General features: G+C 63.6%; 193 protein-coding genes, 2 tRNA genes, 2 pseudogenes and 1 riboswitch (1 of these 198 running past the window's edge). Of the genes and pseudogenes, 106 read left to right on the forward strand and 91 right to left on the reverse strand.

Going from position 1 to position 228,584, the window contains the following annotated elements:
• Window positions 1-53: 53 nt before the first annotated feature.
• Together PVZ78_RS22565 and argS are read right to left on the reverse strand one after the other, a co-directional pair.
• Window positions 54-779 (reverse strand): SPOR domain-containing protein, encoded by a 726-nt coding sequence (locus PVZ78_RS22565; RefSeq protein ID WP_257371454.1) that lies wholly within the window; start codon window positions 777-779, stop codon window positions 54-56.
• Window position 780: 1 nt separating this feature from the next.
• Window positions 781-2,517: an arginine--tRNA ligase gene (gene argS, locus PVZ78_RS22570; protein ID WP_028683782.1), complete on the reverse strand. Its 1,737-nt coding sequence runs from the start codon at window positions 2,515-2,517 to the stop codon at window positions 781-783.
• On the opposite strand from argS, the gene PVZ78_RS22575 reads away from it, so the two are divergent.
• Window positions 2,485-2,682: a hypothetical protein gene (locus PVZ78_RS22575; protein ID WP_124312678.1), complete on the forward strand. Its 198-nt coding sequence runs from the start codon at window positions 2,485-2,487 to the stop codon at window positions 2,680-2,682. The two genes, argS and PVZ78_RS22575, sit on opposite strands and share 33 nt — an antisense overlap.
• 16 nt (window positions 2,683-2,698) lie before the next feature.
• On the opposite strand, the gene PVZ78_RS22580 is transcribed toward PVZ78_RS22575, so the two are convergent.
• Window positions 2,699-4,918 (reverse strand): primosomal protein N', encoded by a 2,220-nt coding sequence (locus PVZ78_RS22580; RefSeq protein ID WP_273829295.1) that lies wholly within the window; start codon window positions 4,916-4,918, stop codon window positions 2,699-2,701.
• 169 nt (window positions 4,919-5,087) lie between these two features.
• Here PVZ78_RS22580 and rpmE point away from each other — a divergent pair, with 169 nt between their 5' ends.
• The 3 genes from rpmE (at window position 5,088) to PVZ78_RS22595 (ending at window position 7,583) form a co-directional block, all read left to right on the forward strand.
• Window positions 5,088-5,306: a 50S ribosomal protein L31 gene (gene rpmE / locus PVZ78_RS22585; RefSeq protein WP_009046593.1), complete on the forward strand. Its 219-nt coding sequence runs from the start codon at window positions 5,088-5,090 to the stop codon at window positions 5,304-5,306.
• 41 nt (window positions 5,307-5,347) lie between these two features.
• Complete coding sequence (locus tag PVZ78_RS22590) at window positions 5,348-6,130, forward strand: thermonuclease family protein (protein ID WP_273829296.1); 783 nt, start codon at window positions 5,348-5,350, stop codon at window positions 6,128-6,130.
• A 184-nt stretch (window positions 6,131-6,314) separates the two neighbouring features.
• Window positions 6,315-7,583 (forward strand): malic enzyme-like NAD(P)-binding protein, encoded by a 1,269-nt coding sequence (locus PVZ78_RS22595; protein WP_009046595.1) that lies wholly within the window; start codon window positions 6,315-6,317, stop codon window positions 7,581-7,583.
• Window positions 7,584-7,710: 127 nt separating this feature from the next.
• Here PVZ78_RS22595 and PVZ78_RS22600 read toward each other — a convergent pair whose 3' ends face one another.
• The gene (locus PVZ78_RS22600) at window positions 7,711-10,146 is read right to left on the reverse strand and encodes a penicillin-binding protein 1A (protein ID WP_164485464.1); all 2,436 of its coding nucleotides are present in this window, start codon (window positions 10,144-10,146) and stop codon (window positions 7,711-7,713) included.
• A gap of 216 nt (window positions 10,147-10,362) precedes the next feature.
• Here PVZ78_RS22600 and PVZ78_RS22605 point away from each other — a divergent pair, with 216 nt between their 5' ends.
• The 12 genes from PVZ78_RS22605 (at window position 10,363) to PVZ78_RS22660 (ending at window position 26,649) form a co-directional block, all read left to right on the forward strand.
• Complete coding sequence (locus PVZ78_RS22605) at window positions 10,363-11,415, forward strand: pilus assembly protein PilM (protein ID WP_273829297.1); 1,053 nt, start codon at window positions 10,363-10,365, stop codon at window positions 11,413-11,415.
• On the forward strand, window positions 11,415-11,981 hold the full coding sequence (locus tag PVZ78_RS22610; protein ID WP_009046598.1) for a PilN domain-containing protein: 567 nt from the start codon (window positions 11,415-11,417) through the stop codon (window positions 11,979-11,981). The genes PVZ78_RS22605 and PVZ78_RS22610 overlap by 1 nt, the downstream gene beginning before the upstream one ends.
• Entirely contained in the window at window positions 11,978-12,595 is a 618-nt protein-coding gene (locus PVZ78_RS22615; protein ID WP_009046599.1) for a type 4a pilus biogenesis protein PilO, read from the forward strand. Before PVZ78_RS22610 ends, PVZ78_RS22615 begins: the two co-directional genes overlap by 4 nt.
• Window positions 12,592-13,119, forward strand: coding sequence for a pilus assembly protein PilP (locus tag PVZ78_RS22620; protein WP_009046600.1), 528 nt, complete (start codon window positions 12,592-12,594; stop codon window positions 13,117-13,119). Before PVZ78_RS22615 ends, PVZ78_RS22620 begins: the two co-directional genes overlap by 4 nt.
• Window positions 13,120-13,132: 13 nt before the next feature.
• Window positions 13,133-15,205: a type IV pilus secretin PilQ gene (gene pilQ, locus PVZ78_RS22625; protein WP_110175403.1), complete on the forward strand. Its 2,073-nt coding sequence runs from the start codon at window positions 13,133-13,135 to the stop codon at window positions 15,203-15,205.
• Window positions 15,206-15,209: 4 nt separating this feature from the next.
• Window positions 15,210-15,728 (forward strand): shikimate kinase AroK, encoded by a 519-nt coding sequence (aroK, locus tag PVZ78_RS22630; protein ID WP_009041824.1) that lies wholly within the window; start codon window positions 15,210-15,212, stop codon window positions 15,726-15,728.
• Window positions 15,729-15,875: 147 nt separating this feature from the next.
• Window positions 15,876-16,976 carry a 3-dehydroquinate synthase gene (gene aroB, locus PVZ78_RS22635; protein WP_273829298.1) on the forward strand — a complete coding sequence of 367 codons (1,101 nt, stop codon included), beginning with the start codon at window positions 15,876-15,878 and terminating at the stop codon, window positions 16,974-16,976.
• 10 nt (window positions 16,977-16,986) lie between these two features.
• The gene (locus PVZ78_RS22640; protein ID WP_016704448.1) at window positions 16,987-18,576 is read left to right on the forward strand and encodes an SPOR domain-containing protein; all 1,590 of its coding nucleotides are present in this window, start codon (window positions 16,987-16,989) and stop codon (window positions 18,574-18,576) included.
• 350 nt (window positions 18,577-18,926) lie between these two features.
• On the forward strand, window positions 18,927-23,372 hold the full coding sequence (gltB, locus tag PVZ78_RS22645) for a glutamate synthase large subunit (protein WP_053268068.1): 4,446 nt from the start codon (window positions 18,927-18,929) through the stop codon (window positions 23,370-23,372).
• A 124-nt stretch (window positions 23,373-23,496) separates the two neighbouring features.
• The gene (locus PVZ78_RS22650) at window positions 23,497-24,915 is read left to right on the forward strand and encodes an FAD-dependent oxidoreductase (RefSeq protein WP_007925837.1); all 1,419 of its coding nucleotides are present in this window, start codon (window positions 23,497-23,499) and stop codon (window positions 24,913-24,915) included.
• Between the two features lie 188 nt (window positions 24,916-25,103).
• Window positions 25,104-26,171 (forward strand): uroporphyrinogen decarboxylase, encoded by a 1,068-nt coding sequence (gene hemE / locus PVZ78_RS22655; protein WP_009046605.1) that lies wholly within the window; start codon window positions 25,104-25,106, stop codon window positions 26,169-26,171.
• 130 nt (window positions 26,172-26,301) lie between these two features.
• On the forward strand, window positions 26,302-26,649 hold the full coding sequence (locus PVZ78_RS22660) for a YgiW/YdeI family stress tolerance OB fold protein (protein WP_009046606.1): 348 nt from the start codon (window positions 26,302-26,304) through the stop codon (window positions 26,647-26,649).
• 85 nt (window positions 26,650-26,734) lie between these two features.
• On the opposite strand, the gene PVZ78_RS22665 is transcribed toward PVZ78_RS22660, so the two are convergent.
• Window positions 26,735-28,003, reverse strand: a complete 1,269-nt coding sequence (locus PVZ78_RS22665; RefSeq protein ID WP_028683774.1) for an MFS transporter — start codon at window positions 28,001-28,003, stop codon at window positions 26,735-26,737.
• Between the two features lie 120 nt (window positions 28,004-28,123).
• Between PVZ78_RS22665 and PVZ78_RS22670 the strand changes: the two genes are divergently transcribed.
• Window positions 28,124-29,017 (forward strand): LysR family transcriptional regulator, encoded by an 894-nt coding sequence (locus tag PVZ78_RS22670; RefSeq protein WP_009046608.1) that lies wholly within the window; start codon window positions 28,124-28,126, stop codon window positions 29,015-29,017.
• 419 nt (window positions 29,018-29,436) lie between these two features.
• On the opposite strand, the gene PVZ78_RS22675 is transcribed toward PVZ78_RS22670, so the two are convergent.
• The 23 genes from PVZ78_RS22675 to PVZ78_RS22785 are packed head-to-tail and all read right to left on the reverse strand — an operon-like array spanning window position 29,437 to window position 48,643.
• On the reverse strand, window positions 29,437-29,883 hold the full coding sequence (locus tag PVZ78_RS22675) for a hypothetical protein (RefSeq protein ID WP_009046609.1): 447 nt from the start codon (window positions 29,881-29,883) through the stop codon (window positions 29,437-29,439).
• A 40-nt stretch (window positions 29,884-29,923) separates the two neighbouring features.
• Window positions 29,924-30,370, reverse strand: a complete 447-nt coding sequence (locus PVZ78_RS22680) for a hypothetical protein (protein ID WP_009046610.1) — start codon at window positions 30,368-30,370, stop codon at window positions 29,924-29,926.
• Window positions 30,371-30,393: 23 nt separating this feature from the next.
• Window positions 30,394-31,623, reverse strand: coding sequence for a beta-ketoacyl-ACP synthase (locus PVZ78_RS22685; protein ID WP_016704452.1), 1,230 nt, complete (start codon window positions 31,621-31,623; stop codon window positions 30,394-30,396).
• On the reverse strand, window positions 31,623-32,351 hold the full coding sequence (fabG, locus tag PVZ78_RS22690; protein ID WP_016704453.1) for a 3-oxoacyl-ACP reductase FabG: 729 nt from the start codon (window positions 32,349-32,351) through the stop codon (window positions 31,623-31,625). The genes PVZ78_RS22685 and fabG overlap by 1 nt, the downstream gene beginning before the upstream one ends.
• The gene (locus PVZ78_RS22695) at window positions 32,348-32,821 is read right to left on the reverse strand and encodes an ApeP family dehydratase (protein WP_101281697.1); all 474 of its coding nucleotides are present in this window, start codon (window positions 32,819-32,821) and stop codon (window positions 32,348-32,350) included. The genes fabG and PVZ78_RS22695 overlap by 4 nt, the downstream gene beginning before the upstream one ends.
• Complete coding sequence (locus tag PVZ78_RS22700; RefSeq protein ID WP_273829299.1) at window positions 32,818-34,014, reverse strand: beta-ketoacyl-[acyl-carrier-protein] synthase family protein; 1,197 nt, start codon at window positions 34,012-34,014, stop codon at window positions 32,818-32,820. Before PVZ78_RS22700 ends, PVZ78_RS22695 begins: the two co-directional genes overlap by 4 nt.
• Entirely contained in the window at window positions 34,011-34,496 is a 486-nt protein-coding gene (locus PVZ78_RS22705; RefSeq protein ID WP_009046615.1) for a DUF3261 domain-containing protein, read from the reverse strand. The genes PVZ78_RS22700 and PVZ78_RS22705 overlap by 4 nt, the downstream gene beginning before the upstream one ends.
• Complete coding sequence (locus tag PVZ78_RS22710) at window positions 34,493-35,239, reverse strand: class I SAM-dependent methyltransferase (protein ID WP_028683768.1); 747 nt, start codon at window positions 35,237-35,239, stop codon at window positions 34,493-34,495. The genes PVZ78_RS22705 and PVZ78_RS22710 overlap by 4 nt, the downstream gene beginning before the upstream one ends.
• Window positions 35,236-36,483, reverse strand: coding sequence for an NAD(P)/FAD-dependent oxidoreductase (locus PVZ78_RS22715; protein WP_016704458.1), 1,248 nt, complete (start codon window positions 36,481-36,483; stop codon window positions 35,236-35,238). Before PVZ78_RS22715 ends, PVZ78_RS22710 begins: the two co-directional genes overlap by 4 nt.
• A complete protein-coding gene (locus PVZ78_RS22720; protein WP_273829300.1) occupies window positions 36,470-37,645 on the reverse strand; it encodes a sodium:proton antiporter in 1,176 nt (391 codons plus the stop codon). The genes PVZ78_RS22715 and PVZ78_RS22720 overlap by 14 nt, the downstream gene beginning before the upstream one ends.
• Complete coding sequence (locus PVZ78_RS22725) at window positions 37,642-39,981, reverse strand: MMPL family transporter (protein WP_273829301.1); 2,340 nt, start codon at window positions 39,979-39,981, stop codon at window positions 37,642-37,644. Before PVZ78_RS22725 ends, PVZ78_RS22720 begins: the two co-directional genes overlap by 4 nt.
• A complete protein-coding gene (locus tag PVZ78_RS22730; RefSeq protein ID WP_273829302.1) occupies window positions 39,965-40,657 on the reverse strand; it encodes an outer membrane lipoprotein carrier protein LolA in 693 nt (230 codons plus the stop codon). The genes PVZ78_RS22725 and PVZ78_RS22730 overlap by 17 nt, the downstream gene beginning before the upstream one ends.
• A complete protein-coding gene (locus PVZ78_RS22735) occupies window positions 40,654-41,079 on the reverse strand; it encodes an acyl-CoA thioesterase (protein WP_273829303.1) in 426 nt (141 codons plus the stop codon). Before PVZ78_RS22735 ends, PVZ78_RS22730 begins: the two co-directional genes overlap by 4 nt.
• Window positions 41,072-42,616, reverse strand: a complete 1,545-nt coding sequence (locus tag PVZ78_RS22740) for an HAL/PAL/TAL family ammonia-lyase (protein WP_273829304.1) — start codon at window positions 42,614-42,616, stop codon at window positions 41,072-41,074. The genes PVZ78_RS22735 and PVZ78_RS22740 overlap by 8 nt, the downstream gene beginning before the upstream one ends.
• Window positions 42,597-43,562, reverse strand: coding sequence for an LpxL/LpxP family acyltransferase (locus PVZ78_RS22745; protein ID WP_038630424.1), 966 nt, complete (start codon window positions 43,560-43,562; stop codon window positions 42,597-42,599). Before PVZ78_RS22745 ends, PVZ78_RS22740 begins: the two co-directional genes overlap by 20 nt.
• On the reverse strand, window positions 43,559-44,293 hold the full coding sequence (locus PVZ78_RS22750) for a glycosyltransferase family 2 protein (RefSeq protein ID WP_009046624.1): 735 nt from the start codon (window positions 44,291-44,293) through the stop codon (window positions 43,559-43,561). Before PVZ78_RS22750 ends, PVZ78_RS22745 begins: the two co-directional genes overlap by 4 nt.
• The gene (locus PVZ78_RS22755) at window positions 44,286-44,411 is read right to left on the reverse strand and encodes a hypothetical protein (protein ID WP_016704466.1); all 126 of its coding nucleotides are present in this window, start codon (window positions 44,409-44,411) and stop codon (window positions 44,286-44,288) included. Before PVZ78_RS22755 ends, PVZ78_RS22750 begins: the two co-directional genes overlap by 8 nt.
• Window positions 44,404-46,083 (reverse strand): acyl-CoA synthetase family protein, encoded by a 1,680-nt coding sequence (locus tag PVZ78_RS22760; protein WP_273829305.1) that lies wholly within the window; start codon window positions 46,081-46,083, stop codon window positions 44,404-44,406. Before PVZ78_RS22760 ends, PVZ78_RS22755 begins: the two co-directional genes overlap by 8 nt.
• Entirely contained in the window at window positions 46,080-46,625 is a 546-nt protein-coding gene (locus PVZ78_RS22765; protein ID WP_009046626.1) for a membrane protein, read from the reverse strand. The genes PVZ78_RS22760 and PVZ78_RS22765 overlap by 4 nt, the downstream gene beginning before the upstream one ends.
• Window positions 46,622-46,876 (reverse strand): acyl carrier protein, encoded by a 255-nt coding sequence (locus PVZ78_RS22770; protein ID WP_007926835.1) that lies wholly within the window; start codon window positions 46,874-46,876, stop codon window positions 46,622-46,624. The genes PVZ78_RS22765 and PVZ78_RS22770 overlap by 4 nt, the downstream gene beginning before the upstream one ends.
• 9 nt (window positions 46,877-46,885) lie before the next feature.
• A complete protein-coding gene (locus tag PVZ78_RS22775; protein ID WP_007926834.1) occupies window positions 46,886-47,146 on the reverse strand; it encodes a phosphopantetheine-binding protein in 261 nt (86 codons plus the stop codon).
• The gene (locus tag PVZ78_RS22780; RefSeq protein WP_016704468.1) at window positions 47,121-47,936 is read right to left on the reverse strand and encodes a lysophospholipid acyltransferase family protein; all 816 of its coding nucleotides are present in this window, start codon (window positions 47,934-47,936) and stop codon (window positions 47,121-47,123) included. Before PVZ78_RS22780 ends, PVZ78_RS22775 begins: the two co-directional genes overlap by 26 nt.
• Window positions 47,912-48,643 (reverse strand): beta-ketoacyl synthase chain length factor, encoded by a 732-nt coding sequence (locus tag PVZ78_RS22785; RefSeq protein ID WP_036985559.1) that lies wholly within the window; start codon window positions 48,641-48,643, stop codon window positions 47,912-47,914. Before PVZ78_RS22785 ends, PVZ78_RS22780 begins: the two co-directional genes overlap by 25 nt.
• Window positions 48,644-48,976: 333 nt before the next feature.
• Between PVZ78_RS22785 and PVZ78_RS22790 the strand changes: the two genes are divergently transcribed.
• Window positions 48,977-49,747, forward strand: coding sequence for a ParA family protein (locus tag PVZ78_RS22790; protein ID WP_007926828.1), 771 nt, complete (start codon window positions 48,977-48,979; stop codon window positions 49,745-49,747).
• Window positions 49,748-49,872: 125 nt separating this feature from the next.
• Here PVZ78_RS22790 and trxC read toward each other — a convergent pair whose 3' ends face one another.
• Window positions 49,873-50,307: a thioredoxin TrxC gene (gene trxC, locus PVZ78_RS22795; RefSeq protein ID WP_016704469.1), complete on the reverse strand. Its 435-nt coding sequence runs from the start codon at window positions 50,305-50,307 to the stop codon at window positions 49,873-49,875.
• 238 nt (window positions 50,308-50,545) lie between these two features.
• Here trxC and PVZ78_RS22800 point away from each other — a divergent pair, with 238 nt between their 5' ends.
• The gene (locus PVZ78_RS22800; protein WP_016704470.1) at window positions 50,546-50,842 is read left to right on the forward strand and encodes a type II toxin-antitoxin system HigB family toxin; all 297 of its coding nucleotides are present in this window, start codon (window positions 50,546-50,548) and stop codon (window positions 50,840-50,842) included.
• Entirely contained in the window at window positions 50,839-51,240 is a 402-nt protein-coding gene (locus PVZ78_RS22805) for a helix-turn-helix domain-containing protein (RefSeq protein WP_009046631.1), read from the forward strand. The genes PVZ78_RS22800 and PVZ78_RS22805 overlap by 4 nt, the downstream gene beginning before the upstream one ends.
• A 3-nt stretch (window positions 51,241-51,243) precedes the next feature.
• Here the strand turns inward: PVZ78_RS22805 and selO are convergent, their stop codons facing one another.
• The 5 genes and pseudogenes from selO to PVZ78_RS31850 all read right to left on the reverse strand — a co-directional run.
• The gene (gene selO, locus PVZ78_RS22810; protein ID WP_016704471.1) at window positions 51,244-52,707 is read right to left on the reverse strand and encodes a protein adenylyltransferase SelO; all 1,464 of its coding nucleotides are present in this window, start codon (window positions 52,705-52,707) and stop codon (window positions 51,244-51,246) included.
• Window positions 52,708-52,755: 48 nt separating this feature from the next.
• Window positions 52,756-56,106 carry a mechanosensitive channel MscK gene (gene mscK, locus PVZ78_RS22815; protein ID WP_009046633.1) on the reverse strand — a complete coding sequence of 1,117 codons (3,351 nt, stop codon included), beginning with the start codon at window positions 56,104-56,106 and terminating at the stop codon, window positions 52,756-52,758.
• Window positions 56,107-56,141: 35 nt separating this feature from the next.
• Entirely contained in the window at window positions 56,142-57,884 is a 1,743-nt protein-coding gene (locus tag PVZ78_RS22820; protein ID WP_009046634.1) for a potassium/proton antiporter, read from the reverse strand.
• Between the two features lie 221 nt (window positions 57,885-58,105).
• Entirely contained in the window at window positions 58,106-58,978 is an 873-nt protein-coding gene (locus PVZ78_RS31845; protein ID WP_371925787.1) for a methyl-accepting chemotaxis protein, read from the reverse strand.
• A pseudogene (locus PVZ78_RS31850) lies at window positions 58,961-59,731 on the reverse strand (MCP four helix bundle domain-containing protein); the annotation flags it as partial. The pseudogene PVZ78_RS31850 and the gene PVZ78_RS31845, both read right to left, overlap by 18 nt.
• Before the next feature lie 281 nt (window positions 59,732-60,012).
• Between PVZ78_RS31850 and PVZ78_RS22830 the strand changes: the two are divergent.
• Window positions 60,013-60,243, forward strand: a complete 231-nt coding sequence (locus PVZ78_RS22830) for a hypothetical protein (RefSeq protein ID WP_007926810.1) — start codon at window positions 60,013-60,015, stop codon at window positions 60,241-60,243.
• Window positions 60,240-60,542 (forward strand): cell division protein ZapA, encoded by a 303-nt coding sequence (locus PVZ78_RS22835; RefSeq protein ID WP_009041856.1) that lies wholly within the window; start codon window positions 60,240-60,242, stop codon window positions 60,540-60,542. The genes PVZ78_RS22830 and PVZ78_RS22835 overlap by 4 nt, the downstream gene beginning before the upstream one ends.
• Before the next feature lie 101 nt (window positions 60,543-60,643).
• On the opposite strand, the gene PVZ78_RS22840 is transcribed toward PVZ78_RS22835, so the two are convergent.
• Window positions 60,644-62,446 (reverse strand): acyl-CoA dehydrogenase, encoded by a 1,803-nt coding sequence (locus tag PVZ78_RS22840; RefSeq protein ID WP_016704474.1) that lies wholly within the window; start codon window positions 62,444-62,446, stop codon window positions 60,644-60,646.
• A gap of 344 nt (window positions 62,447-62,790) precedes the next feature.
• Window positions 62,791-66,744 carry a trifunctional transcriptional regulator/proline dehydrogenase/L-glutamate gamma-semialdehyde dehydrogenase gene (putA, locus tag PVZ78_RS22845; RefSeq protein ID WP_273829306.1) on the reverse strand — a complete coding sequence of 1,318 codons (3,954 nt, stop codon included), beginning with the start codon at window positions 66,742-66,744 and terminating at the stop codon, window positions 62,791-62,793.
• Window positions 66,745-67,205: 461 nt separating this feature from the next.
• Here putA and putP point away from each other — a divergent pair, with 461 nt between their 5' ends.
• Window positions 67,206-68,690, forward strand: coding sequence for a sodium/proline symporter PutP (putP, locus tag PVZ78_RS22850; RefSeq protein WP_009046639.1), 1,485 nt, complete (start codon window positions 67,206-67,208; stop codon window positions 68,688-68,690).
• Window positions 68,691-68,851: 161 nt separating this feature from the next.
• Window positions 68,852-69,688: a 23S rRNA (adenine(2030)-N(6))-methyltransferase RlmJ gene (locus PVZ78_RS22855; protein ID WP_053268078.1), complete on the forward strand. Its 837-nt coding sequence runs from the start codon at window positions 68,852-68,854 to the stop codon at window positions 69,686-69,688.
• Between the two features lie 112 nt (window positions 69,689-69,800).
• Here PVZ78_RS22855 and msrA read toward each other — a convergent pair whose 3' ends face one another.
• The 4 genes from msrA to aceE all read right to left on the reverse strand — a co-directional run bounded on the left by msrA (window position 69,801) and on the right by aceE (window position 78,131).
• On the reverse strand, window positions 69,801-70,448 hold the full coding sequence (msrA, locus tag PVZ78_RS22860; protein WP_007926804.1) for a peptide-methionine (S)-S-oxide reductase MsrA: 648 nt from the start codon (window positions 70,446-70,448) through the stop codon (window positions 69,801-69,803).
• 73 nt (window positions 70,449-70,521) lie between these two features.
• On the reverse strand, window positions 70,522-73,215 hold the full coding sequence (locus PVZ78_RS22865; RefSeq protein ID WP_273829307.1) for a putative bifunctional diguanylate cyclase/phosphodiesterase: 2,694 nt from the start codon (window positions 73,213-73,215) through the stop codon (window positions 70,522-70,524).
• A 309-nt stretch (window positions 73,216-73,524) separates the two neighbouring features.
• Window positions 73,525-75,474: a dihydrolipoyllysine-residue acetyltransferase gene (gene aceF, locus PVZ78_RS22870; protein WP_028683758.1), complete on the reverse strand. Its 1,950-nt coding sequence runs from the start codon at window positions 75,472-75,474 to the stop codon at window positions 73,525-73,527.
• Between the two features lie 11 nt (window positions 75,475-75,485).
• Window positions 75,486-78,131: a pyruvate dehydrogenase (acetyl-transferring), homodimeric type gene (aceE, locus tag PVZ78_RS22875; RefSeq protein WP_009046644.1), complete on the reverse strand. Its 2,646-nt coding sequence runs from the start codon at window positions 78,129-78,131 to the stop codon at window positions 75,486-75,488.
• Between the two features lie 381 nt (window positions 78,132-78,512).
• Here aceE and glnE point away from each other — a divergent pair, with 381 nt between their 5' ends.
• The 15 genes from glnE to PVZ78_RS22950 all read left to right on the forward strand — a co-directional run bounded on the left by glnE (window position 78,513) and on the right by PVZ78_RS22950 (window position 97,011).
• The gene (gene glnE, locus PVZ78_RS22880; protein WP_016704479.1) at window positions 78,513-81,452 is read left to right on the forward strand and encodes a bifunctional [glutamate--ammonia ligase]-adenylyl-L-tyrosine phosphorylase/[glutamate--ammonia-ligase] adenylyltransferase; all 2,940 of its coding nucleotides are present in this window, start codon (window positions 78,513-78,515) and stop codon (window positions 81,450-81,452) included.
• Between the two features lie 140 nt (window positions 81,453-81,592).
• Entirely contained in the window at window positions 81,593-82,627 is a 1,035-nt protein-coding gene (waaF, locus tag PVZ78_RS22885; protein WP_273829308.1) for a lipopolysaccharide heptosyltransferase II, read from the forward strand.
• Window positions 82,628-83,689, forward strand: a complete 1,062-nt coding sequence (waaC, locus tag PVZ78_RS22890; protein ID WP_009046647.1) for a lipopolysaccharide heptosyltransferase I — start codon at window positions 82,628-82,630, stop codon at window positions 83,687-83,689.
• Window positions 83,689-84,810, forward strand: a complete 1,122-nt coding sequence (locus PVZ78_RS22895; RefSeq protein WP_009041865.1) for a glycosyltransferase family 4 protein — start codon at window positions 83,689-83,691, stop codon at window positions 84,808-84,810. Before waaC ends, PVZ78_RS22895 begins: the two co-directional genes overlap by 1 nt.
• Window positions 84,810-85,616 (forward strand): lipopolysaccharide core heptose(I) kinase RfaP, encoded by an 807-nt coding sequence (rfaP, locus tag PVZ78_RS22900; RefSeq protein WP_009046648.1) that lies wholly within the window; start codon window positions 84,810-84,812, stop codon window positions 85,614-85,616. Before PVZ78_RS22895 ends, rfaP begins: the two co-directional genes overlap by 1 nt.
• Window positions 85,616-86,350 (forward strand): lipopolysaccharide kinase InaA family protein, encoded by a 735-nt coding sequence (locus PVZ78_RS22905; RefSeq protein WP_009046649.1) that lies wholly within the window; start codon window positions 85,616-85,618, stop codon window positions 86,348-86,350. Before rfaP ends, PVZ78_RS22905 begins: the two co-directional genes overlap by 1 nt.
• Window positions 86,347-87,099 (forward strand): lipopolysaccharide kinase InaA family protein, encoded by a 753-nt coding sequence (locus PVZ78_RS22910; protein ID WP_257371436.1) that lies wholly within the window; start codon window positions 86,347-86,349, stop codon window positions 87,097-87,099. The genes PVZ78_RS22905 and PVZ78_RS22910 overlap by 4 nt, the downstream gene beginning before the upstream one ends.
• Entirely contained in the window at window positions 87,099-88,553 is a 1,455-nt protein-coding gene (locus PVZ78_RS22915) for a lipopolysaccharide kinase InaA family protein (protein ID WP_124310230.1), read from the forward strand. Before PVZ78_RS22910 ends, PVZ78_RS22915 begins: the two co-directional genes overlap by 1 nt.
• 278 nt (window positions 88,554-88,831) lie before the next feature.
• Window positions 88,832-90,589 carry a carbamoyltransferase family protein gene (locus PVZ78_RS22920; RefSeq protein WP_009041869.1) on the forward strand — a complete coding sequence of 586 codons (1,758 nt, stop codon included), beginning with the start codon at window positions 88,832-88,834 and terminating at the stop codon, window positions 90,587-90,589.
• Window positions 90,573-91,703 (forward strand): glycosyltransferase, encoded by a 1,131-nt coding sequence (locus tag PVZ78_RS22925; RefSeq protein WP_009046652.1) that lies wholly within the window; start codon window positions 90,573-90,575, stop codon window positions 91,701-91,703. Before PVZ78_RS22920 ends, PVZ78_RS22925 begins: the two co-directional genes overlap by 17 nt.
• Window positions 91,703-92,599, forward strand: coding sequence for an antimicrobial resistance protein Mig-14 (locus PVZ78_RS22930; protein ID WP_016704485.1), 897 nt, complete (start codon window positions 91,703-91,705; stop codon window positions 92,597-92,599). Before PVZ78_RS22925 ends, PVZ78_RS22930 begins: the two co-directional genes overlap by 1 nt.
• A complete protein-coding gene (locus PVZ78_RS22935; RefSeq protein WP_028683753.1) occupies window positions 92,596-94,002 on the forward strand; it encodes a PIG-L deacetylase family protein in 1,407 nt (468 codons plus the stop codon). The genes PVZ78_RS22930 and PVZ78_RS22935 overlap by 4 nt, the downstream gene beginning before the upstream one ends.
• Before the next feature lie 84 nt (window positions 94,003-94,086).
• On the forward strand, window positions 94,087-95,043 hold the full coding sequence (locus tag PVZ78_RS22940; RefSeq protein ID WP_273829309.1) for a glycosyltransferase family protein: 957 nt from the start codon (window positions 94,087-94,089) through the stop codon (window positions 95,041-95,043).
• Between the two features lie 54 nt (window positions 95,044-95,097).
• Window positions 95,098-95,859 (forward strand): hypothetical protein, encoded by a 762-nt coding sequence (locus PVZ78_RS22945; RefSeq protein WP_009046656.1) that lies wholly within the window; start codon window positions 95,098-95,100, stop codon window positions 95,857-95,859.
• A gap of 48 nt (window positions 95,860-95,907) precedes the next feature.
• Window positions 95,908-97,011: a glycosyltransferase gene (locus tag PVZ78_RS22950; protein WP_273829310.1), complete on the forward strand. Its 1,104-nt coding sequence runs from the start codon at window positions 95,908-95,910 to the stop codon at window positions 97,009-97,011.
• On the opposite strand, the gene PVZ78_RS22955 is transcribed toward PVZ78_RS22950, so the two are convergent.
• A complete protein-coding gene (locus PVZ78_RS22955; protein ID WP_009046658.1) occupies window positions 96,997-97,602 on the reverse strand; it encodes a hypothetical protein in 606 nt (201 codons plus the stop codon). The two genes, PVZ78_RS22950 and PVZ78_RS22955, sit on opposite strands and share 15 nt — an antisense overlap.
• Window positions 97,603-97,709: 107 nt before the next feature.
• Here PVZ78_RS22955 and PVZ78_RS22960 point away from each other — a divergent pair, with 107 nt between their 5' ends.
• From PVZ78_RS22960 to hldE, 5 genes are all read left to right on the forward strand, one after another.
• Entirely contained in the window at window positions 97,710-98,882 is a 1,173-nt protein-coding gene (locus tag PVZ78_RS22960) for an O-antigen ligase family protein (RefSeq protein ID WP_009046659.1), read from the forward strand.
• Between the two features lie 15 nt (window positions 98,883-98,897).
• Window positions 98,898-100,706: a lipid A export permease/ATP-binding protein MsbA gene (msbA, locus tag PVZ78_RS22965; RefSeq protein WP_016704490.1), complete on the forward strand. Its 1,809-nt coding sequence runs from the start codon at window positions 98,898-98,900 to the stop codon at window positions 100,704-100,706.
• A 187-nt stretch (window positions 100,707-100,893) separates the two neighbouring features.
• Entirely contained in the window at window positions 100,894-101,598 is a 705-nt protein-coding gene (locus PVZ78_RS22970; RefSeq protein ID WP_257371433.1) for a sulfotransferase family protein, read from the forward strand.
• The gene (cysC, locus tag PVZ78_RS22975; protein WP_273829311.1) at window positions 101,591-102,202 is read left to right on the forward strand and encodes an adenylyl-sulfate kinase; all 612 of its coding nucleotides are present in this window, start codon (window positions 101,591-101,593) and stop codon (window positions 102,200-102,202) included. The genes PVZ78_RS22970 and cysC overlap by 8 nt, the downstream gene beginning before the upstream one ends.
• Before the next feature lie 102 nt (window positions 102,203-102,304).
• Window positions 102,305-103,729 (forward strand): bifunctional D-glycero-beta-D-manno-heptose-7-phosphate kinase/D-glycero-beta-D-manno-heptose 1-phosphate adenylyltransferase HldE, encoded by a 1,425-nt coding sequence (gene hldE, locus PVZ78_RS22980; RefSeq protein ID WP_009046663.1) that lies wholly within the window; start codon window positions 102,305-102,307, stop codon window positions 103,727-103,729.
• A gap of 54 nt (window positions 103,730-103,783) precedes the next feature.
• Here the strand turns inward: hldE and PVZ78_RS22985 are convergent, their stop codons facing one another.
• From PVZ78_RS22985 to PVZ78_RS23000, 4 genes are all read right to left on the reverse strand, one after another.
• A complete protein-coding gene (locus PVZ78_RS22985) occupies window positions 103,784-104,755 on the reverse strand; it encodes a metal ABC transporter ATPase (protein ID WP_273829312.1) in 972 nt (323 codons plus the stop codon).
• 41 nt (window positions 104,756-104,796) lie between these two features.
• Entirely contained in the window at window positions 104,797-105,609 is an 813-nt protein-coding gene (locus PVZ78_RS22990; RefSeq protein ID WP_038630445.1) for an aldo/keto reductase, read from the reverse strand.
• Window positions 105,606-106,781, reverse strand: a complete 1,176-nt coding sequence (locus tag PVZ78_RS22995) for an NAD(P)/FAD-dependent oxidoreductase (RefSeq protein WP_273829313.1) — start codon at window positions 106,779-106,781, stop codon at window positions 105,606-105,608. Before PVZ78_RS22995 ends, PVZ78_RS22990 begins: the two co-directional genes overlap by 4 nt.
• A 109-nt stretch (window positions 106,782-106,890) precedes the next feature.
• The gene (locus tag PVZ78_RS23000; RefSeq protein ID WP_007921448.1) at window positions 106,891-107,223 is read right to left on the reverse strand and encodes a DMT family transporter; all 333 of its coding nucleotides are present in this window, start codon (window positions 107,221-107,223) and stop codon (window positions 106,891-106,893) included.
• Between the two features lie 109 nt (window positions 107,224-107,332).
• Here PVZ78_RS23000 and PVZ78_RS23005 point away from each other — a divergent pair, with 109 nt between their 5' ends.
• Window positions 107,333-108,217: a LysR family transcriptional regulator gene (locus tag PVZ78_RS23005; protein WP_162096366.1), complete on the forward strand. Its 885-nt coding sequence runs from the start codon at window positions 107,333-107,335 to the stop codon at window positions 108,215-108,217.
• 23 nt (window positions 108,218-108,240) lie between these two features.
• Entirely contained in the window at window positions 108,241-109,512 is a 1,272-nt protein-coding gene (gene waaA, locus PVZ78_RS23010) for a lipid IV(A) 3-deoxy-D-manno-octulosonic acid transferase (protein WP_273829314.1), read from the forward strand.
• A gap of 107 nt (window positions 109,513-109,619) precedes the next feature.
• On the opposite strand, the gene PVZ78_RS23015 is transcribed toward waaA, so the two are convergent.
• Entirely contained in the window at window positions 109,620-111,059 is a 1,440-nt protein-coding gene (locus PVZ78_RS23015) for a TolC family outer membrane protein (RefSeq protein WP_009046669.1), read from the reverse strand.
• 196 nt (window positions 111,060-111,255) lie between these two features.
• Window positions 111,256-111,360: riboswitch (TPP riboswitch) on the forward strand.
• 175 nt (window positions 111,361-111,535) lie between these two features.
• On the opposite strand from PVZ78_RS23015, the gene thiC reads away from it, so the two are divergent.
• Window positions 111,536-113,425: a phosphomethylpyrimidine synthase ThiC gene (gene thiC / locus PVZ78_RS23020; RefSeq protein WP_081362852.1), complete on the forward strand. Its 1,890-nt coding sequence runs from the start codon at window positions 111,536-111,538 to the stop codon at window positions 113,423-113,425.
• A 102-nt stretch (window positions 113,426-113,527) separates the two neighbouring features.
• Window positions 113,528-114,803 (forward strand): annotated as a pseudogene (gene cytX, locus PVZ78_RS23025) (putative hydroxymethylpyrimidine transporter CytX).
• Here cytX and PVZ78_RS23030 read toward each other — a convergent pair.
• A complete protein-coding gene (locus tag PVZ78_RS23030) occupies window positions 114,772-115,518 on the reverse strand; it encodes an RsiV family protein (RefSeq protein WP_028683742.1) in 747 nt (248 codons plus the stop codon). The pseudogene cytX and the gene PVZ78_RS23030 overlap by 32 nt on opposite strands.
• Window positions 115,519-115,741: 223 nt before the next feature.
• Here PVZ78_RS23030 and PVZ78_RS23035 point away from each other — a divergent pair, with 223 nt between their 5' ends.
• The 9 genes from PVZ78_RS23035 to PVZ78_RS23075 all read left to right on the forward strand — a co-directional run bounded on the left by PVZ78_RS23035 (window position 115,742) and on the right by PVZ78_RS23075 (window position 125,055).
• On the forward strand, window positions 115,742-116,359 hold the full coding sequence (locus PVZ78_RS23035) for an NUDIX domain-containing protein (protein WP_009046673.1): 618 nt from the start codon (window positions 115,742-115,744) through the stop codon (window positions 116,357-116,359).
• Window positions 116,350-116,802, forward strand: coding sequence for a DUF1249 domain-containing protein (locus PVZ78_RS23040; protein ID WP_007921426.1), 453 nt, complete (start codon window positions 116,350-116,352; stop codon window positions 116,800-116,802). Before PVZ78_RS23035 ends, PVZ78_RS23040 begins: the two co-directional genes overlap by 10 nt.
• A gap of 99 nt (window positions 116,803-116,901) precedes the next feature.
• Complete coding sequence (gene cpdA, locus PVZ78_RS23045; protein WP_009046674.1) at window positions 116,902-117,717, forward strand: 3',5'-cyclic-AMP phosphodiesterase; 816 nt, start codon at window positions 116,902-116,904, stop codon at window positions 117,715-117,717.
• A 116-nt stretch (window positions 117,718-117,833) separates the two neighbouring features.
• Entirely contained in the window at window positions 117,834-118,442 is a 609-nt protein-coding gene (locus PVZ78_RS23050; RefSeq protein ID WP_053268091.1) for a YqiA/YcfP family alpha/beta fold hydrolase, read from the forward strand.
• A gap of 42 nt (window positions 118,443-118,484) precedes the next feature.
• Window positions 118,485-120,392: a DNA topoisomerase IV subunit B gene (gene parE, locus PVZ78_RS23055; protein ID WP_273829315.1), complete on the forward strand. Its 1,908-nt coding sequence runs from the start codon at window positions 118,485-118,487 to the stop codon at window positions 120,390-120,392.
• Entirely contained in the window at window positions 120,392-121,375 is a 984-nt protein-coding gene (locus PVZ78_RS23060) for an esterase-like activity of phytase family protein (RefSeq protein WP_273829316.1), read from the forward strand. The genes parE and PVZ78_RS23060 overlap by 1 nt, the downstream gene beginning before the upstream one ends.
• Window positions 121,372-121,893, forward strand: coding sequence for a retropepsin-like aspartic protease family protein (locus tag PVZ78_RS23065; protein ID WP_273829317.1), 522 nt, complete (start codon window positions 121,372-121,374; stop codon window positions 121,891-121,893). The genes PVZ78_RS23060 and PVZ78_RS23065 overlap by 4 nt, the downstream gene beginning before the upstream one ends.
• A gap of 10 nt (window positions 121,894-121,903) precedes the next feature.
• Complete coding sequence (parC, locus tag PVZ78_RS23070; protein ID WP_009041892.1) at window positions 121,904-124,162, forward strand: DNA topoisomerase IV subunit A; 2,259 nt, start codon at window positions 121,904-121,906, stop codon at window positions 124,160-124,162.
• Between the two features lie 179 nt (window positions 124,163-124,341).
• Window positions 124,342-125,055 (forward strand): PqiC family protein, encoded by a 714-nt coding sequence (locus PVZ78_RS23075; RefSeq protein WP_007921414.1) that lies wholly within the window; start codon window positions 124,342-124,344, stop codon window positions 125,053-125,055.
• A 223-nt stretch (window positions 125,056-125,278) separates the two neighbouring features.
• Here PVZ78_RS23075 and PVZ78_RS23080 read toward each other — a convergent pair whose 3' ends face one another.
• Window positions 125,279-126,823, reverse strand: coding sequence for an AhpA/YtjB family protein (locus tag PVZ78_RS23080; protein ID WP_273829318.1), 1,545 nt, complete (start codon window positions 126,821-126,823; stop codon window positions 125,279-125,281).
• Between the two features lie 134 nt (window positions 126,824-126,957).
• On the opposite strand from PVZ78_RS23080, the gene serB reads away from it, so the two are divergent.
• On the forward strand, window positions 126,958-128,172 hold the full coding sequence (serB, locus tag PVZ78_RS23085) for a phosphoserine phosphatase SerB (protein WP_009041895.1): 1,215 nt from the start codon (window positions 126,958-126,960) through the stop codon (window positions 128,170-128,172).
• 72 nt (window positions 128,173-128,244) lie between these two features.
• Here serB and asd read toward each other — a convergent pair whose 3' ends face one another.
• The 3 genes from asd to PVZ78_RS23100 are packed head-to-tail and all read right to left on the reverse strand — an operon-like array spanning window position 128,245 to window position 131,519.
• Entirely contained in the window at window positions 128,245-129,105 is an 861-nt protein-coding gene (asd, locus tag PVZ78_RS23090; RefSeq protein WP_009046681.1) for an archaetidylserine decarboxylase, read from the reverse strand.
• Window positions 129,106-129,121: 16 nt separating this feature from the next.
• Window positions 129,122-129,937, reverse strand: coding sequence for a thiosulfate sulfurtransferase (rhdA, locus tag PVZ78_RS23095; RefSeq protein WP_038582587.1), 816 nt, complete (start codon window positions 129,935-129,937; stop codon window positions 129,122-129,124).
• Window positions 129,938-129,980: 43 nt separating this feature from the next.
• Window positions 129,981-131,519: an HDOD domain-containing protein gene (locus PVZ78_RS23100; protein WP_016704507.1), complete on the reverse strand. Its 1,539-nt coding sequence runs from the start codon at window positions 131,517-131,519 to the stop codon at window positions 129,981-129,983.
• 166 nt (window positions 131,520-131,685) lie between these two features.
• Between PVZ78_RS23100 and motA the strand changes: the two genes are divergently transcribed.
• Together motA and motB are read left to right on the forward strand one after the other, a co-directional pair.
• On the forward strand, window positions 131,686-132,537 hold the full coding sequence (gene motA, locus PVZ78_RS23105) for a flagellar motor stator protein MotA (RefSeq protein ID WP_007921402.1): 852 nt from the start codon (window positions 131,686-131,688) through the stop codon (window positions 132,535-132,537).
• Window positions 132,538-132,540: 3 nt separating this feature from the next.
• Window positions 132,541-133,581, forward strand: coding sequence for a flagellar motor protein MotB (gene motB / locus PVZ78_RS23110; RefSeq protein ID WP_016704508.1), 1,041 nt, complete (start codon window positions 132,541-132,543; stop codon window positions 133,579-133,581).
• 87 nt (window positions 133,582-133,668) lie between these two features.
• Here the strand turns inward: motB and rsgA are convergent, their stop codons facing one another.
• On the reverse strand, window positions 133,669-134,700 hold the full coding sequence (rsgA, locus tag PVZ78_RS23115; RefSeq protein WP_009046685.1) for a small ribosomal subunit biogenesis GTPase RsgA: 1,032 nt from the start codon (window positions 134,698-134,700) through the stop codon (window positions 133,669-133,671).
• A 107-nt stretch (window positions 134,701-134,807) separates the two neighbouring features.
• Between rsgA and orn the strand changes: the two genes are divergently transcribed.
• Window positions 134,808-135,350, forward strand: coding sequence for an oligoribonuclease (orn, locus tag PVZ78_RS23120; protein WP_273829319.1), 543 nt, complete (start codon window positions 134,808-134,810; stop codon window positions 135,348-135,350).
• A 171-nt stretch (window positions 135,351-135,521) separates the two neighbouring features.
• Complete coding sequence (locus tag PVZ78_RS23125) at window positions 135,522-136,136, forward strand: trimeric intracellular cation channel family protein (protein ID WP_169915460.1); 615 nt, start codon at window positions 135,522-135,524, stop codon at window positions 136,134-136,136.
• On the opposite strand, the gene queG is transcribed toward PVZ78_RS23125, so the two are convergent.
• On the reverse strand, window positions 136,118-137,197 hold the full coding sequence (queG, locus tag PVZ78_RS23130; RefSeq protein ID WP_007921396.1) for a tRNA epoxyqueuosine(34) reductase QueG: 1,080 nt from the start codon (window positions 137,195-137,197) through the stop codon (window positions 136,118-136,120). The genes PVZ78_RS23125 and queG overlap by 19 nt on opposite strands.
• 63 nt (window positions 137,198-137,260) lie before the next feature.
• On the opposite strand from queG, the gene PVZ78_RS23135 reads away from it, so the two are divergent.
• The 12 genes from PVZ78_RS23135 (at window position 137,261) to PVZ78_RS23190 (ending at window position 151,614) form a co-directional block, all read left to right on the forward strand.
• On the forward strand, window positions 137,261-138,121 hold the full coding sequence (locus PVZ78_RS23135; protein ID WP_273829320.1) for an NAD(P)H-hydrate dehydratase: 861 nt from the start codon (window positions 137,261-137,263) through the stop codon (window positions 138,119-138,121).
• Window positions 138,109-138,579 (forward strand): tRNA (adenosine(37)-N6)-threonylcarbamoyltransferase complex ATPase subunit type 1 TsaE, encoded by a 471-nt coding sequence (tsaE, locus tag PVZ78_RS23140; protein ID WP_009041903.1) that lies wholly within the window; start codon window positions 138,109-138,111, stop codon window positions 138,577-138,579. Before PVZ78_RS23135 ends, tsaE begins: the two co-directional genes overlap by 13 nt.
• Window positions 138,580-138,582: 3 nt before the next feature.
• Entirely contained in the window at window positions 138,583-140,010 is a 1,428-nt protein-coding gene (locus PVZ78_RS23145; protein WP_196762704.1) for an N-acetylmuramoyl-L-alanine amidase, read from the forward strand.
• Window positions 140,007-141,917, forward strand: coding sequence for a DNA mismatch repair endonuclease MutL (mutL, locus tag PVZ78_RS23150; protein WP_124307530.1), 1,911 nt, complete (start codon window positions 140,007-140,009; stop codon window positions 141,915-141,917). The genes PVZ78_RS23145 and mutL overlap by 4 nt, the downstream gene beginning before the upstream one ends.
• Window positions 141,917-142,888, forward strand: coding sequence for a tRNA (adenosine(37)-N6)-dimethylallyltransferase MiaA (miaA, locus tag PVZ78_RS23155; RefSeq protein WP_009046689.1), 972 nt, complete (start codon window positions 141,917-141,919; stop codon window positions 142,886-142,888). Before mutL ends, miaA begins: the two co-directional genes overlap by 1 nt.
• A 93-nt stretch (window positions 142,889-142,981) precedes the next feature.
• A complete protein-coding gene (gene hfq / locus PVZ78_RS23160) occupies window positions 142,982-143,242 on the forward strand; it encodes an RNA chaperone Hfq (protein WP_007921378.1) in 261 nt (86 codons plus the stop codon).
• Window positions 143,243-143,254: 12 nt separating this feature from the next.
• On the forward strand, window positions 143,255-144,556 hold the full coding sequence (gene hflX / locus PVZ78_RS23165) for a ribosome rescue GTPase HflX (protein ID WP_007921372.1): 1,302 nt from the start codon (window positions 143,255-143,257) through the stop codon (window positions 144,554-144,556).
• Window positions 144,557-144,652: 96 nt separating this feature from the next.
• Window positions 144,653-145,822 (forward strand): FtsH protease activity modulator HflK, encoded by a 1,170-nt coding sequence (gene hflK, locus PVZ78_RS23170; RefSeq protein ID WP_009046690.1) that lies wholly within the window; start codon window positions 144,653-144,655, stop codon window positions 145,820-145,822.
• The gene (hflC, locus tag PVZ78_RS23175; RefSeq protein WP_009046691.1) at window positions 145,822-146,691 is read left to right on the forward strand and encodes a protease modulator HflC; all 870 of its coding nucleotides are present in this window, start codon (window positions 145,822-145,824) and stop codon (window positions 146,689-146,691) included. Before hflK ends, hflC begins: the two co-directional genes overlap by 1 nt.
• A gap of 315 nt (window positions 146,692-147,006) precedes the next feature.
• The gene (locus PVZ78_RS23180; protein WP_009046692.1) at window positions 147,007-148,194 is read left to right on the forward strand and encodes an ATP phosphoribosyltransferase regulatory subunit; all 1,188 of its coding nucleotides are present in this window, start codon (window positions 147,007-147,009) and stop codon (window positions 148,192-148,194) included.
• 54 nt (window positions 148,195-148,248) lie between these two features.
• Complete coding sequence (locus PVZ78_RS23185) at window positions 148,249-149,541, forward strand: adenylosuccinate synthase (protein ID WP_009041907.1); 1,293 nt, start codon at window positions 148,249-148,251, stop codon at window positions 149,539-149,541.
• Window positions 149,542-149,679: 138 nt separating this feature from the next.
• Window positions 149,680-151,614, forward strand: a complete 1,935-nt coding sequence (locus tag PVZ78_RS23190) for a methyl-accepting chemotaxis protein (RefSeq protein ID WP_273829321.1) — start codon at window positions 149,680-149,682, stop codon at window positions 151,612-151,614.
• Window positions 151,615-151,677: 63 nt separating this feature from the next.
• Here PVZ78_RS23190 and PVZ78_RS23195 read toward each other — a convergent pair whose 3' ends face one another.
• The 4 genes from PVZ78_RS23195 to PVZ78_RS23210 all read right to left on the reverse strand — a co-directional run bounded on the left by PVZ78_RS23195 (window position 151,678) and on the right by PVZ78_RS23210 (window position 154,816).
• Window positions 151,678-153,243, reverse strand: a complete 1,566-nt coding sequence (locus tag PVZ78_RS23195) for an ABC transporter permease (RefSeq protein ID WP_041985594.1) — start codon at window positions 153,241-153,243, stop codon at window positions 151,678-151,680.
• Window positions 153,243-154,268, reverse strand: a complete 1,026-nt coding sequence (locus PVZ78_RS23200) for an extracellular solute-binding protein (RefSeq protein ID WP_038630466.1) — start codon at window positions 154,266-154,268, stop codon at window positions 153,243-153,245. Before PVZ78_RS23200 ends, PVZ78_RS23195 begins: the two co-directional genes overlap by 1 nt.
• A gap of 204 nt (window positions 154,269-154,472) precedes the next feature.
• Window positions 154,473-154,559: transfer RNA gene (locus PVZ78_RS23205), tRNA-Leu, on the reverse strand.
• Between the two features lie 170 nt (window positions 154,560-154,729).
• Window positions 154,730-154,816: transfer RNA gene (locus tag PVZ78_RS23210), tRNA-Leu, on the reverse strand.
• Between the two features lie 224 nt (window positions 154,817-155,040).
• Between PVZ78_RS23210 and rnr the strand changes: the two genes are divergently transcribed.
• The 13 genes from rnr (at window position 155,041) to PVZ78_RS23275 (ending at window position 172,898) form a co-directional block, all read left to right on the forward strand.
• Complete coding sequence (rnr, locus tag PVZ78_RS23215; RefSeq protein ID WP_016704516.1) at window positions 155,041-157,647, forward strand: ribonuclease R; 2,607 nt, start codon at window positions 155,041-155,043, stop codon at window positions 157,645-157,647.
• A complete protein-coding gene (gene rlmB, locus PVZ78_RS23220; RefSeq protein WP_257371420.1) occupies window positions 157,644-158,411 on the forward strand; it encodes a 23S rRNA (guanosine(2251)-2'-O)-methyltransferase RlmB in 768 nt (255 codons plus the stop codon). Before rnr ends, rlmB begins: the two co-directional genes overlap by 4 nt.
• A 280-nt stretch (window positions 158,412-158,691) precedes the next feature.
• Entirely contained in the window at window positions 158,692-159,117 is a 426-nt protein-coding gene (rpsF, locus tag PVZ78_RS23225; RefSeq protein ID WP_007921481.1) for a 30S ribosomal protein S6, read from the forward strand.
• A gap of 28 nt (window positions 159,118-159,145) precedes the next feature.
• Window positions 159,146-159,376 (forward strand): 30S ribosomal protein S18, encoded by a 231-nt coding sequence (gene rpsR, locus PVZ78_RS23230; RefSeq protein WP_002551829.1) that lies wholly within the window; start codon window positions 159,146-159,148, stop codon window positions 159,374-159,376.
• A gap of 36 nt (window positions 159,377-159,412) precedes the next feature.
• Window positions 159,413-160,312 carry a hypothetical protein gene (locus PVZ78_RS23235; RefSeq protein WP_009046698.1) on the forward strand — a complete coding sequence of 300 codons (900 nt, stop codon included), beginning with the start codon at window positions 159,413-159,415 and terminating at the stop codon, window positions 160,310-160,312.
• Window positions 160,313-160,333: 21 nt separating this feature from the next.
• Window positions 160,334-160,780 carry a 50S ribosomal protein L9 gene (rplI, locus tag PVZ78_RS23240; RefSeq protein ID WP_007921484.1) on the forward strand — a complete coding sequence of 149 codons (447 nt, stop codon included), beginning with the start codon at window positions 160,334-160,336 and terminating at the stop codon, window positions 160,778-160,780.
• A 134-nt stretch (window positions 160,781-160,914) separates the two neighbouring features.
• Entirely contained in the window at window positions 160,915-162,312 is a 1,398-nt protein-coding gene (dnaB, locus tag PVZ78_RS23245; RefSeq protein WP_007921486.1) for a replicative DNA helicase, read from the forward strand.
• A 192-nt stretch (window positions 162,313-162,504) separates the two neighbouring features.
• Window positions 162,505-164,805: a YgiQ family radical SAM protein gene (locus PVZ78_RS23250; RefSeq protein WP_009046699.1), complete on the forward strand. Its 2,301-nt coding sequence runs from the start codon at window positions 162,505-162,507 to the stop codon at window positions 164,803-164,805.
• A gap of 111 nt (window positions 164,806-164,916) precedes the next feature.
• Window positions 164,917-165,435: a hypothetical protein gene (locus tag PVZ78_RS23255; protein WP_016704518.1), complete on the forward strand. Its 519-nt coding sequence runs from the start codon at window positions 164,917-164,919 to the stop codon at window positions 165,433-165,435.
• A 173-nt stretch (window positions 165,436-165,608) separates the two neighbouring features.
• Window positions 165,609-168,884, forward strand: a complete 3,276-nt coding sequence (locus PVZ78_RS23260; RefSeq protein WP_273829322.1) for a transglutaminase family protein — start codon at window positions 165,609-165,611, stop codon at window positions 168,882-168,884.
• 87 nt (window positions 168,885-168,971) lie between these two features.
• Entirely contained in the window at window positions 168,972-171,458 is a 2,487-nt protein-coding gene (locus PVZ78_RS23265) for a circularly permuted type 2 ATP-grasp protein (RefSeq protein ID WP_273829323.1), read from the forward strand.
• Window positions 171,458-172,363 (forward strand): transglutaminase family protein, encoded by a 906-nt coding sequence (locus PVZ78_RS23270; RefSeq protein WP_038630470.1) that lies wholly within the window; start codon window positions 171,458-171,460, stop codon window positions 172,361-172,363. The genes PVZ78_RS23265 and PVZ78_RS23270 overlap by 1 nt, the downstream gene beginning before the upstream one ends.
• A 115-nt stretch (window positions 172,364-172,478) precedes the next feature.
• Window positions 172,479-172,898, forward strand: a complete 420-nt coding sequence (locus tag PVZ78_RS23275) for an NUDIX hydrolase (protein WP_273829324.1) — start codon at window positions 172,479-172,481, stop codon at window positions 172,896-172,898.
• 24 nt (window positions 172,899-172,922) lie between these two features.
• On the opposite strand, the gene PVZ78_RS23280 is transcribed toward PVZ78_RS23275, so the two are convergent.
• Together PVZ78_RS23280 and PVZ78_RS23285 are read right to left on the reverse strand one after the other, a co-directional pair.
• A complete protein-coding gene (locus tag PVZ78_RS23280) occupies window positions 172,923-173,108 on the reverse strand; it encodes a hypothetical protein (protein WP_009046705.1) in 186 nt (61 codons plus the stop codon).
• 68 nt (window positions 173,109-173,176) lie between these two features.
• On the reverse strand, window positions 173,177-173,764 hold the full coding sequence (locus PVZ78_RS23285; RefSeq protein WP_009046706.1) for a TIGR00730 family Rossman fold protein: 588 nt from the start codon (window positions 173,762-173,764) through the stop codon (window positions 173,177-173,179).
• 349 nt (window positions 173,765-174,113) lie between these two features.
• On the opposite strand from PVZ78_RS23285, the gene azu reads away from it, so the two are divergent.
• Entirely contained in the window at window positions 174,114-174,560 is a 447-nt protein-coding gene (gene azu, locus PVZ78_RS23290) for an azurin (RefSeq protein WP_009046707.1), read from the forward strand.
• A 190-nt stretch (window positions 174,561-174,750) separates the two neighbouring features.
• Here azu and nadE read toward each other — a convergent pair whose 3' ends face one another.
• The 3 genes from nadE to PVZ78_RS23305 form a co-directional block, all read right to left on the reverse strand.
• The gene (gene nadE / locus PVZ78_RS23295) at window positions 174,751-175,578 is read right to left on the reverse strand and encodes an ammonia-dependent NAD(+) synthetase (RefSeq protein ID WP_016704116.1); all 828 of its coding nucleotides are present in this window, start codon (window positions 175,576-175,578) and stop codon (window positions 174,751-174,753) included.
• A 3-nt stretch (window positions 175,579-175,581) separates the two neighbouring features.
• The gene (pncB, locus tag PVZ78_RS23300) at window positions 175,582-176,808 is read right to left on the reverse strand and encodes a nicotinate phosphoribosyltransferase (RefSeq protein ID WP_009046709.1); all 1,227 of its coding nucleotides are present in this window, start codon (window positions 176,806-176,808) and stop codon (window positions 175,582-175,584) included.
• 220 nt (window positions 176,809-177,028) lie between these two features.
• Window positions 177,029-177,934 (reverse strand): LysR family transcriptional regulator, encoded by a 906-nt coding sequence (locus tag PVZ78_RS23305; protein WP_081362828.1) that lies wholly within the window; start codon window positions 177,932-177,934, stop codon window positions 177,029-177,031.
• 163 nt (window positions 177,935-178,097) lie between these two features.
• On the opposite strand from PVZ78_RS23305, the gene amaB reads away from it, so the two are divergent.
• The 9 genes from amaB (at window position 178,098) to PVZ78_RS23350 (ending at window position 189,312) form a co-directional block, all read left to right on the forward strand.
• Window positions 178,098-179,588 (forward strand): L-piperidine-6-carboxylate dehydrogenase, encoded by a 1,491-nt coding sequence (amaB, locus tag PVZ78_RS23310; RefSeq protein ID WP_016704115.1) that lies wholly within the window; start codon window positions 178,098-178,100, stop codon window positions 179,586-179,588.
• Between the two features lie 87 nt (window positions 179,589-179,675).
• On the forward strand, window positions 179,676-180,959 hold the full coding sequence (gene amaA, locus PVZ78_RS23315) for an L-pipecolate oxidase (protein WP_101281723.1): 1,284 nt from the start codon (window positions 179,676-179,678) through the stop codon (window positions 180,957-180,959).
• Window positions 180,960-181,321: 362 nt separating this feature from the next.
• Window positions 181,322-182,458 carry a branched-chain amino acid ABC transporter substrate-binding protein gene (locus PVZ78_RS23320; protein ID WP_009046713.1) on the forward strand — a complete coding sequence of 379 codons (1,137 nt, stop codon included), beginning with the start codon at window positions 181,322-181,324 and terminating at the stop codon, window positions 182,456-182,458.
• A 179-nt stretch (window positions 182,459-182,637) separates the two neighbouring features.
• Window positions 182,638-183,552, forward strand: a complete 915-nt coding sequence (locus tag PVZ78_RS23325) for an ABC transporter permease subunit (protein ID WP_009046714.1) — start codon at window positions 182,638-182,640, stop codon at window positions 183,550-183,552.
• Between the two features lie 2 nt (window positions 183,553-183,554).
• A complete protein-coding gene (livM, locus tag PVZ78_RS23330) occupies window positions 183,555-184,850 on the forward strand; it encodes a high-affinity branched-chain amino acid ABC transporter permease LivM (RefSeq protein WP_009046715.1) in 1,296 nt (431 codons plus the stop codon).
• Window positions 184,847-185,722: an ABC transporter ATP-binding protein gene (locus PVZ78_RS23335; protein WP_009046716.1), complete on the forward strand. Its 876-nt coding sequence runs from the start codon at window positions 184,847-184,849 to the stop codon at window positions 185,720-185,722. The genes livM and PVZ78_RS23335 overlap by 4 nt, the downstream gene beginning before the upstream one ends.
• Window positions 185,719-186,438 carry an ABC transporter ATP-binding protein gene (locus tag PVZ78_RS23340; RefSeq protein ID WP_009046717.1) on the forward strand — a complete coding sequence of 240 codons (720 nt, stop codon included), beginning with the start codon at window positions 185,719-185,721 and terminating at the stop codon, window positions 186,436-186,438. The genes PVZ78_RS23335 and PVZ78_RS23340 overlap by 4 nt, the downstream gene beginning before the upstream one ends.
• Before the next feature lie 994 nt (window positions 186,439-187,432).
• Entirely contained in the window at window positions 187,433-188,200 is a 768-nt protein-coding gene (locus PVZ78_RS23345) for an SDR family oxidoreductase (protein ID WP_273829325.1), read from the forward strand.
• A gap of 206 nt (window positions 188,201-188,406) precedes the next feature.
• Complete coding sequence (locus PVZ78_RS23350) at window positions 188,407-189,312, forward strand: cation diffusion facilitator family transporter (protein ID WP_124298392.1); 906 nt, start codon at window positions 188,407-188,409, stop codon at window positions 189,310-189,312.
• 101 nt (window positions 189,313-189,413) lie between these two features.
• Here the strand turns inward: PVZ78_RS23350 and PVZ78_RS23355 are convergent, their stop codons facing one another.
• The 7 genes from PVZ78_RS23355 to PVZ78_RS23385 all read right to left on the reverse strand — a co-directional run bounded on the left by PVZ78_RS23355 (window position 189,414) and on the right by PVZ78_RS23385 (window position 194,714).
• A complete protein-coding gene (locus PVZ78_RS23355; protein ID WP_273829326.1) occupies window positions 189,414-190,547 on the reverse strand; it encodes an AGE family epimerase/isomerase in 1,134 nt (377 codons plus the stop codon).
• Between the two features lie 170 nt (window positions 190,548-190,717).
• Entirely contained in the window at window positions 190,718-191,290 is a 573-nt protein-coding gene (locus tag PVZ78_RS23360) for a HupE/UreJ family protein (protein ID WP_273829327.1), read from the reverse strand.
• Window positions 191,291-191,327: 37 nt separating this feature from the next.
• Window positions 191,328-191,942, reverse strand: coding sequence for an urease accessory protein UreG (ureG, locus tag PVZ78_RS23365; RefSeq protein ID WP_009046721.1), 615 nt, complete (start codon window positions 191,940-191,942; stop codon window positions 191,328-191,330).
• A gap of 37 nt (window positions 191,943-191,979) precedes the next feature.
• Window positions 191,980-192,654 (reverse strand): urease accessory protein UreF, encoded by a 675-nt coding sequence (locus PVZ78_RS23370; RefSeq protein ID WP_124323389.1) that lies wholly within the window; start codon window positions 192,652-192,654, stop codon window positions 191,980-191,982.
• Window positions 192,651-193,151: an urease accessory protein UreE gene (ureE, locus tag PVZ78_RS23375; RefSeq protein WP_053277231.1), complete on the reverse strand. Its 501-nt coding sequence runs from the start codon at window positions 193,149-193,151 to the stop codon at window positions 192,651-192,653. Before ureE ends, PVZ78_RS23370 begins: the two co-directional genes overlap by 4 nt.
• A gap of 267 nt (window positions 193,152-193,418) precedes the next feature.
• Window positions 193,419-194,051, reverse strand: a complete 633-nt coding sequence (locus PVZ78_RS23380) for a TetR family transcriptional regulator (protein ID WP_124323391.1) — start codon at window positions 194,049-194,051, stop codon at window positions 193,419-193,421.
• Window positions 194,052-194,291: 240 nt separating this feature from the next.
• Window positions 194,292-194,714: a hypothetical protein gene (locus tag PVZ78_RS23385; RefSeq protein ID WP_124310262.1), complete on the reverse strand. Its 423-nt coding sequence runs from the start codon at window positions 194,712-194,714 to the stop codon at window positions 194,292-194,294.
• A 389-nt stretch (window positions 194,715-195,103) separates the two neighbouring features.
• Between PVZ78_RS23385 and PVZ78_RS23390 the strand changes: the two genes are divergently transcribed.
• Window positions 195,104-197,179 (forward strand): AsmA family protein, encoded by a 2,076-nt coding sequence (locus tag PVZ78_RS23390; protein ID WP_273829328.1) that lies wholly within the window; start codon window positions 195,104-195,106, stop codon window positions 197,177-197,179.
• 355 nt (window positions 197,180-197,534) lie between these two features.
• On the opposite strand, the gene PVZ78_RS23395 is transcribed toward PVZ78_RS23390, so the two are convergent.
• Entirely contained in the window at window positions 197,535-198,446 is a 912-nt protein-coding gene (locus tag PVZ78_RS23395) for a LysR substrate-binding domain-containing protein (RefSeq protein ID WP_009046727.1), read from the reverse strand.
• A gap of 142 nt (window positions 198,447-198,588) precedes the next feature.
• Between PVZ78_RS23395 and PVZ78_RS23400 the strand changes: the two genes are divergently transcribed.
• The 3 genes from PVZ78_RS23400 to PVZ78_RS23410 all read left to right on the forward strand — a co-directional run bounded on the left by PVZ78_RS23400 (window position 198,589) and on the right by PVZ78_RS23410 (window position 200,740).
• Window positions 198,589-199,227, forward strand: coding sequence for an FMN-dependent NADH-azoreductase (locus PVZ78_RS23400; RefSeq protein WP_009046728.1), 639 nt, complete (start codon window positions 198,589-198,591; stop codon window positions 199,225-199,227).
• Between the two features lie 9 nt (window positions 199,228-199,236).
• Entirely contained in the window at window positions 199,237-199,542 is a 306-nt protein-coding gene (locus PVZ78_RS23405) for a DMT family transporter (RefSeq protein WP_009046729.1), read from the forward strand.
• A gap of 307 nt (window positions 199,543-199,849) precedes the next feature.
• Entirely contained in the window at window positions 199,850-200,740 is an 891-nt protein-coding gene (locus tag PVZ78_RS23410; protein ID WP_198919683.1) for an esterase/lipase family protein, read from the forward strand.
• Window positions 200,741-200,843: 103 nt separating this feature from the next.
• Here the strand turns inward: PVZ78_RS23410 and PVZ78_RS23415 are convergent, their stop codons facing one another.
• Window positions 200,844-201,731 carry a DMT family transporter gene (locus PVZ78_RS23415; protein ID WP_009046731.1) on the reverse strand — a complete coding sequence of 296 codons (888 nt, stop codon included), beginning with the start codon at window positions 201,729-201,731 and terminating at the stop codon, window positions 200,844-200,846.
• Between the two features lie 97 nt (window positions 201,732-201,828).
• Between PVZ78_RS23415 and PVZ78_RS23420 the strand changes: the two genes are divergently transcribed.
• From PVZ78_RS23420 to PVZ78_RS23430, 3 genes are all read left to right on the forward strand, one after another.
• On the forward strand, window positions 201,829-202,617 hold the full coding sequence (locus PVZ78_RS23420) for an AraC family transcriptional regulator (protein WP_273829329.1): 789 nt from the start codon (window positions 201,829-201,831) through the stop codon (window positions 202,615-202,617).
• Window positions 202,618-202,688: 71 nt separating this feature from the next.
• Window positions 202,689-202,988, forward strand: a complete 300-nt coding sequence (locus tag PVZ78_RS23425; RefSeq protein ID WP_009046733.1) for a PsiF family protein — start codon at window positions 202,689-202,691, stop codon at window positions 202,986-202,988.
• A gap of 163 nt (window positions 202,989-203,151) precedes the next feature.
• Window positions 203,152-204,162 (forward strand): AI-2E family transporter, encoded by a 1,011-nt coding sequence (locus PVZ78_RS23430; protein ID WP_009046734.1) that lies wholly within the window; start codon window positions 203,152-203,154, stop codon window positions 204,160-204,162.
• Window positions 204,163-204,285: 123 nt separating this feature from the next.
• On the opposite strand, the gene PVZ78_RS23435 is transcribed toward PVZ78_RS23430, so the two are convergent.
• The gene (locus PVZ78_RS23435; RefSeq protein WP_009046735.1) at window positions 204,286-205,551 is read right to left on the reverse strand and encodes an Hsp70 family protein; all 1,266 of its coding nucleotides are present in this window, start codon (window positions 205,549-205,551) and stop codon (window positions 204,286-204,288) included.
• Window positions 205,552-205,850: 299 nt separating this feature from the next.
• On the opposite strand from PVZ78_RS23435, the gene PVZ78_RS23440 reads away from it, so the two are divergent.
• Window positions 205,851-206,789 (forward strand): DnaJ C-terminal domain-containing protein, encoded by a 939-nt coding sequence (locus PVZ78_RS23440; RefSeq protein ID WP_009046736.1) that lies wholly within the window; start codon window positions 205,851-205,853, stop codon window positions 206,787-206,789.
• 41 nt (window positions 206,790-206,830) lie between these two features.
• Window positions 206,831-207,133 (forward strand): chaperone modulator CbpM, encoded by a 303-nt coding sequence (locus PVZ78_RS23445; RefSeq protein WP_009046737.1) that lies wholly within the window; start codon window positions 206,831-206,833, stop codon window positions 207,131-207,133.
• 316 nt (window positions 207,134-207,449) lie between these two features.
• Here PVZ78_RS23445 and PVZ78_RS23450 read toward each other — a convergent pair whose 3' ends face one another.
• The 19 genes from PVZ78_RS23450 to PVZ78_RS23540 form a co-directional block, all read right to left on the reverse strand.
• Entirely contained in the window at window positions 207,450-208,592 is a 1,143-nt protein-coding gene (locus PVZ78_RS23450; RefSeq protein ID WP_103331461.1) for a sensor histidine kinase, read from the reverse strand.
• Between the two features lie 138 nt (window positions 208,593-208,730).
• The gene (gene ureC, locus PVZ78_RS23455) at window positions 208,731-210,431 is read right to left on the reverse strand and encodes an urease subunit alpha (protein ID WP_009046739.1); all 1,701 of its coding nucleotides are present in this window, start codon (window positions 210,429-210,431) and stop codon (window positions 208,731-208,733) included.
• Between the two features lie 140 nt (window positions 210,432-210,571).
• On the reverse strand, window positions 210,572-210,877 hold the full coding sequence (locus PVZ78_RS23460) for an urease subunit beta (RefSeq protein ID WP_009046740.1): 306 nt from the start codon (window positions 210,875-210,877) through the stop codon (window positions 210,572-210,574).
• A complete protein-coding gene (locus PVZ78_RS23465) occupies window positions 210,874-211,407 on the reverse strand; it encodes a GNAT family N-acetyltransferase (protein ID WP_273829330.1) in 534 nt (177 codons plus the stop codon). The genes PVZ78_RS23460 and PVZ78_RS23465 overlap by 4 nt, the downstream gene beginning before the upstream one ends.
• Before the next feature lie 6 nt (window positions 211,408-211,413).
• Window positions 211,414-211,947, reverse strand: coding sequence for a GNAT family N-acetyltransferase (locus PVZ78_RS23470; RefSeq protein ID WP_009046742.1), 534 nt, complete (start codon window positions 211,945-211,947; stop codon window positions 211,414-211,416).
• Window positions 211,948-211,956: 9 nt separating this feature from the next.
• The gene (gene ureA, locus PVZ78_RS23475; protein ID WP_007927275.1) at window positions 211,957-212,259 is read right to left on the reverse strand and encodes an urease subunit gamma; all 303 of its coding nucleotides are present in this window, start codon (window positions 212,257-212,259) and stop codon (window positions 211,957-211,959) included.
• 130 nt (window positions 212,260-212,389) lie between these two features.
• Window positions 212,390-213,229, reverse strand: a complete 840-nt coding sequence (locus PVZ78_RS23480; RefSeq protein WP_103331462.1) for an urease accessory protein UreD — start codon at window positions 213,227-213,229, stop codon at window positions 212,390-212,392.
• 30 nt (window positions 213,230-213,259) lie between these two features.
• Window positions 213,260-213,958, reverse strand: coding sequence for an urea ABC transporter ATP-binding subunit UrtE (gene urtE, locus PVZ78_RS23485; RefSeq protein ID WP_273829331.1), 699 nt, complete (start codon window positions 213,956-213,958; stop codon window positions 213,260-213,262).
• Between the two features lie 113 nt (window positions 213,959-214,071).
• Entirely contained in the window at window positions 214,072-214,932 is an 861-nt protein-coding gene (urtD, locus tag PVZ78_RS23490; RefSeq protein ID WP_028683714.1) for an urea ABC transporter ATP-binding protein UrtD, read from the reverse strand.
• On the reverse strand, window positions 214,929-216,008 hold the full coding sequence (gene urtC / locus PVZ78_RS23495) for an urea ABC transporter permease subunit UrtC (protein WP_273829332.1): 1,080 nt from the start codon (window positions 216,006-216,008) through the stop codon (window positions 214,929-214,931). The genes urtD and urtC overlap by 4 nt, the downstream gene beginning before the upstream one ends.
• Window positions 216,008-217,510 carry an urea ABC transporter permease subunit UrtB gene (urtB, locus tag PVZ78_RS23500; protein WP_016703754.1) on the reverse strand — a complete coding sequence of 501 codons (1,503 nt, stop codon included), beginning with the start codon at window positions 217,508-217,510 and terminating at the stop codon, window positions 216,008-216,010. Before urtB ends, urtC begins: the two co-directional genes overlap by 1 nt.
• 176 nt (window positions 217,511-217,686) lie before the next feature.
• Window positions 217,687-218,952 (reverse strand): urea ABC transporter substrate-binding protein, encoded by a 1,266-nt coding sequence (urtA, locus tag PVZ78_RS23505; RefSeq protein ID WP_009046748.1) that lies wholly within the window; start codon window positions 218,950-218,952, stop codon window positions 217,687-217,689.
• 409 nt (window positions 218,953-219,361) lie between these two features.
• On the reverse strand, window positions 219,362-220,372 hold the full coding sequence (locus tag PVZ78_RS23510; protein ID WP_009046749.1) for a FecCD family ABC transporter permease: 1,011 nt from the start codon (window positions 220,370-220,372) through the stop codon (window positions 219,362-219,364).
• A complete protein-coding gene (locus PVZ78_RS23515) occupies window positions 220,369-221,340 on the reverse strand; it encodes an ABC transporter substrate-binding protein (RefSeq protein WP_273829333.1) in 972 nt (323 codons plus the stop codon). The genes PVZ78_RS23510 and PVZ78_RS23515 overlap by 4 nt, the downstream gene beginning before the upstream one ends.
• Window positions 221,337-222,125 (reverse strand): ABC transporter ATP-binding protein, encoded by a 789-nt coding sequence (locus PVZ78_RS23520; protein WP_038582453.1) that lies wholly within the window; start codon window positions 222,123-222,125, stop codon window positions 221,337-221,339. The genes PVZ78_RS23515 and PVZ78_RS23520 overlap by 4 nt, the downstream gene beginning before the upstream one ends.
• A 105-nt stretch (window positions 222,126-222,230) precedes the next feature.
• Window positions 222,231-224,372: a TonB-dependent receptor gene (locus PVZ78_RS23525; RefSeq protein WP_273829334.1), complete on the reverse strand. Its 2,142-nt coding sequence runs from the start codon at window positions 224,370-224,372 to the stop codon at window positions 222,231-222,233.
• Window positions 224,373-224,528: 156 nt separating this feature from the next.
• Window positions 224,529-225,911, reverse strand: coding sequence for a PepSY-associated TM helix domain-containing protein (locus tag PVZ78_RS23530; RefSeq protein ID WP_273829335.1), 1,383 nt, complete (start codon window positions 225,909-225,911; stop codon window positions 224,529-224,531).
• Window positions 225,912-226,055: 144 nt separating this feature from the next.
• Window positions 226,056-228,191, reverse strand: coding sequence for a TonB-dependent copper receptor (locus tag PVZ78_RS23535; protein WP_009046754.1), 2,136 nt, complete (start codon window positions 228,189-228,191; stop codon window positions 226,056-226,058).
• Between the two features lie 91 nt (window positions 228,192-228,282).
• Window positions 228,283-228,584: the 3' portion of a DUF2946 domain-containing protein gene (locus PVZ78_RS23540; RefSeq protein WP_273829336.1), read on the reverse strand. 97 nt of this gene lie beyond the right edge of the window; the window shows 302 of its 399 coding nt (coding positions 98-399); its start codon lies off the right edge, out of view; it ends in the stop codon at window positions 228,283-228,285.

Below are 228,584 nucleotides of genomic sequence, written 5' to 3' on the forward strand. Positions count from 1 at the left end.
CTACAGGTTTGGCACAGGCCTTGTAGGAGCGAGCTTGCTCGCGATCAGCCGCTTTAGCGGCTCTGGCGCTGTTGTAACAGCAGGTTGCTGAAGCCGGCGCCAGACAGTTGCTTCTGCGCGGTGGTCAGCTGTTCGCGGTTGCTGAACGGGCCCACCAGTACGCGGTACCAGGTCTCGTCCTTGACGGTGCCGGACTCGACGGACACCGATTGCCCCAGCAGGATGATCTGCGCGCGGACCTTGTCGGCATCGGTCTGCTTGCGGAACGAACCGGCCTGCAGGAAGAACTTGGTCACCGGTGCGGCCTTCGCCACCTGTGGCTGTGCCACCGGTGGTGCGGGCGGCGGGGTGATGCCGGCCAAGGCGGCCTGGGCACGCGCGGTGTCGATCTTCGCCGCTTCCGCCGGGGTCACCGGGGTGGTCGGAACCACTGGCGCGGTCTGCGGCGTTGGCAGGGTTTTTTCCGGTACGGCTTCCGGCGGCACTATCACCTCCGATTCCGGCAGCAGGGTATAGAAGTCGTACTTCGGCTTCAGCGGTTGCTGCGGGCTCGGCGGGGTCTTGTTGGCCTCGGCGATCTTGGTGGTTTTCTGTTGCTCCAGCCGCTCGCGCTTGACGCTGTCACCACCCTTGCCTGGCTCCAGCTTCATCAGGAACACGATGAAGGCGCCCACGGCCAGGCCGATGGCCATCCACAACCAGCCCGGGATCGGTTGCTTTGCAGGAGCTTGGTAACGGCTGGCGCCACGCTTGGGTGCAGGTTTTTTCTTGGCAGCCAACTTACATTTGCTCCAGAACTTTCAGGCCCAGCAACTCCAGACCTTGCTTGAGGGTACGACGGGTCAGCTCGGTGAGGCGCAAGCGACTCTGCATCTGCGTCGGCGATTCGGCACTGAGGATAGGGCAGTTCTCGTAGAAGCTGGAGAACAGCCCGGCCACGTCGTACAGGTAGGTGCACAGGATGTGCGGCGTACCCTTGTCGGCCACGCCGTTCAGCACTTCGCCGAACTGTGCCAGCTTGGCCGCCAGCTCCAGTTCCTGGGCGGCTTCCAGGTTGATCTGGCCCTGTACTTCGCTGAAGTCCTTGCCCAGCTTGCGGAACACGCCGGCGGCGCGGGTGTAGGCGTACAGCAGGTAAGGCGCGGTGTTGCCTTCGAAGTTCAGCATCAGGTCGAAGTTGAAGCTGTAGTCGCTGGTGCGGTGCTTGGACAGGTCGGCGTATTTCACCGAGTCGATGCCGACCACCTTGGCGATATTTCGCAGATCGGCCTCGGCCAGCTCCGGGTTCTTTTCCTTGACCAGGCTGTAGGCGCGCTCTTCGGCTTCGGTCAGCAGGTCGATCAGCTTCACGGTGCCACCGTCGCGGGTCTTGAATGGACGGCCGTCAGCGCCGTTCATGGTGCCGAAGCCCATGTGCTCCATTTCCATCGGGTGGGTCACGAAGCCGGCCTTGCGGGCCACCGCGAACACTTGCTGGAAGTGCAGGGCCTGGCGCTGGTCGACGAAGTACAGCGCGCGGTCGGCCTTGAGCTTGCCGCTGCGGTAGCGCACGGCCGCCAGGTCGGTGGTGGCGTACAGGTAGCCGCCGTCGGCCTTGACGATGATCACCGGCAGCGGCTCGCCTTCGGCGTTCTTGAACTCGTCGAGGAACACGCACTGGGCGCCGTTGCTCTCGACCAGCATGCCCTTGGTCTTGAGATCGTTGACCACGTTGATCAGGTCGTCGTTGTAGGCGCTTTCGCCCATCACGTCGGCCATGGTCAGTTTGACGTTCAGCAGTTCGTAGATCTTCTGGCAGTGGGACAGGGAGATGTCCTTGAACTTGGTCCACAGCTCCAGGCAGTCCGCATCACCGGCCTGCAGCTTGACCACCAGGCCGCGGGCACGGTCGGCGAACTCTTCGGATTCGTCGAAGCGCTGCTTGGCGGCGCGGTAGAAGTTCTCCAGGTCCGACAGCTCATCGCTGGTGATCGGGTTTTCCTGCAGGTAGGCCATCAGCATGCCGAACTGGGTGCCCCAGTCGCCCACGTGGTTCTGGCGGATCACGGTATCGCCGAGGAACTCCAGGACCCGCGCCACGCCATCGCCAATGATGGTCGAGCGCAGGTGGCCGACGTGCATCTCTTTGGCCAGGTTCGGTGCCGACAGGTCGACCACGGTGCGCTGCAGCGCGCCGGCCTTGCGCACGCCAAGATGGGCGTCGGCCAGGGCGGCGTCCAGGCGGGTAGCCAGGGCCTGGGTGTTCTGGAAAAAGTTGATGAAACCGGGGCCGGCGATCTCGGCCTTGCTGACCTGCTCGTCGGCGGGCAGGGCGGCGATGATCTTTTCCGCCAGGTCGCGTGGTTTCATGCCGGCCGGCTTGGCCAGCATCATGGCGATGTTGCTGGCGAAGTCGCCGTGGGTCTTGTCGCGGGAGTTTTCTACCTGGATCGCCGGCGTCAGGCCTTCTGGCAACACACCTTCGGTGACGAGTTGGGTGATGGCTTGCTGGATGAGCTGGCGAATGGTGTCTTTCATGGTCTTCTCTTTCAACCGCTGGCGCGGCGGCGCTTCGATGCGCAGGTGGAAAAACTGGGCATTATCCGTTGCGAAGACGGGCTTGCCAACTATAGCCGGCTGTGCGGTGGCTATTCGGGCCTTATCACGGGCAAGCCTCGCTCCTACAGAAGCGTGCTGGCCTGAGATGGCGGTTTTTCTATCAATACAGGTCTACAGGGTCAACATCCAGCGACCAGCGTACCTGGCGCCCGCTGGGCATCTGTTCCAGGACCAGCAGCCAGTGACTCAGCAGTTTGTGCAGTGGCGCCCGGGCATTGGCCTGTAATAACAGTTGCGCGCGATAACGCCCGGCCCGGCGTTCCATGGGCGCCGGTACCGGCCCCAGCAGCTCGATGCCGCCCAGGTTCATCTCTGCCAGCAAACGCTCGGCCTCGCTGCAGGCTTCGTCGAGGAAGCCTTCGGCCTGCCCCGGCTTGTGCGCCTCGGCGCGCAGCAGCGCCAGATGGGCGAATGGTGGCAGGCCGGCGGCGCGGCGTTCGCTCAAGGCCTGTTCGGCAAAGGCGAAGTAACCCTGTTCGGTCAGTTGCACCAGCAGCGGGTGGTCGGCCAGGTGGGTCTGGATGATCACCTTGCCCGGCTCCTCGGCCCGGCCGGCCCGGCCGGCGACCTGGACGATCAACTGCGCCATGCGTTCGCTGGCGCGGAAGTCGCCGGAGAACAGGCCGCCGTCGGCATCGAGGATCGAGACCAGGGTCACCCGCGGAAAATGGTGCCCCTTGGCGAGCATCTGGGTGCCGACGAGGATGCAGGGCTGGCCCTTCTGGATAGTGGCGAACAACTGGTTCATCGCGCCCTTGCGCGAGGTGCTGTCGCGGTCGACCCGCAGGACCGGGTAGTCCGGGAACAGGATCGCCAGCCGCTCTTCGGCGCGCTCGGTGCCGGCGCCGACCGGGCGCAGGTCGACCTTGCCGCATTTCGGGCAATGCCGCGGCACGCGCTCGGAGTGGCCGCAATGGTGGCAGCGCAGCTCGCCGTAGCGCTGGTGTACGGTCATTCGCGCGTCGCAGCGTTCGCACTCGGACATCCAGCCGCAGTCGTGGCACAGCAGGGTCGGCGCGAAGCCGCGGCGGTTGAGGAACACCAGCACCTGCTGGCCTGCTGCCAGGGTCTGGCCGATGGCTTGTTGCATGGGGCCGGAAATGCCGCTGTCCAGCGGCCGGCTCTTCACGTCCAGGCGCAGGAAGCGCGGCTGCTTAGCGCCGCCAGCCCGCTCGTTCAGGCGCAACAGGCCATAGCGGCCGGTGTAGGCGTTGTGCAGGCTTTCCATCGATGGAGTGGCGGAGCCCAGCACAATAGGGATGTTTTCCTGGCGGGCGCGGACCAGGGCCAGATCGCGGGCGTGGTAGCGCAGGCCTTCCTGCTGTTTATAGGAGCCGTCGTGCTCTTCATCGATGATGATCAGCCCGGGGTTCTTCATCGGCGTGAACAGCGCCGAGCGGGTGCCGATAATAATGTCGGCCTCTCCGTCGCGGGCCGCCAGCCAGGCGTCCAGGCGCTCGCGGTCGTTGACCGCCGAGTGCAGCAGGGCGATGCGCGCGTTGAAGCGTTGCTCGAAGCGCGCCAGGGTCTGTGGCCCGAGGTTGATTTCCGGGATCAGCACCAGCGCCTGCTTGCCGGCTTCCAGGGTTTCGCGGATCAGCTGCAGATAGACTTCGGTCTTGCCGCTGCCGGTGACCCCGGCCAGCAGGAAGGCGTGATAGCTGTCGAAACCGGAGCGGATGGCCTCACAGGCAGCGCGCTGTTCGCTGTTGAGCGGCAGTTCCGGCTGGGCCAGCCAATGTTCGTGGCGTTCGCCCGGGGCGTGCCGGCGGACTTCCACCTGCACCAGGTCCTTGGCCAGCAACAGGTCCAGGCTGTCCTTGCTCAGCATCAGCTTGCTCAGCAATTGGTGGGCGACGCCGTGCGGGTGCTGGGCCAGCGTTGCCAGGGCTTCGCGCTGGCGCGGGGCGCGGGCGATGCGTGGGTCGTCGAGGCTGGCGCCGGGGCTGACCGACCAGAAGCGTTCCTGCCGGGCCTCGGCCGGCTCGCCCTGGCGCAGCAGGACCGGCAGCGCCCAGCTCAGGGTGTCGCCGAGGCTGTGCTGGTAATACTGCGCGGTCCACAGGCACAGCTTGAACAGCGCGGGCGGCAGCGGTGGGGTGGCGTCCAGCAGGGCCAAGGCCGGCTTGAGTTTCTCGGCGGGGACTTCGCTACTGTCCGTGACTTCGACCAGGATGCCGATCATCTCCCGGCGACCGAACGGCACTCGCAGGCGCATGCCGGGATGCAACTGGGTACGCAGTACGCCGGCAGGGGCCCGGTAATCGAACAGGCGGCGCATGGGCGAAGGCAGGGCGAGGCGCAAAATGGCGTCGGGCACGCGGGGAAATCTCAGTGAACGGGCGGTGAAGAAGGCCCGGAGCCTAGCAGACGGTCGGTGCGAGGGACAGCTTGCGTGATCGCAAAGGTCTGGTAGAATCCGCGGCCTAATTACGTGCGGTATTCAACAATAGTGTTGGGTGGCGGCACGCTAGCCTGAGGAAGACACCATGAAAGCCGATATCCATCCAGAATACCCAGCAGTTGCCGTAACCTGCAGCTGCGGCAACAAGTTCGAAACTCGTTCGACCTACGCTAAGCCGCTGGCGATCGACGTTTGCAACGAGTGCCACCCGTTCTACACCGGTAAGCAGAAGACTCTGGATACCGGCGGCCGCGTTCAGAAGTTCGCCGACCGTTTCGGCGCTTTCGGCGCGAAAAAGGCCTAAGGCTGATCGGTCTGGAAAGCTGTTTCAGCTTTTCCTCGCTGATGAAAAAGGCGTCCCTTGCGGGCGCCTTTTTTATGTCCGCGATTTGGCTCTCCAGCGCCCAGGCGTTCTGCCCGGCGCCGGTTGGGTTGGCCTCCGTGCAGGTCCAGCGGGTGGTCGATGGCGACACCTTGCGCCTCACCGATGGTCGCAGCGTGCGCATGATCGGCCTCAATGCGCCGGAGCTGGGCAAAAAAGGCCGCACCGACGAGCCCTTCGCGGTTGCCGCCCGCCAGCGCCTGCAGGCGTTGGTGAAGGCCAGCAACGGCCGGGTCGGCCTGCTTCCCGGTCGGGAAAGCAAAGATCACTATGGGCGGACCCTGGCCCATGTCTATGGCGCCGATGGCGCCAACCTTGAAGCGCAATTGCTTGCCGAAGGCCTGGGATACCAGGTGGCGGTAGCGCCGAACGTCGATTTGTTCGGCTGCCAGCAAGCCGCCGAGCGCAGTGCTCGCCAGTCCCGGCTGGGGCTGTGGCGGCAATCGTCTGTACTGAAAGCGGATCAGATAAAGGCCTCCGGTTTTGCGCTGCTCAGTGGCCGGGTGAGCAAGGTGCAACGCAATCGGGGCGGCATCTGGATCGAATTGCAGGATTCGGTTGTATTGCGCATTGCACCCAATCTGCTTGGCCAATTCGATGTCGCGCAGCTGGATTGCCTGCCGGGACAGCGGATCGAGGCGCGCGGCTGGGTGCTTGACCGTTCGCGCAAGGGTGGCTTGAAATCGGGTCAGGCGCGCTGGATGTTGCCGCTGACCCATCCCGGAATGTTCCAGCTGGTTCAATAAATAAAAAATTGTAGACATTTTTTATTTCGATTGTGAACAGTCTATCCCTTGTGTTCCGTGGCTCTTGGCCCAAAGTCGTAGCCTGCGGGCCTTGACAGGGGTGACTGACCAGTCTTGTAGGGACTTTGCGACACGCGTATCCTCGGCGGTCCGTCTGTCCAACAGTAAAAAGCGGAATGCCCACATGTCTGATCTGAAAACTGCCGCTCTCGAATATCACGCCAATCCCCGTCCAGGGAAACTGAGTGTCGAGCTCACCAAGGCCACCGCTACCGCCCGCGACCTGTCGCTGGCCTACAGCCCCGGCGTAGCCGAACCAGTACGCGAAATCGCCCGCGACCCTGAACTGGCCTACAAATACACCGGCAAGGGCAACCTGGTTGCAGTCATTTCCGATGGCACCGCGATTCTCGGCCTGGGTAACCTCGGCCCACTGGCTTCCAAGCCGGTGATGGAAGGCAAGGGCGTGCTGTTCAAGCGCTTCGCCGGCATCGACGTATTCGACATCGAAGTCGACTCCGAAAGCCCGCAAGCCTTCATCGACACCGTCAAGCGCATCTCCATCACCTTCGGTGGCATCAACCTGGAAGACATCAAGGCGCCAGAGTGCTTCGAGATCGAGCGCGCCCTGATCGAGCAGTGCGACATTCCGGTATTCCACGATGACCAGCACGGCACCGCTATCGTGACCGCGGCCGGCATGATCAACGCCCTGGAAATCGCTGGCAAAACCCTGCCGGACGCGAAGATCGTCTGCCTGGGCGCCGGTGCCGCCGCCATCTCCTGCATGAAGCTGCTGGTGAGCATGGGCGCCCAGATCGAAAACATCTTCATGGTCGACCGTACCGGCGTGATCCACTCCGAGCGCGACGACCTGAACCAGTACAAGGCGGTCTTCGCCCACACGACCGACAAGCGCACCCTGGCTGACGCCCTGAAAGGTGCCGACGTGTTCGTTGGCCTGTCCGGCCCGAACCTGCTGAGCGCCGAAGGCCTGAGCTCCATGGCTGCCAACCCGATCGTGTTCGCCTGCTCGAACCCTGATCCGGAAATCGCCCCGGAGCTGGCGCACGCCACCCGCAGCGACGTGATCATGGCCACTGGTCGTTCGGACTACCCGAACCAGGTCAACAACGTGCTGGGCTTCCCGTTCATCTTCCGCGGTGCCCTGGACGTTCGCGCCAAGCGCATCAACGAAGAAATGAAAGTGGCCGCGGCCAACGCCCTGCGCGAACTGGCCAAGCTGCCGGTGCCTCAGGAAGTGTGCGACGCCTACGGCGGCATCAAGCTGGAATTCGGTCGTGAGTACATCATTCCGAAGCCAATGGATGCCCGCCTGATCACCGTGATCTCCGACGCCGTGGCCAAGGCCGCGATCGAGACCGGCGTGGCGACCCTGCCGTATCCGAAGAACTACCCGCTGAAAAGCGTGGATGACGTGTTCAACGGTTAATAGCAGTCCATAAAAAACCCGGCCTTCGAGCCGGGTTTTTTTATGGGGAAGTTTCAAGCCTCAAGCTGCAAGAGGAGGCAGTGTCGCTCCTCCTTGCCGCTTGAAGCTCGCAGCTTGTAGCTGCTCTTTAGAACAGATCGATCGGCGCCGACTCGTCCGCCGGCAGCGGGCTGCCAGGGGCGTAGCCATTGCCCAGTTCGTTGACCGAAGGCGGTGTGTCTTCGCTCTTGAACAGTTCGAAGTAGGCATTCGGCGTGCCCGGTGTCGCGGCGCGGCCGCTGACCGGATCGACCCGCAGGCTGAGAATGCCTTCCGGCTCGGCCTGGGTATGGGCCGGCTTGTCCTTGAGGGCGGCGCCCATGTAGTTCATCCAGATCGGCAGGGCCACGGTGCCGCCGTATTCGCGGCGGCCCAGGCTTTCCGGCTGGTCGAAACCGGTCCAGACCGTGGTCACGTAGTCGGCGTTGTAGCCGGAGAACCAGGCGTCCTTGGATTCGTTGGTGGTCCCGGTCTTGCCGGCCAGGTCGGTGCGGCCCAGGGCCAGGGCGCGTCGCCCGGTGCCGAGCTTGATCACGTCTTCCAGCATGCTGTTGAGGATGTAGGTGGTACGCCCGTCGATGATGCGTTCGGCCACCGCCGGCGCCTGTACAGGAGCCTGGCTCGGGGTTTCGCCCGGGACGTTGTTCACCGTGAAGCTCTGTTCTGTCGGTGCCGCGATCCCGCTGCTGGCTGTGTCGCCAGTCGGTACGCTCGGCGGGTTGGCGGTGAACAGGGTTTCGCCATTACGGCTTTCGATCTTGTCGATGATGTATGGCGTGACCTTATAGCCGCCGTTGGCGAACACGCTCCAGCCGGTGGCGATTTCCATCGGGGTCAGGGTCGCGGTGCCCAGGGCCAGCGACAGGTTGCGCGGCAGGTCCTGTTTGTTGAAGCCGAACTTGCTGATGTAGTCGATGGTGCGGTCCACGCCCAGGCTTTGCAGGAGGCGGATCGAAACCAGGTTGCGCGACTTGTACAGCGCCTCGCGCATGCGGATCGGGCCGAGGAAGGTGTTGGTGTCGTTTTTCGGGCGCCAGACCTTGTCCAGGTACTCGTCGACAAAGACGATCGGTGCATCGTTCACCAGGCTGGCGGCGGTGTAGCCATTGTCCAGCGCGGCGCTATAGACGAACGGCTTGAAGCTGGAACCGGGTTGGCGCTTGGCCTGCAGTGCCCGGTTGTAGTTGCTCTGCTCGAAGGCGAAACCGCCCACCAGCGAGCGAATGGCGCCGTTTTGCGGGTCGAGGGACACCAGCGCGCCCTGAACGACCGGGATCTGGCGGAACTTGAGCGAGTTGTCCGCCTGGCGCTGCACGCGAATCAGGTCGCCGACCTGGGCGACATCGCTCGGCTGCTTGGGCGCTGGGCCCATGCTGTTGGTGTTCAGGAACGGACGCGCCCATTTCATGCTGTCCCAGCCCACGTGCTCTTCGCCGGTGCGGGTCAGTACCTGCAGGCCGTTCTTGTCGACCTGGGTGACGATCGCCGGCTCCAGGCCGCTGATGCTGCGTTGCTTGGTCAGTTCCTGGGCCCAGGCGGCGTGGGTCTTGCCGGGCAGGCGCGATTCGGGGCCGCGATAGCCATGGCGCTGGTCGTAGGTGATCAGGCCTTCATGGACGGCGGTGTTGGCCAGTTCCTGCAGGTCGCTCGGTACCGTGGTGGTGACGCGGAAACCTTCGGTGTAGGCGTCGCTGCCATAACGACCGACCATCTCGGCGCGGGCCATCTCGGCGACGTACGGTGCGTTCACTTCCGGCGTCGGTACGTGGTAGCTGGCGTTCAGCGGCTCGGCCACGGCGGCCTGGTAATCGGCCTCGCTGATCTTGCCGAGCTTGTACATGCGCCCCAGGATCCAGTCGCGGCGCTCCTTGCTGCGCGCCGGGTTGGCCAGCGGGTTGAAGCGCGACGGTGCCTTGGGCAGGCCGGCGATCATGGCCATCTGCGCCAGGCTGACATCGCGAATCGACTTGCCGTAGTACACCTGCGCGGCGGCTTCGATGCCGTAGGCGCGGTTACCCAGGTAGATCTTGTTGACGTACAGCTCGAGGATCTCGTCCTTGGTCAGTTGGCGCTCGATTTGCAGGGCCAGGAGGATCTCGGTGGTCTTGCGCGAGAAGCTGCGTTCGCTGCTCAGGAAGAAGTTCTTCGCCACCTGCATGGTGATGGTGCTGCCGCCGGACTGGATGTGCCCGCTCTTGATCAGTTGGGTCGCGGCACGCATCAGGCTGCTGGGATCGACGCCGTAGTGGTTGGCGAAATTGTCGTCTTCAGCACTTAGTAACGCATTAATGAAGTTGGGGGGAATGTCGGCGAAACGGATCGGAGTGCGGCGCATTTCACCGAATTCTGCGATCAACTTGCCGTCGCTGCTGTACACCCGCAGGGGAATCTGCAACTGGATACTTCTGAGCGCCTCTACCGACGGTAACCCAGGACTAAGATAGAGAAACGCGCCGGAGAGAGCGAGGAGCAGCCCGCAGAACACAGCGACGATGGACCACCCGAAAAACTTCAGCAGACGAATCAAGGCTTTTGGATTTCCAGAGAAAGGAATGAATTAGGCGTCAGGTATTCACAGTCAGGAATCGGCTCACGCAGCAGATAAATCGCGGAAAAATCGCTGGGCATTATAAGCATTTTTCCGTAGAGGGCGTCATTTGCCCGTCTGTCAAGACGGGGTGATTGAACGCAATGGACATTCCAGAGTCCGTAAGTCACGGATAGTCATAGGGAATTGGTAGTGCTAGGACTCTTCAGTAAAAAGGCGAGTTCCCTTCTGGGGATCGATATCAGCTCCACCTCGGTCAAGCTTCTTGAGTTGAGCCGGGTCGGCGGCCGTTTTCGGGTCGAGGCCTATGGGGTGGAGCTGTTGCCGGCCAACGCCGTGGTCGAAAAAAACATCGTCGAGCCCGAAGGGGTGGGGCATGCCTTGTCTCGCCTGCTGGCCAGGGCCCGGCCGGGAGCGAAGCACGCAGCGCTGGCGATGGCCGGCTCGGCGGTGATCAGCAAGGTTATCGAGATGGAGGCCGGGCTTTGCGATGACGATCGGGAGAGCCAGCTCAAGGTCGACGCCGACCAGTACATCCCCTATCCGCTGGATGAGGCCGCCATCGATTTCGACGTCCTCGGCTATTCGGCGCGCAATCCCGAACGCGTCGATGTGCTGTTGGCGGCTTGTCGCAAGGAACACATCGAAGTTCGCGAGGCGGCGCTGGAACTCGCCGGGCTGACGGCGCGGGTGGTGGACCTGGAGGTCTGCGCGCTGGAACGCTCGTTCGCCCTGGCGGCCGGGGCGTCGGTTGCCCGGACTGTGGCGCTGGTCGATATCGGAGCCACCCTGACCACCCTGAGCGTTGTGCATGAAGGGCAGATCATCTATTCCCGCGAGCAGTTGTTTGGTGGGCACCAACTGACCGAGCACATCCAGCGTCGTTACGGGCTGTCGAAAGAAGAGGCCGGCCTGGCGAAAAAGCAAGGCGGCCTGCCGGACGATTACGCCAGTGAGGTGCTGCAACCCTTTCAGGAGGCGGTGGTGCAGCAGGTTTCGCGCTCGTTGCAGTTTTTCCAGGCCTCCGGCCCACAGCGCCAGGTCGACTCTATCCTGTTGGCGGGCGGCAGCGCCTCGGTTCCGGGACTTGCGCCGTTGATCGAGCAGCGCCTGGGCTTGCCTGTGCTGATCGCCAACCCCTTCGCTGGCATGAGCATCGGCGGCAAGGTCGACGCCGCGGCCCTGGCCAGCGAGGCTCCATCCTTGATGATCGCCTGTGGGCTGGCCTTGCGGAGTTTCGACTGATGGCGCGGATCAATCTTCTTCCCTGGCGCGAGGCGCGGCGTGAACAACGGCGTCGCCACTTTCTCCTGGGCCTGGCAGCGGCTGCGGCGGTGGCCCTGGGTGCGCTGTTCGCGGGCGACAGGATCATCGACCGGGCGATCGACAGGCAGCTGGCGCGCAACAATCATGTAGGCGCTCAAATAACCTTGCTCGATCAGCGGATCGCCAAGATCGGCGAGCTGAAGCTGCATCGCGAGCAGTTGGTGGAACGGATGAAGATCATCCAGGACCTGCAAGGCAATCGCTCCACCAGCGCGCGGGTATTCGACCAGTTGGCCCGCACCCTGCCGGACGGGGTGTATTTCACCGATGTCAGGATGAGCGGGCAGACCCTCTCCATCACCGGGGCGGCCGAATCGAACCATCGTGTTTCGGACCTGATGCGCAATCTGGACGCCTCCGACTGGTTCGACGCGCCGAGCCTGACGGAGGTCAAGGCCGCCGGGGCGGACAACGCCGACCAGGCCAATGTGTTTCAGCTGACGGTCCATCAGACCCGGCCCGCCATGGGCGAGGGTGGGCAATGAGCCTTTCCGGCGGGTGGGCGCAGATGCGCCGGATCGATCTCGGCGAGCTGGACATGAGCAACATGGGGGGCTGGCCCGCGCTGGTCAAAGGCGTGGTCTCGGCGCTGGTCATGCTGCTGGTGCTGGCCCTTGGTTACAACCTGTACCTCAAGGATCTGTTGCTGCAACTCGACCAGCGCCGGGCGGACGAGGCCGTGCTGAAACAGCAGTTCGCCAGCAAGGCGCGCCTGGTGGCCAACCTGGGGCCTTACACCGAACAGATGAAGGCCATGGAAACCGCCTTTGACCTCATGCTGCGCCAGCTTCCCAGCGATACCGAAGTGCCGGGGCTGTTGGAAGATATCAGTCGCACCGGGCTTGGCAGCGGGCTGGAGTTCGAAGAGATCAAGCTGTTGCCTGAGGTGGTCCAGCCGTTCTACGTCGAATTGCCGATCCAGATCACGGTCACCGGTGGGTACCACGAACTGGCAACTTTCGTCAGCGGCGTGGCCGGCTTGCCGCGAATCGTCACCCTGCATGATTTCGAGATCAAACCGGTCACGCCGGAAGTCGGCTCGAAGCTGCGCATGAACATTCTGGCCAGGACTTACCGCTACAAGGTGCCCCGTCCATGAAGCGCGTTCGCGGCTTGTTGCTCGTGCTGGCATTTGTCGGGCTGGCCGGTTGTGGCGGCAATGACGACTTCAGCGATCTGGATGCCTACATGAACGAGGTGCGGCTACGGCCGCCCGGTGAGATTGAACCAATGCCGGCATTCGGGTCTTACCCAACGTTCACCTACAACGCTGCACCCTTGCGCAGCCCGTTTCAGCCTGCGGTTCGGGTGGACCTGGCGGCACGCCGGGCGGGCTCGCCCGCGGTCAGGCCGGATCCGAGCCGCAGCAAGCAGTATCTCGAGGGCTTCAGCATCGAGCAGTTCGAGATGGTGGGCACCCTTTCCAATGCCTCTGGCGTCTTTGCGTTGTTGCGCGGTGCCGGTGGTGTGCATCGGCTGAAGGTCGGCGACTACCTGGGGCGTAACGATGGGCGGATTGTCGCGATCAGCGATTCACAGGTCGACGTGGTCGAGATTGTTCCCGATGGAGCGGGAGCGTGGCTGGAGCGACCACGGACCATTCCATTAAAAGAACACTCATAGTGGAACTCGCATCATGAACAGGATCTTTTCAGCCTTCGGTATTGCGCTATGGATGGCGCTGCTTTCACCGATGGCCATGGCGGCCAGCCTCAAGGCCCTGGATGTCGCGGCGCTGCCGGGGGATCGCCTGGAGTTGAAACTCACCTTCGATGGACCGGTGCCCGAGCCGCGGGGTTATACCACCGACCAGCCGGCGCGGATCGCCCTCGATCTGCCGGGTGTCGTCAGCCAGCTGGCGAACAAGAGCCGCGATCTGGGCAATGGCAATGCGCGCAGCGTGACGGTGGTCGAATCGGGGCCGCGTACCCGGGTGGTGGTCAATCTGGTCGCGCTGGCGCCCTACAGCACTCGAGTCGCCGGCAATCAGCTGTTTGTGGTGATCGGCCAGGGGGCGACGGTGGCGCAGAGTGCACCGGGGCAGCCGGCTGTCGCGTCCGGGCGGGCCAAGGCCACGGCTTCGGCGGGGCGGTCGATTCGCAGTGTGGATTTCCAGCGCGGCGAGCAGGGTGAAGGCAATGTACTGATCGACCTCTCCGACTCGGGAATGAGCCCGGATATCCAGGAACGCGACGGCAAGCTCGTCCTTACCTTCGCCAAGGCCCGTCTGCCAGAACCCCTGCGGGTCAGGCTGGACGTCAAGGACTTCGCCACTCCCGTGCAATTCGTCAGCGCCCGGGCGGAGTCCGGCAAGGCCATCGTCACCATCGAGCCCGGCGGCACCTTCGATTACTCGACCTACCAGACGGACAACAAACTCACGGTAAGTGTCAGGCCGATGACTTCGGGCGATCTGCAGAAACGCAACGCCGAGCGCTCAGCCTATAACGGCGAAAAGCTCTCGCTGAACTTCCAGGACATCGAGGTCCGCTCGGTGCTGCAACTGATCGCCGACTTCACCAACCTCAATCTGGTGGCCAGCGATACGGTGCAGGGCGGCATTACCTTGCGCCTGCAAAATGTGCCGTGGGACCAGGCTCTCGATCTGGTGCTCAAGACCAAGGGGCTGGACAAGCGCAAGGTGGGCAATGTGTTGCTGGTGGCGCCAGCCGATGAAATCGCGGCCCGCGAACGCCAGGAGCTGGAGTCGCAGAAGCAGATCGCCGATCTCGAGCCGCTGCGGCGTGAACTGCTGCAGGTCAACTATGCCAAGGCGGCGGAGATCGCCAAGCTGTTCCAGTCGGTCACCCGCGCTGAGGACAAGTCTGACGAGCGTGGTTCGATCACGGTCGATGAGCGGACCAACAACATCATTGCCTACCAGACCCGGGAGCGCCTGGACGAGCTGCGGCGGATTGTCAGCCAGCTGGATATCCCGGTGCGCCAGGTGATGATCGAGGCGCGGATCGTCGAGGCCAACGTCGACTACGACAAAAGCCTGGGCGTGCGCTGGGGTGGCTCGATCCAGAACCAGGGCAACTGGAATGCCTCGGGGGTCAGCAACGGCACCAACGGCTCTTCCACCATTGGTACGCCGGGCAGCACCAGCAGCAATTCACCGTTCGTCGACCTGGGCACCACCGCCAATACCTCCGGCCTGGGTATCGCCTTCATCACCGACAACGTGTTGCTGGACCTTGAGCTGACAGCCATGGAAAAGACCGGTAACGGTGAAATCGTCTCCCAGCCCAAGGTGGTCACCTCCGACAAGGAGACGGCGAAGATCCTCAAGGGTACGGAAATCCCCTATCAGGAAGCCGCCTCCAGCGGGGCGACTTCGGTGTCGTTCAAGGAGGCTTCGCTGTCCCTGGAGGTGACGCCGCAGATCACCCCGGATAACCGCATCATCATGGAGGTCAAGGTCACCAAGGACGAGCCGGACTACCTGAACAAGGTCCAGGACGTGCCGCCGATCAAGAAGAACGAGGTCAACGCCAAGGTCCTGATCAACGACGGAGAAACCATCGTTATCGGTGGGGTTTTCTCCAATACGCAAAGCAAGGTTGTAGATAAGGTGCCATTTCTAGGCGATGTGCCGTATCTTGGCCGCCTTTTCAGGCGTGACGTGGTGTCGGAGAAAAAATCCGAGCTGCTGGTATTTCTCACTCCGCGTATCATGAACAACCAGGCGATTGCTGTGAGTCGTTGATTCTGTGCGAAATTTGATTCTTGTTGGGCCAATGGGGGCTGGCAAAAGCACCATTGGTCGCTTGCTGGCCAAAGAGCTGCGCCTGCCATTCAAAGATTCCGATAAGGAAATTGAGTTGCGCACGGGCGCCAATATCCCGTGGATCTTCGATAAGGAAGGCGAACCGGGCTTTCGTGATCGGGAACAGGCCATGATCGCCGAGCTGTGCTCCGCCGATGGCGTGGTCCTGGCGACCGGCGGCGGCGCGGTGATGCGTGAAGCCAATCGCCTGGCGCTGCATGCCGGGGGGCGTGTGGTCTATCTGCATGCCTCGGTGGAGCAGCAGGTCGGTCGTACCGCCCGGGATCGCAATCGACCGCTGCTGCGCACGGCCGATCCGGCGAAGACCCTGCGGGACCTGTTGGCGATTCGCGATCCGCTTTATCGGGAAATCGCCGACCTGGTGGTTGAAACCGATGAGCGGCCACCGCGCATGGTGGTGCTGGACATACTGGACCGCCTGCAGCAACTGCCTCCCCGTTAATGCGCAGCGTGAAATGCGCTATCCTCGGCGCCTTGCCGTGATCGCTTGCGGTTGTGGCGCATGGCTATTGCGCGGCGTCAGAAAACCAGGTGATGCCCGTCGTTAATGTAAGGCAGGACACCAGCTTCCATTTCACTGTGGGGACACATGCAGACACTTAAGGTCGATCTAGGCGAGCGCAGCTACCCGATTCATATTGGCGAAGGTTTGTTGGACCGGCCCGAGTTGCTGGCTCCGCACGTCGCCGGGCGGCAAGTGGCGATCGTTTCCAATGAAACCGTAGCGCCGCTGTACCTTGAGCGTCTGAAACGCAGCCTTGCGCAGTTCTCGGTGATCTCGGTGGTTCTGCCCGACGGCGAAGCATTCAAGAACTGGGAAACCCTGCAGCTTATTTTCGATGGCCTGCTGACCGCACGGCACGACCGTCGCACCACGATCATCGCCCTCGGCGGCGGGGTGATCGGCGACATGGCCGGCTTTGCCGCTGCCTGCTACCAGCGCGGCGTCGATTTCATCCAGATTCCTACCACCTTGCTGTCCCAGGTCGATTCGTCGGTGGGCGGCAAGACCGGTATCAACCATCCGCTGGGCAAGAACATGGTCGGCGCCTTCTATCAGCCGAACGTGGTGCTGATCGATACCGCCTCGCTCAATACCCTGCCGGCCCGCGAGCTGTCGGCTGGCCTGGCGGAAGTCATCAAGTACGGTCTGATCTGCGACGAGCCCTTCCTGACCTGGCTCGAAGACAACGTCGACCGCTTGCGAGCCCTCGACCAGCAGGCGCTGACCTATGCCATCGAACGCTCCTGCGCGGCCAAGGCGGCCGTGGTCGGTGCCGACGAGCGTGAGTCCGGCGTGCGCGCCACGCTGAACCTGGGGCATACCTTCGGCCACGCCATCGAAACCCACATGGGCTATGGTGTCTGGCTGCATGGTGAAGCGGTCGCTGCTGGCACCGTAATGGCGCTGGAGATGTCCGCACGCCTCGGCTGGATCACCGCCGAGGAGCGTGACCGCGGTATTCGCCTGTTCCAGCGCGCGGGCTTGCCGGTCATTCCGCCCGAGGAAATGACCGAAGCGGATTTTCTCGAACACATGGCAATTGACAAGAAAGTGATCGATGGTCGTTTGCGTCTGGTGCTGTTGCGCCGCATGGGCGAAGCCGTAGTGACCGACGATTATCCGAAAGAGGTTTTACAGGCCACGCTGGGAGCGGATTACCGCGCCCTGGCTCAGCTTAAAGGTTAATAAGATCCCCATGACTAGTTTGCATGCCGACGAGGCTTTCCTCGGCCACTATCAGTTGAGCCATGACCCTTTTGCTCCACGGGTGCCTGGCTTCAAGTTTTTCCCCGCCCAGCGCAAGCCGGTGCTGGGGCAACTGCACCACCTGGCGCGCTACAGCCAACTGCTGCTGGTGGTGACCGGCCCGCAGGGCAGCGGCAAGACGCTGCTGCGCCAGGCGCTGGTCGCCAGCACCAACAAGCAATCGGTACAGAGCGTGGTGGTTTCCGCCCGTGGTGCCGGCGATGCGGCAGGCGTGCTGCGCCAGGTGGCCCAGGCGCTGAACGTCGAGCAGGCCGAGATTGGCCCGATCCTGGCGCAAGTGGTGCAGCTGGCGCTGACTGGCCAGGAAGTCTATCTGCTGGTGGATGACGCCGAGCAGCTCGACGAATCGGCGCTCGAGGCGCTGCTGGCGCTCGCCGCCGGTGCGCCGGAAGGTCGTCCGCATGTGTTCCTGTTCGGCGAGTCGTCGCTGATTGCCGGCCTGGAGCTGCTGAGCGCGGAAGAAGAGCGCTTCCATGTCATCGAACTGCAGCCCTACACCGAAGAAGAAACCCGTGAATACCTGGCGCAGCGTCTCGAAGGCGCAGGGCGCGGTATCGAACTTTTCTCCGCGGATCAGATCAGTGATATTCACGAAGGCTCCGATGGCTGGCCTGGCAACATCAACCAGGTCGCCCGGGATGCAATGATCGAAGCCATGATTGCCAGCCGCTCAGCGGTCAAGCGTCCAAGTATGGGGTTCAATATGCCGAAGAAACACGTATTGGCGATATCTGCAGTCGTAGTGGTAGCCGTTGCCGCTGCCTGGCTGATGCCGGGTCGCAGCAAGGCACCAAGTACTGCTGGTGCGCCAGCCAACGAACAGGCGCAGCTGCCGCTGGGCCAGACGCCGCAACCGAATAGCAATGGCAGCCCGGCTGTTGAGTTCAACGGCTCTTCCCAGCCCATGCCGCTGCCATTGGTCGGCCAGTCGCAACCGGTGATGCGCGGTCCTCTGGCCGAAGCCGCAGGCGGGATCACCGAGGGTGACGATGGCGTGCCGGTGGAAGGCTCCAGCGCCACGCCGCCGACCGTGACCACCATTGCACCGCCAGCCGGCGTGCCGGCCGGTCCGGCGCCGACGCCTGAAGTTCGTCCGACCCCGGCGCCGACCCAGGTCGCCGCCGCCAAGCCGGCTCCGGTGGTCAAGCCTGCTCCTGCTCCAGTCAGCAAACCGGCCGCACCGGCCGCCAAGCCAGCCGAGAAGCCTGTCACCGTGGCCAAGGCCGCCACCGGCGGTAGCTGGTACGCCGGCCAGGCGCCAGGCAACTACGTCGTGCAGATCCTTGGCACCAGTTCCGAAGCCACCGCGCAGAACTTCGTCAAGGAACAGGGCGCCCAGTACCGTTATTTCAAGAAAGTCCTCAACGGCAAACCGCTGTATGTGATCACTTACGGCAGCTTCAGCAGCCGTGATGCAGCCGTTACCGCTATCAAGGCCTTGCCAGCGAAGGTTCAGGCTGGTAAACCTTGGCCTCGCACTGTCGCCAGCGTCCAACAGGAACTGGCAGCAACTCGCTGAAGATTCGGCGGCCTTACCCAGGCCGCCTCTCCCAGCACCTCAAAAAAATCCGCATGCGCATGCTGCCTTCAAGGCCGCGTGCCTTGTGGTGTCTGCGTCACAGTAGCTTTTGAGTCGTCGCGGTCCGAACTAAAAAAGTTTTGACTAGCACAGCATATCGCTTTAAACCTTTCATAAATGCGACATAGATTTGCGACATTTCGTCGCCAAATTTGTGAGCGTCTGTGTCGGTGTGTACAATGACCTCCCTTTTGCCCCCGCAAAGCCGGCGTACGTTCGGCGTGGATGGTAACTGGTTGAATTGAAAAGAAATTTGTCTCGATAAGAGGCAGCCTGGTGAGAAAGTGTCTATGAAAGCAGGTCTGTACCAACCAGATGAATTCAAGGATAACTGCGGTTTCGGCCTGATAGCCCATATGCAGGGCGAACCCAGTCATACCCTTTTGCAAACGGCCATCGAGGCCCTGACCTGCATGACCCACCGCGGTGGGATCAACGCGGACGGCAAGACCGGCGACGGTTGCGGTCTGCTGATTCAGAAGCCTGACGCGTTCCTGCGAGCCATTGCCCAGGAAACCTTCAGTGTCGAATTGCCCAAGCAATATGCCGTGGGCATGGTCTTCTTCAACCAGGATCCGGCCAAGGCCGAAGCCGCTCGCGAGAACATGAACCGCGAGATCCTGGCCGAAGGCCTGCAACTGATCGGCTGGCGCAAAGTGCCGATCGATACCAGCGTTCTCGGCCGCCTGGCCCTGGAGCGCCTGCCGCAGATCGAACAGATCTACATCGGCGGTGAAGGCCTGAGCGACCAGGACATGGCGGTCAAGCTGTTCAGCGCCCGTCGTCGCTCGTCGGTGGCCAACGCCGCCGATACCGACCACTACATCTGCAGCTTTTCCCACAAGACCATCATCTATAAAGGCCTGATGATGCCGGCCGACCTGGCCGCCTTCTATCCGGACCTGGGTGACCCGCGCCTGCAAACCGCGATCTGCGTGTTCCACCAGCGCTTCTCCACCAACACCCTGCCGAAATGGCCGCTGGCGCAGCCGTTCCGCTTCCTCGCCCACAACGGCGAGATCAACACCATCACCGGCAACCGCAACTGGGCCCAGGCCCGGCGCACCAAGTTCACCAATGACCTGATGGATCTGGAAGAGCTCGGCCCGCTGGTCAACCGCGTGGGTTCCGACTCCTCGAGCATGGACAACATGCTGGAGCTGATGGTCACCGGTGGCATCGACCTGTTCCGTGGCGTGCGGATGATCATTCCGCCAGCGTGGCAGAACGTCGAGACCATGGACGCCGACCTGCGCGCGTTCTACGAATACAACTCCATGCACATGGAACCGTGGGACGGCCCCGCGGGCGTGGTCATGACCGACGGCCGCTACGCCGTCTGCCTGCTCGACCGTAACGGCCTGCGCCCGGCGCGCTGGGTCACCACCAAGAACGGTTTCATCACCCTGGCTTCGGAAATCGGCGTCTGGAACTACCAGCCCGAAGACGTGATCGCCAAGGGCCGGGTCGGCCCGGGCCAGATCTTCGCCGTGGACACCGAAACCGGGCAGATCCTCGACACCGACGCCATCGACAACCGCCTGAAGTCCCGTCATCCGTACAAGCAATGGCTGCGCAAGAATGCCCTGCGCATCCAGGCGACCATGGAAGACAATGACCACGGTTCGGCGTTCTACGACGTCGACCAGCTCAAGCAGTACATGAAGATGTACCAGGTCACCTTCGAGGAGCGTGATCAGGTGCTGCGTCCTCTGGGCGAGCAAGGCTACGAGGCGGTCGGCTCCATGGGCGACGACACGCCGATGGCCGTGCTGTCCCAGCGTGTGCGCACGCCGTACGACTACTTCCGCCAGCAGTTCGCCCAGGTCACCAACCCGCCGATCGACCCGCTGCGCGAAGCTATCGTCATGTCGCTGGAGATCTGCCTCGGTGCCGAGCGCAACATCTTCCAGGAATCGCCTGAGCACGCTTCCCGCGTGATCCTCAGCTCGCCGGTGATCTCGCCCGCCAAGTGGCGCTCGCTGATGAACCTCGACCGTCCGGGCTTCGAGCGTCAGGTCATCGACCTGAACTACGAGGAAAGCCTCGGCCTGGAAGCAGCGATCCGCAACGTGGCCGACCAGGCCGAAGAAGCCGTGCGCGCCGGTCGCACCCAGATCGTGCTCAGCGACCGCCATATCGCCCCGGGCAAGTTGCCGATCCACGCTTCCCTGGCCACCGGCGCGGTGCACCACCGCCTGACCGAGAAGGGCCTGCGCTGCGACTCCAACATCCTGGTGGAAACCGCCACCGCGCGCGATCCGCATCACTTCGCGGTGCTGATCGGTTTCGGTGCCTCGGCGGTCTATCCGTTCCTGGCCTACGAAGTGCTGGGCGACCTGATCCGTACCGGTGAAGTGCTGGGCGACCTCTACGAGGTGTTCAAGAACTACCGCAAGGGCATCACCAAGGGCCTGCTGAAGATCCTGTCGAAGATGGGCATCTCGACCATCGCGTCCTACCGCGGTGCGCAGCTGTTCGAGGCCATCGGCCTGTCCGAGGAAGTCTGCGAGCTGAGCTTCCGTGGTGTGCCGAGCCGCATCAAGGGCGCGCGTTTCGTCGACATCGAAGCCGAGCAGAAAGCCCTGGCTGCCGAAGCCTGGAGCCCGCGCAAGCCGATCCAGCAAGGCGGCCTGCTGAAGTTCGTCCACGGTGGCGAATACCACGCCTACAACCCGGACGTGGTCAACACCCTGCAAGCCGCCGTGCAGCAGGGCGACTACGCCAAGTTCAAGGAATACACCGCGCTGGTGGATAACCGCCCGGTGTCGATGATCCGCGACCTGTTCAAGGTGAAGACCCTGGACACGCCGATGGACATCAGCGAAGTCGAGCCGCTGGAATCGATCCTCAAGCGTTTCGACTCCGCCGGTATTTCCCTGGGCGCGTTGTCGCCGGAAGCCCACGAAGCCCTGGCCGAAGCCATGAACCGCCTGGGCGCGCGTTCCAACTCCGGCGAAGGCGGCGAAGACCCGGCGCGCTACGGCACCATCAAGAGCTCGAAGATCAAGCAGGTGGCCACCGGCCGTTTCGGCGTGACCCCGGAATACCTGGTCAACGCCGAAGTGCTGCAGATCAAGGTGGCCCAGGGTGCCAAGCCCGGTGAAGGCGGCCAGCTGCCTGGCGGCAAGGTCAACGGCCTGATCGCCAAGCTGCGTTACGCGGTACCCGGCGTGACCCTGATTTCGCCACCGCCGCACCACGACATCTACTCCATCGAAGACTTGTCGCAGCTGATCTTCGACCTGAAGCAGGTCAACCCGCAGGCGCTGGTCTCGGTGAAGCTGGTGGCGGAAGCCGGCGTCGGCACCATCGCCGCAGGCGTGGCCAAGGCCTATGCCGACCTGATCACCATCTCCGGCTACGACGGCGGCACCGGCGCCTCGCCGCTGACTTCGATCAAATACGCCGGTGCGCCGTGGGAACTGGGCCTGGCGGAAACCCACCAGACCCTGCGCGGCAACGACCTGCGTGGCAAGGTCCGGGTGCAGACCGACGGCGGCCTGAAAACCGGCCTCGACGTGATCAAGGCGGCAATCCTCGGCGCCGAAAGCTTCGGCTTCGGCACCGCGCCGATGATCGCCCTGGGTTGCAAGTACCTGCGTATCTGCCACCTGAACAACTGCGCCACTGGCGTCGCGACTCAGAATGAGAAGCTGCGCAAGGACCACTACATCGGTACCGTCGAGATGGTGGTGAACTTCTTCACCTACGTCGCCGAGGAAACCCGTGAGTGGCTGGCCAAGCTGGGCGTGCGCTCGCTGGAAGAGCTGATCGGTCGCACCGATCTCTTGGAAATCCTCGAAGGCCAGACCGCCAAGCAGCACCACCTGGACCTGACCCCGCTGCTGGGCAGCGACCATATCCCGGCGGACAAGCCGCAGTTCTGCCAGGTCGATCGCAACCCGCCGTTCGACCAGGGCCTGCTGGCCGAGAAAATGGTCGCCATGGCCAAGCCTGCGATCAACGACCTCAGCGGTGCCGAGTTCGCGCTCGACATCTGCAACTGCGACCGTTCCATCGGTGCGCGGATCTCCGGTGAAATCGCCAAGGTCCACGGCAACCAGGGCATGGCCAAGGCGCCGATCACCTTCCGCTTCAAGGGCACTGCCGGTCAGAGCTTCGGCGTGTGGAACGCCGGCGGCCTGAACCTCTACCTCGAAGGCGACGCCAACGACTACGTGGGCAAGGGCATGACCGGCGGCAAGCTGGTGATCGTTCCGCCGAAAGGCAGCGCCTACAAGACTCAGGACAGCGCGATTATCGGCAACACCTGCCTGTACGGCGCCACCGGCGGCAAGCTGTTCGCCGCCGGCACCGCGGGCGAGCGTTTCGCCGTGCGCAACTCCGGTGCCCACACCGTGGTGGAAGGCACTGGCGATCACTGCTGCGAATACATGACCGGTGGTTTCGTCTGCGTGCTGGGCAAGACCGGTTACAACTTCGGCTCAGGCATGACCGGCGGTTTCGCCTACGTGCTCGACCAGGACAACACCTTCGTTGACCGGGTCAACCACGAGCTGGTGGAAATCCAGCGGATCAGCGGCGAAGCGATGGAAGCCTATCGCAGCCACCTGCAGCGCGTGCTGGACGAATACGTCGAGGAAACCGGTAGCGAGTGGGGCCGGAACCTGGCCGAGAACCTCGATGACTACCTGCGTCGTTTCTGGCTAGTCAAACCTAAGGCGGCGAGCTTGAAATCTCTGCTTTCCAGTACTCGTGCGAATCCGCAATAACGACGCAGCTGCAAGCGGCAAGCTTCAAGCCGCAAGTTAACGGCAGTGCGCGATATGCCTGCACACGTGATTGTCTTGCAGCTTGAAGCTTGTAGCTTCGAGCTGCTGTTAAGAGGTTTTGATAATGGCTGAACGTCTGAATAATGACTTCCAGTTCATCGAGGTCGGGCGCAAGGATCCGAAGAAGAAACTGTTGCGTCAACGCAAGAAAGAGTTCGTGGAGATCTACGAACCCTTCAAACCCCAGCAGTCGGCCGACCAGGCCCACCGCTGCCTGGGTTGCGGTAACCCGTACTGCGAATGGAAGTGCCCGGTGCACAACTTCATTCCCAACTGGCTCAAGCTGGTGGCCGAGGGCAACATCCTCGCCGCCGCCGAGCTGTCGCACCAGACCAACACCCTGCCGGAAGTCTGCGGCCGGGTGTGCCCGCAGGACCGTCTGTGCGAGGGGGCCTGCACCCTCAACGACGGTTTCGGCGCGGTGACCATCGGTTCGGTGGAGAAGTACATCACCGACACCGCCTTCGCCATGGGCTGGCGTCCGGACATGTCCAAGGTCAAGCCGACCGGCAAGCGTGTCGCGGTGATCGGCGCGGGCCCGGCGGGCCTGGGCTGTGCCGACGTGCTGGTACGCGGCGGCGTGACCCCGGTGGTGTTCGACAAGAACCCGGAAATCGGCGGCCTGCTGACCTTCGGCATCCCCGAGTTCAAGCTGGAAAAGACCGTGCTGAGCAATCGTCGCGAAGTCTTCAGCGGCATGGGCATCGAGTTCCGCCTCAACACCGAGGTGGGCAAGGACGTGACCATGGAGCAACTGCTCGAAGAATACGATGCCGTGTTCATGGGCATGGGCACCTACACCTACATGAAGGGCGGCTTTGCCGGTGAGGACCTGCCGGGCGTGCACGATGCGCTGGATTTTCTGATCGCCAACGTCAACCGCAACCTGGGCTTTGAAAAGTCGCCGGAAGATTTCGTCGACATGAAGGGCAAGAAGGTCGTGGTCCTCGGTGGTGGCGACACGGCGATGGACTGCAACCGCACGTCGATCCGCCAGGGCGCCAAGGCGGTGACCTGTGCCTATCGTCGCGACGAAGCGAACATGCCGGGCTCGCGCAAAGAGGTGAAGAACGCCAAGGAAGAAGGCGTGAAGTTCCTCTACAACCGCCAGCCGATCGCCATTGTCGGCGAAGACAAGGTCGAAGGCGTGAAGGTGGTCGAGACCCGTCTCGGCGAGCCGGACGCCCGTGGCCGTCGCAGCCCCGAGCCGATCCCGGGTTCCGAAGAGGTCATCCCGGCCGACGCCGTGGTCATCGCTTTCGGTTTCCGCCCGAGCCCGGCGCCGTGGTTCGAGCAGTTCAGCATCCAGACCGACAGCCAGGGCCGCGTCGTGGCGCCGGAGCAGGGCCAGTACAAGCACCAGACCAGCAACCCGAAGATCTTCGCCGGTGGCGACATGGTGCGCGGTTCCGACCTGGTGGTGACGGCGATCTTCGAAGGCCGTAACGCCGCCGAAGGCATCCTCGACTACCTGGGCGTCTGACAACGCCAGCGACAAGCTTCAAGCTATTAGCTGCAAGCTCAAAGCCACGGCGCTTGGGGCTTGCAGCTTGAAACTTGGCGCTGCTCTCCCTGCGACCAATTGACCCGATAGATAAAAGGCACGGCTCTCGCCGTGCCTTTTGCGTCGCGCTCTGAGAAAATGCCCGCACTTTTTTTCCGGATGCCGACATGACTGCCCTGAAGAACGACCGTTTCCTTCGTGCCCTGCTCAAGCAACCCGTAGACGTCACCCCGGTGTGGATGATGCGTCAGGCTGGGCGCTACCTGCCTGAATACCGCGCCAGCCGTGCCAACGCCGGTGACTTCATGAGCCTGTGCATGAACCCGGAGTTCGCCTGCGAAGTCACCCTGCAACCGTTGGACCGTTATCCACAGCTGGATGCGGCCATCCTTTTCTCCGACATCCTGACCATCCCCGACGCCATGGGCCAGGGCCTGTACTTCGAAACCGGCGAAGGCCCGCGTTTCAAGAAGGTCATCAGCACCCTGGCCGACATCGAGGCCCTGCCGATCCCGGATCCGCACAAGGACCTGGGCTACGTGATGGACGCGGTCAGCACCATCCGCCGCGAGCTCAACGGCCGCGTGCCGCTGATCGGCTTCTCCGGCAGCCCCTGGACCCTGGCCACCTACATGGTCGAGGGCGGCTCGTCGAAGGACTTCCGCAAGATCAAGGCGATGCTCTACGACAACCCGCAAGCCATGCACTTGCTGCTGGACAAGCTGGCGCAGTCGGTCACCAGCTACCTCAACGGCCAGATCAAGGCCGGCGCGCAAGCGGTGCAGATCTTCGACACCTGGGGCGGCAACCTGTCGGCGGCGGCCTACCAGGAGTTCTCCCTGGCCTACATGCGCAAGATCGTCAGCGGCCTGATCCGCGAACACGAAGGGCGCAAGGTGCCGGTGATCCTGTTCACCAAGAACGGCGGCCTGTGGCTGGAAAGCATTGCCGACGCCGGTGCCGACGCCCTGGGCCTGGACTGGACCTGCGACCTCGGCGAAGCGCGCCAACGGGTCGGCAACAAGGTCGCGCTGCAAGGCAACATGGACCCGACCGTGCTCTACGCCAAGCCGGAAGCGATCCGTTCCGAAGTCGGGCGCATCCTCGCCAGCTATGGCAAGGGCAGCGGCCATGTGTTCAACCTCGGCCACGGCATCACCCCGGAAGTCGACCCGGAGCACGCCGGCGCCTTCCTGCGCGCGGTGCACGAACTGTCGGCGCAGTATCACCAGTGATCGCGGCCTGATAAGCAAGCCCGGCATTTGCCGGGCTTTTTTTGCCTTCAGGAAAGGGCCGGCGGATTAAGTTTCAATTCAGCCTGGCTGGTTAATCTGGCTTTATCGAAACCCACATTGGATCACTGCCATGAAAACCCGTTACCTCGTTCTGTTGCTCGCCCCGCTGTTCAGCACCGCCGCCCTGGCTGTCGGCTACACCGGTCCTGGCGCCCAGGCCGTCACCACCGTCGCGGCGGCCAACGATGCCTCGGACGATACGCCGGTGGTGTTGCAGGGCCATGTGGTCAAGAAGCTGAACAACGACGACAAGTACGAATTCAAGGATGCCAGCGGCACCATCACCGTTGAGATCGACGACGAAGACCTGCCGCCGGTGGCATTCAACGAGAAGACCCAGGTCAGGCTGACCGGTGAGGTCGAGAAGGGGTTGATGAAGCGCGAGATCGACGTCGACCTGGTAGAAATCGTCAAGTAAGCCGATCGACAGATATCGCCCATGCCGGCGACCGGACCCCGCATATGGATCGCGGGGGTTGGTCGCCGGCATGTTGGTTTAGCGGCTACTGAGTGGCCAGCGGCGGCAGCTTGGCCAGCTTCAACGCTACCAGCAGCGCCACCACCAGCAGGGCGCTGATGAACAGGCCGATGCCGTTCCACCCGGCCATGTGCCAGAACACCCCGCCCGCCGTCCCGGCGATGCTCGATCCGGCGTAATAGCTGAACAGGTACAGCGATGAAGCCTGGCCCTTGGCCTTGAGGGCGCGCCGGCCGATCCAGCTGCTGGCGACCGAATGGGCGCCAAAGAAGCCGAACGTGAAGATCAGCATACCGATGATCACCACCGACAACGGGCTGAGCATGGTCAGGGCGAGGCCGGCGAGCATCAGCGAAATGGTGGCCCAGAGCATTTTGCGTCGCCCCAGGCGGTCGGCCAGGGCGCCGATTTTCGCCGAGCTGTAGATCCCCGACAGGTACACCACCGACAGTAGGCCGACGAAGGCCTGATCCATGTGATACGGCTCGGCCAGCAGGCGATAGCCGATGTAGTTGAACAGCGTGACGAACGCGCCCATCAGCACGAAGGCTTCAAGGAACAGCAGCGGCAGGCCGGCATCGCGAAAGTGCATGGTGAAGCCGTCCAGCAGGCTGCGCGGGTGCAGCGAGCGGGCGCGGAAGTTGCGCGATTCGGGGAGGATTTTCCAGAACACCGCCGCGGCGATCAGCGCCAGGCCACCGATCACCAACATCGCCGTGTGCCAGCTGACGAAGTCGATCAGCACCCCGGTGATCAGGCGGCCGCTCATGCCACCAATGGCGTTGCCGCCGATGTACAGGCCCATGGCCAGGCCGATGTGCTGCGGATGGATCTCCTCGCTCAGGTAAGTCATCGCCACCGCCGCCAGACCGCTCAGGGACAGCCCCACCAGCGCGCGCATCAGCAGCACGCCGTGCCAGCTCGGCATCAGGGCGCTGGCAATGGTGCACAGCGCGGCGGCGAACAGGGCGGCCACCATCACCGGCTTGCGGCCGATGCGGTCGGAAATCGGCCCGGTGACCAGCAAACCGATGGCCAGCAGGCCGGTGGCGACCGAGAGGATCAGGCTGCTCTGCGCGGCGTTGATGGAAAATTCCCGGGACAGCAGCGGCATCATCGGTTGCACGCAGTAGAGCAGGGCGAAGGTGGCGAAACCGCCGGAGAACAGCGCCAGCACCGTGCGCATGAACATCGGCGTGCCTTTTTCGATGTAGACCTCGTTCAGTTGCGCGACGACCTCATCGAGGGCGGTGGGAGGGAGTTCGTGGGCGAGTGGAGCGACAGCGGTTTTCACGGGAGACCTCGGGGGAGCGCAGCCGGTCAGGCAATGGAAAAAAGCATATAGCTGGCTAATGTTTCTTTCCAATATATTGTTCGACCTGATTGATATGTTTTACGACCTAATGAGGCGATCATGGAATTGCGTCACCTGCGTTACTTCATCGCGGTGGCCGAAGAGCTGCATTTCGGCCGCGCCGCCCAGGTTTTGGGCATCTCCCAACCGCCCTTGAGCCAGCAGATCCAGGTGCTGGAGCAGGAGGTCGGCGCGCGCCTGTTCGAGCGCACCAATCGTCGGGTCGAACTCAGCGAGGCCGGCAGGCTGTTCCTCGATGAGGCGCGACAGGTGCTGGCCCAGGTCGACAAGGCGGCGGATGTGGCCCGGCGGGCGCAACGGGGGGAGCTGGGTGAGCTGAAAATCGGCTTCACCTCGTCGGCGCCTTTCAACTCGAGCATTCCCCAGGCGATCTTCACCTTTCGCCAGCGCTTTCCCGACGTGCACCTGAAGCTGCGGGAGATGAGCAGCACCCAGGTGGCCGAGGCGCTACTGGACGAGTCGATCCAGGTCGGCATCATGCGGCCGTTGCCGCTGCCGGACTCCCTGAGCGTGGTGGAGTTGCTGCGCGAACCGCTGGTGGCGGTGCTTAGCTCCAAGCACCCGCTGGTGGCCGGCAGCGAAGCCGGCCTGGCGCTGTCGGCCCTGGCCCACGAACCCTTCGTGTTCTTCCCGCGCAGCTACGGCAGCGGCCTGTATGCGCAGTTGCTGACCCTGGCCCGGGATGTCGGTTTCACCCCGCATTTCGCCCAGGAAGCGGGCGAGGCCATGACCATCATCGGCCTGGTGGCGGCGGGGCTGGGGGTCTCGGTGTTGCCGGCGTCCTACCAGCGCATGCGTATCGACGGCGTGGTCTATCGACCGCTGCTCGACCCCGAGGCAGTCTCGGCGGTGTGGCTGGCGCAGCGCACCGACCAGCGCTCGCCAATGGCCAAGGCCTTTGTCGAGCTGCTGACCCGCAAAGCTGAGTTGTAACGGTCTGCTGGGCAAAGTGCGACATGCTTGCCACGGTCGGCTTGCCGCGACTCGATCGGATCAGGCGCAAAGGCCGTCATGGCCGACGAGTTTACGAAGTCTTGCAACTTACAGACAAAGAGCTCGCTGCCGTCAAAGCCGCTGTACGCAAGGCTTTGGGGCTCTGATACCGACTTTCCTGTGGAAAACGGCAATTGGCCACGGTTGCCGGGCGGCAGGCTTCGAGCGACACTGCGCGCGTACCCGAAAGGGACTTGTGAGACTCTGAGGATCCTGGGCAACCAGCCATCGCAGAGCCAGACAGGCAGAGCGCGATGACAAGCCAGCCTGTTTGTGAAAGGGCGCCGAAAGGCGCCCTTTGTCGTTTCCGGGGGATGGAAACTGTGGATCAGGTCATGCCGATTTCATCGGCAGGCGCCTTACTGCACCTTCGCCAGATCGCCGCGCAGCGCGACGCCTGCCATCAGGGCGCCCGCGTGGCATTCGTAGGTTTTCGCGTCCTTGCGCTCGTTGCTCTTGTAGAAGCTGGCAATGTCGGTCACCGCATTGGCGCCGACTTTCTTGGCGGCCTGGTGCAGGGTGATCAGCGCCGATTGCAGGACCCATTCGCAGGCCACTTCGTCGCTCTTGTTGAAGGCGTTGGTCTTCTTGTTGGTGACCGCGCCCGCGCTGATCACCGTGACCTTGCCGGCGGGCTGGTTGCCGGCCAGGTAGAACTTCACGCTGCCGTCGATCTTGCCGGTGCTGATGGCTTCGGCGACCACCTTGTCGAACGGCAGGTACAGCGCGGTATCACGGGCCTGGCTGACGCCGGGCAGGGTGCAGAGCAGCAGGGTGGCGGCAGCGGCCAGGGTCTTCAATTGCATGGTGGTCTCCTTGACGTAGAAAGCGGGTAGCGGCTGGCGCTCAATTAGGCGCGGCAATCGCCTGGGCCGAGCTGGACAGCTGTTGCGCGGTCCGTTCGTTCTGGTTGTCCTTCAGCTCGCGCAGGATGCCCTTGTCCAGCAGGCGCACCCAGCGGATGTAGTTCTTGTGGATCTTGCCGTCCGCGTAGCCCATGCCACGGCTGTCGCGGTAGAGGATCTTGTAGTGGGTCGGCGCGTACTGGATGTCGATTTCCACGTGGTATTGCTCGCGCACGGTGATCTCGGCCTGGATCAGCTCCGGGCTGATGCGCTGCACGGTCCACTTGCGGGCGACCAGGTTTTTCAGGATCGCCTGTTTCATTTCCTCATGGTCGGCCTTGAGGGTGGCGGGCAGGACCCGGTCCGGGGTGTACATGCGCTTGCTGGTGCACGAGACGCAGGTCAGCAGGGCCAGCACGATCAGGCAGGCGCGAAGCAGGGAGGGCATTCCATTTTCTCCAGGGGGTAACGTCATTGAGGCCAGCGGCGGAAGATCAGCGAAGTGTTGACGCCGCCAAAGGCAAAGTTGTTGTTCATCACGTACTCGCAGCTCATCTGCCGGAATTCGCCGCGCAGGTAATCCAGCTCGCCGCAGCGCGGGTCGACCGTGTCGAGGTTGAGGGTGTGCACGTAGAGGTCGCGGTTGAGCATCTCGATGCTGAACCAGGACTCCAGCGCGCCACAGGCCCCCAGGGTGTGGCCGAGGAAACTCTTCTGCGAACTGATGGGCATCCGGCTGCCGAACAGGCTGCTGGTGGCCAGTGTTTCGGCAATGTCGCCCTGTTCTGTAGCGGTGCCGTGGCCATTGACGTAACCGATGGCCGAAGGCTCGAGGCCGGCGTCTTCCAGGGCCAGCTCCATGGCCCGGCGCATGGTGGCCTGCTCCGGACGGGTGGTGTGCTGGCCGTCGGCGTTGCTGCCGAAGCCGACGATCTCGGCATGGATATGCGCGCCGCGGGCCAGGGCGTGTTCCAGCTCTTCGAGCACCAGCATGCCGCCGCCCTCGCCGATCACCAGGCCGTCGCGGTCGCTGTCGTAGGGCCGCGGGCTGGTGTGCGGGGCATCGTTTTTCAGGCTGGTGGCGTAGAGCGCGTCGAACACCATGGCTTCGGTCGGGCACAGCTCTTCGGCGCCGCCGGCGAGCATCAGCGGCAGACGGCCGAACTTGATCGCCTCGTAGGCGTAGCCGATGCCCTGGCTGCCGCTGGTGCAGGCGCTGGACGTCGGGATCAGCCGGCCGGTGAGGCCGAAGAAGATGCTGATATTGGCCGCGGTGGTGTGCGGCATCATGCGCACGTAGGAGTTGGCGTTGAGGCCTTCGGCGACCGAGTTCAGCAACATGTTGCCGAACGCCTTGATCTCGTCGGTGCTGCCGGTGGACGAGCCACAGGCCACGCCCATGCGCCCGTCCTTGATCGACTCGTCACCCAGCAGGCCGGCATCGGCCAGGGCCTGCTCGGCAGCCCCCACGGCGAGCCGCGACACCCGGCCCATGCTGCGCAGCTGCTTGCGGGTCCAGTGGTCCGGTACCTTGAAGTCGTCCACGGGGCCGGCCAGGCGGGTATTGAGTTCGCTGAAGCGATCCCATTCGTCCATCCGGCGAATGCCGCTGCGGTTGGCGCCGAAGTTGGCGGCGATGGTGTCCCAGTCGCTGCCCAGCGAAGTGATGCCGGCCATGCCGGTGACGACCACACGTTTCATCAGACCAGGCCTCCGTTCACCGCCAGCACCTGGCGGGTGATGTAGGCGGCCTCGGCGGACATCAGGAAGTTCACCGCGCCGGCGACTTCTTCCGGGGTGCCCATGCGCTGGGCCGGGATCATCTTCAGCAATTCGTCCACCGGCACGTTCTCGTCGAGCATGGCAGTGTCGATCAGGCCTGGCGCCACGCAGTTGACGGTGATCTTGCGTTTGCCCAGCTCGATGGCCAGGGCCTTGGCGGCGCCGATCAGGCCGGCCTTGGACGCGCTGTAGTTGACCTGGCCACGGTTGCCGACCTGACCGGACACCGAGGCGATGCAGACGATACGCCCGGCGGCGCGGCGCCGGATCATCGGCATCATCACCGGGTGCAGGACATTGTAGAAACCGTCGAGGTTGGTGCGCAGCACGGTGTCCCAGTCGTCTTCGCTCAGGGCCGGGAAGGCGCCGTCGCGGGTCAGGCCGGCGTTGAGCACCACACCGTAGTAGGCGCCGTGGGCTTCCACGTCGGCTTCGAGAACGGCCTTGCAGCTGGCGCGGTCGGTCACATCGAATTGCAGGATGCGCGCCTGGCGCCCCAGGGCCTCGACTTCGGCCTGCACGGCCTCGGCTTCGCTGCGGCCACTGCGGCAATGCAGGATCAGGTCATAGCCGCTCTGGGCCAGGCGCAGGGCGATGGCGCGGCCGATACCACGGCTGGAGCCGGTGACCAGTATGGATTCAGTCATGGCTGGACTCCTGTTGATAAAGCGGGTGATTCGTTCAGGTAGCTGTCCGCCTGGGGCGGACAGAACACGTTGAGGCGGGCGACGGCCTGGATGCCGGGGGCACTCAGGTGGCATTCGAATACGCCCATGCCGTTGTCGTCTTGCAGGGAGCGCAAGGCGTGAATCTGCAGTTCGCTGCCGGCCGGGAAGTGGTCCACATTGCATTCGAACTTGCGGGTGCCGAGCAGGAACCCCAGCTCGACGGCCTGGCCTTTCTGGCGCGCATGGCAACCGGCGTAGGCGGCGATGCTCTGGGCCATTATTTCGATGCCGACCCAGGCCGGCAGGCTGCCGTCGGCACGGTTGAACAGGCCATCGGGTTTGACGGTGAGGCGGGTGCGGATCTGCTCTTCATCGAACGCCAGGACCTGATCGATCAGGATCATGTCGCCCGCGTGGGGCAGCAGTTCGGCGAGCGGCCAGTCAATCATGGGGCGTCTCCGATAATCAGGCTGACGTTGTTGCCGCCGAAGGCAAAGGAGTTGCTCATCAGGCAGCGCGGAGCGTTCTGCTCCAGACGTGTGGTGGCGGTGACCCAATGCAGCGGCGGCAGTTGCGGGTCGGCCTGGGCGTCCCAGACATGGGGCGGCAGGGCGTGCGCGCTGTTCGCGGCGGACAGGCTCAGCCAGCAGAACGCCGCTTCCAGGGCGCCGGCGGCGCCCAGGGTATGGCCGCTCATGGGTTTGGTCGACGAGCAGGGCACGCCAGCCGGGAACAATTGGTCGACCGCCAGGCTTTCCATGGCGTCGTTGTGCTGGGTGGCCGTGCCGTGCAGGTTCAGGTAGCCGATCTGTCCGGCTTGCAGGCCGGCATTGTGCAAGGCCTTCTGCATGGCTTGCAGGGCGCCGCGCCCGCTGGGTTCGGGCGCGGAAATATGGTGCGCGTCGGAGCTGGCGCCGGCGCCGAGCAGGGCGATCGGTTGTGCGCCGAGGGTTTCCTTGCTCATCAGGAACAGCACGGCGGCTTCACCGATATTGATGCCATCGCGGTTGACCGAGAACGGATTGCAGCGCTGGTCGGACACTGCTTCCAGGGCCGAGAAACCGTTGAGGGTCAGCTTGCACAGGCTGTCGACGCCGCCGCACAGCACCGCGTCGCACAGGCCCAGGTCGAGCAGGCGGCGGGCGCTCATCAGCGCGCGGGCGCTGGAGGTGCAGGCGGTGGAGATCACGTAGGCCGGGCCGCTGAGGTCGAGCCAGTCGGCGAGAAAGTTCGCGGGCGCGCCGAGCTCCTGCTGCCGGTAGTCGTAGTCGGCCGGGAAATGCCGGTCGCGCAGGTAGTGGGCGATGCCGCGGCTGGCTTCGTCGATGCCCGAGGTGCTGGTGCCGAGGACGATGCCGATGCGGCTGTGGCCGTAGCGGGCGATGGCCTGGTCGATGTCGCCACGGATCTGCAGGGCGGCCTCCAGCAGCAGCTGGTTGTTGCGGCTGCTCTGCTGTCCCAGCTGCGACGGAATGCTCGCTAGCGGCCCCTGGACGGCGGCCACCGGCACGCTGCGCTCCGGCACCCAGCCGGCTGCGGCGCGCATGCCGGAGCAGTCGCCGGCAAACAGGCTGCGGGCCACTTGCTGCTTGTCGCGCCCAAGGGCACAGATCACCCCGAGGGCATTCAGGTAGGCCGTCATGAGGCGTTCTCGGCGGTCAGCGGGCTGATGTGGTAGTACAAGCCCTGGGGCAGCTCCAGGCGAAAATCCAGGGCCTGGCGATAGCGGACCTGCCAGTGCGGGGCGAGGTCGCGCTGCGCGCCGTGCTGCCGGGCGGCTGGATAATTATCTCGCAGTTCGCCCGCGGGCGTCAGGGCGAATAGCAGGGCGGCGAACAGTTCGCGGGCCTCTGGGTTCGGCGGCAGCAGGCCATCGGCCTGCCAGCGACCGTCGATCAGTTGCTGGCGCGCCAGGGGAATGCCCAGCGGGTCGAGCAGCGACCAGCGGATGCCCGGCCCTTCGGCCTGGATCACCAGCAGCCAGTCCTGGCGCTGCCCGGCCTGTTGCCGCTCGATATGCAGTTGCAGCGGCAGGGCCAGGCTCGGGGTTTTCTCGGGCAGCGGCGGCTGGCTGGCGCAGGCGCTCAGCAACAGCAGGCAGCCGACGAGCAGGGCACGGATCATCCGGCGGCACCTTCGTGCAAGGGTTTGCGGGCGACCACATTGACCAGGGTTTCTTCCCGTTGGCCAAAGGGTTTCGGGCGGCGCAGGCCGAAGCGTTCGAGCAGCCCGAAATCCTTGGCACGGCTCCACCACAGATAGGGATAAGACACATTGCGCGGGGTAAATTCAAAACCCTGTCGTCGGATCATTTCCAGGTACTGCGCCGCGCTTTTCTGCACGTGCATCGGGTGGCGGAACAGCCAGCGGATCACCCAGGTGTCGATGTAGGCCTCGGTGGATTCGGCGAACAGCAGGTAACCGCCCGGCTTGAGCACGCGATAGAACTCGGCCAGGGCTTTTTCCTGTTCCACCAAGTGGTGAAAGGTTTGATGGCAGAACAGCAGGTCGACGCTGGCATCGGCCACGTCCAGGGTCGCGCAGTCGCTGCCGATCAGCTCGACCTGCAGGCCCTGGCGCGCCGCCTCTTCGCTGCTGAGTTTGAGGCTGTGCGGGTCGGCGTCCAGGCCGATCAGGCGCCGCGGGGCGAACACCTGGCGCAGGTACTGGAACGACTTGCCCTGGCCGCAGCCGGCATCCAGCAGCACCGGGTTGGCCGGTGGCTGGTTGTCGAACAGGCGGCGCAGGTCGTTGATCGCCACCCGCAGCACATGGTGCTGCCAGGTGTGGCTGCGCAGGAACCAGAAGCCGAAGCGGGTTTCCTCGACGTAGCTGGCGCTCAGGTATTGCGGCTGGGTGTCGTTCATGGAGCCTCCATGGCGCAGATTTCCGAGAGCATGCGCAGCCGGCGCTTGGGTTCGCTGACGAACGGGTTGCGTTCGTCCCAGGCATAGCCGGCGAGGATCGAACTGATCATCCGGCGAATCTCCGGCGAGCTGCCCGGGTGGTAGATCACGTCCTGGAAGGTGCCGGCGTACCAGCCTTCGACGTAGCAACGGAAGGTGTCGACACCGCGCTTGAGGGGGATGGCGAACTCTGTTTCCCAATCCACGCTTTCGCCCTGCAACTGCCGATGCAGCACGGCGGCGGCCATGCTCGCCGAACGCATGGCGATGGTCACGCCGGAGGAGAACACCGGGTCGAGGAACTCCGCGGCGTTGCCCAGCAGCGCGAAGCCCGGGCCGTGCAGGGTCTTGACGTTGGCCGAGTAGCCGCCGATGGTCCGCGCCGGGGTGTCCCACACGGCGTTGTGCAGGACCTTGGCCAGGCTCGGGGTCTCCTCGATGAAACCGCGCAGGCACTGGTCCAGGTCGCCGTCACGACCGTCGAAGTGCTCCTTGGCCGCCACCACGCCGATCGAACAGCGGCCGTTGCTGAACGGGATGGTCCAGAACCACACATCGCGTTTGCTGGGGTGAGTGGTGATGAGGATCTTTTCCCGCTCGAAAGCCGGGCTGTCGATGTGGTCTTCGATATGGGTGAACACCGCCTGGCGGACCGGGAAGTTCGAGGGCGCTTCCAGGTCCAGCAGGCGTGGCAGCACACGGCCGTAGCCGCTGGCGTCAAGGACGAAACCGGCCTCCACGCGGTACTCGCTGCCGTCTTCGCGCAGCACCTGCAGCTGCGGCCTGGCCAGGTTGAAGTCGGCGCTGACGATGGCCTCGCCATAACGCACTTCAACGCCTTGCAGGGCGGCCTGATCGGCCAGCAGCTTGTCGAAATCGGCGCGTTGCACCTGAAAGGTGGTGGGCTTGCCCTCGCTGAAGGTGTCGCCAAAATCGAAGGCGCTGTAACGCTCGCCCCAGGCGAACGCGGCGCCGTTCTTCAGCTGGAAGCCCGCCGCCTTGACCGCCTCGAGCATGCCGGCCTCTTCGACGAAATCCAGGCAGTGGGACAGCAGGCTTTCACCGATCGAAAAGCGTGGGAAATGCTGGCGCTCGACGATCAGCACGTCGTGGCCTTTGCCCTTGAGCAGCGCGGCGGCGATGGCGCCCGATGGGCCGGCGCCGATCACCACAATCTGGCGGCGTTCCATTTCAACTGTTGGCACTGGGGCTCCTTGCCGGTTCGGCGATGTTCGGGTTCAAAGGGACCAAAGGTGTTCGGTGCAGCCCGGCCAGGGCCGGCATCAGGGTGGCGACCAGGCCCATGAGCATCAGCGCGAAATACAGCGCCGGGCTGATCAGCTGTTGTTGCAGCAGCAGGTTGAGAAAAACGATCTCGCTCAGTCCGCGAATGTTCAGCAGCAGGCTTTCCCGCCAGCGGCTGGCGCCCTTGAAGGAGGCGCCGGCCCAGCCCAGGCCGAGCCAGTTGCCGAGCAGCTTGCTGGCAATCGGTAACAGCAGCAACGCCCCCAATTGCACCCAGCCGAGGCTGTCCATGGCGCTGTGCACATTGATCTGCACGATGCCGAACGTGAGGATCAGCGGGATGGCGATAAAGGTCTGCAAACGGTTCATCCAGGCTGCCTTTAACGGCAGCGCCAGCGGCACCTTGAGGGCGGCCATGCACAGCAGGTAGCCGATGCCGAAAATCAGTGCATTGAGCTTGTAGTGCTCGGCCACCACCAGCAGGCCGAAGAAGCCCAGGCTGTGCAGCAGCGGCTGGCGCAGGCCGAGGCCGCGCAGGAGCAGCGGCAGGCAGGCGCCGGCCAGCGGCAGCAGCAGGCTGCTCAGGTGCAGGCTGCCCTGGGCGACGCCGAACAGGGTCCAGCAGCCGAGGTCGATGAGGATCGCAGTCTGCACCAGGCGCCGGGTGGCCAGCGGCGGGTAGTCGATGTGCCGCAGGTACAGGTACAACACCGGAATTGCGGTAATGGCGAACAGCAGGCCGACCGCCAGGGAACTCAGCCAGGGTTGCGCCGGCAACAGCCAGACCGCCGTGGCCAGGCCGCAGGCGAAGGGAATGGCGAAGCTCGGCAGGGCGATCTTCAGGCTCTGGCGGTCCAGGCGCAGGTCGATCACGTCGCTGAGGATATGCCCCAGCAGCAGGGCGAAACTCAGGCCGTACAGGTTCTTCAGCCAAGTCGGCGAGACCAGTTGGGCGCCACTCAACTGCCAGTGCGGTTCGATCCAGAACAGCATCAGCAGCGGCAGGCCGAAGGTCGCCAGCAGCAACTGGCTGACGATCGGGATCAGGCCGAAACGGCTGCCGATGCGGGTGGCGAGCGCGAACAGCAGCAGCGCCATGAGCCAGAACAGGGCAATCATCACAGGGCTGGCTCCGTAACGGGCTGGCGATGGCGCTGGCGACCGGCCCAGGGCGCCAGGATAAAGCTGAAGGCCAGGCCCAGGCTCACCGCCAGGCCGAAGTTGCTGACCGCCGGGGTGCTGGAAATCGCCAGCAGGCCGAACGACAGCCAGGTGGTCAGCGCTGCAAGCAAGGTGCCGAGCAGGCTCACGGCGGCCCCGCCGACCTGTTCACGCATGAGGATGGCGTAGTCGACACTGATGGCGGTCACCAGCAACAGGCCGAACAGGCTGAACAGGGTCAGCGGTTGCCCCAGCCAGCCCAGGCTGGCGAGGCTGCACAGGGCCGCCAGCAGCGGCAGGGCGACCAGGCGCAGGGCGCCGCCGAGGCCGAACGGCAGGATCAGCAGCAAGACGATCAGCACGCAGGAGGCGAGTTTGAGCTCGGCGGCGCTGACCTGGGTGGCGGCGAACACTTGGTTCAGCTCACCCAGGCGGTCCACCAATTGCACCCCCGGCAGATCCTGCGCCTGGATCCGCAATAGCTGTGGGTTGTTCAGCCCCTGCAGGCTGACCATGGCCGCCACGCCGTTGTCGGTGGGGCCCAGCCACAGGGTGCGGTAAGGCTCGGCCAGCGGGCCTTGCAGGGCGCTGTCGATGTCTTCGTCGGGCAGCGCCCGCAGTTGCGCAAGTTCCGCGTTCAGGGCCGTGACCGGGACTCCGAGATCCAGCAGCGGCTGCCAGTACCGCGGCAGCGCGTCCAGGGCCTGGCGCAGGCGCTGTTGCTCGCTGGGCAGGCTCACCAGTTGGTTGAGCGACAGGTAGCCCTGGAGTTTTTCCAGGTTGACCAATTGCTCCAGGCGCTCGCTCAGGGCGCCGAGGCGTTCGAGCAGCTGTTGCTGATCGGCCCCGCGCACCAGGAAGAACTGACTGGTGGGCTGGTAGCCGGTAATCCGCGCGATGGCCTGGGCTTCGTTGAGCAGTTGTGGCGGCGCGCCGATCCACTGGCGGATATCGTTTTTGCTGTCGAGCTGCCACAGGCCGCCGGCGCAGAAGGCGATCACCAGCGCCAGCAGCCAGGGGCTGGACACGCGCTTGAGCAACTGCGTGCGCAGGTTCAGCAGCCATTCGGCCACGCGCAGCGGCCATTGCGCCGGTTGCAGCTCGACGCCGCGCAGCAGCGCCGGCAGCAGGCACACCGCGCTCAGGTAGGCACCCAACAGGCCGGCGGCGGAAAACACAGCGATCTGGGTCAGGGCCGGGAACGGTGTCCAGGCCAATGCCAGGTAGCCGATGCAACTGGTGGCCAGGCTCAGGCTCAGCCCCGGCAGGGTCAGGCGCAGGGCTGGCCAGCTGTGCCAGGGGCGCAGGCTCCAGCTCTTGGACAGGTAGTGCAGGGGGTAGTCGACGGCGACGCCGATCAGGCTCGAACCCAGCACCAGGGTCATCACGTGCATATGACCGAAGAAGGCCACGCAGGCCACCGCGCCGAACAGCATGCCCACCAGCACCGGCACGAACGCCAGCAACACCCGCCAGCGACGGAAGGCCAGCAACAGCAGCAGGAGGATGCCGACAGTAGCGCCGCCGCCGACCCAGGTGATCTCGCGGGAGGCTTGCTGCTGGCCGTTGGCGGCGTAGAGCAGACCACTGGCGGCCAGCAGCTGGACGTCGGCCTGGGCGGCCTGTTCGCGGCTGTGCTGGAGCAAGGCCGCCACCTGCAGCGGTAGCTGCATGTCGAAGGCGTTGCCGGTGGTGCGCGCCCGCAGCAGCACCCAGCTCTTGCCGTCGGCATCGGCGATCAGGGTGCCGCTGCCGATGTCCAGTTGCACCGCGCCGCGTTGCGGCTGGCTGTTCTGGATGCGCCCGGTCAGGCCCAGCCAGTCGTCCTGGCTCGGGACCAGGCTGAAACCGCTGAAGGGGTCGAACAGCGCCTGTACGCGCTGCTGGATAAAGGCCTCGGGGTGCTCGATCAGTTGCTGGCGGTCGGCAGCAGCAAGCATCGCCAGGCGGCCTTGCAGCAATTGCGTGCGCAGCGCCGGCAGGTCGGCCTGCAGGTTCCACTGGACCTTCTCGAACAGCCCGCTGGCCTGCCATTGCTCACCCAGGCGCTGGGCCATGGCGATGGCCTGCTGGCGTTCGGCGTGGCCCACCAGCACCAGCATTTCGCGGTTCAGCGGCTCCTGCATGCGCTGCTCGGCCTTGAGCTCCAGGGCATCGGGGTCGGTGCCCGGCACCAGCTCCATGAGGTTGGCCGACAGCGGCGCGCCATGGCGCCATTGCCAGCCGGCCAGGGCCAGCACGGCCACCAGCAGGAGCAGGAACAGGCGCGGCCACCAGCGTTCACTCGGCAAAGTCATGCTGCTCCGCGTCGCTCAAGGGCTGGTTGCTGATGCTGTCGTGCATCTCCAGCACGGTGCTGTCGCCCTGGGTTTCCAGTAGCTCGATGCGCTGCACCAGTTCGCCACCGTCGATGTTGATCTGGTTGAACACCTGCTTGAGCAGCAGCGAACGTGGGGTCAGGGTCAGTTTCCAGGCCTTGGCGTCGCCGGCCAGGGCCAGCTCGAAGTCGCGTTGCAGGCCGCTGCTGTCGCCTTGCAGCACGGCGAGGAACAGGCGGTTCTGTTCGGCCCCGGCGCTCTTGTTCGGCAGCATTTGCCAGCCGCTGCCATCCCGGCGGGCGATACCCTTGCCGGTGATGCGGTAGTCCTGTTGCAGCGGTGTTTTCAGCAGCCACAGCAGGCCATGGCTCTTCGCCAGGACGAAGCTGCCCTTGCTGGTCAGCGGCTGGGGCAGGGCGCGCAGGTGTTTCTCCTGGACGAAGCTGCCGTGGATCACCTCGGGTCTGGCCAACTGGTCGCTGAGCTGTTGCAGGTCGAAGGCATTGGCCAAGCCTGGAGTGCCCAACAGTACGAGCACTGTAGGAGCGAGCTTGCTCGCGAAAAACCGCAGAACGCCGTGACGTGTCAGGTAGCCCGCGCAATCGTTGACGATTTTCGCGAGCAAGCTCGCTCCTACGGGAAGCGGTCGGGTCATGGCAGAAGCCTCTCGACGGCGTCGGTGAACACCTTGGGCGAGACCAGCTGCATCTCGCGGCTGGCGATCTCCACCGCCACCTGCACCGAGCTGGCGCGGGTCAGGCGTTCGCCGGTTTCCAGGTCGCTGATCAGGTAGTTGATCTTCAGGCGGTTTTCCCACTCCACCAGGCTGGCGCGGACCTTGAGCTTCTGGCCGAATACCGCGCCGCGCACATAGCGCAGTTGCAGGTCGATCACCGGCCAGGCGTAGCCGGACTCGAGCATCTGGTTGTAGTTGTGGCCGAGCTTGTCGAGCAGGGCGCAGCGGGCCACTTCCAGGTACTTCACGTAGTGCCCGTGCCAGACCACGTGCATGGTGTCGACGTCGAAAAACGGCACCTGGATCTCGGTGTCCGCGTGCAGCACGCCCCGACTACGCATGCAGCCTCCAGTGTTGCTCGGCAATGCGTTGCAGGCACAGGCGCAGTTCGCCTTCCAGGGCGCGGTCCTCGATCACCGGCGGGAAGTCCTTGGCCAGCTCCTGGTGCATGGCGGCCAGGGCTGGCGGCAATGGCCGTGCATCCTCGGCTCGGCCGCGCAGCCAGACGCCCTGGTTGGCGGCCAGCAGGGTGGCTGCGGCGACCTGTTCGGTCAGCTCCAGCACGCGGATCGCATCGCGGGCGGCGATGGTGCCCATGCTCACCTTGTCCTGGTTGTGGCATTCGGTGGAGCGCGAGAACACGCTGGCCGGCATGGTGTTTTTCAGCGCTTCGGCGGTCCAGGCGCTGGTGCCGATCTGCACCGCCTTGAAGCCGTGGTTGATCATGGCGCGGTCCGTCGGGGCGCCGGACAGATTGCTCGGCAGGCCGTGGTTGTAGCGCTCGTCCACCAGCAGCGCGAGCTGGCGGTCCAGCAGGTCGGCGACGTTGGCTACCAGGTTCTTCAGGCTGTCCATGGCGAAGGCGATGTGCCCGCCGTAGAAGTGCCCGCCGTGCAGCACGCGTTCGGCCTCGGCATCGATGATCGGGTTGTCGTTGGCGCTGTTCAGCTCGGTTTCGATGAAGCCGCGCAGCCAGCCCAGGCTGTCGGCCAGCACACCCAGCACATGGGGCGCGCAACGCAGCGAGTAGCGGTCCTGCAGGCGGTGCAGCGGCGCGGTCGGTGCGTCGATGGCCAGGTCCTGGCGCAGCCAGGCGGCGACTTGCATCTGCCCCGGGTGCGGCTTGGCGGCGAACAGGCGCTCGTCGAAGTGTTCCGGGTTGCCCTGCAAGGCGACCACGTTCAGCGCGGTGATGCGCGTGGCCAGTTGCAGCAGGTAGTCGGCGCGGGCGAAGGCCAGGCAGGCCAGGCCGGTCATCACCGCGGTGCCGTTCATCAGCGCCAGGGCTTCCTTGGGCCGCAGCACCAGCGGCTCCCAGCCCAGCTCGCGGTGCACCTCGGCCGAGGTCCGGCGCTCGCCGCGGAACATCACCTCACGCTCGCCGGACAGGGTCGCGGCCACGTAGGACAGCGGCGTCAGGTCGCCGCTGGCGCCTACCGAACCCTCTTCGGGAATCAGCGGCAGGATGTCGTGCTCGAGGAACGCCTGCAGGCGCTCCAGCAGTTCCACGCGCACCCCGGACACGCCGTGGCACAGCGACTGCAAGCGCGCCGCCAGCACCGCGCGGGTGGCTTGCGCGTCCAGCAGCTTGCCCAGGCCGCAGCCGTGGAAGGTGTACAGATGACGGGGCAACGCCTCGACGTGCTGCAGCGGCACCGCGACCACGCAGGAGTCGCCGTAGCCGGTGGTCACGCCGTAGATCACGCCTTCCTTGTCCAGCAGCGAATCGAGGAATTGCGCGCCCTTGGCGATGCGCTGGCGGAATGCGCTGTCGTCCTGCAGCCGGGTCGGCGCCTGACGGTTGGCCAGGGCCAGCACGTCTTCGATGCGCAAAGGGAGTTCGCCGAAGGTTACCGGCTCAAGCGGATGCGTCGTCATCGGTCTTCCAGAAAGGGTAAAAGTTGAACCATTGTTGGGGCGCCTCGAGGCAGTACTGGCCCAGACGCTCGGCGTAGCGGGCAGTCCACTGGGCGATGACCTGCTCGCGGTCGCTGCGTTTCCACGCCACGGCCTCGGTGAAGGGTTCGAGGAACACTCGATAGCGACCATTGTTTTTCAGGCACAGCAGCAGGTTGACCGGGCATTTCAGCAGGCCCGCCAGCAGCCACGGTCCCTGGGGAAAGGGCGCCGGATGGCCGAGGAAATCCACCCGCACGTTGCGCCCGCCGTGCAGCGGTACACGGTCGCCGGCAATCGCCAGCCACTCGCCGCGATCCAGGCGCTGGCTCAGTTGCAGCATGACCGCCGGGTCCAGCTCGCTGACCTGGATCAGCCGCAGGTTGGTGGCCCCGGCCTCGCCCAGCAGGCGATTGAAACGTTCAGCGTGCTTGGTGTGCACCAGCACGTTCATGGTGACCTTCTCGCCCAGCTCGGCCAGGGCGCGGCAGACTTCGAGGTTGCCCAGGTGCGCGCCCACCAGCATCTGTCCGCGGGCGCCGCGCAACTGGTCGCGCAGCCGGGCCGGGTCGACGATCTCGATCTGTTCCAGGCGCAGCTTGCCGTTCCACACGTCGAGCTTGTCCAGCAGGGAGTCGGCGAACGCCATGAACTGGCCGAAGACCCGCCAGTGGCTGGGACGCAGCTCGGCCTTGCCGCTCCAGTCGGCCAGGCGCCGCTGGTACAACCAGGCGCTGCGGCGGGCACCGCGGCCGAACAGGAAAAAGTAGAAAACGATGACATACAGCACCGGGCTCAACACCCGGCGCCCGAGCACCCGCACGCCCAAGGCGGTGAGCTTCATCAGCCAGAAGCTGCCGCGCTCCTTGTGCTCGGCCCAATGTTGCTTGTCCGGCTGTTTGTCCTGTTTGTCTGGTAGCGCCGTCATGCTTGCCACCGTCGCCAGAGGATCAACGGCGCGCGCAGCAACATGCCGAAGAACAGCCGGGCGTGCATGCTGGAAATCAGCAGGTTGTCGTGGAACAGGCGAAAGTGCGACAGGCCATCCACCGGGTAACGGACCTGGGTCGGCAACCAGCGCATCGGCTGGTTGCGCCAGGACAGGCGCACCAGAATGTCGGTGTCGAAATCCATGCGCCGGCCGATCTTCACCGAGTCGATCAGCGCCAGGACTGGCGGCAGGGGGTAGACCCGGAAGCCGCACATGGAGTCGGGGATCTGCAACGACAGGGTATTGATCCAGACCCAGACGTGGGTCAGGTAGCGCGCGTAAAAACGGCCCTTGGGCACGCTGGCGTCGTACTGTGGATAACCGCAGACCAGCGCTTCGGGGTGGGTGCGGGAGGTGGCGATAAAGTTATCCACATCGCGCAGGTCGTGCTGGCCGTCGGCGTCCACTTGCAGGGCGTGGCTGAAGCCCAGGCGCGAGGCTTCGCGCAGCCCGGCCATGACCGCGCCGCCCTTGCCCTGGTTGACCGCGAGCTTGACCAGGAACACCTGTTCGCGCTCGGCCAGCTGTTCCAGCACGGCGGCGCAGGCCGGGCTGCTGGCGTCGTCCACCAGCACGCAGGGCAGGCCGCTGGCGAGCAGGGCATCGACCACCGTCGGCACGGCGGCTTCATGGTTGTAGACCGGGATCACGGCGCAGGGGTTATGCATGGGCACTGACCTTGTCGCGAGCAAGCTCGCTCCTACAGGATTTGTACAGGCCCTTGTAGGAGCGAGCTTGCTCGCGATCGAGCGCGTAGCGCTCGCCGAGGGCCAATAACTTATCCACAGGCGTTCTCCAGCAGGATGCGGCCGCTGGAGCAGGCGGCGGTGTCATTGCGGTAGGCAAAGTAGAGTTTGCCGCGCTCATGATCGAAGCGCAGGTGCAATTGCACCTGGTCTCCGGGGCGCACCAGTTGCTGGAACTTCAGCACTTCCATGCCGGCAAAGCGGCCCGGCAGATCGAGCAACTGCTGGCCCAGGGCCAATGCCCAGTCCACCTGGACCACGCCCGGCAGCACCGGGGTCTGGGGGAAGTGGCCGCTGAAGTAGGCCAGGTCCGGCGGGATCGCCAGTTGCAGGCTCCATTCGCCGTCGGCCTCGAGCTGTTCCAGCACTTCCGGCGCCCGTGGGCGCGGGGCCAGCAGCAGGGCTTCGACGTCGGCCTGGGGCAGCTTGCCCTGGCTGTTCAGGGGCAACTGGCGCAGCAGGCGCCAGCGGCGTGGCAGCGCCAGGGCCTCGCAATGCTGGCTCAGGTGCTGGCGCAGCGTTTGCGTGAGCGTCCGACGCCCCTGATTGCGCAAGGCGTGCAGGCCTTGTTCGCTGAGGACCAGCAGCGCGCCGAGGGAGGCGCGGTTTTCCCGGACCACCCCAAGGCGCGCTTCGGCGACCCAGGCATGCCCGGCCAGGGCCTGTTCCAGCATCGGCAGGGAAATGCGTTTTTCTTCCAGCTTGACGATCCGGTCCAGGCGCCCGAGCAGCTCGAAACGCCCATCGGCGGCGATGCGCGCGGCATCGGCGGTGTGTTCGACATGCCCGGCCGGCAGGTAGGGCGAGGCGATCAGCAGGGCGCCGTCGCTGTCCTGGCTCAGCTCGACCCCGGCGAAGGCTTGCCACAGGCTGTCGCCCTGGCGCCAGGCGATGCCGCCGGTTTCCGAGCTGCCGAGGATCTCCGTTGGCCATTGTCGCAGGCGCTGGTGCAGGCCTTGCGCGGCGTCGGCGGGCAGCGCGCCGCCGGAGGAAAACACCCGGCGCACCGGGCTCAGGGCCGGCCAGTCGAGGTTGTCGCCCATGCGCTTGAGCAACGCCGGGCTGGCGACCCAGGCAAAGGCCGGGTGTTCGCGGCTGGCGCGCTGCAGGTCTTCCGGGAACGGCAGTTGCCGACGGACGAAGGTGCGCCCGGCGCAGAGCGGCCAGAGCACACGGAACAGCAGGCCGTAGATATGTTGGGTGGCGACGCTGCCGATGATGCAGGCCTGGCCCAATTCCTCGCCCCACAGTTGCTCCAGGGCCTCGACTTCGTTGGCCAACTGGCGCAGGGATTTGTCGATGCGCTTGGGTTCGCCGCTGGAGCCTGAGGTGCACAGGCTCAGGCGGCAGGTGTCGAGGTCGAGTTCGGCGGCGGGCAATGGCGGCTGGTCGAAGTCAGCCAAGTGGGCATCACCGGGTTGGTCGGTCAGCCACAGGTCGACCTGGGTCGACCAGCGTTGCCGGGTCTGCGGTTGCAGGTCGGCGGGCAGCAGTACGCTGACCCCGGCGCGCCAGGCGCCGAGCAGGGCGATGGCCAACTCGGCGGCATCTTCCAGGTGCAGGGCCAGGCGCTGTACGCCCCTGGCCTGCAAGCCCGCGGCCAGGCTCAGGGCCTGGTGCTGCAGCTTGCTGTGATCGAGTGCCGGTTCGAGCGTGACGGCCCGTTCCGGCAACGACTTGAGCAGCAGGTGCTCAAGCTTTATCCAATTCATGCGCGGCCTCGTACGCGTTGTCGTAACAGCCATTCAATGGCAAACAGCAAACCCATCAACCCGTAGGCGATCAGGCCGTTGTACAACGTCCACCAGCTCAGCGGCGCCCACAGGGTCAGGGCGGCGGCGAGCAATCCGTTACAGAGGAAAAATACACTCCAGGCGACAGTCACCTGGCGGGTGTAGCGAATCGCTTTTTCCGGCAGTTCCGGCTCGCTGAGGCGGGCCAGGCGTTCGGCCACCGGCGGACCGAATTTCAGGCTCAGGCCGAACAGCGTGAGCATGAAGCCGCTGACCAGCACCGGGTACCAGCGCAATAACGATGGGCTGTCGAACAGCGCCAGCAACACGCAGAAGACCAGGGCCGCGCCCGCCATCAACAGGCTGCCGGGACGCCGTTCGCCGGTCAGGGCCCGGGCCAGCCACAGGCTGCCGAGCAACAGGCCGAACTGCCATGGCGCGAAATGCTCCATGCCGAAATACACCGCAAAGGGATACAACAGGCCCGCCAGCAGCAGGCCAAGGCCGATCAGCCGGCTCATGCGGCCGGCTGGACCAGACGGTATACCGCCTCGACCACGTCATTGACGGTACGCACCGACTTGAATTCCTCGGCGGCGATTTTCTTGCCGGTCTTGCGCTTGATGTGATCGATCAGGTCGACGGCGTCGATGCTGTCGATTTCCAGGTCTTGATACAGGTTGGATTCCAGGCTTACGCGTTCCGGTTCCAGTTCGAAGAGTTCCACCAGGGCATCACGCAAGGTGTTGAAGATGTCGTCGCGAGTTTGCATGGTCCGGTCTCAAGCTGCCTGTTTTGCAGTGACGAACGCCGCAAGGCTCGCCACGTTGGTGAAGTGGTTGCGGGTGTCCTTGGCGTCGGCGTCGATCTTGATGCCGTAGCGTTTCTGGATCGCCAGGCCCAGCTCCAGGGCGTCGACCGAGTCCAGGCCCAGGCCTTCACCGAAGAGCGTCTGCTCGTTGCCGATGTCTTGCACGCTGATGTCTTCGAGGCCCAGGGCATCGATGATCAGCATTTTAATTTCCTGGTGCAGATCGCTCATCTTCGGCGAGCTCCTTAATGAAGTAGTGATGCAAATAATCGTTGAGCTTGCGCGAGGCCTGCGGTGCGGGGCCTTGGGCGGCAAAGGCATACGGGTCTATATCGGCTCCGACGCGAAAACTGAAGTGCACGCGGCGCATCGGGATGCGATACCAGGGTTCGGCCTTGGTCAGGGTGGTCGGGCTGACCTTGATGACCACCGGGGTGATGATTCTCGCACCCCGCAAGGCGATTGCCGCGCCCCCCCGATGAAAGGCCGGCGCCTGGCCCGGCGGGGTGCGGGTGCCCTCGGGGAAGATCACCAGGGTCTGGCCATTGCGCAGGGCTTCGCCGGCGGCGTCGAGCATGTCCATGCTGCCGTCGTTGCTGATGTATTCGGCTTCGCGTATCGGGCCGCGAGTGAACGGGTTCTGCCACAGGCTCTGCTTGACCACACAGTTGGCGTTGCGCACCAGGCCGATGAGGAACACCACGTCGATCAGCGACGGGTGGTTGGCGATGATCATTTGTCCGGGGCGGCCGAGCTTTTCCGCGCCTTCGACGTCATAGGTCAGCACGCCGCTGCGGGCCATGAACCGGATGAACAGCCAGAACAGTCGGCCAATGGTGCGCCGCGCGCGCTGGCGATGCGCTTCGGCGTCGCCGGGCAGGCAGGCGAGCAGCGGGAAAATCACCAGGCGCAGGCACAGGCCACCGAGGCCGAACAAGGCAAAGCTCGCCGCGGTGGCGACCAGGCGCCAGTAGTAGGCGTCGCGGGGTTTTGTGTTTACAGGTTGCGTTGCCAGTTCCATACACGGTTCTTCCAGGCATGTTGGCAGGAGGTCTGCTCGCCGAGCAGGGTACGCAAGAGATTCAGGGCATGGGGCCACTCGGCGCGCGGCGCTTCCTCGGTGGCGGCACCGAGCGTCAGTTGCCACTCTTTGCCGGGGGTCAGCAACAGGCCCACCGCATAGGGAAAAGGCACGTCGTCGATCCAGGTGGCATAGGCGGCGGGCGGCTGCTCTTCGGTGACCACCAGCAGCACTGCCGGGGCGCCTTCCTCGAGCAGCGCCGCGGCCTCTAGCATGCCGTGTTCGAGGCCGTCGCCGGCGGCGGCGAGGGCGGTCATTTCGCTGGTTTCGCCACGCATGATCGACCACAGGCCGATCACCGCGTTGTGTACCGAGAGGCTGAACTGGGTCGGGGACAATGGCTGGTCGGCCGCCAGGTCGCTGAGGATGTCGAAGGTCCGCGGCGTTTCGCCATGCCGGGAAATAAAGACCAACGGTAGTTGTTCCAGGCCTTCGGCCAGCGGCCAGCCCACGCTGAAGGCCATGCGCGCCAGACGGCTGAGGCGCCGGCGTTGCATGGCCGGTAGAAACGACACGTCGGGGGCGGCATCGCTGCTCTCGAGCACGACTGGTTGTCGGCTCCAGGCCTGCCAATCGTCCACGCTTTCGAGCCCAGGGGCCCACGCGCGCCATTGAGCGATGTTGAAGTTGATCACTTGAAAATTCATCCCGCCCCTGCGGGCTTACTTGACGTGGTCAGGCGTTTCGATCGAAGACTCACCTGGCACGGAGCTACAGCCGAGTGGCGCGCATTATCCCGGTGTGACTGGCTGGTAGCAAACATTGGTTATGTTTCACTCAGTGGAAATGACCCATTCGACAGAAGAAAAGTGTCATTTGGCCATTATTGAGTGGCACCGGGCGGGAGGCGCGCAGACTTTCAGAAAGTCTAGGCCGATTCCGGTCATGGCAACGGGCTTGGCGCTCTGCCGTCAGCGAGGTAGCGAAGCAGCGCTGCTCGCTACTACACTCGGTGATCTTTGATGCAGGGAGGTTCTGACATGCGGCGCGTGGTGTTCAATCAGAAAGGGGGAGTCGGCAAGTCGAGCATTGCCTGCAATCTGGCGGCTGTGAGCGCCAGCGAAGGGTATCGCACGCTGCTGGTGGACCTGGATGCCCAGGCCAACTCCACTCAATACCTCACCGGCCTGACCGGCGACGACATTCCCATGGGGATCGCCGACTTCTTCAAGCAGACCCTGTCTTCCGGACCGTTCTCGAAGAAGAACCAGGTCGATATCTACGAAACGCCGTTCGACAACCTGCATGTGGTGACGGCCACCGCCGAGCTGGCGGATCTGCAGCCCAAGCTTGAGGCGAAGCACAAGATCAACAAGCTGCGCAAACTGCTGGACGAATTGGCCGAGGACTACGACCGGATCTACCTCGACACCCCGCCGGCCCTGAACTTCTACGCGGTTTCGGCGCTGATTGCCGCCGATCGCGTATTGATTCCCTTCGACTGCGACAGCTTTTCCCGCCAGGCGCTGTACGGCCTGCTGGCTGAAATCGAAGAGCTCAAAGACGACCACAACGAGGACTTGCAGGTCGAAGGCATCGTGGTCAACCAGTTCCAGGCCCGCGCCAGCCTGCCCCAGCAGATGCTCGATGAACTGATTGCCGAAGGCCTGCCGGTCTTGCCGGTGTACCTGGCCAGTTCGGTGCGCATGCGCGAATCCCACCAGGCCAGCCTGCCGCTGATCCACCTTGACCCCCGGCACAAGCTGACCCAGCAATTCGTCGACCTGCACAACCTGCTGGAAAGCGCCTGACGCTCTTCTGTAGGAGCGAGGCTTGCCCGCGATAACGGTCTGACAACCGACGACGATGTTGAATGTCAGGCACTCATCGCGGGCAAGCCTCGCTCCTACGGTTCAAGGTGCTTTTGAAATAGCGGTCAGAGGCCCTGGCTGCGCAACCAGCTCATCAACTGCGGTAACGGGAAGGCGCCACTCTGGCGTGCTACTTCCCGTCCGTTCTTGAACAGAATCAGGCTCGGAATCGAGCGAATTCCCAACTGCGCCGACAATTGCTGGTTGGCCTCGCTGTCGAGCTTGGCCAGCCGGCATTTGCCCGCCAATTGCGCCGCCGCCTGCTCGAATACCGGCGCGAAGGATTTGCACGGCCCGCACCAATCCGCCCAGACATCCACCAGCAACGGCAGGTCGCCCTTGATCTGGCTGGCGTAGTCGCCTTGTTTCAGTTCGAAAGGCTGGCTCAGCAACACCTGGCCTTTGCAGCGCCCGCATTTGGGCTGGTCGCCCAGGCGCTCGGCGGGGATGCGGTTCAAACCGTTGCAATGGGGGCAGGGGATCAGCAGTGGATCGGACATGAGGGGGGCTCCGGGATAAGTGGGCGATGGGCGTTATCTGGAGTCTGGCGCAAGGTTTATCAAGCGAGGGGCGGGTCTGTTGCATTCCTTCATACATCTTTGAGATGCGTGGCGGCTGGTGAATCTAGGCTGAAACGGAGCCATGGGTTTATGCCGTTGGTCTGTTCAAGCGCATAGCAACTTGCTATGGCGCGCTTCCGACACTACCGTCTATAGCAATATGCGATAGGGACATTGCATGCATATCATCACCGCCAAACGAATCTGGGAGGCCAAGAGCCGCTGGCCACAATCGGCCAATGCGCTGGAGACCTGGTACAGAAAAGTCAAAAGCCTCAATCCGGCCGATTTTGCAGCCATCAAGGCAGTATTTCCGGCCACCGACAAAGTGGGGGCGTTTCACGTCTTCGATATTGGCGGCAACAAGTTACGAATCATCACCGTGGTGCGTTATGAGGTGCGACGTCTCTATATCAGGCACGTGCTGGACCATCACGAATACGACAAGGGCAGGTGGAAGGAGGAGACCGGATGAACGTTCTGGTGAAGCAGGCGGCGGATCATTGGCATTTCGTGGCCCCTGTGTTGCGTAAACCCAATACTGAAGCCGATTACGATGCATTGGTCGCGGCGCTGGATGAACTGCTGGATCTCATGGGAGAGGACGAGAACCATCCAGTGACTTCGCTGGTGGACATCATCGGCGATTGGATCGAAGCCTACGACGAAGAGCATCGACCGATGCCGATAGCCAGTGGCGTTGACGTCTTGCGCTCCCTGATGCGCGAACACGGCCTGACCCAGAGTGATCTGCCAGGCGTGGGTGCGCAGTCGGTGGTTTCGGAAGTACTGAGCGGCAAGCGCCAGCTCAACCTGCGACAGATCCGCTGGCTGGCCGAGCGCTTCGGTGTTTCGGCCGAGGTATTTATCTGAGGCTCAGGACGAGCAACTGATTTCCAGGTGCTTGCCCCATTCGGGCGGTCGTTCGGCGTAGCTGTCCATGCCGGCCTGTTGTTCGAACGGCTTGCTCAGCACCGCGTGCAGGCGGCGCACCTCGGAGTAATCCCCTTGCTCGGCGGCATCGATGGCCTTCTGCGCCAGGTAATTGCGCAGGATGTACAGCGGGTTGACCGCATGCATGCGCGCGCGGCGCTGTTCTTGAGTGTCGTCTTGTTCGCGGGCGACCCGGGCCTTGTACAGATCGGCCCAGGCATCGAAGCCCTGGCGGTCGACGAAGTCGTCGCGCAGCCGGGCCACGGCCAGTTCAGCTGATTCATCCCCCAGGCGGCGGAAGAACAGGCTGTAGTCCACGCCGCTGCCCTGCATCAGTTGCAGCAGGCGCTCCACCAGCTTCTGATCCTCTTCTTCGGCGCTGGTCAGGCCGAGGCGGCGGCGCATCAGGTCCAGGTAATGGGCCTGGAACAACGGCAGGAACAGGCCGAGGGTTTCCCGCAGGGCCTCGACGCTGATGAAGGGCGTCAGGGCCTGGGCCAGGGCACTGAGGTTCCACTGGCCGATCGGCACCTGGTTGCTGAACGAGTAGCGCCCCTGGTCGTCGGAATGGTTGCAGATGAAATGCGCATCGAAGTCGTCGAGGAAGGCGAACGGCCCGAAGTCGAAGGTCACGCCGAGGATCGACATGTTGTCGGTGTTCATCACCCCGTGGCAGAAACCGTAGGCCTGCCATTTGGCGATCAGTTCGGCATTGCGCTCGACTACTTCGCGGAACATCGCCAGGTAGGGTTCCGGCTGTTCCAGGCACTCGGGAAAGTGCATGGCCAGCACGTGCTCGCCCAGCTGTTTCTGCTGCTCGGGGCGCTTTGTGTAATAGAAGTATTCGAAGTGGCCGAAGCGGACATGGCTGGGCGACATGCGCAGCAACATTGCTGCGCGTTCCTGTTTCTCGCGCCAGACCGGGGTGTCGGAGCCGATCACGCACAGCGCCCGGGTGGTCGGAATACCCAGGGCGTGCAGCGCTTCGGAGGCGAGGAATTCACGGATCGACGAACGCAGTACGGCGCGGCCATCGCCCATGCGCGAGTAGGGGGTCTGGCCGGCACCCTTGAGGTGCAGGTCCCAGTGTTCGCCGGCGGCGTTGTACACCTCGCCCAGCAGCAAGCCGCGACCATCGCCTAGCTGGGGGTTGTAGGAGCCGAACTGATGCCCGGAATAGACCATCGCCCGAGGCTCGGCTTCGGCCCATAGCTTGTGCCCGCCGAACAGCTCGGCGAACACCGGGCTTTCGGCGGCCTCGGGGTCCAGGTCCAGCAGCGCCATGGCCGCCGGGCTGGCCACCACCAGGCGTGGATGGTCGATCGGTTCGGGCAGCACATGGGTTGAGAACGCGTCGCCCAGGCGGGCGAAGCGATTGTCGAAGCTCAGTTCGTCGAGGGCTTTCAACGGCCATCTCCAGCAGAATGTCCGAGCATTCTGCTAGGGATAGCGCCCTTAGTCGAGCCTGCTGGAGGGCGGTTCCTGCTGCGGTTTGCCGTCGGGCAGCGGGACGATGGTCTTGGTCTCCGGCTCGATGGGTACCATCTTGTATTCCTGGCCATGGAGGTTCTTCAGGTAGACCTCCATCTGGCGGAACGAGATGTTGATGTGCTGCTTCTTGAACTCGCGGTTGATGAAGCGGTTGACCTCGTCGAGCACCGGGTTGCGGTCCCCCAGCTCGCGCACGTGCATGCGCAGTTCGTGGTCCAGGGTGCTTTCGCCGAAGTTGAGGAAGTACACATGCGGCTCGGGTTCTTTCAGTACCCGCGGGTTATCGCGGGCCGCCTTGAGCAGCAGCTCCTTGACCAGGTCCAGGTCCGAACCGTAGTCGACGCCGAGCTTGAGGGTCACCCGGGTGACGGTGTCGGTCAGCGACCAGTTGATCAGTTGCCCGGTGATGAAGGTCTGGTTCGGGACGATGATGTCCTTGCGATCGAAGTCGGTGATGGTGGTGGCGCGGATGCGGATCTTGCTCACCGTGCCCGACAGGTTGCCGATGGTGATGGTGTCGCCGATGCGCACCGGCCGCTCGAACAGGATGATGATGCCGGAGATGAAGTTGGCGAAGATCGCCTGCATGCCGAAACCCAGGCCCACCGACAGCGCAGCCACCAGCCATTGCAACTTGTCCCAGCTGACGCCGAGGGTCGACAGGGTCGAGACGAAGCCGACGCCGGCAATCACATAGGACAGCAGCGTGGTGGTCGCGTAGGCGCTGCCCTGGGCCAGGTTCAGCCTGGACAGTACCAGCACCTCCAGCAGCCCAGGCAGGTTGCGCGCCAGGGCGAAGGTGATGCCGACGATGATCAGCGCGCCGAGCATGTCGCCGATGCTGATGGGCACCATGCTCATGTTGGCGCCGGTACCGCTGGTGTATTCGTAGAGGGTGATGTTGTCCAGGTAGGAGAACACGCTGATCAGGTCCGACCAGACCCAGTACAGCCCGGCGATGAAACCACCGAGCAGGGCCAGGCGGATCAGGCGCAGGGACTGTTCGTTGACCTTCTCGATGTCCAGGGTCGGCTCTTCGACCACCGCTTCGCCGTCGCCGGCTTCCTTGGCGGCCTGGCGTTTGGCCAGGGCCCGCTGGTAGGCCAGGCGCCGGGCGGCGACGCCTAGCCCGCGGACGAAAGTGGCTTCGATCACCAGCCAGAACATCAGCAGGTACAAGGTATTGATCAGGCGGTCGCTGAGCTTCAGCGCGGTGTAGTAGTAGCCGAAGCACACGGCGATGAACAAAGCGATCGGCAGCGCGGTGAACAGCACCGCCACCGCCTTGCGGAACAGCGAGGCGTTCTGGTGCGTCGGGCTGCTCAGCAGCAGGCGGCTGAGCAGCCAGGCCATCAGGGCGTAGCAGGTCAGGACCACGGCGATGCCGAGCACGTCATCGGCCAGCGCTGCCGGTTGATGTTCGGCCACGGCGACCACCGCCACCAGCGCCATGACCACCAGCCCGAGGCGACGGACCCAGCTCTGGAGGAATTCGACCTGGGGCTTTTCCCAGCGAAAGTGCAGTTCCGCCACGCCGCCGGGGGCGAGGATCCGGTAGGCGGTATAGAACACCAGCCAGGCCTGGGCCATCTGCAGCAGCGCTGCGCCGAGGTTGGCGTTCTGCCCGCGGGCGTCGATCTGCAAGGCCAGGCCGCACAGCGCCAGGCCGAGGGCGACCGGCATCGCCAGCAGGATGTTGACCAGGATCGCCTGCGGCGTGTGCCATTGGCTGTCGCGCTTGAAGTGACCGATGTCCTTGTGAACCTTGTTCAGGCGCAGGTACAGGTTCTTGCGCCGCCACAGCAGGGCCGCGATCAGCAACAGCAAGGGCAGGAACAGCAGCGGCCGTTGCGCCAGGCCGTCGGCCAGCTCGCTCAGGCTGGACGACCAGGGCAGGGTGGTGACCTGTTTTGCCAGGCGCAGCGGTATGGTCTGCAGCCATTCGCTGTCCAGCGGCTTGTTGCTGGGAATCCAGAACATCTGTTCGTCGAGGGTTGCGCGCAGGCTTTGCGAGGTGCTCAGCAGTTGCTTCTGGTTGAGCTGCAGGGTGATGGATTCGTTGAGCAGCGCGCTCAGCTCGCGGCTCAGGCGTTCCAGCAGGTCGGCGCGGGTGATGGCCAGGTCCAGCAGGGTTTTGCGCAGCTGCGGGGTGACTTGTTCGGATGGCTGGGTAGCCAGCAGGTTGTCGACGTAACTGCTGGGGCTGCTGATCAGCTCGCGTTGCTGGTTGACCTCGAACTGGTACAGGCGGATGTCGGCGATCTGGTCGGCCAGGTCACGGTCGAGCCGCAGGTGCGGCAGCGCCTGCTTCTGTTTATAGAGGATCTTTGACAGCAGCAGGCTGCCCTTGAGCACGCTGATCTGCTCGTCCAGCGCGGCATCGCTCTGGGTCACGCTGTCGAGCTGCTGCTTGGTCTGCAGGTTCTGCTGGGTCAACTCGTTGAGGCGGTCGGTGCTTTTGAGCAGATAGTCGGAGAGCTTCAGGTTGGCCGCGCTTTCGGTGGCCAGGAGGCTGCTGCTGCCGGCCTTTTGCGCTTCGATCGATTGCTGGGTGACGGTTTCCTGGGACTGGGCCAGGCGCTTCTGGTTGATCAGGGTCTGCAGGTCCTGGATTTCCTGCTCCAGGCGCGCGGTCTTCTCCATCAGCAGGTCGTGCTGGCTGTTGCCCAGGTCCTGCAGCTGGCTGTTGCCGGCCAGTTCCTGGCGGCGCAGCGGGATCAGCGCGTTGATCGCCGCCAGTTCGGCATTGAGCTGATTGCGCTGGTCGGCATTGATCGGCTTGCCGGCGTCCTTGCCGTTCTTGAGGATCGTATTGATCTGCTGGGTGCGGGTCTGGCTGCTGCTGATCTCGGCCTGGGCGCGCTCGGGGCGAGTCTGCGCGGTAATCGCCAGGCTGTTGGCCTCGGCCAGGGCTTTCTGCATGTCACCCTGCTGGGTGGTGCGCTCGGTCAGCAACTGTTCGAGCTGCGATACCGGCAGGTTGGCGTAACGTTGGGCCACCGGCACCACCTTGGTCGCCTTCAGGCGGGTCAGCTCGCGCTGGTTCTCGCTGGTCTGGCGCGGGGCATTGCTCAGCTGCTGCTTGAGATCGTTCAGGCGCTGCTCGTAATCCTGCTTGTTCGACAGCTGGGTCAGCGTCTGTTGCAGCACCGCTTGCAGGGCCTTTTGATCGGCTTCCGGCAATTTGCGCTCGGCGATTTTATCCAGGCTCTGCTGGACGGACTCGGCACTGGGCGGCTCGGCCGCTTGCAGTGGGCCGACAGAAAGGCTCAGGCCCAGCAGGGCAATGGCGAAAAGGGTACGCAGGATTGGCATAAAGACCGGTCAAGCTGGATGAGAAGTTAGGCAGTTTAGAGGAAGAGTCCGGGGCCCGGGCGACTTCCTTCGGGGAATCTGACGCCCACTTTGCTGATCTTGTTCCCCTCCATCACGGCAACGGTCCAGATGGTGTTGTTCCATTCCACCTGGTCGCCGACCACTGGAGCGCCCCCCACTTTCTGGGTGATGAAGCGGCTCAGCGGCATGTCCGGATCGAGCCCTTCGAGTTTCAGCCCGTACAGCGCCGAAACCGCGCCCAGCTGGGCGTCGCCTTCGAGAACGAAGTCGCCGAAGAAGCGCAGATCGAGGCCTCGTTGCGGTGCCTGGCTGAAGAGTTTTCCGAGGGCCGGCAGGTTGTGTTCATGGCCGATGACACAGAGCAGATCGTCGGCTTCCAGCACCGTACTACCCGACGGATGGAGCAGTTGCTGGTGGCGAAACAGGGCGGCGATACGGGTGCCTTCGGGCATTTTCAGCTCGCGCAACGCTGCGCCGATGCACCATTTTTCCGCGCCGAGGCGGTAGACGAACAGCTCCCATTCGCTGGTGACATGCACTTCCAGGGCGGCGCGGGAGATCGGCGCCGGTTCCGGTGGCACCGTGACCTTCAGCAACTTGGCGACCCACGGCAGGCTGGTGCCTTGCACCAGCAGGGACACCAGCACGATAAAGAAGGCCAGGTTGAAGTACAGCTGGGCTTCGGGCAGCCCGGCCATCAACGGGAACACCGCGAGAATGATCGGTACCGCGCCGCGCAGGCCGACCCAGGAAATAAAGGCTTTCTCGCGGCCATGGAAGGCCTTGAACGGCAACAGGCCGACCATCACCGACAGCGGGCGGGCGAACAGGATCATCCACAGCGCCAGGCCCAGCGCCGGCAGGGCGATGGGCAGCAGGTCGTGGGGCGTGACCAGCAGGCCGAGCACCAGGAACATGCCGATCTGCGACAGCCAGGCCATGCCGTCGAGCATATGCAGGATGCCGTGGCGGCTGCGCACCGGGCGGTTGCCGATCACCAGGCCGCACAGGTACACCGCAAGGAAGCCGCTGCCATGCAGGGCGTTGGTCAGGGCGAAGACCACCAGGCCGCCGGCGATCACCAGGATCGGGTACAGGCCGGTGGCCAGGTTGATCCGGTTCACCAGTTGCAGCATCAGCCAGCCGCCGCCCAGGCCGATCAGGCCGCCGATGCCGAATTCGCGCAGCAGATGCCCCAGCAGGCTCCAGTGCAGGCCGGTCTGGCCGCTGGCGAGCATGTCGATCAGGGTCACGGTGAGGAACACCGCCATCGGGTCGTTACTGCCCGACTCGATCTCCAGGCTGGCGGTGACCCGCTCGTTCAGGCCCTTGCCGCCCAGCAGCGAGAACACCGCCGCGGCGTCGGTGGAGCCGACGATGGCGCCGATCAGCAGGCCCTGGATCAGGTTCAGGTCGAACAGCCAGGCGGCCGCCATGCCGGTCAGGCCGGTGGTGATCATCACGCCGACGGTGGCCAGCGATAACGCCGGCCACAAGGCCACGCGGAAGCTCGAGACCCGGGTGCGCAGGCCGCCGTCGAGGAGAATCACCGCGAGTGCGAGGTTGCCCACCAGGTAGGCGGTCGGGTAGTTGTTGAAAATGATGCCGCCGCCGTCGACGCCGGCGGCCATGCCCACGGCCAGGATGATCACCAGGATCGGGATACCGAGGCGGGACGAAAGGGAACTCACCAGAATGCTCGCACCTACCAGCAACGCGCCGATCAAGAACAGGCTGTTGATGGTCGTCGCATTCAAAGGCAGTACTCCAGAAGCAGAAAGGCGGGCACAAACTGACCATGCAGTCTGCGTGCCAGCGATTCTAACCTGTTGAAATACGATGCTGTCAAAAAGCTTTTGCGCCTGTTTACAGGCGGCAAAAAATCGCCGCCTGGCGCCGACCACTGACGGACTTCATGGCAGTCCGTAGTGGCTGGCGCAGGCGGCGATCGCGGCTGTTGGCGACTGGGTGCGGGGCCCTACAACGTGAACCGCGCCACCATGTTGTTCAGGTCCACGGCCAGGCGTGACAGCTCGTGGCTGGCGTCGCTGGTCTGGTTGGCGCCGGTGGCCGATTGCACCGACAGGTCGCGGATGTTCACCAGGTTGCGGTCCACTTCGCGGGCCACCAGGGCCTGCTCCTCGGCGGCGCTGGCGATGACCAGGTTGCGCTCGTTGATCTCGTTGACCGCGGTGTTGATGGTGTCCAGTGCACCGCCGGCGCCACGGGCGATGCTCAGGGTCGAGTCGGCGCGCTCGGTGCTGGTGCGCATTGACTCGACGGCGTGCTCGGTGCCGCTCTGGATGCTGCCGATCATGCGTTCGATTTCACTGGTCGATTGTTGGGTGCGATAAGCCAGGGCGCGTACTTCATCGGCGACTACGGCGAAACCGCGTCCGGCATCGCCAGCCCGGGCGGCTTCTATCGCGGCGTTCAAGGCCAGCAGGTTGGTCTGGTCGGCCAGGCCGCGGATCACGTCCAGCACCTTGCCGATGTCGCGCGACTCCTCGGCCAGTTCGCTGATCCTGTTGGCCGAACTCTGCACTTCGCTGCTCATGAGCTCTATGGCGCTGACGGTTTCTCGCACCAGGTTGCGGCCTTCGCTGGCCGACTGGGTGGCGTCGTTCGAAGCCTCGGCGGTGCTCACGGCGTTGCGTGCGACTTCCTCGACGGCGCAGGTCATCTCGTTCACTGCGGTGGCCGCCTGTTCGATTTCGTTGTTCTGCTGGGTCAGGCCGCGGGCGCTTTCGTCGGTGACGCTGTTCAGCTCTTCGGCGGCCGAGGCTAGCTGGCCGGCGGAGCCGGAAATATGCAGCAGGGTCTGGCGCAGTTTTTCCTGCATGGTCGCCATGGCCTGCAACAGACGCCCGGGTTCGTCGCGGCCGTTGACCTGGATGCTCTGGGTGAGGTCGCCTCCGGCGATGTGTTCCGCGGCATGCAAGGCGTCGGCGATGGGCTGGGTAATGCTGCGGGTCAGCAACCAGGCAAACACCACGGTCAGGGTGGTAGACAGGACCAGCAGGGCCACCACCAGGTTGAATGCCGAGGCGTATTCCTCGGCGGCCTGCTCGTTGGCGGCCTTGGAGCGCTGGCTGTTGATCTGTACCAGCAGGTTCAGGACCTTGTTGATCTGCTGCGAGTTCTTCATCAGCTCGTTGTTCAGCACCTCTTGCAGTTCACTCAACTGGTTGTTGCGCGACAGCTCTTTGATGCGCTCTTCGAGCTTGCGGTATTCGGCCAGCAGCTTGAGGTAGTGGTCGTAGGCTTCGCTCTCTTCCGGGCTGCTGACCAGCTTTTCATAGGTGGTGCGGATCTTTTCGATCTGCTGGTTGCCGAGTTCGAGCGACTCGCGGGTCTTGGCCTGCACCTCGGGACCGCGGTTGATCACCAGGCGATAGGACAGCACCTGCAGGCGCAGCATCTGCTGGGTGAACTCGTCGATGCTCTGGATGCTGGGCATGTTGTCGGTGGAGATGGTGACGGTCGCCGCGCGAATATTGCTCATCTGGTTCAGGGCGAAAATGCCCAGGAACAGCATCAGGCAGCCGATGAATGCAAAGCCGAGAAATGCCCTCGGTGCGATGTTCATGTTGCGAAGAGACATGGGGATTTACCTCAAGAGTGCGCAATCCATGCCGCGGTGGTTGATAGGGCTCCCCAGACCTATCGCGCGGAAAAATGGATTCTTGAAGCTGGAGTAAGAGTTTCAGAAAGATCTGATGGGCGACGAAGTGTCAGGAACCAGATGGGTGAATGACAGTCTTTAAAGTTCGCAGGCAAGGTCACCCGCCAGGCAGATCAAGGCGTTGCGCCGGGATAATCCTGGCATCCAGGGTGACTTTTCTTTATCGTACGCGCCCTTTGAAAAATGCTCGGAAAATCAAAATGTTGGAAGCATCCCTAAGCCAATTGGAACAGCTTGTCAGTGACCTGGTGCAACAGAACCAGGAACTGTCGGGCACGAACGAAACCCTCAAGGCAGAACTGGCCCAGGCCAAGGATGAGAACGAAAGCCTGCAACTGAGCCTGATGGAACAGGAAGAGAAGCAAGGCGCCACCGCGGCCCGTATCCAGGCCCTGGTCGAACGCGTCAGCGCCGGTCCTGTCAGCGCATGAGGCAGGGGGCCGACGGGGTAAAAGTCGTCTCGATTCTCGGTGAGGACTACTCGATCAAGGCGCCGGCCGGGGAAGAGCAGACCCTGCTGGATGCCGCGTTGATGTTGAAGGCCACCCTGGCCGAGACCAAGAAGAAATACCCGACGCTGATCGGTGACCGCTTGCTGGTGCTGGCGGCGATGAACCTGTGTTCCCAGCAGCTCGAGATGCAAAAGCGCCATCAGCAGGAACTTGACCGTTACCAAGAGCAAGTCAGCGCCACGGTCGAAGTGATCTCCAAGACCATCAGCCAGAACTGATGGGTTTACCCACAACCTGCAACGCCGTTGCGGTTGTGTCGGACTGATTGTTTTCGCGAGCAGCCGGGCGGCGCTCGATTGCTCGCGACGCTTTTAGCGCTTCAGAACCACTCGTCCTGCATGCCCAGGCAGGTATCGTCCCGCGCTTCCAGCAAGGCCAGTTCGTGATGACAGGCCGGCACTTCCCAGGTCAGGAAGTAACGCGCCGCCTGCAGCTTGCCCTTGTAGAACCCCACATCCGCCGTGTTGCCCCTGGCCAGGCCTTCCTGTGCGCGAATCGCCTGCTCCAGCCAGCGCCAACCGATCACCGTATGACCGAAGGCTTTCAGGTACAGCGCCGAGTTGGCCAGGCTGCTGTTGACCTTGCCTTGGGCCAGGTCGGTGAGCAGGCCGATGGTCACGCCTTGCAGGCGCGCCACCAGTTTTTCCAGCGGTTGGCGCAGCACCGTCAGGGCTTCGTGGGCCTGGGCTCGCTCGCTGGTGTCGGCGATCAGGCGGATCAGTTGTTTCAGTCCCGCGCCGCCGTTCTGCGCCAGCTTGCGCCCCAGCAGGTCCAGGGACTGGATGCCGTGGGTGCCTTCGTGGATCGGGTTCAGGCGGTTGTCGCGGTAGTACTGTTCCACCGGGTATTCACGGGTATAGCCGTGGCCGCCGAGGATCTGGATCGCCAGTTCGTTGGCCTTCAGGCAGAACTCCGAGGGCCAGGATTTGACGATGGGCGTCAGCAGGTCCAGCAGTTCGTGGGCCTGTTTGCGCTGGTCTTCGTCGGGCAGGGTGGTGGTGTCGTCGAACAGCCGCGCGGCGTACAGGCCTAGGTCGAAAGCGCCTTCGACATAGGCCTTCTGGGTCAGCAGCATGCGCTTGACGTCGGCGTGCTGGACGATCGACACCGGCGCGGTAGTCGGGTCCTTGCTGTCCGGCAGGCGGCCTTGCGGGCGTTCGCGGGCGTATTCCAGGGAGTACAGGTAGCCGGCGTAGCCAAGCATCACCGCGCCCATGCCGACGCCGATCCGCGCCTCGTTCATCATCTGGAACATGTAGCTCAGGCCGTGGTGCGGCTTGCCCACCAGATAGCCCACACACTCCCCGTTATCGCCGAAGTTCAGCGCCGTGGAGGTGGTGCCGCGCCAGCCCATCTTGTGGAACAGCCCGGCCAGCAGCACGTCGTTGCGCGGGCCCAGGCTGCCGTCGTCGTTGACCAGGAACTTGGGCACGATGAACAGCGAGATGCCTTTCACCCCGGCCGGTGCGTCCGGCAGCTTGGCCAGCACCATGTGCACGATGTTCTCCGACAGCGGGTGATCGCCGCCGGAGATGAAGATCTTGTTGCCCTTGAGCCGGTAGGTGCCGTCCGCCGCCGGTTCGGCGCGGGTGCGGATATCCGACAGCGACGAGCCGGCATGGGGCTCGGTCAGGGCCATGGTGCCGAAGAAGCGCCCGTCGATCATCGGCTGCAGGAAGCGCCGTTTCTGCTCCTCGGTGCCGAAGCTTTCGATCAGGTTGGCCGCGCCCATGGTCAGGAACGGGTAGGAGGTGGAAGCCGCGTTGGCCGCCTGGAAGTGAGCGAAGCAGGCCTGGGACAACAGCGTCGGCAACTGCATGCCGCCGGCCTCGAAGCTGCGCGCGGCGTTGAGGAAGCCGGCTTCGAGAAAGGCATCGACCGCGGGTTTCACTTCCGGAATCAGGATCGCCTTGCCGTCTTCATAACGTGGCTCGTTTTCATCGCCCTTGCGGTTGTGCGGGGCGAAGAACTTCTCGGCGATGCTGCGCGCGGTGCCGAGGGCGGCGTCGAAGGTTTCCCGGTTGTGCTCGGTGAATCGCTCGCGCTGGGTCAGGCCCTCGGCATCGAGGACTTCATACAGCTCGAAAGCCAGATTGCGGGAACTGAGCAGCGTCTCGGACATGGCGGCCTACCTGTGATTGGACTCAGCCGAGTCTAGGCGGGTGAATAAACTCTGGATAGCAAGATTGATGAAGGTGATAAAGGTGCCAAACACAGGGGATGGGGGCGGCAGGCGTAGCCGCTGTCGAGCGCCAGCGAGGCTGCGATCGACTTGGGCGGCACTCCGACGCAGCAGGCGCCAAGCCAGACGACCCCATCCATCAGGCATACCGCGTCGCCTGGTTTTACGGGGCTGCGCCCCGATCGCAGCCTCGCCAGGGCTCGACAGCGGCTACGGGGGATTTGCGGAGGGCATGAAAAAGGGCGCCGGTGAGGGCGCCCTTTTCATGTTGCTGACTGATGGCTTCAGCCGATAGTCATCAGGCTGGCGTTGCCGCCGGCCGCCGCGGTGTTGACGCTCAAGGCACGCTCGATCACCAGGCGTTCCAGGGCAATCGAGGTTTCGCCTTGCGACAGGCCATGAACCCCGACGATGGCGCCGGCACGCTTGGCCACTTGCTGGCAGACCGCGCGCAGCTGGTCGGAGTGGCCGTGATGCAGGACCGCATCGAACACCACTTCGTCCTTGGTCCAGTCGGCTACGCGCTGGATGCGCGCTTGCACGTCCTTCGGCAGGCGGGCGTAGAGCGCCTTGCCCGGCTCGCCTTCCGGCCAGACCGCCGAACCGCCTACGGCCAGGACGGCCGCCAGTTGGCTCAGCAGGTCGCCTTCGACTTCCGCCAGGCACAGCACGTGTTCGCGCGGCAGGATGGCATAGCTGTTGCGTTCGCCGGTCGGGCCGGCCAGGACGCGGGTGATACCGCTCTGTGACTGCGCCGCGAACTGCACGCACAGGGCGCTGAGGTCCGCCAGCTTGTTGCTGTCGGCCCAGGCTTGCAGGGCGCTCAGCGGCTTACTCATGGCATCGCGCAGACGCACGTCCGGGGCGTTCAGGGCGTCGCCACGGGCGAACGACTGCTCGATGGCGTCGGTCGGACGGGTCGACAGCAGGCGGTACAGGTACAGCGGACCACCGGCTTTCGGGCCGGTGCCCGACAGGCCTTCGCCGCCGAATGGCTGCACGCCGACCACGGCACCGACGATGTTGCGGTTGACGTAGACGTTACCGGCGTTGACGTTGTCGATCACCTTGGCGATGGTCTCGTCGATGCGGGTGTGCACGCCCAGGGTCAGGCCGTAGCCGGAGGCGTTGATCTGCGCGATCAACTGGTCGATGTCCTTGCGCTTGTAGCGCACCACGTGCAGCACCGGACCGAAGATCTCGCGTTGCAACTCGTCGAAGCTTTCCAGCTCGATCAACGTCGGCATCACGAAGGTGCCGCGCTTGATTTCTTCGCCATCGGCGATCGCCACCTGATACACGCTGCGGCCTTTGTCACGCATGGCCTGGATGTGTTTCTCGATGCCGGCCTTGGCTTCGGCGTCGATCACCGGGCCGATGTCCACGGACAGGCGCTCAGGGTTGCCCAGGCGACTTTCGGCCATGGCGCCCTTGAGCATTTCGATCACGCGGTCGGCGGAGTCTTCCTGCAGGCACAGTACGCGCAGGGCCGAGCAACGCTGGCCGGCGCTGTCGAAGGCCGAGGAGACGACGTCGATCACCACTTGTTCGGTCAGGGCCGAGGAGTCGACGATCATCGCGTTCTGGCCACCGGTTTCGGCGATCAGCGGGATTGGTCGGCCCTGGGCGTCCAGGCGGCCGGCGACGTTGCGTTGCAGCAGGCGCGCGACTTCGGTGGAACCGGTGAACATCACGCCTTTGACCCGATCGTCGCCCACCAGGCGGGCACCGACGGTTTCGCCGCGGCCCGGCAGCAGTTGCAGCACGCCTTCCGGAATGCCGGCTTCGAGCATCAGGCGCACGGCCTGTGCGGCGACCAGCGGCGTCTGTTCAGCCGGCTTGGCCAGTACCGGGTTACCGGCGGCCAGGGCAGCGGCGACCTGGCCGCTGAAGATCGCCAGCGGGAAGTTCCACGGGCTGATGCAGACCACCGGACCCAGCGGGCGGTGCGCGTCGTTGCTGAAATCGTTGCGTGCCTGCACCGCGTAGTAGCGCAGGAAGTCCACGGCTTCGCGCACTTCGGCGATGGCGTTGGCGAAGGTCTTGCCGGCTTCGCGGGCCAGCAGGCCCATCAGCGGCTGGATCTCGCCTTCCATCAGGTCGGCGGCGCGTTCGAGGATCGCAGCGCGCTCGGCCGGCGGCGTGGCCTGCCAGATCGGTGCGGCGTTCAGCGCGCACTGGATGGCGTTGTCGACGTCTTCGACTGTGGCTTCCTGGACATGGCCGACCACGTCACGGTGATCGGACGGATTCAAGACCTGCGCCGGGGTTTCGCTGCTGGAGGCGCAACCTAGCATCGGCGCGGCTTTCCAGTGGTTGTGGGCGGTGGCCAGCAGGGCGCAGGACAACGACGCCAGGCGGTGTTCGTTGGCCATGTCGATGCCGGCGGAGTTGGCGCGCTCGCTGCCGTACAGGTCACGCGGCAATGGAATGCGCGGATGCGGCAGGCCGAAGCCGCCTTCCAGGGTCGCCATCTGCTCGATCTGGCTGACCGGGTCGGCCACCAGCTCCTGGATGGAGATGGATTGGTCGGCGATGCGGTTGACGAACGAGGTGTTGGCGCCGTTTTCCAGCAGGCGGCGCACCAGGTAGGCCAGCAGGGTTTCGTGGGTGCCGACCGGTGCGTACACGCGGCACGGACGGTTCAGCTTGCCATCGGCGACCTTGCCTACCACCTGTTCGTACAGCGGTTCGCCCATGCCGTGCAGGCACTGGAACTCGTACTGGCCCGGGTAGTAGTTCTGACCGGCGATGTGGTAGATGGCCGACAGGGTGTGGGCGTTGTGGGTGGCGAACTGCGGGTAGATGACTTCCGGTACCGACAGCAGCTTGCGGGCGCAGGCGATATAGGAAACGTCGGTGTACACCTTGCGGGTGTAGACCGGATAGCCTTCCAGGCCTTCGACCTGGGCGCGCTTGATCTCGCTGTCCCAGTAGGCGCCTTTCACCAGGCGGATCATCAGGCGGTGACGGCTGCGGCGCGCCAGGTCGATCACGTAGTCGATCACGTACGGGCAGCGCTTCTGGTAGGCCTGGATCACGAAGCCGATGCCGTTCCAGCCGGTCAGCTGTGGCTCGAAGCACAGGCGCTCGAGCAGATCCAGCGACAGCTCCAGGCGGTCGGCTTCTTCGGCGTCGATGTTCAGGCCGATGTCGTATTGCTTGGCCAGCAGGGTCAGCGACAGCAGGCGCGGGTACAGCTCGTCCATCACGCGCTCGTACTGGGCGCGGCTGTAGCGCGGGTGCAGGGCCGAGAGCTTGATCGAGATGCCCGGGCCTTCATAGATGCCGCGACCGTGGGAAGCCTTGCCGATCGAGTGGATGGCCTGCTCGTAGGACGCCAGGTATTTCTGCGCGTCGTGCTCGGTGAGTGCCGCTTCGCCGAGCATGTCGTAGGAGTAGCGGAAGCCCTTGGCTTCGAACTTGCTGGCGTTGGCCAGGGCTTCGGCGATGGTTTCGCCGGTGACGAACTGCTCGCCCATCAGGCGCATGGCCATGTCGACGCCCTTGCGGATCATCGGCTCGCCGCTCTTGCCGATGATCCGGCTCAGGGACGAGGTCAGGCCGGCTTCGTTGTGGGTGGCGACCAGCTTGCCGGTCAGCAGCAGGCCCCAGGTGGCGGCGTTGACGAACAGCGACGGGCTATTGCCCAGGTGCGGCTGCCAGTTGCCGGTGCTGATCTTGTCGCGGATCAGCGCGTCACGGGTGCCTTTGTCCGGAATCCGCAGCAAGGCTTCGGCCAGGCACATCAGGGCCACGCCTTCCTGGGACGACAGGGAGAATTCCTGCAGCAGGCCCTGGACGATACCGGCACGGCCGCCGGCGCTCTTCTGGTTGCGCAGCTTTTCGGCAATGGTCGCGGCCAGCTTGTTGGTGGCTTCGGCCATGCTGGCCGGCAGGCGCGCCTGCTCCAGCAGCATCGGTACCACTTCCGGTTCCGGGCGGCGATAAGCAGCGGTGATAGAGGCGCGCAGCACCGATTGCGGCAGGATGCTTTCGGCGAATTCGAGGAAGCACTGGTGGGCGTGATCGGTCTGTACTTCGCCAGCGTCATCGCCGTCGGTGCGGGTTGAACCGCTCAGCTCGGTCAGGGTTGCACCACCCTCGAGTTTTTCCAGGTAATTGAAAATTGCCTGCTTGATCAGCCAGTGCGGCGTGCGATCGATCGAGGTCGCGGCGGCCTTCAGGCGTTCGCGGGTCGGGTCGTCGAGTTTGACCCCAAGGGTGGTGGTAGCCATATTTTTATCCTCATGTTTACCACGGTTGCGTGGCATCAGCTGGCGGCAAGATTAGCCGCGCGCCGAAAGAGGTGCAACCGGGTGCAACCTGTTTTTTATCGGAATAATAGGCAGCTCATCAGGAATTAATTTCTAGTTCCGCAGCGGCGCTTCTGCTTGGTGCTTTTAATTCTGTCGCACCGGGTTTTTGCTCCAAAAAGGAGCAAAAACGCGGCGTTCGCCGGAAAAATCGCTTAGGTGCAACTTATTCTCGCGAAACAGGTTGCACCTTCTTTGAGTTGTTGAATAGCATTCGCGCCCAAGGTGCAACCGGTCCTTGCGACTGGTTCATCGGCTGATGGCTTTCCTGGGGAAACATCAGTCATAAATGCGCGGAGTACCCAGCCGTCTCTCCAACGTAGTCGTTTGAGAGCGGTGGTGCTGACCGCCGCTACATAAAAACAAAGCCAGGGCGTAACTCAATGAGTGCAAGCAATCCAACCTTGATCACGTTCGTGATCTACATCGCAGCTATGGTGCTGATCGGCTTCATGGCCTATCGCTCGACCAACAACCTTTCTGACTACATCCTCGGTGGCCGCAGCCTGGGTAGCGTGGTGACCGCGCTTTCCGCCGGCGCTTCCGACATGAGCGGCTGGTTGTTGATGGGCCTGCCGGGCGCCATCTACATGTCCGGCCTGTCCGAGAGCTGGATCGCCATCGGCCTGATCGTCGGTGCCTACCTCAACTGGCTGTTCGTCGCCGGTCGTCTGCGAGTACAAACCGAACACAACGGCGATGCATTGACGCTGCCGGACTACTTCTCCAGCCGCTTCGAGGACAAGAGCGGGCTGCTGCGGATCATCTCCGCGATCGTGATCCTGGTGTTCTTCACCATTTACTGCGCTTCCGGCATCGTCGCCGGTGCCCGTCTGTTCGAAAGCACCTTCGGCATGCCCTACGAGACCGCGCTGTGGGCCGGTGCCGCGGCGACCATCGCCTACACCTTCGTCGGTGGTTTCCTGGCAGTGAGCTGGACCGACACCGTGCAAGCCACCCTGATGATCTTCGCCCTGCTGCTGACACCGATCATCGTGCTGCTGGCCACCGGTGGCGTCGACACCACCTTCCTGGCGATCGAAGCCCAGGACCCAAGCAACTTCGACATGCTGAAAAACACCACCTTCATCGGCATCATCTCGCTGATGGGCTGGGGCCTGGGCTACTTCGGCCAGCCGCACATCCTGGCACGCTTCATGGCCGCGGACTCGGTCAAGTCGATCGCCAACGCCCGTCGCATCTCCATGACCTGGATGATCCTGTGCCTGGGCGGCACCGTGGCCGTGGGCTTCTTCGGTATCGCCTACTTCTCGGCGCACCCGGAAGTGGCCGGTCCCGTGACCGAGAACCACGAGCGGGTGTTCATCGAATTGGCGAAGATCCTCTTCAACCCTTGGCTGGCCGGTGTGCTGCTGTCGGCCATCCTGGCGGCGGTGATGAGTACTTTGAGCTGCCAACTGCTGGTGTGCTCCAGTGCCCTGACCGAAGACTTCTACAAGGCCTTCCTGCGTAAACATGCTTCCCAGCTGGAGCTGGTGTGGGTCGGTCGTGCCATGGTGCTGCTGGTTGCCCTGGTCGCCATCGCCATGGCCGCCAACCCGGAAAACCGCGTACTGGGCCTGGTCAGCTACGCCTGGGCCGGTTTCGGCGCGGCCTTCGGCCCTGTGGTGCTGATCTCGGTACTGTGGAAAGGCATGACCCGCGACGGCGCGCTGGCCGGCATCATCGTCGGTGCCGTGACCGTGATCCTGTGGAAGCACTTCAACCTGCTGGGCCTGTACGAAATCATCCCGGGCTTCATCTTCGCCAGCCTGGCCATCCTGCTGGTGAGCAAGATGAGCGCGCCGAGCGTCGGCATGGTCCAGCGTTTCGAGGCGGCCGAGAAAGACTACAAGCTCAACCACTGATCGGGAGCCGCTGAGGCGGCGCCCTTGCAGTGACTCGAAAAGCCCGCATTCCCTGGGATGCGGGCTTTTTCATGGGTGCGTTTTGCACCAGGGAGCTTCCCGACACGACCTGACGCCGGCCGTGGCACAGGGTAAACTTCGCCCCCTGCGCAGGAGCAACCATGAACTATCGTCACGCCTTCCACGCCGGCAACCACGCCGACGTCTTCAAACACCTGACCCTGACCCGCCTCATCGCCCTGATGTCGCGCAAGGAGCAGCCGTTCGCCTATCTGGACAGCCATGCCGGCATCGGCCTGTACGACCTCCAGGGCGATCAGGCCAACCGCACCGGCGAGTACCTGGAAGGTATCGCGCGCCTGTGGGGCGAGCAGGACCTGCCAGCGCTGACCGCCGACTACATGGCGGTGCTGCACAAGATGAACCCCGATGGCGAGCTGCGTTATTACCCGGGCTCGCCCGAGCTGGCGCGGCGCCTGACCCGCCCCCAGGACCGCGTGTTGCTCAACGAGAAGCACCCGGAAGACGGGCTGCTGCTCAAGGACAACATGAAGGGCGATCGCCGGGTGGCAGTCCACCTGGGCGAGGGCTGGCATGTGGCGCGGGCATTGTTGCCGGTGGCCGAGAAGCGCGCGGTGATGTTGATCGACCCGCCGTTCGAACAGCTCGACGAAATGCAGCGTTGCGCCGCGTCGCTGAAAGAAGCCATCGGCCGGATGCGCCAGACCGTGGCGGCCATCTGGTACCCGGTCAAGGATCAGCGGGCGCTACGCCGCTTCTACCAGGACCTGGCCGGTACCGGCGCACCGAAGCTTTTGCGTGTGGAATTGCTGGTGCATCCGCTGGACACCCCGAACAGCCTGAATGGCTCGGGCCTGGCGATTGCCAACCCGCCGTGGGGGCTGGAAGAGGAGTTGCGCGAGCTGCTGCCGTGGCTGGCGCAGAAACTGGGCCAGACCCAGGGCGGCTGGCAGATGGATTGGCTGATCGCCGAATAATGTGAGGTTGTAGCCGCTGCCGAGGTACGAGGCTGCGATGGGCAGCGAAGCGGCCCCCGAGGGCGCTCCTGCGGACCGCATCGCAGACTCGTGCCTCGTCAGCGGCTACGGGTCAGATCGGGCAGGTCACGCCTGTGCCGCCGATCCCGCAGTAGCCTTCCGGATTCTTCGCCAGGTACTGCTGGTGGTAGGCCTCGGCGTAGTAGAAGGTCGGGGCTTCTTCGATTTCCGTGGTGATGGCGCCCAGCCCGGCCTTGGTCAGCTCGGCCTGGAACACTTTTTCGCTGGCCTTGGCCTGCTCCAGCTGGGTCGGGTTGGTGGCATAGATCACCGAGCGGTACTGGGTGCCGATGTCGTTGCCCTGGCGCATGCCCTGGGTCGGGTTGTGCAGTTCCCAGAACATTGCCAGCAGTTCCTGGTAGCTGACTTTCTCCGGCTCGTAGACCACCAGCACCACTTCGCTGTGGCCGGTCAGGCCCGAGCAGACTTCTTCGTAGGTCGGGTTCGGGGTAAAGCCGCCGGCATAGCCCACCGACGTGCTGAACACACCCTCGCGTTGCCAGAACTTGCGTTCCGCACCCCAGAAGCAACCCAGGCCGAAGATGGCGAATTCCACGTTGCCCGGGAATGGGCCCAGCAGTGGGTTGCCGTTGACGAAGTGTTCGGCTGGCACGGTCATCGGGGTTTCGCGGCCAGGCAGAGCTTGTTCTTTGGTAGGTAGCACGTTTTTGTTCACCAGAATTTCCGAGCGCAGAACCATGATCAGTCCTCTCAGTCAGGGTGGGATTGAGTAATTAACCAGACTTGCAGTTTGCCCGAGTGTTACAGCGCTGTCAGGCGATTGGGCCGCGCGGATAACGTTTGAGCTTGTCGATCAGCTCCGAGCCGGGGATCGGCCGGTCGAACAGGTAGCCCTGGCCGACATCGCAGCGGTGGCGACGCAGGAAGGACAGCTGCTCCGCGGTTTCGATGCCCTCGGCCACCACCTGGATTTTCAGGTTGTGGGCCATGGCGATCACCGCCGAGGTGATTTCCATGTCGTCCTGGTTGGCGGGGATTTCATGGATGAAGCTGCGATCGATCTTGATGATGTCGATCGGGAATTTTTTCAAGTAGCTCAGCGACGAATAGCCGGTGCCGAAATCGTCCATGGCCAGGGTCAGGCCGAGCTTTTTCAACTGGTCGAGTTGCTGGTGGGTGTCTTCGGTGGCTTCCAGCAGCAGGCCCTCCGTCAGCTCGAGCTCCAGCAGCGAGGCGGGCAGCTGTTCTTCCTTGAGGATGCTGGCGATGGAAGCCACCAGGTCCGGGTCGGAAAACTGCTTGGGCGACAGGTTGATCGCCACCTGCAGATTGCCCAGGCCGGCGGCGGTGAGCTGCTTGCTCATGCGACAGGCCTGGCGCGCGATCCATTTGCCGATCGGGATGATCAGGCCGGTCTCTTCGGCGACGCTGATGAACTGGTCCGGGCGGATCATGCCCTTTTCCGGATGGTTCCAGCGCAGCAGCGCTTCCAGGCCCAGCAGGCGTCCGCTGCGCAGGCACAGCTTGGGCTGGTAGAACACGTCCAGTTCGTTCTGGGTCAGGGCGCGGCGCAGGTTGTTTTCCACGAACAGCTTGTAGCTGGCTTCGGCGTTCAAGGCTTCGGTAAACACCTGCACCTGATGCTTGCCGTTGGCCTTGGCCTTGTGCAGCGCCAGGCCGGCGTTGCGCATCAGGGTCTGCGGGTCGCGGCCGTGCAGCGGCGCGCAGGCCAGGCCCACGGAGCCGGTGACGCTGATGAGTTGGTTGTCGACGAACATCGGCTTGTCGAGGGTCATCAGCAGCTGGCTGGCGATCTGTTGGCCGGCTTCCAGGTCGGTGTCGTCCAGCAGTACGGCGAACTCGTTACTGGCGAAGCGCGCCAGGCTGCCGCTGGGGCTCAGGCTGTTGCGCAGGCGCCGGGCCAGGCTGATCAGCAGCTTGTCGCCGGTCTGGTGGCCGAGGCTGTCGTTGATCCGCTTGAAGTTGTCGATGTCCACCAGCAGCAGGCTGATGGGGCTGTCGCTGTCGCGGGCGAAGCGTTCGTCGAGATTGCGGATGAAGGCCGGGCGGTTGCCCAGGTTGGTCAGGTTGTCGGTGTAGGCCAGGCGTTCGATGCGTTGCTGGGCGAGCTTGGTCTGGGTGATGTCTTCGTAGATGCCGATGTAGTGGGTCAGTTCGCGGTTGTCGCCATAGACCTTGGAGATCGACAGCTGGCCCCAGTACGGCTCCAGGTTCTTGCGCCGGCTCTTGAATTCGCCCTGCCAGCTGTTGCTCTTGGCCAGGCTGGAGGGCGCGTCGAACAGCAGTTCGCTGAGGTTCTCCAGCGCCGGCAGTTCCGCCAGCCGATGGCCGTGGACTTCCTCGGTGCTGTACTGGGTGATCGCGGTGAAGCTCGGGTTGACGTACTCCACCACGCCGTCGCAGTTGACCAGCAGAAAGGCATTGGCGCTTTGCTCGACCGCCCGCTGGAACAGGTGCAGGGCGCTGGTGGCGGTACGGCGGTTATGGTTGTTGATGACCTGGGCGAACTGGTCGGCCAGCTCGCCGGCAAAGGCGATTTCATCGGATTGCCAGGCGCGGGTGTTGCCCACTTGTTCCAGGCACAGCACGCCGACCACCTGGCCGTCGATGCGGATGCTGGCATCGAGCATGGCGTTGATATTGCGCGGGCGCAGGCTTTCGGCCATTTCCCGGGTGCGCGGGTCGCGCATGGCATTGTGCGCATCGATGGCCCGGCTGGTGTGCAGGGCTTCGAGGTAGTCGGGGAAATCGCTGGCGTCGATCGCCTCCGGCAGGATGTATTGCTGCAGGTCGCGGTGATAGGCGCAGATCGGCATCAGCAACTGGCCTTCCAGGTTCCAGATGCTGGCACAGTCGATTTCGTAGATGTCGCAGGCGCTGCGGGTAATCAGCTCGGCGGCTTCCAGCAGGGGGTTGTTGGTGCTGTAGCGCTGGCGGGCCAGGAGCAGGATCAGGTCTTGCTGGGCGCGCACCCGTTCGAGGTGCTGGAGTTGTTCCTGCTGGGCCCGCTGGTTGAGTTCCAGGGCGATTTGCAGGCGGCTGTTCTGGGTTTCCAGGTCGGGCGCGGGGAGCGGCTGATCGTCGTTGAGCAGGCCGTCGACCACCAGGAAATAACCCCGCAGCAGGTGTCGATTGTGCTGTTTGTAGGCTTCGCCGAGTTCCAGCAGGCTGAGTGAGCCCTTGGCGGTGTGCAGGGTGTAGCGAATCAGGTAATGCGGGCTGTGGGTCAGTTGCTGCTGGATCGCGTCGTGCAACTGATAGCGGGCTTCCGGTTCCATCAGGCTGGCATAGGGCGAGCCGACCAGGGCACAGAGCTCGACGGCGGGCAGGCCGAATTGGCGTTCACAGTTCGGGTCGAGAAACAGCAGGGCCCAGCTCGCTTCATTCAGCCGTTCGAAACGCAGCATGCCGAGCCGCGAGGGCACGGGCAACTGCGTCACTACCTCGGCCACCATACGGCTGGCGGCATCGGGTTGGCTTTTCATGGGGAAACTCGCTTGGTAAATGCTGATCGCGCCGGGCTCGCGCCCTCTTTACTGTTGCCTGCGGCAAGGTTGCATCATGCGGCACTGACTGACAAGTGAGATGAAGGCTAAGTGCTATAAGAATCTATCGGCAGCGCGGAAGATTTCTGAAAGCTAATATTTTCTGGTGTTTTACCGGGCTTTGGCCGCTGGTTGCAGCGATTTTTCGGCAAAAAAAGCCCCGCCAAATTGGCGGGGTTGAGGTACGAGCGTGGCGCTCGAAAAGGGTGCAACGGCCGGCTTCCCCATGACAGGGAAGCCGGCCGGGTCTTACAGCAAGATGGTGCGGATATCCGCCAGCAGATCGCTCAGACGCTTGGTGAAGCGTGCAGCAGCGGCGCCGTTGATCACACGGTGGTCGTAGGACAGCGACAGCGGCAGCATCAGCTTCGGCTGGAAGGCTTTGCCGTCCCAGACAGGCTGGATGGTTGCCTTGGAAACGCCGAGGATCGCCACTTCCGGTGCGTTGACGATCGGCGTGAAGCCGGTGCCGCCAATGTGACCGAGGCTGGAGATGGTGAAGCAGGCGCCCTGCATGTCGTCCGCCGAGAGCTTCTTGGTCCGGGCTTTTTCAGCCAGGGAAGCGGCTTCGGCAGCCAGTTGCAGCAGGCTCTTCTGATCGACGTTCTTGATCACCGGTACCAGCAGGCCATCCGGGGTGTCGACCGCGAAGCCGATGTTCACGTACTTCTTGCGGATGATCGCTTTGCCGCTAGGCGCCAGCGAGCTGTTGAAGTCCGGCAGTTCCTTGAGCAGGTGCGCGCAGGATTTCAGCAGCAGCGGCAGGATGGTCAGCTTGACGCCGGCCTTCTCTGCGACGGCTTTCTGGGCGATCCGGAAGGCTTCCAGCTCGGTGATGTCGGCCGAGTCGAACTGGGTGACGTGAGGCACGTTCAGCCAGCTGCGATGCAGGTTCGATGCGCCAGCCTGCATCAGGCGGGTCATCGGCACTTCTTCGATCTCGCCGAAGCGGCTGAAGTCCACCACTGGAATCGGCGGGATGCCGGCGCCACCGGTTGCGCCGGCAGCTGCCGGAGCTTCCTTGGCCTTCTGCATCATGGCCTTGACGTAAACCTGCACGTCTTCCTTCAGGATGCGACCGTGCGGGCCGCTCGGGCTCACCGCGTTCAGCTCGACGCCGAACTCGCGCGCCAGCTGGCGCACGGCAGGGCCGGCATGAACTTTCGCGCCCGGTTGGGCCGGGGCGGCAGCTGGCGCTGCAGCAGGTGCCGCTGCTGCGGCCGCAGGGGCGGCTTCAGGCTTGGCGGCAGCCGGGGCTGCGGCAGGCGCCGGGGCGGCCGCTGGGGCAGCGCCCTTGACCTTCAGCTTGAGGATCAGGTCGCCGGTGCCGACTTCGTCGTCCAGCTTGATCGCAACGCTTTCCACGATGCCGGCGGCTGGCGATGGAATTTCCATGCTGGCCTTGTCGGACTCGAGGGTGATCAGCGACTGGTCGGCTTCAACGCTGTCGCCAGCCTTGACCAGGACTTCGATGATCTTGGCCTTGCCGGCCGAGCCGATGTCTGGAACGTGGATGTCCTGGACGCTGTCGGCCACCGGGGCGGCAGGTGCGGCAGCAGCCGGTGCCGGAGCCGCAGCGGCTGGAGCGGCGGCCTGGGCAGGCGCAGCGGCGGCAGGGGCGGCGCCGGCCACTTTCAGGGCCAGGATCAGGTCGCCGGTGCCAACTTCATCGTTGAGCTTGACGCTGATGCTCTCGACCACGCCCGCGGCTGGCGATGGGATTTCCATGCTGGCCTTGTCGGATTCGAGGGTGATCAGCGACTGGTCGGCCTCGACGGTGTCGCCGACCTTGACCTGGATCTCGATGATCTGGGCCTTGCCCGACGAACCGATATCCGGCACGTGGACCTGCTGGGTCGAAGCGGCGGCAGGTGCAGCGGCAGGGGCGGCAGGAGCCGGCGCTGCAGCTGGTTTTTCCTCGGCCTTGGCAGCCGGAGCGGCGGCCGCTGGCGCCGCGGCAGCGGCACCCTCGACTTCCAGTTCCAGCAGTTCGTCGCCTTCTTTCAGGCGATCGCCCAGCTTCACTTTCAGGCTCTTGATGACGCCGGCTTTAGGTGCCGGAACTTCCATGCTCGCCTTGTCCGATTCCAGCGTCAGGATGCTCTGGTCGGCTTCGATACGGTCGCCGACCTTCACAAACAGTTCGATTACTTCACCTTCACCGCTGCCGATGTCAGGTACGCGAATGAGTTCGCTCACAAAAAATCTCCTCAGCAGTCCAGTGGGTTGCGTTTTTCCGGGTTGATGCCGAACTTGGTGATGGCCTCGGCCACGACCTTAGGTTCGATGTCACCACGGTCAGCCAAGGCTTCCAGGGCTGCCAACACCACGAAATGACGGTCGACTTCGAAGAAGTGACGCAGCTTCTTGCGGCTGTCACTGCGGCCGAAACCGTCGGTGCCCAGGACTTTGAATTCCTTGGACGGGACCCACTGACGAATCTGTTCGGCGAACAGCTTCATGTAGTCGGTAGAGGCGATGACCGGACCTTTACGGCCGCTCAGGCACTCTTCGACATAGCTCAGCTTAGGCTTCTGGCCCGGGTGCAGACGGTTGCTGCGCTCGACTGCCAGGCCATCGCGACGCAGTTCGTTGAAGCTGGTAACGCTCCACACGTCCGCGCCCACGTTGAATTCTTCACGCAGGATCTTCGCCGCTTCACGGACTTCGCGCAGGATGGTGCCGGAGCCCATCAGCTGTACGTGGTGCGCTGCTTCGCGGGTGTCTTCCTCGAGCAGGTACATGCCCTTGATGATGCCTTGCTCGACACCGGCCGGCATGGCTGGCTGCTGGTAGGACTCGTTCATCACGGTGATGTAGTAGAAGACGTCCTGTTGCTCTTCGGTCATCTTCTTCATGCCGTCCTGGATGATCACCGCCAGCTCGTAGCCATAGGTCGGATCGAAGGTACGGCAGTTCGGGATGGTGCCCGCCAGCATGTGGCTGTGACCGTCTTCGTGCTGCAGGCCTTCACCGTTGAGGGTGGTACGGCCGGCGGTACCGCCGATCAGGAAGCCGCGGGTACGGCTGTCGCCAGCGGCCCAGGCCAGGTCGCCGATACGCTGGAAGCCGAACATCGAATAGAAGATGTAGAACGGCAGCATCGGCTGGTTGTGGCTGGAGTACGAAGTACCGGCCGCGATGAAGGAGCTCATGGCGCCCGCTTCGTTGATGCCTTCCTCGAGGATCTGGCCCTTCTTGTCTTCGCGGTAGAACATCACCTGGTCTTTATCGACTGGCTCGTAGAGCTGGCCGACGGACGAGTAGATGCCCAGTTGACGGAACATGCCTTCCATACCGAAGGTACGGGCTTCGTCCGGGATGATCGGGACGATGCGCTGGCCTATTTCCTTGTCCTTGACCAGCTGCGCGAGGATCCGCACGAAGGCCATGGTGGTGGAGATTTCGCGGTCGCCCGAACCGTCGAGGATAGCCTTGAGGGTTTCCAGTGGCGGGGTCGGAATGTTGAAGCTCTTGGCACGGCGCTGAGGCACGAAACCGCCCAGTGCGGCACGACGCTCGCTCAGGTAACGGGCTTCGGCACTGCCTTCTTCCGGTCGGAAGAACGGTAGGTTTTCGATTTCTTCGTCCTTGACCGGAATGTCGAAGCGGTCGCGGAACAACTTCAGGCTGTCGACATCGACTTTCTTGGTGTTGTGCGCGGTGTTCTTCGCTTCGCCGGCGCCGGTGCCATAACCCTTGATGGTCTTGGCCAGGATGACGGTCGGTTGCTCTTTGTGGTTGACCGCTTCGTGGTAGGCCGCATAGACCTTGTACGGGTCGTGGCCGCCACGGTTGAGTTTCCAGATTTCCTCGTCGGACAGGTCTTCGACCATTGCCTTGAGTTCAGGCGTGTTGAAGAAGTGCTCACGCACGAAGGCGCCGTCTTTGGCCTTGTAGTTCTGGTACTCGCCGTCGATGACTTCGTCCATGCGGCGTTGCAGGATGCCGTGGGTGTCCTTGGCCAGCAGTGGGTCCCAGAAACGGCCCCAGATGACTTTGTTCACATTCCACTGGGCGCCACGGAACACGCCTTCGAGTTCCTGGATGATCTTGCCGTTGCCGCGAACCGGGCCGTCGAGGCGCTGCAGGTTGCAGTTGATGACGAAGATCAGGTTGTCCAGCTTCTCGCGGCCGGCCAGGGAGATTGCTCCCAGGGATTCCGGCTCGTCGCACTCGCCGTCGCCCATGAAGCACCAGACTTTCTGCTTGCCTGGCTGGATGAAGCCGCGGGCTTCCAGGTACTTCATGAAGCGCGCCTGGTAGATCGCCTGGATCGGACCCAGACCCATGGATACGGTCGGGAACTGCCAGAAGTCAGGCATCAGCCATGGGTGCGGGTAGGAGGACAGGCCGTTGCCGTCCACTTCCTGGCGGAAGTTGTTCATCTGGTCTTCGCTGATGCGGCCTTCCATGAAAGCGCGAGCGTAGACGCCAGGGGAGGCGTGGCCCTGGAAGTAGATCAGGTCGCCGCCATGTTCTTCGGTTGGCGCCTGGAAGAAGTAGTTGAAGCCGATGTCATACAGAGTCGCACTGGAGGCGAAGCTGGAGATGTGACCGCCCAGGTCAGAATCTTTCAGGTTCGTACGCATGACCATGGCCAACGCGTTCCAACGTACCAGCGAGCGAATGCGGCGTTCCATGAACAGGTCGCCAGGCATGCGTGCTTCGTGGGTGACGGGAATCGTGTTGCGGTACGGCGTGGTGATGGCGTAGGGCAGTTGCGAGCCGCTGCGGGTCGCGAGTTCGCCCATACGGGTCATCAGGTAGTGAGCACGGTCTTCGCCTTCTTTGTCGAGAACCGATTCCAGGGCGTCCAGCCATTCCTGGGTTTCGACGGGATCGAGGTCTTGCATGGCTTGCTCCAGGGCGGAAAGGCTTCCAGAATCGGTTGCCTGAGTTTGCGACTGGCCTTGTGGGCAGACGATAAAATTCTTGGATTGCCGGAGGTTGATACGGCGGCGTGTAGTTTTACTACAAATCGTCGGCCATTTCAGCCTTTCGAATGTATAGACGAGTAGTAAAACTACAGAAGATTGGCTTGTGGCCTCCTGCTGTGTTGTGAGAATAATCGTTACTGTTGGTCGATTTCCAACACCAATGGGTAAGAATTTGATGCTGGCTGCCAAAATAATAAAAATTTCAGCTATTTCTAACTTTTGTTCGACAGTCCTTCAAGGGCCGCGCCCGCAGAATTTGCCCCGACCGCCCCTTTCTACGCCGATCAAGGATAGCCCATGAGCCTGCCCGCGCTTGCCGAACTCCCAGCGATTCTCCTGCCTTTTGTCAGCCGTGCGGAGCAGTCGTTCCGTAGCGCCGTGGCGACCCTGGACGACGATCACGGGTTCGCCGCCTGGACCCCTGAACGCTGGGCCGAGTTTGCCCGGGTGAGCGCCGCCAGCGACTTCTTCATTGAACAGAGCCTTCGTGACCCTTTGATGTTGCTGGAGCTGGTGCACGGCGGCGAACTCGACCGCGGCTTCGGCCCGGGCGAGCTGTGCGCGCAGATCGCCGCAGCGGTGCAACAGGCCACCAGTGAAGACGAACTGGGGCGGGTGCTGCGGCGTCAGCGCAATCGTCATCAGGTGCGGATCATCTGGCGCGACCTGACGCGCCAGGCGGATCTGGTGCAGACCTGCCGCGACCTGTCGGACATGGCCGACGCCTGCATCGACCAGGCCTATCAATGGTTGTACCAGCGCCACTGCGAGCAGTTCGGTGTTCCCACCGGCCGACGCAGCGGCGAGCCGCAGCAGATGGTCATCCTCGGCATGGGCAAGCTGGGCGCCGTCGAGCTGAACCTGTCGTCCGACATCGACCTGATCTTCGCCTACCCCGAAGGCGGGGAAACCGTGGGCGTGAAGCGTGCGCTGGATAACCAGGAATTTTTCATCCGCCTGGGGCAGCGCCTGATCAAGGCGCTGGACCCGATGACCGTCGACGGTTTCGTGTTCCGCGTCGACATGCGCCTGCGGCCCTACGGTTCGGCGGGCGCCCTGGTGCTGAGCTTCAATGCGCTGGAACAGTACTACCAGGATCAGGGCCGCGACTGGGAACGCTACGCGATGATCAAGGCGCGGGTGGTGGCGGGCGACCAGGTCGCCGGCGCGCAGTTGCTCGATATGCTGCGGCCTTTTGTCTATCGGCGTTACCTGGATTTCTCGGCGATCGAAGCGCTGCGCACCATGAAGCAGCTGATCCAGCAGGAAGTGCGGCGCAAGGGCATGGCCGACAATATCAAGCTGGGTTCCGGCGGGATCCGCGAAGTCGAGTTCATCGCCCAGGCTTTCCAGCTGATTCACGGCGGGCGCGACCTGAGCCTGCAACAGCGTCCTCTATTAAAGGTGCTGACCACCCTGGAGGGGCAGGGTTACCTGCCGCTCGCGGTGATCGCCGAGCTGCGTGAAGGTTACGAATTCCTGCGTTACACCGAGCACGCGATCCAGGCGATCGCCGACCGGCAGACGCAGATGCTGCCGGACAATCCACAGGATCAGGCGCGCATTGCCTTCATGCTGGGGTTTGCCGATTGGGCGGCGTTCCATGAGCGCCTGATGTATTGGCGCGGTCGGGTGGAGTGGCATTTCCGCCAGGTGATCGCCGACCCGGATGAAGACGAAGGCAACGAGTGCGAAGTGGTGGTCGGCGGCGAATGGCTGCCGCTGTGGGAAGAAGCCCAGGACGAAGAAGCGGCTTGTCGGCAGTTGCAGGAAGGCGGTTTCAATGACGCACCCAAGGCGCTCAGGGCGCTGGCCGGCCTGCGTGGCAGCCCGCAATTGCGAGCCATGCAGCGTTTGGGACGCGAGCGCCTCGATGCCTTTATTCCGCGCCTTTTGGCCCAGGCGGTGGAACATGCTGATCCGGACCTGGTGCTGGAGCGCGTGCTGCCGCTGGTCGAGGCGGTGGCGCGGCGTTCCGCCTACCTGGTGCTGCTCACCGAGAACCCTGGGGCCTTGCGCCGCTTGTTGACCCTGTGTGCCGCCAGCCCGTGGATCGCCGAGCAGATCACCCGCTTCCCGCTGCTGCTCGATGAGTTGCTTAACGAGGGCCGTCTGTTCAAGCCGCCATTGGCGCCGGAACTGGCCGCCGAGTTGCGCGAGCGCCTGACGCGCATCCCCGAGGACGATCTGGAACAGCAGATGGAGGCGCTGCGTCACTTCAAGCTGGCCCACCGTCTGCGAGTGGCGGCTTCGGAAATCGCCGGCAGCCTGCCGTTGATGAAAGTCAGCGATTACCTGACCTGGCTGGCCGAGGCGATCCTCGAGCAGGTGCTGGCCCTGGCCTGGCGCCAGACGGTGGCCAAATACGGCGCTCCGCAGCGCACCGATGGCACCTTGTGCGATCCCGGCTTCATTATTGTCGGTTATGGGAAAGTCGGCGGCCTGGAACTCGGGCATGGTTCCGACCTGGACCTGGTGTTCATCCATGACGGCGATCCGCAGGCGGAAACCGATGGCCCGAAACCGATCGACGGCGCGCAGTTCTTCACCCGCCTGGGCCAGCGGATCATTCACCTGCTGACCACCCAGACCAACTCCGGCCAGCTGTACGAAGTGGACATGCGCCTGCGGCCGTCCGGGGCGTCGGGCTTGCTGGTGAGTTCGCTGGGGGCGTTCGCCCGTTATCAGGAGAACGAAGCCTGGACCTGGGAGCATCAGGCGCTGGTGCGCGCCCGGGTATTGGTAGGTAGCCAGGATGTCGGCCAGGCCTTCGAGAAAGTGCGGGCTGCGGTGCTGGGGCGTGCCCGTGACCTGCCCAAGTTGCAGCAGGAGGTCAGCGAGATGCGGGCCAAGATGCGCGACAACCTGGGGACCAAGGCGACGGCCGCCGGAACCGCGGCAAATGCCTTCGAGGCCACGGCGCCGTTCGACCTCAAGCAGGACGCCGGAGGTATCGTCGACATCGAATTTATGGTGCAATACGCGGCCCTGGCGTGGTCGCAAGAGCACCCGTCATTGCTGCGCTACACCGACAATATCCGCATTCTGGAAGGTCTGGAGGAAGTCGGGCTGATGCCCGCGACCGACGCCAGTCTGCTGCGCGAGGTCTACAAGGCCTACCGTTCCGCGGCTCACCGCCAGGCCTTGCAGAACGAGGCCGGGGTCATCGCCGGCGACCAGTTCGCCAGCGAGCGACGGGAGGTATTGCGGATTTGGCGCGAGCTGGGGCTAAGCTAGGCAGCGTGCGCTGCGTTGCCACAAATGTATCCGGCGAGCCCTGTTGCGGTTCGTCCACAATGAGCTGGCGGTGAATGCCGCAGGGCTGGATTCTCGAGGCGGGGAGGCGTAAGCCTCCCCGGTTCGTTTTTGGAAACCACATGAATATTCTGATCGTTGGGCCCAGTTGGGTCGGTGACATGGTGATGGCGCAGACACTCTTCCAGTGCCTGAAACAACGCCATCCTCAGTGCGAGATCGACGTGCTGGCCCCCGAGTGGAGCCGTCCGATCCTGGAGCGCATGCCGCAAGTGCGGCGGGCCTTGAGCTTCCCGCTCGGCCACGGCGTGCTGGAACTGGCGACCCGCCGGCGCATCGGCAAATCCCTGGCCGGCCAGTACGACCAGGCCATCCTGCTGCCCAACTCGCTGAAGTCGGCGCTGGTGCCGTTCTTTGCCGGCATCGCGCAACGTACCGGCTGGCGTGGCGAGTTCCGCTACGGCCTGCTCAACGACGTGCGCACGCTGGACAAAGAACGTTATCCGCTGATGGTCGAACGCTTCATGGCGCTGGCTTACGAGCCAGGCGCCGAGCTGCCCAAGCCGTATCCGCGTCCCGACCTGCAGATCGACCCGGCCAGCCGCGAAGCGGCGCTGGCCAAGTTCGGCCTGACCCTGGATCGCCCGGTGCTGGCGCTGTGTCCGGGGGCCGAGTTCGGCGAGGCCAAGCGCTGGCCGTCCGAGCATTACGCCAAGGTCGCCGAGCTGAAGATCCGCGAGGGCTGGCAGGTCTGGCTGTTCGGCTCGAAGAACGATCACGTGGTCGGTGAAGACATTCGCGCCCGGCTGATTCCGGGGCTGCGCGAAGAATCGGTCAACCTCTGCGGCGGCACCTCCCTGGCCGAGGCCATCGACCTGCTGTCCTGCGCCGATTCCGTGGTGTCCAACGACTCCGGGCTGATGCACGTGGCGGCGGCGCTGAATCGCCCGCTGGTGGCGGTGTACGGCTCGACATCGCCGGGTTTCACCCCGCCGCTGGCCGACCAGGTCGAAGTCGTGCGCCTGGGCATCGAGTGCAGTCCGTGCTTCGATCGCACCTGCCGCTTTGGCCATTACAACTGCCTGCGCCAGCTGCTGCCAGACTCGGTGGACCAGGCCTTGCAGCGGTTGCAGGGCACCGCGGTCGAGGTTCGGTAAGTGCGGGTACTGTTGATCAAGACTTCCTCCCTGGGTGACGTGATCCATGCGCTGCCGGCGCTGACCGATGCGGCGCGGGCGATCCCCGGGATCAAGTTCGACTGGGTGGTGGAAGAGGGGTTTGCGGAAATCCCGACCTGGCACCCGGCTGTGGATAAAGTGATCCCGGTGGCGATTCGCCGCTGGCGCAAGAACATCTGGCAAACCATCAAGAGTGGCGAGTGGCGGCGCTTCAAGCAGAGCGTGCGTGCGACTCAATACGACTTGGTGATCGACGCCCAGGGCTTGCTGAAAAGCGCCTGGCTGACGCGCTACGTCAAGGCGCCGGTGGCCGGCCTGGACAAACAGTCCGCGCGCGAGCCCTTGGCGGCGCGTTTCTACTCGCGGCGCCTGGCCGTCGCCCGCGGCCAGCATGCCGTAGAGCGTGTGCGCCAGCTGTTCGCCGTGGCCCTGGGTTATGACTTGCCCCAGGGCCTGGGCGATTACGGCCTGAACGTCGAGAAGCTGGTGGAACTGCCGCGGCCCAAGCCGTTCGTGGTGTTCCTGCACGGCACCACCTGGGACACCAAGCACTGGCCGGAAGCCTACTGGCGCGAGCTGGCCGAACGCATGGGCCAGCTGGGCGTCGAGGTCAAGCTGCCGTGGGGCAACCCGGCGGAAAAGGCCCGGGCCGAGCGTATTGCCAAGGGCTTGGGCAACGCCACTGTGCTGCCGAAGCTGAACCTGGCGGGTGTCGCCAAGGTGCTGGCGCAAGCCCAGGCCTGCGTCGCGGTGGATACCGGGCTTGGCCATCTCGCAGCGGCGCTGGATGTGCCGACCATTTCCCTGTTCGGCCCGACCAACCCGGGCCTGACCGGTGCCTATGGCAAGGCGCAGATCCATATGGCCAGCGACTTCCCTTGCGCGCCGTGCCTGCAGAAAAAATGCACCTATCAACCGACGGCTGAAGATCAGCGGCGGTTCGACCTGAAACGCGAGTGGCCGTTGTGCTTCACGCGTCTGAATCCTGAGCGTGTCGCCAGCCGGCTGAGCAGGTTGTTACTGGCTGAGGAGCTGCGCTGATGCAATTGGCTTTTGTCCTTTATAAATACTTCCCGTTCGGCGGCCTGCAGCGGGATTTCATGCGCATCGCCCTGGAGTGCCAGAAGCGCGGGCACCAGATCCGTGTCTACACGCTGATCTGGGAAGGCGATGTACCGCCGGGTTTCGAAGTGCTGGTGGCGCCGGTCAAGGCGTTCTTCAACCATCGGCGTAACGAGAAACTCAGTGCCTGGATGGAGGCCGACCTGGCCAAGCGTCCGGTGGACCGCCTGATCGGCTTCAACAAAATGCCCGGGCTGGATGTGTATTACGCCGCCGACGGCTGCTTCGAAGACAAGGCGCAGAACCTGCGTCATTCGCTGTACCGCCGTTGGGGTCGCTACCGGCACTTCGCCGAATACGAGCGGGCGGTGTTCGCCCGGGACGCGAAGACTGAAGTGCTGATGATTTCCGAGGTCCAGCAGCCGCTGTTCATCAAGCATTACGACACCCCGGTGGAACGTTTCCACCTGCTGCCGCCAGGCATCGCCCAGGACCGTCGCGCGCCGGCCAACGCGGCGGAGATCCGCGCCGAATTCCGTCGCGAGTTCGCCCTGAAAGACGATGACTTGCTGCTGGTGCAGATCGGCTCCGGGTTCAAGACCAAGGGCGTGGATCGCAGCCTCAAGGCTGTGGCCGCCTTGCCGCCGGAGCTGAAGAAACGCACCCGGCTATTTGTAATTGGCCAGGACGACCCCAAAGTATTCCAATTGCAGAGCGCCGCATTGGGCCTGGGCGAGCATGTGCAGTTCCTCAAGGGGCGCAGTGATATCCCGCGTTTCCTGTTGGGCGCCGACCTGTTGATCCATCCGGCGTACAACGAAAATACCGGCACTGTGCTGCTGGAAGCGCTGGTGGCCGGCTTGCCGGTGCTGGTCAGCGCGGTCTGCGGTTATGCCCATTACATCGCCGAGGCCGACAGCGGCCTGGTGCTGGACGAGCCATTGGAGCAAGGACAGCTCAATCAATACCTGAACACCATGTTGACCGACGACGCTGCACGCGCGACCTGGAGCCGTAACGGCCTGGCGTTCGCCGAGACGGCCGACCTCTATAGCATGCCGCAGCACGCTGCGGATGTGATTCTGGCGGAGCAACACTGATGAAGTTGATTCTTGCCGAACCGTTCAAGACCCTTTGGGCCGGACGCGATGCGTTCGCCGAAGTCGAGCGTCTGGACGGCCAGGTCTACCGTGAACTCGAAGCCCGCCGTACCTTGCGTACCGAGGTGGCCGGCGAAGGGTTCTTCGTAAAGATTCACCGCGGTATCGGTTGGGGCGAGATCTTCAAGAACCTGCTCACCGCCAAGCTGCCGGTGCTCGGCGCGGGCCAGGAATGGCAGGCCATCCAGCGCCTGCAGGAAGCCGGCGTGCCGACCATGACCGCCGTGGCCTATGGCGAGCGCGGCAGCAACCCGGCCAACCAGCATTCGTTCATCGTGACCGAAGAGCTGGCGCCGACCATCAGCCTCGAAGACTTCAGCATCGACTGGGTCAAGCAGCCGCCGCAGCCCAGGCTCAAGCGCGCGCTGATCGCCGAAGTGGCGCGCATGACCGGCATGATGCACCGCGCCGGGGTCAACCATCGCGACTGCTACATCTGCCACTTCCTGCTGCACACCGACAAGCCGGTGACGCCCGATGACTTCAAGCTCTCGGTGATCGACTTGCACCGCGCCCAGACCCGTCCGGCAATCACCCGGCGCTGGCGCGACAAGGACCTGGCGGCGCTGTATTTCTCGGCCCTGGACATCGGCCTGACCCGGCGCGACAAGCTGCGTTTCCTCAAGGGTTACTTCCAGCAGCCGCTGCGGCAGATCCTGAGCGACGAGGCGGCGCTGCTGACCTGGCTGGAGGGCAAGGCCAACAAGCTGTACGCACGCAAGCAGCGGTACGGAGATGCGCTCTGATGGCGGGTTGGAACCTTGAACCTGGGTATCGGGAGCTGGCGCAGGACTTCGGCAGTCTGGATGCGGTCTTTGCCCTCAAGGGCGAACACCTGACCCGCGACCCGTTGTCGGAGGTCATCCGTGTCGAGCGCAACGGCATCAACTATTACGTCAAGCGCTACACCGGCGCCGGCAAGAATCTGCGGCGCTATCTGGGCAAGCCGCGGGTCAAGTCCGAGTGGCAGAACCTCAAGCGTTTCGCCAAGTGGGGCATTCCCACGGCGGAGGTGGTGGCCTGGGGCCTGGAACGTCGTGGCCTGGCCTACGACCGGGGGGCGATGATCACCCGCGAGCTGCCACGCACCGAAGACCTGTCGGTCCTGGCCGAGCGCAACGACCCGCTACTGGCCGATCGGGCCTGGGTGGACCGGGTCAGCCAGCAGCTGGCACGCTACACGCGGATCATGCATGAGCACCGCTTCACCCATAACGACTTGAAGTGGCGCAACCTGCTGATCGACGACGATGCCCGGCTGTACCTGATCGATTGCCCCAATGGCGATTTCTGGCGCGGTTTCTGGCTCAAGTACCGGATCACCAAGGACCTGGCGTGCCTGGACAAGGTGGCCAAGTATCATTTGTCCGCCACCCAGCGCCTGCGCTTCTATTTGCAGTACCGCCAGCGCACCCGGCTGAACGCCGCGGACAAGTGCCGTATCCGGCATGTGCTGAGATTTTTCGAGGGACGCGAATGACCGATTTCCTGGCGGCTCAGGACCGTGCGTTGCTGGAGCGCCACGGCCTCGACAGCTTCGACGCGTTGTGGGCCAAGCAGCTTGAGGCAGTGGACGAGCCCAATACCGACGGCGGTGGCTGGAGCAGCGTGTATCGCCTCGACCTGGAAGGCCACGGCTACTACCTCAAGCGCCAGAGCAACTACCTGACGCGGACCCTGCACCGGCCGTTCGGCGAGCCGAGCTTCGCCCGCGAATTTCGCAATATCAGCCGCTACCAGCAGTTGGGTATTCCGGCTTTGCAGGCGGCCTTCTTTGGCGAGCGCAAGGTGGCAGGCGAAACCCGGGCGATCCTGCTGACCCGGGCGCTGGATGGCTGGAACGACCTGGACTCGCTGCTGCAACAGTGGGCGCAGCTCAGCCCGGACCAGCACGCGGCGATCCTGCGGGCCTGCGGCCTGCTGGCGCGCCAGCTGCATGCGGTGCGTCAGGTGCACGGCTGTTTTTATCCCAAGCATATTTTTCTGCGGGCCACCGGCGACGGTTACCAGGCGCAATTGATCGACCTGGAAAAGACCCGTCCGCTGTTATTCGGCCAGCGTGATCGGGTCAAGGACCTGGAACCGCTGTTGCGTCGTGCCCCAGTCTGGAGTGAGGGCGATGTGCGTGCCTTGCTTGCGACCTATCTGGATCAGCCGCAGGACAGCTCGCTGGTCGATGTCTGGCTGAACCGCCTGAGTGCACGCCGCAGCCACAAGGAGACTCGTTGATGCGCCTGTCCGAACTCAAGCAGGCCGGCCGCGCGCCAAGCCTGCCGTTGAGCCTGGAGCTGGCCGACGCTGCTGGACCTGCGACGCTGCAGTTGCTCAGCCTGCTGCGGGTGCTGCCAGGGCAGCGTTATGTCGGCGCCGGTGTCTGGCGTGGGCGTCCGGTGCTGGCCAAGTTGCTGGTGGGCGCCAAGGCGGCGCGGCATTTCCAGCGTGAGCTGCAGGGTGTGCGCCTGCTTGAAGAACAAGGCATGACCACGCCGCTGTTGTTGGCCGACGGCCTGAAGGAAGGCGAGGGTGGCTGGCTGTTGTTCGAGTTCCTGGAAGGTTCCGAGAGCCTGGGCGATGCCTGGAAACAGGTGGAATCGTTGCCGGCGCTGGCCGATGAGCAGCAGGCGGTACTCGCCGAAGCCCTGGCCGCCATCGCCGAATTGCACAGCAAGGGCCTGTGGCAGGAAGACCTGCATCTGGACAACCTGCTGCGTCATCAGGGCAAGCTGTACCTGATCGACGGTGCCGGGATCTGCGTGGAACAGGCAGGCAAACCGCTGTCCCGGCAGAAGGTCCTGGAAAACCTCGGGGTGTTTTTCGCCCAGTTGCCCAAGAGCCTGGAGCCCTTCACCGAAGAGCTGCTGGTGCATTACCTGCTGAACAATGCCGAGCATGCCTTGCCGCTGGAAGCCTTGCAGAAGCAGGTGGACAAGGTGCGCAGCTGGCGCTTGAAGGATTTTCTCAACAAGATCGGTCGCGAGTGCACCCTGTTCAGCGTGCTGCGCGGTCCCTTCGCCTTGCGGGCGATTCGGCGCGAGGAAGAAGCAGCGATGCTGCCGGTGCTGGAACAGGCAGACGCGCTGCTGGACCGGGGGCACCTGTACAAGACCGGTGGCGCCGCCAGCGTCGGCCGGGTCGAAGTGGCGGGCCGCACCCTGGTGGTCAAGCGCTACAACATCAAGGGTTTTGCCCATTGGCTCAAACGCTTCTGGCGCCCCAGCCGGGCCTGGCATTCGTGGCAGGAAGGCAATCGCCTGGCATTCCTCGGCATTGCCACGCCCAAGCCGCTGGCCTTGCTGGAAAAGCGTTTCCTCTGGCTGCGCAGCCGGGCCTACCTGGTGACCGAATACCTGGCCGGGCCGGACATCATCGAGCGCTTCGCGCCCTATATCGACAGCGGCGCGGCTCCAGAGGCCGAGCTGCAGGCGCTGGACCGGCTGTTTGCCGAGTTGATTCGCGAACGCATCAGCCATGGCGACTTCAAGGGGCACAACCTGTTCTGGCAAGAGGATCGCTGGGCGCTGATCGACCTGGACTCCATGTGCCAGCATCACAGTCTCGGCAGCTTCGCCCCGGCCTACGCCCGCGACCGGGCGCGCTTCATGCGCAACTGGCCGCAGAGCAGCGCGCTGTATCAGGTCATCGACCAGCGCCTGCCTAAAACCGCCGAATCGTCCGTAGGCTAAGGCCTGTAGCCGCTGCCGCAGGCTGCGATCGAGCGCGAAGCGGTCGCGCTCTGGAGATCGCAGAAAGGCTCTTCGAGCCTTATCGCAGCCTGCGGCAGCGGCTACAGATCCCTCGCAAGCCATATTTGGCGCCAGCGCCCGGCGCTGAAACGTCAGGGATCATCCCGCGGCAGGTTTACGCTATAATCCCGCCCTTTAGCTGTTTCTCGCCCCTGGCGGGGAGCACATTAATTCCAGGCGCACGTCGCCTGCATGCAGACTTAAGAGGCTAGACCCCTGTGGCATTGACGATTCTTGGCCTGTCCGGCGCCCTTAGCCATGATCCTTCCGCAGCGCTGTACATCGACGGCAAGCTGGTGGCGGCTGCCGAAGAAGAGCGCTTCGTACGCGATAAACATGCAAAGAACCGCATGCCCTACGAATCGGCGAAGTTCTGTCTGGAACAGGCCGGCATCAAGCCTTCCGACGTTGACGTGGTAGCGATTCCGTTCGCGCCGATCAGCCTGTTCGGCAAGGCCCGCTGGCACTACGCCAAGCGTTACTGGTACGCCCCGGACCGCGCCCTCGACGCGATCCTGATGGGCAACCGTCGCTACAAGCGCTATCGCAACAAGATCGTCTGGTGCCTCGAGCAACTGGGCTTCGATCCGAAGAAGATCAAGATCGAGCCGGTCGAGCACCACCTGGCCCATGCTTCCAGCGCCTACCACTGCTCCGGCTTCAAGGAGAAAACCGCGATCCTCGGGATCGACGGCAAGGGCGAGTACGCCACGACCTTCTTCGGCTACGGCGAAAACGGCAAGATCCACAAGATCAAGGAATTCTACGATCCGGACTCCCTGGGCGGCCTGTATGGCGCGATCACCGAGTTCCTCGGCTTCGAGATGCTCGACGGCGAGTTCAAGGTCATGGGCATGGCGCCGTACGGCGATGCCAGCAAGTACGACTTCTCCCGCCTGGCCAGCTTTGAAAACGGCGAACTGGTGATCAACACCGATTACGCCAACGTCATCGGCCTGCGCCGCTATAAAGAGAAGGGCAAGGGTTTCTACTTCTCGCCGAAGCTGATCGAGTGGCTGGGGCCGAAGCGCGAAGGCGACATCGCCGACGAGCCGTACATCCACTACGCGGCCAGCATGCAGGCGCTGTTCGAGAAGCTGGCGCTGCAGATGATCGACCACTACCTGGGCGACATCCTCAAGGAAACCGGCAAGCTGGCCTTCGCCGGCGGCTGTGCGCTGAACGTCAAGCTGAACCAGAAGATCATCGCCCGTCCGGAAGTCAAAGAGCTGTTCGTGCAACCGGCGTCCGGCGATGCCGGTACCGCGGTCGGTGCCGCGGCCTATGTTTCCCACGCGCGCGGCGTGCCGGTGGAGAAGATGGAACACGTCTATCTCGGCCCGTCCTACAGCAACGAAGACGTGATCGCCGCCTGTGCCCGTCACCCGAACAAGCCGGCCTGGCGCCAGATCGACAACACCCCCGAGCGTATCGCCAAGATCATGGTCGACGGCAACCCGGTGGCCTGGTTCCAGGGCCGCATGGAGTTCGGTCCGCGTGCCCTGGGCGGTCGTTCGATCATCGGTTGCCCGAGCGCTACCGGCGTGGCCGACCGGATCAACGAGCAGATCAAGTTCCGCGAGCGCTGGAGGCCTTTCTGCCCGTCGATGCTCGACACCGTCGGTCCGCAGATGATCAAGGTCGATCACCCGGCGCCGTTCATGACCTTCACTTTCGAAGTGGCGGAAGAGTGGAAGACCCGCGTACCGGAAGTGGTCCACGAAGACGGCACTTCCCGGGCCCAGGTGCTCAAGCGCGAATACAACCCGCGCTACTACGACATGATGAAGGCCCTGGAAGTCCTGACCGGCAACGGCGTGTCGCTGAACACCTCGCTCAACCGCCGTGGCGAGCCGATGATCTGCTCGCCGACCGACGCCCTGAACATGTTCTTCGGCTCCGATCTGCAGTACCTGATCATGGAAGACATCCTGGTAGTCAAAGACGGCGTGGACCCTTATGACACGCTCGGCTGAGCGCCACGTCCTGCAGTTCTGCCACGGCTATGACGGGCCGTTCCTGGACTGTGCCCGGCAATACGCCAGCCTGTTCGCGGGCAGCGGTTATCGCGTGACCACGGTGTTCCTCACCGGGGTCGCCGATGCCGAGGTGGCCGATGGCTGCGCCAGCGACGAAGTGCTGTTCATGGAATACAGCTCCAAGGCCATCCGTGGCCTGAAGCTGGGGGCGATACGCGACCTGCGCAAGATCGCCGCGTCGCGCAACTTCAGCTTCTGCATCGCCCACCGTTTCAAGCCGATCTACATCGCATTGCTGGGCACCGCGTTGCCGGTGATTGGCGTGCATCACGCGTTTGGCGACTATCAGCGCGGCAGTCGCCGCCTGTTCGCCAACCTGTTCCGCAAGCGCCTGAGCCTGCTCGGTGTGTCCGATGCGGTGCGCGACGACATGCGCGGCTGCCTGCCGCAGTGGCCGGCGGCGCGGATCCAGACGCTGTACAACCGGATCGACGTCGAAGCCTTGCAAGCGACCCAGCTACCGAAGGCCGAAGCGCGCCGGGAGCTGGGGCTGTCGTCTTCCGCCTGGATCGTCGGCAATGTCGGGCGTCTGCACCCGGACAAGGATCAGGCCACCCTGCTGCGCGGGTTCGCCGCGGCCTTGCCGGGGCTGCCTCGGGAAAGCCAGCTGGCGATTCTCGGCAGCGGGCGCCTGGAGCAGAACCTCAAGGATCTTTCCCGCGAGCTGGGCATCGCCGACCGCGTGCTGTTCCTCGGCCAGGTCACAGAAGCCCGGCGTTTCTTCCGCGCTTTCGATGCCTTCGCCCTGAGCTCCGACCACGAGCCCTTCGGCATGGTGTTGCTGGAGGCCATGGCCGCCGGCGTGCCGCTGCTGGCGACGGCCTGTGGCGGGGCCAAGGAAGTGGTCGAAGGCGTCGGCATCCTGTTTCCGCTGGGCGATGCCGAGCATATGGCCCAAGGTCTGCAACACCTGGCCGGAATGGATGAGAACCAGCGCCTGCTGTGCGCCGAACTGATGTTCGAGCGCCTGCGCGAGCGATTCTCCGACCGCGCTGTTCGCGACGCCTTCTGGCGTCTGCCGCAAGTTACCGATCTGACCGCGAGGCCCTGATGCTCAATCGATTCCAAGGCTGGCGCGAGCGTGGCTGGTCGGTCGTCGACGCCTCGACTTATGCCGCCGCCTGGCAGCGTTTTGGCGGCAGCGTCGCCACCCATCCTTTGGTGGTGGAGCGCCTGGCGAACCTGGCAGGCATCCCGGTCCGCTACCTGGCCTGGGAACAGGCCGGCGAACTGCGGGCGGCGATCCCGACCTGGGGGCGCGACCTGGCGCTGTCCAAGGACGTGCTCAAACGCAGTGGCAAGAAAGGCCTGTTCGACCTGGGCAACGCCGAGCTGATCCTGCCGGCCGCACCTGACACCCAGGCCCCGCTGCGTCATCGCGGCCGTTACCTGTCGGCCTTGAACCAGGGCCGTTTCAGCACCCTCAAGCCCCAGGCCGAACAACTGGCCATGGCTCGCACGCCTGAGGAGCTGTCGAAGAAGTTTCGCTACAACCAGCGCCGCGAGCTGCGCCTGCTGGAAGAGGCGGGCGGCGTGGTGCGTCCGGTCGGCGAGTTCTCCAGCCAGGAGCTGGCGGCCATCTACTGCGATCTGTTCCAGCGGCGCTGGGGGTTCCCGGCCACCGGTGCCGAGCGCATGGCCGAAGTCATCGAGTTGCTGCGCGAGCTGCTGATCGGCTCGGTGATTTTCCTCAACGATGCGCCGATCGCCATTCAACTGGTGTACCGGGTCGAAGCGCCGGAGTGGATCAGCGTCGAATACATCAACGGTGGCGTCGATCCTGAAACCCGCGAATTCAGCCCTGGCAGCGTGTTGAGTTTCCTCAATACGCAAAGTGCCTGGGAACAGGCGCGGGCCATCGACAAGCCGCTGCGTTTTTCCTTCGGTCGCGCCGATCGCGAGTACAAGGATCGCTGGTGCAACCCCGTTCCGGTGTTCACGGTATGAATCAGCCACCGAGTCGCAAGCAACAGTTGCTCAAACGCCATCGCCGGCAGAAGCGCCTCGCTCTGCTGATTGGCCTGCTGGTACTGGTGGCCGTCGGTGTGCTGGTGGCCTGGTGGTTGCCGCTGCTGCTCGCGGTGCTGGCCTGGGTGGCCCATGAGGCCTGGTTCGCCGACCACCTGTTTTATTCGCCCCGGGACGATTATCAGTACAGCTTTCCGTTCGGCACCGAGCAGCCCAAGGTCCACCTGGACAAGGAGCGCCTGGTGCTGGACCAGGCGATCGACCTGGCGGGGGATGAAACCCTGATCCTCGCGGTAAAGGTCAGCAGCACCTGGCTGGGGCGCTTTTTCGACCCTTGCGTCTCTTTGGCGGGGCAGGATCGGCAGACATTCGAGCGCGGCGTGAACGGCTTGCGTTATCTCAACCTCAGCGGGCTGGCACGGCCTCTGGCCAGCGGCAAGCTGCAACTGCGCGGGCGTTTCTGCCGGGTGCACGGCGAGCCGCTGTTGTCGGTGTTCCGCGAGCCGGACTATCGCCACCAGCGGGTGATGGTCATCGCCCCCCATGCCGACGATGCAGAACTGGCCGCCTTCGGTCTGTACAGCCAGGCCGACGAAACCTGGATCGTCACGCTGACCGCGGGCGAGATCGAGGCCGAGCATTACCGGCAGATGGGCATGAACGGTGCCGATGCGGCGCGGATCAAGGGCCGGCTGCGGGCCTGGGACAGCATCGCGGTGCCGCGTTGGGCCGGGGTTGCCGAGGCGCGCTGTGTGCAGCTGGGGTACTTCTGCCTGCAACTGCCGGCCATGCAGGCAGCGCCGAATCGCCCTGTGGCGTCCCGCGAGGCCGAGCTGTCGGATATCCGCCTGTTCCGCCAGTTCAATCCGTTCCCTCTGCCAGCGGATGCCGATGGCGCGCCGACCTGGAACAACCTCTTGGCCGACCTGCGGGCGCTGTTGCTCAAGGCGCGCCCCGAGGTGATCGTGCTGCCGCATCCGACACTCGACCCGCACCCGGACCACCTCTGCGCCCAGCAGGCGGTATTGGAAGCGTTGCAGGGGCTGGAGTGGCAGCCGACTACCTTGCTCGGTTACGCCAATCACTTGCATGACAACGACCGTTGGCCGATGGGCGATTCGGGGGCGGGCATTGCCCTGCCACCGGTGTTCGACCCGGCCCAGGAGCTCAGGCCCTGCTGCTTGCCGCTGTCGGTCGAGCAGCAACGCGACAAGGCGATGGCCCTGGGCATGATGCATGACCTGCAGCCGCGGGCGCCGTTCAAGCGCCGCCTGCGCCGGGTCCTGCAGCGTGTGTTGGCCGGCCGCGCCGCTTCGCCTTATGGCGAGAACGAGTTTTTCCGCAAGGCGGTACGCCGGCATGAGCTGTTCTGGCGTTTGTAAATTGATATTGCATGACACCCTTTTGCCTGTCGGCCAGGGTAGTTTCGCTCTTTTGTCCGGTTGCTCACGGCTGCAAGGAAGATGATGAAGGTTCTATTTCTGGTGCAGAAAGAACAGCGGGCCATTCTGGACCGCCTGTACGAAGGCGTTGCCGCTCATTGCGAATGCGACCTGCGGTGGTTGAGCAGCGATGAGCAGCGCAACCTGCGTGGCTATTTCCGCCGTGAGGTGGAAGTATCGCGCTACGACCGTATCGTGTTCTTCCTGCGTTTCAAGCAGGAAATCCGCCAGGCGAGTTTCATCCGCAGCATTCCCAATCTGGTGATCCTCGAGCACGACGCCTACCAGAACTACATCCCTTGCAAGTACACCGGCAAGTTCAGCGCGCACTACCGCCGCCTGCCGTGGGCACGGGTGATCAGCTCGGGGTTCATGGTCAGCGAGCGCTTGCGCCAGGAAGGTTTCGACGCGATATTCGTGCCCAAGGGCTACGACCAGACCCTGCTGCAGGATCAGGGCCGCGAGCGGGATATCGAACTGGCATTCGTCGGCAGCACCAACAGCGTGGCCTACAGCGGGCGCAAGGCGCTGCTCGACGAACTTGGCCAGGTCGAGCCCCTGGTGGTGACGCGGACCAAGTCGGGCGAAGAGTATTGCGACACCCTCAACCGTATCCGCTTTTTCGTCAGTGCCGACGTCGGCATGGGCGAATACATGATCAAGAATTTCGAGGCCATGGCCTGTGGCTGTGTGTTGCTGGCATTCGACCAGGGTGAGGCGGAAAACCGCGCGCTGGGCTTGCAGGACCTGCACAACGTGGTCTTTTATCAGAACATCCCGCAATTGCAGGAAAAACTCGCCATGCTGCGCGCCGATCCGGCCCTGGCGCAGAGCATCGCGCGAAACGGCCGCGATCTGGCGGTCTCTCAGTTCAGCTTCGCCCGTATCGGGCAGCGTATTGTCGAGGAACTCCAGCCCGCATTGCGGCCTCGTGCACCCTTGAGCCTTATCGAGCGCGTACGCTCGAAGCTGGGTGTTTGACAGCGATCACTGAGCCCTTAATAGTGATCGCACTTTGTCGTAGGTGAGAATCAAGTGCAGTTTAGTCAAGAGAGTGACATCACCCTGGTGGTCACCAGTTGCGGTCGTCTGGACCTGCTCAAGCTCACGCTGGAGAGTTTCGATCGCTTCAACAGCGCGCCGATCCGCGAAGTCTTCATCACTGAAGATGCTGGCGACGAGCGGGTGCGCACGGCGGTGCCCGCCCATTGGAAAGATCACTGTACCTTCTTCGTCAACCGGCCGAAGCTCGGGCAATTGGCGTCGATCGACCTGGCCTACGAGCAGGTCAAGACCCCCTATATCTTCCATTGCGAAGACGATTGGGAGTTCTATCGCCCGGGTTTTGTCGAGGATTCGAAAGCGATTCTCGAGCAGCGCCCGGACATCCTGCAGGTCTGGTTGCGCAGTTATGCCCACGACCTGCGAGTCCATAGTCCCTACATCCACTTGGGTGCCCGCGAGTTGATCGGTGGTGTGCCTTGTTATCCGCTGATCTCCGATAAACCCGAGTGGCAGAGCTTCTCCCTGAACCCGGGCTTGCGCCGGATGGCAGAGTATCGACTGTGCGCGCCTTTCGCCGGGCACGGAGGCGAGAAAGCGCTGTCCAAGCGCTATGCTGAGCTGAACCTGACGGCTGTCAGCCTGGAAGGCGACGCGGTGCTGCATACAGGCTTCGGTCTGCATGTGGAGACTGCCGCCGAGCGGCAGCGTAAGGCTCGGCGCAGTCGTCGCGAGCAAATCAAGCTTGTTCTAGTCCTGTTGGTTGGAGTCGGTATTGGCTGGTTTATCAATTAGTTCTACCGGTTTCACTTTTCCGAATACCGCGAAAGGGCTATGTGCCCAATGAGCATTCTCAACGTCATGTGGGCAGGCGGCAGTGCATTTGCCTCCGTTCACAAGGTTCACCAGCAGATCCTCTCTCAGGCCGAGCCAGGCACTGTGGTCAAGACCTGGCTGCTGCAAGGCTCGTCCACCGGATGCGTTGCCGAAGTGGGGGAATGTCGGGAGTGGAACCTGTCGTCGGTGCGCCTGAAGGGCAAGCATTTCTGGCGCTTGCTCAAACCCTGGCTGCGGGCCCGCTTTCGCAAGGCTCTGCAGGAGACTGATGCCCAGGTGCTGTTGCTCGATGGCCTGGGGGTGGCGCGTACCTTGTTGCCGGTCCTCAAGTCATTGCCGCACATGCGTGCGGTGGTGGTGATCCACGGCTCCACGCGCTTGCACCGCAAGGATCAGCAGCTGTTCCGGCAGTTCCCCGCCTCGCAGCTGACGCTCGCGGCCGTTTCGCAGACCCTGGCGTCTTCCCTCGAATACGATTTGCAGATGCCAGTGACGGCCTTGCGCAGCGCGTTCGACCCGCAGGAGTTCAATGCAAGGCTGCTGCCGCGTGCCGAGGCCCGGGCCACCCTCGGCCTGCCCGTGGACGATGTTCCGGTATTCGGCGCGGTCGGCCGTCTGGTGGACGATAAAGGTTTTGCTTGCCTGCTGGAGGCTTTCGCCAAGGCCTTGGCGAGCCGGCCGGAGATGCGTCTGGTGATTATCGGCGAGGGCTCGAATCGCACAGCGCTCGAGGCCCGCATCAACCAGCTGGGCCTGCAGGACAGGGTTTCGCTGCCTGGACATCTGAAGCATGCGGCGATGCTTTACAAGGCATTCGACTGGGTGGCCATCCCGTCGCTGGACGAGGGCCTGGGGTTGATCCTGCAGGAAGCCGTGATGTCCGGTGTGCCGGTATTGACCAGCGATTTGCCAGTGTTCCGTGAGCAGTTGGCTGAAACCGGGCGTTATGCGCCGGTGAATGATACCGACGCCTGGCAGGAGGCCATTTTTCAGGCCCTCGGCCTGCCCGCCCAGAGCATCGCGGCGGATCAGTACGCTGCTCTGGCCCCCGACCTGGCCTGGCAGCGCTTCAGCCAGGCCGCTACCTCCCTGTTGTCATGCCGAAAGTAGGGCCTGTTCCAGCGCTTGTATCGGAAAGCTCCCGTTCAGCTTCTCCCGGGCAATATAACGGGCGAAATGTTGCAGGTTGCGTTTGACCAGATGGCGCGGCAATGGTCCGCGGAAAAAACGCATGTCGGCCACATCGATCAGGCCGAAGCGGTTATCCGGGGTGATGACGATGTTGCCCAGGTGCAGCGAGCGAAAGTAGATCCCCGAGTTGTGCAGGCTGCGAATCAGCTCGACCAGGGCCGGCAAGGTCTGTTGCCAGTCGAAGCCTTCCTTGCTGGCGACCTGACGCAGGGTTTCGCCTGGCAGCGGTCGGTAGAGCACCGCGGTCATGCCGGGTTGTTCCAGGCGGTAGAAGTCCAGAACCTGCAGCGTGGGAACGCCGAGTTGTTCCAGGCGCGCGGCGTTGTCGATGAAGCGCCTCGAATAGGGCCGAAACAGGGCGGATGAAAAAAGACGCTTGCGCCGAAACAGTTTCAGAATATTCCCATCCTGCAGCAGGTAGACTTTCGGGCCGTAACTGTCGGCCTCCAGAATTCTGGCGCCTTCAATCATCTGATTCAAAGTGGCTTGGGGAAGCCGGGAGCATTGCATCGTAGGAAGCCTTGTCGAAGTGGCGGGCACAGTGGCGGGCAATGATGCCGAAAAGTTGCTGTTTTAACCATGCCGGGTTGGTTGGTGAACCATTTAGGAGCGAGTAGATGCAGGCCACACGTTGGGCGCAAGTATGGATGACAATCGGGTTGCTATGGTTTTTGCTGGCCATCGCACTGGCGCCCACCAACAAGCTCTACCAACAGGGGCTGGTGGCCTTTTTGTGGTTGCCGGCGATGATTCTGGCCTGGCCCGCGCGTCAACGCCTGGTTGAATGGTGGCATGCCCAACGCTGGCTTGGCCTGGCGTTGCTGGGGTTGGCGGTATGGGGGCTGGTCAGCCTGCTATGGACGCAGGCGGCGGACCCATCGCGTGAGGCCAAGCGCCTGCTGTACATCGTAGTGTTCCTGCTGTTCTTCCCGGTTTTCGCCAATGCCCGGACTGAGCGGGTGATTCGCGTCATGCAGTGGGGCGGACTGGGGCTGGCGGTGACGGCGCTGATGGCCATCATCCAGTTCTACTGGATCAATGGAAATGTCTGGTGGGCACGCCTTGTGGGATTGGGTGAGCTGGCGCATCCGATCCTGGGTGGTTATGTCATCGGCCTGGCCGCCATCTGGCTGCTGCACTGGGTGCCGCGTACTCGCGCCCTTCAAGCAGTGTGGCTGGTGGCGTTGGCGGTGCTCGGTGGGTTTGTCGTGCTCTGCCAGAGCCGCGGTGCTGCCCTGGCCCTGTTCCTGACCGTGCTGGCGATGCCGATCTGGTGCCGTGACCGACTCAGCCGAATTTTCGCGGCGGCAGCATTGCTGCTGGCAATGTCGGCGTTCTGGTTTCTCGAGCCTTTGGTCCTGGCGCGTGGCGTTTCCTTTCGCCCGCAGATCCTGATGGCCAGCCTGCAGATGATCGCCGAACATCCATGGACAGGCCTCGGCCTGGGTTCAGGCTATAGCGTGCATGCCGAAGGGCAGGCTTTCGATCATGCCCATAACCTGTTCAGCCACATTGCCATCGAACTGGGGATCCCCGGGCTCTTGCTCTGGGTCGTGGCCTGGTTTGCAGCGCTGCGCGAAGCCTGGCGCGCCCGTGAAACGCTCTATGGCCGGGGCGTCATCGGCATCTGGCTGTTCTCCTTCCTGGCCATGCAGTTCGATGCCGCCAGCCTGACCGGAACCCCTCGCGCCGAATGGTTCATCAGTTGGCTGCCGATCGGTCTGGCTACTGTTTTGGTCTGGGCGCGGGGCAGTCACACAGGCTGTGATAAAATCCCGCGTTCCTCCTAAACAGTGAGCTCGACGATGAGTGACGCACCGCGTAAAGCGGAACAGGACTCCAGCCTGAAAATCTATTTTCGGCTGTTGGGGTATGTAAAACCCTACATTGGCATTTTCCTGCTGAGTATCGTGGGCTTCGTGATATTTGCCTCCACCCAGCCGATGCTGGCGGGCATTCTCAAATATTTCGTCGACGGCTTGAGCAACCCCGAAGCGGTGCTCTTCCCCAACGTTCCCTATCTGCGCGACTTGCAGCTATTGATGGCGGTGCCGCTGCTGATCATCCTGATCGCGGCCTGGCAGGGGCTCGGCTCCTTCCTCGGCAACTACTACCTGGCGAAGGTTTCCCTGGGGTTGGTGCATGACCTGCGGGTCGAGCTGTTCAACAAGCTGCTGGTGCTGCCGAACCGCTACTTCGACACCCACAACTCCGGGCATCTGATTTCCCGCATCACCTTCAACGTCACCATGGTCACCGGTGCCGCCACCGACGCCATCAAGGTGGTGATTCGTGAAGGCCTGACGGTGGTGTTCCTGTTCGTCTACCTGTTGTGGATGAACTGGAAGCTGACCCTGGTGATGCTGGCGATCCTGCCGTTGATTGCGGTCATGGTCGGCAGCACCAGCAAGAAATTCCGCAAGCAGAGCAAGAAGATCCAGGTGGCGATGGGCGATGTGACCCACGTGGCCTCCGAGACCATTCAAGGCTATCGCGTGGTTCGCAGCTTCGGTGGCGAAAGCTACGAGCAGCAGCGTTTCGTCGACGCCAGCCAGAGCAACACCGACAAGCAGCTGCGCATGACCAAGACCGGTGCGGTCTACACGCCGATGCTGCAGTTGGTGATCTACTCCGCCATGGCGGTGCTGATGTTCCTGGTGCTGTTCCTGCGTGGCGATGCCACCGCGGGCGACCTGGTGGCCTACATCACCGCGGCGGGCCTGCTGCCCAAGCCGATTCGCCAGCTCTCGGAAGTCAGTTCGACCATCCAGAAAGGCGTGGCGGGCGCGGAAAGCATCTTCGAACAGCTGGACGTCGAGCCTGAGGTCGATCGGGGCCAGGTCGAGCGTGAGCGCATCGAGGGTCGCCTGGACGTGCGCAACCTGAGCTTCACCTATCCGGGCACCGACCGTGAAGTGCTGAAGGACATCAGTTTCTCCGCGGCTCCCGGGCAGATGATCGCGCTGGTCGGCCGCTCCGGCAGCGGCAAGTCGACCCTGGCCAGCCTGATTCCACGCTTCTATCACCATGAGACGGGGCAGATTCTCCTCGATGATGTGGAGATCGAGGATTACCGTCTGCGCAACCTGCGCCGGCATGTGGCCCAGGTGACCCAGCATGTGACCCTGTTCAACGACAGCGTGGCCGCCAACATTGCTTATGGCGATCTGGCCGGGGCGCCGCGGGAAGATATCGAGAAGGCGGCGGCGGATGCCTATGCCATGGATTTCATTTCGCAGCTGCCCGAAGGCCTGGACACCCAGGTCGGCGAGAACGGCGTGCTGCTCTCCGGCGGTCAGCGCCAGCGTCTGGCAATTGCCCGGGCCCTGTTGAAAAATGCGCCGTTGCTGATTCTCGACGAAGCCACCTCGGCCCTGGATACCGAGTCCGAGCGGCATATCCAGGCGGCCCTGGACAAGGTGATGAAGGGGCGCACCACCCTGGTGATCGCACACCGCCTGTCGACCATCGAGAAGGCCGACCTGATTCTGGTCATGGACCAGGGGCGGATCGTCGAGCGCGGCACCCATGTCGACCTGCTGGCGCAGAACGGCTACTACTCGCGCCTGCATGCCATGGGCCTGGACGAGCCTGCGTCCGAAGGCATTGCCTGACCGAGCTTCAGGGTGGGCACTGCCCATCCTGGAACGACCCCGGCGTGCAATGCGCCGGCCGGTCTTTGTATCCCGCCCCTTACAGTCTTGACCAAGCCTAAATAATTCCGCGTCTCGTGCTTGTTATGGTTCCAGCCTCAATCGTCGACTGAATCGAGGGGGCCAACCCCGTCGCGCGGGTACTGGAATGCTGCAACGTTATCTGTGGAAGTTATTGCCCAAGTCGCAACGGGCCTTCTTGCTTGGGCGCCTGTCTGTGGTGGACCGGCAGGTGGTGAACAAGGTCATGTCCGCCAACGTCCGTTTTCCGGAGCCGTTCCGTCAGCACGGTTGTGTGTTCATCCATGTGCCCAAGTGCGCGGGCAGCAGCCTGTGTTCGGCATTGTTCGATGGCTGGACGCCAGGCCACCTGCCTCTGTACTGGTACGAGCAACAGTTTCCCCAGCAGTTCGCCGGCAGCTTCAAGTTCGCCGTGGTCCGCGATCCCCTGGAACGAGCCTATTCGGCCTATGCCTTCCTGCGTGGCAACGAACTCAGTCGCCGCGACCAGGCCGCCCAGCGGCTGGTCAGCCACTATCGCGATTTCGACGATTTTGTCGGACGCTGGCTGCACCCGGAAAATATCCACAAGCAACTGCACTTCGCCCCGCAGACCGACTTCCTGGTGGATTCCATGGGGCGCCTGAACATGGACTTCATCGGCTATCAGGAGCACCTGCAGCGCGACTATCAGTTGCTCAGCGAGCACCTGGGCGTGAGCAGGTCCCTGCCGCACCTCAACGAATCGCGGCAGCGGCACCAGGCGCCTGCCCGGGAGTTCTGCTCGGTACGCACCCGGCGGCTGGTGCGTCGAGCCTACCAGCGCGACTACGAGATGCTCGGCTATGAATGAACCCCTGCCGGCGCATTGCCCGCGACCGGATATCCGCCCCTGCAGCCTGTCCCTGACCGCTGCCGAGCGGGCGGCGCTCAAGCAGCAGCGTCCGTGTTGCATCTGGCTGACCGGTTTGTCCGGCGCCGGCAAGTCGACCCTGGCCAACCTGCTGGAACTGCGCCTGAACGGGCAGGGCCTGCACACCTTTGTCCTTGATGGCGATAACGTGCGTGGCGGCCTGTGTCGTGACCTGGGCATGGGCGCCGAGGCACGCAAGGAAAACATCCGGCGCCTGGCCGAGGTGGCGAGGTTGATGGTGGAGGCGGGGCTGATCGTGATCGTCTCGGCAATTTCACCGTTTCGCGCGGAGCGCGCCGCTGCCCGGGCCTTGTTCGCGGCAGACGAATTTCTCGAGGTGTACGTGAGTACATCCTTCGCTGTCTGTGCCCAACGCGACCCCAAGGGCCTGTATCAGGCGGCGAGTGAAGGGCGTATCCAGGACTTCACCGGGCTCGACAGCCCCTACGAAGCGCCGCTTTATCCCGACTGCGAGATCGATACCGAAACGGTCGGGCTGGCCTGTGCGACAGACCGGCTCATGGCGCTTTTGCTCAATAAATGAACAGTTTGCGGCGATCGCGAATACTCGTGCAGCGGTAGAACTAGGCAGCGTTCACCCTGTGTTAATATCGCGCCCCTGTTCATTTTGTATGTGGGTTGCTCCATGAAGTTGTCCATGCCGCGATTCGATCAAGCCCCTGTCTTGGTGGTCGGCGATGTCATGCTCGACCGTTACTGGCATGGTGGTACCTCACGGATTTCCCCTGAGGCGCCGGTACCGGTAGTCAAGGTCGAGCAAATCGAGGACCGCCCGGGCGGTGCCGCGAACGTTGCCTTGAACATTGCCGCGCTCGGCGCACCGGCCTCGCTGGTCGGCGTCACCGGTGACGACGAGGCTGCCGACAGTCTCTCCAACAGTCTTGAAGGGGCGGGCGTCCGCGCCTTGTTCCAGCGCATTGCCCATCAGCCGACCATCGTCAAGCTGCGGGTCATGAGTCGGCACCAGCAATTGCTGCGTATCGATTTCGAAGAACCTTTCGCCACCGACGCCCTGGCATTGGGCGCTGAAGTCGACCAGTTGCTGGACGGCATCAAGGTGCTGGTGTTGTCCGACTACGGCAAGGGTGCCCTGAAGAACCATCAGGCGTTGATCCAGGCCGCGCGTGCCCGTGGCATCCCGGTGTTGGCGGACCCGAAAGGCAAGGACTTTTCGATTTACCGCGGCGCCAGCCTGATCACCCCAAACCTCAGCGAGTTCGAAACCATAGTCGGCGGCTGCGTCGACGAGCACGACCTGGTCAGCAAAGGCGCGAAGCTGATGCACGACCTGGAGCTGGGTGCCTTGCTGGTGACTCGTGGCGAGCACGGCATGACCCTGCTGCGTCCCGATCACCCGGCGCTGCACCTGCCAGCCCGGGCCCGTGAAGTGTTCGATGTGACCGGTGCCGGCGATACGGTGATTTCCACCCTGGCGGCGGCAATCGCGGCGGGCGAAGAGCTGCCGCACGCGGTGGCCCTGGCCAACCTGGCTGCCGGCATCGTGGTCGGCAAGCTGGGTACCGCGGCCATCAGCGCACCGGAACTGCGTCGCGCGATCCAGCGTGAAGAAGGTTCCGAGCGTGGTGTGCTGAGCCTCGACCAGCTGCTGCTGGCGATCGACGATGCGCGTGCGCACAAAGAGAAGATCGTCTTCACCAACGGCTGCTTCGATATCCTCCATGCCGGGCATGTGACCTACCTCGAACAGGCGCGGGCCCAAGGCGATCGCCTGATCGTGGCGATCAACGACGATGCCTCGGTCAGCCGCCTGAAAGGCCCTGGTCGTCCGATCAACAGCGTCGACCGGCGCATGGCGGTACTGGCCGGCCTGGGCGCGGTGGATTGGGTCATCAGCTTTCCCGAGGGCACGCCGGAAAACCTGCTGGCCCAGGTCAAGCCGGATGTGCTGGTCAAAGGCGGGGATTACTCGGTCGACCAGGTGGTCGGCGCCGATATCGTCAAGGCTTATGGCGGCACAGTGAAGGTGCTGGGGCTGGTGGAGAACAGTTCCACCACGGCCATAGTCGAGAAGATCCGCAAGACCGAATAAGGCTTGCTACCAAGCCGCCGACTCCTGCGAAAGTTGGAGTGGGCGGATTGGCAATCAACGTTGCCGGCTGGCCTTGGCCGGGACGATCTTGCGCAATATCTGCCGTGCCTTGCCGGTAAGGCGCTGGAGCTTGGAGTCCTTCTCCGGCGCGCTCAATCCCTGCAGCTTCAGCCAGTCTTTCCAGCGAATCCGCTCGTCACGCACCAGCCAGCCCTGCTGCTGGGCGAAGCTTTCGGCCAGATACAGGCCGCGGGTACTCGCCGGGTGCAACTGATCCTTCTTCAACGTATAGAGCTCGGCGCACGGCTGCCCGTCCTTGAGCGGCATCAGGTACAGGTCCGGGCGCTTGCGGTCCAGGCGCGCCACCAGTTGATCGCCTTCCAGGCGTTCGTCGACATGGAACAGGCTCAGGGACTTGGCTTCTTTCGGCACGTCCAGGCGCAGGTCATAAATCAGCTGCAGCGACGCGGTGGGCAGGTGCACATAAGCTCGCGGCCGTTCCAGCAGATGCAGGTTGGCGCAACGTACCGGGCGTGCCGCGCCCGACAGCGGCGTCAGGCGAAAGGGCAGGGCTTCGCGATAATGCAGGGCCGCCGAGTAGGGCGCTGGTAGCCAGGTATCGTTGAAGCGTCCGCTGAGCCAGCCTTCCGGGGTTTCCAGCAGGCATTCCTCGGCGATTTCCTGGATGGCGGTATGCAGCGGCAGGTTCAGTTCATGGGCCGGGACGTAGCCGGAAATCAGCTTGAGCACCACATCGCCGCGGTCCTGTCGGCGCTGGCGGACCAGCACCCAATAGTCGCGATTCTGCCAATGCAGGGTCAGGCGGACCGAGACGCCGAGGTTGGCCAGCTCCAGGGCGAAGCGTTCGGCGTCGGCCACCGTGACCGGACGCCGCCGCTGCAGGGTCTGCGCAAAGTTCAGCGGCATGCCGACGCTCTGGTAGCTGAGGCCTTCGGGCGTCGCTTCGACGAACAGCGGCAGGGTCTTGAAGTTGCTGGGGTTCTTTCTTATGAGCGTACGCGGCATGTCGGCTCCTTCTTGCGTCGGGGTCGGCCGCGTGGGCGGCATCAGTTTTTGCGCAACACCTGCGCGACAGTGGCGACATTATGGGCCAGGTGCAACGGATTGATGGTCCCGACAATAGCACTGGCGACGCCCGGTTGATCGAACAGCAGTTCGAAGCTGGCGCGAACCGGGTCGATCCCCGGGCTCAGGCACACATGGCCACTGGCCAGGGCTTTTTTCACCAGAATGCCCTTGCCGTGGGCTGCGGCGTAATCGATGACGGCTCTCTCGTTCTGTTCGTTCAGATTGTAGGTGACCATGGCGCAGTCGCCTTGTTCCAGGGCCTTCAGACCCCCTTCGACGGTTTTCCCGGAGAAGCCGAAGCCACGGATCTTGCCTTCCTGCTTGAGTTCGGCCAGCGTCTGGTACACCTCGCACTGCTCGAGGATGTGCAGATCATTGCCGTCGGAATGCACCAGCACCAGGTCGATGAAGTCGGTTTCCAGGCGCTGCAGGCTGCGCTCCACCGACAGGCGGGTATGCGCGGCGCTGAAGTCGTGGCGCGACAGGCCGTTTTCGAACTCTTCGCCGACCTTGCTGACAATCACCCAGTCCTGGCGTTGCCCGCGCAACAGCGGGCCCAGGCGCTCCTCGCTGCGACCATAGGCCGGCGCGGTATCGATCAGGTTGATGCCCAGGTCGCGGGTCAGTTTGAGCAGCATGCGGGCTTCGCTGTCATCCGGAATCTGGAAGCCGCTGGGGTATTTCACCCCTTGGTCGCGCCCGAGTTTCACGGTGCCCAGGCCTAGTGGGGAGACCAGCAGCCCGGTGTTGCCGAAGGGGCGATGCAGGTCGTGCAGGGTCGCTTGGCTCATGGCAGCAGTTGCTCCCAGGCCGGTTGGGCGATGGCGGGTTTCGGCAGCTCCGGCAACGGGGTTGCGGGGCCTGGCTTGATGCCGTCGCGCTCGAGGGCGGCGAACACCCGGTCGGCGAAATCCGGGGCCAGGGCCAGCTTGGTCGGCCAGCCGACCAGCAGGCGGTCCTGCTCGGCGAGGAAGGCGTTGTCCGGGCGAGTCAGGCCCGATTGTGCGGGTTCGGCCCGATCCACTCGCAGGGTGGCCCATTGCGCCTGGCTGAGGTCGACCCATGGCAACAGGTTGCTGAGTTCTTTCTGGGCAGCGGCAATCTGCGCCGCCGGTTCGCGTGCCACGCCTTCGGCTTCGGCGATATCGCCGCCGAGGTACCAGACCCATTGGCCGTCGGCCGCCGGGTGGGTGGTCACGGTGATGCGCGGTTTTGGCCCGCCGCCCAGGCAGTGGGCGTACAGCGGTTTCAGGCTCGGGCCTTTGACGATCACCATGTGCAGCGGCCGGCGTTGCATGGCTGGCTGGCTCAGGCCGAGGCTGCTCAGCAGTTCGGCATTGCCGGCACCGGCGCTGAGGACGATGCGTTGCGCGCGGATTTCCCGGTCATCGACCCGCAGGCCCAGCAATTGCCCGTTTTCCAGCACGGGCGCGATCTTCTGCCCGGCCAGCAGGCTGTCGCCACCCAGTTCGGCCAGGCGCCCGATCAGGCTCGGCACGTCCACCACCAGTTCGGCCAGGCGATAGACCTTGCCCTTGAAACGACGGTCCTGCAGGGCCGGCGGCAACTGGTCGCCCTTGACCTGATCGACGCGGCCACGCACGGCCTTGCTGGCGAAAAAGCTGGTGAGGTTGCCGGCCAGGGTGCCGGGGGACCACAGATAATGGGCCTCGGACAGCAGGCGCACGCCGGACAGGTCCAGCTCGCCGTTGCCGGCCAGGGCCTCGCGCCAGCGGCGCGGCATGTCGGAGATGGCTTCCGAGGCGCCGGTCAGGGCGCCGTGCAGGGCATATTTGGCGCCGCCGTGAATGATTCCCTGAGACTTGACGCTTTGTCCGCCGCCGAGGCTGGCGCTCTCCACCAGCACAGTGGAAAAGCCCTGGCGACGCAGGCGGGCGTTCAGCCAGAGGCCGGCGACTCCGGCGCCGACAATCAGCACGTCGGTGGAAATAACGGATGGCATGCAGCGACCTCGGAGAACAAATCGAAGGCGCAAGTTTCAAGCCTCAAGCTTCAAGCTGCAAGCGTGACGCTCTCTTGCCGCTTGAAGCTTGCCGCTTGCCGCTGCTTTTTTAATGCCCGGCAGTCTTCGAAAACAGCTGGATCACCACCACGCCCAGGACGATCAGGGCCATGCCGAGCATCGCCGGGATATCCAGTTTCTGCCCGTAGAGAAACAGCGCGGCCACGCTGACCATGACAATGCCCATGCCGGCCCAGACCGCGTAAGCCACGCCCACCGGCACGGTGCGCACCACCAGGGTCAGCATCCAGAAGGCCACGCCGTAACCGACGATGATCAGCAGCAGCGGCAGGGGAGTGCTCAGGCCTTTGACCGCTTTCATCGAAACAGTGGCGATCACTTCGGCGCAGATGGCGATGGCCAGGTAGGTGTAAGCGTTCATGGGAGAGTCCTCGTGTTTGGGCTTGCTTGATGAGGTCGGCATTCTAGAGATTGTGCAGATGGGGTAAAGTCATTACCTATCTGTTTTGAAGATGGGTTGGCTCATGAATGTGCAGTGGAATCTGGAGCAGATGCGGCTGTTCGTCAGCGTCGCCGAGCAGCGTTCGTTTTCCGCGGTGGCCCGTGACCAACACAAGGCGCAATCGGCGGTCAGCAGCGCGATTGCGCTGCTCGAGGCCGATCTCGGCGTGCTCTTGTTCGAGCGCAGCAGCGGTCGCCAGCCCAAACTCACCGAGGCGGGGCGTGCCTTGCTCGCGGAGGCGCGGGAAGTGCTGCGCCAGTGCGAGCGCTTGAACGGGCGGGCGCTGGCGTTGATGCGGGGTGAGGAGGCGCGCTTGCGGCTGGCGCTGGACGAGGCGATGCCTTTCCAGCCGGTGCTCGATAGCCTTGAGGCGTTGTCCGAGCGCTTCCCCAGTCTTGAGGTCCAGCTGGCCAGCAGCGCCCAGGGTGACGTGGCGCGCAAACTGCTGGAGCGTCGGGCCGACCTCGGTTTGCTGTTCCACCATGAGCAGATGTCCGAGGCCCTTGAGCGACGGGCCCTGGGCAGCGTCGAGATGGTCACGGTGTGCGCGGTCGGGCATCCGTTGGCTGGGGAGAAGCAGGTGGACCGTCAGCAACTGGGGCGTCATCGGCAGTTGCTGATTTCCCCGCAGTTGAGCACTTACCCCAGTGGCGAGCAGCTCAGCCCGCAAGTCTGGCGCGCCGACAGCTTCTACGCGATGGCCGAGCTGTTGATGCGCGGCCTGGGCTGGGCCTGGCTGCCAAGGCATGTGGTGCAGTACCCGGCCTACCAGAACCAGATGGTCGAGTTGGCCAGCGAGTGGACCCCGCCGGCGCTGGTGGTGGAACTGGTCTGGCGTCGCGATGAACCCTTGGGGCCGGCGGCGCATTGGCTGGCGGAGCGTTTTGCCGTGCACTTGCGGGCGATTGGCTGAAAAAGCCGATAAACTCCGCCGCCATGAATAGAACTCTCTACACCGCGCTGTTTTACCTGGGGCTGCCATTGGTGGCGATTCGTCTGTGGCTGCGGGCGCGCAAGGCGCCGGCCTATGCCAGGCGGGTTGGCGAACGTTTTTCCTGGGGCCTGCCGGCGATGCAGCCAGGCGGTATCTGGGTGCACGCGGTGTCGGTGGGCGAGAGCATCGCTGCCGCTCCGATGATCCGTGCCTTGCTGGCGCGTTATCCACAGCTGCCGATCACGGTCACCTGCATGACCCCCACTGGCTCGGAACGTATCCAGGCGTTGTTCGCCAACGAGCCACGCATCCAGCACTGCTACCTGCCCTACGACCTGCCTTGCGCCGCCGCGCGTTTCCTCGATCGGGTCCGGCCGAAGCTGGCGGTGATCATGGAAACCGAGTTGTGGCCCAATCACATTCACCAGTGCGCCAAGCGCGGCATTCCCGTGGCGCTGGCCAACGGGCGGTTGTCGGAGCGCTCGGCCCGAGGTTATGGCCGGTTCAACAAACTGACCGCGCCCATGCTCGCGGAAATGAGCCTGTTCGCGGTGCAGACCGAAGCCGAGGCCGAGCGTTTTCGCCAACTGGGCGCGCGACCGGAAACGGTCGAGGTGACGGGCTCGATCAAGTTCGACCTGAGCATCGACCCGCAACTGCTGGAGCGCGCCAGCGAGCTGCGCGAGCAATGGCAAGCCGGCGAGCGCCCGGTGTGGATCGCCGCCAGTACCCATGAGGGCGAAGACGCCGTGGTGCTGGACGCCCATCGCCAACTGCTGGCCAGCCACCCGGATGCCTTGCTGATTCTGGTGCCGCGTCATCCGGAGCGGTTCAATTCGGTGTTCGAGCTATGCCGGCAGCAGGGCTTCGCGACTATTCGCCGCTCCAGCGCCGAGCCGGTCAGCGCCAGCACCTCGGTGCTGCTGGGCGACACCATGGGCGAGCTGCTGTTTCTTTATGCCCTGGCGGACAGCGCTTTTGTCGGCGGCAGCCTGGTGCCCAATGGCGGCCACAACCTGCTGGAGCCGGCGGCCCTGGCCAAGCCGGTGCTGAGCGGGCCGCACCTGTTCAACTTCCTGGAGATCGCGACAATGCTGCGCGAGGCGGGCGCCCTGCAGGAAGTGGACGATGCCCATGGCCTGGCGGTGGCGGTGCAGCGCCTGTTCGAGTTGCCCCGGGATGCGCAGAAGATGGCCGATGCCGGGCTGCGGGTGATGCGCAGCAATCAGGGCGCCCTGCAGCGCTTGCTCGACGGCCTGGGCCGTTTGCTGTAGCCGCTGCCGCAGGCTGCGATCGACCGGAACGGTCGTAAAAAAGCCACCGCCATTCAATTGAATGGCGGTGGCTTTTTTGTTTGCCCTACAGCTATGAGGCTACAGGCTTATTGACCCGGCCGGGCCTTGAGCTGTTCCGCCGCAGCCTTGGCCAGGTCCGGCGGCAGGAAGTCGCGGTCCGGGTTGTAGTCGGCTTTCAGGTAGCGCGACAGGTCCTGCAGGTCGCCCGGGTTGAGGGTGCCGGCGGCTTGCTTGAGGCGCAGGTTGTCGAGGATGTAGTCGTAGCGGCTGTTGTTGTAGTTGCGCACCGAGGTGTACAGCTGGCGCTGGGCATCGAGCACGTCGACGATATTGCGCGTACCGACCTGATAACCGATTTCCGTGGCTTCCACGGCGCTCTGGTTGGAGATGATCGACTGGCGCCGGGCCTGGACCTGCTCGACATCGGTGTTCACCGCGCGGTGCAGGTTGCGGGTGTTTTCCACCACCTGGCGGCGCAGGGCCTCACGGCGTTGCTCGCTCTGGCTCAGGCGCGAGTAGGACTCGCGGACCTGGGAGCTGGTCAGGCCGCCGCTGTAGATCGGAATGCTCAGTTGCAGGCCGATGCTGCGTTGTTCGACGTCACTGCCGTAACGCTGGCCCAGTGGGGCCGGGTTGCTGAAGCCGAGGGCGTCGTTGTCGCCTTTCTTGTACTGCGCCACCGCGTCGAGGGTCGGGGCGTGGCCGGCCTTGCGCTGCTTGAGGGTTTCCTCGGCGGCGCTGACCGCGTAGTTGCTGGCCAGCAGGTTGAGGTTCTGCTTGGCCGCGGTATCGACCCAGGCCTTGGCGTCATTCGGGGTCGGCGCCAGCACCGGCAGGCTGTGGACGATGCCCTGGATCGAGTTGTACTGACGGTTGGTCAGGGTGATCAGGGCTTCGAACGCGTCATCCACCTGGCGCTGGGCGAGGATCCGGTTGGCCCGCGCGGTGTCGTAGCTGGCCTGGGATTGCAGGACGTCGGTCTTGTCCGACAGGCCGACGTCGAAACGCTCGTTGGACTGGTCCAACTGACGCTTGAAGGCGGCTTCCTCGGCCTTGGTCGAGGCCAGGTTGTCCTGGGCGCGCAGCACCGAGAAATAACTCTCGGCGCTTTGCAGGATCAGGTTCTGTTCGGTGGCCGAGAGCTCCAGCGCGGCTTGCTCGTTGACGTCCTTGGCCGCTTGCAGCTGGAACCAGCGGTCGGCGCGGAAAATCGGCTGGGCCAGGGTCGCCTGGTACACGGTGCCGCTGCGGGTGGCGGTCATCGACGGTTCGTCGAACTTGGTCCGGGTGTTGTTCAGGTCGGCACCGGCCGAGAGGTTGGGCAGCAAACCGGCGCGAGCCTGCGGTACCACTTCCTTGCGTGCGTCGTAATCGGCGCGGGCGGCGGCGAGGTCGGCGTTGTTGTCCACTGCTTCCTGGTAAACGCTGACCAGGTCGGTTTTCGTGGTCAAGGGCGCTTCTGCTGCCCAGGCCATTCCATTGGACGCACAAGACACGGCGATGGCCAGTGAGAGTTTGCGCAGCATTCGGCGATCCCTAGAGTTGATATTACGAGGATAATTCTGGCGCCAAGGCTAAGTCTCGGCCTGTGCAGCGTCAAGGTTCGACGCAACCCAGCGAGTGTAGATGCGCCTGCGCAGGGCAACAATCCTGCATTTACGCCATTCATCACGCTGCTTGCCGTGGTGTTGGCGTTCTGTGCCGGCTTTGTCTAGACTGGCCGGGTTCTTGTCGGGGTGCCTTGCTATGAGGCTGAGATCGGATAATCCGGATCCCGTTGAACCTGATCAGGTTAGCGCCTGCGTAGGGAACAAGATTTCTCGTCACCCGGCGAGTCCTCTTGTGCTTCGTCCGGGATGTTGTTCGACAATCGAACACCCCTCGAGCACCAAGCACTGCACCAGCTGGTTTTCGCCCCTGGCTCCAGCTATGGCTGCGTCCGTTCGTTACAGGTTCGCTCCGACAAAAATCCACTGCCTGGATGCTGTCTGGAGAGCCTGTGATGACTACAAAATTAAAAAACGCTACGCACCTGAGTGAATCGGCCAAGGTCGATGAGCAGTCGGTTCAGCCCTTTACCCGCTCGCAAAAAATCTATGTCCAGGGTTCGCGCCCGGACATCCGCGTGCCGATGCGCGAAATCAGCCTCGACGTGACCCCCACCGACTTCGGCGGCGAGATCAACGCGCCGGTCACCGTCTATGACACCTCCGGCCCGTACACCGACCCCAACGTGGTGATCGACGTGCGCAAAGGCCTGGGCGATGTACGCTCGGCCTGGATCGACGACCGTGGCGACACCGAGCGCCTGTCCGGCCTGAGCTCCAACTTCGGCCAGCAGCGCCTCGCCGACCCCGAGCTGACCAAGCTGCGCTTCGCCCACGTCAACAACCCGCGCCGCGCCAAGGCCGGGGCCAACGTCAGCCAGATGCACTATGCGCGCAAGGGCATCATCACCGCCGAGATGGAATACGTCGCCATCCGCGAAAACATGAAGCTGCAAGAGGCTCGCGCCGCGGGTCTGCTCGATCAGCAGCACGCCGGCCACAGCTTCGGCGCCAGCATCCCGAAAGAAATCACCCCCGAGTTCGTCCGTGAGGAAATCGCTCGCGGTCGCGCGATCATTCCGGCCAACATCAACCACGTCGAACTGGAACCGATGATCATCGGCCGCAACTTCCTGGTGAAGATCAACGGCAACATCGGCAACAGCGCCCTGGGTTCGTCCATCGAAGAAGAAGTGGCGAAGCTGACCTGGGGCATCCGCTGGGGTTCGGACACCGTCATGGACCTGTCCACGGGCAAGCACATCCACGAAACCCGCGAGTGGATCATCCGCAACTCGCCGGTGCCGATCGGTACCGTGCCGATCTACCAGGCGCTGGAGAAGGTCAACGGCGTGGCCGAAGACCTGACCTGGGAGCTGTTCCGCGACACCCTGATCGAGCAGGCGGAGCAGGGCGTCGACTACTTCACCATCCACGCCGGTGTGCTGCTGCGTTATGTGCCGCTGACCGCCAAGCGCGTGACCGGCATCGTCTCCCGCGGCGGTTCGATCATGGCCAAGTGGTGTCTGGCGCACCACAAGGAAAACTTCCTCTACACCCACTTCGACGAAATCTGCGAAATCATGAAGGCCTACGACGTCAGCTTCTCGCTGGGCGACGGCCTGCGTCCGGGCTCGATCGCCGACGCCAACGACGAAGCGCAGTTCGGCGAACTGGAGACCCTCGGCGAGCTGACCAAGATCGCCTGGAAGCATGACGTGCAGTGCATGATCGAAGGTCCGGGCCACGTGCCGATGCAACTGATCAAAGAGAACATGGACAAGCAGCTGGAATGCTGCGACGAGGCGCCGTTCTACACCCTCGGCCCGCTGACCACCGACATCGCGCCGGGCTACGACCACATCACCTCCGGTATCGGCGCGGCGATGATCGGCTGGTTCGGCTGCGCCATGCTCTGCTACGTGACGCCGAAGGAGCACCTGGGCCTGCCGAACAAGGATGACGTGAAGACCGGGATCATCACCTACAAGATCGCCGCGCATGCCGCCGACCTTGCCAAGGGCCACCCGGGCGCGCAGATCCGTGACAACGCACTGTCCAAGGCGCGCTTCGAGTTCCGCTGGGAAGACCAGTTCAACCTCGGCCTCGACCCGGACACCGCACGCTCCTACCACGACGAGACCCTGCCCAAGGATTCGGCCAAGGTCGCGCACTTCTGCTCCATGTGCGGGCCGAAGTTCTGCTCGATGAAGATCACCCAGGAGGTCCGCGAGTACGCGGCCAACCAGCGCATCGAGGCGGTGGACGTGGAGGTCGCCAAGGGCCTGGCGGAGCAGGCCGAGCGCTTCAAGCAGGAAGGTAGCCAGTTGTACAAGAAGGTTTAAGCGACAAGTTGCAAGCTTCAAGCTGTAAGTTAAAGGCACAGCGGTCCTGCTTTTTCTTGCAGCTTGAGGCTTGCAGCTAGCGCCCCTTTCCCTCCCCCCGAGATAACCGTCTTGAACACTTATTCACCAGGCACTGCGGTCCCCGCCGACAGGCGTGTATTCGGCGCGCGCGATCTGTTTTCCCTGTGGTTTTCCCTCGGCATCGGCCTGATGGTGTTGCAGACCGGCGCGCTGCTCGCGCCTGGCCTGGGCCTGTCCGGTGCCTTGCTGGCGATCTTTCTCGGCACGGCGGTCGGCGTCTTGCTGCTCGCGGCGGTCGGGGTGATCGGCAGCGATACCGGCCTGTCGTCCATGGCGGCGCTCAAGCTCAGCCTCGGTACCCGCGGCGCGAGCCTGCCGGCGTTGCTCAACCTGTTGCAACTGGTGGGCTGGGGCTCGTTCGAGATCATCGTCATGCGCGATGCCGCCAGCTTGTTGGGTACTCGTGCGTTCAGCGAAGGCAGCCTGCTGGCCAGCCCTTTGCTCTGGACTCTGTTTTTCGGCGCGCTGGCGACCTTGCTCGCGGTCAGCGGGCCGCTGACTTTCGTGCGCAAGGTCCTGCGCAAATGGGGCATCTGGCTGCTGTTGGCGGCTTGCCTGTGGCTGACCTGGAACCTGTTCGCCAAGGCCGATCTGGCCGCGCTCTGGGCCCAGGCCGGCGACGGCTCCATGCCGCTCGGCGTGGGTTTCGATATCGCGATCGCCATGCCGTTGTCGTGGCTGCCGCTGATCGCCGACTACTCAAGGTTCGGCAAGCGTGCGCGCAATGTGTTTGGCGGTACGGCGCTGGGGTTCTTTATCGGCAACCTGTGGCTGATGAGCCTGGGCGTGGCCTACACCCTGGCCTTTGCGCCGAGCGGCGAAGTCAATGCGCTGCTGCTGGCTTTGGCCGGCGCGGGCCTGGGGATTCCTCTGTTGCTGATCCTGCTGGACGAGTCGGAAAACGCCTTTGCCGATATCCATTCGGCCGCGGTCTCCAGCGGCATTCTGCTGCGCCCTGGCCCTGGCCATTGGCGTGCTTTGCACCCTGATCGCCTGCCTGGCGCCGTTGGCCCAGTATCAGAACTTCCTGCTGCTGATTGGCTCGGTGTTCGCGCCGCTGTTCGGCGTGGTGCTGGTGGATCACTTCATCCTGCGCAAGCGCAGTGCCCAGGTATCGTCGGTAGGTTTGCGCTGGCCGGCCTTGCTGGCCTGGCTGGGTGGGGTCAGCACCTACCACCTGCTGGCCAACCTCTATCCGGACATTAGCGCAACCCTGCCGTCACTGGTGCTGGCAGGGCTGCTGCAAGGGCTGCTGGGGCGGGCCTTCAGCTACGGCCAGGAAACAGCTCGGGCTTGAGAATGCCGTTCAGGCGGTTGTAAGGGATCTTCAGTTCGATGTGGCCCAGCGCGTAAGGCGCGATCACCGACACGTTGTACTTGAGGATCACGCCGCCGTAGGTCAGCGCCACGTTCGGGGTTTTCTGGAACGGCCAGCTCTTGATGAACTCTGGCTCCTGGTCCAGCTTGGTGCTGATCAGCCAGCTGTTGTGGGCCACCTGGGCGGCCTTCCAGAACGCGGCTTCCTGGCCCGGGCGCAGCATGTCGGACAGGGTCAGTTCCTTGTGCAGCTCGCGCGAGTAGTTGATGAAGCCGCGGCCGGGCGTGCCGTGGGCGCCGCCGGTGTCCAGGTAGCTGGCCAGTTCGATGATCACCAGGCCGTCATGCTGTTCGCGTACCTTGGCTTGCAGGTACATGCTGTTGCGGCTGTCGGCCTCGCGCAGGAACTTCTCCCGATAGGCGCTCAGTGTTGCTGGCACGGCCTGGTCCGCAGTGGTGCGGGTCATCTGCAGCAGGCGCTTTTCAATCAGCGCATCCAGCTGCGGCTCGTCGGCGAAGTGCACGGTGTCGATGTTCACCAGCGGGCAATCCTGATTGCTGCAGCCGGGCTTGATCTGTTCCGACTTGTCGCTGGTGCTTTGCAGGGGCTTTTGATAGCTGGGTTGGAACAGGCTTTGGCAGGCGCCCAGGGTCAGGGCCAGGCAAGCCACGGAGGCGATTTTAAGAAGCGACATGTGCGTCCTTGATAAACCAGAGGTAGGCAAAAGTTACCGGCTTCGACTGCCTGCGGGGCAATCAGTTCGCCACTAAGCTCAATAGAGGCAATTAGATTAGGTTTGCCCCCTTGCCGTCTATCCCGCTGATGGCAAAGGGGCTGCATCATCGGTCACCGGCGCGTTAGGATGGCGCGATGTCGAGGGGGAGCCTCGGATCTGGCCGCAGGAAACGAGGATTGCTATGACGGACTTTGCCAACACCACGCCGACCACTGTCGATATCGTTCGGCGCGAGAAATGCTTCCAGGGTTTTTATCAGCTCGACCGTGTGCACCTGCGCCACGAGCTGTTTGCCGGTGGCATGGGGCGCGAGATCAGTCGTGAAATCTTTGTGCGTCACGATGCTGTCTGCGTCCTGCCGTACGATCCGCAACGCGATGAAGTGGTCTTGGTCGAGCAGTTTCGCGTCGGCGCCATGGGGAAAACCGCGACCCCCTGGTTGATCGAACTGGTCGCCGGTCTGATCGACAAGGACGAGCAGCCGGAAGAAGTTGCTCACCGCGAAGCGCAGGAGGAAGCTGGACTGACATTCTCCGCGCTGTGGCCGATGACCCAGTATTTCCCGTCGCCGGGGGGCAGTACCGAGTTCGTGCATCTGTACCTGGGGCGTTGCGACAGCAGCGGTGCCGGTGGCCTGCACGGGCTGGTGGAAGAGGCGGAGGATATCCGCGTGTCGGTCTGGGCTTTCGAAGACGCACTGCAGGCGGTAAGGGATGGGCGGATTTCCAACGCGGCGAGCATTATTGCCTTGCAATGGCTGGCTTTGAACCGCGTTGAAGTGAGGGGGTTATGGTCGTAAACAAAGTGCGCGATCGCTACCGGGTCGATCTCGTGGGGCTGCAAGCGTCCTGCGAGGCCAACTATGCCCGGCTGATGCGCCTGTTGCCCGACATGCGCAACCAGCCGGTGGCGCGGAGGATCGCGGTGACCCAGGGCGACCAGATGCTCGGCGTGCTGGCGCTGGAGGTGCTGCTGGCCTGTCCTTACACCACCACCTTGCAGGTGCGCCAGGAACACAGCCTGCCCTGGCTGCCGGTGCCACAGCTGGAAGTGCAGGTCTACCACGACGCGCGCATGGCCGAGGTCATCAGTGCCGAGCACGCCCGGCGCTTTCGTGGCATCTATCCGTATCCGAACGCCTTCATGCACCAGCCGGACGAGAAGGCCCAGCTCAATGTGTTTCTCGGCGAATGGCTGAGCCACTGCCTGGCTTGCGGTCATGAGTTCGAGGCCGTGCGGTAGATGTGAACTGCGTCCGGTTCGCCGGTTTCCTCTTTTGAATTTCCCCCAGCATAATTGCCCCCATTCCTCACTTCCCGTGACACGCCCTGGGAGGCCGCCTTGCCGAGCGTATCCACTCTGACCACCGACGATCCCGTGTTGCTGGTGCAGTTGTCCGACAGCCATCTGTTCGCCGAAGCGGACGGCACGCTGCTGGGCATGAATACCCGCGACAGCCTGCAGCGGGTGATCGAACTGGTGCTGGAGCAGCAACCGCGGATCGACCTGATGCTGGCCACGGGCGACCTGTCCCAGGACGGTACGCTGGAGTCCTATCAGCTGTTTCGTGACATGACCCGGCAGATTCCGGCGCCGGCGCGCTGGATTCCCGGCAACCACGACGAGCCGCGACTCATGGCGCAGGCGGCGACCCAGAGTTCGTTGCTGGCGCCGGTGGTGGACATCGGCAACTGGCGGATCACCCTGCTCGACTCGGCCGTACCGGGTTCGGTACCGGGTTACCTGCAGGACGAACAGTTGCAGTTGCTCGCCAGCGCCCTGAGTGAAGCCCCCGAGCGTCATCACCTGGTGTGCCTGCACCATCACCCGGTCTCCATCGGTTGTGCCTGGATGGAGCCCATCGGGCTGCGCAATCCGCACGCGCTGTTCGCCGTGCTGGAGCGTTTTCCGCAGGCGCGCGCGGTGCTCTGGGGCCATGTGCATCAGGAAATCGACCGTCAGCAGGGATCGCTACGCCTGCTGGCATCGCCCTCGACCTGCATTCAGTTCGAGCCGGGCAGCGAGGATTTCAAGGTCGGCGAAACCGCGCCGGGCTATCGCTGGCTGCGCCTGCTGCCCGATGGGCGCCTGGAAACCGGTGTCGAGCGGGTCACCGGCTTCGATTTCCAGGTTGATTATGGTAGCGACGGCTACTGATTCCGCCCCGGAGCCGCCGTCCGAGGCGGCAGGACAAAGGGATACACCTGAACACAAGTCAAGCGGCGATACACCCTGTAAACTGCGCCTTTTTGCACGATGCAAAGGGAGTGCGCATGTCCGGTTCGATCCTGTATATCCACGGCTTCAACAGCGCGCCGGCGTCGAAGAAAGCCAGCCAGCTGATCGCTGTCATGGAGGCGATCGGCCACGGTGAACAGCTGCGCGTGCCAGCCCTGCATCATCATCCGCGCGAGGCCATTGGCCAGTTGGAGCAGGCGATTGCCGAACTCGGACGGCCGCTGCTGGTCGGCAGCTCTCTCGGCGGCTACTATGCGACTCACCTTGCCGAGCGCCACGGCCTGAAAGCCCTGCTGATCAACCCCGCGGTCAGTCCGCACCGGATGTTCGACGGCTTTCTGGGCACGCAGACCAACCTCTATACCGGGGAAACCTGGGAACTGACCCACGACCACGTGACGGCCCTGGCCGAGCTGGAAGTGCCGGCGCCCCAGGACCCGCAGCGGTTCCAGGTCTGGCTGCAGACAGGTGACGAGACGCTGGACTATCGCAGCGCCCAGCTGTATTACCGAGCCTGTGCCTTGCGCATCCAGGCCGGCGGCGACCATAGTTTCCAGGGTTTTGCCGGACAATTGCCGGCGTTGTTGAATTTTGCCGGCATCGGCCCGGATCAGTACCAGGCGATCGATTTCACCTCGCTGTGAAACCTCGCTTCTATTTCATTGAACGACTAACGACGAGACCCCATGGCCACTCCCAGCGCTAGCTCTTATAACGCAGACGCCATCGAAGTCCTCTCGGGCCTCGACCCGGTGCGCAAACGCCCGGGCATGTACACCGATACCACCCGGCCGAACCACCTCGCCCAGGAAGTCATCGACAACAGCGTCGACGAAGCCCTGGCGGGGCACGCGAAGTCGATTCAGGTCATCCTGCATGCCGACCACTCCCTGGAAGTGTCCGATGACGGACGCGGCATGCCGGTGGACATTCACCCGGAAGAGGGTGTGTCCGGCGTCGAGCTGATCCTCACCAAGCTCCATGCGGGCGGCAAGTTTTCCAACAAGAACTACCAGTTCTCCGGCGGTCTGCACGGGGTGGGTATTTCCGTGGTCAACGCCCTGTCGACCCAGGTGCGGGTGCGGGTCAAGCGTGACGGTAACGAATACCAGATGACCTTCGCCGACGGCTTCAAGGCCACCGAGCTGGAAGTGGTCGGCAGCGTCGGCAAGCGCAATACCGGGACCAGCGTGTACTTCGCTCCGGATCCGAAATACTTCGATTCGCCGAAGTTCTCCGTCAGCCGCCTCAAGCATGTGCTCAAGGCCAAGGCCGTGTTGTGCCCGGGGCTGCTGGTCAGCTTCGAAGACAAAGGCACCGGCGAGAAGGTCGAGTGGCATTACGAAGACGGCCTGCGCTCCTACCTGGTGGACGCGGTCAGCGAATTCGAACGTCTGCCGGCCGAACCTTTCTGCGGCAGCCTGGCGGGTAACAAGGAAGCGGTGGACTGGGCCCTGCTGTGGTTGCCGGAAGGCGGCGATAGCGTGCAGGAAAGCTATGTCAACCTGATCCCGACCGCCCAGGGCGGTACCCACGTCAACGGTTTGCGCCAGGGCCTGCTGGACGCCATGCGCGAGTTCTGCGAATTCCGCAACCTGCTGCCGCGCGGCCTGAAGCTGGCGCCGGAAGATGTCTGGGAACGCATCGCCTTCGTGCTGTCGATGAAGATGCAGGACGCGCAGTTCTCCGGCCAGACCAAGGAGCGCCTGTCATCCCGCGAGGCGGCCGCCTTCGTTTCGGGTGTGGTCAAGGACGCATTCAGCCTGTGGCTCAATGCCAACCCTGAGCTGGGCATGCAACTGGCGGAGCTGGCCATCAGCAACGCCGGCCGTCGCCTCAAGGCCAGCAAGAAGGTCGAGCGCAAGCGCATCACCCAGGGCCCGGCGCTGCCTGGCAAGCTGGCGGACTGCGCCGGCCAGGACCCGATGCGTTCCGAGCTGTTCCTGGTGGAAGGTGATTCCGCCGGTGGTTCGGCCAAGCAGGCGCGGGACAAGGAGTTCCAGGCGATCCTGCCGCTGCGCGGCAAGATCCTCAACACCTGGGAAGTCGACGGCAGCGAAGTCCTGGCCAGCCAGGAAGTGCACAACATCGCCGTGGCCATCGGGGTCGACCCGGGCGCCGAGGACATGAGCCAGCTGCGCTACGGCAAGATCTGCATCCTCGCCGACGCCGACTCCGACGGCTTGCACATCGCGACACTGCTCTGCGCGCTGTTCGTCCAGCATTTCCGTCCGCTGGTGGATGCCGGCCACGTCTACGTGGCGATGCCGCCGCTGTACCGCATCGACCTGGGCAAGGAAATCTACTACGCCCTCGACGAAGCCGAGCGCGATGGCATCCTCGATCGCCTGGTGGCCGAGAAGAAGCGTGGCAAGCCGCAAGTCACCCGATTCAAGGGCCTGGGTGAAATGAACCCACCGCAACTGCGCGAAACCACCATGGACCCGAACACCCGGCGCCTGGTGCAATTGACCCTCGGTGATGACTTCGCCGCGACTTCGGAAATGATGGACATGCTGCTGGCGAAGAAACGCGCCGGCGATCGCAAGAGCTGGCTGGAGTCCAAGGGCAACCTGGCCGAGGTTCTGGCCTGATGCGCAGAGGCTTTGCCCTGGCGTTACTGCTATTGGCAACCTTGGCAATGGCCGACCCCTTGCCCGAGTTGAGGCTGCTGGCCGAGCATCCGGTGGACGGTATGCGTGGCGGCAACCTGTCGGGGCTGGCGTTGTGCGGCAAGGAGCTGTGGACGGTCTCCGACCGCGACGATGACCAGATCTATCGGCTCGATACCAGCGATCGAGTCTGGCAGGCCGAGACCGTGCGCATCGACGTACCGCCGGTGCCGGACAGCGGTTTGCCCTGGGGCTTGAGTTCGCGCACCTGGGTCGCTTCGTTCGTGCGCGGCGGCGACCTGGATTTCGAGGGCATCACCTGCGACAGCGCCGGCAACAAGTATGTGGTCAGCGAATCCCACGCGGCGGTATTGCAGCTGGCGCCGACGGGGTCGGCCGCCTGGCTGAAGATTTCACCGATCATGGTGCGCGAGGCGCGGGCCAGCGGTATGTTGCTGCACTTCAATGCCCTGTTCGAGGGCCTGGCGGTCAACCCGGCCGGCGACAAGATCTGGCTGGCTGCCGAGCGCGAGCGCCGCGGGCTGCTGTTGATCAAGCGCCAGCAGAGTGTCTGGGACTGCGATGGCGGCTGTGTGCTGCTCAGCGAGGCCGGGCTGGAAATGCAGCCGCCGCAGATGCCCAAGGCCAAGGCGGTGTCCCGGGATTTCGCCGACCTGTCGCTGTTCGAGGGCAAGTTGTTCACCCTCGAGCGCAATGCGTTTCAGGTCTGTCGTCGTGATGCGTCGACGGCCAAGGTCGAGCGTTGTTGGTCGTTTGCCGCCGAGGCGTTGCAGGAAAACCGGCGTTATCCACAGGACTATGGCCTGACCGAGGCGCTGGTGGTGGATGCCGATGGCGCCTGGATCGGTGTGGATAACAACACCGGTGCCCGTGCCGACGGTGAAAAACGCCCGATCATCTGGCGCTTCGCCGCGCCCGAGGGCGGTTGGAGTGCCAAGCCGTGAGCCAGCAGCCACCGGGCAAACGTGCCGGGCGCGTGCTGCTGGTGCTGGCCTGGGGCGCCGGGCTGTTCCTGGCGACACGGTTTTTCGGCGAGTGGGAACAGCGTCAGGAGAACCCCAATGCTGTCGTCACTTCGCAACAACATGAGGGTTACATCGAAGTGAAACTGGTCGGCAACGGCCAGGGGCATTTCGTCGCCAGCGGCCAGATCAACGGCCAGCCGGTGAATTTCATGCTCGATACCGGAGCGACCGATGTGTCGATCCCGTCCGGGCTGGCCGAGCGTCTTGGCCTGGAGAAGGGCGCACCGGTGATCCTGAGTACCGCCAACGGTCGTAGCGAGGGTTATCGAACCCGCCTCGACCGCCTGCAACTGGGCGATATCGTCCTGCGGGATGTCCGCGCGCTGGTCGCACCGGGCCTGGGCGGCGATCAGGTGTTGCTGGGCATGAGCGCTTTGAAAAAACTTGAATTTACCCAGCGCGGCGGCACCTTGCTGCTGCGCCAGACAACGAACTGATGAGGCCCGCATGAGCGACTCCCTGGATCTCAGCCTGGATGGCGTAGAACGCCGATCGCTGGCTGACTTCACCGAAAATGCCTACCTCAACTACTCCATGTACGTGATCATGGACCGTGCTTTGCCGCATATCGGCGACGGCCTGAAACCGGTACAGCGGCGTATCGTCTACGCCATGAGTGAGCTGGGGCTGGATGCCGATTCCAAGCACAAGAAGTCCGCCCGTACGGTCGGTGACGTGCTGGGTAAGTTCCACCCCCACGGCGACTCGGCCTGCTACGAAGCCATGGTGCTGATGGCACAGCCTTTCAGCTACCGCTACACGCTGGTGGACGGCCAGGGTAACTGGGGGGCGCCGGACGATCCCAAGTCCTTCGCCGCCATGCGTTACACCGAGGCGCGTCTGTCGCGTTACTCCGAAGTCCTGCTCAGCGAGCTGGGCCAGGGCACCGCGGACTGGGGGCCGAACTTCGACGGCACCCTGCAGGAACCCCTGGTATTGCCGGCACGTTTGCCGAATATCCTGCTCAATGGCACCACCGGTATCGCCGTGGGCATGGCCACTGACGTGCCGCCGCACAACCTGCGCGAAGTCGCTACGGCCTGCGTGCGCCTGCTGGACGAGCCCAAGGCCACGGTCGAACAGCTCTGCGAGCATATTCAGGGCCCGGACTACCCGACCGAAGCGGAAATCATCACGCCGCGCGCGGACCTGCTGAAAATCTACGAGACCGGTCGCGGTTCGGTGCGCATGCGTGCCGTCTATCGCATCGAGGATGGCGACATCATCGTCACCGCGCTGCCGCACCAGGTGTCCGGCGCCAAGGTGCTGGAACAGATCGCCGCACAGATGCAGGCCAAGAAGCTGCCGATGGTCGCCGACCTGCGTGACGAGTCGGACCACGAGCACCCGTGCCGGATCGTGATCATTCCGCGCTCCAACCGGGTCGACCCCGACGAACTGATGCAGCATCTGTTTGCGACCACCGAGCTGGAATCCAGCTACCGGGTCAACGTCAACATCATCGGCCTGGACGGCAAGCCGCAGCTGAAGAACCTGCGCGCCCTGCTGGTGGAATGGCTGGAGTTCCGCGTACTGACGGTGCGCCGCCGCCTGCAGTTCCGCCTGGACAAGGTCGAGCGTCGCCTGCACCTGTTGGACGGCTTGCTGATCGCCTACCTCAACCTGGATGAAGTGATCCACATCATTCGTACCGAGGATCAGCCGCGGGCCAAGCTGATCGAGCGTTTCGCCCTGAGCGAAGTGCAGGCCGACTACATCCTCGATACCCGCCTGCGTCAGTTGGCGCGTCTGGAAGAGATGAAGTTGCGCGCCGAGCAGGACGAACTGCTCAAGGAGCAGGCCAAGCTGCAAGCCTTGCTCAACAGTGAAGCCAAGCTGAAGAAGCTGGTGCGCACCGAATTGCTGCAGGACGCTGAAACCTACGGCGACGACCGTCGTTCGCCGATCGTTGAGCGTGCCGAGGCCAAGGCCTTGTCGGAAAACGAGCTGATGCCGACCGAGCCGGTCACCATCGTTCTGTCGGAAAAAGGTTGGGTACGTTGCGCCAAAGGGCATGATATCGACGCCACGGGCCTGTCCTACAAGGCCGGTGACGGCTTCAAGACCTCGGCCATCGGGCGCTCCAACCAGTTCGCGGTGTTTATCGACTCCACCGGGCGCAGTTATTCGGTGGCGGCACATACGCTGCCATCGGCCCGTGGCCAGGGTGAGCCGCTGACCGGACGCCTGACGCCGCCGCCTGGCGCCAGTTTCGAATGCGTGCTGCTGCCGGACGACGAGGCGTTGTACGTGATCGCATCCGACGCGGGTTACGGCTTCGTGGTCAAGGGCGAGGATCTGCAAGCCAAGAACAAGGCCGGCAAGGCGCTGTTGAGCCTGCCGAACAACGCCAAGGTGTTGTTGCCTCGGCCTGTGAGCGATCGGGAACAGAACTGGCTGGCTTCGGTGACCACTGAAGGGCGTTTGCTGGTGTTCAAGATCAGCGACTTGCCGCAGCTGGGCAAAGGCAAGGGCAACAAGATCATCGGGATTCCGGGTGAGCGGGTGGCCAGCCGCGAGGAGTACGTGACCGATATCGCGGTGCTGCCGGAAGGCGCGACACTGGTGCTGCAGGCCGGAAAACGTACCCTGTCGCTCAAGGCCGATGACCTCGAGCACTACAAGGGCGAACGCGGTCGCCGGGGTAACAAGCTGCCACGAGGCTTCCAGCGAGTGGATGCGTTGTTGGTAGAAACTCTCAATTGATGCGGCTTAGAGCGTCCGATCTGCGATTTAACCGGTAGAACGGCGCTACAACACTGGAGTCATGGCGCATATTCACGGATGATATGCGCTTTCAAGCGCCGGCGTGGCTGAGCGTTATTCAGGGTTATTTTGAGTATTTACACTGTGGCTAGCCTTGTGGCCGCCACCTGGATGGGATGATGACTGCTCTGCGCCTTCCTCTTGTTTTCTTGCTCGCTGGCGTTCTTGGCCTGGCGGGTTGCAGCGTACACCAGCCGGTGTCGCTGTATCAGCTGGACAGCGGAAGTCCGGCTCAGCCGGCACAAAGTGCCGGCATGGCTGTATTGCTGGGGCCGGTACTGGTTGCCGACTACCTGCAACGTGAAACCTTGCTGCAACGCCAGAACGACGGCAGCCTGCAGGCTTCGACCGACGGTCGCTGGGCGGGCAGCCTGTCTTCCGATATCGATCAGTTGCTGTTGCGTCAGGTCGCCGGCCAGCTGGACAGCCAGCGCGTCGTACTGGCGCCGGCGAGTACCGGTTTCACTCCGGATGTGCAGGTATTGTTGTCGATCACTCGTCTGGATTCGGGCGCGTCGCAACCGGCGGTTCTCGATGCGCAATGGCGCCTGATCGATCGTCGTGGGCAGGTGCGCGACAACCGTATCGTTCATCTGCAGGAACAGCATGCCGGTACCACCGCGTCCCAGGTCCAGGCCCAGGGTGTACTGCTGCAACGCTTGGCCGAGCAACTGTCGGGTGCCCTCAAGCCGCTGGCCAACCAGCCGACGGTAGCCGAGGTGCCACGCAAGGCGGCGCCTGCGCCGGCGGCAAAACCGGCCGAGCAGGAGAAGCAGCCGAAGATTCCGATGGCCACGCCAATCCGCACGGATATGGAAGTGTTCCGCTTCTGAGTGTTGCGGTTACAGGACAAAGCCCGCTGATCAGCGGGCTTTGTCGTTTCTGGAGAGTTGTCCGGTGGCTCGGGCGCTCTGCGGTGTTCTGCAGATTGCTATCGCGGCCAAGCCTCGCTCCTACCGAAGCAGATAGGTGCGAGGCTTGCCCGCGATGGCGTCAGCCCGATCAACACCCAACAAAAAGCCCGCATCGCTGCGGGCTTTTTGTTGGGCGGCTGGCTTACAGCTTGGCCCGGCTCTCGTGCATCCGCGCCAGTTGCCGCTCCAGCATCGATGGGTAGGGCTCCATCAGGCGCTCGACGCAGCAGGCGCCTTCCGGGCTGGCGATCGGACGAATGCGTGCACGCTGACGAATCAGCGCGTCATCGTTGATCTTGCGCTCGACCAGCAGCAGGTTGCGGCTGTGCTGGGACAGCGCCAGGGCATCCTGGGCGGTCTCGGTCAGCAGCAGGTCGATCTGGCTCAGGCCGAACAGCTCGTCGCCCAGGGTCAGGCCCAGCTGCAGTTGCAGGGTGATACCGCTGTCGGCCACTTCGATTTGCAGGGCGTGGCCCAGGGCGCGCAGCAGTTCGCCGCAGCAGATGGCGTTGGTCAGGTAGTCGTCGCCGCTGTCTTCGCTGTGGAACAGCATCAGCGTGCTGCCGTCGTTCAGGGTGTGCAGTTCGCTCTGGTACAGCGAGGCAGCCTGGTCGAGGCAGTCGCGATAACGTTCCAGCAATTCCGTCAGGCGGGCGCGGGGCAGGCGGCGCAGTTGCTCCTGGGCGCCCAGTTGCACGGCCAGTACCGCGCTGTGCTGCGGTTGTGCCGGTACCATGGGTTTCACGATCGGTTTGGCAGTGGTCGCGGTGGACGAGCTGTCGCGAAGATCGGCGAACGGGTCTTCGTCGTCGGCCAGATCTTCTTCGGCGCTGACCACGTGCCGTGGTGCGGGCTTGAGGCCGGCCACCGGAGCGCTTTCGTCGAAGCTCGGGTCACGCAGGTTGCGCACCTCGAAGGTCGGTTCCGCGTCTTCGCTGTCGTCGTAGTCGGTATCGTCGATCTCGGTTTCCGGTTCTGGCTCCGGCTCGACCTTCTCCGGCGCGAAGCTGGCATGCAGCTGGCGCGCCAGGTCGCCGATCTCGTCCTGGCGCTGGGTGGCCGGGGTGTGCGCGTCGATATCCCGCAGCCAGACCCGCAGCTGCATCAGCGGCGTGGAGATGTGCCGCCCCAGGCGCAGGCTCAAGGCCAGGGCCAAAGCCAGCAGGATGGCGCTGAGAATGCCCATGCTCTGCAGGCTGATGGTCATCGGCTGCTGGAATTGTTCCATGTCCAGGCTGATGCGCAGGTTGCCCGCGGTCACGTCCTGGAAGGTGATCTTGGTCTGGTAGACGCCTTCGGTTTCACCCAGCAGGCTGCTTTTCGGGCGCTGACCGGCTTCGGCGAGGATGCGGTTGTCCACGCTGTAGATCGCCGCGTGGGCCACGAGCGGGTTCTTGGTCAGGTTGTTCAGCAGCACGTTGAGGCTGAGGATGTCGTTGGACACCAACAGTTCGGTGGCCGAGGTCGCGGTCTGGGTGGTCAGGCTCTGACCCAGGGCGTCGGCTTGTTCGTGCATGGCCTGCTTGAATTGCAGCCCCATCACGCAGGCATAGATCACCAGGGCCAGGGCGACCAGGATCACGTTATGGCTGGCAATGCGCAATGCAATCGGTACACGGCGATGACGCAGTGCACGGAAGATCAGCAGGAAGAAGTTATCGGTTTTAACTGGCGTGGGCCGGTTCACTGAGCTCGGCTCTTTTGTCCGTGAAGTTGAGGCGCAGTATAGCGACAGGCCCTAGACCGGCAAAGCGCTGGCTGTGCCCGATGGTCACTGAAAGTGGGTAGAATGCGGTTTTTTTCCACCTGCGGGGGTGCGCCTTGCGCGAAATCGTCCTGATAAACATCACTGGTGAGGACCGTCCGGGCCTCACTGCGGCCATTACCGGCGTTCTGGCCCAGGGTGGTGTGAACATTCTCGACATCGGTCAGGCGGTGATTCACGACACTCTGTCGTTCGGCATCCTGGTTGAAATTCCGGACAACGAGCAGAGCTCGTCGGTGCTCAAGGACATTCTGTTCACCGCCTATGAGCTGGACCAGCAGGTCCGTTTCACGCCGGTTTCCGAAGAGGATTACCAGCAGTGGGTCGGCGGCCAGGGCAAGAAGCGCCATATCGTTACCTTGCTGACCCGCAAGGTAACCGCCGAGCAGTTGCAGCGCGTCAGTTCGATCACCGCCAAGTACGGCTTGAATATCGACCATATCGATCGCCTCTCCGGGCGCATGCCGCTGGACACCCCGGCCGACAAGGGCAAGGGTTGCATCGAGTTCTCCGTGCGTGGCGAAGCAGCCGATCCGCAAGCGTTGCGCGCCGAGTTCCTGAGCGTCGCACAGGAACTGAACGTCGATATTGCCTTCCAGGAAGACTCGTTGTTCCGTCGTAACCGCCGCCTGGCGGTGTTCGACATGGACTCGACGCTGATCGAGGCGGAAGTCATCGACGAGCTGGCCAAGGCGGCCGGCGTGGGTGACCGGGTGGCGGAAATCACCGAGCGGGCCATGGCCGGCGAACTGGATTTCCGGGCCAGCTTCAAGGAGCGCCTGGCCTTGCTCCAGGGCCTGGACATCAAGGTGCTGGACTCCATCGGCGCGTCGCTGCGCCTGACCGAAGGCGCCGAGACCCTGTTCGCCGAACTCAAGCGCCTGGGCTACAAGACCGCGATTCTCTCGGGTGGCTTCACTTACTTCGCCAAGCAATTGCAGGCCAAGCTGGGGATCGACTACGTATTCGCCAACGAGCTGGAAGTGGTCGACGGCAAGGTGACCGGTGTCGCGGTCGAGCCGATTGTCGATGCCCAGCGCAAGGCCGATCTGCTGCGTGAGCTGGCCGCCAAGGAAGGGTTGCGCCTGGAGCAGACCATCGCGGTCGGCGACGGCGCCAACGATCTGCCGATGCTGGCGATCGCCGGCCTGGGCGTGGCCTTCCGCGCCAAGCCGCTGGTCAAGCAGTCGGCCAAGCAGGCGATCTCCACCCTGGGCCTGGATGGCGTGCTTTATCTGCTGGGCTTTCGCGATCGCGACGGCCAGCTCTGAGCCGAATCCAGGGCAAAAAAAAACGCCGCGATCTGCGGCGTTTTTTTATGTCCAGCTTTTTATGCCCAAAGCTCAGGCCTTGGGTAAACCCATGCCCTGGCCCATCTGCACCGGCGAGCCAGCCGCCAGTTCTTCGGCCCACTGCACTTGCTCCGGCCCGAACAGCACGATCGCGGTGGAGCCCAGCTTGAAGCGGCCCAATTCGGCGCCTTTTTCCAGGTGGATCGGTGCGCGGGCGGCTTCGTCGTAGCGCACGGTCTTCAGTTCGCGCTTCGGCGGAGTCACCAGGCCGGCCCAGACGGTTTCGATCGAGGCTACGATCATCGCGCCCACCAATACCACGGCCATCGGGCCGCGCTCGGTATCGAAAATGCACACCACGCGCTCGTTGCGGGCGAACAGCTCTGGCACGTTTTCCGCGGTGGTCTGGTTGACCGAGAAGATCCGCCCTGGCACGTAGACCATTTCCCGCAGGGTGCCGGCCAGCGGCATGTGCACGCGATGGTAGTCCTTCGGCGACAGGTAGATGGTGGCGAAGTCGCCGCCCATGAACGGAGCCGCCAGGGCCGAATCGCCACCCAGCAGTTCCAGCACGCTGAAGCTGTGGCCCTTGGCCTGGAATACCCGGCCGTGTTCGATCGGGCCGAGCTGGCTGACCGCGCCGTCGGCCGGGCTGAGGATCGCGCCCGGCGTCTGGTCCAGCGGGCGGGCGCCGTCTTTCAGGGCGCGGGTGAAGAAGGCGTTGAAGTGCTCGTAGGCGGTCAGGTCTTCCACCAGTGCTTGCGACATGTCCACCTGATAACGCTTGGCGAACCAGGCGGTGAAGGCATTCTTGAACCAGCGCACGCGGCACTCGGCAATGCAGCCGGCCAGGCGCGACAGCAGGTGGTGAGGCAGCAGGTACTGGCTGAGGATAAACAAACGCTTTTTCATTAACTGTCCTTAAACCTTAAATCTCTACGGGCGTGTCAGGGTGGTTGCCCCATTCGCCCCAGGAACCGGCATAGCCTTTGACCCGCGGATAACCGAGCGCCTTGGCCACCAGGTAGGTGAAGCCAGAGCGGTGGTGAGTCTGGCAGTGGGTAATCACTTCTTTGTCTTTGCTGATGCCGAGCTGTTCGAGGATCTGCGGCATGTCGCTGCGGATCCGCAGGTTGCGCGCCTGGTCCATGCCCGCCGTCCACTCGAAGTTGATCGCGCCGGGAATGTGCCCACCCTTGGCGGCGAGGACTTTCTCCCCCGAGTACTCCAGCGGGCCGCGAGCATCCCAGATCGCCAGGTCGGCCGCGCCAAGCCGGCTTTGCAGGTATTCACGGGTGGCGGTCGGCTCGTCGTGCAGGGTCAGGGCGACAGGGCCGCCAACGGCTGCCGGGACTTCGCTCGAGACCGGCAGGCCGTCCGCCAGCCAGGCCAATAGCCCGCCGTCCAGGTAGTGGTAACGGGAGTGGCCGATGACATCCAGCAACCAGATGAAGCGCCCGGCCCAGCCGCCGCCTTCGTCGTCGTAGACCACGTAGACAGCATCCGGGTTATGCCCCAGTTCGCCGAACAGGGCTTCCAGGGCCGCCTGTGGTGGCATCAGCCCGGGCGCCGGTGCCTGACCGAGCTGGGTACGTTTAGGGTCGACGAAGCGCGCGCCGGGGATGTGGCCCGCGGCATAGCGGGCGGCGCTGGTCAGGTCCACCAGGATCAGTTCGCGGGCGTCCAGGCGAGGGAGCAGGTCGCTCGGCTCGATCACCAGCGGCAAGCCAGAGAAGTCAGGCATGTGAGGTCTCCAGGGCACAAAGGGGAGGATTGTAGCGCAAGCGTCAGCGGCTGCGGTTGGTAAAGCTGTGCAGGGCCTTTTCGATGCATTGGGCGGTCTTGCCGAACGCCTGTACGGAGATTTCCGAGAAGGGCTGGCCGCCCTGGTCGGCGACGATCAGCATGATCACCCGGCCATTGCTGGGCACCGAGCGCATCAGCAGATGCTCGCCACGAAACAGCGTGCGCAGGCTGGCGGGCAGGCGGGCGGAGAACTGGGCGTTGTTGGTCGGCGTCAGGCGTACTTGCGCCGGGGCGTCCAGCAGCCGCTGCAGTACGCTGCTCTGGCTGATCGTCAGCATCAGGCTCGAGGCTGGCGCAGGCAGCCCGGCGATCTGATGCACCCGCAACTGGGTCCGCGTGCGGTCGACCATCAGCAGCATCACCCGGCGCATGCCACATGCCACCAGGGCGTCGCGGGCAAAGGTGGTCAGGTGCATGGCATTGCTGAAACGGCTGGGTTCCACCAGCAATTCGCTGCACTGCTTGCGCCACTTGGCCAGGTCTTCGGCGGTTGGTGCGGGCACTGGAAGCTCGCCGCGATGCACGCGCCGGGCCTCCCAAGGCCAGAGCAGCGCCTCGGCCGGATGCCACAGGTCGGGCATGCGGTGATGCCGGGCACTCTGCGCGGCTTGCTGGTGCAGCTGTTGTTGCAGCTCGTCCATCGGCATCTGCAGATACAGGCTGGTCAGGTATTGCCAGCGCATGCAGTGCGGGCCGGTCCAGGACTCTTGCGCCGAGAGGGCCAGGGCGTTGGCCAGCAACACACTGTTGGCCGGTTGGTTCAGCCAGCGCTGCAGGGCCGGATCGGCATCCAGGCATTGTTGCTGGTGCAGCGGGTGGGCGTTGTCCCGGGCGATATGCAGGGCCTTGACCAATTGCTCCTGCTCGTCGATCAACAGGCGGTAGCCTTGCTGTACCCAGATCGGCAAGTGCCAGATCTCCACCAGGGCCTGGCCCAGCTGAAGCAGGCCGACACCGAACAGTTGCTGCTCGACCTCCTGGGCCGGTTCGGCCTTGTGGACGACCCGCAACTCCCACTCTTCGAGCAGTTTTGGATAGGTCAGCGCCAAGGGCCACAGCGGCGAGAGAAACAGCAGGCTGCCCCAGTGAATGTCCTGCCAGAGCCTGGCCAGGCGCCCGGCGAAAAAACCGTTGGCCTGTTGGGTCGCGTGCTGGCTGATCAGTTGCAACTGGCGCAGTCCGACCGGGATCTCCTGTTCGGGCTGGGCAGGCAGGCGGGCGAGCAATTCTTCGGTACGCGCGAGGCCCAGGCGGTTGAGGGCAACCTCGAGGTTCTCGGCCGGCTCGCCCATGCTGCCGTGGGTGTGGCGATTGGCTTCGCGAATCACGCTCAAGGCCAGCGCGGGGCTGTCCTGCATCAGGTCGGCAATGTCGCGCAACGAGCTGCGATTGTCCCTGATGGCTTTGCAGACCCGGTCGTGGCTGGCTTGCGGCACCGGCAAACGGACCGCGTCAAGCAGCTTTATCCAGGATTCGAGGGAGTGGGGGGCGGTAGTTGGGACTGTCGTTTCATTAGACATGGCTGGGCGCAATCATCGTCTGCTGTAAACACGCCCAGAGCGGGCCAAACTGGCTTTTCGCCTTAACGGCCTATAGTCTGGCGCAGTTTTGCCGATAAGTAGAAGAAGAGTTTTAAGAACTTCCGAATATGACCTTGAACCCGACTCAGTAAGTACCTTCCTACCTATGGCTAAAATTATCGGCATCATCGTCGTGTTCGCGAGCGTGCTCGGCGGATACGTGCTTTCTCACGGCAAGATTGCCGCCCTGATCCAGCCTTTCGAGGTGCTGATTATCGGTGGCGCCGCGCTGGGGGCGTTCCTGCAGGCGAACCCCGGCTACATGACCATGCACGTGCTCAAGAAGTCCTTGGGGATGTTTGGTTCGCGCTTTTCCCAGACCTTCTACCTGGAAGTGCTGGGGCTGATCTACGAGATCCTCAACAAGAGCCGCCGCGAAGGCATGATGGCGATCGAGGGCGATATCGAAGATGCCGCCGCCAGCCCGATTTTCGCCAAGTACCCATCCGTGCTCAAAGACGAGCGCATGACCGCGTTCATCTGTGACTACCTGCGCATCATGTCCTCCGGCAACATGGCTCCCCACGAGCTGGAAGGCCTGTTCGACATGGAGCTGTTCAGCCTCAAGGAAGACCTCGAGCATCCGTCCCATGCGGTCAACGGCATCGCCGACGGCATGCCGGGTTTCGGTATCGTCGCGGCAGTACTGGGTATCGTGGTGACCATGGCGTCCCTGGGTGATGGCGACCAGAAGTCCATCGGCCTGCACGTAGGTGCGGCGCTGGTCGGTACCTTCTTCGGTATTCTCGCGGCCTACGGTTTCTTCGGCCCGCTGGCCCATTCCCTGGCGCACGACGCCAAGGAAGAGCTGAACGTCTACGAAGCCATCAAGGCCTCCCTGGTGGCCTCGGCTTCCGGCATGCCGCCATCGCTGGCCGTGGAGTTCGGGCGCAAGGTGCTGTACCCGGCACACCGTCCGAGCTTCGCCGAGCTGGAACAAGCGGTTCGCGGTCGCTAAGCCATGGAAAACAATCAGCCGATTATCATCAAGCGCGTCAAGCGCTTTGCCGGCGGACATCACGGCGGGGCGTGGAAGATCGCCTTCGCCGACTTCGCCACGGCGATGATGGCGTTCTTCCTGGTGCTGTGGCTGTTGTCCACCGCCACCCCGGAACAGAAGATCGCCATCGCCGGTTACTTCAAGGACCCGATCGGCTTCTCGGAAAGCGGCACGCCCTACATCATCGACCTGGGCGGTTCTCCCGAGCTGGCGCCGGAAAACACGCTCAACCCCGAGATCAAGTCGCAGCCGCAGCCGGACAAGGTTACGGTCGATACCGATCAGGTCGAGAGCATGGCCGAGCAGGTGGAAAGAGAGCGTCTGGAGCTGTTGCTGCAGGAGTTGCAGAACAAGGTCGAAGAAAACCCGCAATTGCAGAAGTTCAAGGACCAGATCCTGTTCGAGATCACTCCGGACGGCCTGCGTATCCAGATCATCGATTCGGAAAACCGGCCGATGTTCGACTCCGGCAGTGCACGCCTGAAGCCGTACTTCGAGGACATCCTGCTGGCCATGGCCGACACCATCAAGGCGGTGCCGAACAAGATCAGCATCAGCGGTCACACCGATGCCAAGCCTTACGCGGGCACCGGAGATTTCGGTAACTGGGAGCTTTCGGCCAACCGTGCCAACGCCGCGCGTCGGGCGCTGGTGGCGGGCAGCTATCCGGACGGTCAGGTGGCTCGCGTGGTGGGTTATGCCTCGTCGTCGCTGTTCGATCGCAAGAACCCGTTCAACCCGATCAACCGGCGTATCGACATCGTGGTGCTGACCAAGAAGGCCCAGCGCGCGATCGAAGGGGAAGTCGCTCCCGAGGCTCCGGCACCGACCCAGGGCCAAGGCGCCCCGGGCGAAGTACCGGTCGACCCGAACGCCTTGCCGCCGGAGCAGGAGCCTTTGCCGGCTCATGAGCTGCGCGAGCGCCTGAATATCTTCGACGACGCTGCACCGAAGACCGAGGGCGCGGCTGCGCCCGCAGCTACGCCTCCAGCTGCGCGGTGATGGGTAAAAGCAGGCTCTGTTAAAGAGTGCTCGATAAAAAAGGCCGCGATCATCGCGGCCTTTTTTGTTTCTGCGTGGGGCTACTTATTAATAGCTGCTATCCGGCAGGCTGGCGATGATCGAGCGGTAGCTGTTCATCCGTTGCTGCTGGATCCGCCCGTCTTCCAGGGCCTTGAGCAGGGCGCAGCCCGGTTCGCGGTCATGCTTGCAGTCACGGAAGCGGCAGGTGCCCAGCAGGTCGTTGAACTCGATGAAACCCGCTTCGACATCGGCGCGGCTGACGTGGCCCAGGCCGAATTCGCGAATCCCCGGGGAGTCGATCAGTTCGCCGCCGCCCGGGAAGTGGAACAGGCGCGCGGTGGTGGTGGTGTGGGTGCCCTGGCCGGACAGCTCCGACAAAGGCCCGACACGGGTTTCGACATCCGGTAGCAGGCTGTTCACCAGCGACGACTTGCCCACGCCAGACTGGCCGACGAACACGCTGATCCGCCCGTCCAGCTGCGCTTGCAGCTGTTCCATGCCATTGCCGTGGTGGGCCGAGACTTCCAGCACTGGATAGCCCAGTTGCCGATAGACCGCCAGCAGGGCGTTCAGGGCAGGGGCGTTCTGCTCGTCGATCAGGTCGAACTTGTTGAGCAGCAGCAGCGGGCGGATGCCGGCATGTTCGGCCGCTACCAGGTAACGGTCGATCAGGTTGGCATGGGGCTCGGGCAGCGGGGCAAAGACGATCACGATCATGTCGACGTTGGCGGCGACCGGCTTGAGCTGGCCGCGGCTATCCGGACGGCAGAGTTCGGTGTGGCGCGGCAGTTGCGCGACGATTACGCCGATGCCCTGGTTGCCCGGGCGCCAGACCACCTGATCGCCGGTCACCAACGCCGGCAGGTTGGCGCGCAAGTGGCAGCGGAACACCTGGCCGGCCAGTTCGCCCTCGCGCGCCTCGACCTCGACCTGCACACCGAAGTGGGCGATCACCAGGCCGGTCTGTTCGGGGCCGAGGTCGCCGCCTTCCAGTGCTTCCACGGCAGAGGATTCACGTTTGGCGGCGCGGGCGGCGCGTTCGCCTTGAATCTTTTCGATGCGCCAGTTTTGGCGACGATTGAGCTGGCGTTTGGCCATTGGTGTTCCGTGTCGAGAATGCGGCGGTTAGATAAAACGGCCGCGAGTTTAGCACGCCAGCAGGTCCCTCTAGGCTAAACTGCGCAGCTACGCCGAGGAGCCCACACATGCAAAACCCGCAGAATCTGATCTGGATCGACCTGGAAATGACCGGTCTGAACCCTGATACCGACGTCATCATCGAGATGGCGACCATCGTCACCGATAGCAATCTCAATACCTTGGCTGAAGGTCCGGTCATCGCCATCCACCATAGCGATGAAATTCTCGCCGGCATGGATGAGTGGAACACCCGCCAGCACGGCGGCTCTGGGCTGACCCAGCGCGTGCGTGAAAGCCGCATCAGCATGGCTGAAGCGGAAGCGCAGACCATCGCCTTCCTGGAGCAGTGGGTGCCCAAGGGCAAGTCGCCGATCTGTGGCAATAGCATCTGCCAGGACCGGCGTTTCCTGTATCGCCATATGAAGGCGCTGGAAAGCTACTTCCATTACCGCAACCTTGATGTTTCCACCCTCAAGGAACTGGCTGCCCGCTGGGCGCCGGACGTGCGTGACAGCTTCAAGAAAGGCAGCACCCACCTGGCGCTGGACGACATCCGCGAGTCGATCGCCGAGCTGCAGCATTACCGCAAGCACTTCATCAAGCTCTGATGATTCGGTGGCGCTGGTTCTGATGTCATCGCGGGCAAGCCTCGCTCCTACAGGTTTGCATAAGGCTTGCCCGCGATAGCTCGCGCCGGGGTCTCCAGCAATTCCAGCCGGCGCCCCCTTTTGGTGCCAGCAGCAACTGAGTAGACTGCGCGCCTTCCTGTAAGGACCGCCATCATGCTGCTGATGCTTTACCTGATTGCCATTACCGCCGAAGCCATGACTGGCGCCTTGTCTGCCGGCCGTCGCGGCATGGACTGGTTCGGGGTGGTGTTGATCGCTTGCGTCACGGCCCTGGGCGGCGGTTCGGTGCGTGACGTGCTGCTGGGGCATTACCCGCTGACCTGGGTCAAACATCCGGAATACCTGGTGCTGACCTCGGTCGCGGCCCTGGTGACCATCTTTATCGCGCCCTTGATGCGCCACCTGCGCTCGCTGTTTCTGGTGCTCGACGCCGTGGGGCTGGTGGCGTTCACCCTGATCGGTTGCATGACCGCGCTGGAAATGGGCCACGGCATGGTGGTGGCATCGGTCAGCGGGGTGATTACCGGGGTATTCGGCGGCATCCTGCGGGATATCTTCTGCAACGATATTCCGCTGATCTTCCGTCGCGAGCTGTATGCCAGCGTCTCGTTCGCCGCGGCCTGGTGCTACATGCTCTGCATCTACCTGCAATTGCCCGGCGAGCAGTCGATCCTCATCACCCTGTTCGGCGGTTTCCTACTGCGCCTGCTGGCGATCCGTTTTCACTGGGAAATGCCCAAGTTCGTCTACAACGATGAGCAGTGACGGCTGGCGTGTTGCTTCAGCGCCCATTCCACGTGTTCGCGCACCAGCTCTGACGGGTAGTCCCGACGGGCCTTGAGGGCTTCCAGCACCGGAATGCTCGACGGCGCGTTACCCAGCCCCACCGCCAGGTTGCGCAGCCAGCGCTCATAGCCGGCTCGGCGCAGCGGCGAGCCTTCGGTGCTGCTGAGAAACTTGTCCTCGTCCCACATGAACAGTTCGGCCAGCTCGGCATTGTCGAGGTTGTGGCGTGGCTTGAAGTCGCCTTCGCCGGAAGGGCGGGCGAAGCGGTTCCACGGGCAGACGATCTGGCAGTCGTCGCAGCCGAACACCCGATTGCCGATCAGCGGGCGCAGGTCTTCGGGAATGGCGTTTTTAAGTTCGATGGTCAGGTACGAAATGCAGCGTCGGGCGTCCAGTACATAAGGGCCGACGAAGGCCTTGGTCGGGCAGATGTCCAGGCACGCGGTGCAGCGGCCGCAGTGCTCGGTGGCGTGGGGCTCGTCCACCGGCAATGGCAGGTCGACGAACAGTTCGCTGAGGAAGAAGTAGCTGCCGGCCTTGCGGTTGAGTACCAGGGTGTTCTTGCCGATCCAGCCGAGCCCGGCCTGTTCGGCGATGGCTTTTTCCAGCACCGGGGCGCTGTCGACGAAGGCGCGATAGCCGAACGGGCCGATTTCCTTCTGGATGCGCTCGGCCAGTTGCTGCACGCGCTTGCGGATCAGCTTGTGATAGTCGCGGCCCAGGGCGTAGCGCGAGACATAGGCTTTTTCCGGTTGGGCCAGGCGCTGCGCCATCTGGGTGTCGCCGGGCAGGTAATCCATGCGCAGGGACACCACGCGCAGGGTGCCGGGCACCAGTTCGTCCGGGTGGGAGCGTTTGCTGCCGTGGGCGCCCATGTAGTCCATTTCGCCGTGGTAGCCCGCCTCGAGCCAGCGCTCCAGGTGCTGTTCATGCTCGGCCAGGTCCAGGCCGCTGATGCCGACTTGCTGAAAGCCCAGCTCGCGGCCCCAATCCTTGATCGATTGGGCGAGGGCGGGCAGATCGGTGGTAATGGCAGGCATGAGGCGAGAGAAACCGGGGCTGAGGTGCGTATAATTCTGCCAGACATCGGAGCCCGAAGACGCATGCCGCAGACAAAACACCCTTTACCCGACATTCAGCTGCTGACGCCCGGCACATTGCCGCGGCTGGCTGCCCGTGCGCCAAGCGCCCATAAAGGCCAGTTCGGGCACCTGTTGCTGATCGGTGGCGATCGCGGTTTTGGCGGTGCGGCGCTGCTCTGCGCCGAGAGCGCCTTGCGCGGCGGTGCCGGGATGGTGTCTCTGGCGACGCGCAGCGAGCACGTTGCGGCCGCTCTGGCGCGGGTTCCGGAGGTCATGGCCCTGGGCACAGACTCGGCCAACCAGTTGATGGGCTTGCTGGAGCAGGCCTCGATCATCGTGGCGGGCCCTGGTCTGGGGCAGGCGGCCTGGGGGCGCAGCCTTTTATCTGCCGCCGCCAATGCGCCACGGCCCCAGGTGTGGGACGCCGATGCGCTCAATCTGCTGGCCAAAGGCGGTTTGACCTTGCCGTCGGGCAGCGTGATCACCCCGCATCCGGGGGAAGCCGCGCGGCTGCTGGGGATTTCCACTGCGCAGGTGCAGGCGGATCGTCTGGCCGCCGCTCAAGCGCTGAGCAAAAAATACACAGCTGTGGCCATCCTGAAGGGCGCCGGAAGTCTGGTCGCCAGCCCTGATGGCCGCCTGGCCCGCTGCGACCGGGGGCATCCGGCCATGGCCACGGCGGGGTTGGGGGATGTGCTGGCCGGTCTGGTCGGGGCGCTGCTGGCCCAGGGGATGCCGGCGTTCGATAGCGCTTGCCTGGCGGTCTGGCTGCATGCCGTCGCGGGCGAGCATCAAGGTAAATTGGGCCGGGGGCTGGCGGCCAGCGATCTGATTCCGGTCATTCGTCAGTTGCTGGAGGAGCAATCACCGTGTCTGAAATAACCCTGTATCTGGCAGACGAAGACGCCATGATCGCCTTTGGCGCGCGCCTGGCGCAGGTCACTCAAGGGGTGGGTGTGATCTTTCTGGAAGGCGATCTGGGGGCGGGGAAAACCACGCTGTCCCGGGGCCTCATCCGTGGCCTGGGACATGCCGGTGCAGTGAAAAGCCCGACCTTTACCCTGGTTGAGCCCTACGAGATCGGCGATGTGCGGGCCTTCCACTTCGATCTTTATCGCCTGGTCGATCCTGAGGAGCTGGAGTTTCTCGGCATCCGCGATTACCTGGAGGGTGATGCACTGTGTCTGATCGAGTGGCCCCAGCGTGGTGCGGGCTTTTTGCCAAAGCCGGACCTGACCATTACCATTAGCCCGCATAACAGCGGGCGTTCCCTGCATTTGTTGTCGCAAGGCTCGCGTGGCGAGGCCTGGTGTGCCGCTTTGGCGTTGGAATTCAAATAATTGATGGGGTTAGGTATGCGCATTCGCGCGTTGGTTGCTGTCGTAGGACTGTTGCTTACGGCATTGGCCGTCGACGCTCTGGCCGCTACACAGGTCCGCAGCGTTCGCCTGTGGCGGGCACCGGATAACACTCGACTGGTATTTGACCTGTCCGGTCCGGTCCAGCACAGCGTCTTCACCCTGACGGCCCCTGATCGTCTGGTGATCGATATCAACGGTGCGACCCTCGGCGGGCCGCTGAATGTCTCCACGGCGAATACGCCGATTACCGCCATGCGTTCGGCCCAGCGCACCCCCACCGACTTGCGGGTGGTCGTCGACCTGAAAAAGGCCGTCACCCCCAAGAGTTTTACCCTGACGCCCAATGCCCAATACGGCAATCGCCTGGTGGTCGACCTGTTCGATAACCCGGCGGACGCCGCGCCGACGCCGCCACCGGCACCGAATGTCGCGACCGTGCCGGCGGTCCCGGTAACGCCGACCAAGCCTGAGATCAAGCTGCCACCGGCCCCGGCCGGCAAACGCGATATCGTCGTGGTCATCGATGCCGGTCACGGTGGCGAGGACCCGGGTGCCTCCGGCTCTCGCGGCCAGCATGAGAAAGACGTGGTACTGGCCATCGCCCGCGAGCTGCAGCGCCAGATCAATGGCCTCAAGGGCTTCCGCGCCGAGCTGACCCGTACCGGCGACTACTTCATTCCGTTGCGCGGTCGTACCGAGATCGCCCGCAAGAAAGGCGCCGACCTGTTCGTCTCGATCCACGCCGACGCGGCACCGTCCCGCGCGGCCTTCGGGGCCTCGGTGTTCGCGCTCTCCGACCGCGGCGCCACGTCCGAGACAGCCCGTTGGCTGGCGGACAGCGAAAACCGTTCCGACCTGATCGGCGGGGCCGGCAACGTCAGCCTCGATGACAAGGACCGGATGCTTGCTGGCGTATTGCTGGACCTGTCCATGACGGCCTCGCTGACTTCCAGCCTGAACGTCGGCCAGAAAGTGCTCAGCAACATCGGCCGGGTCACCCCGCTGCACAAACAGCGCGTCGAGCAGGCCGGGTTCATGGTGCTCAAGTCTCCGGACATTCCGTCGATCCTGGTGGAAACCGGCTTTATCTCCAACGCCAACGAAGCCTCCAAGCTGGCCACCGTCAGCCACCAGCAAGCACTGGCGCGTTCCATCAGCAGCGGCGTGCGGCAGTTCTTCCAGCAGAACCCGCCGCCGGGCACCTACATCGCCTGGCTGCGTGATTCCGGGAAGATTGCCCAGGGGCCGCGCGACCACCGCGTGAGCCCGGGCGAAACCCTGGCGATGATCGCCGTGCGTTATCAGGTTTCCGCCGCCACCCTGCGCAGCGCCAACAACCTGAGCAGCGATGAGCTGAAAATCGGTCAGACCCTGACCATCCCGGGTACAGAACTGGCGGCCAAGGAATGAATGACGCAGTCATCAGCAGCGCCCGCATCGAGTTGCTCAGCCCACGACTGGCGAACCAGATTGCCGCCGGTGAGGTGGTCGAGCGTCCGGCATCGGTGATCAAGGAGTTGCTGGAGAACAGCCTGGACTCCGGCGCCAAGCGCATCGATGTGGACGTCGAGCAGGCGGGCGTCAAACTGCTGCGGGTGCGCGACGACGGCAGCGGCATCTCCGCGGACGATCTGCCGCTGGCCCTGGCGCGCCACGCCACCAGCAAGATCCGCAACCTCGAGGATCTGGAACAGGTCATGAGCCTGGGCTTTCGGGGTGAGGCGCTGGCATCCATCAGCTCGGTCGCCCGCTTGACCCTGACTTCCCGCACCCGCGAGGCCGATCAGGCCTGGCAGGTGGAAACCGAAGGCCGCGACATGGCGCCGCGCGTGCAGCCGGCGGCCCATCCGGTCGGTACCTCGGTGGAAGTCCGCGACCTGTTCTTCAACACCCCGGCTCGGCGCAAGTTTCTCAAAGCCGAGAAAACCGAGTTCGATCACCTGCAGGAAGTGATCAAGCGCCTGGCGCTGGCGCGTTTCGATGTCGCGTTTCACCTGCGTCACAACGGTAAAAGCGTCCTCAGCCTGCATGAAGCCAACGATGACGTGGCGCGCGCGCGGCGGGTGGCAGCGGTGTGCGGTTCGGGCTTTCTCGAGCAGGCGCTGCCGATCGAGGTTGAGCGTAACGGCCTGCATCTGTGGGGCTGGGTAGGCTTGCCGACTTTTTCCCGCAGCCAGGCGGATCTGCAGTATTTCTACGTCAACGGTCGCGCGGTGCGCGACAAGCTGGTGGCCCATGCGGTGCGCCAGGCTTACCGCGATGTACTGTTCAACGGTCGGCACCCGACCTTTGTGCTGTTCTTCGAAGTCGACCCGGCGGTGGTCGACGTCAACGTGCACCCGACCAAACACGAAGTGCGCTTCCGTGACGGGCGCATGGTCCACGACTTCCTGTACGGCACCCTGCACCGCGCCCTCGGCGATGTCCGGCCGGAAGACCATCTGGCGGCGCCGGCAGCGGTCGCCGGCATCGTGCGGCCGAGCGGGATCGAGGCCGGCGAGTTCGGCCCCCAGGGCGAAATGCGCCTGGCGGCAAACATGACGCTGGAACAGCCGCAGGCCCAACCGGCCTTCAATCCGCCGGGGACCGGCTCGGGCGCGGGTTATCAGTACCAGTACACGCCGCGTCCGCAGCCAATGCTGCCGGCGGCCGAGGCGCAAAGCGCCTATCGCGAGTTCTTTGCGCCCTTGCCTGAGTCCGGGGCGACGGCCTTGCCGGATGCTCAGGGCGATATCCCGCCGCTGGGCTATGCGCTGGCGCAGCTCAAAGGCATCTATATCCTCGCGGAAAACGCCCAGGGCCTGGTTCTGGTGGACATGCACGCGGCCCACGAGCGGATCATGTACGAGCGCCTGAAGGTGGCGATGGCCAGCGAAGGCCTGAGCGGCCAGCCGCTGCTGGTGCCGGAGTCGATCGCGGTCAGCCAGCGCGAAGCCGACTGTGCCGAGGAGCACGTCAGCTGGTTCCAGCGCCTGGGGTTCGAGTTGCAGCGCCTGGGCCCTGAGTCGCTGGCGATCCGGCAGATTCCGGCCCTGCTCAAGCAGGCGGAAGCCAACCGCCTGGTGCATGACGTCCTGGCCGACCTGATGGAGTACGGCACCAGCGACCGTATCCAGGCGCACCTCAACGAGTTGCTGGGCACCATGGCCTGCCACGGGGCGATCCGGGCCAATCGCCGCCTGGCCCTGCCGGAAATGAACGGCTTGTTGCGCGACATGGAAAACACCGAGCGCAGCGGTCAATGCAACCATGGCCGACCGACCTGGACCCAGTTGGGCCTGGACGATCTGGACAAACTCTTCTTGCGCGGTCGTTGATGAGCCAGCTTCCCCCAGCGATCTTCCTGATGGGCCCGACTGCCGCTGGCAAGACTGACCTGGCCATCGAACTCACCAAGGTTTTGCCTTGCGAGCTGATCAGCGTCGATTCGGCGCTGGTCTACCGTGGCATGGACATAGGCACCGCCAAGCCGTCCAAGGAAATCCTGGCCGAATTTCCGCACCGCCTGATCGACATTCTCGACCCTGCCGAGAGTTATTCGGCGGCGGATTTCCGTACCGATGCGCTGGCGGCCATGGCCGATATCACCGCGCGCGGCAAGATTCCGCTGCTGGTGGGCGGCACGATGCTCTATTACAAGGCTTTGCTTGAAGGCTTGGCGGACATGCCGCCGGCCGACCCACAGGTCCGCGCCGAGCTGGAAGAAGAAGCGGCACGCCTTGGCTGGCAGGCCCTGCACGACCAATTGGCGGCCATCGACCCCGAGTCGGCGGCGCGGATTCACCCCAATGATCCCCAGCGCCTGACCCGGGCGCTGGAAGTCTATCGGGTCAGTGGCCTGAGCATGACCGCCCACAGACTGCGACAATCTGCGCAAAGTACTGAAGCAGCCGCTTCGGGACGGGGACAATTGCCCTATACTGTCGCGAACTTGGCCATTGCCCCGGCAAACCGTCAGGTACTGCATGAGCGCATTGCACAAAGATTCACAATTATGTTGGAACAGGGATTCGTCGACGAGGTCGTAGCTCTGCGTTCTAGAAGTGACCTGCATGCCGGGTTGCCGTCTATACGTGCTGTAGGCTACCGACAGGTCTGGGATCATCTGGATGGCAAGCTGACATTCGCCGAGATGCAGGAACGCGGCATCATTGCCACGCGCCAATTGGCGAAGCGCCAGTTCACCTGGTTGCGTAGCTGGGCTGATTTACACTGGCTGGACAGCCTTGATTGCGACAATCTGCCACGCGCCTTGAAATACCTGGGAACGGTCTCCATATTGAGCTGAGTCCTTGCAATTGCCGTCTATCCTTGGGGGTGGGGCGGTTTTAGCCATCTGTTTTCTGATTTTTTATTATTGATCCTTAAAGGAGTGCGGCACATGTCAAAAGGGCATTCGCTACAAGACCCTTACTTGAATACTTTACGTAAAGAGAAAGTTGGGGTTTCCATCTATCTGGTCAACGGGATCAAACTGCAAGGTACGATCGAGTCTTTCGACCAGTTCGTCATCCTGCTGAAGAACACCGTCAGCCAAATGGTTTACAAGCACGCTATCTCGACAGTGGTACCGGTTCGTCCAATTCGCCTGCCTAGCGCATCCGAATCCGAACAGGGTGACGCTGAGCCAGGTAACGCCTGATAGGAGTCTCCTTTGTTCTTTGAGCGCCACGGTGGTGGTGAGCGTGCAATTCTCGTTCACTTGGATGGTCAGGACCCTGAGGCGCGCGAAGATCCGCAGGAGTTTCAGGAGTTGGCAATATCGGCCGGCGCCGAGACCGTCGCGTTTGTTAACGTGCCGCGTCATCGGCCAACCGCCAAGTACCTGGTTGGCAGCGGCAAGGTCGAAGAATTACGCGACCTGGTCAAAGCCGAACAGGTCGACCTGGTGATTTTCAATCACATCCTCACACCCAGTCAGGAACGTAACCTCGAACGTGCTTTCGAGTGTCGCGTGATTGACCGCACGGGTCTGATTCTCGATATTTTCGCCCAACGTGCCCGCACTCACGAAGGCAAGCTCCAGGTAGAGCTGGCCCAGCTTGAATATATGAGTACGCGTCTGGTTCGTGGCTGGACTCACCTTGAGCGGCAGAAAGGCGGTATCGGTCTGCGTGGTCCGGGTGAAACCCAGCTCGAGACTGACCGGCGTCTTCTGCGGGTTCGCCTGCGGCAGATCAAGGCCCGGCTGGAGAAGGTCCGCAGTCAGCGCGAGCAGGCCCGTCGTGGGCGCAAGCGTGCCGATATTCCTTCGGTATCGTTGGTGGGCTACACCAACGCCGGCAAATCCACCTTGTTCAACTCCGTGACCGAGTCCGATGTATTCGCGGCCAACCAACTGTTCGCTACCCTCGACCCGACCTTGCGCCGGCTCGAGCTGGACGATCTGGGTCCGGTCGTGCTGGCCGACACTGTGGGGTTCATTCGTCATCTGCCGCACAAACTGGTCGAGGCGTTTCGGGCTACGCTCGAAGAGTCGAGCAACTCCGACCTGCTGTTGCATGTGATCGATGCCCATGAGCCCGAGCGCATGGCCCAGATCGAGCAGGTCATGGTGGTGCTCGGCGAGATCGGAGCCCAGGACTTGCCGATACTGGAGGTCTATAACAAACTCGATTTGCTCGAGGGGGTAGATCCGCAGATCCAGCGCGATGCCGACGGCAAGCCGCAGCGGGTCTGGTTGTCGGCTCGTGAGGGGCAGGGGCTGGACTTGCTCAAGCAGGCCATTGCCGAGCTGCTGGGCGAGGATTTGTTTGTAGGCACCTTGCGCTTGCCGCAGCGTTTTGCTCGACTGCGAGCGCAGTTCTTCGAGTTGGGCGCAGTGCAGAAAGAAGATCACGACGAGGAAGGTGTCAGCCTGCTGGCTGTCCGCTTGCCGCGAGTCGAGCTGAATCGATTGGTAAGCCGCGAAGGCATGCAGCCGCTGGAGTTCATCGAGCAACACACTTTGCAATAAAAGCCTGAGAAAGCGGTTGTGCCGCTGTAGCAGGCATTCTGTAGCATTGGTCGGCGCGCCGTGGGTGCGTCTTTGCTTTATCAGATGGAGAGCGCTATGGCTTGGAATGAGCCGGGTGGCAACTCGAATAATCAGGATCCTTGGGGTGGTAAGCGCCGCAACAATGGCGACCGCAAGGGGCCACCGGATCTCGACGAGGCCTTCCGCAAGCTGCAGGAAAGCCTGAATGGGTTGTTCGGTGGTGGTAAGAAACGTGGTGACGACGGTGGCAGTTCCGGTAAGGGCGGCGGTCTCGGCCTGCTCGGTATCGGTCTGGTCGTGCTGGCGGCCGTGTGGCTGTACAGCGCGGTGTATGTCGTGGACGAGCAGGAGCAGGCCGTGGTGCTGCGCTTCGGCAAGTACTACGAGACCGTCGGCCCGGGCCTGAACATCTACTTCCCGCCGATCGATCGCAAGTACATGGAAAACGTCACGCGTGAGCGTGCCTATACCAAGCAGGGTCAAATGCTGACTGAAGACGAAAACATCGTCGAAGTGCCGCTGACCGTGCAGTACAAGATCAGCAACCTGCAGGACTTCGTGCTGAACGTCGATCAGCCGGAAATCAGCCTGCAGCACGCCACCGACAGTGCCCTGCGCCACGTAGTGGGTTCCACCGCGATGGACCAGGTGCTGACCGAAGGCCGTGAATTGATGGCCAGCGAGATCAAGGAGCGTCTGCAACGTTTCCTCGACACCTATCGCACCGGTATCACCGTTACCCAGGTGAACGTACAGAGCGCAGCGGCACCGCGTGAAGTGCAGGAAGCCTTCGATGACGTGATCCGTGCCCGTGAAGACGAGCAGCGTTCGCGCAACCAGGCTGAAACCTATGCCAACGGTGTCGTGCCGGAAGCCCGTGGTCAGGCCCAGCGCATCATCGAGGATGCCAACGGTTATCGCGATGAAGTGGTTTCCCGCGCCAAGGGTGAGGCCGATCGCTTCACCAAGCTGGTGGCCGAGTACCGCAAGGCGCCTGAAGTCACCCGTGAGCGTCTGTACCTGGACACCATGCAGGAAGTCTTCAGCAATACCAGCAAGGTTCTCGTGACCGGCAACAAGAACGGCCAGAGCAATCTGCTGTACCTGCCGCTGGACAAAATGGTCGAGAGTGGCCGCAGCACCAGTGCTCCGGTGACTGGCGCAGCAGCCAGCAGCAACGAAGCGAATGCGCGTGCGGCAGCTGATCTGCAGCAACAGCAAGCGCGTACCAGGGAGAGTCGCTGATGAGCAATAAATCGCTGATCGCCCTTATTGTCGGCGTCGTCGTGGCGATCGCTGCCTGGAACTGCTTCTACATCGTCGCTCAGACCGAGCGCGCGGTGTTGCTGCAGTTCGGTCGTGTGGTCCAGGCTGACGTTCAGCCGGGTCTGCATGTGAAAGTGCCCTATGTGAACCAGGTGCGTAAGTTCGACGCCCGCCTGATGACCCTGGATGCACCGACCCAGCGTTTCCTGACGCTGGAAAAGAAAGCCGTGATGGTCGATGCCTATGCCAAATGGCGCGTGAAGGATGCGGAGCGTTTCTACACCGCGACTTCCGGCCTCAAGCAGATCGCCGACGAGCGTCTTTCCCGTCGTCTGGAGTCGGGCCTGCGTGACCAGTTCGGTAAGCGCACCCTGCACGAAGTGGTGTCCGGTGAACGTGATGCGCTGATGGCGGATATCACGGCTTCGCTCAACAAGATGGCCGAGAAAGAGCTGGGCATCGAAGTGGTCGATGTCCGGGTCAAGACCATCGACTTGCCGAAGGAAGTGAACCGCAGCGTCTTCGAGCGCATGAGCACCGAGCGTGAGCGTGAAGCTCGCGAGCACCGCGCCAAGGGTAACGAGCTGGCGGAAGGTATTCGTGCCGACGCCGATCGTCAGCGCCGCGTACTGCTGGCCGAAGCCTATCGTGAGTCGGAAGAGATTCGCGGTGACGGCGACGCCAAGGCCGCAGCCATCTACTCCAAGGCCTACGGTCAGGACCAGGAGTTCTACGGTTTTTACCGTAGCCTGCGTGCCTATCGTGAAAGCTTCGCGAACAAATCCGACGTCATGGTCCTGGATCCAAGCAGCGACTTTTTCCGTTACCTGGAAAAGGCCAAGCCTTGATGCGACGTTGACCTGAATCGCCCCGCCCGGCGGCTAAAGTGTCTGGCGGGGTGATCCTTTGGGAAAACGAGTGTATGATGCGGCAGCCGGGAAATTCCCGGCTTTTTTGCGTCTGCACGTTTGATTGTGGTTGTTGGTGCAAGACGGCGAGTTGAACGACTCGACAGGTTTTTTCGAGGAAAGTGAGTGGCGAAGCCGGTTTCAGGCTTTTCGCCCCGTCGCCCATGCGCGTGGTTTGCGTATGAGCCGATCATTTTCTGCTTCACTCAAGGCCCGCCCATAGGCTGGCCGCCTGGATCACAGGGGAATGGCGTAATGGCAACGGTAGACCGCTGGCTGCTGCCAGATGGCATCGAAGAAGTACTGCCACCTGAGGCGGCGCGCATTGAAGTTGCGCGTCGTCAGGTGTTGGATCTGTTCCAGAGCTGGGGTTACGAGTTCGTCGTGACCCCTCATATCGAGTACCTGGAATCCTTGCTGACCGGCGCGGGCCAGGACCTCGACCTGCGTACCTTCAAGGTCATCGATCCGCAATCGGGTCGGCAGATGGGTTTCCGCGCCGACATTACGCCGCAGGTGGCCCGAATCGATGCGCATACCCTGCGTCGCGAAGGCCCGAGCCGCCTGTGCTATGCCGGTAGCGTGCTGCATGCGCAGCCGCGTGCCTTGTCGTCCTCGCGCAGCCCTATCCAGCTGGGCGCCGAGTTGTACGGCGATGCGAGCCCGAGCAGCGACGTGGAAGTCATCAGCCTGATGCTGGCGATGCTGCAACTGGCCGATGTGCCGGATGTGCACATGGACCTGGGGCATGTCGGTATCTACCGTGGCCTGGCCCGTGCGGCCGGCCTCTCCGGCGAAGTGGAACAGCAACTGTTCGATGCCCTGCAACGCAAGGCCATCGACGAGGTCATTACCTTGACCGAAGGCCTGCCGGCCGATCTGTCCGGCATGCTGCGGGCGCTGGTCGACCTGTGCGGCGGCCGTGAAGTGCTGGCTGCGGCCCGCGAGCGCCTGGCCAATGCACCGGCGCCGGTGCTGGCGGCCCTGGACGACCTGCTGGCGATTGCCGAGCGTCTTTCCGTGCGTTTCCCTGAATTGCCGCTGTACTTCGACCTGGGCGAGCTGCGCGGTTACCACTACCACACCGGTGTGGTGTTCGCGGTGTTCGTACCGGGCGTTGGCCAGTCCATCGCCCAGGGCGGTCGTTACGACGATATCGGCGCCGACTTCGGTCGCGCCCGCCCGGCAACCGGTTTCTCTACCGATTTGAAAACCCTGGTGACCCTGGGGCGTGCTGAGATCGAGCTACCGTCTGGCGGTATCTGGATGCCGGACAGTACGGATGCAGCCCTCTGGCAGCAGGTTTGCCAGTTGCGCAGTGAGGGTCAGCGCGTGGTTCAGGCCTTGCCTGGACAACCATTGGCCGCCGCCCGTGAAGCGGACTGCGACCGGCAATTGATTCAGCAGAACGGGCTTTGGCAAGTATTGCCGCTGGCTTCTTGAGTTTTCCCGCCGGCCGTTGCCGGCACCAAGTTTGCGCGAATGAGGACAAGTGTTATGGGTAAGAATGTCGTAGTCCTGGGCACCCAGTGGGGTGATGAGGGCAAAGGCAAGATCGTTGATCTGCTGACCGAACATGCTGCCGCCGTAGTGCGCTACCAAGGTGGCCACAACGCTGGCCACACCCTGGTGATCGATGGCGAAAAAACCGTCTTGCACCTGATCCCTTCGGGTGTGCTGCGCGAAGGCGTTCAGTGCCTGATCGGCAACGGTGTGGTGGTTGCGCCGGACGCATTGCTGCGTGAGATCGTCAAGCTGGAAGAGAAAGGCGTACCGGTGCGCGAGCGCCTGCGTATCAGCCCATCCTGCCCGTTGATCCTGTCCTACCACGTAGCGCTGGACCAGGCGCGTGAAAAAGCCCGTGGCGAGCAGAAGATCGGTACCACCGGTCGCGGCATCGGCCCGGCTTACGAAGACAAGGTCGCTCGTCGCGGCCTGCGTATCGGCGACCTGTTCCACCGCGAGCGTTTCGCCGCGAAGCTGGGCGAGTTGCTGGACTACCACAACTTCGTACTGGTCAATTACTACAAAGAGCCGGCCATCGACTTCCAGAAGACGCTCGACGAGTGCATGGAATACGCCGAACTGCTCAAGCCGATGATGCTGGACGTGACCGCCGAGCTGCACCAACTGCGTCGCGCGGGCAAGGACATCATGTTCGAAGGCGCCCAGGGCTCGCTGCTGGACATCGACCACGGTACCTATCCGTACGTCACCAGCTCCAACACCACTGCCGGCGGCATCGCCACTGGCTCGGGTGTGGGCCCGATGTACCTGGACTACATCCTGGGCATCACCAAGGCTTACACCACTCGCGTGGGTTCGGGTCCGTTCCCGACCGAACTGTTCGACGACGTCGGCGCTTTCCTGGCCAAGCGTGGCCATGAGTTCGGTGCAACCACCGGCCGTGCCCGCCGTTGCGGCTGGTTTGACGCCGTCATCCTGCGTCGCGCCATCGACGTCAACAGCATCTCGGGCCTGTGCCTGACCAAGCTGGACGTGCTGGACGGCCTGGAAACCATCAACATCTGCGTGGGCTACAAGAACCAGGATGGTGCAGTCATCGACGCGCCAACCGACGCCGACAGCTACATCGGCCTGGAGCCGGTGTACGAGCAGATGCCAGGCTGGAGCGAGTCGACCCTGGGTGCCAAGACCCTGGAAGAGCTGCCGGCCGCTGCCCGTGCCTACATCAAGCGTATCGAAGAGCTGGTCGGCGCGCCGATCGACATTATTTCGACAGGCCCGGACCGCAACGAGACCATCGTTCTGCGTCACCCGTTTGCTTGATAAGTCGTTGATGTAAAAAGCAAAGGCCCCTCTCCCGGGGCCTTTGTCGTTTCTGTCTGCCACACGGCACGACCCTTGCTGTGATTTCCCCTTCCAGAGTGCCATCAATTTGATGGCGTTGAAGTAGAGGGATTTCCTGTGTCGGCCGTTCTCTCACTGTTACAAAGCCGTTTGTTGCGGCCTGTGTTCGTTACTCTTGGTATCGCCCTTTTGGTGCAGGTGCTGGTTGCCGTTGCCCTGACCCGGAGCACGGTGATGGCGCTGGAGGCTGATCTGGCCGCTCGTCTGGGCGTCGACAGCCAGAAGCTCTCCGGCGAGTTGGAGCAGGCGGCTCGCGAAGTCACCTCGAGCCTGGAAAGCCTTTCCAGCAGTACTCGGCAACGATTGACCGCCGGGCTGTCCTCACGCCTGGAGGAAGAGCAGGCGCAATTGCGGGCGACGCTGGAGAAGGATCTCAAGGATTCGGCCAACGATATGGCCCAGTTGCTCGCTTCGGTGGCGCCGCGGGCCATGTGGGACAGCGACGTCCCGACCCTTTCCGAGTTCGCTCGGCGCGCCCAGCGCAATCCCAACGTGCTGTTCGTGGTGTACGACGACGCCAATGGCGAGCACCTGACCCGTTACCTGAACCGGGAAAACCCGATCAACAAGGCGCTGCTGGAAAAGGGCAAGGGCGACCGTGCCCTGGACAAGGTGCTGGATGCGGCCAAGAACGATCCGTCGGTCTATTACCTGGAGGCCTCCATCAGTCCTAACGGCGTGGAAATCGGCAAGGTGCTGATGGGGGTTTCCACGGCGTCGGTCGAGGCGGACGTGGTGGCGCTGGACAAGCGCTTCGCAGCCTTGATCGCCAGCAGCGATCAGTTGGTGGGCGATAGTCTCAAGGGCGCTTCGGCGGACAGTTCGGCGGCCATGGGCGCGCGCCTGCAGTCGGCGCAGACCACCGCTTCGGACATGCAGGCCAACACCGCCGGTACCGTGCAGGACGCGGCGGCCACTCTGCGTTGGCGCATCGGCATGGGCCTGGCGCTGGTCGGCTGCGGGGTCTTGCTGTTGCTGGCGGTGGTGCTGGGGCGGCGGGTGGTCAGCAAGCTGCATCTGCTGATCGCTGCGCTGAACGATCTGGCGGCCGGTGAGGGCGACCTGACCAAGCGGGTCCAGCTCAGCAGCAATGACGAGATCGGCGACATGGCGTCGGCGGTCAACCGCTTTGTCGACAAGTTGCAGCCAATCGTGCGCGAGGCGGGCGATGTGGCGCAGCGCACCGGTGTCGAAATCGGTGCGATGAGCCTGCGTAATGCCGGGGCTGATGCTGCGGCCGAGGCTCAGCGCGACGAGGTGGCAGAGAGTTTGCGGGCGCTGTCGCAGATGGCTGATGAAGCCCAGGCGGAAAGCCAGGCGATGCAGGCGGCCTTGCAGCAAGTGGTGGAGATTCGCCAGGCAACCGACGAAAACACTCGGACCTCGGCCCAGGTGGGCAGCCTGATCGAGGCGCTGGCGGGGCAGGTCGACACCGGCTCCAAGGTCATCGAGCGCCTGGCGCAGCAGAGCGAGCAGATCGAGGTGGTGTTGACGGTGATTCATGGCATCGCCGAACAAACCAACCTGCTGGCCTTGAATGCGGCCATCGAGGCGGCGCGGGCCGGGGAAACCGGGCGCGGCTTTGCTGTGGTGGCCGACGAGGTCAGGGCGCTGGCGAGCAAGACGCAAAGCTCTACCGGGGATATCCAGGCGCACATTGGAGCGCTGCAGCAGGGCGCGCGCGAGGCGGTGGCGGCGATCGGCCAAGCCGGAAGGCAGGCCAGCGAAGGTTTGCTGGTGCTGCGCGACAGCGCGCGGTTGCAGCAGTCGGTGCAGTCGTCGGTGGAGCAGGTGCACGCGGCAATTGGCCTGGCGACCCAGGCGGCGGCCCATCAGGCTCAGGGTGCGCAAGCGGTGCGCAGCCGGGTCGAAACCATCCATGCCCAGGCCGAGCGTGCGGCTCAGGCGGTGGTGGAAACCACGGCCAGCGGCAAGGTGCTGGATGGCTTGGCGGCGCAGTTGAAGGCCAGCCTGGGGCAATTCCGGGCTTGAGTTTCCACAAGGCTTGAATGCTGGGGGTGGGGCTCCTACAGAAGGCTTTCTGTAGGAGCGGGCTCAACGGCTCAGATACATCCGTGTCGTCAGCAGATAGACCGGCAATCCCGATACCAGAATCAACAGCGCCGCATAAGGCGCTGCGGCTGCAAACTCCACATTCGCCGTGTGCGCCCAGACTTCCGTCGCCAGCGTATTCAGCCCGGTCGGGCTGAGCAGCAGGGTGGCCGTCAGTTCCTTCATGGCATCCAGGAATACCAGGGCGAAGGCGGCTCCCAGCGCGGGGAAAATGATCGGCAGGGTCACACGGCAGAATGCCGTGAATGAGGAGGCGCCGAGAGTGCGGGCAGCTTCCTCGAGTTGCGGCGCCGCCTTGTTCAGGGCAGTGCGGATTGGCGCCTGCGCCAGGGGCAGGAATAGCAGGGCGTAGGCGATCAGCAGCAGGGTCGAGGTCTGATACAGCGCCGGCACGTAGTGCAGGGCAAAGAACACCAGTGTCAGGGCAATCACCAGGCCGGGCAGGGCGTGCAGCAAGTAGGGCAGGCGTTCGGCCCAGAGGGCCAGGCGACCCTTGTGACGTACCACCAGCAGCCCGACCGGTACCGCCAGCGCCAGGCACAGTGCCGCGCCACCCAGCGACAGTGCCAGGGAGGAAAGCAGGGCTTCGCCGATGGCGGCTACCGGGAAGGCGGCCGATGAGCCAACGGCCAGCCAGTACGCCAGCATGCCCAGCGGAATGCCGCTGCCGATCAGGGTCAGCAGCGCGCAGTACAGTTGCCCACCAATCGCCCACTTGCCCAGGCGTACCTGCTCGGCATGTCGCGCCGCGCCCTGGCCGGTCCGCACATGGCGGCCTTTGCCGCGAACCCGCAACTCCAGCCACAGCAGGGCCAGGCACAGCGCCAGCAACACGGCAGAAAGCATCGCCGCGTTGGCGTTGCTGAACTCCAGCTCGAACTGCTGATAGATCGCGGTAGTGAAGGTTTGCAGGCCGATGATCGACAGCGCGCCGAACTCCACCAGCATGTGCAGGGCGATCAGCAATGAACCGGCCAGCAGCGACGGCCAGAGCAGGGGCAGGGTGATCCGGAAGAACACGCCCCAGCGATGCTGCCCAAGGGTGCGGGCCGACTCCTCCAGAGAGGGGTCGAGGTTGCGCAGGGTGGCCGCGACAGGCAGGAACACCAGTGGGTACTTGGACAGGCTCATGACCAGGATCGCCCCGCCCAGGCCTTCGAAGCTGGCACTGAGGGAGACCCAGGTGAAACTGCTGACAAAGGCCGGTACGGCAAAGGGCAGGCACAGGATCACGCCCCAGAGGCGCCGCCCCGGCAAGTCGCTACGCTCCAGCAGCCAGGCCAGGGAGAGGCCGACGATGGCGCAGGTGACGGTCACACCTGTGAGCAGCAGCAAGGTATTGCGCAGCAGGCCGAATACATAGGGGCGCCACAGCAGGTGCAGGGCTTCGGCCCAGCCGGCCTGCCAAGCCTTGAGCCCGACATAGAGCAATGGCAGCAGGCTGAGTCCGACCAGCAGCAGGACTGGTAGCAGTAGCCAGATCGATGGCCCCTTGCGCCTCGGTATGTAGGTTGTGCGCGAGGCGGGGGCGGGCAGCGATGCGCTCATCAGTTCAGGCCGACTTCGCGTTCCAGTTCCAGGGCTTCTTCGGCATTGCCAAGGTCGGCCGGGGTGACTTTTGGCGCTTGCAGCTCGCTGAACGGCTTGAGGCCGCGATCCGACTCCAGGCCTTTGCGCAGCGGGTATTCGGCGGTGGTCTGGGTGATCACGCGCTGGCCTTCTTCGCTGGCCATATAGGCGAGGAATTGCTGAGCTTCCTTGGGGTGCTTGCTGGACTTGAGTACTGCGGCACTGGATACGGTGATCAGCCCGCCGGCATCGCCGCCGGTGAAATAGTGCAGCTTCGAGTCCAGCTGGCCTTTTTCGCGTTGCAGGGCGAACCAGTAATAGTTGTTCACCAGCACGGTGGCGACTTCGCCGTTTTCCACGGCCTTCAAGGCCACCATGTTATTGCTGTAGGTCTTGCCGAAGGCGCGCAGGCCGGTCAGCCATTCCTCGGCGGCGTCCATTCCGTGCAGCTTGATGATTGCCACGGCCTGTTCCTGGAACGCGCCGCTGGTAGGAACGAAGCCTACCTTGCCTTGCCATTGTGGTTGGGAGAACTCCATTACCGATGTCGGCAGGTCCTTTTCGTCGATCAGCTTCGGGTTGAACGCCACCACGCGGACGCGGGCGGTGATACCGATCCAGGTGCCGTTGCCGGCGACGTAATCCTTGGGTAGGACTTCAAGGGTCGCGGCATCGGTCTTGGCCAGCAGGCCTTGCTCGCCGAGTTTGTTCAGGGGCGGCGATTCTTCGGTGTAAATCACGTCGGCGGGAGAGCGCTCGCCTTCTTCCACGACCTGGCTGGCAAGCTGGTTGCTGCTGCCTTTGCGCACATTGACGTGAATGCCGGTCTTGGCCTCGAAGGCCTTGGCGATGGCGTCGCCGACTTCCTTGTGCTGGCCGTTGTAGAGGGTCAGGGAAACCGGGTCGGCTGCTTGAGTGAGTGGAGATGCCAGGGCCAGGCCCAGCAAAGTGATGGTCAAGCCACGCAGAAGGGATGTTGGAAGGGCGGTGTTTCTAAACATCATTCGCAGGGTTCCTCACTGTGGTGCCGCAAAAACTTGTAACAATCATAAACGATATTGTTTCTCATGTGCGGCTTGACGGGCTGGATAGCCCTGAGAGGAGGGGGGGGCTTTGGAGGAAGAAATGATTGTTATGGGCCAGAAACGCAAAAACCCGCTTTCGCGGGTTTTTGTGAGACTTCACAGCTATGCTGTGAAGCTTGAATATGGTGCCCAGAAGAAGACTCGAACTTCCACGGCCTTGCGGCCACCAGCACCTGAAGCTGGCGTGTCTACCAATTTCACCATCTGGGCAGTATCAGCAACGTTGCCGCTGTTGATGGGGCGAACTATACGGAGCGCCTTTGAATCTGTAAAGCCCTGTTTTGACTTAGATTCAATAAATCAAACACTTAGAATGCAAAAACCCGCTTTCGCGGGTTTTTGGAGGAGCCTGAAGATTCAAATAATCTGCAGCTCTGAATTGGTGCCCAGAAGAAGACTCGAACTTCCACGGCCTTGCGGCCACCAGCACCTGAAGCTGGCGTGTCTACCAATTTCACCATCTGGGCAGTATCGGCAACGTCTCCGTCGTCGATGGCGCGCACTATACGGACCACCTTTTGAGCTGTAAACCCCTGATCTTGAAAATATTGAAAAAAATTCACCGACGGCTTTTACAGGATGCTTCTGAAGCCTTGAAAGGACTTTTCGGAGCCTGTCTTAGCCTGAAATTTCCCGTTTCAATACGCGTATGCCAAACTAACCCGCATATAGACAAGGTGAAATTTATCTAATGGCCGATTGGCAGTCCCTCGATCCCGAGGCCGCTCGTGAAGCGGAAAAATATGAAAACCCTATCCCTAGCCGCGAACTGATCCTTCAGCACCTTGCTGATCGGGGTTCGCCTGCTAATCGCGAACAGCTGGTCGAAGAGTTTGGTCTGACCACAGAAGACCAGATCGAAGCCCTGCGTCGCCGCCTGCGCGCCATGGAGCGCGATGCCCAACTGATCTACACCCGTCGCGGCACTTATGCGCCGGTGGACAAGCTCGACCTGATCCTCGGCCGCATCAGCGGTCACCGTGATGGCTTCGGCTTCCTGGTGCCCGATGACGGCAGCGACGACCTGTTCATGAGCCCGGCGCAGATGCGCCTGGTGTTCGATGGCGACCGCGCGCTGGCCCGGGTTTCCGGTCTGGATCGCCGTGGTCGCCGCGAAGGCATGATCGTTGAAGTGGTGTCCCGTGCTCACGAGAGCATTGTCGGCCGTTACTTCGAAGAGGGCGGCATTGGTTTTGTGGTGGCGGACAACCCGAAGATCCAGCAGGAAGTGCTGGTGACCCCGGGCCGCAATGCCGGCGCCAAGATTGGCCAGTTCGTCGAGGTGAAGATCACCCACTGGCCGACTCCGCGCTTCCAGCCGCAAGGCGACGTGGTCGAGGTCGTGGGCAACTACATGGCCCCGGGCATGGAAATCGATGTTGCCTTGCGCACCTACGATATTCCTCACGTCTGGCCTGAAGCGGTACTGAAGGAAGCCGGCAAGCTCAAGCCGGAAGTCGAAGATAAGGACAAAGAGAAACGCATCGACCTGCGCGATCTGCCGTTCGTCACCATCGACGGTGAAGACGCTCGCGACTTCGACGATGCGGTCTATTGCGAAGCCAAGCCTGGCAAGCTGCGCCTGTTCGGCGGTGGCTGGAAGCTGTACGTGGCGATTGCCGACGTTTCCAGTTACGTGAAGATCGGTTCGGCGCTGGATGCCGAGGCTCAGGTACGCGGCAACTCGGTGTACTTCCCCGAGCGCGTGGTGCCGATGCTACCGGAGCAGTTGTCCAACGGCCTGTGCTCGCTGAACCCGAAAGTCGATCGTCTCGCCATGGTGTGCGAGATGACCATCTCCAAGTCCGGCGAGATGACCGACTACCAGTTCTACGAAGCGGTGATCCACTCCAAGGCGCGACTGACCTACAACAAGGTCAGTACTATCCTCGAGCAGCCGAAAACCAGCGAGGCCAAGCAACTGCGCGGCGAATACGCCGATGTTGTGCCGCACCTCAAGCAGCTTTATGCGCTGTACAAGGTGCTGCTCGGTGCTCGTCATACCCGTGGCGCCATCGATTTCGAGACCCAGGAAACCCGGATCATCTTCGGTTCCGAGCGCAAGATCGCCGAAATTCGCCCGACTACCCGCAACGATGCGCACAAGCTGATCGAGGAATGCATGCTGGCGGCCAACGTGGCCACCGCCGAATTCCTCAAGAAGCACGAAATTCCTGCGCTCTATCGCGTCCACGACGGCCCGCCGCCAGAGCGCCTGGAAAAACTGCGCGCCTTCCTCGGCGAGCTCGGCCTGTCCCTGCATAAAGGCAAGGACGGCCCGACGCCGAAGGACTACCAGGCATTGCTGGAAAGCATCAAGGATCGCCCGGATTTCCACCTGATCCAGACCGTGATGCTGCGCTCGTTGAGCCAGGCGGTGTACAGCGCTGACAATCAGGGCCACTTCGGCCTGAACTATGAAGCCTATACCCACTTCACCTCGCCGATTCGTCGTTACCCGGACCTGCTGACGCACCGGGCGATTCGCAGTGTCATCCATTCCAAGCAGAACACTCCTCACGTGCGTCGTGCCGGTGCGATGACCATTCCGAAGGCGCGCATCTATCCGTACGACGAGGCGGTTCTCGAGCAGCTTGGCGAGCAGTGCTCGATGAGCGAGCGGCGTGCCGACGAAGCGACCCGCGACGTGGTGAACTGGCTCAAGTGCGAGTACATGAAGGATCGCGTGGGCGAATCGTTCCCGGGCGTGATCACTGCGGTGACCGGTTTTGGTCTGTTCGTCGAACTGACCGATATCTATGTCGAAGGTTTGGTGCATGTCACGGCGCTGCCGGGCGATTACTACCACTTCGATCCTGTGCATCACCGTCTGGCCGGCGAGCGCACCGGTCGCAGTTTCCGCCTGGGTGACAGCGTGGAAGTGCGGGTCATGCGCGTCGATCTGGATGAGCGCAAGATCGACTTCGAGATGGCGGAAAAAACCATCAGCGCGCCGATCGGTCGCAAAAAACGCGGCGCCGTCGATGTGCCTCCGGCCAAGACTGCTGCCGAGCCTGCTCCAGCCAAGACTGGCCGTCGTGGCCCGGCCAAGGAAAAGCCGGTCGAGGCCTACCGCTCCAGCGATGCCGCGGCGAAAAACGCCGAAGTGCGCAAGAGCCGGGAAATGAAGCAGGCGTTGCTGGCCGAAGCCAAAAGCGGTGGTAAAGCGGCGTCTGGGGGAAAGTCCGGAAAGCCGGCGTCCAGCAAACCGAGCAAACATCGTAAAGGTCCGCCGAAAGCGGGCGCAGGTCCTGCGGCGAAAAGCGGCGGGGCACGTAAACCCAAGGCCAAGTCATGAGTCAGTTGGAAAAGATCTACGGCGTGCACGCTGTGGAAGCATTGCTGCGTCACCACCCCAAGCGCGTCAAGCAGATCTGGCTGGCCGAAGGCCGCAGCGATCCGCGCGTGCAGGTGCTGGTGGACCTGGCCGGGCAGAATCGCGTGGCGGTCGGCCAGGCCGAGCGTCGTGAAATGGATGCCTGGGTCGAGGGCGTTCACCAGGGTGTCGTGGCTGAAGTAAGTCCAAGCCAGGTCTGGGGCGAGGCGATGCTCGATGAGCTGCTCGACCGTACCGAAGGCGCGCCGCTGCTGCTCGTGCTGGACGGTGTGACCGACCCGCACAACCTCGGCGCCTGCCTGCGTACCGCCGATGCGGCCGGTGCGCTGGCGGTGCTGGTGCCGAAAGACAAATCGGCGACCTTGACCCCGACCGTGCGTAAAGTGGCGTGCGGCGCTGCGGAAGTGATTCCGCTGGTGGCCGTGACCAACCTCGCGCGCACCTTGGAAAAGCTCCAGCAGCGCGGCCTGTGGGTTGTTGGCACGGCTGGTGAAGCCGAACAGGAGCTGTATGACCAGGACCTGACCGGGCCGACCATCCTGATCATGGGCGCCGAAGGCAAGGGTATGCGTCGCCTCACCCGTGAGCATTGCGATTTCCTGGTTCGCCTGCCGATGGCCGGTAGCGTCAGCAGTCTCAACGTTTCCGTGGCTACCGGCGTGTGCCTGTTCGAGGCCACGCGCCAGCGTGCGGCCAAGGCCAAGAGCACAGCCAAGAAGGTCTGAGTTTCCTCCCTCCATGCAGGTGCGAGCTTGCTCGCGATAGCGGCCCGACTGAGGTGCCGCAATCGTGAGCAGGCCCGTCCGGCAGGTTTGGCGTGCCCTGGCGGCCAATTGTTCAAATAATCACCAATTGCCTTGCGCCGCTGTTGCCCCTTCTCTACAATTGCGCCCCTTGCCGTTGCGGCAGGCGCATATGTGCCTATCTCTGGCAAGACACACAAGTGTCATTCACTCCTTGTCTGACCGCTTTTGAGCGGCAGGCTACAACCCGTAAGGAGCATTCATGCGTCATTACGAAATCATCTTTCTGGTCCACCCTGACCAGAGCGAGCAAGTCGGCGGCATGGTTGAGCGTTACACCAAGCTGATCGAAGAAGACGGCGGCAAAATCCACCGTCTGGAAGACTGGGGCCGTCGTCAACTGGCCTACGCAATCAACAATGTTCACAAGGCTCACTACGTGATGCTGAACGTTGAGTGCACCGGTAAAGCCCTGGCTGAGCTGGAAGACAACTTCCGTTACAACGATGCTGTGATCCGTAACCTGGTCATCCGTCGCGAAGAAGCCATCACTGGCCAATCCGAGATGCTCAAGGCTGAAGAGAACCGCAGTGAGCGCCGTGAGCGTCGTGACCGTCCTGAGCATTCTGACAGCGCCGATGGCGATGACAGCGATAACAGCGACGCCAGCGATAACGCTGACGAGTAATCCACGGACCTTTTGAGGAGCCAATTACATGGCACGTTTCTTCCGTCGTCGTAAATTCTGCCGCTTCACCGCTGAAGACGTGAAAGAGATCGATTACAAAGATCTCAACACCCTGAAAGCCTACGTATCCGAGACCGGCAAAATCGTTCCAAGCCGTATCACCGGTACCAAAGCTCGTTATCAGCGTCAGCTGGCCACCGCTATCAAGCGCGCCCGCTTCCTGGCCCTGCTGGCCTACACCGACAGCCACGGCCGCTGAGACCGGGCAGTCGACAAGTAGTAAGGGATTGAATGCATGCGCGCCTTAGCTGAGTTCATCATGCGCGGCCGTATGCAGGCCACTCTGGTAGTGGCCGGATGTGCGGCATTGCCGTTGTTGTATTGGTTGGGTGCTGCTGCGGGAAGCCTGGTGCTCCTGCGGCGCGGTTTGAGCGACGCCCTTGGTGTCCTCGCCCTGGGATTGCTGCCGGCATTGTTCTGGTGGCTGTATTCCGGCGATCCACGCGCACTCATGGTGCTGCTGGGGTCTTCGGGCCTTGCGTTGGTTTTGCGCGCAAGCGAATCCTGGAACCGTGTGCTGCTGGTCAGCATAGCGCTGGGCCTGGTGTTTGCTGGAGTGCTGGGTGTGGCTTACCGCCCCCAGATCGAGATGCTCTCGCAGGAGTTGGTAAAAATCCTGCCGCTGGCCCTCGGTGATCTCTACCAGCAGTTGTCGGTTGAAGAGCAGGCTCGTCTTGCCTCACTGATTGCACCGGTCCTGACCGGCCTGATAGCGGCTTTGTTGCAGGTCGTCAGTGTGCTGAGCCTGATTGTCGGGCGCTACTGGCAGGCGTTGTTGTACAACCCGGGTGGTTTTGGGCGCGAGTTTCGCGCTATCAAGCTCCCGCTGGGACTGGCGATGTTGCTGCTGGCCTGCATGCTGCTGGGACCGAATCTCGGTCCACAGATGGCGATGCTGACGCCGTTGTGCAGCGTACCGCTGGTGTTCGCCGGGCTGGCCCTGATTCACGGGCTGGTGGCGCAAGGGCGACTGGCCAGGTTCTGGCTGGTGGGGTTGTACGTAACGCTGTTGCTGTTTATGCAGCTGATCTATCCGTTGCTCGTGGTGTTGGCCATAGTCGACAGCCTGATTGATTTTCGCGGTCGTTCGGCGCCGAAAGACGCTGATAACGGCTCTGCGAACGGTGAAGGTTAAAAGTTAAGAGGTTATTACCAAATGGAACTGATCCTGCTGGAAAAAATCGCCAACCTGGGCAACCTGGGCGATAAGGTAAACGTTAAGGCTGGTTACGGCCGTAACTACCTGCTGCCTTTCGGCAAAGCCACCGCTGCTACCGCTGCCAACCTGGCTGCGTTCGAAGCGCGTCGTGCCGAGCTGGAAAAACTGGCTGCAGAGAAAAAGGCTTCTGCCGAAACTCGCGCTGCCCAACTGGCTGAGCTGGAAGTGACTATCACTGCCACCGCTGGTGACGAAGGCAAGCTGTTCGGTTCGATCGGCACCCACGACATCGCTGATGCACTGACCGCCTCCGGCGTTGAAGTGGCAAAAAGCGAAGTTCGTCTGCCGAACGGCACCATCCGCAACGTAGGTGAGTTCGACGTAGCCGTGCACCTGCACGCCGAAGTTGAAGCCACCGTGCGCGTTGTCGTGGTAGCAGCTTAAGCAGTACTTGTCGGCTGGCACCCTCGGGAGCTAGCCGGTAACATCGGGCACGATCCTGTTTACAGGTCGTGCCCTTTGTCTTTCTGTACCCTCAGTTTTTCAAACCCCTGCTTTTCCTAAAAAACCAAGTGGCCATGAACGATATCTCCGCTCCCGAGCAATACGATCTGCAAACCGCTGCCCTGAAGGTGCCGCCACATTCCATCGAGGCCGAACAGGCCGTGCTCGGTGGTCTGATGCTGGACAACAACGCCTGGGAGCGGGTGCTCGATCAAGTCTCCGACGGCGACTTCTATCGGCATGACCACCGTTTGATTTTCCGCGCGATCGCCAAACTGGCCGATCAGAACATGCCGATCGACGTCGTGACCCTGTCCGAACAGCTGGACAAGGAAGGCCAGACGTCCCAGGTCGGCGGCCTGGGGTACCTGGGCGAACTGGCGAAGAACACGCCGTCGGTGGCCAACATCAAGGCCTATGCGCAGATCGTTCGCCAGCGCGCCACCCTGCGCCAGTTGATCGGCATCAGCACCGAGATCGCCGACAGCGCCTTCAACCCCGAAGGCCGCACCGCCGAAGAGATCCTCGACGAAGCCGAGCGGCAGATCTTCCAGATCGCCGAGGCGCGTCCGAAGACCGGCGGCCCGGTGGGTGTCAACGAGTTGCTGACCAAGGCCATCGACCGCATCGACACCTTGTTCAACACCGACAACGCCATCACCGGCCTTTCCACCGGCTACACCGACCTTGACGAGAAGACCAGCGGCCTGCAGCCAGCCGACCTGATCATCGTCGCCGGCCGTCCGTCCATGGGTAAGACCACCTTTGCCATGAACCTGGTGGAAAACGCCGTGCTGCGCAGCGACAAGGCGGTGCTGGTGTACTCCCTCGAGATGCCAGGCGAATCGCTGATCATGCGTATGCTGTCGTCCCTCGGCCGTATCGACCAGACCAAAGTGCGTTCCGGCCAGCTGGAAGACGACGACTGGCCGCGCCTGACCTCGGCGGTCAACCTGCTCAATGATCGCAAGCTGTTCATCGACGACACCGCCGGTATCAGCCCCTCGGAAATGCGCGCGCGAACCCGCCGCCTGGTGCGTGAGCACGGCGACATCGCCCTGATCATGATCGACTACCTGCAGCTGATGCAGATCCCAGGTTCCAGTGGCGACAACCGGACCAACGAGATTTCCGAGATCTCCCGTTCCCTCAAGGCCCTGGCCAAGGAATTCAACTGCCCGGTAGTGGCCCTGTCCCAGCTCAACCGCTCCCTCGAGCAGCGTCCGAACAAGCGCCCGGTGAACTCCGACTTGCGGGAATCCGGAGCGATCGAGCAGGACGCCGACGTCATCATGTTCGTGTACCGGGACGAGGTGTATCACCCCGAGACCGAGCACAAGGGCATTGCCGAGATCATCATCGGCAAGCAGCGGAACGGCCCGATCGGCTTTATCCGCCTGGCATTCATCGGCAAGTACACCCGCTTCGAGAACCTCGCGCCGGGCAGCTACAACTTCGACGACGACGAGTAAGGCCCGGCCTCTCGAGCGCAGGCAAGCCTCCAAGGTCATCGTGTTCCTGGGAGCGAGGTTTGCCCGCGATAAACGCCCCACCGATTTCCGACCATGGTCGTCGGAATTGGTCATTTTTTGTGCTATATTCCGCGCCCGCGAATTTCTCTGTAAATAAACGCGCCCTTATCTACACCTATACCGGTCATCGACATGCAAGCAGCCAAGCCGTTATTTGACTATCCCAAGTACTGGGCCGAATGTTTCGGACCGGCACCGTTCCTGCCGATGAGCAGGGCGGAGATGGATCAGCTCGGCTGGGATTCCTGCGACATCATCATCGTCACCGGTGATGCCTACGTCGATCACCCGTCGTTCGGCATGGCGATCATCGGCCGGCTGCTGGAGTCCCAGGGCTTCCGCGTCGGGATCATCGCCCAGCCGAACTGGCAGTCCAAAGACGACTTCATGAAGCTCGGCGAGCCGAACCTGTTCTTCGGCGTCGCGGCCGGCAACATGGACTCGATGATCAACCGCTACACCGCGGACAAGAAAATCCGTTCCGACGACGCCTACACCCCCGGTGGCCTGGCGGGCAAGCGTCCGGACCGCGCCAGCCTGGTCTACAGCCAGCGCTGCAAGGAAGCCTACAAGCACGTGCCGATCGTCCTGGGCGGCATCGAAGCCTCCCTGCGCCGCATCGCCCACTACGACTACTGGCAGGACCGGGTGCGCAACTCGATCCTGATCGACGCCAGCGCCGACATCCTGCTCTACGGCAACGCCGAGCGGGCAATTGTCGAAGTCGCCCAGCGCCTGTCCTACGGGCACAAGATCGAAGACATCACCGACGTGCGCGGCACCGCGTTCATTCGCCGTGACACGCCCCAGGGCTGGTACGAAGTGGACTCCACGCGTATCGACCGTCCGGGCAAGATCGACAAGATCATCAACCCCTACGTCAACACCCAGGACACCGCAGCCTGCGCCATCGAGCAAGAGAAGGGGCCGGTTGAAGATCCCCAGGAAGCCAAGGTCGTGCAGATCCTGGCCAGCCCGAAGATGACCCGGGACAAGACCGTGATCCGCCTGCCGTCGATGGAAAAGGTGCGTAACGATCCGGTGCTCTACGCCCACGCCAACCGCGTGCTGCATCTGGAAACCAACCCGGGCAACGCCCGTGCGCTGGTGCAGAAGCATGGCGAGATCGACGTCTGGTTCAACCCGCCACCCATCCCGATGACCACCGAAGAGATGGACTACGTGTTCGGCATGCCGTATCAGCGCATCCCGCACCCGGCGTACGGCAAGGAGAAGATCCCGGCCTACGACATGATCCGTTTCTCGGTGAACATCATGCGGGGCTGCTTTGGCGGCTGCACCTTCTGCTCGATCACCGAGCACGAAGGCCGCATCATCCAGAACCGTTCCGAAGAATCGATCATTCGCGAGATCGAAGAGATTCGCGACAAGGTTCCAGGTTTTACCGGGGTCATCTCCGACCTCGGCGGCCCGACCGCGAACATGTACCGCATCGCCTGCAAGAGCCCGGAAATCGAATCCGCGTGCCGCAAGCCGTCCTGCGTGTTCCCTGGCATCTGCCCGAACCTGAACACCGATCACTCGTCGCTGATCCAGCTGTATCGCAGCGCCCGCGCCTTGCCGGGGGTGAAGAAGATCCTGATCGCTTCCGGCCTGCGCTACGACCTCGCGGTCGAGTCGCCGGAGTACGTCAAGGAACTGGTGACTCACCACGTCGGTGGCTACCTGAAGATCGCCCCGGAACACACCGAGGAAGGTCCGCTCAACCAGATGATGAAACCGGGCATCGGTACCTACGACCGGTTCAAGCGGATGTTCGAGAAGTACTCCAAGGAAGCAGGCAAGGAGCAGTACCTGATTCCGTACTTCATCGCCGCGCACCCGGGCACCACCGACGAAGACATGATGAACCTGGCCCTGTGGCTCAAGGGCAACGGTTTCCGCGCCGACCAGGTGCAAGCGTTCTACCCGTCGCCGATGGCCACCGCCACCGCCATGTACCACTCGGGCAAGAACCCGCTGCGCAAGGTCACCTACAAGAGTGACGGGGTGACCATCGTCAAGAGCGAGGAGCAGCGGCGCCTGCACAAGGCGTTCCTGCGTTACCACGATCCGAAAGGCTGGCCGATGCTGCGTGAAGCACTGACCCGCATGGGCCGCGCCGACCTGATCGGGCCGGGCAAGCACCAGCTGATTCCGTTGCATCAGCCGGCTACCGACAGCTACCAGAGCGCCCGTCGCAAGAACTCGACGCCGGCTGGCAGCCACAAAGTGGCCAAGGAAACCACCCGGATCCTCACCCAGCATACCGGCCTGCCACCGCGTGGCAGCGACGGCGGCAACCCGTGGGACAAGCGCGAACAGGCCAAGGCCGCCGCGATGGCCCGCAACAAGCAGGCCGCCAAGGAACGCACGGATGCGGCCAAGGGCAAAGGCAAGAAGCCGACCCGCAAACCGGTCGTGCCCCGCTAAGGCAGCTGCTGTACAGACACAACGCCAACCTCAGGGTTGGCGTTATGCATTTCGCCGTTCGGGTTTGTTAAGGTGCGCCCCAGGATTGGCATCGACTCAAGGAAGAGCAGCGTGTTTCGTCGCAGGAAAACCCCGCAACAACAGCAGATCGAAGACAAGCTGCTGCGCCTCAAGACCGCCGAGTGGCTCGCCTGGCAGCCCTATGTGCGGCGCTTCGGGGGGATTCATATCGCAGTGATGATGACGACGATCTTCAGCGTCTCGCTGACCGCCGCGCAGGTGCCCCATCTGTATTTCCCCCGGGACTTCCAGGTCGCCAACTACGCCGCGATGGCCATGCTGGGCGTTGGCCTGCTGATGAGCCTGTGTTTCCTGCTGGTGATCCGCGGCTACCCGCGCGGGGCCTGGGCCTTGTTCGGCGCGCTGGTGTTCTGCCTGGCGTGCGCGCTGCTGGTCCTGCTGGATTCCCGCCAGCGCCTTTTCCCGGCCTTTGTCCTGTGCATCCCCCTGACCGGCCTGTACCTGATGAGCACCCGGCGCTACCAGCGCGGGCTCAAGGTGCTGCAAGTGGCGGCGCGCAAACGCCGGCGCCTGCAGCGACTGGAAGCCGGCCTGAAGCGGGTGCGCTGACCGCCGGTTACATCCTGTCGCCACATTTATGTGCAACCCTGCGCACGCCAAAGCACGCGCCGCTCGCTTTTGGTGCTGTACTGCCCACAGCAGTCGGGGAAAGCGCCGGGACTGGTGCCCTGGCATAAGTCTTGCGCGCTCTCGTGTACGTCCAGGTCCGCAGGAGGCACGCCGTGTCGATCCATGTCGCATTGCACCATGTCACGCATTACCGCTACGACCGCGCGGTCGAACTCGGCCCACAGATTGTTCGCCTGCGTCCGGCGGCCCATAGCCGCACGCGGATTCTCTCCTATGCGCTGAAGGTCCAGCCCGAGCAGCACTTCATCAATTGGCAGCAGGATCCCCAGGGCAACTACCTGGCGCGCCTGGTCTTCCCGGAAAAGACCGACGAGCTGCGCATCGAAGTCGATCTGCTGGCGGAGATGGCGGTGTTCAATCCGTTCGACTTCTTCCTCGAACCCTATGCGGAGAAGATTCCCTTCGCCTACGCCGCCGATGAGCAGCGGGAACTGGCGCCTTACCTGGAAACCCTGCCGCTGACACCGAAGTTCAAGGCTTACCTTGAGGGCATCGACCGCACGCCGATGCCGGCGGTGGATTTCCTGGTGGGCCTGAACCAGCGTCTGAGCGAAGACATCGGCTACCTGATCCGCATGGAGCCGGGCGTGCAGACGCCCGAGCAGACCCTGGACAAGGCTTCCGGCTCCTGCCGCGACTCCGCCTGGCTGTTGGTGCAGCTGCTACGCAACCTGGGGCTGGCGGCGCGGTTTGTTTCCGGCTACCTGATCCAGCTGACCGCCGACGTCAAATCCCTCGACGGCCCGTCCGGCACCGAGGTGGATTTCACCGACCTGCATGCCTGGTGCGAGGTGTACCTGCCCGGCGCCGGCTGGATCGGCCTGGACGCCACCTCCGGGCTGTTTGCCGGGGAAGGCCATATCCCGTTGGCCTGCAGCCCCGATCCGTCCTCGGCGGCGCCGATCAGCGGCCTGGTGGAGCCTTGCGAATGCGAGTTCAGCCACCAGATGTCGGTGGAGCGGGTCTGGGAAGCGCCGCGGGTCACCAAGCCCTACACCGAAGAGCAATGGCTGGCGATCCAGGCCCTGGGCCGACAGATCGATGCCGATCTGTTGGAAGGCGACGTGCGCCTGACCATGGGCGGCGAACCGACCTTCGTTTCGATCGACGACCCGGATGGCGCCGAATGGAACACCGCGGCCCTCGGACCGAACAAGCGCCGGCTGTCCGCCGAGCTGTTCCAGCGCATGCGCAACCACTACGCGCCCAAGGGCCTGGTGCATTTCGGCCAGGGCAAGTGGTACCCGGGCGAGCAACTGCCGCGCTGGTCGCTGAACTGCTACTGGCGCCGCGATGGCGTGCCGATCTGGCACAACGCCGCGCTGATTGCCGACGAACACGAAGACTACGGCGCCGACAGCGAACTGGCCGGGCGTTTCCTGGCCAGCGTCGCCGAACGCCTGAAGCTGCCGCCGCGCTTCGTGTTCCCGGCCTATGAAGACAATTTCTATTACCTGTGGCGCGAAGGTACCTTGCCGCAGAACGTGACTGCGGAGGATTCACGGCTGGCGGACGAACTGGAGCGCGCGCGCCTGCGCAAGGTCTTCAACCAGGGCCTGGACAAGGTCATCGGCCAGATCCTGCCGCTGGCCCGCACGGCCAAGGGCGACCAGTGGCAGAGCGGCCGTTGGTACCTGCGCGACAGCCATTGCCGGCTGGTGCCGGGGGATTCGCCCCTGGGCTATCGCCTGCCGCTGGCGTCCCAGCCCTGGGTGACGGCGGCGGAATACCCCTATGTGCACCCCACTGATCCGAACCAGGACCTGCCCGAGCTGCCGGACAGCGCGCAACTGCGTGAACATGGCGAGGCGGCCGAGGCCGATGAGCGGGTGCCGCAGATCGACCAGTCCGCCGACTGGCTGACCCGCACCGCGTTCTGTGCCGAGGCGCGGGGTGGGCGGTTGTACCTGTTCATGCCGCCCCTGGAGCGCCTGGAGGATTACCTGGAGCTGGTCAGCGCCATCGAGGCCACCGCCGAGGAGCTGCATTGCCCGGTGCTGCTGGAGGGCTACGAGCCGCCGAGCGATCCACGGCTGAGCAACTTCCGCGTCACCCCCGATCCGGGCGTGATCGAGGTCAACGTGCAGCCGTCCGCCAGTTGGGACGAGCTGGTGGAGCGCACCGAATTCCTCTACGAGGAAGCCCGGCAGACCCGCCTGACCACCGAGAAATTCATGATCGACGGGCGCCACACCGGCACCGGCGGCGGCAACCACTTCGTGCTGGGCGGCGCGACGCCGGCGGATTCGCCGTTCCTGCGCCGGCCGGATCTGTTGCGCAGCCTGATCAGCTATTGGCACAACCATCCGTCGTTGTCCTATCTGTTCTCCGGGCTGTTCATCGGCCCGACCTCCCAGGCGCCGCGGGTCGACGAGGCACGCAACGATGCCTTGTACGAGCTGGAAATCGCCTTCGCACAGATGCCCGAACCGGGCGAGGAGTGCCCGCCGTGGCTGGTCGACCGGTTGCTGCGCAACCTGCTGATCGACGTTACCGGCAACACCCACCGCGCCGAGTTCTGCATCGACAAGCTGTACTCGCCGGACGGCGCCACCGGGCGCCTGGGCCTGCTGGAATTGCGCGCCTTTGAAATGCCGCCCCATGCGCGCATGAGCCTGGCCCAGCAACTGTTGCTGCGGGCCTTGGTCGTGCGCTTCTGGCGCGAGCCCTACGCACCGGCCAAGCTGGCGCGCTGGGGCACCGAGCTGCACGACCGCTTCCTGTTGCCGCACTTTATCGAGCAGGACTTCGCCGACGTCATAGTCGAGCTCAACGCCGCCGGCTATCCGCTGCGCGCCGAGTGGTTCGCCGCGCACCTGGAGTTTCGTTTCCCCAAGGTCGGCGATTACGCGGTCGGCGGGGTCGAACTGGAGCTGCGCCAGGCCCTGGAGCCTTGGCATGTGCTGGGGGAGGAGGGCTCCGCTGGCGGCACGGTGCGTTATGTCGACTCATCGCTGGAGCGTCTGCAGGTCAAGCTCACCGGGTTGGCGCCGCAGCGCTACCTGCTGACCTGCAACGGCGTCGCGGTGCCGCTGCAGCCTACCGGGCGGGTCGGGGAGTTTGTCGCTGGGGTGCGCTATCGGGCCTGGCAGCCCTTCAACTGCCTGCAACCGACCATCCCGGTGCATGCGCCCCTGGTGTTCGACCTGCTCGACACCTGGATGCAGCGCTCCCTGGGCGGTTGCCAGTACCACGTAGCCCACCCGGGCGGACGCAACTACGACAGCCTGCCGGTGAATGCCAACGAAGCCGAAAGCCGTCGCATGGCGCGCTTCTTCCGCCTGGGGCATAGCCCCGGCACCTTGTCGGTGCCGAGCCTGACGATCAACGACGAGTTGCCGATGACACTCGATTTGCGACGTTTCTAAAGCAGACGCGACACCCGGATGTTTCGCATATCCGGGCGTCATGTGTCTGCGTTAATCTGACTTACCTTGCCGTCTGCCGAGTTCTCCATGCCTGACCTGCTTGACCACTACCCGCTGACGGCGGGTACCTACCACGAACTGCTCGACGCCAGCGGCGCGGTACGCCCGCACTGGCGCCGGCTGTTCGACCAGTTGCAGCGCAGCACACCGGCGCAGTTGATGCAGCGCCAGGCCCTGCTGACCCGACAGATCCAGGAAAACGGCGTCACCTACAACGTCTATGCCGACCCCAAGGGCGCCGACCGGCCGTGGGAACTGGACCTGTTGCCCCATGTGATCGCTGCCGATGAATGGCAGCAGCTGTCCGCCGGGATCGCCCAGCGGGCGCGTTTGCTCAATGCGGTACTGGCCGACCTGTATGGCCCCCAGCGGCTGATCAGCGAAGGCCTGCTGCCGGCCGAACTGGTGTTTGGCCATAACAATTTTCTCTGGCCGTGCCAGGGCATCCAGCCGCCGGACGGCGCTTTCCTGCACCTGTACGCGGTCGACCTGGCGCGCACCCCGGACGGGCGCTGGTGGGTCACCGCCGACCGTACCCAGGCGCCCTCCGGTGCCGGCTACGCCCTGGAAAACCGCATGATCGTGTCCCGGGCCTTTCCGGACCTGTATCGCGATCTGCAGGTGCAGCACTTGGCCGGCTTCTTCCGCACCCTGCAGGAAACCCTGGCCCGCCAGGCGCCCCGGGACGACGAAGCGCCACTGATCGTGCTGCTGACCCCGGGACGTTTCAACGAAAGCTATTTCGAGCACCTGTACCTGGCGCGCCAGCTTGGTTATCCGCTGGTGGAGGGCGGCGACCTGACGGTGCGCGACGCCACGGTCTACCTCAAGACCCTGAGCGGCCTGCGGCGGGTGCACGCGATCATGCGCCGGCTCGACGATGACTTCTGCGACCCGCTGGAACTGCGCACCGACTCGGCCCTTGGTGTGCCGGGGCTGCTGGAGGCGGTGCGGCGGGGCCGGGTGCTGGTGGCCAATGCCCTGGGCAGCGGCGTGCTGGAGTCGCCAGGCCTGCTGGGGTTCCTGCCGAAGATCAGCGAGCACCTGTTCGGCGAAGAACTGATTCTGCCGTCCGTCGCCACCTGGTGGTGCGGCGAGGCACCGGTGCTGGCCCAGGCCCTGGAAAAGCTCCCGGAGCTGCTGATCAAGCCGGCGTTCCCGTCCCAGAGCTTTGCCCCCTTGTTCGGCCGCGACCTCTGCGAGAAAGAGCGCCAGGCCCTGGCCGAGCGCATGCGGGCGCGGCCTTATGCCTATGTCGCCCAGGAACTGGCGCAGCTGTCCCAGGCGCCGGTCTGGCAGGCCGAGGACGGCCAACTGCAACCGCGGGCCATCGGCATGCGGGTGTATGCCGTGGCCAGCCGCGACGGTTACCGGGTGCTGCCGGGCGGCTTGACCCGGGTGGCCGCCGAGGCCGATGCCGAAGTGGTATCGATGCAGCGCGGCGGCGCCAGCAAGGACACCTGGGTGCTGGGCGAGCGTGCGCCCAGCGGCGAGCAGTGGAAGGGCCAGCGGACCATCGGCGTGCATGAGCTGGTGCGGCGCGATCCGTACCTGCCGTCGCGGGTGGTGGAAAACCTGTTCTGGTTTGGCCGTTACTGTGAGCGTTGCGATGGCAGCGCGCGGTTGTTGCGGATCATGCTCGCGCGTTATGTCGACGGCGATGACCCGCAGGCCTTGCAGGCGGCGGTCGACCTGGGCGAAAGCCTGATGCTGCTGCCGGACGAGGGCGAGCTGCCCGATCGGCTGTTGGCGGCTCTGCAGGGCGACGACTGGGCCTTCAGCCTGCGCTCCAACCTGCAGCGCCTGCAGTGGGCGGCGTCCCAGGTGCGCGGCAAGCTCTCGCGGGAAAACTGGCAGGCGCTGGTGGAGTTGCAGCGCGAAGCTCTGGCGCTGGAGGCCCGCGAGCCGGACTTCGGCGAATTGCTGGACTTCCTCAATCGCCTGGTGATGTCCCTGGCGGCGCTGTCGGGTTTTGCCCTGGACGACATGACCCGCGACGAAGGCTGGCGCTTTTTGATGATCGGCCGGCGCATCGAGCGCCTGCAGTTCCTCAGCAGCAGCCTGGCGGCCTTCCTGCGTAGCGCCACCGCGTTCGACCAGGCCGGGCTGGAGTGGCTGCTGGAGCTGGGCAACAGCAGCATCACCTACCGTTCCCGCTACCTGGCGGTGGCGCAGTTGATCCCGGTGCTCGACCTGTTGCTGCTCGATGAGCAGAACCCCCATGCGGTGCTGTTCCAGCTGAAGCTGGTGACCCGGACCCTCAATCGCTTGAACGATGAGTTCGGTGTGCCGCGCGAGGCCGGTTTGCCCAAGCTGGTGGGGCGCTTGTCGCGCTTCGACCTGGGTTGCCTGGAAAACCCGCTGTTCGGCGAAGCCAGCGTGCGTGCGGCGCTCGAAGGCCTGGCCGACCTGTTGCAGGAAATCGCCGATGCCAGCGGGCAGGTCTCCGACCGCCTGGCGCTGCGGCATTTCGCCCATGTCGACGATGTCAGCCAACAAACGGTGTCCGTCTGATGAGCGCTCATTACCAGATCTTCCACGATACCCATTACCACTACGACAGCCCGGTTTCCCTGGCCCAGCAGCTGGCGCACCTGTGGCCGCGGGCCTGCGCCTGGCAGCATTGCAGCCAGCAGGAACTGCTGATCAGCCCCGACCCCACCACCCGCCGCGACGAGCTGGATGTGTTCGGCAACCCGCTGACCCGGCTGGCGTTCGAGCGCCCCCATGACGAACTGCTGGTCAATGCGCAACTGACGGTGGAGGTGCTGGCCCGGCCTGCGCTGGATTTCACCCGCTCATTGCCCTGGGACGCCACCCGCAGTGCGCTGACCTACAGCAGCCGGCCGTTGTCCGCGGCCTTGATGGAGGCGTGTCGTTACCGCTTCGAGTCGCCCTATGTGCACCTGAAGAAGAGCTTCGTCGATTTTTCCGAAAGCTGTTTCCCTGCCGGGCGCCCGTTGTTGCTCGGGGTACAGGCGTTGATGGAGAAGATCTTCAGCGAGTTCACCTTCGATGCCGAAGCCACCCAGGTGGCGACGCCGCTGGTGGAGGTGCTGGAGCGGCGGCGCGGGGTCTGCCAGGACTTCGCCCACCTGATGCTGGCGTGTTTGCGCTCTCGCGGTTTGGCGGCGCGTTATGTCAGCGGCTACCTGCTGACCCAACCGCCACCGGGGCAGCCACGCCTGATCGGCGCGGACGCCTCCCATGCCTGGGTTTCGGTGTTCTGCCCGGTGCTCGGCTGGGTCGATTTCGACCCGACCAACAACGTGCAGCCGGCACTGGAACACATCACCCTGGCCTGGGGCCGGGACTTTTCCGACGTCTCGCCGTTGCGCGGGGTGATTCTCGGCGGCGGCAGCCACGACCCGGAAGTGCGGGTGACGGTGATGCCACTGAATGAACGGATCTCTCTGTAGCCGCTGCCGCAGGCTGCGATAAGGTTCGCAGAACCTTCCAGCGGTCTAAAAACACGGCCGCTACGCGCCCGGGCGCTGCCTGCGGCAGCGGCTACAGGCTTTACAGGAGTGGCTTATGTTCCCGGTATCGATCAAGGGTGTGCTGCAATCCCCCGAAGGATTGGTGGTGCTGATGCTCAACGAGCGTGACGAGTGGGAGTTGCCTGGCGGGCGGATCGAGCTGGGGGAGACGGCGCCGCAATGCCTGGCGCGGGAGATCGAGGAAGAGCTGGACGTGCAGGTGGCGGTGGAGGAACCGCTGGATTCGTACCTGTTCGAGGTCATCCCCGGCAAGCATGTCTTTATCTCGACCTATCGCTGCCGGCTCCTGGGCGGTTTTGTGCCAACCGTCAGCCACGAGCACAAGGAAATCGGCCTGTTCGCAGCCGACCAGCTACCGGCCAACCTGCCACAGGGTTATCGCGATTCGATTGTCAAAGCGTTGGGTATCCGGGGGTCGGTAATGGATAGCCGACCCCAGATCCCGAGGGCCTGACAGGAGTATCAGGCCTGGCGGGTCTCAGGCTTTGGGGGCCTGATCGTCTACTGCATTGGCGTCGTCGACGGCCACTTCGTCTTCTGTATCCGGGCTCGGTGCGCCGGCTTCTTCAGCGGCCGCTTTCTTGCGTTGCAGCTTTTCCTCTTTCTTCTGCTCCTTTGCCAGGTCTCGCTGACGTTTGGCGAAGGAGTAATTGGGTTTAGCCATGGGCGATCCTCTGGGGTCGAAGGTGAGGTTGAGCGGCGCGTATTCTGCCTTGTATCGGGGGCCGGCGGTTAATCGGGTTTTTGCTCGGCCCATTTGGGGGCGACCGTGGGTTGCCAGGCCTCCAGCGCATCCAGCAGTTTGCGCGGCGAATCGCTCACTTGCAGCATGTCACGGTGCGGGGCGCGAACGAAGCCTTCGCCGACGATGTGATCGAGAAAACCCGTGAGTTTCTCGTAGAAGCCATTCACTTCCAGCAACCCCAGGGGCTTGGCGTGATAGCCCAGCTGGCCCCAGGTCCAGACCTCGAACAACTCTTCCAGGGTGCCCAGGCCACCCGGCAGCGCGATAAAGGCATCGCTCAGCTCGGCCATGCGTGCCTTGCGGGCGTGCATGCCGTCGACCACCTCCAGGCGCGTCAGGCCCGGATGGCCGATTTCCTTGTCCTTGAGGCTCTGGGGAATGATGCCGATGACTTCACCTCCGGCCGCCAGGGCCGCGTCGGCGACTAGGCCCATCAGGCCGACAGCGCCACCGCCATAGACCAGGGTCAGTTTGCGTTCGGCCAGATGGCGCCCGAGGGCTTCGGCGGCCTCGCGGTAGGCCGGGTTGGTGCCGGTGCTGGCACCGCAGAACACGCATACAGACGTTAAAGACATGCCTTACTCCATGGTCGGTGAGAGCCACAGAGTAATGGCTGGTCGGCCGCGCTCCAAGGGTCAATCCTCGCGGCGGGGGCTTTCATAGGTGCCGCTGGCGCCACAGGCGTAGGCGGCGAGCAGGCTGCGGAACAGGCTGTTGAGGTGCATGGCAGACACTCCGATAGTGATGTGCGCCGAGCATAGATCCGCGGCCGTTGGCTGGCTGTTTGATTCTCTCGATCAAGCCGATAGCGCAAAGTTGTATACAATTTCTTGATTTGAATCATAGGAACTTGTGAAAAATTCAGGCAGTCTTCACCCTCATGGATTCAGATGGATTTTGTTAACCCTGCCTTGGAGATTCACCATGTTTGCCAAACTCGTTGCGGTATCCCTGTTGACACTGGCCAGCAGCCAGCTGATGGCCGCCGAATGCAAGGTCGATGTCGACTCTACCGACCAGATGTCCTTCAACACGAAGGAAATCACCATCGACAAGAGCTGCAAGACCTTCACCGTGAACCTGACCCATTCCGGCAGCCTGCCGAAGAACGTCATGGGCCATAACTGGGTGCTGAGCAAAAGCGCGGACATGGCCGGCATCGCGACCGACGGCATGGCTGCCGGCATCGACAAGGACTACCTGAAGCCAGGCGACAGCCGCGTCATCGCCCACACCAAGATCATCGGCTCTGGCGAAAAAGACTCGGTGACTTTCGACGTGTCGAAGCTGACCGCGGGCGAAAGCTACGAGTTCTTCTGCTCGTTCCCGGGCCACAACTCGATGATGAAAGGCGCCGTGGTGCTGAAGTGATCGGTTGATTCCGAGTGAAAAAAAGCGCCCTTCGGGGCGCTTTTTTGTGGGCGGGCGGTTGCGGGCAAGCCTGGCTCCCACAAGCTTTTGCAGGAGCGAAGCTTGCTCGCGATAACGCCAGCCCGGCCAACACACAACAAAAAGCCCGCCGAGGATTTCCCGCGGCGGGCTTTTGCGTCACCTCATCACCTCAAGGCGCGAACGGCATCACACGTTTGTGATGGGTCTTGTTGTAAGTGTTGCAGATGATCTTGAACGCTTCCTCGCGTACCGGCTGGCCGTGGAGGAAGGCGTCGATCTCGGCGTAGGTCACGCCGTGGGAGGCTTCATCCGGCTTGCCGGGAGACAGGTCTTCGAGGTCGGCGGTAGGGATCTTCTCCACCAGCGACTCCGGCGCGCCGAAATGCCGGGCAACGGCGCGCACCTGGTTCTTCACCAGCCCGCTCAGCGGCGCCAGGTCGCAGGCGCCGTCGCCGAACTTGGTGAAGAAGCCCATCACCGCTTCGGCGGCGTGGTCGGTGCCGATCACCAGGCCGTGGGCGGCGCCGGCGATGGTGTACTGCGCGACCATGCGCATGCGCGCCTTGGTATTGCCGAGCACGAAGTCCCGGGTTACCGCCTGATGGCCTTCGAAGGCCGCCACTTCATTGGCCAGGGACTTGACCGCCGGCCCGATGTTCACGGTGTGGCGCTCGTCGGGTTCGATGAAGTCCACCGAGGCCTGGGCATCGTGCTCGTCGAACTGCACGTCGTACGGCAGGCGCACGGCGATGAAACGATAGCCCTGGTCGCCGCTGCTGGCGCGCAGTTCGCGCACCGCCCGCTGGGCCAGCAGGCCCGCGGTCAGGGAGTCGACGCCACCGCTGATGCCCAGTACCAGGGTCTTGAGCCCGGAATTGAGCAGGCATTGCTGGATGAACGCGACCCGCCGGGCGACTTCTGCCTCGAGATCGGCCTGGTCCTTGAAAGGGGGTTGGACCTTGAGCTGTTCAGCAATCTCACGCTGTACGGCTTGCATGATTCACTCCTTGCTTGATGTGCCAGAAAGGGCGGCAGGTACTTGGAAAACGTGGCGCAGATAAGCGACGAAGTTGGGATCCTTGCAATGGGTCTTGCCCGCTTCGTCGGAGATCTTGGCGACGGGCTGGCCATTGCAGGCGGCCATTTTAAGCACGATGCTCATCGGCTCGACACCGGGAATATCGCACGTCAGGTTGGTGCCGATACCGAAGCTGACATTGATCCGACCACGCAGCGCGCGAAAAATCTCCAGGGACTTGGGCAGCGTCAGACTGTCGGAGAACACCAGGGTCTTGCTCATCGGCTCGATGCCCAGTTTCAGGTAATGGGCGATAGCCTTTTCCGCCCAGACGATCGGATCGCCCGAGTCGTGGCGCAAACCGTCGAACAGCTTGGCGAAATACAGATCGAAATCGTTGAGGAAGGCGTCGGTGGTGATGCAGTCGGTCAGGGCGATCCCCAGCAGGCCACGGTATTCGCGGACCCAGCAGTCGAGGGCGGCGATCTGGCTGTCGATCAGCCGCGGCCCCAGTTGCTGGTGGGCCATGATCCACTCATGGGCCATGGTGCCCAGGGGTTTCATGTCCAGCTCGCGGGACAGGTGCACGTTGCTGGTGCCGACGAAACGCCCGGGGAAGTCGTGCTTGAGCACGTTCACCACTTCTTCCTGGACCCGGTACGAGAAGCGCCGACGGGTGCCGAAGTCGGCCACTTGCAGGTGCGACAATTCGTCGGCGCTGGCGTTGGCGCTCAGCCAGTCGAACTTGCGATACAACTGTTCGCGGGCCTGTTCCAGGACGACTTCGCGGTAGCGATAGCGGTTACGCACCTCGCTGACGATCGCCAGCATCGGCACTTCGAACAGGATCACGTGCAGCCAGGGCCCACGCAGGCGGATGAACAGCTCGCCGTTCTCGATACCGGTATGCACATAGCGCAGGTTGAAGCGGAACAGCCCGAGAAAGCGCAGGAAGTCCGGCTTCAGGAAGCTGATGCGCTCCAGAAAGCTCAACTGGTCGGCGCTCAGGCTCAGGTCGGCCAGGCGCTCGAACTGATAGCGGATCTCCGCCAGATAAGGGCGCAGGTCCTCGCTGTTGCGGCAGCGGAATTCCCATTCGACTTCCACATTGGGGTAGTTGTGCAGCACCGCCTGCATCATGGTCAGTTTGTAGAAGTCGGTGTCGAGCAGGTTCTGCACGATGCGATCGGCAAACACACTCTCGCTCATAACGGGAATCTCCATGCTGGCCACGATGAAGGACGCGGCTTTCCAGCTTGTTCAATGAAGGCAGTAGTGGCGCATATCCGCTGTGGGTTTTGCCAGCGTTTTTTGCTTGGGGACGATGTCGAGGCTGATGGTCTCATCGCGGGCAAGCCTCGCTCCTACAGATANNNNAGGAGCGAGGCTTGCCCGCGATAGCGCCCGTGCGGCCTGCATCCGTCCCGGATCAGGTCGGCGTCGGGCTGTCGATCTGCTCCAGCATCCAGCGTACGAACTCCCGTACCTTGGGCACTTCGGCCGCATGTTCAGGGTAGGCCAGGTAATAGGCGTCGTGGCTGGGCATCGCGTAGTCCCAGGCCAGCACCAGCTTGCCCTCGGCCAGCTCTTCCTCCACCAGGAACCGCGGCAGCAGGGCCACGCCACAGCCGACCTGGGCGGCCCGGATGCACATGTAGAAGGTTTCGAAGCGCGGGCCATGATAGCTGTGCTCGGTGTGGTAACCCTGGCTGTCGAACCAGTCATGCCAGGCCTGCGGCCGCGAGGCCAGTTGCAGCAGCACCAGTTCGGCCAGTTGCGTCGGGTCGGTGAAGGGCTTGTCCGGCAGGCTGCCGGGGGCGCAGACCGCCACCAGCTCTTCGCCGAACAGCTTCAGGCACTCGGTGCCGGGGCGCGAGCCCTGGCCGAAATAGAACGCCATGTCGCTGCGGCCTTGCAGCAGGTCGTCGGCTTCCTGTTCGTTGCACAGGTCCAGGTGGATCTGCGGATGGCGCAGGCGCCAGCCCTTGAGACGCGGCACCAGCCAGCGCGCGCCGAAGGTCGACGGGGTGGACACCCGCAGGACTTCGGTTTCGCCACCGTAGGAACGCAGGTAATGGGTCGACATCTCGATCTGCGAGAGGATCTTGCGCACCTCCACCAGGTACAGATCGCCGGCCGGGGTCAGTTGCAGGCGCCGGCGTACCCGGCGAAACAGCAGGTGCTGCAGGAGTTCTTCCAGCTGCGCGACCTGCTTGCTGACCGCGCTCTGGGTCAGGTTCAGTTCCTCGGCGGCGCGGGTGAAGCTCAGGTGCCGGGTGACGGCCTCGAAACACTGCAGGGCGGTGATCGAGGGCAGGTAGCGTTTGTTCAGCATCGAGGGTTCCTTGTTCTTGTCTCGGCTGCGCAGCATGAATAAACGGAATGATATCTCGCCTAATCGTCGTTTGTTGGCAAGTCTCGGGCCGGCTACAACTACAGATCTGAATAGCCGTGTCAGCGGCTGCGATTTTTTGCTTTCCATCTGTAAGGAGTGACCCATGGTTGCCGCATTGCTTGATCGTCTTGGTGTGAACCCGGCCCTGTATCAATCGGGCAAGCAGCCCGTGCATTCGCCGATCGACGGCAGCCGCATCGCCTCCGTGAACTGGCAGGGCGCGGCCGAGGTGGAACAGCAGGTCAGTCGCGCGGAGCATGCATTCGAGCTGTGGCGCAAGGTGCCGGCACCGCGTCGCGGCGAGCTGGTGCGCCAGTTCGGCGAAGTGCTGCGCGAATACAAGGCCGACCTTGGTGAGCTGGTGTCCTGGGAAGCCGGCAAGATCACCCAGGAAGGCCTGGGCGAAGTGCAGGAAATGATCGACATCTGCGACTTCGCGGTCGGCCTGTCGCGCCAGCTGTACGGCCTGACCATCGCCTCCGAGCGCCCAGGCCATCACATGCGCGAAACCTGGCACCCGCTGGGCATCGTCGGGGTGATCAGCGCGTTCAACTTCCCGGTCGCGGTCTGGGCCTGGAACACCACCCTGGCGCTGGTCTGCGGCAACCCGGTGATCTGGAAACCCTCGGAAAAGACCCCGCTGACCGCCCTGGCCTGCCAGGCGTTGTTCGAGCGCGTGCTGAAGAACTTCAGCGATGCCCCCGAATACCTGAGCCAGGTGATCATCGGTGGGCGCGACGCCGGCGAAGCGCTGGTGGACGACCCGCGCGTGGCCCTGATCAGTGCCACCGGCAGCACCCGCATGGGCCGCGAAGTGGCGCCGAAAGTCGCCGCGCGTTTCGCCCGCAGCATCCTCGAACTGGGCGGCAACAACGCGATGATCCTGGGGCCGAGCGCCGATCTGGACATGGCCGTGCGTGCGATCCTGTTCAGCGCCGTCGGTACCGCCGGTCAGCGCTGCACGACATTGCGCCGGCTGATTGCCCATGAATCGGTGAAGGAAGAAATCGTCACCCGCCTCAAGGCCGCCTATTCCAAGGTGCGCATCGGCCATCCGCTGCAAGGCAACCTGGTCGGCCCGCTGATCGACAAGCACAGCTTCGACAACATGCAGGATGCGCTGGAGCAGGCCCTGAGCGAGGGCGGCCGGGTGTTCGGCGGCAAGCGCCAGCTGGAAGACCAGTTCCCCAACGCTTATTACGTGTCGCCGGCGATCGTCGAGATGCCGGAGCAGAGCGACGTGGTGTGCAGCGAGACCTTCGCGCCGATTCTCTACGTGGTGGGCTACAGCGATTTCGCCGAAGCGCTGCGCCTGAACAATGCCGTGCCGCAAGGCCTGTCGTCCTGCATCTTCACCACCGATGTGCGTGAGGCCGAGCAGTTCATGTCGGCGGTGGGCAGCGACTGCGGCATCGCCAACGTCAACATCGGCCCCAGCGGCGCGGAAATCGGCGGCGCCTTCGGTGGCGAGAAAGAAACCGGCGGCGGCCGCGAATCCGGTTCCGATGCCTGGCGCGCCTATATGCGCCGGCAGACCAACACCGTGAACTACTCGCTGGAGTTGCCATTGGCCCAAGGCATCAGTTTTGAGTAGCAGCGGCAAGCTGCAAGCCACAAGCTGCAAGTGAGGTTGCTTGCAGCTTGACGCTTGTAGCTGACCGCTGCTCCGCAAGGAGCTCCTATGTCGTTACGCGAAGAATGCCTGTGGGAAAAACTGACGCCGCAAAGGCCTGACAATGCCCCGCTCAAGGGCGAGGTCACGGTGGATGTCTGCGTGATCGGCGCGGGCTTTACCGGCCTGTCGGCCGCCGTGCACCTGCTGGAGCAGGGCAAGAGAGTCTGTGTACTGGAAGCCCATCGCACCGGTCACGGTGGTTCGGGGCGCAACGTGGGGCTGGTGAACGCGGGGATGTGGATCCCACCGGACGAGATCGAAGCCGGTTTCGGCGAGGCGGTCGGCAGCCAGCTCAACCGCATGCTGGGGGCGGCGCCGGCCCTGGTGTTCAGCTTGATCGACAAATACCGCATCGATTGCCAGCTGCGCCGCGAAGGCACCTTGCACATGGCGCACAACGCCCGGGGCGAGGCCGACCTGCGCAGCCGGGAAGCCCAGTGGAAGCGCCGGGGCGCGCCGGTCGAGCTGTTGACCGGGGCGGCCTGTGAAACCGCCACCGGCACCCGGAAGATCGCCGCCGCCTTGCTCGATCGCCGGGCCGGCACGGTCAATCCGATGGCCTATGTCAGTGGCCTGGCCAAGGCCACGGTCGACCTGGGGGGCCAGCTGTTCGACCACTCGCCGGTGACCCGTCTCGAACGCCAGGGCCAGCGCTGGTCGGTGCAGACCGCGCAAGGCTCGGTGCTGGCCGAGCAGGTGGTGATTGCCTCCAACGCCTACACCGAAGGCGACTGGACCGAATTGCGGCGCAATTTCTTCCCCGGTTACTACTACCAGGTCGCTTCCAGGCCGCTGACCGAGGAAGCCGCGCAGCGGATCCTGCCGGGTGGCCAGGGCTCCTGGGATACCCGCCAGGTGCTCAGCAGCATTCGCCGGGACGCCGACGGTCGCCTGCTGCTGGGCAGCCTGGGCAATGGCAACCAGAAGCCGGCCTGGTTCCTCAAGGCCTGGGCCGACCGGGTGCAGCAGCATTATTTCCCCTACCTGAAAACGGTGGAGTGGGAGTGCACCTGGACCGGCTGCATCGCCTTTACCCCCGATCACCTGATGCGCCTGTTCGAGCCGGCGCCCGGCCTGGTGGCCGTCACCGGCTACAACGGCCGGGGCGTGACCACGGGCACCGTGGTTGGCAAGGCGTTCGCCGATTACCTGTGTAACGGAAATCCTCAGGCCTTGCCGATTCCCTTCGCCCCCATGCAGCCCCTGGCCGGCGTGGGCTTGCGCAGTTGCCTGTACGAGGCCGGGTTCTCGCTGTATCACGCGGGCCAGTGCCTGCGCATCGTTATCTGACAGAGGAAATATGTTGCACGGTGCGGCGCTTTTCGGCGCAGCGACTAGCCTGTAGTGGTGCGGGGCGTAGCAGTCCCGCACCAGTAGTGTGCAGTTCGGTTACGCAGGCTGTTACAGGCTGGTTGCACGTTGATTTGCGCTGCGGTTGCAATGATGGCGCAGGCGGGTTGCGCCTGATGTTTTGTAGGGTTTTACCTTCCGCGGTTTAGACGGTTGCACGCCCAATAAAAAAGGGCTCGAAACAGTCGAAATAACAATAAAAGAGCGACTTTTTTCAGAATAAAAAACCAATGGCACGGCCCTTGCTCTGAGCATTCGGTGAAGTCGCAGTGCCAACTAAAAAAACCTTGGAGCACCACCTCATGTCCCAGACGTTTTACAAGAAAGGCTTTCTGGCCCTCGCAGTGGCAGCTGCGTTGGGCGTTTCTGCGTTTGCTCAGGCCGACCTCAAGATCGGCGTAGCGGGTCCCATGACAGGCGCCAACGCGGCATTTGGCGAGCAGTACATGAAGGGTGCACAGGCAGCGGCTGACGAAATCAACGCCAAGGGCGGCGTCAACGGCGAGAAGATCGTCCTGGTCAAGGGCGACGATGCCTGCGAACCGAAACAGGCCGTGGCCGTAGCCAACCGCCTGGTCGACCAGGACAAGGTGATCGGCGTGGTCGGGCACTTCTGCTCCTCCAACACCATCCCCGCTTCCGAGGTGTACGACGAAGCTGGCGTGATCGCCATCACCCCGGGCTCCACCAACCCGCAGGTCACCGAACGTGGTCTCTCCGCCATGTTCCGCATGTGCGGGCGTGACGACCAGCAGGGCATCGTCGCCGGCGACTACATCGTCGACGTGCTCAAGGGCAAGAAAGTCGTGGTGCTGCACGACAAGGACACCTACGGCCAGGGCCTGGCGGACGCCACCAAGGCACAGCTGAGCAAGCGCGGCGTGACGCCGGTGCTGTACGAAGGCCTGACCCGTGGCGAAAAAGACTTCAGCGCCGTGGTCACCAAGATCCGTGCCGCCGGTGCCGATGTCGTCTACTTCGGCGGCCTGCACCCGGAAGCCGGCCCGCTGGTCCGCCAGCTGCGCGAGCAGGGCTTGAAAGACGTCAAGTTCATGTCCGACGACGGTATCGTCACCGACGAACTGGTGACCACCGCTGGCGGCCCGCAGTACGTCGACGGTGTGTACATGACCTTCGGCGCCGACCCGCGCCTGCTGCCGGACAGCAAGACCGTGGTCGACGCTTTCCGCAAGGCCGGCACCGAGCCTGAAGGCTACACCCTGTATGCCTACGCGTCGGTCCAGGCCCTGGCTGCCGGCTTCAACGGCGCCAAATCCAACAAGGGCGAGGACGCCGCCAAGTGGCTCAAGGCCAACCCGGTGAAAACCGTGATGGGCGAGAAGACCTGGGACGCCAAGGGCGACCTGAAAGTCTCCGACTACGTGGTTTACCAGTGGGACAAGGACGGCAAATACCACCAGCTGGAAAAACAGAAGTGACATGAGCGTCCGGGCAGGCCGGCCCTTCCTCTAGGGGAGGGCGCAGGCCTGCCGCATGCGTGTCCGTGCAGTACCTGTCTTTTCTCGTAGAGCTGCACAACTGTCGTGTTGCGCGGGTGGTTGAACCCCAGGCCGTCGTATCCGCTGTGTGCAGTCTCTCAAATGCGTGAGATTGCGTTATGGATGGTATTTTCCTGCAGCAACTGATCAATGGACTGACCCTCGGGTCTGTCTATGGTCTGATCGCCATCGGCTACACAATGGTCTATGGCATCATTGGCATGATCAACTTCGCCCACGGCGAGGTTTACATGATTTCCGCTTACCTCGCGGCAATCAGTCTGGCTCTGCTGGCCTACTTCGGCATCGAATCCTTCCCGCTGCTCATTCTCGGTACCCTGGTCTTCACCGTCGTCGTGACGGGGATCTATGGCTGGGTCATCGAGCGCGTCGCCTACAAACCCCTGCGTAACTCCACCCGCCTGGCGCCGCTGATCAGCGCCATCGGTATCTCGCTGATCCTGCAGAACTACGCGCAGATCAGCCAGGGCGCCAAGCAACAAGGTGTACCGACGCTGCTGGCCGGCGCCTGGAAGGTCGAGATCGGCACCGGTTTCGTCCAGCTCACCTACACCAAGATCTTCATCCTGGTGGCGGCATTCGCCGGCATGGCGTTGCTCACCTACATCATCAAGTACACCAAGCTCGGCCGCATGTGCCGCGCCACCCAGCAAGACCGCAAGATGGCCTCGATCCTCGGGATCAACACCGACCGGGTGATTTCCTACGTGTTCATCATCGGCGCGGCCATGGCTGCGCTGGCGGGTGTACTGATCACCATGAACTACGGCACGTTCGACTTCTATGCCGGCTTCGTCATCGGCATCAAGGCGTTTACCGCGGCGGTCCTCGGCGGCATCGGGTCGCTGCCGGGCGCGATGCTCGGCGGGATCATCCTCGGGATCTCCGAGTCGCTGTTCTCCGGTCTGATCAACTCCGACTACAAAGACGTGTTCAGTTTCTCGCTGCTGGTGCTGATTCTGATCTTCCGTCCCCAAGGCCTGCTGGGTCGCCCACTCGTGGCGAAGGTATAAGTATGTCTGCTGCCAATAAACCGATTGATATCAAAAAGAGCGTCATCGACGCCGTGCTGGCCGGGCTGATCTCGCTGATCGTGTTCGGTCCTATCGTGGGTGTGGTACTCGAGGGCTACAGCTTCAACCTGCAACCGGCCCGCGTCGGCTGGCTGGTGGCGATCGTGATGATCGGCCGCTTTGCCTTGAGCCTGTTCCTGCAGACGCCCAAGGGTCTGAGGATCCTCCAGGGTTTCGAAAGCAGCAGCTCCGGTGTGCATGTGCGGGCGCCGGACTACAAGTCGCGGCTGCGCTGGATCATCCCGGCGCTGATCGTGATCGCCATCGTCTTCCCGTTCTTCGCCAACAAGTACCTGCTGACCGTGGTCATCCTCGGCCTGATCTACGTGCTGCTGGGCCTGGGGCTGAACATCGTGGTTGGCCTGGCCGGGCTGCTCGACCTGGGGTACGTGGCGTTCTACGCCATCGGTGCCTACGGCCTGGCGCTGGGTTACCAGTACCTGGGCCTGGGCTTCTGGACCGTGCTGCCCCTGGCGGCTCTCGCCGCGGCGCTGGCGGGGTGCATACTCGGCTTCCCGGTGTTGCGCATGCACGGTGACTACCTGGCCATCGTGACCCTGGGCTTCGGCGAGATCATCCGCCTGATCCTCAACAACTGGCTGTCCTTCACCGGCGGCCCGAACGGCATGCCGGTGCCGTCGCCGACCATCTTCGGCCTGGAGTTCGGACGGCGGGCGAAGGATGGCGGGGTGCCGTTCCACGAGTTCTTCGGCCTGGAATACAACCCCAACCTGAAATTCCTGTTCATCTACATCGTGCTGTTCATCGTGGTGCTGCTGGTGCTCTACATCAAGCACCGGCTGACCCGCATGCCGGTCGGCCGGGCCTGGGAAGCGCTGCGCGAAGACGAGATCGCCTGCCGCGCCATGGGCCTGAACCATGTGCTGGTGAAACTCTCGGCCTTCACCATCGGCGCCTCGACCGCCGGCCTGGCCGGGGTGTTCTTCGCCAGCTACCAGGGCTTCGTGAACCCCTCGTCCTTCACCTTCTTCGAGTCGGCGCTGATCCTGGCCATCGTGGTCCTGGGCGGCATGGGTTCGACCGTCGGCGTGGTGATCGCGGCGTTCGTGCTGACCGTGGCGCCGGAGCTGCTGCGCAGTTTCTCCGAGTACCGGGTGCTGCTGTTCGGCATCCTCATGGTGTTGATGATGATCTGGCGACCCCGGGGCCTGATTCGTATCAGCCGCACCGGCGTGACCCCGCGCAAGGGTGCCTTGACCGAGAGGAGCGCATCATGAGCGATGAAGTGATCCTGAAGGTCGAGAACCTGATGATGCACTTCGGTGGCATCAAGGCCCTGAGCGACGTCAGCCTGGAGGTCAAGCGCAACTCCATCTTCGCCCTGATCGGCCCCAACGGTGCCGGCAAGACCACGGTGTTCAACTGCCTGACCGGTTTCTACAAGGCCACGGGCGGGCATATCGCCCTGAATACCCGGGGCACGCCGACCAATGTCATCAAGCTGCTGGGCGAGCCGTTCCGGGTGACCGACTTCGTGTCGCCCAAGCGCTTTGCCAGCCGGCTGTTCTACAAGATGTTCGGCGGTACCCACCTGGTGAACCGGGCGGGCCTGGCACGGACCTTCCAGAACATTCGCCTGTTCAGGGAAATGTCGGTGCTGGAGAACCTGCTGGTGGCCCAGCACATGTGGGTCAACCGCAACCTGCTGTCCGGCATCCTCAATACCAAGAGTTACCAGAAGGCCGAAAGCGATGCCCTGGACCACGCCTTCTACTGGCTGGAAGTGGTGGACCTGGTGGACTGCGCCAACCGCCTGGCCGGCGAGTTGTCCTACGGCCAGCAACGCCGCCTGGAAATCGCCCGCGCCATGTGCACCCGGCCGCAGATCATCTGCCTCGACGAACCGGCCGCCGGCCTCAACCCCCAGGAAACCGAAGCGCTCAGCGCGATGATCCGGCTGCTGCGCGACGAGCACGACCTGACCGTGGTGCTGATTGAACATGACATGGGCATGGTGATGAGTATTTCCGACCATATCGTGGTGCTCGACCACGGCAACGTGATCGCCGAGGGCGGGCCCGAAGCGATCCGCAACGACCCGAAAGTGATTGCCGCCTACCTGGGTGCGGACGAAGAGGAGCTGGTATGACGACTGCACCTATCCTCGAACTCAAGGACCTGGACGTGTACTACGGGCCGATCCAGGCCCTGAAGAAAGTCTCGCTGCACATCAACGAAGGTGAAACCGTGAGCCTGATCGGCTCCAACGGTGCCGGCAAGTCCACGCTGCTGATGTCGATTTTCGGCCAGCCGCGGGCCGAGTCCGGGCAGATCATCTATCGCGGTGTGGACATCACCCACAAGTCCTCGCACTACATCGCCTCCAATGGCATCGCCCAGTCGCCGGAAGGGCGCCGGGTGTTTCCGGACATGACGGTGGAAGAGAACCTGCTGATGGGCACCATCCCCATCGGCGACAAGTACGCCACCGAAGACATGCAGCGCATGTTCGAACTGTTCCCGCGGCTCAAGGAACGTCGGACCCAGCGGGCCATGACCATGTCCGGCGGCGAGCAGCAGATGCTCGCCATCGCCCGCGCGCTGATGAGCCGTCCCAAGCTGCTGTTGCTGGACGAACCGAGCCTGGGGCTGGCGCCAATCGTGGTGAAGCAGATCTTCGCCACCCTGCGCGAGCTGGCCTCCACCGGCATGACCATCTTCCTGGTCGAGCAGAACGCCAACCACGCGCTGAAGCTGTCGGACCGGGCCTATGTGATGGTCAACGGCGAGATCCGCCTGAGCGGTACCGGCAAGGAACTGCTGGTCAACGAGGAGGTGCGTAACGCGTATCTGGGCGGTCACTGAGCCTGTTTGCGCTGGCTGAAACATGCCCCGCCGGTTTATGCCGGCGGGGCATTTTTTATCCACACCCCGTCCTTGTAGGAGCGAGGCTTGCCCGCGATCCGTTCACCCTGTGAATTCGGTATACCGCGTTATCGTTCATCGCGGGCAAGCCTCGCTCCTACAGAAGCAAGCGGCTGCGGATGACCTTGTCCACAGCTGAAAGCGCAAATTGTGGAAAACATTCTGCGCAAGCTGGCAAAGCGCGGCATAAAGACACTGCAAATAGTTGTTTTGCCACGGTTTTGACTTGTCCCCGTTTGCTGTGGAACTGGCTGTGGGTAACGTGGGAGTAGCTGGCTGTACGCCTTGATCGGCGTGGCCTGCAGGCGGTTGATTGTTTTTTGATCAGGCTTTTTTGCCGGACCTCGAGCAGCCGTTGTCAACCTTTTTATTGTCGCAGGCAAAGGGCGAAAACACCCTGGACAAGCCTGTGGATAAGTCTGTGACTAAACTCTGGAAAGACTCGCCAAGGCAGCGTCGTTACTGGCTTGAAGCCATCCCCTGCCTGACCGCCCGGCCGCCTTCGTCGGCCGGGGCTGCATGGACACCATGCCCGGGTCAAGCAAAAAACTTTCTAAAACCGCCTGCAGCCCCTGTGGATAGCGGCTTGCAGACTTTTGCACTTGCCCCCAAAGACTGTGGAGCGTCCTGTGGATAAGGTGCGTGCATATGGCTGCGGGCCAGGAAAGCCGGGGCTTTGCTGGTGTTGGTCGTTTTCTGTACAGTTGCGTCCCTGTAGCCGCTGCCGAAGGCTGCGATAAGGCCCGGAGGGCCTTTCAACGATCTTGAAGAGCACGCCCTCTTCGAGGTCGATCGCAGCCTTCGGCAGCGGCTACAGGGGAAGCTGATAGCCTGGCTCGCACAACCTCCGGTTGCCGCTGCGATTCAGGCCGGGCATGCTGCGAAACGATTTTTCATTTCCACGGCGGTTCGACGCCCCAGCAAGGAGAACACCATGACTTCCACCCTGTTTATTACCGGCGCGACCTCCGGTTTTGGCGAAGCCTGTGCCCGTCGTTTTGCCGAGGCCGGCTGGTCGCTGGTGCTGACCGGGCGCCGCGAGGAGCGTCTCGACGCCCTGTGCGCCGAACTGTCGAAGCAGACCGAAGTGCATGGCCTGGTGCTCGATGTGCGGGACCGCAAGGCCATGGAAGAAGCGATCGTCAACCTGCCGCCGTCCTTTGCCAAGCTGCGCGGGCTGATCAACAACGCCGGCCTGGCCCTGGGGGTCGACCCGGCGCCCAAGTGCGACCTGGACGACTGGGACACCATGGTCGACACCAACATCAAGGGCCTGATGTACAGCACCCGCCTGCTGCTGCCCCGCCTGATCGCCCATGGCCGCGGCGCCGGCATCGTCAACCTCGGTTCCATCGCCGGCAACTACCCGTATCCGGGCAGCCACGTGTATGGCGCGAGCAAGGCGTTCGTCAAACAGTTCTCCCTGAACCTGCGTTGCGACCTGCAAGGCACCGGTGTGCGGGTGACCAACATCGAGCCGGGCTTGTGCGAAAGCGAGTTCTCGCTGGTGCGCTTCAAGGGCGACCAGGAGCGTTATGATGCCACCTATGCCGGTGCCGAGCCGATCCAGCCGCAGGACATCGCCGACACCATCTTCTGGGTGCTCAACACGCCGGCCCACGTCAATATCAACAGCCTGGAGCTGATGCCGGTAAGCCAGACCTGGGCCGGCTTCGCCATCGAGCGCAACGCCAAGGGCTGAGACCGCGTTGCCCGTATCGCGAGCAAGCTCGCTCCTACAAACGCAGTGCAGTAGCTGTAGGAGCGAGCTTGCTCGCGATAGCGGTTTACAATTCCCCGCAACATTTCAGCTGCTTGCGTTCAGCCCGCACAAGGTAGACTCCCGCTCCGCAACCCACCGCGGCCTTGCATCAAGGCTGCGATTTCAAAGGTTCTCGAGGAGGAAATGTGAGTAACCGAGGTGAGCAGGTACTGCTCAAACAATCGACCATCCTGATGTTCGCCGTGGCAATCGCCGCGATCGTCACGGGTTTTTTTTCCGGTTCCCAATCGATTCTGTTCGATGGTTTTTTTTCGCTGATCGCGACCGTCATCAAGGTCCTGATGCTGATCACCGCCAAGCTGATCGCCAAGGAAAGCAACCAGCGCTTTCAGTTCGGCTTCTGGCACCTGGAACCGATGGTGCTGCTGATCGAAGGCAGCTTTTTGTTGCTGATTGCGATCTATGCCTTTCTCAGCGGTATGTTCGGCATCATCAACGGTGGCCGCGAGATCGAACTGGGCCTGGTGATCCCTTTTGCGATGGTGCTTAGCGTCGTCTGCTTCGCCTATTTCTTCTACGTCCGTTATCGCAATCGCACGTTGAAATCCTCGTTGATCCAGTTCGACAACGTCAGCTGGCTGGTGGACGCGATGCTCTCGGTCGGCTTGCTGGTGAGCTTTCTCATCGCGTTGCTGCTCAAGACCCAGGGTTATGGCCAGTGGGCCGCTTACGTCGACCCGTCAATCCTGATCCTGCTGGCCCTGAGCATGCTCGCGCCGGCCTTCAATATTCTCAAGCCGGCGTTACGCGATGTACTGGGAATTGTCCCGGACCAACTGGATGACAAGGTTCGCCAAGTGATGGACAAGGCGAAAGTCGAGCATGGCTTTGCCGACTACATCTCGTATGTGCAGAAGCATGGACGGGCGCGGTTCATCGAGATTCACATCGTGCTGCCGGCGGACTATCCGTTGCAGGGCGTGGCGACGCTGGACACGCTGCGCGAGGAGATATCCACACAGCTCGGCAAGGCGGATGCGGCGCGCTGGCTGACCATCAGCTTCACCGGGGATCGCAAGTGGATTGCCTGAGGCCTTCCTGAGCGCAGGCGCTCAATCGCGAGCAAGCTCGCTCCTACAAAGGACCACGCGATCCTGTAGGAGCGAAGCTTGCTCGCGATAGCGGTTGACGATCAGTCGAAGTATTCGGCCAAACCGAGATAACAGGTCGCCAGGTGGTAAGGCGTGGTTGACGGCATGTCCCGACGGCTGAGCACGCCATGGGCGTCCAGGCATTCGTTCCAGCCCTTGGCATGGAGGAAGTGTTTTTGCAGCGCCAGCAACTGGCGCTGCAGGCGTTCGGCACTGCCCTGGCGCAAGGTCAGGGCGCGCAGGTATTCGGCCTGGGCCCAGATGCGCTGGGTCGGGTCGAGCACGCCGCCCTCGACACTCAACATCCCGCTCACCGCACCGCTGTGGTTATCCACACCGACGTGCTCGGCATAGGCGAAGGCTCGCTCCAGCGAGGCGTGCAACGGACAGCCACGCAGCAGGGCCGAGGATTGCAGCAGGAAGAACCATTCGAACTGGTGCCCCGGCTCGAACCAGTTATCCACAGCTCCCAGGGGTTTCTCCATCATCAGCCCATGCTGCGGCTCGATAAAGCGCTGCTGCATGGCCTCGCACAGGGCCAGCAATGCGCCTTGCACGGCGGCGTCGTCACGCACGGCCAGGGTGGCGAGGAAGGCTTCGGCCAGGTGCATCAGCGGGTTCTGCAAGGGGCCGGACGCCAGGGACGACCAGTCCTCGGCGAGGACCGCCTCGTACAGGCCATCGCTGCTGGCAAAGCGCTCGGCCACCACTTTCAGCGCGGCATTGAGCACCGACTCCACCAGCGGCTCGCGGACCTTGGCCCAGTAATGGGCGCAGGCAAAGATGATGAAGGCGTGGGTGTAGAGGTCCTTGCGCCTGTCCAGCGGCGCGCCCTGGGCATCGATGCTGTAGAACCAGCCACCGTGCTCGGCGTCGTGGAAGTGCCGTTGCAGGGCGCGGAACAGCGCCGCGGCGCGCTCTTGGGCAAGCGGCGTGCGCCCATCGCCGATCAGGCTGGAAAACAGGTACAGCTGCCGGGCGCAGGCCATGGCCCGATAACGTTGCGGCGGCAGCGGGGCATGCTCGGCGTCCAGCGCCTCGAAGGGCAGCGCCAGCTCCGGATTCCAGCCCGGCCCCTGCCAGAGCGGCACGATCACGGTGTGGAAATGCTGCTGCACGGCCTTGAACAGGGCGGTCGATTCAGACGGGGAAACGGGGCTGGAAACATCGGGCATTGGCTGGCGTCGTCACGGCAGGGTGGAATGCGCGACATGGTAGCAGAGAAGGCCCCGGGGAGCGGTGTTGGGCCGGCGCCCGTAATCGCGAGCAAGCTCGCTCCTACAGTGACGGCGCTGTTCCTGTAGGAGCGAGCTTGCTCGCGAAAAAATGCCTCAAACGACGCGCATCAGCCTGCCAGTAACCAGGCACCGGTCAGTGCCGACGCCGCACCCGCCAGGCGCACCAGCGGCGCGGCGGCTTGTGGCAGGACCCGTACCACGGCGTAACCGGCCGCGTGCAGTGCCGCGGTGGCGGCGACGAAGCCAATGGCATAGGTCCAGGGGCTGGACATGTCCGGCAGTTCCAGGCCGTGGGCCACACCGTGGAACAGGGCGAACATCGCGGTGGCGGCCACCGCCAGGCTCAGCGGCGGACGCACCGCCAGGGCCACGGCCAGGCCGAGGGCCAGGACCGACGCGGCGATCCCGCTTTCCAGGGCCGGCAGGTTCAGTCCTTCAAAACCCAGCACGCCGCCGATCAGCATGGTGCCGACGAAGGTGCAGGGCAGTGCCCAGCGCGCCGCGCCATGCTGCTGCGCAGCCCACAGGCCGACCGCGAGCATCGCCAGCAAGTGGTCGAGGCCGCCGATCGGGTGGCTGATACCAGCGATCAGGCCGTTGTCGCCGTGGCCCGGGTGCGCGAAGGCCAGGGCGGGAGTCAGCAGCAGGGCGAGGGTGCCGAGAATGCGTTTGAGGGTCATGGGCAGGCTTCCTTGTTGAGCAGTTTGAAAAGAGCGATCAGGCTGCGGTCAGCAGTCCCTGGCGTTCGATAAAGGCGATGATTTCCTCCAGGCCCTGGCCGGTCTTCTGATTGCTGAAGACGAACGGCTTGCCGCCGCGCATGCGCCGGGTATCGCCGTCCATCATCTCCAGCGAAGCGCCGACCAGGGGCGCCAGGTCGATCTTGTTGATCACCAGCAGGTCGGACTTGCAGATGCCCGGGCCGCCCTTGCGCGGCAGCTTGTCGCCTGCCGACACGTCGATCACATAGATGGTCAGGTCGGACAGTTCCGGGCTGAAGGTCGCCGACAGGTTGTCGCCGCCGGACTCCACCAGAATCAGGTCGAGGCCGGGAAAACGCCGGTTCAGTTGATCCACCGCTTCGAGGTTGATCGAGGCGTCTTCGCGAATCGCCGTGTGCGGGCAGCCACCGGTTTCCACACCGATGATGCGCTCGGGCGCCAGGGCCTCGTTGCGCACCAGGAAGTCGGCGTCTTCGCGGGTGTAGATATCGTTGGTCACCACCGCCAGGTTGTAGCGTTCGCGCAGGGCCAGGCACAGGGCTAGGGTCAGGGCGGTCTTGCCGGAGCCCACCGGGCCGCCGATGCCGACGCGCAGAGGTTGTGTGTTCATGCGGCTCTCCAAAATAAAGGCACCAAAATAAAAGGACTTATGAACGGAACAGGCGGCTGTACTGGCGCTCATGGGCCATGCACGCCAGGGACAGGCCGAAGGCGGCGCTGCCGTAATGTTCGGGGTCGAGGCTCGAGGCATGGCGCTGGGCCTGTTGCAACAGCGGCAGCAGTTCGCTGGTCAGGCGCTGGGCGGCCTGCTGGCCCAGGGGCAGGGTTTTCATCAGCACCGCCAGCTGGTTTTCCAGCCAGCTCCACAGCCAGGCGGCCAGGGCGTCCTGCGGGCTGATCCGCCAGGCCCGCGCGGCCAGGGCCCAGCCCAGGGCCAGGTGCGGCTCGGCGATCTGCTCGAGAAAGGCGCGGGCCGGCACATCCAGCTCGGGCAGGCCGTTCAGCAACTGTTGCAGGGAGTAACCCATCTGCCGGCTTTCCTGGTGCAGCTCGCGGGTTTCGCGGCTGGCGCGATGTTCCTGGCACAGCTGCAGCAGCTGCGCCCAGTCCTCATCGGCGGCCGCCTGACAATGGGCCAGCAACAGCGGCGCTTCGAAGCGCGCCAGGTTGAGCAGCAACTGATCGCCGATCCAGCGCCGGGCGCTGTACGGGTCCTTGACGGTGGCCTGTTCCACAGCCATTTCCAGGCCCTGGGAATAGCTGTAGCCGCCAATCGGCAGCTGTGGACTGGCCAGGCGCAGCAGGGCCCAGGCCGGATTCATGGGCGCACGCCGAACTGGTGCAGCCGCGGCGCGTAGTTGAAGTCCTCGTCGCCGTGGCGGGAATGATGGTGGCCACCGCCGTAGGCGCCGTGTTCCGGCTGGAACGGTGCCTCTATGGTTTCGGTGCTGGCGCCGAGCTGTTCGAGCATGGCCTTGAGCACATAGTCGTCCAGCAGGCGCAGCCAGCCATCGCCGACTTGCAGGGCAACGTGGCGGTTGCCCAGGTGGTAGGCGGCGCGGGTCAGTTCGAAGGCATTGCGGCAGGTGACATGCAGCAGGGTTTCCGGACGCGCGCAGACCCGCACGATCCGGCCGTCCTCGGCTTGCAGGTATTCGCCGTCGTGCAGCGGCGGCTGGCCACGCTCCAGAAACAGCCCGACGTCTTCGCCGTCGGCACTAAAACAGCGCAAACGGCTTTTGCTGCGGGCTTCGAAGGTCAGGTGCAACTCGGCGGACCAGTCGGGTTGCGGCGCGATTCTGCGATGAATCACCAGCATTGGAAGGCTTCCAGCTATGAGCGATGCAGGGTGTAGAGCAAGTGCCTTGCCAATCGCCCGGTCTGATCGGAAACAGGTGGGAAGCGCCTGAAAATGGGGCAAGCTTATGTTTTATTTTGTTACAAATTCAAAATTCGATCTGATTTATAGCACTGACTTGGTGCGCTGTGCTGTTTTTTGATGCGCGGCAAAGCGCCGCTCTGGCGCAGGCCATAGCGGGCATATGAGGCGGTGGAGGAGGTGGTGCGGTTGAGCGAAGCGGCGGGCTTATTCCGTGCTGCCCAGCCCCTGCCAATGCTTGAGGCCGATAAAGATGAAACGTAGCTGCTGGGTAATTTTCGCCTGGGGCGTGAGGTGCTCGGGCAGGGCCTCGGCAGGCGGGTCGATGATGTCCGGCAAGGTGGCAAACACACTTTTGACGATCAGGTCGGCCATCACCGTCAGGTCGGCGATGTTCAGGTGTTGCAACTTGGGCATCAGGGTCAGGTCGGCCGCCAGGTCGGAACTGATGTTTTCCCGCAGGCTGGCGATCGCCTGGCGCACCGGCAGCGAACCGCCGTACTGCTCGCGGGCGAGAAACAGGAACTGCGAACGGTTGGCCGCCACCACATCGAGGAAGATCCGTACCGAGGCATCGATGATGCCGCCCATGACAAATTCGTTATGGCGCACCAGGCGGATGGTTGCGCGGAAGGTCTGGCCGACTTCGCTGACGAGTTCCAGGCCGAGCTGGTCCATATCGGCGAAATGCCGGTAGAAACCGGTCGGCACGATGCCGGCGGTTTTTGCCACTTCGCGCAGGCTCAGGCTGCCGAATCCGCGGCCGCATTCCATCAGGTGGCGGGCAGCGTCCATCAGAGCGTTGCGAGTCTGTTGTTTCTGTTCGGCGCGGGGCAGCATCGGCTGGCTGGTTTTCTGATCAAGAGAGCGGCGCACTCTAGCAAATCAACTTTACCGGCGTCGAACCCGGTGGGGGCGGTGGATTGAAGGCGAGGCTTGGATCGGAGTGTTGGGGCGCAGGACTAAAACGGCGCAGCTCAGGAAAAAACAAAGCCCGATCCAGGGACCGGGCTTTTCTGTAGAGGCATCATAGGCTTGACTCACAGCTGGGTTGCGTTAGGCCAAACGGTCGTTGCCGTCTTAAACCAGACCTTTCTCTTCCAGGCGATCACGGCCGCCTTCAGCTACAGCTTGGCCCAGGGGAGTGCGATCGAAGCCGTCTTCAGCCAGGGTCTGACCTTGTGGGGTGCGGTCGCTGCCGTCGGAAGCCAGGGTCTGGCCTTGTGGGGTGCGGTCGCTGCCGTCGGAAGCCAGGGTCTGGCCTTGTGGGGTGCGGTCGCTGCCATCGGAAGCCAGGGTCTGGCCTTGTGGAGTGCGGTCGCTACCGTCGGAAGCCAGGGTCTGGCCTTGTGGGGTGCGGTCACTGCCGTCGGAAGCCAGGGTCTGGGTGAATACCGAGGTGCTTGCCTTGACTTGTGGGGTAGCCTGTTCAGCGGCTGGCAGGGCGAAAGCGTTGGCTGCCAGGATCGAGAGGGTCAGGCTAAGCAGTAATTGGCGTTTCATGATGAGTTGCTCCTTGGGAGGGCGATAAAGTGGGTACGGAGCCAATGTTACGCGCGCTAAATCGATATAAAAGTTCATAAAGACAATGGTAATAATCAACAGAATTGATTGTTCAGCCCGAGGGCTCTAGAACGGGCGTTTTCGAAGAAGGGTTTTGCACCGGGGTGGGTATTTTCGACCCATCTGCGCCTCGCAAAAGTGCGGCGGCGGTAACGCCAAGCTGGCGCTTCGGTCAGAAAAATCTGTGCTTTTGTGTCTGAGTCGCGGCTTTTGGGTTAAACCTGCGGGCCGTTTGTCAGTCCTAGTTTCCATGACCGGTGGATTTCAACCCCGGCAGTTCATAAGGGCGTCGCCATCCAGGCGCCCGTCAGCAGTCAGGAGCCCTGTGCATGACGCGCACCCGTAAAATTCTCGCCTGGACAGTCGGTAGCCTTTTCCTGCTGCTGGCCGTGCTGGTACTGATCATCGCGTTCTTCGATTGGAACCGGATCAAGCCGCCACTCAATGCCAAAGTCTCCGAAGAACTGCATCGCCCCTTCGCCATCAACGGCAACCTGGCGGTGATCTGGCAGCGCGAACTCGACGAAGGCGGCTGGCGGGCCTGGGTGCCCTGGCCGCACGTGGTGGCCGAAGACCTGACCCTGGGCAACCCCGAGTGGTCCAAGGCGCCGCAGATGGTCAGCCTCAAGCGCGTCGAATTGCGCATTTCACCCCTGGCATTGCTGGCGCAGCGCGTGCGCATTCCGCGTATCGACCTCACCGAGCCGAATGCCGCCCTCGAGCGCCTGGCCGACGGCCGCGCCAACTGGACTTTCCAGTTCGACCCGAAAGACCCGAACGCCGAACCCTCCAACTGGGTGGTGGACATCGGCGCCATCGGCTTCGACAAAGGGCATGTCATCCTCAATGACCAAAACCTGAAAACCCGCCTCGACCTGCTGATCGACCCACTGGGCAAGCCGATTCCGTTCAGCGACATCGTTGGCGACAAGGCGGCGAAGAAAGCCGAGGAGAAGGGCGCAGCCCCCCAGTCCTATGCCTTTGCCTTCAAGGCCAAGGGGCAGTATCACGGCCAGGCCCTGGCCGGCTCCGGCAAGATCGGCGGCCTGCTGGCGCTGCAGGATGCGAGCAAGCCGTTCCCGCTGCAGGTCCAGGCAACGATCGGCGATACCCGCGTCGAACTGGCCGGCACCCTGACCGACCCGCTGAACCTCGGCGCGCTGGATCTGCGCATGAAGCTCGCCGGCACCAGCCTGGGCAACCTGTACCCGCTGACCGGCGTGACCCTGCCGGACTCGCCGGCCTATGCCACCGATGGCCATCTGAGCGCGCAGCTGCGCGATCCGGCCGGGGCGAAGTTCCAGTACCAGGACTTCAACGGCAAGATCGGCGACAGCGACATTCATGGCAACCTGACCTACGTCGCCAGCCAGCCGCGGCCCAAGCTGACCGGCGCGCTGGTGTCCAATCAGTTGCTGTTCAGCGACCTGGCGCCGCTGATCGGTGCCGACTCCAATGCCGAGCAGAAGGCCCGTGGCGGCGACAGCAAGCAACCGGCGGACAAGGTGCTGCCGGTGGAAGAGTTCCGCACCGAGCGCTGGCGTGACATGGACGCCGATGTCGAATTCACCGGCAAGCGCATCGTCCAAAGCGCCGATTTGCCCTTCACCGACCTGTACACCCATCTGGTGCTCGACGACGGGCGCCTGAGCCTGGAGCCGCTGCGTTTCGGCGTGGCCGGCGGCAAGCTGGATGCGCAGATTCGCCTCAATGGCCAGGCCACGCCGCTGGAAGGCCGGGCCAAACTGACTGCGCGCAACTTCAAGCTCAAGCAGCTGTTCCCGACCTTAGAGCTGATGAAAACCAGCTTCGGCGAACTCAACGGCGATGCCGATATCGCCGGGCGCGGCAATTCGGTGGCGGCCCTGCTCGGCAGCGCCAACGGCGAGCTGAAGATGCTGATCAACGACGGTGCCATCAGCCGCAGCCTGATGGAGATCGCCGGGCTCAACGTCGGCAACTATGTGATCGGCAAGATGTTTGGCGACAAGGAAGTGAAGATCAATTGCGCCGCTGCCGACTTCGGCATCAAGACCGGCCTGGCCACCAGTCGTCTGTTCGTGTTCGATACCGAGAACGCGATCGTCTACATCGACGGCACCGCGAACATGGCCAGCGAGCAACTGGACCTGACCATCACACCTGAGTCCAAGGGCCTGCGCCTGTTCTCCCTGCGCTCGCCGCTCTATGTGCAAGGCAAGTTCATCAAGCCGGAGGCCGGGGTCAAGGCCGTGCCGCTGATGTTGCGCGGCGCCGGCATGGTGGCGCTGGGGGTGATCGCCGGGCCGGCGGCCGGGTTGCTGGCACTGGTGGCGCCGAGCGGTGGCGAGCCGAACCAGTGCGCGCCGCTGCTCGAGCAGATGCGCTCGGGCAAGGCGCCGGTGGCGGTCAAACCGACCCGCTAAGACCCGCTTTTCTGCAGGAGCAGCCGGTCGACGCTCGATTGCTCGCGATGAACGATAACGCGGTACTACAGGCACTCCGCGGTGCCTGGATCGCGGGCAAGCCTCGCTCCTACGGGGAGGATGGCCCCACGCATCCAGTGTAGGAGCGAAGCTTGCTCGCGATGAACGATAACGCGGTACTACAGGCACTCCGCGGCGTCTGAATCGCGGGCAAGCCTCGCTCCTACGGGGAGGATGGCCCCACGCATCCAGTGTAGGAACGAAGCTTGCTCGCGATGAACGATAACGCGGTACTACAGGCACTCCGCGGCGCCTGAATCGCGGGCAAGCCTCGCTCCTACCTGTTCGGCGGGCCTCAGCCGGCGGTGAGCATCGGATGTCCGGCCGCCTGGGCCTCTTCGCGCAACCACTGGAAAAACGCCCGCACCGGCGGATGCCGTTCGCGCCCGGGCACGCACAAGGCGCTGTAGCCTGCACCGTCGACATGGATCTGCGGGCGATACGGCACCAGCAGGCCGCTGGTCACGCTCTCCGACACCAGGATATTGCTGGCCAGCACCAGGCCCTGGCCGGCAATGGCCGCTTGCAGGGCGTAGTGCTCCTCGTCGTATTCGCGAAACACCGGGCGATCCCGCATCCAACTTTCCTGCGCCTTGTCGCACCAGGCCTCCCAGCCATGGGCATAGAGCTTGGAGTTGTGCCAGCGCACGCTGATCAGCGTCGGCGTTTGCTGGCGGGCCAGGGCCACCTGTTCCGGCGAGCCGTAGACCGCGAAGCACTCGTCGAACAGGCACAGCCCATAGAGGTTCGGGTAGTCGTCCAGGCTGTAGCGGATCACCAGGTCGACGCTCGCGTCCTGCTGCAGGTCGATGACCTCGCAATTGGTGTCCAGGCGCAGGTTGATGTTCGGGTGCCGGGCATAAAAACGCCCCAGGCGCGGCACCAGCCACAGCGCGGCGAAGGCTGGCGTGGTGGAGATCATCAGGTTCGCGCCGCTGCGTTGCGGGCGCAGGCTGTCGACGCTCTGCGCCACTTCCAGCAAGGCGCCGTGCAGGCTGTGGAACAGGCGCTCGCCGCATTCGGTCAGGCGCACCTGGCGTGGCAGGCGCTGGAACAGCGGCACGCCCAGCCAGCTTTCCAGGGAGCGGATCTGGTGGGAAATCGCCGTGGGCGTGACCGACAGCTCCTCGGCAGCGGCCTTGAAACTCAAGAGCCGGGACGCCGATTCGAAGGCGCGCAAAGCGGTCAGCGGCAGGTTGGCAAACATACAGGGTCACCTTATGGGTGAAATGGATTCATCCTGATCAACTATTGCTCATTTGTTCCATGGGGCCGGCATCAATAGCTTTATTCCCGCCCAGGAAGGCTTTTTACGGTCTTCCAGAATGATCCAGGATGAGGAATGACAGATGAGCAGAATTCTAGCAGTACATGGCAGCCCCCGTGGCGAACGCTCCCATTCGCGGCGGCTGACGGAACGCTTTCTCCAGGCCTGGCTCGAGGCCCATCCCCAGGGCCAGCTGACCCGTCGGGAAGTCGGCCGCGCTTCGCTGCCCCATGTCAGCGAGGCCTTCGTCGCCGCGGCGTTTTATCCCGAGCCGCAGGCGCGGCCCTTGTCGATGCAGGCCGACCTGGCCCTGAGCGACGAGTTGGTGACCGAGTTGCTGGAGCATGAGCTGCTGGTGATCTCGGCGCCGATGTACAACTTCAGCGTGCCCAGCGGCCTCAAGGCCTGGGTCGACCAGATCGTGCGCCTGGGCCTGACCTTCAATACCGTGCAGGACAACGGTATCGCCCAGTACGAGCCGCTGGTGCGGGGCAAGAAAGCGCTGATCGTCACCAGTCGCGGCGGCTTCGGCTTTGGTCCGGGTGGCGAGCTGGAAGCCATGAACCACGCCGATCCGTGGTTGCGTACCGCGCTGGGCTTTATCGGCATCGAGGACGTCACGGTGGTCGCGGCCGAAGGCGAGGAGTCGGCCGAGCGCACGTTCCAGGTGTCCTGCGCCGAAGCCGAGCAACGCCTGCTGGCGCTGGCACGGACCTTCTGAGGAGGCGACATGGCCTGGCTGTTCTTGCTGATCGCCGCCGCCTTCGAAGTCACCTTCGCCATGGGCATGAAGTACGCCGAGGGTTTCACCCGGCTCTGGCCGTCGCTGCTGACGGTGGTGGCCGCGCTGGGCGGCATCTACTTCCTGACCCTGGCGATGCGTGAACTGCCGGTGAGCATCGCCTACCCGATCTGGACCGCCATCGGTTCCCTGGGCACGGTGTTCCTCGGTTTTGCCTTGCTGGGGGAGAGCCTGACGCTGGTCAAGCTGGTGTCGGTGGGGCTGATCGTGGCCGGGGTGGTGGGGTTGAAATAGCCTATCCCTTGTAGGAGCGAAGCTTGCTCGCGATGGGCTGCGCAGCAGCCCCAAACCCGCTTCAGTTCTACTGGAAGAAATCCATTGCCTGAACCGGAGCTATCGCGAGCAAGCTTCGCTCCTACAGACCCGGGGCGATCCATTTATTGCCAATCCCCTGTATCGAGCTTGCTCGCGTTAGCCTCGGGGGAATGTCATACAGTGGTCGTGAAGCTGTCATCTTGGCTGTCGATGCTCTTGGCTGCTGCCGACATCCAGCCTCGGGCGCCGCGGTCCCTGATACAAGTCCGATCACAAGGATGTTCCCATGTCCCAAGAGCTTGCCACGCGTTACCCGCTGGTCCTGGTCCCCGGCATGCTGGGGTTTATCCGGCTGGTGCTGTACTCCTACTGGTTCGGCATCGAGTCGGCGTTGCGCCGCGGCGGGGCCACGGTGATTGCGGTGCAGGTTTCGCCGCTGCATAGCACTGAGGTGCGCGGCGAGCAGTTGCTGGCGCGGATCGAGGAGATCCGCCGCGAAACCGGCGCCGACAAGGTCAACCTGATCGGCCACAGCCAGGGGGCGCTCACCGCCCGCTATGCCGCGGCCAAACGCCCGGACTGGGTGGCCTCGGTGACCTCGGTGGCCGGGCCCAATCATGGCTCGGAGCTGGCCGACTACATCGAACGCCACCATTCCATCGACACCCTGCGCGGGCGGGTGCTGAGTTTTATCCTGCGGGTGATTGCCGTGTTGATGTGCTGGCTGGACACCGGCTATCGCGGGCCGAAGCTGCCGGCGGATATCCATGCCTCGCACCGCTCGCTGACCAGCGAGGGCGTGGTGCTGTTCAACCGCCAGTATCCCCAGGGCCTGCCGGAAACCTGGGGCGGGCAGGGGCCGGAAGAGGTCAACGGGGTGCGTTACTACTCCTGGTCCGGCACCTTGCAGCCGGGCAAGACCAATCGCGGGCGCAACCTGTTCGACGGCACCAATCGCAGCTGCCGGCTGTTCGCCAGGACCTTCGTCCGCGAAGCCGGGCAGTGCGATGGCATGGTCGGCCGCTACAGCTCGCACCTGGGCACGGTGATTGGCGACGATTACCCCCTGGATCATTTCGATATCGTCAACCAGTCCCTGGGGCTGGTGGGCCGGGGCGCGGAGCCGATCCGGCTGTTCGTCGAGCATGCGCAGCGATTGAAAGCGGCGGGGGTATAGCCAGGGAGAGATGTGGCGGTTTTGAGATTTATCGCGAGCAAGCTCGCTCCTACAGGATCGAGCCATCCCCTGTAGGAGCGAGCTTGCTCGCGATGACGATCTGTCAGGCGACGCTGACCTTGCGCCCCAGCACCGTGGTCCAGCGTTCCGACAGGATCACCCCGCCCAGGGTCAGCATCCCACCCACCAGGTGATACAGCGCCAGCTGTTCATGCAGCACCACGGCGGCGATCAGCGCGGTAATCAGCGGTAGCAGATTGAAGAACAGCGTGGTGCGGCTCGGCCCCAAGCGCACCACGGCCTGCATCCAGGCCAGCGGCGCGAGCATCGAGGCCAGCAGGCAGGCGTAGAGCACCAGGGGAATGTTGTGCAGGGTCAGGCCGGTTTTCGGCGAGGCCAAGAACAGCGGAAACAGCACCACCACGGCCACCAGCACCTGCAGGTACAGCAGCACCAGCGGCGGCAGGCGCAGCTGCCATTTTTTCAGCAGGGTGCTGTAGATCGCGTAGGCCAGGGTGGCGATCAGCATCATCGCGTCGCCCAGGTTCACGCCGTGTTCCAGCAGCACCTCGAGGCTGCCGGACGACACCACCACCAGCACCCCGGCAAACGACAGCACCGCACCGACCAGGGCACCGGCCGTCAGGCGTTGGCCGAGGCTGGCGATCGCCATGGCCAGCGACATCAGCGGCATCAGCGAAAGAATGATGCCCATGTTGGTGGCCGAGGTCAGTGTCGCGGCGAAGTACGCCAGGCTCTGGTACACCGCCATGCCCAGCACGCCGAGGATGAAGATCTTGCCCAGGTTCGGGCGGATCACCGCCCAGTGGGCGACCACCGCCTTGAGCATGAACGGCGTGAACAGCAGGCCGGCCAGCAGCCAGCGATAGAAACCGATCTCCGCGGGGAAGATCGCCCCGACCGCCAGCTTGTTGATGACGGTATTGCCGGCCCAGATAAAGACGGCCAGTAACGGATAAGCGTATTGCATGAGGAAAAACCAGAACGTTGATGAAGGGTGATTATCCCTCTGTCTGGATCAAAGCCTATACTTCGATCCAGACAACCCGCCCTTGAATCCGGACAGCATGAGCAAAAAACACATCGACCTGCTGCCCTTCAGCGGTCTGCCGGCCCCGGTGTACTTTCGTTATGCCGATTTCGACGCCCACAGCCATGCGCTGGAGCATCGTCATCCCTGGGGCTGCCTGGAGTATTCGGCCCACGGCGTGATGCACATGGAGATCGCCGGCCAGCGCTTCATGTCGCCGCCGCAGTACGCCATCTGGATTCCGCCGGACACCGAGCACAGCTTCTACAGCCCGCAGCCGATCGTATACCGCGCCGTGTGCCTGGCCCCGGAGCTGTGCCGGGTGCTGCCGCAGCAGGCCTGCACCCTGGCCATCAGCGATATTCTCAAGGCGATCCTCAAGGACTTCGCCGCGCGCGACGTACAGATCCCCGAGCAGGAAACGGACAGCCGCCTGGCCCAGGTAATGCTCGACCAGTTACAGCAGGCGCCGGTGCATGACGGTTACCTGCCTTATGCCAGCAGCCCGGCCTTGCTCGGCGTGCTGGAGGCATTGCAGGCCACCCCGGGGGATAACCGCGCGCTGGCCGATTGGGCGCGGCAGATCCATGTCAGCGAACGCACCCTGGCCCGGCAATTCGTGCGCGAGCTGGGCATGAGTTTTGGCGAGTGGCGCCAGCGCCTGCGCTTCCTGGCGTCCATCGAGGCGCTGGACAGTGCGCGCAGTGTCCAGGAGGTGGCGTTCGACATGGGCTACAGCAGCGCCTCGGCGTTTATCGCGATGTTCCAGCGCCAGGCCGGCTGCACGCCCGAGCAGTACCGGCGCACCAGCCTACAGAACAGGTGAACCTGTAACAGGGTTTGTCTACACTGCGCTGGAGGCCGCGCCCGTCGGTGCGGTAACAAGGAGAAAACTCCATGAAGATGCTGCGTATCCCTTTGTTGATGGTTGGCCTGCTGCTCTGTTCCCAAGGATTTGCCGCCACCGCCCAGCAGAACAAGATGACCACGTGCAACGCCGACGCCACCGCCAAAGCCCTCAAGGGCGATGAACGCAAAGCCTTTATGAGCACCTGCCTGAAAGCCACCCCGGCTGCCGCGGCGACCCCGTCCACCCCGCAGGAACGGATGAAGACCTGCAACGCCGACGCCACCGCCAAAGCCCTCAAGGGCGACGAGCGCAAGACCTTCATGAGCACCTGCCTGAAGAAGCAATAACCTTTTCCCTCGCAGGCGCGAGCTTGTTCACGATCCGGTCGCGGCAGTTTGCCTGACACACTCTGTATCGTTGATCGCCAGCAAACCCGCGCCTGTCGGCCTCGCATCGTCAGTGCAACGCTGGCAGACTGCCAATCCTTTCACGCTGTTTGTTTGAGGCTGTATGCCAACGTTTTCTCAGCGTCATCTGTTGTTGTTCAGTTGGGTGATCATCTTCGGCGGCCTGCTGCTGGTAATACCGTTGCGGCTATTACCGAGCCTGCTGGCGGGCCTGCTGGTGTTCGAACTGGTCAACATGCTCACCCCGCAATTGCAACGGCTGATCGAAGGTCGGCGGGCGCGCTGGTTGGCGGTGGCCCTGCTCGGCACCCTGGTGGTCAGCGTGCTGACGCTGCTGTTCGCCGGCGCCATCAGCTTCCTGCTGCACGAAGCGGAAAATCCGGGGGCTTCCCTGGACAAATTCATGGCGGTGGTGGACAAGGCGCGCGGCCAGTTGCCGCCGTTCCTCGACTCCTATCTGCCGGCCAGCGCGGCGGAGTTCCAGGTGGCCATCGGCGCCTGGGCCAGCAAGCACCTGAGCGAGCTGCAACTGGTGGGCAAGGACGCGGCGCACATGTTCGTGACCTTGCTGATCGGTATGGTGCTGGGGGCGATCATCGCCTTGCAGCGCGTGCCCGACCTGACCAAGCGCAAGCCGCTGGCGGCCGCGCTGTTCGACCGCCTGCACCTGCTGGTCCAGGCCTTTCGCAACATTGTGTTCGCGCAGATCAAGATTTCCCTGCTCAACACCTTCTTCACCGGGATCTTCCTCGCGCTGATCCTGCCGATGTTCGGCGTCAAGCTGCCGCTGACCAAGACCCTGATCGTGCTGACCTTCCTCTTGGGGCTGTTGCCGGTGATCGGCAACCTGATCTCCAACACCCTGATCACCATCGTCGGCATGTCGCTGTCGATCTGGGTGGCCGCGGCGGCGCTGGGCTACCTGATCTTTATCCACAAGCTGGAATACTTCCTCAACGCGCGGATCGTCGGCGGGCAGATCAGTGCCAAGTCCTGGGAATTGCTGTTGGCGATGCTGGTGTTCGAGGCGGCGTTCGGCCTGCCGGGGGTGGTGGCCGGGCCGATCTATTACGCCTACCTGAAGAGTGAATTGAAGCAGGCGGGGTTGGTTTGAGCTGACGCTATCCCTGTAGCCGCTGCCGAAGGCTGCGATCGGCCGAAGGCCGTAGCGATCTCAAAATCGCTGAAGGTCCTGCGGACCTTATCGCAGCCTGCGGCAGCGGCTACAGGGGGGCGTTTAGCCGTAGCGTTTCTTCGCTTCGATGGCCAGGCCGCTGCCGATGCTGCCGAAGATGTTGCCTTCGACGTGGCGTGCGTTGGGCAGCATGTCCGCGACGCTCTGGCGCAGGGCCGGGATGCCGCTGGAGCCGCCGGTGAAGAACACCGTATCGACCTGGCCGACGCCGACATTGGCATCGCCCAGCAGTTGCGTGACGCTGCCGCGGATGCGCTCCAGCAGGCTGTCGATGGACGACTCGAACAGCGCCCGGCTCAAGTCCACGCTCAGGCCCGCCTCGATACGGTCCAGGGGCACCACGCGGTTGTCGGCGTGGGTCAGCTGGATCTTGGTCTCTTCCACCTCCATCGCCAGCCAGTGTCCGGCGCGCTGCTCGATCAGCTTGAACAGGCGGTCGATGCCGCCGGTGTCTTCGATGTCGTAGCGCATGCTGCCCAGGGCCAGCTGGGACTTCTGCGAGTACACCGAGTTGATGGTGTGCCAGGTCGCCAGGTTCATGTGGGTGCTGGTGGGCATGTAGGCGCCGCTCTTCATCCGGCTGCCGTAGCCGAACAGCGGCATCAGGCCCTGGAGGCTCAACTGCTTGTCGAAATCGGTCCCGCCGATGTGCACGCCGCCGGTGGCGAGGATGTCCTCGTGGCGGTTGTCCAGGCCACGGCGCTCGGGCGACAGGCGCACCAGGGAGAAGTCGGAAGTACCACCGCCGATGTCGACGATCAGCACCAGCTCTTCGCGTTCGATGGTCGACTCGTAGTCGAAGGCCGCGGCGATCGGCTCGTACTGGAAGGAGACTTCTTTGAAGCCCAGCTTGCGCGCCACTTCCACCAGGGTGTCCTGGGCCTCCTGGTCGGCGGCGGCATCGTCATCGACGAAAAACACCGGGCGGCCCAGTACCACTTCCTCGAACTCCCGGCCAGCGGCAGCTTCGGCGCGGTTCTTGAGCTGGCCGATGAACAGGCCCAGCAGGTCCTTGAACGGCATCGCCGTGCCCAGCACGCTGGTGTCGTGCTTGATCAGCTTGGAGCCCAGCAGGCTCTTCAGCGAGCGCATCAGCCGGCCTTCGTAGCCCTCCAGGTACTCGTGCAGCGCCAGGCGGCCATACACCGGACGGCGTTCTTCGATGTTGAAGAAGACCACCGACGGCAGGGTGATCTTGTCGTCTTCCAGCGCAATCAGCGTTTCCATGCCGGGGCGCAGCCAGCCGACCGTGGAGTTGGACGTGCCGAAGTCGATACCGCAGGCACGGGCCGCAGATGCGTTTTTCATGTCTTTCGAGTTCCGGTTGGAAAAAACGGCCGCGCAGTGTATGCCAGTCGTTCGCAGAATCGAAGGCCGACTATCCGCTAAATCGAAACCCGCAAGACTTGAAAGACTATTCTTTACCCCAAACTTGCAGGCATGGGCCGGGCAGCCATCGGGCGGTCGCAAGAACCGCCGCCAGCTGCCGATAAACTTCTGCTGCGCCGCGTGAGTCACAGTATTGAGATCGATCAGCCTTGACGCTGCTCAAGAGTGCATGCTGTACGTCCCGCCGCGCCACATTGATAACGGATGGTGATCCTTAGATGGACTTCAAAGACTATTACAAGATTCTCGGGGTGGAGCCGACGGCGGACGACAAGGCGATCAAGGCCGCCTATCGCAAGCTGGCGCGCAAATACCACCCCGATGTCAGCAAGGAAAAAGACGCCGAAGCCAAGTTCAAGGACGCGTCGGAAGCCTATGAAGCGCTGAAAAGCGCGGACAAGCGGGCCGAATACGACGACCTGCGGCGTTATGGCCAGCACGGCCAGCCGTTCCAGGGCCCACCGGGCTGGAAAGGCCGCGCGGATGCGGGCGGTTTCGGCGATGGCGGGGACTTTTCGGACTTCTTCAGTTCGATCTTCGGCAACCGCGGGCCGGGTTTCGGCGGTGGACAATCGCGCAGCGCCGGGCGCAGGGGGCAAGACGTGGAAATGGAATTACCGATCTTCCTGGAAGAAACCCTGTCGGCCGAGTCGAAGAAGGTCAGCTTCAAGGTGCCGCAGTACAACGCCGCCGGGCAGCATGTCAGCAACACCAGCAAGAGCCTGAACGTGAAGATCCCGGCCGGCGTCGCCGACGGCGAGCGCATCCGCCTCAAGGGCCAGGGCGCGCCCGGTGTCGGCGGCGGGGCCAATGGCGACCTGTACCTGACCATTCGTTTCGCGCCCCATCCGAAGTTCGATATCGAGGGCGAGAACCTGATCATCACCCTGCCGCTGGCCCCTTGGGAGCTGGCGCTGGGGACCGAGGTCGCGGTGCCGACCCTGACCGGCAAGATCAACCTCAAGGTGCCGGCCGGCAGCCAGAACGGCCAGCGCATGCGCGCCAAGGGCCATGGCCTGCTGAACAAGGCCGGGCATCGCGGTTATCTGTTCGTGCAGCTCAAGGCCGTGATGCCCAAGGCTTGCGGCGACGACGTCAAGGCGTTGTGGCAGGAGCTGGCGAAGAAGGCCGCCTTCAACCCGCGGGAGCATTTCTGATCCGCAACCCATTCTGATCTGGAACATAGGAGTCGCTGACCATGAGCACCCTGATCGTTCAGCTGGATATGGAAGAGTTCTGCGAGGTGGCCGATCTGCCGGCCGCCTATGTGATGGAAATCGTCGAGCACGGGATCCTCGATCCCCATGGCGCGGCGCCCCGCGACTGGCGCTTCACCGACTATGAACTGGCGGTCGCCAAGCGCGCCGCCAAGTTGCGGCGCGACCTGGAATTGGAGTGGGAAGGCGTCGCCCTGGCGCTGGAACTGCTCGACGAAGTCCGCGAGTTGCGCACGGAAAACCAGATGCTCAAGCAGCGCCTGGGGCGCCTGCTCGCCGACTGAGACTGCGCGTTATCGTTCATCGCGCTCCTACGGAGGCATGGGTGGTGATGTTGTAGCCGCTGCCGAGCCCGCGAGGCTGCGATCGGCCGCGAAGCGGTCGCAAAACCGGGCAACCCGTTCTTCCAGACACACCCCATGCCCAGGCTTTGCGAGGACTTCGTCCTCGATCGCAGCCTCGCGGGCTCGGCAGCGGCTACGGTGCGTTCGTCTCTATAGCGGTTGGAAGGCTCGGGCATCGTCCATCGCGAGCAATGGCGCGTCGGCCGGCCGCTCCTACAGAAGCATGGGCAGCGGCTACAGGGTTCTGTGTTGGCGGCTACAACGATTCGGCGCGGGATACTCGTGGCAGGGTCACGGTGAAGGTGGTGCCATCGCTCTCGTTGGAGCTGACCTCTATGCTGCCCTGGTGGGCGGTAACCACTTCCTTGACGATGAACAGGCCCAGGCCGAGGCTGGTGGAAGGGCTGCCGAGCTCTTCGTTGGCACTGCGCACCAGGGGATCGAAGAGGGTGCCTAGGGCTTCCTTGGGAATCGGCGGGCCGTAGTTGTGGATGGTCAGCAGCACCTGCTCGGCGCTGCCAGTGAGGGTCACGGTCACGGTGCGACTGTTGCTGCCATGCTGCAGGGCATTGCCGATCAGGTTCTGCAGCATCTGTTCGATACGCCCGCGATCCCAGATGCCATGGCTGTCGCCATGGAAGTTCAGCGCCGGTGTGCAGTCCGGCTGGCCGGCGCAGGCTTCGTCCATGGCGGCCTTGATGGCACTGGCCATGTCCATGGGCGCCGGCTCGATGGGCAGGCTGCTGCCCAGGCGGCTGCGCACGAACTCCAGCAGGTCGCCGACCATCGCCGCCATGTGCCTGGCGCCACTCTTGATCCGCGACACATAGGCCAGCGCATCGGCGTCCAGCGCGACTTTGCGCGCCAGCATCTCGGTGGACATGCTCACCGCCTGCAAGGGCGCGCGCAGGTCGTGGCCGAGAATCGCCAGGAAGATATCCCGCGAGCGGTTGACCTGCTCGGCATAGGCCGTGGTGGATTCGGCCAGCGCCTCGTCGATGGCTTCGTTGAAACGGATCATGTCCTGGAAATAGGCCAGCTGCGGCGACTCCAGGCTGGTGACCCAGAGACGGATCACGCAGGCGCGCAGGTGGCGGAATTCCGAGGTCATCTGTACCAGGTCGAAGCCGACGTTGTGGCGCAATTCGCCATGGCTGGCGGCGGCCTCGTCGAGGCTCGGGGTCTTCTCCGGGCCTTCGCCCCTGGCCTTGGCCGCCTGTTCGCTGGCGGTCTGGGCGGTGCGCATGTCGCGAGCGGCGGCCAGCAGGATGGACTTGGCATGGTCGCGCAATTGCAGGCGGGTCAGGGAGTCGGTTTCGGGGGCGATGGATCGGGCGAATTGCTCCCACTCATCAACGATTCGATCAACCTGTTGCACGATGAAGTCGGGTAGACGCATGGCCGGGAACCTTGTCAGGCAGCAAGAGTGAGAACGGCCTGTCGAATTCTAGCCGCGATTGAGCCGTTCAACACGGCAAGACGTCCGGCTTTGCTGACCGTTGGGCGGCCCGCATGGGCGCCCGTTGGATCCAGGTTTCTAGAACAGAAAGTAGCGCTGGGCCATCGGCAACACGTCCGCCGGCTCGCACCACAGCAGCACACCGTCGGCCTTGACCTGATAGGTCTGCGGGTCGACCTCGATATCCGGCAGGTAGTCGTTGTGGATCAGGTCGGTCTTTTGCACGTCGCGGCAGCCCTTGACCACCGCGATCTGCTTTTTCAGCCCCAGTTGCTGCGGCACCCCGGCCTCCAGCGCGGCCTGGCTGATAAAGGTCAGGCTGGTGGCGTGCCGACTGCCGCCGTAACTGGCGAACATCGGCCGGTAATGCACCGGCTGCGGGGTCGGGATCGAGGCGTTGGCGTCGCCCATCAGGCTGGCGGCGATGGCCCCGCCCTTGAGGATCAGCGTCGGCTTGACTCCGAAGAACGCCGGACGCCAGAGCACCAGGTCGGCCCATTTGCCGATTTCGATGGAGCCCACTTCGTGGCTGATGCCGTGGGTGATCGCCGGATTGATGGTGTATTTGGCGATGTAGCGCTTGACCCGGAAGTTGCTGTTGCCGGCACCGTCGCCCGGCAGCGGGCCGCGCTGGCGGTGCATCTTGTCGGCGGTCTGCCAGGTGCGGGTGATGACCTCGCCGACCCGGCCCATGGCCTGGCTGTCGGAGCTGATCATCGAGAAGGCGCCCAGGTCGTGGAGGATGTCTTCGGCGGCGATGGTTTCGCGGCGGATGCGGCTTTCGGCGAAGGCCACGTCCTCGGCGATGCTCGGGTCGAGGTGGTGGCAGACCATCAACATGTCCAGGTGTTCGTCGATGGTGTTGCGGGTGAATGGCCGGGTCGGGTTGGTCGAGCTCGGCAGCACATTGGGGAAGCCGCAGGCCTTGATGATGTCCGGGGCGTGGCCGCCGCCGGCGCCTTCGGTGTGATAGGTGTGGATGGTGCGGCCCTTGAAGGCGCCGAGGGTGGTCTCGACGAAGCCCGACTCGTTGAGGGTGTCGGTGTGGATCGCCACCTGCACGTCGTACTGGTCGGCGACGCTCAGGCAGTTGTCGATGCTGGCCGGGGTGGTGCCCCAATCTTCGTGGAGCTTGAGGCCGATGGCCCCGGCCTTGACCTGCTCGATCAGAGGCTCCGGCAGGCTGGCGTTGCCCTTGCCGGTGAAGCCGATGTTCATCGGGAACGAGTCCGCCGCCTGGAGCATGCGCGCCATATGCCAGGGCCCGGAGGTGCAGGTGGTGGCGTTGGTGCCGGTGGCCGGCCCGGTGCCGCCGCCGATCATGGTGGTGACGCCGCTCATCAGCGCCTCTTCGATCTGCTGCGGGCAGATGAAGTGGATATGGGTGTCGATGCCGCCGGCGGTGAGGATCATGCCCTCGCCGGCGATGACTTCGGTGCTGGCGCCGACGGCGATGGTCACGTCGGGCTGGATATCCGGGTTGCCGGCCTTGCCGATGGCGGCGATGCGCCCGTCCTTGAGGCCGACGTCGGCCTTGACGATGCCCCAGTGATCGATGATCAGCGCGTTGGTGATCAGGGTGTCGACCACTTCGGCCGCCAGCAGTTGGCCCTGGCCCATGCCGTCACGGATCACCTTGCCGCCGCCGAACTTCACTTCTTCGCCGTAGGTGGTGAAGTCCTTCTCGACTTCGATCCACAGCTCGGTATCGGCCAGGCGTACCTTGTCGCCGACGGTGGGGCCGAACATGTCGGCGTAGGCTTGTCTTGAAATCTTCATGTGCTTGCCTTGGGATTCAATTGGATTTGAGACCGCTCGCGTAGCTCGCTATTCGCGGGCAAGCCTCGCTCCTACATTTGATTGCATTCCCTTGTAGGAGCGAGGCTTGCCCGCGATGGCGTCAGAACAGGCAATGCACCTCAAAGGTCGCCCATGACCCGCCCGGCAAAACCGAACACCCGGCGATGCCCGGCCAGGTCCACCAGTTCCACCTCGCGGGTCTGCCCCGGCTCGAAGCGCACGGCGGTGCCGGCCGGGATGTTCAGGCGCATGCCTCGGCTGGCGGCGCGGTCGAAGGTCAGGGCGTCGTTGGTTTCGAAAAAGTGATAGTGCGAGCCCACCTGGATCGGCCGGTCGCCGCTGTTGGCGACGCTCAGGCTGAGGGTGCGGCGGCCGGCGTTGAGTTCGATGTCGCCGGGCTGGATCTGGTATTGGCCTGGAATCATACGGGTTGCCCCAGAGTCTTGAAGTAAATGGCGGTCGGGCTGTAGGTGCCGTCCGGGCTTTGGCAGTAGTTCGGCAGTTCGCCGACGCGGGTGTAGCCGAGGGCGCTGTAGAAGGCTTCGGCGTCCGAGCCAGCCTGGGTGTCCAGGTACAGCAGGCCGCGCTTGTGCTGGCGCGCCGCGAGCTCCACGGCGTGCATCAATTGCTGGCCCAGGCCACGGCGGCGGGCGTCGTGGCGCACCTGGAGCTTCTGCACTTCGGCGCGATTGAGGCCGTTGGGTTTCTGGCACAGCGTCAGTTGCACGCTGGCCAGGACTCGCTCGTCCTGCACCACCACCCACAGCAACAGGCTGCCGTCGGCCACGCTGGCCTGGACGCTGTTGACGTAGGCGCGGGCCTGTTCCTCGTCGAGGTCGGCCATGAAACCCACCGAGGCGCCGTGGCCCACGGCGTCGAACAACAGATCAATCAACCCCTGGCGATAGTGGGCAAAGCTCTCCGCATGGACTCGACGCAGTTGGGCAGCGTTCATCGGGTATCACTCCTTGTGGATAGTGGGCGGTAGCGCCCCCGGATCGAGGGTCAGCTGCATGAACGTCAGGTCCAGCCAGCGCCCGAACTTGGTGCCCACTTGCGGCATCTGTCCGGTGGTGACGAAGCCCAGGCGTTCGTGCAGGCGGATCGAGGCGGCATTGCCGCTTTCGATGGCCGCGACCATCACGTGCTTGTCGCAGGTCCTGGCGCGTTCGATCAGCGCTTGCATCAGGCGCGGGCCGAGGCCGTTGCCGCGCTGGTCGTTGCGCACATAGACCGAGTGCTCGACGGTATGGCGGAAGCCGTCGAAGGGCCGCCAGTCGCCGAACGAGGCATAACCGAGCACGCTGTCGTCGGCGTCGACCGCCACCAGCACCGGATAACCCTGGGCCTGGCGGGCGCTGAACCAGGCCTGGCGATTGCCCAGGTCCACGGCCTGCTCGTTCCAGATCGCCGTGGTGTTAAGCACGGCGTCGTTATAGATATCGCGGATCGCCGGCAGGTCGGCATGCACGGCATCGCGGATGGAATACGTCATGGCGTGGCCTCAGGCGATCGGTTGATGGACGGTGACCAGCTTGGTGCCGTCGGGGAAGGTCGCTTCCACCTGGATTTCCGGAATCATCTCCGGGATGCCTTCCATCACTTGTTCGCGGGTCAGCAGGGTGGTGCCGTAGTGCATCAGCTCGGCCACGGTCTGGCCGTCGCGGGCGCCTTCGAGCAGCGCCGCGGAAATGTAGGCCATGGCTTCCGGATAATTGAGCTTCACCCCCCGGGCCAGGCGTCGTTCGGCCACCAGGCCGGCGGTGAAGATCAGCAGTTTGTCTTTTTCGCGTGGGGTCAGGTCCATCGTTGGAAATCCGTTGTTGTAGGAGCGAGCTTGCTCGCGAAAAGTGTTAGCGATAATGCGTACTGCCTGAAGGAGCGCGGTGACTTGGCGTTTTTCGCGAGCAAGCTCGCTTCTACAGGGACATGGATATTCATGTGCTCCAGATCCTCGGCGGCAGCGCCTCGCGGCCCAGCAGGGCGGGGCGCAGCAGGCGCCACAGGTCGATCAGCCAGGCGCGGGCCAGCAGCGCTTCGCTGGCCAGGCAGCGGGCCACCAACAGGCCGGGCAGTTGCGTCAGGTCGCCGCGCACGGCATGAGGCAGTGCGCGGCAGCGTTCCAGCAACGGGCTGTCGATCTCGCCGGTGGCCAGCAAGGTGGCGAAGACCGGCTGGCCGTCCAGGCCGATCGGTGAGTCGAGCAAGCCGTCGCCGCCGACAATGCGCTGGCGTTCGTGCCAGAGCAACTGGCCGTCGCGGCGGATGTCCAGGTGCGACTGGAAATGCCCGAGGTCGAAGCGTTCGTCGCTGGCGGGGCGGCCGAGGGCCACCAGGTCCCAGTAGAACAGCCGGGCGTCGCCTTGCAGCTCGATGCGGGTGCTCAGCTCGGCCTGGGCGGCGCTGAACACGATGGTTTCCTGGGGCAGCCATTCCAGGGTGGCACCGGCGGCGACGCTCAAGTCCAGGGTCTGATAGGCCGGCGCGGTGGCGCGATACCACTTGGCGGCACCGGGGCTGGTCAGTTGCGCCCAGGCATCGCGTTCGACGCTGGCGCGGATCTGCAGGCGGTCGCCGCCGGCAATCCCGCCGGGCGGATGCACGATGATGTGCTGGCAGACTTCGGGGCCTTCGGCGTACAGATGCTTCTGCACCCGCAGCGGGCCCTTGTGCCGGCGCTGCACCGGGCGCGTGCTGTCGCCAAAGCGGGCGTAGCCGAGTTCCAGCTCGGCATGCCAGCTGGGGGTGAACAGGGCGGTGTGGGCAGGCAGATTCATGATTCGTGCTTAATGTCGGGACGTTACAGGTTAGATCGTAACCAGTCCGCGTACACCCTCGGCTTCCATATTTTCACCGCGGCCCTGCTGGACGATTTCGCCCCGGGACATCACCAGATACTGATCGGCCAGTTCGGCGGCGAAGTCGTAGAACTGTTCCACCAGCAGGATCGCCATGTCGCCGCGTGCCGCGAGTTTCTTGATCACCGCGCCGATCTCCTTGATCACCGACGGCTGGATGCCCTCGGTGGGCTCGTCGAGGATCAACAGCCGTGGCCGGCTGGCCAGGGCGCGGCCGATGGCCAGCTGCTGTTGCTGACCGCCGGACAGGTCGCCGCCGCGCCGCTGCTTCATTTGCAGCAGCACCGGGAACAGCTCGTAGATAAAGGCCGGCACTTCCTTGGCTTCGGAGCCGGGGAAACGCGACAAACCCATCAGCAGGTTTTCTTCCACGGTCAGGCGGCCGAAGATCTCCCGGCCCTGGGGCACGTAGGCGATGCCGGCATGCACCCGCTGATGGGGCTTGTAGGCGGTGATGGCCCGGCCTTCCCAGTTCACCGCGCCTTCCCTGGCCGGCAGCAGGCCCATCAGGCATTTGAGCAGGGTGGTCTTGCCCACCCCGTTGCGCCCGAGCAGGCAGGTGACCTCGCCGACCTTCACCTCGAAGCTCAGGCCCCGCAGGATGTGGCTACCGCCGTAGTACTGGTGCAGGTGTTGGACTTGTAGCATTGGAACTCCGTTAGTAGGGCTTCAAGCGGCAAGCTTCAAGCTGCAAGTAAGGGCGGGGGATGTGGCTTTGCTGTTCACTTGCCGCTTGAAGCTTGCGGCTTGAAGCTGGCCGATCATCTGCCCAAATAAACTTCAACGACACGTTCATCGGCCTGCACCTGTTCCAGCGACCCTTCGGCCAGCACGCTGCCCTGGTGCAGCACGGTGACGTGGTCGGCGATCGAGCCGACGAAGCCCATGTCGTGCTCCACCACCATCAGCGAGTGCTTGCCCGCCAGGCGCTTGAACAGCTCGGCGGTGAACTCGGTCTCGGCATCGGTCATGCCCGCCACCGGCTCGTCGAGCAGCAGCAGTTGCGGGTCCTGCATCAGCAGCATGCCGATCTCCAGGAACTGCTTCTGGCCGTGGGACAGCAGGCCGGCCTGGCGCTCCACCGAGGCGGTCAGGCGAATGGTTTCCAGCACTTCGTCGATGCGGTCCTTCTGCTCGCCGGAGAGTTTCGCCCGCAGGCTGGCCCACACCGACTTGTCGGTCTTCTGCGCCAGCTCCAGGTTTTCGAACACGCTCAGGGCCTCGAACACCGTGGGCTTCTGGAACTTGCGGCCGATCCCGGCCTGGGCGATCTGTACCTCGCTCATCTGCGTCAGGTCCAGGGTTTCGCCGAACCAGGCCTTGCCGTGGGTGGGTCGGGTCTTGCCGGTGATCACGTCCATCAGGGTGGTCTTGCCCGCGCCGTTGGGGCCGATGATGCAGCGCAGTTCGCCGACGCCGATGTACAGGTTGAGGTCGTTGAGCGCCTTGAAACCGTCGAAGCTGACGCTGATGTCTTCCAGGGTCAGGATGGTGCCGTGGCGGGTGTTCAGGCCCTTGCCGGCGGCCTGGCCGAGGCCGATGGCGTCGCGGCTGCTACCCGCGTCCTTATTGGGTTCGAGGATGGGCTCAAGCATGAAGTCAGCCGTCGCAGTGACTCTCATTGTTCACCTCGTTTTTTCAGCAGGCCGATTACACCTTTAGGCAGGTACAGGGTCACGACGATAAACAGCGCGCCGAGGAAGAACAGCCAGTATTCCGGGAAGGCCACGGTGAACCAGCTCTTCATGCCGTTGACCACGCCGGCGCCGAGCAGCGGGCCGATCAGCGTGCCGCGACCGCCCAGGGCGACCCACACGGCGGCCTCGATGGAGTTGGTCGGCGACATTTCGCTGGGGTTGATGATGCCCACCTGCGGCACGTACAAGGCGCCGGCCAGGCCGCAGAGCACCGCGCTCAGCACCCAGACGAACAACTTGAAGCCGCGCGGGTCGTAGCCGCAGAACATCAGGCGGTTCTCGGCATCGCGCAGCGCGGTCAGCACCCGGCCGAACTTGCTCCGGGCCAGGCGCCAGCCGATGTACAGGCTGGCCACCAGCAACAGCACGGTGGCCAGGAACAGCACCGCGCGGGTGCCCGGCTCGGTGATGCCGAAGCCGAGGATAGTGCGGAAGTTGGTGAAGCCGTTGTTGCCGCCAAAGCCGGTCTCGTTGCGAAAGAACAGGAGCATGCCGGCGAAGGTCAGGGCCTGGGTCATGATCGAGAAATACACGCCCTTGATCCGCGAGCGGAAGGCGAAGAAACCGAACACCAGCGCCAGCAAGCCCGGCGCCAGCACCACCAGGCACATCGCCCAGAGGAAGCTGCCGGTGCCGCTCCAGTACCAGGGCAACTCGGTCCACGAAAGGAAGGTCATGAACGCCGGCAGGCTGTCCCCCGCGGCCTGGCGCATCAGGTACATGCCCATGGCATAGCCGCCGAGGGCGAAGAACAGGCCATGGCCCAGGGACAGCAGCCCGGCATACCCCCAGACCAGGTCCAGGGCCAGGGCGACTATGGCGTAGCAGAGGATCTTGCCCACCAGGGTCAGGGTGTAGGCCGAGACGTGCAGCGGGTTGTCCGGCGCCAGCAGCGAGAGCAGCGGCAGGGCCAGCAGCAGCACCAGGATCAGCGCGCCGACGGCGACCGAGACCTTGGGCCCGGCTTTCTGGCTGGCGGTAATGAGTAATGGTTGATTCATCAGTCGATCACCCGTCCTTTCAATGCGAAGAGGCCTTGCGGACGTTTCTGGATAAACAGAATGATCAGCGCGAGGATCAGGATCTTGCCGAGCACGGCACCGATCTGCGGTTCGAGAATCTTGTTGGCTACCCCTAAGCCGAATGCGGCGAACACGCTACCGGCCAACTGGCCGACGCCGCCGAGCACCACCACCAGGAACGAGTCGATGATGTAGCTCTGGCCCAGGTCCGGGCCGACGTTGCCGATCTGGCTCAGGGCCACGCCACCGAGGCCGGCGATGCCGGAGCCGAGGCCGAAGGCGAGCATGTCGACCCGTCCTGTCGGTACGCCGCAGCAGGCGGCCATGTTGCGGTTCTGGGTGACCGCGCGCACGTTCAGGCCCAGGCGGGTCTTGTTCAGCAGCAGCCAAGTGAGGACGACGACAAACAGCGCGAAGGCGATGATCACGATGCGGTTGTAGGGCAGCACCAGGTTGGGCAACACCTGGATCCCGCCGGACAGCCAGGCCGGGTTCGACACCTCGACGTTCTGCGCGCCGAACACCAGGCGCACCAGCTGGATCAGCATCAGGCTGATGCCCCAGGTGGCGAGCAGGGTTTCCAGGGGCCGGCCGTAGAGGTGGCGGATCACCGTGCGTTCCAGGGCCATGCCGATGCCGGCGGTGACGAAGAACGCCACCGGCAGGGCGATCAGCGGGTAGAACTCGATGGCCTGCGGGGCGTAGCGCTGGAACAGCAACTGCACCATGTAGGTGGAGTAGGCGCCGAGCATCAGCATCTCGCCGTGAGCCATGTTGATCACCCCGAGCAGGCCGAAGGTGATCGCCAGGCCCAGGGCCGCCAGCAGCAGGATCGAGCCCAGGGACATGCCGCTGAAGGCCTGGCCGAGCACTTCGCCCACCAGCAGCTTGCGCTTGACCTGGGCCAGGCTGGTTTCGGCAGCAGTGCGCACCCCGGCATCGGCTTCCACCCCGGGTTCGAGCAGGCCTTCGAGGCGGGTGCGGGCCAGCGGGTCGCCGGTTTCACCCAGCAGGCGTACCGCGGCCAGGCGCACGGCCGGGTCGCTGTCCACCAGCTGCAGGTTGGCCAGGGCCAGGCTCAGGGCGTCGTGCACGGCCTGGTCCTGTTCGGCGGCCAGGCTGGCATCGAGGAATTTCAACTGCGCCGGCTTGGCGCTTTTCTGCAACTGCTGCGCGGCGGCCAGACGGATGTTGGCATCGCTGGCGAGCAGTTGATGGCTGGCCATGGCGGTGTCGATCAGGCCCCGCAGGCGATTGTTCAGGCGCAAGGTCTTGGCTTGCCCATCGACGGTCAGCTGGCCTTGCTGCAAGGCGCCGAGCAGTTCGAGGCGCGCCGGGTCGGGCTGCGCGGCCCAGCTTTCCAGGAGCCTGGCCTGTTGCGTGGCGTTGGCCGCGACGAAGTCTTCGGCATCGCCGGCCCTGGCGGCCAAGGGCAGCAACAGCAGGCAGGCGAGAATGAAACGGTAGAGGGCAGTGGGCATATCGATGTCCTTGAAAGGTCCGGATGACCTCGCGGTACACCCGGACACCTGTAGGAGCGAGCTTGCTCGCGATGAGGCCCGCAGGACCTCCAGCGGTGATTGCTCTTGCGACCGCTTCGCGGTCGATCGCGAGCAAGCTCGCTCCTACAGGGAAGGCGTCAGACCTGAGGTCAGGATCAGTTGCTCTTCACCGCGTAATCCGGCTTCTTGTCGTTGCCCGGGATGAACGGGCTCCACGGCTGGGCGCGGATCGGGCCTTCGGTCTGCCAGACCACATTGAACTGACCGTCCGGCTGGATCTCGCCGATCATCACCGGCTTGTGCAGGTGGTGGTTGGTCTTGTCCATGGTCAGGGTGTAGCCCGACGGTGCGGCGAAGGTCTGGCCGGCCAGGGCTTCGCGGACTTTGTCGACGTCGGTGGACTTGGCTTTCTCCACCGCCTGGGCCCACATGTGGATGCCGACGTAGGTGGCTTCCATCGGGTCGTTGGTCACGGCTTTATCCGCGCCCGGCAGCTTCTTGGCCTTGGCGTAGGCTTTCCAGTCGGCGACGAACTTCTGGTTCACCGGGTTCTCCACGGACTCGAAGTAGTTCCAGGCCGCGAGGTTGCCCACCAGCGGCTTGGTGTCGATGCCGCGCAGTTCTTCCTCGCCCACGGAGAAGGCCACCACCGGTACGTCGGTGGCTTTCAGGCCCTGGTTGGCCAGCTCCTTGTAGAACGGCACGTTGGAGTCGCCGTTGACCGTGGAGATGACCGCGGTCTTGCCGCCGGCGGAGAATTTCTTGATGTTGGCGACAATGGTCTGGTAGTCGCTGTGGCCGAACGGGGTGTAGACCTCTTCGATGTCCTTGTCGGCCACGCCTTTGGAATGCAGGAACGAGCGCAGGATCTTGTTGGTGGTGCGCGGGTAGACATAGTCGGTGCCGAGCAGGAAGAAGCGCTTGGCGCTGCCGCCGTCTTCGCTCATCAGGTATTCCACCGCCGGGATCGCCTGCTGGTTAGGCGCCGCGCCGGTGTAGAACACGTTCGGCGACATCTCTTCGCCCTCGTATTGCACCGGGTAGAACAGCAGGCCGTTGAGTTCCTCGAACACCGGCAGCACCGACTTGCGCGACACCGAGGTCCAGCAGCCGAACACCACGGCGACCTTGTCCTGGGTCAGCAACTGCCGGCCTTTCTCGGCGAACAGCGGCCAGTTCGACGCCGGGTCGACCACCACCGCCTCGAGCTTTTTACCGTTGACGCCGCCCTTGGCGTTGATCTCGTCAATGGTCATCAGCGCCATGTCCTTGAGCGAGGTTTCGGAGATCGCCATGGTCCCCGACAGCGAATGCAGGATGCCGACCTTGATGGTCTCGGCGGCCTGGACGGTCCAGGTCATGCCCATCGCGGCAATGCTTGCCGTGAGTGTGAAAGCCTTGATCAAGCTGCGACGCTTCATTGTGCGATCTCCATGAACTTATGAGTTTTCTTGGTTGGCAGATGCGGACTACTGAAGGGCTGTTTTGCAAGGGGTGTGCCTAGTCGGCACAGGGCATGAAAACGTCGCTTTTACGGATAGGGGGAGAGGGCTGGCGCACCAATGCGGGGCCATCAGGCGTCTTTGGTGCGGGCGAATGCGCTTCGTTGGTGCTGGTGGCGACCGCCTTTGTAGCCGCTGCCGCAGGCTGCGATAAGGCCGAAGGCCTTCAGCGATCTCGAAACCTTGCGCGCCCTTCGGTCGCGATCGCAGCCTGCGGCAGCGGCTACAGGGCAGCGTTCGCCAAATCGTGCGCATTGTTCTTCTGCAGGAGCGAGCGGGCGGCGATCCGACTTGCCCGCGATGGCGGCGCATCAGGCACACCGCTTTTTCAGCGGCGGCGCATCAGACCGATGAAAAACAACCCGCCAATGGCCGCCGTGGCCACGCCTATGGGCAGGTCTTCGGGGGCGATCAGGGTGCGGGCGGCGACGTCGACCCAGACCAGGAACACGCTGCCCAGCAACACGCACACCGGCAACAGCCGACGATGCTCGGCGCCCACAAGACGCCGGGCGATATGCGGCACCATCAGCCCGACGAAGCCGATGGAACCGCTGATGGACACCAGCACCCCAGTCATCAGCGAAGCGATCAGGAACACCCGCAGCCGCACGTTGCGGGCATTCAAACCGAGGGTCACCGCGGTCTGCTCGCCGGCCATCAGCGCGTTCAACGGCCGCGCCATGCCCAGCAGCAGGACCAGCCCGAGCAGCACGCTGGCCGCCGGCACCGCCAGCAGTTCCCAGCGCGCCAGGCCCAGCCCGCCGAGCATCCAGAACATCACCGCCGAACTGGCGCGGTGGTCGCCCATGAACAGCAGCAGGTTGGCCACCGCCATCATCACGAAGGACACCGCCACCCCGCACAGCAGCAGGCGGTCGCTGTCGAGCCGGCCATGGCGCGCGGCGATGCCAAGCACCAGCAACATGCTCGCCAGGGCACCGATAAAGGCGGCGATGGGCAGGGTCAGCAGGCCGACGATTTCACCCACATGCAGCACCACGATCACCGCGCCCAGGGTGGCGCCGGAGGTCACGCCGAGCAGGTGCGGGTCGGCCAGCGGATTGCGCGTCACCGCTTGCAGCACTGCGCCGATCAAGGCCAGCCCGGCGCCGACCAGGGCGCCGAGCAGCATGCGCGGCACGCGGATCAGCCAGACGATATGTTCCTGCCCGGCGCTCCAGTCCACCTCGCCCAGGCCGAGTGTCTTGTGCAGCAGGATCCGCCAGACCACGTCCACCGGCACCCGCGCCGAGCCGAAACCCAGGGACAATACGCAGGACGCCAGCAGCAGCGCACCGAGGGCAAGCAGCAGCAAGGCATAACGACGATCGATCATGCGCCGTGGAAACCCTTGGCCAGGGTTTGCACCGCTTCGACGTTATCGATGCCCGGCGTGGCCTGCACGTAGGGGATCACGATGAAGCGCTGGTTGCGGATCGCGTCCACCGATTGCAGCGCCTTGTTGTTGAGCAGGAACTGCTGCTTCTGTTCGGCGCTGATTTCGCTGTAGTCGACGATCACGATCACCTGCGGGTTGCGTTCGACCACGGTTTCCCAGTTGACCCGGGTCCAGCTGGCCTCCACATCGTCGAGGATGTTGCGCCCGCCAGCGGCGTCGATCAGCGCCTGGGGCATGCCCAGGCGGCCGGAGGTCATGGCGCGGTCTTCGCCGCTGTCGTAGAGGAACACCCGCGGCTTCTCCGTGGGCAGGTCCTGCTGGATCGCGGCGACCTGTTGCTGCATGTCGGCGATCAATTGGTTGGCGCGGTCCTGTACATCGAAGATCTGCCCCAGGTTGCGCAGGTCGTTGTAGGTGTCGTCGAGGCTGGCCGGCGGGCGCTTCATCACGAAGGCGCAGGACTCGGTCAGCTCCAGCACATTGATGCCCAGCGGCGTCAGGGTCTGCGGGGTCAGGTCGCCGCCGACGCGCATGCCGTAGTCCCAGCCGGCGAAGAAGAAATCGACATTGGCGTCGAGCAGGGTTTCCACCGACGGGTACTTGGCCGCCAGCTCCGGCAGGCCGTCGAGGATGGTCCGCATCTCGGGCGTCACCGCCTTCCAGCCGCTGATGCCGCTGTAGCCGACCATGCGCGACTTGAGGCCGAGGGCGAGCATCATCTGGGTCATGTTGATGTCGTGGCTCAGGGCGTGTTTCGGCGTTTCCTTGAAGGTCACCTCGCGGTTGCAGCTGTGGATGGTCAGCGGGTAACGGGTGGCTTCGGCGCAGGCCTGGCCGGCGAGCAGCGACAGGGCCAGGGCCAGGCTGGAGCGAAACAGGCTGTTGAGTGAGACGCGCAGGGTCATGGTTGGGTTATCCAGGTGATTCGTGGGTAGCCGGACAGCGGGTGTTGGTCGACCAGGGCCTGGACGCCGAACACCTGCTGCAGCAGTTCGCGGGTCAGCACTTCGGCCGGTGTGCCGCTGGCGACGATGCGCCCGTGATCGATCACATACAGGCGATCGCAGAAGGCCGCAGCGAGGTTCAGGTCATGGATGCTGGCGAGGGTGCCGATGCCCAGGCGCTTGACCCGTTGCAGCAGCTCCAGCTGGTAGCGTGGGTCGAGGTGGTTGGTCGGCTCGTCGAGGATCAGCAGTTGCGGTTGCTGGGCCAGGGCGCGGGCCAGGATGACGCGCTGCTTTTCCCCACCGGACAAGGTAGCGAAGGCATGCGCCTCGAAACCCAGCAGGCCCACCGACTCCAGCGCCTGGCGGGCGATGGTGCGGTCTGCGGCGCTGTCGCCGTCGAACAGGCCCTTGTGCGGCGTGCGGCCCATGGCGACCACTTCTGCGACGGTCAGGCCGAAGGCCTCGGGAAACTCCTGCAACACCACGGCGATGCGTTGCGCGCACCAGCGCGGCGTCTGTTTCCAGACGTTGTAGTGATCGAGCCGGACTTCGCCCTGGTCCGGCCGGCTGAAGCGATAGCTGCAACGCAGCAGGCTGGTCTTGCCGCTGCCGTTGGGGCCGATCAGCCCGACGAACTCCCCCGGCGCCACGCGCAGGCTGGCCTCACGCAGCTGGAACTGGTGATGACAGTGGCCCTGGCCCAGGGGCGTCCAGGCCAGGTTGGTGAGGTTCAGCGAGGTCATGCGGTTGCTCTTGAATACGGGGTGATGCGACAGGCGTCGTCGCGGGCAAGTCGGATCGCCGCCCGCTCTGTAGGAGCGAGGCTTGCCCGCGATGGGGCCATCGGCTCAAAACTGATAATCGGCGGTCACGAAAAACGACCGCGGTTCGCCGAGGATCCATTGCTGGCCCTCATTGTATTGGCTTTGCGCGTACTGCCGGTCGAACAGATTGTTCAGCTGCAAACCGAAGGTGGTGTTGCGCAGGGCTTTCCACGACAGCACCGCATCGACCACGGTGTAGCTGGGCAGCTCGTTGCGGTTGGCCAGGTCGGCGTAACGGGCATCGACATAACGCACCCCGGCGCCGGCCCGCAGGTTATCGGTCACGGCCTTGTTCAGCCACAGGTTGGCGGTGCGCCGCGGCACGTCCACCGGGCGATTGCCACTGCGCGAGACGAACCGGTTGCCGACCTGCTCTTCGAAGTCGTCGTACTGGGCCTTGACGATGGCGGCGTTGGCTTGCAGCTGCCAGGCGTGCGGCAGTTGCAGGTCGAGGCTGGCTTCCAGGCCGCGTGACGACTGCTGGCCGACCTGTTGCTTGAGTGTCGGGTTGCCCGGGTCGTCGGTCAGCAGCTTCTTCTTGACGATGTGATAGGCCGCCAGGGTCCACTCGCCGCGCTGGTCCCAGAACATCTGCTTGAGGCCGATCTCGCTCTGCCGGGCGCGGGCCAGGTCGTATTGCTGCTGGCTCGGGCTCAGGGAAATCAGGCCGCCGACGCCGTCGGTACTGGTGGCGTACTGGCCGTAGAACGAAGTGTCCGGCGTCAGGGCGAACACCAGGCCGACCTTCCAGTTGTTGCCGGTCAGGGTCTTGTCGCTCTGGCTGCCGTCCACCAGGTTGTCGCGATCCACCTGCACGTAGTCGCGGCGCACGCCGGTCACCAGCGACCAGCGCTCGCTCAGTTGGGTACGGTTTTCGGCGAAGGCCGACATCTGCTTGGTGGTGCTCTGGAACTGCGGGCGATAGGCCGAGGCGCTGTCGAAACGGCCCTTGTCCGGGTGTTGCAGATCCAGCGGCTGGCCATCCGGCAGCGCATCGTTGAACGGCGAGTTGCTGTTGAGCTGGAAGCGGATGCGGTTGTAATCGACCCCGGCCAGGGTCTGGCTGTCGAGGCCGAACAGGCTGTGCTTGAAGGTGAAGGTCTGGCGATCGCCGACCTGCTCCTGCTGGTGCTTGATGGCGAAGTTGCCGCTGCGCAGAAGCTGCTGGCCGGCGGTGTCCCAGATGTAGTTTTCGGCGTTCTGCCAGCGCCGTTGGGCCTTGAGGTAATACAGCTCGTTGCTGGCGCTGACGCTGTCGGAGAGCTGCCACTCGCTGGTCAGGCGCGTCCACTGATCGTTGTAGTGCTGCTTGTCGTTGCCGATGTTGTAGTTCTTGTCCCGCAGGCCCTCATGGAAGCGGCCATTGACCAGCGGGGTGCCGAAATAATTCATCGGCTGCTGGTCGCCGTAGTCGTGGGCGAGGGTGAAGGCCAGGTCGTCCGTGGCCTGCCAGCGCAGCGCCGCGCTGATGAAGTCGCTGGCGCTGTCGCCGCGATCGATCCAGCCGTTGCTGCGCAGGCGGTTGAGGTTCAGGCGATAGCTCAGGGTGTCGCTCAGCGAGCCGCCGCTGTCGAGGGCCTGCTGCTGGCTGTCGTAGGAGCCGTAGCCGAGGCGCAGGTGGTTTTCGATTTCGCCGGCGAAGGGTTTCTTCGGAATCACGTTGACCACCGCGCCGGTGGCGCCTTCGCCATACAGCACCGAGGCCGGGCCGCGCAGCACATCCACCCGTTCCACCGACCAGGTGTCCACCGGGAAGGTCACGGTGCCCATGCCGCTGTACAGGCGATTGCCGTCATACAACTGCATCACCGAACCCTGGCCGGTAAAACCACGGGCCGACAACGAAGTGCCGCCGTCGCCGGGTGTGCCGGTACGGCTGATCCCGGTGCCGCGCGACACCGCGTCCTGCACGCTGCGGTCGCCACGCTGGCGAATGCGCTCGCCGCTCAGGCTCTCGGTGCTGGCCGGGGTTTCCAGGGCGCTCAGGCCCAGGCGCGAGCCGGCGGTGGTCGGGGTTTGCAGGCTGATGTCCTGGGCGTCGAGGGCGGGCGCGCTGATGGTGCCGGTGGGCAGCGTCAGCGGTGCGTCGTCGGCCTGGGCAGAGTGATTCAGGGCCAGCAGGCAGAGGCTGGACGCAAGGTACTTATTTATTGAGGGGCAGTTCATTGGGGCGGTTGAATCGCTTCTTCGAAAGGAATACCCGCAGCCTTGGCGCTGAGGGTAGGGATCTTACACGAAAGTGTTATAAAGTAACATTATGCGTGTCGGAAATTGAAGCGACAGCAGTCTACAGATCCCTCTAAACCGCGCATCTCGCCTGATTCATGATGAAGATGAGGCCGATTCAGCCGAGCGGTTCCAGCGCGACAACAGCAAGCGATCCAGCAGCCACACGGCCACCAGCGAGGCCCCGACCAGGGGAAAGGCCACGGCCAGCGCCAGCATGATCGCCATCGCGGTTTTCCATTTCGGCAGGTCGTGGCGCAGCGGCGGTACGCCAAGGCGCCCCTGGGGACGGCGCTTCCACCAGATCACCAGGCCACTGACGGCGCTCAGCAGAATCATCAGGCAGATCAGCAGCACCACGATCTGGTTGAACGGGCCGAGCATCTTGCCTTCGTGCAGCATCACCCCGACTTCGGTGGCGCGGGCCACATTGCTGTACTGCTGCCAGCGCACATCGGCCAGGACCTTGCCGGTGTATTGGTCGACATGCAGGGTGGCGTCGTTGCGCGGGTCGTCGGCGAACACGGCGATGGTGAACACGCCGCTGGCGGTGGTCGGCAAGGTGATGCTGTAACCGGCTTCGACCTGGCGCTGGGTGGCGATGTCCTGCACCTGCTGCAGGCTGATCACGGGCGCCGCCGGGCCTTCGTGCGCGGCGCCGTGGGCCATGTGTTCGGCATGGTCGCCGGACATCGGCATCGGCGTGTTCTCCATGGCCCAGGGCACGGTCTGGCGGCTGGCGGTGTTGAGTTCGCCAGCCTGCTGGTCGGACTTGGGCACGTCATTCCACATCGCCGCCGGAAAGCGGTTCCACAGCTCGGCGTATTGCTTGCCCCAGAAGCCGGTCCAGGTCATGCCGCTGAGCAGCATCAGCAGCAGGAACGCCGCGCCCCAGAAGCCGACCACGGCATGCAGGTCGCGCCACAGCACGCGACCGCGGCTGCCCAGGCGTGGCCACAACACCCCGGCCGACGACTTGCCGCGCGGCCACCACAGGTACAGCCCGGACACCACCAGGACGATGCCCCAGCCTGCCGCCAGCTCTACCAGGCGGTCGCCGAGGGTGCCGATCATCAGCTCGCCATGAATGGCCCGGGCGATGGCTTGCAGATTGTTCTTGGCATCCTGCTCGCCAAGGATGTTGCCGTGGTAAGGGTCGACGAACACATTGAGTTCGCCACCTTCCTGCTGCACCACGAACTGCGCACTGCGCCCGGCTTCGAGCGGCGGCAGGTACTGTTTGACGTGGCCCTGGGGATACGCGGCCTGGACCCGCTGGAGCTGCGCATCGGCGCTGAGGATGTGGTGCCCCGCCGGCACCTGCAGCAGGTGGCTATACATCAGTTGGTCGAGCTGGGGTTTGAACAGGTAGATGATCCCGGTCAGGGACAGCATCACCATGAAAGGGGCTACGAACAGCCCGGCATAGAAATGCCAGCGCCAGGCCAGGTTGTAGAAAGACACTTTGGGTTGGCTCATCAGGGAATGCTCCGCATGGGCAATTGTCTTTGTAGCCGCTGCCGAAGGCTGCGATCGGCCCCAACGGCCGCAGCGTATTCAAGATCGCTGAAGGCCTTCGGCCTTATCGCAGCCTGTCGGCAGCGGCTCCATTTCTTGTTGTGTTTAGAAGCTCAGGTCCACCTTGGTCCAGAGCGTGCGCCCCGGTTCGTTGATGGCTTGCGGGTCATTGGCCGGGTAGCCGAACCCGGCGTTGCCGGCCAGGTTCAGGTGCTCGGCGTAAGCCTTGCCGAACAGGTTGTCGACGCCGGTGCTGACCTTCAGGTTCTTGTTGATCCGATAGGCGCCGTTGAGCGAGAACACGCCGAAGCCGCCGCTCTTGCCGAAGTCCTTGCCGACCACGTTGCCCTTGTTTTCGTCGATGCGGTTCTGCGCCGCCACCACCCGCCACAGGGCGCCGGCACTCCAGTTGTCCTCGCTGTAGGTCAGGCCGAAACGCGCGTCCAGCGGCGGCATCTGCGGCAATGGCGTGCCGTCACTGCTGTTCTTGCCCCAGGCATAGGCCAGGGTGGCGTCGGCCTTCCAGTTGTCGGTCAGCTTGTAGGCCGCGCCGAGTTCGCCGCCCATGATGCGGGCGTCGATGTTCTCGGCTTGCGAGGTCATGCCCATCATTCCCGGGCGGTAGTTGAACAGGATGTAGTCGCGCACCTGGCCGATGTAGCCGGAGGCCCAGGCTTCCAGTTCGGCGGTCTTGTATTGCAGGCCGAAGTCGAGCTGGGTGGTCTTTTCCGGCTTGATCGAATCGAAGGCGTTGAGCGATCCGGCCGGGCCCATTTTCGGCGAGAACAGCTCCCAGTAATCCGGGAAGCGTTGCGCGTGGCCGAGGCCGGCGTAGACCGTGGTCGGGCTGTCGGCCAGGTCATGCTCGTAGCGGATGAAACCGCTGGGCAGGGTGTCGGCGCGGGTATCGCCAGCGGTCGGGTTGGGCCGGCTCATCATTCCTGAACCGATGCGCTGGCGGTAATCCTTGGCCGAGGCGCGGTCCACCCGGGCGCCGCTGATCAGCCGGTCGCGGTCGGCGGCGTACCAGGTCAGCTCGCCGAACGCGCCGTAGTTGTGGAAGTCGGCGTCCTTGGTGCGGGGCTGGTCCTTGTAGGTGTCGATGCCCATGGCGCTGCGCTGGCGGTGTTCGTTGGTCTGCGCATCGATACCGCTGATCAACTGCACGTCGGCCCAGCGCCAGGTGGCCTTGATCCGCGCGCCGAGGGTGCGGCGGTCGACGTTGCTGGCCATCGGGCCGGCCATCATCCCGGTGCCGGACGGCGTGCGCAGGGTGTAGTTGTCCATCACATGGTCGGCATAGTTGTAGTAGACCTGCGCCTCGACCTTATCCAGTACCTCGCCGATATTGGAGCGCTCGAAACGCAGCCCCAGGCTTTCGCGCTTGAACTGCGAACCGTCCATGCCGCGCCCGGCGTAACGCGCTTCGCCGTCGCCCTTGCCGGCGGTGAGTTCCAGCAGGGTGTCGGCGTCCGGGGTCCAGCCGACGGCGACGTCACCGTTCCACTTCTCGTAGCGCGACGGCACGGTGTCGTTGTTGCCGTCCTTGTAGTCGTCGGAGTGGGCCTGGTTGCCGATCACCCGCACGTAGCCCAGCGGCCCGCCGGCGGCGGCATCCACCACCTTGTCGAAGCGGCCGTTGGAGCCGGCCAGGACGCTGGCGTTGACCCGGGTGCCCAGCTCGCCGAAGTTTTCCGGTTCGCGGTCGAAGAGGATGGTCCCGGCCGAAGCGCCCGGGCCCCAGAGCACGGTTTGCGGGCCCTTGATCACCGTCAGCTTGTCGTAGGTTTCCGGCGAGATATAGGAGGTCGGCGCGTCCATGCGGCCAGGGCAGGCGCCGAGCATCATGCTGCCGTTGGTGAGGATGTTCAGGCGCGAGCCGAACATGCCGCGCAGCACCGGGTCGCCGTTGGTACCGCCGTTGCGCACCAGGGCGAAGCCGGGGATGGTTTTCAGGTAGTCGCCGCCATCGCTGGCCGGGACCGGTTGGCGCGGATCCTTGGGGTTGGTGACCACGGTCAGCGGCGAGCTGGGGGCGATGGCGGTGATCACCGTCGGGCTCAGTTCTTCGCCGTGCTGGCTGTGATCCACCGGCTGTTCGGCCGCCAGGGCCAGTGGCGTGAGCAGGGCGCCGCACAGGACGGCGATGGCATGGCTGAAACGTACGCGAGGTTCGTTCAGGGCAAAGGTAGCGCAGGCCTGGGCAGAGCACAGGCGAGTGTCAGCAGAAAACCTGGACATAAAGGTTCCATCAATCATTTCGTAAACAACACGGCCAGCAGCCTGCGGCTGTCTTTTCTACAGTCGGCCGGGTGAAGTGCGGTTGAGGGGTTTACGCAATGACTGGCGGGGCGCGGGTCCGGGCACCGGGGAACACCGTCTGCCGGGCATGGCCCAGGCGCGGCGAGGGGGTGAGGAAGTGGCTGGATGGCGAGCTGTCGAGCGCCGTGAACGACAGGCTGCCAGGCAGTGCCGGGCAGTTGAACAGCAGGCTGCAATAACCGCACTTTTCCCAGAGCGCATGGTGTTCGCCCTGGACCTTGCCGTGCTCTGCGCCGTGTGGGGGGTCACCGTGGCAGCCGGGCTCGCCCATGTCCATCGACATGGACAGGTTCATCGGCATGGCCTGATCCA

Source organism: Pseudomonas sp. SBT1-2 (genome assembly GCF_028640875.1).
GTDB lineage: Bacteria > Pseudomonadota > Gammaproteobacteria > Pseudomonadales > Pseudomonadaceae > Aquipseudomonas > Aquipseudomonas chlororaphis_I.

What these genes read in the sequence shown, in the direction of transcription:
- argS (WP_028683782.1), bottom strand. Translation starts at nt 2,517, where the DNA reads ATGAAAGACACCATTCGCCAGCTCATCCAGCAAGCCATCACCCAACTC.
- rpmE (WP_009046593.1), top strand. Translation starts at nt 5,088, where the DNA reads ATGAAAGCCGATATCCATCCAGAATACCCAGCAGTTGCCGTAACCTGC.
- PVZ78_RS22590 (WP_273829296.1), top strand. Translation starts at nt 5,348, where the DNA reads ATGAAAAAGGCGTCCCTTGCGGGCGCCTTTTTTATGTCCGCGATTTGG.
- PVZ78_RS22595 (WP_009046595.1), top strand. Translation starts at nt 6,315, where the DNA reads ATGTCTGATCTGAAAACTGCCGCTCTCGAATATCACGCCAATCCCCGT.
- PVZ78_RS22610 (WP_009046598.1), top strand. Translation starts at nt 11,415, where the DNA reads ATGGCGCGGATCAATCTTCTTCCCTGGCGCGAGGCGCGGCGTGAACAA.
- PVZ78_RS22615 (WP_009046599.1), top strand. Translation starts at nt 11,978, where the DNA reads ATGAGCCTTTCCGGCGGGTGGGCGCAGATGCGCCGGATCGATCTCGGC.
- PVZ78_RS22620 (WP_009046600.1), top strand. Translation starts at nt 12,592, where the DNA reads ATGAAGCGCGTTCGCGGCTTGTTGCTCGTGCTGGCATTTGTCGGGCTG.
- pilQ (WP_110175403.1), top strand. Translation starts at nt 13,133, where the DNA reads ATGAACAGGATCTTTTCAGCCTTCGGTATTGCGCTATGGATGGCGCTG.
- aroB (WP_273829298.1), top strand. Translation starts at nt 15,876, where the DNA reads ATGCAGACACTTAAGGTCGATCTAGGCGAGCGCAGCTACCCGATTCAT.
- PVZ78_RS22640 (WP_016704448.1), top strand. Translation starts at nt 16,987, where the DNA reads ATGACTAGTTTGCATGCCGACGAGGCTTTCCTCGGCCACTATCAGTTG.
- gltB (WP_053268068.1), top strand. Translation starts at nt 18,927, where the DNA reads ATGAAAGCAGGTCTGTACCAACCAGATGAATTCAAGGATAACTGCGGT.
- PVZ78_RS22650 (WP_007925837.1), top strand. Translation starts at nt 23,497, where the DNA reads ATGGCTGAACGTCTGAATAATGACTTCCAGTTCATCGAGGTCGGGCGC.
- hemE (WP_009046605.1), top strand. Translation starts at nt 25,104, where the DNA reads ATGACTGCCCTGAAGAACGACCGTTTCCTTCGTGCCCTGCTCAAGCAA.
- PVZ78_RS22660 (WP_009046606.1), top strand. Translation starts at nt 26,302, where the DNA reads ATGAAAACCCGTTACCTCGTTCTGTTGCTCGCCCCGCTGTTCAGCACC.
- PVZ78_RS22670 (WP_009046608.1), top strand. Translation starts at nt 28,124, where the DNA reads ATGGAATTGCGTCACCTGCGTTACTTCATCGCGGTGGCCGAAGAGCTG.
- PVZ78_RS22675 (WP_009046609.1), bottom strand. Translation starts at nt 29,883, where the DNA reads ATGCAATTGAAGACCCTGGCCGCTGCCGCCACCCTGCTGCTCTGCACC.
- PVZ78_RS22680 (WP_009046610.1), bottom strand. Translation starts at nt 30,370, where the DNA reads ATGCCCTCCCTGCTTCGCGCCTGCCTGATCGTGCTGGCCCTGCTGACC.
- PVZ78_RS22685 (WP_016704452.1), bottom strand. Translation starts at nt 31,623, where the DNA reads ATGAAACGTGTGGTCGTCACCGGCATGGCCGGCATCACTTCGCTGGGC.
- fabG (WP_016704453.1), bottom strand. Translation starts at nt 32,351, where the DNA reads ATGACTGAATCCATACTGGTCACCGGCTCCAGCCGTGGTATCGGCCGC.
- PVZ78_RS22695 (WP_101281697.1), bottom strand. Translation starts at nt 32,821, where the DNA reads ATGATTGACTGGCCGCTCGCCGAACTGCTGCCCCACGCGGGCGACATG.
- PVZ78_RS22700 (WP_273829299.1), bottom strand. Translation starts at nt 34,014, where the DNA reads ATGACGGCCTACCTGAATGCCCTCGGGGTGATCTGTGCCCTTGGGCGC.
- PVZ78_RS22705 (WP_009046615.1), bottom strand. Translation starts at nt 34,496, where the DNA reads ATGATCCGTGCCCTGCTCGTCGGCTGCCTGCTGTTGCTGAGCGCCTGC.
- PVZ78_RS22710 (WP_028683768.1), bottom strand. Translation starts at nt 35,239, where the DNA reads ATGAACGACACCCAGCCGCAATACCTGAGCGCCAGCTACGTCGAGGAA.
- PVZ78_RS22725 (WP_273829301.1), bottom strand. Translation starts at nt 39,981, where the DNA reads ATGACTTTGCCGAGTGAACGCTGGTGGCCGCGCCTGTTCCTGCTCCTG.
- PVZ78_RS22730 (WP_273829302.1), bottom strand. Translation starts at nt 40,657, where the DNA reads ATGACCCGACCGCTTCCCGTAGGAGCGAGCTTGCTCGCGAAAATCGTC.
- PVZ78_RS22735 (WP_273829303.1), bottom strand. Translation starts at nt 41,079, where the DNA reads ATGCGTAGTCGGGGCGTGCTGCACGCGGACACCGAGATCCAGGTGCCG.
- PVZ78_RS22740 (WP_273829304.1), bottom strand. Translation starts at nt 42,616, where the DNA reads ATGACGACGCATCCGCTTGAGCCGGTAACCTTCGGCGAACTCCCTTTG.
- PVZ78_RS22745 (WP_038630424.1), bottom strand. Translation starts at nt 43,562, where the DNA reads ATGACGGCGCTACCAGACAAACAGGACAAACAGCCGGACAAGCAACAT.
- PVZ78_RS22750 (WP_009046624.1), bottom strand. Translation starts at nt 44,293, where the DNA reads ATGCATAACCCCTGCGCCGTGATCCCGGTCTACAACCATGAAGCCGCC.
- PVZ78_RS22760 (WP_273829305.1), bottom strand. Translation starts at nt 46,083, where the DNA reads ATGAATTGGATAAAGCTTGAGCACCTGCTGCTCAAGTCGTTGCCGGAA.
- PVZ78_RS22765 (WP_009046626.1), bottom strand. Translation starts at nt 46,625, where the DNA reads ATGAGCCGGCTGATCGGCCTTGGCCTGCTGCTGGCGGGCCTGTTGTAT.
- PVZ78_RS22770 (WP_007926835.1), bottom strand. Translation starts at nt 46,876, where the DNA reads ATGCAAACTCGCGACGACATCTTCAACACCTTGCGTGATGCCCTGGTG.
- PVZ78_RS22775 (WP_007926834.1), bottom strand. Translation starts at nt 47,146, where the DNA reads ATGAGCGATCTGCACCAGGAAATTAAAATGCTGATCATCGATGCCCTG.
- PVZ78_RS22780 (WP_016704468.1), bottom strand. Translation starts at nt 47,936, where the DNA reads ATGGAACTGGCAACGCAACCTGTAAACACAAAACCCCGCGACGCCTAC.
- PVZ78_RS22785 (WP_036985559.1), bottom strand. Translation starts at nt 48,643, where the DNA reads ATGAATTTTCAAGTGATCAACTTCAACATCGCTCAATGGCGCGCGTGG.
- PVZ78_RS22790 (WP_007926828.1), top strand. Translation starts at nt 48,977, where the DNA reads ATGCGGCGCGTGGTGTTCAATCAGAAAGGGGGAGTCGGCAAGTCGAGC.
- trxC (WP_016704469.1), bottom strand. Translation starts at nt 50,307, where the DNA reads ATGTCCGATCCACTGCTGATCCCCTGCCCCCATTGCAACGGTTTGAAC.
- PVZ78_RS22800 (WP_016704470.1), top strand. Translation starts at nt 50,546, where the DNA reads ATGCATATCATCACCGCCAAACGAATCTGGGAGGCCAAGAGCCGCTGG.
- PVZ78_RS22805 (WP_009046631.1), top strand. Translation starts at nt 50,839, where the DNA reads ATGAACGTTCTGGTGAAGCAGGCGGCGGATCATTGGCATTTCGTGGCC.
- mscK (WP_009046633.1), bottom strand. Translation starts at nt 56,106, where the DNA reads ATGCCAATCCTGCGTACCCTTTTCGCCATTGCCCTGCTGGGCCTGAGC.
- PVZ78_RS31845 (WP_371925787.1), bottom strand. Translation starts at nt 58,978, where the DNA reads ATGGCGACCATGCAGGAAAAACTGCGCCAGACCCTGCTGCATATTTCC.
- PVZ78_RS22830 (WP_007926810.1), top strand. Translation starts at nt 60,013, where the DNA reads ATGTTGGAAGCATCCCTAAGCCAATTGGAACAGCTTGTCAGTGACCTG.
- PVZ78_RS22835 (WP_009041856.1), top strand. Translation starts at nt 60,240, where the DNA reads ATGAGGCAGGGGGCCGACGGGGTAAAAGTCGTCTCGATTCTCGGTGAG.
- PVZ78_RS22840 (WP_016704474.1), bottom strand. Translation starts at nt 62,446, where the DNA reads ATGTCCGAGACGCTGCTCAGTTCCCGCAATCTGGCTTTCGAGCTGTAT.
- putA (WP_273829306.1), bottom strand. Translation starts at nt 66,744, where the DNA reads ATGGCTACCACCACCCTTGGGGTCAAACTCGACGACCCGACCCGCGAA.
- putP (WP_009046639.1), top strand. Translation starts at nt 67,206, where the DNA reads ATGAGTGCAAGCAATCCAACCTTGATCACGTTCGTGATCTACATCGCA.
- PVZ78_RS22855 (WP_053268078.1), top strand. Translation starts at nt 68,852, where the DNA reads ATGAACTATCGTCACGCCTTCCACGCCGGCAACCACGCCGACGTCTTC.
- msrA (WP_007926804.1), bottom strand. Translation starts at nt 70,448, where the DNA reads ATGGTTCTGCGCTCGGAAATTCTGGTGAACAAAAACGTGCTACCTACC.
- PVZ78_RS22865 (WP_273829307.1), bottom strand. Translation starts at nt 73,215, where the DNA reads ATGAAAAGCCAACCCGATGCCGCCAGCCGTATGGTGGCCGAGGTAGTG.
- aceE (WP_009046644.1), bottom strand. Translation starts at nt 78,131, where the DNA reads ATGCAAGACCTCGATCCCGTCGAAACCCAGGAATGGCTGGACGCCCTG.
- glnE (WP_016704479.1), top strand. Translation starts at nt 78,513, where the DNA reads ATGAGCCTGCCCGCGCTTGCCGAACTCCCAGCGATTCTCCTGCCTTTT.
- waaF (WP_273829308.1), top strand. Translation starts at nt 81,593, where the DNA reads ATGAATATTCTGATCGTTGGGCCCAGTTGGGTCGGTGACATGGTGATG.
- PVZ78_RS22895 (WP_009041865.1), top strand. Translation starts at nt 83,689, where the DNA reads ATGCAATTGGCTTTTGTCCTTTATAAATACTTCCCGTTCGGCGGCCTG.
- rfaP (WP_009046648.1), top strand. Translation starts at nt 84,810, where the DNA reads ATGAAGTTGATTCTTGCCGAACCGTTCAAGACCCTTTGGGCCGGACGC.
- PVZ78_RS22905 (WP_009046649.1), top strand. Translation starts at nt 85,616, where the DNA reads ATGGCGGGTTGGAACCTTGAACCTGGGTATCGGGAGCTGGCGCAGGAC.
- PVZ78_RS22910 (WP_257371436.1), top strand. Translation starts at nt 86,347, where the DNA reads ATGACCGATTTCCTGGCGGCTCAGGACCGTGCGTTGCTGGAGCGCCAC.
- PVZ78_RS22915 (WP_124310230.1), top strand. Translation starts at nt 87,099, where the DNA reads ATGCGCCTGTCCGAACTCAAGCAGGCCGGCCGCGCGCCAAGCCTGCCG.
- PVZ78_RS22925 (WP_009046652.1), top strand. Translation starts at nt 90,573, where the DNA reads ATGACACGCTCGGCTGAGCGCCACGTCCTGCAGTTCTGCCACGGCTAT.
- PVZ78_RS22930 (WP_016704485.1), top strand. Translation starts at nt 91,703, where the DNA reads ATGCTCAATCGATTCCAAGGCTGGCGCGAGCGTGGCTGGTCGGTCGTC.
- PVZ78_RS22935 (WP_028683753.1), top strand. Translation starts at nt 92,596, where the DNA reads ATGAATCAGCCACCGAGTCGCAAGCAACAGTTGCTCAAACGCCATCGC.
- PVZ78_RS22940 (WP_273829309.1), top strand. Translation starts at nt 94,087, where the DNA reads ATGAAGGTTCTATTTCTGGTGCAGAAAGAACAGCGGGCCATTCTGGAC.
- PVZ78_RS22950 (WP_273829310.1), top strand. Translation starts at nt 95,908, where the DNA reads ATGAGCATTCTCAACGTCATGTGGGCAGGCGGCAGTGCATTTGCCTCC.
- PVZ78_RS22955 (WP_009046658.1), bottom strand. Translation starts at nt 97,602, where the DNA reads ATGCAATGCTCCCGGCTTCCCCAAGCCACTTTGAATCAGATGATTGAA.
- PVZ78_RS22960 (WP_009046659.1), top strand. Translation starts at nt 97,710, where the DNA reads ATGCAGGCCACACGTTGGGCGCAAGTATGGATGACAATCGGGTTGCTA.
- msbA (WP_016704490.1), top strand. Translation starts at nt 98,898, where the DNA reads ATGAGTGACGCACCGCGTAAAGCGGAACAGGACTCCAGCCTGAAAATC.
- PVZ78_RS22970 (WP_257371433.1), top strand. Translation starts at nt 100,894, where the DNA reads ATGCTGCAACGTTATCTGTGGAAGTTATTGCCCAAGTCGCAACGGGCC.
- cysC (WP_273829311.1), top strand. Translation starts at nt 101,591, where the DNA reads ATGAATGAACCCCTGCCGGCGCATTGCCCGCGACCGGATATCCGCCCC.
- hldE (WP_009046663.1), top strand. Translation starts at nt 102,305, where the DNA reads ATGAAGTTGTCCATGCCGCGATTCGATCAAGCCCCTGTCTTGGTGGTC.
- PVZ78_RS22985 (WP_273829312.1), bottom strand. Translation starts at nt 104,755, where the DNA reads ATGCCGCGTACGCTCATAAGAAAGAACCCCAGCAACTTCAAGACCCTG.
- PVZ78_RS22990 (WP_038630445.1), bottom strand. Translation starts at nt 105,609, where the DNA reads ATGAGCCAAGCGACCCTGCACGACCTGCATCGCCCCTTCGGCAACACC.
- PVZ78_RS22995 (WP_273829313.1), bottom strand. Translation starts at nt 106,781, where the DNA reads ATGCCATCCGTTATTTCCACCGACGTGCTGATTGTCGGCGCCGGAGTC.
- PVZ78_RS23000 (WP_007921448.1), bottom strand. Translation starts at nt 107,223, where the DNA reads ATGAACGCTTACACCTACCTGGCCATCGCCATCTGCGCCGAAGTGATC.
- waaA (WP_273829314.1), top strand. Translation starts at nt 108,241, where the DNA reads ATGAATAGAACTCTCTACACCGCGCTGTTTTACCTGGGGCTGCCATTG.
- PVZ78_RS23015 (WP_009046669.1), bottom strand. Translation starts at nt 111,059, where the DNA reads ATGCTGCGCAAACTCTCACTGGCCATCGCCGTGTCTTGTGCGTCCAAT.
- thiC (WP_081362852.1), top strand. Translation starts at nt 111,536, where the DNA reads ATGACTACAAAATTAAAAAACGCTACGCACCTGAGTGAATCGGCCAAG.
- PVZ78_RS23030 (WP_028683742.1), bottom strand. Translation starts at nt 115,518, where the DNA reads ATGTCGCTTCTTAAAATCGCCTCCGTGGCTTGCCTGGCCCTGACCCTG.
- PVZ78_RS23035 (WP_009046673.1), top strand. Translation starts at nt 115,742, where the DNA reads ATGACGGACTTTGCCAACACCACGCCGACCACTGTCGATATCGTTCGG.
- PVZ78_RS23040 (WP_007921426.1), top strand. Translation starts at nt 116,350, where the DNA reads ATGGTCGTAAACAAAGTGCGCGATCGCTACCGGGTCGATCTCGTGGGG.
- PVZ78_RS23050 (WP_053268091.1), top strand. Translation starts at nt 117,834, where the DNA reads ATGTCCGGTTCGATCCTGTATATCCACGGCTTCAACAGCGCGCCGGCG.
- parE (WP_273829315.1), top strand. Translation starts at nt 118,485, where the DNA reads ATGGCCACTCCCAGCGCTAGCTCTTATAACGCAGACGCCATCGAAGTC.
- PVZ78_RS23060 (WP_273829316.1), top strand. Translation starts at nt 120,392, where the DNA reads ATGCGCAGAGGCTTTGCCCTGGCGTTACTGCTATTGGCAACCTTGGCA.
- parC (WP_009041892.1), top strand. Translation starts at nt 121,904, where the DNA reads ATGAGCGACTCCCTGGATCTCAGCCTGGATGGCGTAGAACGCCGATCG.
- PVZ78_RS23075 (WP_007921414.1), top strand. Translation starts at nt 124,342, where the DNA reads ATGACTGCTCTGCGCCTTCCTCTTGTTTTCTTGCTCGCTGGCGTTCTT.
- asd (WP_009046681.1), bottom strand. Translation starts at nt 129,105, where the DNA reads ATGAAAAAGCGTTTGTTTATCCTCAGCCAGTACCTGCTGCCTCACCAC.
- rhdA (WP_038582587.1), bottom strand. Translation starts at nt 129,937, where the DNA reads ATGCCTGACTTCTCTGGCTTGCCGCTGGTGATCGAGCCGAGCGACCTG.
- PVZ78_RS23100 (WP_016704507.1), bottom strand. Translation starts at nt 131,519, where the DNA reads ATGTCTAATGAAACGACAGTCCCAACTACCGCCCCCCACTCCCTCGAA.
- motA (WP_007921402.1), top strand. Translation starts at nt 131,686, where the DNA reads ATGGCTAAAATTATCGGCATCATCGTCGTGTTCGCGAGCGTGCTCGGC.
- motB (WP_016704508.1), top strand. Translation starts at nt 132,541, where the DNA reads ATGGAAAACAATCAGCCGATTATCATCAAGCGCGTCAAGCGCTTTGCC.
- rsgA (WP_009046685.1), bottom strand. Translation starts at nt 134,700, where the DNA reads ATGGCCAAACGCCAGCTCAATCGTCGCCAAAACTGGCGCATCGAAAAG.
- orn (WP_273829319.1), top strand. Translation starts at nt 134,808, where the DNA reads ATGCAAAACCCGCAGAATCTGATCTGGATCGACCTGGAAATGACCGGT.
- queG (WP_007921396.1), bottom strand. Translation starts at nt 137,197, where the DNA reads ATGCCTGCCATTACCACCGATCTGCCCGCCCTCGCCCAATCGATCAAG.
- PVZ78_RS23135 (WP_273829320.1), top strand. Translation starts at nt 137,261, where the DNA reads ATGCCGCAGACAAAACACCCTTTACCCGACATTCAGCTGCTGACGCCC.
- PVZ78_RS23145 (WP_196762704.1), top strand. Translation starts at nt 138,583, where the DNA reads ATGGGGTTAGGTATGCGCATTCGCGCGTTGGTTGCTGTCGTAGGACTG.
- mutL (WP_124307530.1), top strand. Translation starts at nt 140,007, where the DNA reads ATGAATGACGCAGTCATCAGCAGCGCCCGCATCGAGTTGCTCAGCCCA.
- miaA (WP_009046689.1), top strand. Translation starts at nt 141,917, where the DNA reads ATGAGCCAGCTTCCCCCAGCGATCTTCCTGATGGGCCCGACTGCCGCT.
- hfq (WP_007921378.1), top strand. Translation starts at nt 142,982, where the DNA reads ATGTCAAAAGGGCATTCGCTACAAGACCCTTACTTGAATACTTTACGT.
- hflK (WP_009046690.1), top strand. Translation starts at nt 144,653, where the DNA reads ATGGCTTGGAATGAGCCGGGTGGCAACTCGAATAATCAGGATCCTTGG.
- hflC (WP_009046691.1), top strand. Translation starts at nt 145,822, where the DNA reads ATGAGCAATAAATCGCTGATCGCCCTTATTGTCGGCGTCGTCGTGGCG.
- PVZ78_RS23180 (WP_009046692.1), top strand. Translation starts at nt 147,007, where the DNA reads ATGGCAACGGTAGACCGCTGGCTGCTGCCAGATGGCATCGAAGAAGTA.
- PVZ78_RS23185 (WP_009041907.1), top strand. Translation starts at nt 148,249, where the DNA reads ATGGGTAAGAATGTCGTAGTCCTGGGCACCCAGTGGGGTGATGAGGGC.
- PVZ78_RS23195 (WP_041985594.1), bottom strand. Translation starts at nt 153,243, where the DNA reads ATGAGCGCATCGCTGCCCGCCCCCGCCTCGCGCACAACCTACATACCG.
- PVZ78_RS23200 (WP_038630466.1), bottom strand. Translation starts at nt 154,268, where the DNA reads ATGATGTTTAGAAACACCGCCCTTCCAACATCCCTTCTGCGTGGCTTG.
- rnr (WP_016704516.1), top strand. Translation starts at nt 155,041, where the DNA reads ATGGCCGATTGGCAGTCCCTCGATCCCGAGGCCGCTCGTGAAGCGGAA.
- rlmB (WP_257371420.1), top strand. Translation starts at nt 157,644, where the DNA reads ATGAGTCAGTTGGAAAAGATCTACGGCGTGCACGCTGTGGAAGCATTG.
- rpsF (WP_007921481.1), top strand. Translation starts at nt 158,692, where the DNA reads ATGCGTCATTACGAAATCATCTTTCTGGTCCACCCTGACCAGAGCGAG.
- rpsR (WP_002551829.1), top strand. Translation starts at nt 159,146, where the DNA reads ATGGCACGTTTCTTCCGTCGTCGTAAATTCTGCCGCTTCACCGCTGAA.
- PVZ78_RS23235 (WP_009046698.1), top strand. Translation starts at nt 159,413, where the DNA reads ATGCGCGCCTTAGCTGAGTTCATCATGCGCGGCCGTATGCAGGCCACT.
- rplI (WP_007921484.1), top strand. Translation starts at nt 160,334, where the DNA reads ATGGAACTGATCCTGCTGGAAAAAATCGCCAACCTGGGCAACCTGGGC.
- dnaB (WP_007921486.1), top strand. Translation starts at nt 160,915, where the DNA reads ATGAACGATATCTCCGCTCCCGAGCAATACGATCTGCAAACCGCTGCC.
- PVZ78_RS23250 (WP_009046699.1), top strand. Translation starts at nt 162,505, where the DNA reads ATGCAAGCAGCCAAGCCGTTATTTGACTATCCCAAGTACTGGGCCGAA.
- PVZ78_RS23265 (WP_273829323.1), top strand. Translation starts at nt 168,972, where the DNA reads ATGCCTGACCTGCTTGACCACTACCCGCTGACGGCGGGTACCTACCAC.
- PVZ78_RS23270 (WP_038630470.1), top strand. Translation starts at nt 171,458, where the DNA reads ATGAGCGCTCATTACCAGATCTTCCACGATACCCATTACCACTACGAC.
- PVZ78_RS23275 (WP_273829324.1), top strand. Translation starts at nt 172,479, where the DNA reads ATGTTCCCGGTATCGATCAAGGGTGTGCTGCAATCCCCCGAAGGATTG.
- PVZ78_RS23280 (WP_009046705.1), bottom strand. Translation starts at nt 173,108, where the DNA reads ATGGCTAAACCCAATTACTCCTTCGCCAAACGTCAGCGAGACCTGGCA.
- PVZ78_RS23285 (WP_009046706.1), bottom strand. Translation starts at nt 173,764, where the DNA reads ATGTCTTTAACGTCTGTATGCGTGTTCTGCGGTGCCAGCACCGGCACC.
- azu (WP_009046707.1), top strand. Translation starts at nt 174,114, where the DNA reads ATGTTTGCCAAACTCGTTGCGGTATCCCTGTTGACACTGGCCAGCAGC.
- nadE (WP_016704116.1), bottom strand. Translation starts at nt 175,578, where the DNA reads ATGCAAGCCGTACAGCGTGAGATTGCTGAACAGCTCAAGGTCCAACCC.
- pncB (WP_009046709.1), bottom strand. Translation starts at nt 176,808, where the DNA reads ATGAGCGAGAGTGTGTTTGCCGATCGCATCGTGCAGAACCTGCTCGAC.
- PVZ78_RS23305 (WP_081362828.1), bottom strand. Translation starts at nt 177,934, where the DNA reads ATGCTGAACAAACGCTACCTGCCCTCGATCACCGCCCTGCAGTGTTTC.
- amaB (WP_016704115.1), top strand. Translation starts at nt 178,098, where the DNA reads ATGGTTGCCGCATTGCTTGATCGTCTTGGTGTGAACCCGGCCCTGTAT.
- amaA (WP_101281723.1), top strand. Translation starts at nt 179,676, where the DNA reads ATGTCGTTACGCGAAGAATGCCTGTGGGAAAAACTGACGCCGCAAAGG.
- PVZ78_RS23320 (WP_009046713.1), top strand. Translation starts at nt 181,322, where the DNA reads ATGTCCCAGACGTTTTACAAGAAAGGCTTTCTGGCCCTCGCAGTGGCA.
- PVZ78_RS23325 (WP_009046714.1), top strand. Translation starts at nt 182,638, where the DNA reads ATGGATGGTATTTTCCTGCAGCAACTGATCAATGGACTGACCCTCGGG.
- livM (WP_009046715.1), top strand. Translation starts at nt 183,555, where the DNA reads ATGTCTGCTGCCAATAAACCGATTGATATCAAAAAGAGCGTCATCGAC.
- PVZ78_RS23335 (WP_009046716.1), top strand. Translation starts at nt 184,847, where the DNA reads ATGAGCGATGAAGTGATCCTGAAGGTCGAGAACCTGATGATGCACTTC.
- PVZ78_RS23340 (WP_009046717.1), top strand. Translation starts at nt 185,719, where the DNA reads ATGACGACTGCACCTATCCTCGAACTCAAGGACCTGGACGTGTACTAC.
- PVZ78_RS23345 (WP_273829325.1), top strand. Translation starts at nt 187,433, where the DNA reads ATGACTTCCACCCTGTTTATTACCGGCGCGACCTCCGGTTTTGGCGAA.
- PVZ78_RS23355 (WP_273829326.1), bottom strand. Translation starts at nt 190,547, where the DNA reads ATGCCCGATGTTTCCAGCCCCGTTTCCCCGTCTGAATCGACCGCCCTG.
- PVZ78_RS23360 (WP_273829327.1), bottom strand. Translation starts at nt 191,290, where the DNA reads ATGACCCTCAAACGCATTCTCGGCACCCTCGCCCTGCTGCTGACTCCC.
- ureG (WP_009046721.1), bottom strand. Translation starts at nt 191,942, where the DNA reads ATGAACACACAACCTCTGCGCGTCGGCATCGGCGGCCCGGTGGGCTCC.
- PVZ78_RS23370 (WP_124323389.1), bottom strand. Translation starts at nt 192,654, where the DNA reads ATGAATCCGGCCTGGGCCCTGCTGCGCCTGGCCAGTCCACAGCTGCCG.
- ureE (WP_053277231.1), bottom strand. Translation starts at nt 193,151, where the DNA reads ATGCTGGTGATTCATCGCAGAATCGCGCCGCAACCCGACTGGTCCGCC.
- PVZ78_RS23380 (WP_124323391.1), bottom strand. Translation starts at nt 194,051, where the DNA reads ATGCTGCCCCGCGCCGAACAGAAACAACAGACTCGCAACGCTCTGATG.
- PVZ78_RS23385 (WP_124310262.1), bottom strand. Translation starts at nt 194,714, where the DNA reads ATGAAACGCCAATTACTGCTTAGCCTGACCCTCTCGATCCTGGCAGCC.
- PVZ78_RS23390 (WP_273829328.1), top strand. Translation starts at nt 195,104, where the DNA reads ATGACGCGCACCCGTAAAATTCTCGCCTGGACAGTCGGTAGCCTTTTC.
- PVZ78_RS23395 (WP_009046727.1), bottom strand. Translation starts at nt 198,446, where the DNA reads ATGTTTGCCAACCTGCCGCTGACCGCTTTGCGCGCCTTCGAATCGGCG.
- PVZ78_RS23400 (WP_009046728.1), top strand. Translation starts at nt 198,589, where the DNA reads ATGAGCAGAATTCTAGCAGTACATGGCAGCCCCCGTGGCGAACGCTCC.
- PVZ78_RS23405 (WP_009046729.1), top strand. Translation starts at nt 199,237, where the DNA reads ATGGCCTGGCTGTTCTTGCTGATCGCCGCCGCCTTCGAAGTCACCTTC.
- PVZ78_RS23410 (WP_198919683.1), top strand. Translation starts at nt 199,850, where the DNA reads ATGTCCCAAGAGCTTGCCACGCGTTACCCGCTGGTCCTGGTCCCCGGC.
- PVZ78_RS23415 (WP_009046731.1), bottom strand. Translation starts at nt 201,731, where the DNA reads ATGCAATACGCTTATCCGTTACTGGCCGTCTTTATCTGGGCCGGCAAT.
- PVZ78_RS23420 (WP_273829329.1), top strand. Translation starts at nt 201,829, where the DNA reads ATGAGCAAAAAACACATCGACCTGCTGCCCTTCAGCGGTCTGCCGGCC.
- PVZ78_RS23425 (WP_009046733.1), top strand. Translation starts at nt 202,689, where the DNA reads ATGAAGATGCTGCGTATCCCTTTGTTGATGGTTGGCCTGCTGCTCTGT.
- PVZ78_RS23430 (WP_009046734.1), top strand. Translation starts at nt 203,152, where the DNA reads ATGCCAACGTTTTCTCAGCGTCATCTGTTGTTGTTCAGTTGGGTGATC.
- PVZ78_RS23435 (WP_009046735.1), bottom strand. Translation starts at nt 205,551, where the DNA reads ATGAAAAACGCATCTGCGGCCCGTGCCTGCGGTATCGACTTCGGCACG.
- PVZ78_RS23440 (WP_009046736.1), top strand. Translation starts at nt 205,851, where the DNA reads ATGGACTTCAAAGACTATTACAAGATTCTCGGGGTGGAGCCGACGGCG.
- PVZ78_RS23445 (WP_009046737.1), top strand. Translation starts at nt 206,831, where the DNA reads ATGAGCACCCTGATCGTTCAGCTGGATATGGAAGAGTTCTGCGAGGTG.
- PVZ78_RS23450 (WP_103331461.1), bottom strand. Translation starts at nt 208,592, where the DNA reads ATGCGTCTACCCGACTTCATCGTGCAACAGGTTGATCGAATCGTTGAT.
- ureC (WP_009046739.1), bottom strand. Translation starts at nt 210,431, where the DNA reads ATGAAGATTTCAAGACAAGCCTACGCCGACATGTTCGGCCCCACCGTC.
- PVZ78_RS23460 (WP_009046740.1), bottom strand. Translation starts at nt 210,877, where the DNA reads ATGATTCCAGGCCAATACCAGATCCAGCCCGGCGACATCGAACTCAAC.
- PVZ78_RS23465 (WP_273829330.1), bottom strand. Translation starts at nt 211,407, where the DNA reads ATGAACGCTGCCCAACTGCGTCGAGTCCATGCGGAGAGCTTTGCCCAC.
- PVZ78_RS23470 (WP_009046742.1), bottom strand. Translation starts at nt 211,947, where the DNA reads ATGACGTATTCCATCCGCGATGCCGTGCATGCCGACCTGCCGGCGATC.
- ureA (WP_007927275.1), bottom strand. Translation starts at nt 212,259, where the DNA reads ATGGACCTGACCCCACGCGAAAAAGACAAACTGCTGATCTTCACCGCC.
- PVZ78_RS23480 (WP_103331462.1), bottom strand. Translation starts at nt 213,229, where the DNA reads ATGAATCTGCCTGCCCACACCGCCCTGTTCACCCCCAGCTGGCATGCC.
- urtE (WP_273829331.1), bottom strand. Translation starts at nt 213,958, where the DNA reads ATGCTACAAGTCCAACACCTGCACCAGTACTACGGCGGTAGCCACATC.
- urtD (WP_028683714.1), bottom strand. Translation starts at nt 214,932, where the DNA reads ATGAGAGTCACTGCGACGGCTGACTTCATGCTTGAGCCCATCCTCGAA.
- urtC (WP_273829332.1), bottom strand. Translation starts at nt 216,008, where the DNA reads ATGAATCAACCATTACTCATTACCGCCAGCCAGAAAGCCGGGCCCAAG.
- urtB (WP_016703754.1), bottom strand. Translation starts at nt 217,510, where the DNA reads ATGCCCACTGCCCTCTACCGTTTCATTCTCGCCTGCCTGCTGTTGCTG.
- urtA (WP_009046748.1), bottom strand. Translation starts at nt 218,952, where the DNA reads ATGAAGCGTCGCAGCTTGATCAAGGCTTTCACACTCACGGCAAGCATT.
- PVZ78_RS23510 (WP_009046749.1), bottom strand. Translation starts at nt 220,372, where the DNA reads ATGATCGATCGTCGTTATGCCTTGCTGCTGCTTGCCCTCGGTGCGCTG.
- PVZ78_RS23515 (WP_273829333.1), bottom strand. Translation starts at nt 221,340, where the DNA reads ATGACCCTGCGCGTCTCACTCAACAGCCTGTTTCGCTCCAGCCTGGCC.
- PVZ78_RS23520 (WP_038582453.1), bottom strand. Translation starts at nt 222,125, where the DNA reads ATGACCTCGCTGAACCTCACCAACCTGGCCTGGACGCCCCTGGGCCAG.
- PVZ78_RS23525 (WP_273829334.1), bottom strand. Translation starts at nt 224,372, where the DNA reads ATGAACTGCCCCTCAATAAATAAGTACCTTGCGTCCAGCCTCTGCCTG.
- PVZ78_RS23530 (WP_273829335.1), bottom strand. Translation starts at nt 225,911, where the DNA reads ATGAGCCAACCCAAAGTGTCTTTCTACAACCTGGCCTGGCGCTGGCAT.
- PVZ78_RS23535 (WP_009046754.1), bottom strand. Translation starts at nt 228,191, where the DNA reads ATGTCCAGGTTTTCTGCTGACACTCGCCTGTGCTCTGCCCAGGCCTGC.